Source organism: Pseudomonas putida (assembly GCF_028682175.1).
Lineage (GTDB): Bacteria > Pseudomonadota > Gammaproteobacteria > Pseudomonadales > Pseudomonadaceae > Aquipseudomonas > Aquipseudomonas putida_AD.
On sequence record NZ_JANHKS010000003.1, the window covers coordinates 56573 to 266213 of the forward strand.

General features: G+C 62.8%; 175 protein-coding genes, 1 tRNA gene and 5 pseudogenes. 112 read left to right on the forward strand and 69 right to left on the reverse strand.

Annotated elements, in window-relative coordinates:
- Positions 1-63: 63 nt before the first annotated feature.
- The 3 genes from msrA to msrB all read right to left on the reverse strand — a co-directional run bounded on the left by msrA (position 64) and on the right by msrB (position 3218).
- Positions 64-792 (reverse strand): peptide-methionine (S)-S-oxide reductase MsrA, encoded by a 729-nt coding sequence (gene msrA, locus NPS29_RS03225; protein WP_274130674.1) that lies wholly within the window; start codon positions 790-792, stop codon positions 64-66.
- 26 nt (positions 793-818) lie between these two features.
- Complete coding sequence (locus NPS29_RS03230) at positions 819-2636, reverse strand: cytochrome c biogenesis protein DipZ (protein ID WP_274130675.1); 1818 nt, start codon at positions 2634-2636, stop codon at positions 819-821.
- Positions 2637-2702: 66 nt separating this feature from the next.
- Positions 2703-3218 (reverse strand): peptide-methionine (R)-S-oxide reductase MsrB, encoded by a 516-nt coding sequence (gene msrB / locus NPS29_RS03235; RefSeq protein WP_274130676.1) that lies wholly within the window; start codon positions 3216-3218, stop codon positions 2703-2705.
- A 186-nt stretch (positions 3219-3404) separates the two neighbouring features.
- Between msrB and NPS29_RS03240 the strand changes: the two genes are divergently transcribed.
- Positions 3405-4121, forward strand: coding sequence for a response regulator transcription factor (locus NPS29_RS03240; RefSeq protein ID WP_274130677.1), 717 nt, complete (start codon positions 3405-3407; stop codon positions 4119-4121).
- Entirely contained in the window at positions 4118-5617 is a 1500-nt protein-coding gene (locus NPS29_RS03245; protein WP_274130679.1) for a sensor histidine kinase, read from the forward strand. The genes NPS29_RS03240 and NPS29_RS03245 overlap by 4 nt, the downstream gene beginning before the upstream one ends.
- A 121-nt stretch (positions 5618-5738) precedes the next feature.
- Here NPS29_RS03245 and NPS29_RS03250 read toward each other — a convergent pair whose 3' ends face one another.
- Positions 5739-6371: a response regulator gene (locus tag NPS29_RS03250; protein ID WP_274130680.1), complete on the reverse strand. Its 633-nt coding sequence runs from the start codon at positions 6369-6371 to the stop codon at positions 5739-5741.
- Between the two features lie 34 nt (positions 6372-6405).
- A complete protein-coding gene (locus NPS29_RS03255; protein ID WP_274130682.1) occupies positions 6406-7764 on the reverse strand; it encodes a cache domain-containing protein in 1359 nt (452 codons plus the stop codon).
- Between the two features lie 310 nt (positions 7765-8074).
- On the opposite strand from NPS29_RS03255, the gene NPS29_RS03260 reads away from it, so the two are divergent.
- From NPS29_RS03260 to NPS29_RS03270, 3 genes are all read left to right on the forward strand, one after another.
- Positions 8075-10135: a carbon starvation CstA family protein gene (locus NPS29_RS03260; protein WP_274130684.1), complete on the forward strand. Its 2061-nt coding sequence runs from the start codon at positions 8075-8077 to the stop codon at positions 10133-10135.
- Positions 10135-10332, forward strand: a complete 198-nt coding sequence (locus NPS29_RS03265; protein ID WP_166598714.1) for a YbdD/YjiX family protein — start codon at positions 10135-10137, stop codon at positions 10330-10332. The genes NPS29_RS03260 and NPS29_RS03265 overlap by 1 nt, the downstream gene beginning before the upstream one ends.
- Positions 10333-10520: 188 nt before the next feature.
- Positions 10521-12788, forward strand: a complete 2268-nt coding sequence (locus NPS29_RS03270) for an FdhF/YdeP family oxidoreductase (protein ID WP_274130687.1) — start codon at positions 10521-10523, stop codon at positions 12786-12788.
- A 110-nt stretch (positions 12789-12898) separates the two neighbouring features.
- On the opposite strand, the gene NPS29_RS03275 is transcribed toward NPS29_RS03270, so the two are convergent.
- The gene (locus NPS29_RS03275; protein WP_274130689.1) at positions 12899-14089 is read right to left on the reverse strand and encodes a type II secretion system F family protein; all 1191 of its coding nucleotides are present in this window, start codon (positions 14087-14089) and stop codon (positions 12899-12901) included.
- 5 nt (positions 14090-14094) lie between these two features.
- Complete coding sequence (gspG, locus tag NPS29_RS03280) at positions 14095-14553, reverse strand: type II secretion system major pseudopilin GspG (protein ID WP_274130690.1); 459 nt, start codon at positions 14551-14553, stop codon at positions 14095-14097.
- A 238-nt stretch (positions 14554-14791) separates the two neighbouring features.
- On the opposite strand from gspG, the gene NPS29_RS03285 reads away from it, so the two are divergent.
- From NPS29_RS03285 to NPS29_RS03380, 20 genes and pseudogenes are all read left to right on the forward strand, one after another.
- Positions 14792-15448 carry a lytic transglycosylase domain-containing protein gene (locus NPS29_RS03285; RefSeq protein WP_274130886.1) on the forward strand — a complete coding sequence of 219 codons (657 nt, stop codon included), beginning with the start codon at positions 14792-14794 and terminating at the stop codon, positions 15446-15448.
- Between the two features lie 340 nt (positions 15449-15788).
- Positions 15789-21629, forward strand: a complete 5841-nt coding sequence (gene mnxG / locus NPS29_RS03290) for a manganese-oxidizing multicopper oxidase MnxG (protein WP_274130691.1) — start codon at positions 15789-15791, stop codon at positions 21627-21629.
- 181 nt (positions 21630-21810) lie between these two features.
- The gene (locus NPS29_RS03295) at positions 21811-23769 is read left to right on the forward strand and encodes a cytochrome D1 domain-containing protein (protein WP_274130887.1); all 1959 of its coding nucleotides are present in this window, start codon (positions 21811-21813) and stop codon (positions 23767-23769) included.
- Positions 23766-24413, forward strand: coding sequence for an SCO family protein (locus NPS29_RS03300; protein WP_274130692.1), 648 nt, complete (start codon positions 23766-23768; stop codon positions 24411-24413). The genes NPS29_RS03295 and NPS29_RS03300 overlap by 4 nt, the downstream gene beginning before the upstream one ends.
- Before the next feature lie 230 nt (positions 24414-24643).
- Positions 24644-25249 (forward strand): SCO family protein, encoded by a 606-nt coding sequence (locus NPS29_RS03305; RefSeq protein WP_274130693.1) that lies wholly within the window; start codon positions 24644-24646, stop codon positions 25247-25249.
- 10 nt (positions 25250-25259) lie between these two features.
- Entirely contained in the window at positions 25260-26819 is a 1560-nt protein-coding gene (locus tag NPS29_RS03310; protein WP_274130694.1) for an ABC transporter substrate-binding protein, read from the forward strand.
- Between the two features lie 14 nt (positions 26820-26833).
- Positions 26834-27805, forward strand: coding sequence for a peptidylprolyl isomerase (locus tag NPS29_RS03315; protein WP_274130695.1), 972 nt, complete (start codon positions 26834-26836; stop codon positions 27803-27805).
- 229 nt (positions 27806-28034) lie between these two features.
- Positions 28035-28577 carry a response regulator gene (locus NPS29_RS03320; RefSeq protein WP_274130888.1) on the forward strand — a complete coding sequence of 181 codons (543 nt, stop codon included), beginning with the start codon at positions 28035-28037 and terminating at the stop codon, positions 28575-28577.
- A gap of 103 nt (positions 28578-28680) precedes the next feature.
- Positions 28681-30396 carry a GspE/PulE family protein gene (locus tag NPS29_RS03325; RefSeq protein WP_274130696.1) on the forward strand — a complete coding sequence of 572 codons (1716 nt, stop codon included), beginning with the start codon at positions 28681-28683 and terminating at the stop codon, positions 30394-30396.
- Positions 30377-31180, forward strand: coding sequence for a hypothetical protein (locus NPS29_RS03330; RefSeq protein ID WP_274130697.1), 804 nt, complete (start codon positions 30377-30379; stop codon positions 31178-31180). The genes NPS29_RS03325 and NPS29_RS03330 overlap by 20 nt, the downstream gene beginning before the upstream one ends.
- A gap of 1 nt (position 31181) precedes the next feature.
- Positions 31182-31730: a pilus assembly protein gene (locus NPS29_RS03335; RefSeq protein ID WP_274130698.1), complete on the forward strand. Its 549-nt coding sequence runs from the start codon at positions 31182-31184 to the stop codon at positions 31728-31730.
- Positions 31717-32265: a GspMb/PilO family protein gene (locus tag NPS29_RS03340; RefSeq protein WP_274130699.1), complete on the forward strand. Its 549-nt coding sequence runs from the start codon at positions 31717-31719 to the stop codon at positions 32263-32265. Before NPS29_RS03335 ends, NPS29_RS03340 begins: the two co-directional genes overlap by 14 nt.
- Positions 32265-32789 (forward strand): hypothetical protein, encoded by a 525-nt coding sequence (locus tag NPS29_RS03345; protein WP_274130700.1) that lies wholly within the window; start codon positions 32265-32267, stop codon positions 32787-32789. Before NPS29_RS03340 ends, NPS29_RS03345 begins: the two co-directional genes overlap by 1 nt.
- 11 nt (positions 32790-32800) lie before the next feature.
- Positions 32801-34630 carry a secretin N-terminal domain-containing protein gene (locus NPS29_RS03350; protein WP_400607759.1) on the forward strand — a complete coding sequence of 610 codons (1830 nt, stop codon included), beginning with the start codon at positions 32801-32803 and terminating at the stop codon, positions 34628-34630.
- A gap of 1 nt (position 34631) precedes the next feature.
- Positions 34632-35135 (forward strand): type II secretion system protein, encoded by a 504-nt coding sequence (locus NPS29_RS03355; protein WP_274130702.1) that lies wholly within the window; start codon positions 34632-34634, stop codon positions 35133-35135.
- Between the two features lie 4 nt (positions 35136-35139).
- Positions 35140-35514, forward strand: coding sequence for a type II secretion system protein (locus NPS29_RS03360; protein WP_274130703.1), 375 nt, complete (start codon positions 35140-35142; stop codon positions 35512-35514).
- Positions 35489-36007 (forward strand): annotated as a pseudogene (locus NPS29_RS03365) (type II secretion system protein); the annotation flags it as partial. The gene NPS29_RS03360 and the pseudogene NPS29_RS03365, both read left to right, overlap by 26 nt.
- 146 nt (positions 36008-36153) lie before the next feature.
- A complete protein-coding gene (gene csgE / locus NPS29_RS03370) occupies positions 36154-36525 on the forward strand; it encodes a curli production assembly/transport protein CsgE (protein ID WP_274130889.1) in 372 nt (123 codons plus the stop codon).
- A complete protein-coding gene (locus NPS29_RS03375) occupies positions 36522-36935 on the forward strand; it encodes a curli assembly protein CsgF (protein ID WP_274130705.1) in 414 nt (137 codons plus the stop codon). The genes csgE and NPS29_RS03375 overlap by 4 nt, the downstream gene beginning before the upstream one ends.
- A 32-nt stretch (positions 36936-36967) precedes the next feature.
- Positions 36968-37849 carry a CsgG/HfaB family protein gene (locus NPS29_RS03380; RefSeq protein ID WP_274130706.1) on the forward strand — a complete coding sequence of 294 codons (882 nt, stop codon included), beginning with the start codon at positions 36968-36970 and terminating at the stop codon, positions 37847-37849.
- A gap of 658 nt (positions 37850-38507) precedes the next feature.
- On the opposite strand, the gene NPS29_RS03385 is transcribed toward NPS29_RS03380, so the two are convergent.
- The 4 genes from NPS29_RS03385 to NPS29_RS03400 all read right to left on the reverse strand — a co-directional run bounded on the left by NPS29_RS03385 (position 38508) and on the right by NPS29_RS03400 (position 44285).
- On the reverse strand, positions 38508-39950 hold the full coding sequence (locus tag NPS29_RS03385; protein WP_274130707.1) for a curlin: 1443 nt from the start codon (positions 39948-39950) through the stop codon (positions 38508-38510).
- A gap of 43 nt (positions 39951-39993) precedes the next feature.
- Positions 39994-40506: a curlin gene (locus NPS29_RS03390; RefSeq protein WP_274130708.1), complete on the reverse strand. Its 513-nt coding sequence runs from the start codon at positions 40504-40506 to the stop codon at positions 39994-39996.
- An 83-nt stretch (positions 40507-40589) separates the two neighbouring features.
- Positions 40590-42851: an Ig-like domain-containing protein gene (locus NPS29_RS03395; protein WP_274130709.1), complete on the reverse strand. Its 2262-nt coding sequence runs from the start codon at positions 42849-42851 to the stop codon at positions 40590-40592.
- 36 nt (positions 42852-42887) lie between these two features.
- Complete coding sequence (locus tag NPS29_RS03400; protein ID WP_274130711.1) at positions 42888-44285, reverse strand: hypothetical protein; 1398 nt, start codon at positions 44283-44285, stop codon at positions 42888-42890.
- Between the two features lie 479 nt (positions 44286-44764).
- Between NPS29_RS03400 and NPS29_RS03405 the strand changes: the two genes are divergently transcribed.
- The 3 genes from NPS29_RS03405 (at position 44765) to NPS29_RS03415 (ending at position 48254) form a co-directional block, all read left to right on the forward strand.
- Complete coding sequence (locus NPS29_RS03405; protein WP_274130890.1) at positions 44765-46234, forward strand: sensor histidine kinase; 1470 nt, start codon at positions 44765-44767, stop codon at positions 46232-46234.
- Complete coding sequence (locus NPS29_RS03410; protein WP_274130713.1) at positions 46209-47675, forward strand: sigma-54-dependent transcriptional regulator; 1467 nt, start codon at positions 46209-46211, stop codon at positions 47673-47675. Before NPS29_RS03405 ends, NPS29_RS03410 begins: the two co-directional genes overlap by 26 nt.
- Positions 47676-47777: 102 nt before the next feature.
- Positions 47778-48254, forward strand: coding sequence for a Dps family protein (locus tag NPS29_RS03415; protein ID WP_274130715.1), 477 nt, complete (start codon positions 47778-47780; stop codon positions 48252-48254).
- Positions 48255-48512: 258 nt separating this feature from the next.
- Here NPS29_RS03415 and NPS29_RS03420 read toward each other — a convergent pair whose 3' ends face one another.
- Positions 48513-49943, reverse strand: coding sequence for a mechanosensitive ion channel family protein (locus tag NPS29_RS03420; protein ID WP_274130717.1), 1431 nt, complete (start codon positions 49941-49943; stop codon positions 48513-48515).
- Between the two features lie 285 nt (positions 49944-50228).
- On the opposite strand from NPS29_RS03420, the gene NPS29_RS03425 reads away from it, so the two are divergent.
- The 3 genes from NPS29_RS03425 to NPS29_RS03435 are packed head-to-tail and all read left to right on the forward strand — an operon-like array spanning position 50229 to position 54446.
- Positions 50229-51764: an ATP-binding protein gene (locus tag NPS29_RS03425; protein ID WP_274130718.1), complete on the forward strand. Its 1536-nt coding sequence runs from the start codon at positions 50229-50231 to the stop codon at positions 51762-51764.
- Positions 51765-51780: 16 nt separating this feature from the next.
- Positions 51781-52395, forward strand: a complete 615-nt coding sequence (locus NPS29_RS03430; RefSeq protein WP_274130719.1) for a response regulator transcription factor — start codon at positions 51781-51783, stop codon at positions 52393-52395.
- On the forward strand, positions 52392-54446 hold the full coding sequence (locus NPS29_RS03435; RefSeq protein WP_274130721.1) for an ATP-binding protein: 2055 nt from the start codon (positions 52392-52394) through the stop codon (positions 54444-54446). Before NPS29_RS03430 ends, NPS29_RS03435 begins: the two co-directional genes overlap by 4 nt.
- Positions 54447-54625: 179 nt before the next feature.
- On the opposite strand, the gene NPS29_RS03440 is transcribed toward NPS29_RS03435, so the two are convergent.
- Positions 54626-55267, reverse strand: a complete 642-nt coding sequence (locus NPS29_RS03440; protein WP_274130723.1) for a phosphohydrolase — start codon at positions 55265-55267, stop codon at positions 54626-54628.
- A gap of 220 nt (positions 55268-55487) precedes the next feature.
- Here NPS29_RS03440 and NPS29_RS03445 point away from each other — a divergent pair, with 220 nt between their 5' ends.
- Complete coding sequence (locus NPS29_RS03445) at positions 55488-56000, forward strand: helix-turn-helix domain-containing protein (RefSeq protein WP_274130725.1); 513 nt, start codon at positions 55488-55490, stop codon at positions 55998-56000.
- A 6-nt stretch (positions 56001-56006) separates the two neighbouring features.
- On the opposite strand, the gene NPS29_RS03450 is transcribed toward NPS29_RS03445, so the two are convergent.
- On the reverse strand, positions 56007-57326 hold the full coding sequence (locus NPS29_RS03450; protein ID WP_425312433.1) for an OprD family porin: 1320 nt from the start codon (positions 57324-57326) through the stop codon (positions 56007-56009).
- Positions 57327-57603: 277 nt separating this feature from the next.
- Between NPS29_RS03450 and NPS29_RS03455 the strand changes: the two genes are divergently transcribed.
- From NPS29_RS03455 to NPS29_RS03470, 4 genes and pseudogenes are all read left to right on the forward strand, one after another.
- Complete coding sequence (locus NPS29_RS03455) at positions 57604-58524, forward strand: LysR family transcriptional regulator (protein ID WP_274130726.1); 921 nt, start codon at positions 57604-57606, stop codon at positions 58522-58524.
- Between the two features lie 1276 nt (positions 58525-59800).
- A pseudogene (locus NPS29_RS28790) lies at positions 59801-60013 on the forward strand (hypothetical protein); the annotation flags it as partial.
- A 505-nt stretch (positions 60014-60518) separates the two neighbouring features.
- Complete coding sequence (locus tag NPS29_RS03465) at positions 60519-60872, forward strand: hypothetical protein (protein WP_274130727.1); 354 nt, start codon at positions 60519-60521, stop codon at positions 60870-60872.
- A gap of 65 nt (positions 60873-60937) precedes the next feature.
- Positions 60938-61486: a hypothetical protein gene (locus NPS29_RS03470; protein WP_274130728.1), complete on the forward strand. Its 549-nt coding sequence runs from the start codon at positions 60938-60940 to the stop codon at positions 61484-61486.
- Positions 61487-61523: 37 nt separating this feature from the next.
- Here NPS29_RS03470 and ptrR read toward each other — a convergent pair whose 3' ends face one another.
- The gene (gene ptrR / locus NPS29_RS03475; RefSeq protein WP_274130729.1) at positions 61524-62414 is read right to left on the reverse strand and encodes a putrescine utilization regulator PtrR; all 891 of its coding nucleotides are present in this window, start codon (positions 62412-62414) and stop codon (positions 61524-61526) included.
- Between the two features lie 152 nt (positions 62415-62566).
- On the opposite strand from ptrR, the gene NPS29_RS03480 reads away from it, so the two are divergent.
- Positions 62567-63958 (forward strand): aldehyde dehydrogenase family protein, encoded by a 1392-nt coding sequence (locus NPS29_RS03480; protein ID WP_274130730.1) that lies wholly within the window; start codon positions 62567-62569, stop codon positions 63956-63958.
- Between the two features lie 83 nt (positions 63959-64041).
- Here NPS29_RS03480 and NPS29_RS03485 read toward each other — a convergent pair whose 3' ends face one another.
- Positions 64042-64212 carry a hypothetical protein gene (locus NPS29_RS03485; protein ID WP_274130731.1) on the reverse strand — a complete coding sequence of 57 codons (171 nt, stop codon included), beginning with the start codon at positions 64210-64212 and terminating at the stop codon, positions 64042-64044.
- A gap of 10 nt (positions 64213-64222) precedes the next feature.
- Between NPS29_RS03485 and NPS29_RS03490 the strand changes: the two genes are divergently transcribed.
- Complete coding sequence (locus NPS29_RS03490; RefSeq protein ID WP_274130732.1) at positions 64223-65497, forward strand: MFS transporter; 1275 nt, start codon at positions 64223-64225, stop codon at positions 65495-65497.
- Positions 65498-65650: 153 nt separating this feature from the next.
- On the opposite strand, the gene NPS29_RS03495 is transcribed toward NPS29_RS03490, so the two are convergent.
- Positions 65651-67741, reverse strand: coding sequence for a sensor domain-containing protein (locus NPS29_RS03495; protein ID WP_274130733.1), 2091 nt, complete (start codon positions 67739-67741; stop codon positions 65651-65653).
- A gap of 390 nt (positions 67742-68131) precedes the next feature.
- Between NPS29_RS03495 and NPS29_RS03500 the strand changes: the two genes are divergently transcribed.
- From NPS29_RS03500 to NPS29_RS03515, 4 genes are read left to right on the forward strand one after another with little or no spacing between them, the layout of a single operon-like run.
- A complete protein-coding gene (locus tag NPS29_RS03500; protein WP_274130734.1) occupies positions 68132-68797 on the forward strand; it encodes an amino acid ABC transporter permease in 666 nt (221 codons plus the stop codon).
- On the forward strand, positions 68778-69437 hold the full coding sequence (locus NPS29_RS03505; RefSeq protein WP_274130735.1) for an amino acid ABC transporter permease: 660 nt from the start codon (positions 68778-68780) through the stop codon (positions 69435-69437). The genes NPS29_RS03500 and NPS29_RS03505 overlap by 20 nt, the downstream gene beginning before the upstream one ends.
- Positions 69434-70195, forward strand: a complete 762-nt coding sequence (locus NPS29_RS03510; RefSeq protein ID WP_274130736.1) for an amino acid ABC transporter ATP-binding protein — start codon at positions 69434-69436, stop codon at positions 70193-70195. The genes NPS29_RS03505 and NPS29_RS03510 overlap by 4 nt, the downstream gene beginning before the upstream one ends.
- Positions 70192-71025, forward strand: coding sequence for a transporter substrate-binding domain-containing protein (locus NPS29_RS03515; protein ID WP_425312434.1), 834 nt, complete (start codon positions 70192-70194; stop codon positions 71023-71025). The genes NPS29_RS03510 and NPS29_RS03515 overlap by 4 nt, the downstream gene beginning before the upstream one ends.
- A 396-nt stretch (positions 71026-71421) precedes the next feature.
- On the opposite strand, the gene NPS29_RS03520 is transcribed toward NPS29_RS03515, so the two are convergent.
- Positions 71422-72600 (reverse strand): cystathionine gamma-synthase, encoded by a 1179-nt coding sequence (locus tag NPS29_RS03520; protein WP_274130737.1) that lies wholly within the window; start codon positions 72598-72600, stop codon positions 71422-71424.
- The gene (locus NPS29_RS03525) at positions 72597-73973 is read right to left on the reverse strand and encodes a cystathionine beta-synthase (RefSeq protein WP_274130738.1); all 1377 of its coding nucleotides are present in this window, start codon (positions 73971-73973) and stop codon (positions 72597-72599) included. Before NPS29_RS03525 ends, NPS29_RS03520 begins: the two co-directional genes overlap by 4 nt.
- Before the next feature lie 311 nt (positions 73974-74284).
- Between NPS29_RS03525 and NPS29_RS03530 the strand changes: the two genes are divergently transcribed.
- Together NPS29_RS03530 and NPS29_RS03535 are read left to right on the forward strand one after the other, a co-directional pair.
- Positions 74285-75241 (forward strand): ABC transporter substrate-binding protein, encoded by a 957-nt coding sequence (locus NPS29_RS03530; protein WP_274130740.1) that lies wholly within the window; start codon positions 74285-74287, stop codon positions 75239-75241.
- A gap of 20 nt (positions 75242-75261) precedes the next feature.
- Positions 75262-76575, forward strand: coding sequence for an LLM class flavin-dependent oxidoreductase (locus NPS29_RS03535; RefSeq protein ID WP_274130741.1), 1314 nt, complete (start codon positions 75262-75264; stop codon positions 76573-76575).
- Between the two features lie 220 nt (positions 76576-76795).
- On the opposite strand, the gene NPS29_RS03540 is transcribed toward NPS29_RS03535, so the two are convergent.
- Entirely contained in the window at positions 76796-77689 is an 894-nt protein-coding gene (locus tag NPS29_RS03540) for a LysR substrate-binding domain-containing protein (RefSeq protein WP_274130742.1), read from the reverse strand.
- Between the two features lie 128 nt (positions 77690-77817).
- Between NPS29_RS03540 and NPS29_RS03545 the strand changes: the two genes are divergently transcribed.
- The 9 genes from NPS29_RS03545 to NPS29_RS03585 all read left to right on the forward strand — a co-directional run bounded on the left by NPS29_RS03545 (position 77818) and on the right by NPS29_RS03585 (position 88939).
- Complete coding sequence (locus NPS29_RS03545; protein ID WP_274130743.1) at positions 77818-78921, forward strand: ABC transporter ATP-binding protein; 1104 nt, start codon at positions 77818-77820, stop codon at positions 78919-78921.
- A gap of 44 nt (positions 78922-78965) precedes the next feature.
- Positions 78966-80078 (forward strand): ABC transporter substrate-binding protein, encoded by a 1113-nt coding sequence (locus tag NPS29_RS03550; RefSeq protein WP_274130744.1) that lies wholly within the window; start codon positions 78966-78968, stop codon positions 80076-80078.
- A 1-nt stretch (position 80079) separates the two neighbouring features.
- Positions 80080-80928, forward strand: a complete 849-nt coding sequence (locus NPS29_RS03555; RefSeq protein WP_274130745.1) for an ABC transporter permease — start codon at positions 80080-80082, stop codon at positions 80926-80928.
- Positions 80925-81776 (forward strand): ABC transporter permease, encoded by an 852-nt coding sequence (locus NPS29_RS03560; RefSeq protein WP_274130746.1) that lies wholly within the window; start codon positions 80925-80927, stop codon positions 81774-81776. The genes NPS29_RS03555 and NPS29_RS03560 overlap by 4 nt, the downstream gene beginning before the upstream one ends.
- A gap of 70 nt (positions 81777-81846) precedes the next feature.
- The gene (locus NPS29_RS03565; RefSeq protein ID WP_274130747.1) at positions 81847-82998 is read left to right on the forward strand and encodes a M24 family metallopeptidase; all 1152 of its coding nucleotides are present in this window, start codon (positions 81847-81849) and stop codon (positions 82996-82998) included.
- 10 nt (positions 82999-83008) lie between these two features.
- Entirely contained in the window at positions 83009-84112 is a 1104-nt protein-coding gene (locus NPS29_RS03570) for a hypothetical protein (protein WP_274130748.1), read from the forward strand.
- 271 nt (positions 84113-84383) lie between these two features.
- A complete protein-coding gene (locus NPS29_RS03575) occupies positions 84384-85964 on the forward strand; it encodes an alpha/beta hydrolase (RefSeq protein WP_274130749.1) in 1581 nt (526 codons plus the stop codon).
- Between the two features lie 7 nt (positions 85965-85971).
- A complete protein-coding gene (locus NPS29_RS03580) occupies positions 85972-87084 on the forward strand; it encodes a caspase family protein (protein WP_274130750.1) in 1113 nt (370 codons plus the stop codon).
- The gene (locus tag NPS29_RS03585; RefSeq protein WP_274130751.1) at positions 87068-88939 is read left to right on the forward strand and encodes a hypothetical protein; all 1872 of its coding nucleotides are present in this window, start codon (positions 87068-87070) and stop codon (positions 88937-88939) included. Before NPS29_RS03580 ends, NPS29_RS03585 begins: the two co-directional genes overlap by 17 nt.
- 75 nt (positions 88940-89014) lie before the next feature.
- Here NPS29_RS03585 and NPS29_RS03590 read toward each other — a convergent pair.
- The 4 genes from NPS29_RS03590 to NPS29_RS03605 all read right to left on the reverse strand — a co-directional run bounded on the left by NPS29_RS03590 (position 89015) and on the right by NPS29_RS03605 (position 91156).
- Positions 89015-89090, reverse strand: a tRNA-Asn gene (locus tag NPS29_RS03590).
- Between the two features lie 72 nt (positions 89091-89162).
- Positions 89163-89969, reverse strand: coding sequence for a hypothetical protein (locus tag NPS29_RS03595; RefSeq protein WP_274130752.1), 807 nt, complete (start codon positions 89967-89969; stop codon positions 89163-89165).
- A 2-nt stretch (positions 89970-89971) separates the two neighbouring features.
- On the reverse strand, positions 89972-90169 hold the full coding sequence (locus NPS29_RS03600; RefSeq protein ID WP_274130753.1) for a hypothetical protein: 198 nt from the start codon (positions 90167-90169) through the stop codon (positions 89972-89974).
- Positions 90170-90379: 210 nt separating this feature from the next.
- The gene (locus tag NPS29_RS03605) at positions 90380-91156 is read right to left on the reverse strand and encodes an AraC family transcriptional regulator (RefSeq protein ID WP_274130754.1); all 777 of its coding nucleotides are present in this window, start codon (positions 91154-91156) and stop codon (positions 90380-90382) included.
- Between the two features lie 307 nt (positions 91157-91463).
- Here NPS29_RS03605 and NPS29_RS03610 point away from each other — a divergent pair, with 307 nt between their 5' ends.
- The 20 genes from NPS29_RS03610 (at position 91464) to NPS29_RS03705 (ending at position 111352) form a co-directional block, all read left to right on the forward strand.
- The gene (locus NPS29_RS03610; RefSeq protein ID WP_274130755.1) at positions 91464-93098 is read left to right on the forward strand and encodes an APC family permease; all 1635 of its coding nucleotides are present in this window, start codon (positions 91464-91466) and stop codon (positions 93096-93098) included.
- A gap of 25 nt (positions 93099-93123) precedes the next feature.
- Positions 93124-94137, forward strand: coding sequence for an Ldh family oxidoreductase (locus NPS29_RS03615; protein WP_274130756.1), 1014 nt, complete (start codon positions 93124-93126; stop codon positions 94135-94137).
- Between the two features lie 49 nt (positions 94138-94186).
- Complete coding sequence (locus NPS29_RS03620) at positions 94187-95113, forward strand: 4-hydroxyproline epimerase (protein WP_274130757.1); 927 nt, start codon at positions 94187-94189, stop codon at positions 95111-95113.
- 82 nt (positions 95114-95195) lie between these two features.
- Complete coding sequence (locus NPS29_RS03625; protein WP_274130758.1) at positions 95196-96143, forward strand: dihydrodipicolinate synthase family protein; 948 nt, start codon at positions 95196-95198, stop codon at positions 96141-96143.
- A 106-nt stretch (positions 96144-96249) separates the two neighbouring features.
- The gene (locus NPS29_RS03630) at positions 96250-97824 is read left to right on the forward strand and encodes an aldehyde dehydrogenase (NADP(+)) (RefSeq protein ID WP_274130759.1); all 1575 of its coding nucleotides are present in this window, start codon (positions 96250-96252) and stop codon (positions 97822-97824) included.
- 12 nt (positions 97825-97836) lie between these two features.
- Entirely contained in the window at positions 97837-99117 is a 1281-nt protein-coding gene (locus tag NPS29_RS03635) for an NAD(P)/FAD-dependent oxidoreductase (protein WP_274130893.1), read from the forward strand.
- Positions 99118-99648: 531 nt separating this feature from the next.
- Positions 99649-100476 carry a phosphonate ABC transporter ATP-binding protein gene (gene phnC, locus NPS29_RS03640; protein ID WP_274130760.1) on the forward strand — a complete coding sequence of 276 codons (828 nt, stop codon included), beginning with the start codon at positions 99649-99651 and terminating at the stop codon, positions 100474-100476.
- A gap of 54 nt (positions 100477-100530) precedes the next feature.
- Positions 100531-101535, forward strand: coding sequence for a phosphonate ABC transporter substrate-binding protein (gene phnD / locus NPS29_RS03645; RefSeq protein WP_274130761.1), 1005 nt, complete (start codon positions 100531-100533; stop codon positions 101533-101535).
- A gap of 64 nt (positions 101536-101599) precedes the next feature.
- The gene (gene phnE / locus NPS29_RS03650; protein WP_274130762.1) at positions 101600-102388 is read left to right on the forward strand and encodes a phosphonate ABC transporter, permease protein PhnE; all 789 of its coding nucleotides are present in this window, start codon (positions 101600-101602) and stop codon (positions 102386-102388) included.
- Between the two features lie 39 nt (positions 102389-102427).
- Positions 102428-103147 carry a phosphonate metabolism transcriptional regulator PhnF gene (gene phnF, locus NPS29_RS03655; RefSeq protein WP_274130763.1) on the forward strand — a complete coding sequence of 240 codons (720 nt, stop codon included), beginning with the start codon at positions 102428-102430 and terminating at the stop codon, positions 103145-103147.
- A gap of 14 nt (positions 103148-103161) precedes the next feature.
- Positions 103162-103629 carry a phosphonate C-P lyase system protein PhnG gene (gene phnG, locus NPS29_RS03660; RefSeq protein WP_274130764.1) on the forward strand — a complete coding sequence of 156 codons (468 nt, stop codon included), beginning with the start codon at positions 103162-103164 and terminating at the stop codon, positions 103627-103629.
- A complete protein-coding gene (gene phnH / locus NPS29_RS03665; protein WP_274130765.1) occupies positions 103629-104246 on the forward strand; it encodes a phosphonate C-P lyase system protein PhnH in 618 nt (205 codons plus the stop codon). The genes phnG and phnH overlap by 1 nt, the downstream gene beginning before the upstream one ends.
- Positions 104246-105319 carry a carbon-phosphorus lyase complex subunit PhnI gene (locus tag NPS29_RS03670; protein ID WP_274130766.1) on the forward strand — a complete coding sequence of 358 codons (1074 nt, stop codon included), beginning with the start codon at positions 104246-104248 and terminating at the stop codon, positions 105317-105319. Before phnH ends, NPS29_RS03670 begins: the two co-directional genes overlap by 1 nt.
- A complete protein-coding gene (locus NPS29_RS03675; protein WP_274130767.1) occupies positions 105316-106203 on the forward strand; it encodes an alpha-D-ribose 1-methylphosphonate 5-phosphate C-P-lyase PhnJ in 888 nt (295 codons plus the stop codon). Before NPS29_RS03670 ends, NPS29_RS03675 begins: the two co-directional genes overlap by 4 nt.
- Positions 106200-107015, forward strand: a complete 816-nt coding sequence (gene phnK / locus NPS29_RS03680; protein WP_274130769.1) for a phosphonate C-P lyase system protein PhnK — start codon at positions 106200-106202, stop codon at positions 107013-107015. The genes NPS29_RS03675 and phnK overlap by 4 nt, the downstream gene beginning before the upstream one ends.
- Before the next feature lie 22 nt (positions 107016-107037).
- Positions 107038-107769: a phosphonate C-P lyase system protein PhnL gene (phnL, locus tag NPS29_RS03685; protein WP_274130771.1), complete on the forward strand. Its 732-nt coding sequence runs from the start codon at positions 107038-107040 to the stop codon at positions 107767-107769.
- Positions 107763-108947, forward strand: a complete 1185-nt coding sequence (locus NPS29_RS03690) for an alpha-D-ribose 1-methylphosphonate 5-triphosphate diphosphatase (RefSeq protein ID WP_274130772.1) — start codon at positions 107763-107765, stop codon at positions 108945-108947. Before phnL ends, NPS29_RS03690 begins: the two co-directional genes overlap by 7 nt.
- The gene (gene phnN / locus NPS29_RS03695) at positions 108947-109525 is read left to right on the forward strand and encodes a phosphonate metabolism protein/1,5-bisphosphokinase (PRPP-forming) PhnN (RefSeq protein ID WP_274130773.1); all 579 of its coding nucleotides are present in this window, start codon (positions 108947-108949) and stop codon (positions 109523-109525) included. The genes NPS29_RS03690 and phnN overlap by 1 nt, the downstream gene beginning before the upstream one ends.
- On the forward strand, positions 109516-110265 hold the full coding sequence (gene phnP / locus NPS29_RS03700) for a phosphonate metabolism protein PhnP (RefSeq protein ID WP_274130774.1): 750 nt from the start codon (positions 109516-109518) through the stop codon (positions 110263-110265). The genes phnN and phnP overlap by 10 nt, the downstream gene beginning before the upstream one ends.
- Before the next feature lie 265 nt (positions 110266-110530).
- The gene (locus tag NPS29_RS03705) at positions 110531-111352 is read left to right on the forward strand and encodes an alpha/beta fold hydrolase (RefSeq protein ID WP_274130776.1); all 822 of its coding nucleotides are present in this window, start codon (positions 110531-110533) and stop codon (positions 111350-111352) included.
- 210 nt (positions 111353-111562) lie between these two features.
- Here NPS29_RS03705 and NPS29_RS03710 read toward each other — a convergent pair whose 3' ends face one another.
- Genes NPS29_RS03710 through NPS29_RS03725 form a run of 4 tightly spaced genes read right to left on the reverse strand, consistent with a single transcriptional unit; the run spans position 111563 to position 116389 of the window.
- The gene (locus NPS29_RS03710; protein WP_274130778.1) at positions 111563-113092 is read right to left on the reverse strand and encodes an efflux transporter outer membrane subunit; all 1530 of its coding nucleotides are present in this window, start codon (positions 113090-113092) and stop codon (positions 111563-111565) included.
- Positions 113093-113099: 7 nt separating this feature from the next.
- Positions 113100-114707: a DHA2 family efflux MFS transporter permease subunit gene (locus NPS29_RS03715; RefSeq protein ID WP_274130780.1), complete on the reverse strand. Its 1608-nt coding sequence runs from the start codon at positions 114705-114707 to the stop codon at positions 113100-113102.
- Positions 114704-115840, reverse strand: coding sequence for an HlyD family secretion protein (locus tag NPS29_RS03720; RefSeq protein WP_274130782.1), 1137 nt, complete (start codon positions 115838-115840; stop codon positions 114704-114706). The genes NPS29_RS03715 and NPS29_RS03720 overlap by 4 nt, the downstream gene beginning before the upstream one ends.
- 6 nt (positions 115841-115846) lie before the next feature.
- Entirely contained in the window at positions 115847-116389 is a 543-nt protein-coding gene (locus NPS29_RS03725) for a winged helix-turn-helix transcriptional regulator (RefSeq protein ID WP_274130784.1), read from the reverse strand.
- Between the two features lie 206 nt (positions 116390-116595).
- Here NPS29_RS03725 and tam point away from each other — a divergent pair, with 206 nt between their 5' ends.
- From tam to NPS29_RS03765, 8 genes are all read left to right on the forward strand, one after another.
- Positions 116596-117360 (forward strand): trans-aconitate 2-methyltransferase, encoded by a 765-nt coding sequence (gene tam / locus NPS29_RS03730; RefSeq protein ID WP_274130786.1) that lies wholly within the window; start codon positions 116596-116598, stop codon positions 117358-117360.
- Between the two features lie 13 nt (positions 117361-117373).
- Positions 117374-117877, forward strand: coding sequence for a cupin domain-containing protein (locus NPS29_RS03735; protein ID WP_274130787.1), 504 nt, complete (start codon positions 117374-117376; stop codon positions 117875-117877).
- The gene (locus tag NPS29_RS03740) at positions 117874-118776 is read left to right on the forward strand and encodes a LysR family transcriptional regulator (protein WP_274130789.1); all 903 of its coding nucleotides are present in this window, start codon (positions 117874-117876) and stop codon (positions 118774-118776) included. Before NPS29_RS03735 ends, NPS29_RS03740 begins: the two co-directional genes overlap by 4 nt.
- Before the next feature lie 123 nt (positions 118777-118899).
- Positions 118900-119889: a hydroxyacid dehydrogenase gene (locus NPS29_RS03745; RefSeq protein ID WP_274130791.1), complete on the forward strand. Its 990-nt coding sequence runs from the start codon at positions 118900-118902 to the stop codon at positions 119887-119889.
- 13 nt (positions 119890-119902) lie between these two features.
- A complete protein-coding gene (locus tag NPS29_RS03750; protein WP_274130792.1) occupies positions 119903-120601 on the forward strand; it encodes an RraA family protein in 699 nt (232 codons plus the stop codon).
- Between the two features lie 80 nt (positions 120602-120681).
- On the forward strand, positions 120682-121968 hold the full coding sequence (locus NPS29_RS03755; protein ID WP_274130793.1) for a CitMHS family transporter: 1287 nt from the start codon (positions 120682-120684) through the stop codon (positions 121966-121968).
- 9 nt (positions 121969-121977) lie between these two features.
- Positions 121978-122679: a TerC family protein gene (locus NPS29_RS03760; protein ID WP_274130794.1), complete on the forward strand. Its 702-nt coding sequence runs from the start codon at positions 121978-121980 to the stop codon at positions 122677-122679.
- A 526-nt stretch (positions 122680-123205) separates the two neighbouring features.
- Positions 123206-123991: a sulfite exporter TauE/SafE family protein gene (locus NPS29_RS03765; protein ID WP_274130796.1), complete on the forward strand. Its 786-nt coding sequence runs from the start codon at positions 123206-123208 to the stop codon at positions 123989-123991.
- A 72-nt stretch (positions 123992-124063) separates the two neighbouring features.
- Here the strand turns inward: NPS29_RS03765 and NPS29_RS03770 are convergent, their stop codons facing one another.
- On the reverse strand, positions 124064-124393 hold the full coding sequence (locus tag NPS29_RS03770; RefSeq protein ID WP_274130797.1) for a hypothetical protein: 330 nt from the start codon (positions 124391-124393) through the stop codon (positions 124064-124066).
- 228 nt (positions 124394-124621) lie between these two features.
- Between NPS29_RS03770 and NPS29_RS03775 the strand changes: the two genes are divergently transcribed.
- Together NPS29_RS03775 and NPS29_RS03780 are read left to right on the forward strand one after the other, a co-directional pair.
- Positions 124622-124957 carry a hypothetical protein gene (locus NPS29_RS03775; RefSeq protein ID WP_274130798.1) on the forward strand — a complete coding sequence of 112 codons (336 nt, stop codon included), beginning with the start codon at positions 124622-124624 and terminating at the stop codon, positions 124955-124957.
- Positions 124958-125122: 165 nt separating this feature from the next.
- On the forward strand, positions 125123-126508 hold the full coding sequence (locus NPS29_RS03780; protein WP_274130800.1) for a methyl-accepting chemotaxis protein: 1386 nt from the start codon (positions 125123-125125) through the stop codon (positions 126506-126508).
- Positions 126509-126621: 113 nt separating this feature from the next.
- Here NPS29_RS03780 and glgX read toward each other — a convergent pair whose 3' ends face one another.
- From glgX to glgA, 6 genes are all read right to left on the reverse strand, one after another.
- Complete coding sequence (gene glgX / locus NPS29_RS03785; RefSeq protein ID WP_274130801.1) at positions 126622-128808, reverse strand: glycogen debranching protein GlgX; 2187 nt, start codon at positions 128806-128808, stop codon at positions 126622-126624.
- Between the two features lie 175 nt (positions 128809-128983).
- Positions 128984-129367, reverse strand: coding sequence for a DUF2934 domain-containing protein (locus tag NPS29_RS03790; RefSeq protein ID WP_274130803.1), 384 nt, complete (start codon positions 129365-129367; stop codon positions 128984-128986).
- A gap of 17 nt (positions 129368-129384) precedes the next feature.
- Entirely contained in the window at positions 129385-132183 is a 2799-nt protein-coding gene (locus NPS29_RS03795) for a malto-oligosyltrehalose synthase (RefSeq protein ID WP_274130805.1), read from the reverse strand.
- Entirely contained in the window at positions 132180-134249 is a 2070-nt protein-coding gene (gene malQ, locus NPS29_RS03800) for a 4-alpha-glucanotransferase (protein ID WP_274130806.1), read from the reverse strand. Before malQ ends, NPS29_RS03795 begins: the two co-directional genes overlap by 4 nt.
- Positions 134239-136053 (reverse strand): malto-oligosyltrehalose trehalohydrolase, encoded by a 1815-nt coding sequence (treZ, locus tag NPS29_RS03805; RefSeq protein ID WP_274130808.1) that lies wholly within the window; start codon positions 136051-136053, stop codon positions 134239-134241. The genes malQ and treZ overlap by 11 nt, the downstream gene beginning before the upstream one ends.
- A 30-nt stretch (positions 136054-136083) precedes the next feature.
- Positions 136084-137670, reverse strand: coding sequence for a glycogen synthase GlgA (gene glgA, locus NPS29_RS03810; RefSeq protein WP_274130810.1), 1587 nt, complete (start codon positions 137668-137670; stop codon positions 136084-136086).
- A 604-nt stretch (positions 137671-138274) separates the two neighbouring features.
- On the opposite strand from glgA, the gene NPS29_RS03815 reads away from it, so the two are divergent.
- Positions 138275-138766 carry a GNAT family N-acetyltransferase gene (locus tag NPS29_RS03815; protein ID WP_274130812.1) on the forward strand — a complete coding sequence of 164 codons (492 nt, stop codon included), beginning with the start codon at positions 138275-138277 and terminating at the stop codon, positions 138764-138766.
- A gap of 457 nt (positions 138767-139223) precedes the next feature.
- Positions 139224-140771, forward strand: a complete 1548-nt coding sequence (locus NPS29_RS03820) for a TerC family protein (protein ID WP_274130815.1) — start codon at positions 139224-139226, stop codon at positions 140769-140771.
- A 121-nt stretch (positions 140772-140892) separates the two neighbouring features.
- Here the strand turns inward: NPS29_RS03820 and NPS29_RS03825 are convergent, their stop codons facing one another.
- Together NPS29_RS03825 and NPS29_RS03830 are read right to left on the reverse strand one after the other, a co-directional pair.
- Positions 140893-142626, reverse strand: coding sequence for a phosphoethanolamine transferase CptA (locus NPS29_RS03825; protein ID WP_274130817.1), 1734 nt, complete (start codon positions 142624-142626; stop codon positions 140893-140895).
- 283 nt (positions 142627-142909) lie between these two features.
- Positions 142910-143083: a DUF6026 family protein gene (locus NPS29_RS03830; RefSeq protein WP_274130819.1), complete on the reverse strand. Its 174-nt coding sequence runs from the start codon at positions 143081-143083 to the stop codon at positions 142910-142912.
- Positions 143084-143353: 270 nt separating this feature from the next.
- Here NPS29_RS03830 and gnd point away from each other — a divergent pair, with 270 nt between their 5' ends.
- The 4 genes from gnd (at position 143354) to NPS29_RS03850 (ending at position 148672) form a co-directional block, all read left to right on the forward strand.
- A complete protein-coding gene (gene gnd, locus NPS29_RS03835; RefSeq protein WP_274130894.1) occupies positions 143354-144373 on the forward strand; it encodes a phosphogluconate dehydrogenase (NAD(+)-dependent, decarboxylating) in 1020 nt (339 codons plus the stop codon).
- Positions 144373-145896, forward strand: coding sequence for a glucose-6-phosphate dehydrogenase (gene zwf / locus NPS29_RS03840; protein ID WP_274130821.1), 1524 nt, complete (start codon positions 144373-144375; stop codon positions 145894-145896). The genes gnd and zwf overlap by 1 nt, the downstream gene beginning before the upstream one ends.
- On the forward strand, positions 145893-146711 hold the full coding sequence (locus tag NPS29_RS03845; protein ID WP_274130823.1) for an HAD family hydrolase: 819 nt from the start codon (positions 145893-145895) through the stop codon (positions 146709-146711). The genes zwf and NPS29_RS03845 overlap by 4 nt, the downstream gene beginning before the upstream one ends.
- 140 nt (positions 146712-146851) lie before the next feature.
- Positions 146852-148672, forward strand: coding sequence for a glycoside hydrolase family 15 protein (locus NPS29_RS03850; RefSeq protein WP_274130826.1), 1821 nt, complete (start codon positions 146852-146854; stop codon positions 148670-148672).
- 113 nt (positions 148673-148785) lie between these two features.
- Here NPS29_RS03850 and alkB read toward each other — a convergent pair whose 3' ends face one another.
- From alkB to NPS29_RS03865, 3 genes are all read right to left on the reverse strand, one after another.
- Positions 148786-149463: a DNA oxidative demethylase AlkB gene (alkB, locus tag NPS29_RS03855; RefSeq protein ID WP_274130895.1), complete on the reverse strand. Its 678-nt coding sequence runs from the start codon at positions 149461-149463 to the stop codon at positions 148786-148788.
- A 31-nt stretch (positions 149464-149494) separates the two neighbouring features.
- On the reverse strand, positions 149495-149674 hold the full coding sequence (locus NPS29_RS03860; RefSeq protein WP_274130827.1) for a hypothetical protein: 180 nt from the start codon (positions 149672-149674) through the stop codon (positions 149495-149497).
- Positions 149675-149749: 75 nt separating this feature from the next.
- On the reverse strand, positions 149750-150058 hold the full coding sequence (locus NPS29_RS03865; protein WP_274130828.1) for a DUF1883 domain-containing protein: 309 nt from the start codon (positions 150056-150058) through the stop codon (positions 149750-149752).
- A 169-nt stretch (positions 150059-150227) separates the two neighbouring features.
- Here NPS29_RS03865 and NPS29_RS03870 point away from each other — a divergent pair, with 169 nt between their 5' ends.
- Positions 150228-150584, forward strand: coding sequence for a hypothetical protein (locus NPS29_RS03870; protein ID WP_274130829.1), 357 nt, complete (start codon positions 150228-150230; stop codon positions 150582-150584).
- Between the two features lie 6 nt (positions 150585-150590).
- Here the strand turns inward: NPS29_RS03870 and NPS29_RS03875 are convergent, their stop codons facing one another.
- Positions 150591-150872 (reverse strand): hypothetical protein, encoded by a 282-nt coding sequence (locus NPS29_RS03875; protein ID WP_274130830.1) that lies wholly within the window; start codon positions 150870-150872, stop codon positions 150591-150593.
- A gap of 171 nt (positions 150873-151043) precedes the next feature.
- On the reverse strand, positions 151044-151226 hold the full coding sequence (locus tag NPS29_RS03880; protein ID WP_274130831.1) for a hypothetical protein: 183 nt from the start codon (positions 151224-151226) through the stop codon (positions 151044-151046).
- A 362-nt stretch (positions 151227-151588) separates the two neighbouring features.
- On the opposite strand from NPS29_RS03880, the gene galU reads away from it, so the two are divergent.
- The 4 genes and pseudogenes from galU to NPS29_RS28730 form a co-directional block, all read left to right on the forward strand.
- Positions 151589-152458, forward strand: coding sequence for a UTP--glucose-1-phosphate uridylyltransferase GalU (galU, locus tag NPS29_RS03885; protein WP_274130832.1), 870 nt, complete (start codon positions 151589-151591; stop codon positions 152456-152458).
- A 163-nt stretch (positions 152459-152621) separates the two neighbouring features.
- The gene (gene gorA / locus NPS29_RS03890; RefSeq protein ID WP_274130833.1) at positions 152622-153977 is read left to right on the forward strand and encodes a glutathione-disulfide reductase; all 1356 of its coding nucleotides are present in this window, start codon (positions 152622-152624) and stop codon (positions 153975-153977) included.
- Between the two features lie 83 nt (positions 153978-154060).
- A pseudogene (locus NPS29_RS03895) lies at positions 154061-155341 on the forward strand (ATP-binding protein); the annotation flags it as partial.
- Between the two features lie 87 nt (positions 155342-155428).
- A pseudogene (locus NPS29_RS28730) lies at positions 155429-155776 on the forward strand (response regulator); the annotation flags it as partial.
- On the opposite strand, the gene NPS29_RS03900 reads toward NPS29_RS28730, so the two are convergent.
- On the reverse strand, positions 155773-156480 hold the full coding sequence (locus NPS29_RS03900; protein ID WP_274130834.1) for a DNA-binding protein: 708 nt from the start codon (positions 156478-156480) through the stop codon (positions 155773-155775). The pseudogene NPS29_RS28730 and the gene NPS29_RS03900 overlap by 4 nt on opposite strands.
- Before the next feature lie 348 nt (positions 156481-156828).
- Between NPS29_RS03900 and ahpC the strand changes: the two genes are divergently transcribed.
- The gene (gene ahpC / locus NPS29_RS03905) at positions 156829-157392 is read left to right on the forward strand and encodes an alkyl hydroperoxide reductase subunit C (protein WP_274130835.1); all 564 of its coding nucleotides are present in this window, start codon (positions 156829-156831) and stop codon (positions 157390-157392) included.
- 135 nt (positions 157393-157527) lie between these two features.
- Positions 157528-159090 (forward strand): alkyl hydroperoxide reductase subunit F, encoded by a 1563-nt coding sequence (gene ahpF, locus NPS29_RS03910; protein ID WP_274130836.1) that lies wholly within the window; start codon positions 157528-157530, stop codon positions 159088-159090.
- A 194-nt stretch (positions 159091-159284) separates the two neighbouring features.
- On the opposite strand, the gene gloA is transcribed toward ahpF, so the two are convergent.
- Complete coding sequence (gene gloA, locus NPS29_RS03915) at positions 159285-159812, reverse strand: lactoylglutathione lyase (RefSeq protein ID WP_274130837.1); 528 nt, start codon at positions 159810-159812, stop codon at positions 159285-159287.
- A gap of 151 nt (positions 159813-159963) precedes the next feature.
- Between gloA and NPS29_RS03920 the strand changes: the two genes are divergently transcribed.
- Positions 159964-160515, forward strand: a complete 552-nt coding sequence (locus NPS29_RS03920; RefSeq protein ID WP_274130838.1) for a DUF4946 domain-containing protein — start codon at positions 159964-159966, stop codon at positions 160513-160515.
- A 413-nt stretch (positions 160516-160928) separates the two neighbouring features.
- Here the strand turns inward: NPS29_RS03920 and NPS29_RS03925 are convergent, their stop codons facing one another.
- The 10 genes from NPS29_RS03925 to NPS29_RS03970 form a co-directional block, all read right to left on the reverse strand.
- Positions 160929-161291: a histone-like nucleoid-structuring protein, MvaT/MvaU family gene (locus NPS29_RS03925; protein ID WP_274130839.1), complete on the reverse strand. Its 363-nt coding sequence runs from the start codon at positions 161289-161291 to the stop codon at positions 160929-160931.
- A 362-nt stretch (positions 161292-161653) separates the two neighbouring features.
- Positions 161654-162751: a tetratricopeptide repeat protein gene (locus NPS29_RS03930; protein WP_274130840.1), complete on the reverse strand. Its 1098-nt coding sequence runs from the start codon at positions 162749-162751 to the stop codon at positions 161654-161656.
- Positions 162752-163055: 304 nt separating this feature from the next.
- A complete protein-coding gene (locus NPS29_RS03935; protein ID WP_274130841.1) occupies positions 163056-164453 on the reverse strand; it encodes an efflux transporter outer membrane subunit in 1398 nt (465 codons plus the stop codon).
- Positions 164453-167644 carry an efflux RND transporter permease subunit gene (locus NPS29_RS03940; RefSeq protein WP_274130842.1) on the reverse strand — a complete coding sequence of 1064 codons (3192 nt, stop codon included), beginning with the start codon at positions 167642-167644 and terminating at the stop codon, positions 164453-164455. Before NPS29_RS03940 ends, NPS29_RS03935 begins: the two co-directional genes overlap by 1 nt.
- Before the next feature lie 12 nt (positions 167645-167656).
- Positions 167657-168898 (reverse strand): multidrug efflux RND transporter periplasmic adaptor subunit MexE, encoded by a 1242-nt coding sequence (gene mexE / locus NPS29_RS03945; protein ID WP_274130843.1) that lies wholly within the window; start codon positions 168896-168898, stop codon positions 167657-167659.
- A gap of 223 nt (positions 168899-169121) precedes the next feature.
- Positions 169122-169580: a type II toxin-antitoxin system YhaV family toxin gene (locus NPS29_RS03950; protein WP_274130844.1), complete on the reverse strand. Its 459-nt coding sequence runs from the start codon at positions 169578-169580 to the stop codon at positions 169122-169124.
- Positions 169580-169897, reverse strand: a complete 318-nt coding sequence (locus NPS29_RS03955; RefSeq protein WP_274130845.1) for a type II toxin-antitoxin system PrlF family antitoxin — start codon at positions 169895-169897, stop codon at positions 169580-169582. Before NPS29_RS03955 ends, NPS29_RS03950 begins: the two co-directional genes overlap by 1 nt.
- Before the next feature lie 67 nt (positions 169898-169964).
- Positions 169965-170606 carry a 3-oxoacid CoA-transferase subunit B gene (locus NPS29_RS03960; RefSeq protein ID WP_274130846.1) on the reverse strand — a complete coding sequence of 214 codons (642 nt, stop codon included), beginning with the start codon at positions 170604-170606 and terminating at the stop codon, positions 169965-169967.
- Between the two features lie 8 nt (positions 170607-170614).
- Positions 170615-171310, reverse strand: a complete 696-nt coding sequence (locus NPS29_RS03965) for a 3-oxoacid CoA-transferase subunit A (RefSeq protein ID WP_274130847.1) — start codon at positions 171308-171310, stop codon at positions 170615-170617.
- Positions 171311-171557: 247 nt separating this feature from the next.
- Positions 171558-172472, reverse strand: coding sequence for a LysR family transcriptional regulator (locus NPS29_RS03970; RefSeq protein WP_274130848.1), 915 nt, complete (start codon positions 172470-172472; stop codon positions 171558-171560).
- Between the two features lie 472 nt (positions 172473-172944).
- On the opposite strand from NPS29_RS03970, the gene NPS29_RS03975 reads away from it, so the two are divergent.
- The 5 genes from NPS29_RS03975 (at position 172945) to pgm (ending at position 182243) form a co-directional block, all read left to right on the forward strand.
- Positions 172945-173979 carry a zinc-dependent alcohol dehydrogenase family protein gene (locus tag NPS29_RS03975; protein ID WP_274130849.1) on the forward strand — a complete coding sequence of 345 codons (1035 nt, stop codon included), beginning with the start codon at positions 172945-172947 and terminating at the stop codon, positions 173977-173979.
- 672 nt (positions 173980-174651) lie between these two features.
- Complete coding sequence (locus NPS29_RS03980; RefSeq protein WP_274130850.1) at positions 174652-176157, forward strand: hypothetical protein; 1506 nt, start codon at positions 174652-174654, stop codon at positions 176155-176157.
- A 100-nt stretch (positions 176158-176257) separates the two neighbouring features.
- On the forward strand, positions 176258-177652 hold the full coding sequence (locus NPS29_RS03985) for an aminotransferase class I/II-fold pyridoxal phosphate-dependent enzyme (RefSeq protein WP_274130851.1): 1395 nt from the start codon (positions 176258-176260) through the stop codon (positions 177650-177652).
- Positions 177653-178163: 511 nt separating this feature from the next.
- Positions 178164-180458 (forward strand): ATP-dependent DNA helicase, encoded by a 2295-nt coding sequence (locus NPS29_RS03990; RefSeq protein WP_425312435.1) that lies wholly within the window; start codon positions 178164-178166, stop codon positions 180456-180458.
- A gap of 138 nt (positions 180459-180596) precedes the next feature.
- A complete protein-coding gene (gene pgm / locus NPS29_RS03995; protein WP_274130852.1) occupies positions 180597-182243 on the forward strand; it encodes a phosphoglucomutase (alpha-D-glucose-1,6-bisphosphate-dependent) in 1647 nt (548 codons plus the stop codon).
- Positions 182244-182426: 183 nt separating this feature from the next.
- On the opposite strand, the gene NPS29_RS04000 is transcribed toward pgm, so the two are convergent.
- Positions 182427-183122, reverse strand: a complete 696-nt coding sequence (locus tag NPS29_RS04000) for a pirin family protein (RefSeq protein ID WP_274130853.1) — start codon at positions 183120-183122, stop codon at positions 182427-182429.
- A gap of 364 nt (positions 183123-183486) precedes the next feature.
- Here NPS29_RS04000 and NPS29_RS04005 point away from each other — a divergent pair, with 364 nt between their 5' ends.
- The gene (locus NPS29_RS04005) at positions 183487-185901 is read left to right on the forward strand and encodes a UvrD-helicase domain-containing protein (protein ID WP_274130897.1); all 2415 of its coding nucleotides are present in this window, start codon (positions 183487-183489) and stop codon (positions 185899-185901) included.
- A gap of 140 nt (positions 185902-186041) precedes the next feature.
- Here the strand turns inward: NPS29_RS04005 and NPS29_RS04010 are convergent, their stop codons facing one another.
- Positions 186042-186323, reverse strand: a complete 282-nt coding sequence (locus NPS29_RS04010; protein ID WP_274130854.1) for a DUF1652 domain-containing protein — start codon at positions 186321-186323, stop codon at positions 186042-186044.
- A gap of 533 nt (positions 186324-186856) precedes the next feature.
- Between NPS29_RS04010 and NPS29_RS28795 the strand changes: the two are divergent.
- Positions 186857-187609 (forward strand): annotated as a pseudogene (locus NPS29_RS28795) (MCP four helix bundle domain-containing protein); the annotation flags it as partial.
- The gene (locus NPS29_RS28800) at positions 187604-188467 is read left to right on the forward strand and encodes a methyl-accepting chemotaxis protein (RefSeq protein ID WP_400607745.1); all 864 of its coding nucleotides are present in this window, start codon (positions 187604-187606) and stop codon (positions 188465-188467) included. The pseudogene NPS29_RS28795 and the gene NPS29_RS28800, both read left to right, overlap by 6 nt.
- Positions 188468-188662: 195 nt before the next feature.
- Here the strand turns inward: NPS29_RS28800 and NPS29_RS04020 are convergent, their stop codons facing one another.
- From NPS29_RS04020 to NPS29_RS04040, 5 genes are all read right to left on the reverse strand, one after another.
- Complete coding sequence (locus NPS29_RS04020; RefSeq protein ID WP_274130856.1) at positions 188663-189634, reverse strand: 2-hydroxyacid dehydrogenase; 972 nt, start codon at positions 189632-189634, stop codon at positions 188663-188665.
- A 15-nt stretch (positions 189635-189649) separates the two neighbouring features.
- Positions 189650-190966 carry an MFS transporter gene (locus NPS29_RS04025; RefSeq protein WP_274130857.1) on the reverse strand — a complete coding sequence of 439 codons (1317 nt, stop codon included), beginning with the start codon at positions 190964-190966 and terminating at the stop codon, positions 189650-189652.
- Between the two features lie 71 nt (positions 190967-191037).
- Entirely contained in the window at positions 191038-192003 is a 966-nt protein-coding gene (locus tag NPS29_RS04030; RefSeq protein ID WP_274130858.1) for a sugar kinase, read from the reverse strand.
- Complete coding sequence (locus tag NPS29_RS04035) at positions 191996-192793, reverse strand: sugar phosphate isomerase/epimerase family protein (RefSeq protein ID WP_274130859.1); 798 nt, start codon at positions 192791-192793, stop codon at positions 191996-191998. The genes NPS29_RS04030 and NPS29_RS04035 overlap by 8 nt, the downstream gene beginning before the upstream one ends.
- Positions 192794-192900: 107 nt before the next feature.
- Positions 192901-193884, reverse strand: a complete 984-nt coding sequence (locus tag NPS29_RS04040) for a LacI family DNA-binding transcriptional regulator (protein ID WP_425312436.1) — start codon at positions 193882-193884, stop codon at positions 192901-192903.
- 456 nt (positions 193885-194340) lie between these two features.
- Here NPS29_RS04040 and NPS29_RS04045 point away from each other — a divergent pair, with 456 nt between their 5' ends.
- The 5 genes from NPS29_RS04045 to NPS29_RS04065 all read left to right on the forward strand — a co-directional run bounded on the left by NPS29_RS04045 (position 194341) and on the right by NPS29_RS04065 (position 198974).
- Entirely contained in the window at positions 194341-195474 is a 1134-nt protein-coding gene (locus tag NPS29_RS04045; RefSeq protein ID WP_274130863.1) for an MFS transporter, read from the forward strand.
- 285 nt (positions 195475-195759) lie between these two features.
- Positions 195760-196371: a hypothetical protein gene (locus NPS29_RS04050; RefSeq protein ID WP_400607739.1), complete on the forward strand. Its 612-nt coding sequence runs from the start codon at positions 195760-195762 to the stop codon at positions 196369-196371.
- A 219-nt stretch (positions 196372-196590) separates the two neighbouring features.
- Positions 196591-197511: a DNA-3-methyladenine glycosylase family protein gene (locus NPS29_RS04055; RefSeq protein ID WP_274130867.1), complete on the forward strand. Its 921-nt coding sequence runs from the start codon at positions 196591-196593 to the stop codon at positions 197509-197511.
- Between the two features lie 83 nt (positions 197512-197594).
- Positions 197595-198116 carry a methylated-DNA--[protein]-cysteine S-methyltransferase gene (locus NPS29_RS04060; protein WP_274130869.1) on the forward strand — a complete coding sequence of 174 codons (522 nt, stop codon included), beginning with the start codon at positions 197595-197597 and terminating at the stop codon, positions 198114-198116.
- A 54-nt stretch (positions 198117-198170) separates the two neighbouring features.
- Positions 198171-198974, forward strand: coding sequence for an isocitrate lyase/PEP mutase family protein (locus tag NPS29_RS04065; protein WP_274130870.1), 804 nt, complete (start codon positions 198171-198173; stop codon positions 198972-198974).
- Between the two features lie 266 nt (positions 198975-199240).
- Here NPS29_RS04065 and NPS29_RS04070 read toward each other — a convergent pair whose 3' ends face one another.
- On the reverse strand, positions 199241-200278 hold the full coding sequence (locus tag NPS29_RS04070; protein WP_274130871.1) for an LLM class flavin-dependent oxidoreductase: 1038 nt from the start codon (positions 200276-200278) through the stop codon (positions 199241-199243).
- Positions 200279-200373: 95 nt separating this feature from the next.
- Positions 200374-200859: a flavin reductase family protein gene (locus NPS29_RS04075; protein WP_274130872.1), complete on the reverse strand. Its 486-nt coding sequence runs from the start codon at positions 200857-200859 to the stop codon at positions 200374-200376.
- Between the two features lie 371 nt (positions 200860-201230).
- On the opposite strand from NPS29_RS04075, the gene NPS29_RS04080 reads away from it, so the two are divergent.
- Positions 201231-202649 (forward strand): purine-cytosine permease family protein, encoded by a 1419-nt coding sequence (locus tag NPS29_RS04080; RefSeq protein WP_274130874.1) that lies wholly within the window; start codon positions 201231-201233, stop codon positions 202647-202649.
- Between the two features lie 120 nt (positions 202650-202769).
- Here the strand turns inward: NPS29_RS04080 and NPS29_RS04085 are convergent, their stop codons facing one another.
- From NPS29_RS04085 to ribBA, 6 genes are all read right to left on the reverse strand, one after another.
- Complete coding sequence (locus NPS29_RS04085) at positions 202770-203402, reverse strand: START domain-containing protein (protein WP_274130876.1); 633 nt, start codon at positions 203400-203402, stop codon at positions 202770-202772.
- A 185-nt stretch (positions 203403-203587) separates the two neighbouring features.
- On the reverse strand, positions 203588-204748 hold the full coding sequence (locus NPS29_RS04090) for an ABC transporter ATP-binding protein (RefSeq protein WP_274130877.1): 1161 nt from the start codon (positions 204746-204748) through the stop codon (positions 203588-203590).
- Positions 204745-205560, reverse strand: a complete 816-nt coding sequence (locus tag NPS29_RS04095) for an ABC transporter permease (protein WP_274130878.1) — start codon at positions 205558-205560, stop codon at positions 204745-204747. Before NPS29_RS04095 ends, NPS29_RS04090 begins: the two co-directional genes overlap by 4 nt.
- Positions 205561-205566: 6 nt before the next feature.
- Entirely contained in the window at positions 205567-206511 is a 945-nt protein-coding gene (locus NPS29_RS04100; RefSeq protein ID WP_274130898.1) for an ABC transporter permease, read from the reverse strand.
- Positions 206508-207533, reverse strand: coding sequence for an ABC transporter substrate-binding protein (locus NPS29_RS04105; RefSeq protein ID WP_274130879.1), 1026 nt, complete (start codon positions 207531-207533; stop codon positions 206508-206510). Before NPS29_RS04105 ends, NPS29_RS04100 begins: the two co-directional genes overlap by 4 nt.
- A gap of 465 nt (positions 207534-207998) precedes the next feature.
- On the reverse strand, positions 207999-209108 hold the full coding sequence (ribBA, locus tag NPS29_RS04110; protein WP_274130880.1) for a bifunctional 3,4-dihydroxy-2-butanone-4-phosphate synthase/GTP cyclohydrolase II: 1110 nt from the start codon (positions 209106-209108) through the stop codon (positions 207999-208001).
- Positions 209109-209232: 124 nt separating this feature from the next.
- Here ribBA and NPS29_RS04115 point away from each other — a divergent pair, with 124 nt between their 5' ends.
- Complete coding sequence (locus NPS29_RS04115; RefSeq protein ID WP_274130881.1) at positions 209233-209526, forward strand: DUF1330 domain-containing protein; 294 nt, start codon at positions 209233-209235, stop codon at positions 209524-209526.
- The last annotated feature ends 115 nt before the right edge of the window (positions 209527-209641 follow it).

Sequence of the window (209641 nt, forward strand, 5' to 3'; positions counted from 1 at the left end):
GCGAGCAAGCTCACTCCTACAGGTTCGCGTCTGGATTGGGCCCACGGCCCGCACCGAGGGTCATCACTGCCCTGTCTTGAACAACACCGCCTGTTCGCTGTACCGATCGGCAAACAACTGCTTGAGTTGCCCGACCTTGGGCAGGTCGTTGATGACGATGTACGGATAGGTCGGGTGGGTGGTGAGGAAGTTCTGGTGGTAGTCCTCGGCCGGGTAGAAACCGTTGTACTTCTCGATCTTGGTCACGATGGGCGCGTTGAAGGATTTGGCAGCGTCCAGCTGGGCGATGTAGGCCTGGGCCACCGCTTGTTGCTCGGGGCTTTCGGGGAAGATCGCCGAACGGTACTGAGTGCCGCTGTCCGGGCCCTGGCGGTTGAGTTCGGTGGGGTTGTGGGCGACCGAGAAGAAGATCTGCAAGAGTTTGCCGTAGCTCACTTTCGACGGGTCGAAGGTGATCTCCACCGACTCGGCATGCCCGGTGTCGCCATCGCTGACACGTTCATAATGCGCGGTGTCGGCCTTGCCCCCGGCGTACCCGGAAACCACTTTCGTCACGCCCTGAACATGCTGGAATACCCCTTGCACACCCCAGAAACAGCCACCGGCCAACACCGCGGTTTCGCTGCCGGCGGTGCTGACGACTTCGTCTTTCTGCGGCGGCGCGATGCTCACCGCATCTTCACCGGCAAACGAACAGGCGGCGGTCTGCAGCAACACGGCCCCGGCGAACAGACGCAGGCCGGCGCGTTTCCAGTGGGCGAAGGTCGAGGTCACGGGATTGAAGTCTTTCATCTCTGCTACTCCTGAAACGGGCTGGATCAACCGAAGGTGAAGGCGTAGGCCGACACGCCCGGATCGCTGAATTCGATGCTGAAGGTGTGGTCGGCGACATCGCCGGGCTGGCGCACCAACTGATACAGGCGCTGCTCGGTGACGGTGCCGCTGCCATCGGGTGCGACGTCGGTGCCGTGGGCGTCGCCCGGTGCCTTGCCGTCGATCTTTACGGTGAAGCGCACCGGCTTGCCGTCGCTGCCAGGGCCCAGCACCAGATGCAGGTCGCGGGCATGGAAGCGGTAGACGATCTTGCCGTTGGCCGCCGTCAGGCTCGCGCGCTCGGCGCCGATGTTCCACTGGCCGTCCAGGCCCCAGTTGTTCAGCGCAAGGCTATGTGGCGCGCTGTAACTGGCCGCGCGGTCACTCTTTGCGCCGCCCGGGGAGACGAAGTTCTCAGCGCGCTCGAAGCCCAGGTAGGTTTCCGGGGATTTCACCTCGCTCATCTGCGCCGCCTGTTGCACGCCTTTGCCGCTGGCGTCGATCAGGTCACTGGTGATCTGGCCGTTGCCGGCTTCGCGCAGCAGTTCCTGAATCACCCGCTCGGATTCATCGTAGGCGCCTTCACCGAAGTGGTGATAACGGATGCGGCCCTGGGCGTCGGCGAAGTAGTGGGCGGGCCAGTACTGGTTGTCGAAGGCGCGCCAGATCTTGTAGTCGTTGTCGATTGCCACCGGGTAGTTGATGCCCAGGTCGGTCATGGCCTTGGTCACGTTTTTCACATCGCGCTCGAAGGCAAATTCGGGTGCATGCACGCCGATCACCACCAGCCCCTGGTCGCGGTACTTGTCGGCCCAGGCCTTGACGTAAGGCAGGCTGCGCAGGCAGTTGATGCAGGAGTAGGTCCAGAAATCGACCAGCACCACCTTGCCCTTGAGCTGTTCGGCGGTCAGCGGCGCGGAGTTCAGCCATTGCACGGCGCCATTGAGCGAGGGCAACTGGCCTTCGACCGGCAGGCTGGTGCTGGTGTTCTTCGCCGCCATCATGGCGCCCGAGGCTTGCATGCTGGCGCCGGCGTCGTCACGGCCAGGAATGTTCTGGGCCATCATCGCGCCGCCTTGCATCAGGTTGCTGTCTTTGGAATTTCCTGTGAGACGCCCCACAAGCGATTGTTCCAGGCTGCCAGTGGAGGCCGTGGAAATACGGGTGAGAAGGCCGGTGTCCAGCCCCAGGGCAATGGCGGCGACGCCTGCCAGCATGGCCGCGCCCAGGCCGCGACGAATCCACTCACCGGCGCCCAGCGAACGCTTCATCGCGCTGAACACCTTGCCGCCCAGCAGCAGGGCCAGGGCCAACGACGTCGCAGCGCCCGCTGCATAGGCCAGCAACAGCAGGGTAGTGCCGACGCTGGCGCCTTGCAGGGCGGCGCCGGTCAGTACCAGGCCCAGGATCGGCCCGGCGCACGGCGCCCACAACAGGCCCGTGGCCACGCCGATCAGGAAGGACGCCCAGGGGCTCGGCCTGGCATCCACGCCTGCGTTTTCCGACAGGCGACTGCCGGCAGCCACCAACGGACGGGTCAGGCGCTCGGCCAGCCTGGGCAGCAGCAGGGTCAGGCCGAACAGCGCCACGAAGATCAGCGCCAGGCCACGGCCATACTGGTTGAGCTGGACCACCCAGCCTCCGCCGACGGCTGCCAGAGTCGCCACCAGGGCGAAGGTCACGGCCATGCCCACCAGCAACGGCAGGCCACTGCGCACGAAGGGTTGACCGGTGCGGGCGAAGACAAAGGGCAGCACCGGCAGAATGCAGGGGCTGACGATGGTCAGCACGCCGCCGAGGTAGGCAAGGATGATCAGTAGCATGGTTTTGGTCCGTTCAAAATTGAGTCTGATTGACAGAGTGTCGTCGCATGGCCCGACGGGGCGCGGTTATGTCTGTTGGGCAAACGTCATCGCCAACCCGTTCATGCAATAGCGCAAGCCCGTGGGTTTCGGTCCGTCGGTGAACACATGGCCCAGATGCCCGCCGCAGCGACGGCAGTGGACTTCCTTGCGCAGCACGCCGAACGAGGTGTCGGTGCGGATCGCCGTGGCGTTGTCCAGCGGTTGCCAGAAGCTCGGCCAGCCGGTGTGGCTGTCGAACTTGGTGCTCGACGCGAACAGCGGCAACTGGCAACCGGCGCAGGCGAAGGTGCCGTTGCGGTGTTCGTCGTTCAGCGCGCTGCTGTAGGGGCGCTCGGTGGCTTCGCGGCGCAGCACCTGGAACTGCTCGTCAGTGAGCAGGGCGTGCCATTCGGCGTCGCTGAGGCTGACCTCGAAGGTGCCCACCGGGGAGTCGGCCGGGGTGAGGCTTTCACCGTCGGCGAACTTGGGCAGCACGCCCAGGGCGATGGCGGCCACGCCGGCGCTGCTGCTCAGTACCATGAACTGTCGTCTTGAAAGCATGAGGGTCTCCTTGGCACCGGCTGCCTGCCGTGGTCGGGACAGGTGGAGGGTGCGATGGGGCCATCCTGCGCGGGGGCTGTTCCCAAAATCCTCACCGAGAGTTAAACAATTCGTGATAACTGCCCGCCGCCAAAATCGGCACAATGGCCCCATTGCGCATTCAAGCGCCCGCAAGGTTTGCCTTTCATGGATCAGCCCAAACGCATTCTGGTGGTCGAGGACGATAGCCATATCGCCGACCTGATTTGCCTGCATCTGCGGGACGAACACTTCGAGGTGGTGCACAGCGCCGACGGCGAAAAGGGCCTGCGCCTGCTGGAGCAGGGCGGCTGGGATGCGCTGATCCTGGACCTGATGCTGCCCGGCGTCGACGGCCTGGAGATCTGCCGCCGTGCCCGGGCCATGACGCGCTACACGCCGATCATCATCACCAGCGCCCGCTCCAGCGAAATGCACCGCATCCTGGGCCTTGAGCTGGGTGCCGACGATTACCTGGCCAAGCCTTTCTCGATGATGGAACTGGTGGCGCGGGTCAAGGCGCTGCTGCGCAGGGTCGATGCCATGGCCCGCAACCTCAAGATGGAGGCGGGCAGCCTGTCCAGCGCCGGGCTGTTCATCGATCCGCTGACCCGTGAAGCCTCGCTGGAAGGCCGGGCGCTGGACCTGACGCCCCGGGAGTTCGATCTGCTGTATTTCTTCGTCCGCCAGCCAGGCAAGGTGTTTTCCCGGCTGGACCTGCTCAATTCGGTGTGGGGCTACAACCACGAGGGCTACGAGCACACGGTCAACACCCATATCAATCGCCTGCGGGCCAAGATCGAGGCGGACCCGGCCCAGCCGCTGCGCATCCTCACGGTGTGGGGGCGCGGCTACAAGTTCGTCGATCCGGGGGACGCCTCGTGAAAATGACCCTGACCCAGCGCCTGTCCCTGGTGTTCGCGCTGTTGCTGCTGATCTGCTGCGGCACCTCGGTGTGGTTGCAGGTGCGTTCGAACAAGATGCATGAGCTGGAAGTGGTTCAGGGCCTGTCCCGTGACCTGGCCCAGCACATCGCCCGCGATACTCAGTTGATGGACGCCAACGGCCTCAAACCCGACGCCGTGCGTGAACTGTTCAGCCAGTTGATGCTGGTCAACCCCAGCGTCGAGGTGTACCTGCTCGACGGCGACGGGCGCATCGTCGGCGATGCCGCGCCCAAGGACCGGGTGCTGCGTGATCGCGTGGACCTGGCGCCGGTGCGCGAACTGCTGGCGGGCAAGCCGCTGCCGATCCTGGGCGACGACCCGCGCAGCATGGACGCACGCAAGGTGTTCAGCGCAGCGCCCTTGATGGTCATGGGCAAGCCTGCCGGGTTCCTTTACGTGGTGCTGCTGGGCGAGGCCCACGACCGCTTCGCCGAGCGCGGCGCGACCAGTGAGGCGTTGAACACGGCGCTGTGGTCCATCGGCCTGATCGCCTTGCTCTGCCTGTTCGCGGGTCTGGCCGCGTTTGGCTGGATCACCCGGCCACTGCGGCGTCTGACGGATTCGGTCAGCCACTTCGATATCAATGCCGCGCCGGTGCTGCTGCCCGCCGAGGCGTCAGGGCATCCGCGCCATGGCGACGATGAAATTGCTGTGCTCGACGCGACCTTCAGGCAGATGCAGAACCGCCTGAGCGAGCAGTGGCAGACCCTGACCCGGCAGAGCCAGGATCGCCGCGAGCTGGTGGCGAACATCTCCCATGACCTGCGCACGCCGCTGGCCTCCCTGCACGGTTATCTGGAGGTGCTGTCGGTCAAAGACGCCAGCCTGAGCCCCGAGGAGCGCCGGCGTTACCTGGGCATTGCGCTGGATCAGAGCCGCAAGGTCGGCGGGCTGGCGCAGTCGCTGCTGGAACTGGTGCGCCTGGAACACGGCTTCGTGGTGCCGGTGGTCGAGCGTTTCTCGCTGACCGACCTGGTGCAGGACATCTTCCAGAAATTCGAACTGGGCGCCGAGGCCAAGGCGGTCACCTTGACCCCGAACTTCCCGCCGACCGTGCCAGGGGTGCATGCCGACCTGGGGCTGATCGAGCGGGTGCTGACCAATCTGTTCGACAACGCCTTGCGCCACACACCGACGGGCGGCGACATCAGGATTGCCTTGCAGCCCCAGGGCAAATACGTGGAAGTGACGGTCAGCGACAGCGGCCCGGGGATCGCCGCCGAGTTGCGCGAAGGGTTGTTCCTGCGCCCGTTCAACATCGGCGGAGCGCGGCGTGACGGCGGACTGGGCTTGCGCATCGTGCATCAGATCTTGCAATTGCACGGGATCAGGATCGCCCTGATCGACGTACCGGGGCAGGGCGCGACGTTCCGCTTTGCCTTGCCGGTGGATCAGGAGACGGCAGAGCGCGGCTTGCCCGATGCCTCCAGCTGACCCGTAGCAGCGCGGCTTGCCGGCGGGAGCGGTGTATCTGTGAGAGATGTATCCGCTGACACACCGCTCCCGCCGGCAAGCCGTGCTGCTACGGGGGCGATGTTGCGTGGTCAATGGCGCCTCACGGCACCAACAACCCATGCTCCATCGCGTATTTCACCAGCCCCGCCGGCTTGTCGATGTTGAGTTTGCGGCGGATGCTCAAGCGGTGGGTTTCCACGGTCCGGACGCTGATGGCCAGGTCCCGGGCGATGGTCTTGTTGTCCAGCCCCTTGGCCAGGCCCACCAGCACCTGCACCTCGCGTGGGGTCAGTTCGTTTTCCTCGGGCTTTTTCGACACCAGCTTGAGCGTCACCTCGGCGCTGTAGAAGGTCCCGCCGGTGGCGATGGCCTCGATGGCGGCGACGATCTCCCGCGAGGGTGCGTTTTTCAGCACGTAGCCGCTGGCGCCTGCGCGGATGGAGGTGGCGACGTACTCCTGATTGTCGTACATGCTCAGGATCAGAATCTTGATCGCCGGGCAGCGCTGGCGGATCAGTTGCGTCAGTTCCAGGCCGTTCATGTCCTGCAGGCCGATGTCCACCAGCAGGATGTCGGGCTTGACCTCTTCGCACAGGGTCAGCGCCTCGCGGGCGTTTTCCGCTTCGCCCACCACTTCGAACAGCGGGCGTGTCGAGAGCAGGGCGCGCACGCCGTCGCGAACCAGTGAATGGTCGTCGACCAGGGCAATGCGGATGGTCTGGCTGGCGCTCATGATCGGGGCGGTTTTCCTGTCTGATGAAGGGCCGTCATGCGGCAACGTTGACGGGCATGGTCACCGTCAGTTCGCTGTGGCCCGGTGCCGAATAAAGGTTGAGCTGGCCGTGGAAATGCTCGACGCGCTCGCGAATATTGCGCAGGCCAATCCCGCCCTGGACTTCCGGCAGATGGGCGACGTCCACCCGAAAGCCGATGCCGTCGTCGCGCACCGTCAGTTGCACCTGCTTCTTGTTGCCTTGCAGGTCGATGTAGACGTTCTGTGCGTGGGCATGGCGCTCGATGTTGGTCAGCGCTTCCTGAAGTATACGGAACAAGGCCACCGGTGCGCCCTCGGCCAGTTTCAACTGGCCCAGGTTGTGGGTGTAGTGGATGGCGAGGCCGGTCTGTTGTTCGAACTCGGTCACCAGTTGCGTGACGGCGGCGGCCAGGCCCAGGGTGTCGAGCAGGGAAGGGCGCAGGTCGTGGGAAATGGTGCGGATTTCGCCGATCGCCTCGCCCAGGCGCTCGGTGCCCTGGCGCAGGGTGTCGAGCCCGCGCTGATCGTTGCCTTCCAGTTGCAGGCCGGCCAGTTCGAACTGGAACTTGATCGACACCAGCACCTGGCTGATGCCGTCGTGCAACTCGCGGGACAGCCGGGAGCGTTCTTCCTCCTGCAAGTTCATGATGCGCTGGTTGAGCATCTGCAGCTTGCGGTCGGCCAGGCGGTGTTCGCTGGCGTTGAGCGTGACGCCGCAGACGAACACCAGCAGCACCGCGATCAACGCCACGGCGCCGATGTCGAGCATGGTCGCGTAGATGCCGCGGGCCACTTCCTGGCGCGCCTGCTGGGTGGCGCGTTCGACGTCTTCCAGGTAGATGCCGGTGCCGAGCATCCAGCCCCAGCGCTTGAGCATGACCACGTGGGCCAGCTTGTCGGTGACTTGCCCGGTGGACGGTTTTTCCCAGGCGTAATGCTGGAAACCATCGCCGGACTCGGCGCTCTGCAGCAGTGCGCGTATCACCAGCAGGCCTTGGGGATCGGTCATGTTCCACAGATCCTTGCCCACCAGTGCGGCCTGGCGCGGGTGCATCAGGCTGCGGCCGTTCTGGTCATAGACGAAGAAATAGCCATCGATGCCAAAGCTCAACCGCGACAGTTCATCGAGCACCTGGCGCTTGGTCTGCTCGTCATCGCGCCCGCTGTCGTAGGTCGGCGCCAATGCGCTCATGGCCATCTCTACGTAGTTTTTAAGCTCGGCGCGTTTGCTGGCCAGGATGCTGTCTTCGATCAACTGCGCCTGTTGTTCGCCCAGGCGCTGGTTCTGCACGATGACCAGCGCGCAGATGACCGAAACCGCGAGGATCAGCGGCAGGATGCCCAAAGCGACGATCTTGTGTTTGAGTTGCATGGCGGCAGGTGTCCGGCGGGGCGGGGTGTTGTTGTGGGGAGTATTAGACACGTTTACGGTGGCCGGATGCACCTTTGTTGATTCACCGACCCGTAGCAGCACGGCTTGCCGGCGGGGGCAATCTTGAAAACGCCCCGCCGGCAAGCCGTGCTGCTACGTCATCGATATCTACGTAGTACTACGCAGTCGGCAACGTAGTAATGCGAATTTCTCTTGCTGACAGACGCGTGGATAGTGGCGACGCTCCGTTACCCCGGATCACACAATAACAATTACGCCACAAGCCATGAGCTTGGGCAGGAGACCCACAATGACCCGACTGACCAAACATCTGGGTTGGTTCGCCGTCGCTGCCCTCGGGGCATGCGCCTTGGGTGTCGTCGCGCTGCGCCGCGGTGAGGCCATCAACGCACTCTGGATCGTCGTCGCAGCCGTTGCGATCTATCTGGTTGCGTACCGCTACTACAGCCTGTTCATCGCCAATCACGTCATGCAGCTGGACCCGACCCGGGCCACCCCTGCGGTGATCAACAATGACGGCCTGGACTACGTTCCTACCAACAAACACATCCTGTTCGGCCACCACTTCGCCGCCATCGCCGGCGCCGGTCCCCTGGTCGGTCCCGTGCTCGCCGCGCAAATGGGCTACCTGCCCGGCACCCTCTGGCTGATCGCCGGTGTGGTACTGGCCGGTGCGGTACAGGACTTCATGATCCTGTTCCTGTCGACCCGCCGTAACGGCCGTTCCCTGGGCGACATGGTTCGCGAGGAAATGGGCCGCGTACCGGGCACCATCGCCCTGTTCGGCTGCTTCCTGATCATGATCATCATCCTCGCGGTGCTGGCGCTGATCGTGGTCAAGGCCCTGGCCGAAAGCCCATGGGGCATGTTCACGGTGCTGGCGACTATCCCGATTGCGATGTTCATGGGCGTGTACATGCGCTATGTGCGTCCGGGCCGCATCGGTGAAATCTCCATCATCGGCGTCGTGCTGTTGCTGCTGTCGATCTGGGCCGGTGGCCAGGTTGCCGCGAGCCCTGAGTGGGCCCACGTGTTCACCTTCACAGGCGTGCAGATCACCTGGATGCTGGTGGGTTACGGCTTCGTTGCCGCCATGCTGCCGGTCTGGCTGCTGCTGGCGCCACGTGACTACCTGTCGACCTTCCTGAAAATCGGCACCATCGTCGCCCTGGCGATCGGCATCCTGATTCTGGCGCCCGAGCTGAAAATGCCGGCCCTGACCCAGTTCACCGATGGCACCGGTCCCGTCTGGAAAGGCGCACTCTTCCCGTTCCTGTTCATCACCATCGCCTGCGGCGCGGTGTCGGGTTTCCACTCGCTGATCGCGTCGGGCACCACCCCGAAACTGCTGGATAACGAGAAGAACGCTCGTTACATCGGTTACGGCGGCATGCTGATGGAATCCTTCGTGGCAATCATGGCCATGGTTGCGGCTTCGGTCATCGATCCGGGCGTCTACTTCGCCATGAACAGCCCTGCGGCTGTGGTCGGCGGCGACGTGGTTGCCGTGGCTCAGACCATCAGCAGCTGGGGTTTCACCATCAGCCCTGACACCCTGGTCGCTACCGCCAAGGACATCGGCGAGAACACCATCCTGGCCCGTGCCGGTGGTGCACCGACCCTGGCTGTAGGTATCGCGCAGATCTTGCACCAGGTGCTGCCGGGCCAGAACACCATGGCGTTCTGGTACCACTTCGCGATCCTGTTCGAAGCGCTGTTCATTCTGACTGCGGTTGACGCCGGTACCCGTGCCGGTCGCTTCATGCTGCAAGACCTGCTGGGCAGCTTCGTGCCGGCCCTCAAACGCACCGAATCCTGGACCGCCAACGTGATTGGCACCGGTGGTTGCGTGGCGCTGTGGGGCTACCTGCTGTACCAAGGCGTGATCGATCCGCTGGGCGGCATCAACACGCTGTGGCCGCTGTTCGGTATCTCCAACCAGATGCTGGCGGGTATCGCGCTGATGCTGGCGACCGTTGTGCTGATCAAGATGAAGCGCCAGCAATACGTCTGGGTCACCATTCTGCCGGCCTCCTGGCTGCTGATCTGCACCGTGACCGCAGGCTTCATCAAGCTGTTCGACCCAAGCCCGGCCGTCGGTTTCCTGGCCCTGGCGAAGAAGTACAGCACTGCCGCCGACGCCGGCCAGATCCTGGCCCCGGCCAAGACCGTCGAGCAGATGCAGCACGTGATCTTCAACGCCTACACCAACGCGGCGTTGACCGGCCTGTTCCTGTTCGTGGTCCTGAGCATCCTGTTCTACGCGGTGAAAGTCGGCCGCGCGGCATGGGTCAAGAAAGAGCGCAGTGACAAGGAATCGCCATTCCAGGCCATGCCGGAAGCCAACTGATGTTCAATGACCTGAGTCGCCTCGGCAAATACCTCGGGCAGGCCGCCCGCCTGATGGTGGGCATGCCTGACTACGACAACTACGTCGAGCACATGCAAAAGACTCACCCCGACCAGCCGGTGATGTCCTACGAGGTGTTCTTCCGCGAACGCCAGGACGCCCGGTACGGCGGCAAGGCGGGACCCAAGTGCTGTTGATGGGTTGAGCCGGCCTTGAAAGAAACGCGCCACGATTCGTCGTGGCGCGTTTTTTTATGGCCTCAGAAAATGGCGCGAACAGTCATTGTGCGATTGCCGCCCGGCGACGGTTGTCTTGACAGGGAAGGGCGCACTGCTAGCGTAAAACCTCTGCATCAAGGTGCACCTCGACCCGGTGAGGAACGATCATGGCGACCAAACGCAAAGTCCCCGGAATACGCGACTACGACGGCCCCGCAGGCGGGTGGGGTGCCCTGAAGGCCACGGCCACAGCGGTGCGAGAGCAGATGGATGCGTTCAAGGCGCCGGTCACCCTGCTGCGCACCAACCAGCCGGACGGCTTCGATTGCCCCGGTTGCGCCTGGCCTGACAGCGAACACAAGTCGACCTTTCAGTTCTGTGAGAACGGCGCCAAGGCGGTGACCTGGGAAGCCACTCATAAACGGGTGACGCCGGAGTACTTCGCGGCGCACCCGGTGGCGGATCTGTTGAAGCGTTCGGACTATGAACTTGAGGATCTGGGCAGGCTGACCCACCCTCTGGTGTATGACCGCACTTCAGACACTTTCAAAGCCATTGAATGGGAGGCAGCCTTCGCCCGAATTGGCGAAATACTGCGCTCGTTAAAACCCGATGACGTGGAGTTTTACACCTCCGGACGCGCTTCCAATGAAGCGGCGTATTTGTATCAATTGTTCGTTCGCGCCTACGGGACCAACAACTTTCCCGACTGTTCCAACATGTGCCACGAAGCCACCAGCGTCGGCCTGCCGCGTTCGATCGGCATCGGCAAGGGCACGGTGTCCCTGGAAGACTTCGACAAGTGCGAACTGATCATCTCGATGGGGCACAACCCCGGCACCAACCACCCGCGCATGATGGGCACGTTGCACGAAGCGGCCCGGCGCAAGGTGCCGATCATGGTCTTCAACCCGCTGCGCGAGCGGGCGCTGGAACGCTTTGCCGACCCCCAGGACATGATCGAGATGGCCACCTTCGGCTCGACGCCCATCGCCTCGTCTTACTTCATGGTCAAGGGCGGCGGTGACGCAGCGGCGATCAAGGGCATCATGAAGGCACTGCTGGAGCTGGAGAAAAACGTCGGTCAGGTGCTGGATTATGCCTTCATCGCCGAGCACACCAATGGCTTCGAGGCCATGGCCGCTGACCTTGAAGCGACGGCGTGGGCTGACATCGAAAAGGCCAGCGGGCTGCACCAGGCAGACCTGGAAATGGTCGCCGCCGCCTATGCCAAATCCAACGCGACGATCCTGGCCTACGGCATGGGCATCACCCAGCACAACGAGGGGACGGCCAACGTTCGCCTGATCTGCGACCTGTTGATGCTGCGCGGCAACATCGGCAAACCGGGCGCGGGTATCTGCCCGCTGCGCGGCCACTCCAACGTGCAGGGTAACCGCACGGTGGGCATCACTGAAAAACCGTCTGCCGCCTTTCTCGCCAAACTTGAACAAGTGCTGGGCTTCAAGCCCCCGGCCGGTCATGGCCATGACGCGGTGCAGACGGCTCAGGCGATGATCGATGGCACGGCCAGGGCGCTGATCTGTCTGGGCGGCAATTTCGCGGTGGCGATGCCGGACCCCGCTCAGTGTTTCCCGGCCATGGCCTCGCTGGACCTTGGGGTGCACATCGGCACCAAGCTCAACCGCTCGCACCTGTTGGTATCGAAGGAAACCTTCATTCTTCCGTGTCTGGGCCGCACCGAGCTGGACGTGCAGCAAGGCGTGCCGCAATCGGTGACGGTGGAGGACTCGATGTCGATGATTCACGCGTCGGCGGGCAAGCTCAAACCGGCGTCGGAGTTTCTGCGCTCGGAGCCTGCCATCGTCGCTGGCATCGCCCACGCGACCCTGCCTGGCAGCACGGTGCCCTGGTTTGAGCTGGTAGCCGATTACGACAAGATTCGCGATCTGATCGAGAAGACGATACCGGGCTTCGAGGATTTCAACGCCCGCATTCGGGTACCCGGCGGTTTCCGCATGCCGCTGCCGGCGGTTGATCGCACCTGGAATACGCCCTCGGGCAAGGCCGAGTTCTACGTCTTCGAGGGGTTGCACGAAGATCTGGTGGTGGAGGGCGACGATGTTCTGCGGCTGGTCACGTTGCGCAGTCATGACCAGTACAACACCACGATCTACGGCCTGGATGACCGCTATCGCGGGGTGTTCGGGCGTCGCGATGTGCTGTTCATGAGCCAGGCGGACCTTGACGCCAGAGGGCTTGAGCACGGGGATCTGGTGGACATCGAAACGGTGTCCGACGGTACGCCGTTGCGCTACGAAAGGATCACCGCGATCGAGTTCAAGATCGCCCAGGGCACCATCGGCGCGTATTACCCCGAGGCGAACAGCCTGGTGCCGCTGGATTACCTGGACAAGGACAGCGGCACGCCGTCGTATAAATCCGTTCCCGTGCGGGTGCGGCGGGCTCATTAGTGATTCATTCACCGGCATAACAGCAGGCTTGAGGACGCCCCCGCCGGCAAGCCGTGCTGCTACGGGATAGGGGGCGGATCACAAATCTCGCGAGCACCCACCGCCAAGCCTCAATGAATACTTGACGCCAGTTCGAAGATCGGGATGTACATCAGGATCACGATCATCCCGATCAGCAATCCGATGAAGGTCATCAACAACGGCTCGAACAGGCGCACGAACCATTCGATCCAGCGGCTGATTTCCTCGTCGTAGAAGTCGGCGGTGCGTTCCATCATCTGGCCCAGGTTGCCCGACTGTTCACCGGCGCGCAGCATGCGCAGCGATACCGGCGTCGAGAGGTTGTTCGCCTCCAGCGCCACCGACAGCGCCTGGCCTTCGCGAATGCGTTCGCTGGCCTGGTCGAGCCGCATCTGCGACGCGCTGCCCAAAAGGTTGCGCACCATGCCCATGGCCGTGAGGATAGGAATCCCGCCTTGCAGCAGAATCCCCAGTGAACGATAGAAGCGCGCCAGCTCGTACATGAACACCCGCTGATGCACGGTGGGCACCTTTTCTATCGTGCGGTTGAAGGCCAGGCGAAACCTGCGCTGGCGCACCAGCATCACCGAACCCAGCACGAATGCCGCCATACCGATGGCGAAGTCCATCTGGTGGGCATGCAGGAACATCCCGGTTTCCATCAGGATGCGCGACAGCCACGGCAGGTTCGAGCCCAGCCCCTCGAACACCAGGCTGAAGCGCGGCACCACGTACCCCATCAGGAACAGCACCACCGCGCCGCCGACGATCAACAGCAGCATCGGGTAGACCGATGCGCTGACGATGCGCTGGCGTACTTCGTCCATGCGTTTGCGGTAGGCCACGTAGCGCCCCAGGGCTTCGCCGACTGCGCCGGTCTTCTCGCTCGATTGCACCAGCGCCACATATAGGGTGGGGAACACCGCCGGAAACTGGGTCAGCGCCTGGGAGAAGGATTTGCCTTCATAGAGCAGCCGAACCAGCCCGCCAAGGGTCTTGCGTGCTCCGGGAGCGGTTTCTTTTTCCGCCAGGCTTTCCAGCGCGTCGATCAACGGCAGGCCTGCGTTGAGCAGGGTGGTCAGTTCCTGGCTGAACAGCACCAGATTGAAGGTTTCCGGTTTGCGAATGCCGCGGATCACCCAGCGCGATTCGGCGCGTACATTGAGCACGTGCATCCCCTGAGCTTCCACCAGACCCTGCGCATCGACAGAGCTGTCCGCATCCATCGCCAGAGACAAGACTTCGCCGCGCTTACCCACGGCCTTGATCAGATATTTCATGGTCGTCACTGCCAGTTGGTGACTTCAGCGTCTTCGCCCTCGCCACCGGGCTGCCCGTCCTTGCCCATCGACAGCAGGTCGTATTCGCTGTTTTCGCCGGGGTAGCGGTAGATGTAGTTGCGGCCCCACGGATCCTGGGGCACGGCTTTTTGCAGGTAAGGCCCGGTCCAGCGGGTTTCCTCGGGCGGCGCGGCGACCAGCGCCTGCAAGCCCTGTTCGGAAGAAGGGTAGTGGCCGACTTCCAGCCGATACAGGTCCAGGGCCTTGGACAGCCCTTCGATCTGTGCTCTGGCCACTTTGGTTTGGGAGCGACCCAGCTGACTGAAGTATTTGGGGGCCACGATGCCGGCCAGCAGTCCGAGCACCACCAGCACCACGAGCAATTCGAGGAGGGTGAAGCCGGCCTGGCGATGACCTTTGGACAGTGGACTTTGGTACTGCGCACAACGGGTGAAATTCCCCATGGAAACCTCCGCAGACTGGGTTGTCTGTGAGGGTCATGCAATTGCCGTGCGCGCTGACAGCCCCGGCCTTGAGCTTTTTTCGCGGGCCTGCTGGACCGGGCATTTGCCGGGTGATGGCAGTTCGGCACAGCCTTTGCGTTCAGCCCTGCCGTGGCACCGCGAGTGGGGAATAACCCCCAGTTTTAGCGAACGTGCCCCGGGAGGCACGATGGATCTTGAGCGTAGGTTCAGAGGCGTGATGCTGACGATGTGCACGCCGTTGTTGATAGCGCCGTTGTTGGTAGTGGCACCCGCCCAGGCCGACGTGTACATCTCCAAGAGCCCCAATGGCGGGTTCATTATTTCCAACGTCAAACGCCCCGGCCGTGACGTGCAGCGGGTCTTTCACGAGCCTGTGTATGCCGGCCAGGGCATCCAGGCGCCGATTGCCAATGACGTGGCCGCCGCCGACGGCAGCGATGAAAAGAGCATGACGGCCAGCCAGCGGCCCTATGCCCAGGAGGTTTCCCAGGCGGCGGCCAGCAACGATTTGCCTGAGGCGTTGCTCCACGCGGTGATTCGCATGGAGTCCGGCTACAACCCCTCGGCAGTCTCGGTGAAGGGCGCTGCCGGGCTGATGCAACTGATGCCGGACACGGCGCGGGAGATGGGCGTGACCAACGTCTGGGATCCGGGCTCGAACATCCAGGGCGGCGCCAAATACCTCAAGCAGCTGATGGTGATGTTCGGCAACGACGTGTCCCTGGCCGTGGCGGCCTACAACGCAGGCCCTGCGGCGGTGAGCAAACGCGGCAACGTCATCCCGCCGTTCGCCGAAACCCAGCGCTACGTGCCCAGTGTATTGCGTGATTACCACCGGTTGCTGGGCGATGCCGGCACGGCGCTGGCGAATTGAGCCGGGATGCATACGCAGTCCATGCAGCACCAAATCCTGTGGGAGCGGGCTCGCCCGCGAAGAGGTCGGTACATCCGGTACATGTGTTTTGACAGGCATGCAGCCTTCGCGGGCAAGCCCGCTCCCACAGGACCGGGGTGCGATGAGGGACGACAAACGACGCTGGGGGTTGCCCCCACTTCCGGGGAATGGGTCTGTTGAACGCTGGTCATTCCCCAGAAATTGAACGAAATACGCAGTCAAGTGCTTGATTTCATTGGCTCGCAGTTGTGGCACGGTCGTTGCTCAGAGCTCTCCAAGTGCAGTTTTGTACCCGATCCGTTACGGAGGACCCGTCACGATGAACCGGCTCAACTCATCCCGCTTGCTCAACTTCATCCTGTCTGCCGGCGCGCTGTTTGCCGTCGAGGACACCGTCGAGGCAGCCGTGCGCTGCGAGCGTAATCTGGTGGCCAATGTCGTGGCCCTGGATCAGCCTCTGATGTACAACCGCCTCGGTGCGCAGAATGCCAACGGCATGATCTACGCCCTGCGCGGCGACGTGGTGGACGAGAACAACGTGCTGCTGACCCAGGGTGGCGTCGCGGTGCCGGGCAAGGTGACGTTGCGGCCGGACAAGCGTCCGCGGCCGATGGTATTGCGCGTAGCGGCCGGAGATTGCCTGACCATCACCCTGCAAAACCTGCTGGCCCCCCAGGCCAACCCCAACAGCGATGGCTTCGTCCCCGAAGAGCCGGAAGGCGCCGAGGGTGAGGATGAGAACGAAGCGCCCCATGCGGGCAGCGGGATGCCGGCCGAATTCGTGGTCAACGACCAGGTGTCCGAGCGTTTCGTGGGCTTCTCGGTCAACGGCATGCAGGCGGTCAACAGCATCGCCGACATGTCTTCCAACGTCGGGCGCAACGGCAACTTCCTGGTCGCGCCGGGCGGCACCCGTTCCTACACCCTGTATGCCGAGCGCGAAGGGGCGTTCAACGCCAACAGCCAGGCAGCGACCTTCGGCGGCGAAGGCACCTCCGGCAACATGGCCAACGGGCTTTTTGCCCAGGTCGTGGTGTTGCCCAAGGGCGCGCGGTCCTATCGCAATGTGCTCAATGAAGAAGAGATGCGCCTGGCCAGCGTCGGCCGCGCACCCACCGGCCAGCCCATCGTCGATTACGAGGCGCGCTACCCGCAGCGCCAGCCGTGGATCACCGAAGGCAAGGCAGGCAAGCCGATCATCAACATGATCAACGGCAACGAGATCGTCAACAGCGAAACCGACGCCCTGGTGATGGGCCCGAACACCGACGGCAGCTTCCCGCCCTCGACCTATCCCCTGGAAAGCATCGGCAAGCGCAACCCGGCCTATCCCAACCGGCTGGAGCCGTTCCGCGATTTCGCCGCGGTGTTCAACGACGAATCGGCGGTCACCCAGGCCTTCCCCGGTTACTTCGCCGACCCGGTCTTTGGCCACATGCTGGAGCCGACCCGCGACGCCTTCATGATCAACTACGGCTCGGGCGGTATCGGTGCCGAAGTGATCGCCAACCGGCTGGGCGTGGGGCCGATGCACGACTGCCTGTCCTGCGCCTATGAAGAGTTCTTCCTCAGCTCCCACACCGTGGGCGATATCGGCATGCTGGTGGACGTGCCGGCCAACGTCGGTCTGGAGCAGATCCTGCCGGGCCAGGTGCCGCCCAGGGACGCCACCGGAATCAAGGCCAGCATGGCGCTGTATCCATCGGAGCCCTCCAACGTCAACCACAGCTACATCGGTGACCTGGTCAAGATCCGCAACACCCACAACGGCAAGGAACAGCACATCTTCCACCTGCATGGACACCAGTGGCTGTTCAACCCCAATGACGACAACTCCGACTACATGGACGCCCAGGGCATCGGGCCGGGTGTCGGCTACACCTATGAAATCGCCAACGGCGGTTCGGGCAACCGCAACCGGGTGTCGGGCGATGCCATCTATCACTGCCACTTCTATCCGCACTTCGCCCAGGGCATGTGGACCATGTGGCGGGTGCATGACGTATTCGAGGAAGGGACCCGGCTTGAGGTGTCTCAGGCCAGCAACGACGGGTTCCACACCACTCCGTTTGCCTTGCGCAGCGGTAAACCGGCGGCGGGTGCCCGCGCTTTGCCGGACGGTGAAATCGTTGCGGGCACACCAATTCCGGCCATCGTGCCGCTGCCGGGCAAGGCCATGGCGCCGATGCCTGGCAAGGTTGCCGTGGTGCCCAAGCTGGGCGAGCTGGTGGCAGCCAATGATGACGACGATGACGATGACGACGCCGGGCATGAGGGCGGGCAGAAAGTCATAGGCTCGGTGGTGCTGGTGGACCGCAGCGAAGCCAACCGCAACGCGGACGGTTCGCTGAAGAACCCCGGCTATCCGTTCTGGATCGGTGGCATGGAGAGCACCGTCGGCCAGCGTCCGCCGACGCCGCCTCTGGACATGCTCGATGCGGCCAAGGCCACGGCCTTGCGCAACAGCGGCAATGCCCTGTGGGCCAACCTCGACCCGCTGCAATCCGGTGGCTGGGACGGCGGTCTGCCGCGCCATGCGCTGGACGGCGTCGCGGCGGGCGGCGAAGCCGAGGTGGTAACCACGGCCACCGACCTGTCCAAGATCGTGCATAAGGCCAAGGCCGTCTTCATGCCGGAAGAGGGCACCGACGTCGAACAGGCGGCCATGCGCTTCCACGCCAAGGCCGATCACCCAAGCTTTGCGTTGCTCCCCGGCAAGCAGTTCGTGGCCAAGGCCTTCCGCACCAACGGCGCGTTGCCGGTGGCCGGTGCGCCATTCTATGAGCCGTGCATGGACGACCAGGGCAAGCGCCTGACCAGCATGGCCGGCGCGGGGATGTTCAACAGCGGCGAAACCCTGAACAGCATGTCGTTCACCGGCTCATCCCAGTACACCGCCGACAAGCCACGGGTCTACAAGGCCGCCAACCTGCAGTTCGATGCGGTCTATAACAAGGTCGGCTATCACTTCCCCCAGGCGCGCATCCTGGCGCTGTGGGAAGACGTGTGGCCGGTGGTCAACAAGCAGCGCCCGCCAGAGCCGCTGGTCATGCGCATGAACACCTTTGACTGCGTGATGTATCAGCAGACCAACCTGATTCCCAACGTCTACGAGCTGGACGACTACCAGGTGCGCACGCCGACCGACGTCATCGGCCAGCACATCCACCTGCCAAAATGGGACCTGACCGCTGCCGACGGTTCGGCCAACGGCTGGAACTACGAAGACGGCCTGCTTTCGCCCGCCACGGTGGTGGAGCGCATTCACGCCATTCGCCTGTTCAACCAGTGCTCGGAGGCCGACCCTCGCGACGGCACTCAGGCGTGTCCGAAAGCCAAATCCCACCCGTACTTCGGCCAGTTCGGCCGCGCCGACTGGATGGGCGCGCGCACGGCCATGCAGCGCTGGTTCGCCGACCCGGTCATCAACACCCGTGGCGTGGACCGTGGCCTGGGCACCATCTTTACCCACGACCACCTGGGCCCATCGACCCACCAGCAACTGGGCCTGTACGCCACCGTGCTGGCTGAGCCGGCCGGTTCCACCTGGTTCCACTCCGAAACCGGCGAACAGCTGTACAGCGGCGCACGGCAGGACGGCGGCCCGACTTCGTGGCAGGCGGTCATCAACACCGGTGACCTGGACGGCGACGGCAAGAACGACAGCTACCGTGAGTTCTTCATGGAGTACAGCGACTTCGTGCACGCCTACGAGGCAGGCGTCTACATCGGGGCTGGGCCCAACGGCGTGCCGAACGGCCGTGCCTATCCGGCCAGTGTCAACAGCTTCCGCTACGCCATCAATCCGCCGGGGCGCAAGGCGGCGTCGAACCTGCTCGATTCGGTGCTCGAAGCCGGCAGTGGCGAGCTGGAAGGTTGCCCGCTGCGGCCTTGCCCGCAAGCGATCTCGGTGGATGACCCGGGCATCTTCGTCGTCAACTACCGCCATGAGCCGGTCGGCCTTCGCGTCTACGACCCGAACCGCACCGCGCCCGACGGCAAACCGGGAATGCAGGCCGCAGGGCTTGCGGGCGACCTGGCCTATGCGCTGCAAACCCGTACCGACCGTGCCATCCCGGCGCTGAACCTGGCACCGAGCGCGATCACCTCGGCCACCGGGCCCACCGGCGGCGTGACCCAGTTCCCGCCGCACATCAACCGTGGCGGCGACATGCCGGGCGACCCCTTCACCCCGATGCTGCGTACCTACACCGGCGACAACGTGCGTCTGCGCCTGCATGCCGGCGGCCATGAGGAAGAACACAACGTGACCCTGCACGGCGTGAAGTGGCTGCAATCGGGCACCGGCTTCGGCAACAGCTCCAATTCGGGGTGGAAGTCCTCGCAGATGGTGGGCATCTCCGAGCAGATGGGCTTCAACGCGCCGATCACCACCCTCTCCAGTGCGGCCAGTGACACCGGCGACTACCTGTACTCAATGGACGCGTCGCTTGAAGGCTACTGGAACGGTATCTGGGGGATCATGCGCAACTACGGCTCGCAACGGAACGATCTGTTCGCGCTGCCCAACAACCCCAAACCGGTGATCGCGCGCAACACCGTGGCCTTCGACGGCATCTGTCCGCGCTACACCGCCAATATCAATGGCGTCGGCACCCGGCCGACGGTGCAGCGCAACTTCGAGGTGGTGGTGGCCCTGGCCAACGATATCCTCGGCAACCCGCTGAACCTGACCATTGGCGATGCGGCAGGGCAGGGCCAGCACGTGGGTGCGCCGCTCAATCCGGCGGGCGGCACGCTGGTGTACAACAAGCGTGCGGTGACCATTCCTCAGGCCACCGTGGTGGACGAGGAAACCGGCCTGACCCTGACCTTGGGCGGGCAATCCGGACCGCTGCATGACCCGACCGCAATCCTGTACGTGCGCAAGGCCGACCTTGATCCGGTCACCGGCAAACTCAAGGCCGGGGTGCCGATCGAGCCACTCATGCTGCGCGCCGCCGCTGGCGACTGCATCAACGTGACCCTGGAAAACCGCCTGCCTGCGGCCATGCCTGACCTGCCGAACTACGCCGTGATGGCCGGTACCGTCAAGCGCGACCGCAACGGTGCCCAGGGCTCGACCACCTTCAACAACAACCTGATCCGGCCATCCAGCCACGTGGGCATGCACACCCAGTTGCTGGCCTATGACATCAGCAAATCCGACGGCTGGAACGTGGGCCTGAACCCCGTGCAGACCGTTGCCCCGCGTGCCGGTAGCTCAGGCGCCTGGCCGACTCGCGCCTATCAGTACTACGCGGGCCACCTTGAACGTGAAGGCAAGCCGGTCTCGCAACTGGGCCGGGCGGTGGACAACATCAACACCACGCCCATCGAGTTCGGCGGTTTCAACCTGACCTCGGCGGACATGATCAAGCAGCCGCAGAAAGGCCTGGCCGGTGCCATGACCGTGATGCCGCTGGGCGCGACCTGGACCGAAGACAGCAGGTCGCGGGCCAACGCCACGGTCACCGTGACCGGGCAGACCGCCTATCGGGACTTCATGCTGGTGATGCAGAAGTCGCTGAACATGCGCTGGGCCAACGGACGTCCCGTGGAGAACCTGGCCGCCGAAGGCAATGGCGTGCCGGCCGACCCGCAGGACAACTCCGGCATGGCCATGAACTACCGCTCAGAGCCTTTGTGGTATCGCTTCGGCAAGGCGCCGGACGCACCGTTCGGGCACGCCGACGGCCAGGGCTTTGCCGATGTGCCCAACGCGCACATGGCCTACAGCAACGCCCTGGTGGGTGGCGATCCGCAGACGCCGGTGCTATATGCCAAACCGGGGCAACCGTTCCGTACCCACCTGACCGTGCCGGGTGGTGGCAGCCGCGGAACCACCTTCCAGCTCGACGGGCACGTCTGGCCGATGCACCCGTTCCAGCCCGAGAAATCCGATGCCGGTGGCTACCCCATGGGGCCGTCGGGCGTGGGTTCGGTGCGCTTCGCCTACAACCCGATGTCGATGTACATCGGCGCCCAGGAAAGCCTGCTGCCAGCGGCGCATTTCAGCCTGATGTTCCCCAGTGCCGGGGGCGCCAATGCCGTACCGGGTGACTACCTGTTCCGCGACTACGCCGGCTTCGGCAACGTGTCGGGACTGTGGGGCATCCTGCGTGTGACCAATGATCCAGAACCTGCCGCAGCGCCCTAGGCGCGATGGCTGAACGAAGCGACCGGATGTAGCGGCAGGCCCAAAAACAAGAATCAGGGCCTGCCCGACACAACTCATCGGAACCTGCGCGATGGCGCACCGTTCCTCAAGGGGGTGCAGCGTGAACGGATGGATCAGAGGGGCTTTTGCAGGAGGCGCGCTGGCGGTGACGCTGTCGTTGATGGGGCATTCGGGTGACACCCCCAAGAGTGCCGACGTGACGGCCAGTACCGGTGATACACCGCCCAGCATGCCCGTGGTCGCCAACCAGCGGGAAGTGAGCAGAAACGGGGTCACCGTCAAGTTCGAGGCGCGACCGCTGAACAACGGTCCGCTGACCGAAGGCATGTTCGCCGACGTGCGCTTCAGCGTGACCGATACCGCCACCGGCCAGCCGTTGCCGGGCATCGCCCCCGGCGCCTGGCTGGACCCCAGCGTGGCCAACGATGCGGGCGCCAATCATGACCAGCAATGCAAGTCGCGGGTGGGGCTGTACCTGAAAAGCACCATTGGCGCGCGGCCGCTGCTGGACCTCAACAGCTACTTCCTGATGGTGCTGAACAAGGACGCCAGCGCCACGGTGATCGACCCGACCGTGTCGGTGGGCGGCATCACCAGCACCATGAGCCGCATTGCCCTGAAACAACCGGGCATGGACTGGACCTCGACCAACGACGACAAACGGGTGTTCGTGTCGATGCCAGGCGCCGATGAAGTGGCGATCATCGACGCCGAGAAATTCCAGGTACTGCTCAGCATTCCTGCCGGCACCCATCCGCTGCGCGTGGCCCTGCAGCCGGACGAACGCTATCTGTGGGTCGGCAACAACGCATCGAGCGAAGCGGCCAGCGGCGTGACGGTGATCGACACCCAGACCCTGAAAGTCGTGACCTTCCTGCCGACCGGCCTGGGGCATCACGAGATCGCCTTCAGCAAGGATTCACGCTACGCCTTCGTCAGTAGCCGCGACGCAGGCACCGTCAGTGTGATCGACATCGCCAGCCTGAGCCTTGCGAAAACCCTGAAAACCGGCACGCACCCGCTCGCCGTGGCCTATTCGCCGTTGTCGGATGCGGTCTATGTGGCCGACGGGCAACAAGGCACGGTCACAGTGATCGATGCCAACAGCCTGGAAGTGCGCAAGGTGATCACGGCGCAGCAGGGCCTGGGCCCGATGGACTTCAGTGGCGACGGGCGGTACGGCTTCGTGCTCAACACCTTCAACAACCACGCCGTGGTGATCGACGCGGCCAGCGACACCGTCATCCATAACCTGGAAGTCTCACCCGAGCCGTTCCAACTGACCCTGACCCAGAAATACGCCTACATCCGCGGCCTGGCCTCGCCACGGGTAACCATGATCAACCTCGCAAGCCTGGGCAAGGACCGCCAGCCGATCCTCCAATCCTTCGAAGCCGGCCCGTCGGCGCCCAGGCTTGCCGGGGATCTGCCGCTGGCCACGGGCCTGACCCAGGCGCGGGACAACGACGCGGTGTTCGTGGTCAACCCGGTGGACAACACCACCTATTTCTACGCAGAAGGCATGAACGCGCCGATGTCCGGCTACCTCAACCGGGGTAACGCGGCCCGCGCCGTACGGGTCATCGACCGCAGCCTGCGCGAGGTCGAGCCTGGGGTCTACAGCTCGCGGGTGCGCCTGCCCAGCGCCGGGAATTTCGACGTGGCGTTCATGCTCAACCAGCCGCAGCTGATCCACTGCTTCACCGCCCAAGTGGAAGTCAATCCGGCGCTGGAAAAACGCCTGGCCGTGCCTCGGGTGGCGTTCCTGCTGGAGCGGCGCTTCGAGCCGGTCGGGCAACTGGTGCCGATCCGTATTCGCCTGGTTCATGGCCGTGGCGACCAGCCCATGACCGGTGCCAAGGACGTCTACTTGCGCTACTTCCTGGCCCCAAGCTCACGGCCTCGGGAGGTGCTTGCCACCGAGATCGGCGACGGTATCTACGAGGCCAAGGCTGACCTCTCCGAAACTGGCGCCTATTACCTGCACGTGCGCTCCGAGTCGCTGGGCATCAAGGCCAGCGAGCAGTCCTACGCCAGTCTGCGGGTGATGCCGGTGGATCAGTCGCCGGTGCACCTGAATAACCAAAGCCCATCTGTTTCCGACAGGATGACGCCATGAAAACACTGTTGAGTTTTTCGCTGTTGGCCTTGTTGATCGCCCCATGCTCCTCCCAGGTGTACGCCCATGGCGGCGCCGACCATGCGCAGCAGCACAAGCAGGTCACCCAGGAAAACGCGGTCGTGCGCTTTGCCGATGTGTCGCTGACCAACCAGAACGGTGAGCCGGTGAACCTCAAACGCGATCTGGTCAGCGACAAGATCGTGGTGATGGGCTTTGTCTACACCACGTGCACGACGGTGTGCCCGGTGGTGTCGTCGATCATGGCCAAGGTGCAGAAGCAACTGGGTGCCAAGGTAGGCAATGAAGTGCAGATCGTGTCGATTACCGTCGATCCGCTGCGCGACACCCCGGCGCGCCTGCTCAGTTACGCCAACCGCTTCCAGAACGGCCCGGGCTGGGCCTGGCTGACCGGAACCCCGCAGGCGGTCAACGAAACCCTCAAGGGCCTGGGCACCTGGACTGCGGACCCTGCCAACCATCCGCCGCTGATCATGGTCGGCGATGGCCGCAGCAGCCACTGGACCCGCTATTACGGCTTTGCCGACCCGGCGCTGCTGGTCGAGCGGGTCGAACAACTGCGCGCCGACCGCGTGTCCAAGCCCGTGCGCCACGGGACCTATGTGATGGGGGATCAGCCATGACCCGCTCCCAGCCACACCGCCACCCCCGTAGGAGCGCGCTTGCCCGCGAAGGCGTCGTGTCAGACACCGATGTGTTGAATGTTGCACCGCCATCGCGAGCAAGCTCACTCCTACAGGTTCTTTGTGCCTGTGTCGCAATGCCTCAATCCCACCACCAACCCTGTAGGAGTGAGCTTGCTCGCGATAGCGTCAGGTCCGGCGCCGATGGATTGGGGCGATGGCTCTGGGCGATGGCGCTGTCCGTGGCGATGCCGCTGGCCTGGGCCCACGATGGCCATGTGGAGCCGACGCTGGCCAAGGCTACACCGGTGCAGGTCGCGCCGCCGTCCAGCGGCACCCATGACGCGCTGACCTATTTCACCGACACGCCGCTTCAGGACCAGGACGGCAACACCGTGCGTTTCTACAGCGACGAACTCAAGGACAGGCTGGTCCTGCTCAACGTGGTGTTCACCCACTGCGACGAGGCCTGCCCATTGATCACGCGCAAGCTCAAGGACGTGCGCCAGGCCATGGGCGAGCCGCTGGCGAGCAAGGTGTATTTCATCACCCTGACCAGCGATCCGAAACGTGACACGCCCCAGGTGCTCAAGGCTTTCGCGGCCAAACACGGGGTGGACGGCCCCAACTGGCGATTCCTGACCGGCACCCAGGAGCAGATGGACCTGGTGCTCGGCAGGCTGGGGCACATCATTCCAACCCCCGAGCAGCATTCGACGCAGTTGATCGTGGGCGATGTGGCGACCAAGCGCTGGGCGAAGATCCGCCCGGACGCACCAGTCGATGCCATCGCGCAACGCTTGCAGTTTCTGACCCTGCCCGTGGCCGGGCGTTGAGGAGCAGACCATGAAGACCTCGCTGGCGCTGTTCAGCCTGCTGTGGTGCCTGACCGGAACAGCCCATGCCCTGGAGCTGAGCCCGTCCGAGGCCGCAGGAAAGCGCCTGTACCGCGAGGGTGTGTCGGCGAGCGGGGCAGAAGTGTCGGCGCGGATCGGCCTGTCGGGCACCCCGATCCCGGCAGCCACCGTGCCCTGCGCCGGTTGCCATGGCAGCGACGGGCGCGGGCGACCGGAAGGCGGCGTGCGTCCGCCGGACATCACCTGGCGCAGGCTCAGTGCACCCTATGCGCAGCAGGTCAGGGCAGGGCGCAGCCGACCGCCGTACAGCGAAAGCGGCTTCTCCCACGCGATCATCGAAGGCATCGATCCCGCAGGCCAGGGCCTGGACCCGGCCATGCCGCGCTTCGTCATGTCCAGCCAGGATCAATCCAATCTGCTGGCCTATCTCAAACGCCTGGAAGACGACGCAGACCCCGGCGTGCAGCCCAAGGCCCTGCGCCTGGGCACCTTGCTGCCGTCCGAAGGGGCGCTGGCGCCGCTGGGCGACACCGTGGCGGCGGTGTTGGTCGGCGCGCTCACCGCGATCAACGACGCAGGCGGCATACACGGCCGCCGGCTGGAACTGGAAATCGTCGACCCAGGCCCCGATGCCGCCAGCGCCGAACTCGCCCTCAAGCGCCTGAGCGGCGAAAAAGGCGTGTTCGCCCTGATCTCACCGCTGGCTCCGGCGCTGGACAGCCGCCTGGCCGGGTTGCTGGAACAGGCCCATCTACCGCTGGTGGGCTCGGTGTCCTTGCTGGGACTGCAACAGGACAGTCCGATGATTTTCGAGCCGCTGCCGGGCATGAGCGGGCAGTTGCAGGCGCTGGCCGACTACGCCGCCAGCCATCTGAACCTGACCCGCCAGAAAGTCATGGTGGTCTACGAAGACAGCCCTCTGGAGCGCACCCAGGCCGAAGGGCTCAAGCAGCGCCTTAATGAACAGGGCTGGAGCGACGTCAATCTGCGGGTCTACGTGGCGGGTGGCGGGCTGGCGGGAGACGTGACGAGCGACCCTGCCCAGGGCGTGTTCTTCCTCGGCCGCCCCGATGACCTGCGCGCCATGGCCGAAGCGTTGCAGCAAGCCGGGCAGGCGCCGTACCTGTTCGCGACCTCCGCGCAAGCGCCGGGGGATGTCTGGAACTTGCCCGGGGTGTTTTCCCGTCGGCTGTTCCTGGCGTACCCGTTCGTGCCCAGTGACTGGACCGCCGAAGGCAAGGCCGCGCTCGCTTCGGTGCGCGAGCGCAGTGGCCTCAAGGGCCAGTACGCGGTGTTGCAGGTGGACGCCTGGTGCTCAGTGCTGCTGGTGGCCGAGGCATTGCGACAGATCGGTCGCAATCCCGCCCGCGAGCCGCTGATCAAGGCGCTGGAGGGGTTGCACGATGTGAAGACCGGATTGACTCCACTGTTGGGGTTCGGGCCGGGGCAACGGTTGGGCATGTCGGGTGCCCACGTGGTGACCGTTGATTTGCAGCAGCAGCGATTCGAACTGATAAGCCCCTATGTCAGGGTCAACGCTGCCAATTGAAGTGAGATTTCGCCATGAAGCTCAAGCTGTTGTTAATGATGTTGGCGTTGGTGTTACCCAGTCTGCTGCTGACGGTGGGACGCACCGAGGCCGTGGCAGACCCCACATTTGGGGAAATGGCCGTGGCGCGGGTCAACGGCGTGGAGATCGGACAGATGCAGCTTGAGCATTACTTCGTCGATTACTTGCAGGCCCAGGGGCGCATGGTCGGTTCGATCCGCAACCCGATCGCCTACAACCGCCTGCGCAGTGCGGCGCTGGACGACCTGATCGACAAGGAACTGCTGTGGCAGGAAGCCAGCAAGCGCGGCATTCACGTTGACGACCAGAGCGTTCAGGACAACTACACGGCGCTGCGCAATGAATTCACCTCCGATGAAATCTTCAATCGACGCCTGGAAGACGCAGGCTTCAACAGCGTCACCTTCAAGGAATACCTGCGCCGCGAACTGACCAGCCAGCGCATGCTCGCCGATCTGAGCCAGATGGCCGCGGTGCCCCAGGCCGATGTGCAGGCCTTCTATCGCCAGGCGTCGCCGCGCATCCATGCCCGGCACATCCTGCTGCTGGTCGAACCCAACGCCGATGTCGAAAAGGCCGAGGACGTCCATCGCCAGGCGCTGCAACTGCGGGCGCGGATTCTCAAGGGTGAGGACTTCGCCCAACTGGCCCGGCAGTACTCCCAAGACACCCGGGCAGCCGACGACGGAGATCTGGGCTATTTTTCTCGTGAAAGCATGGTGGCGGAATTTGCAGACGCAGCGTTCGGTCTCAAGACAGGAGCGGTCAGCGAGCCGGTGCGCACCATTTATGGCTGGCATTTGATAAAAGTTGAGAACACAGTCGAAGATAGCGTGATCAGCGATACTCAGGGCCTGGCCATGGCGCGCCATGCCCTGGAGCAGCAACGACAGGGCGAGGCGACCCGGTCGGCGCTGCAACGGCTGCGAGCGGCGAGCAAGATAGAACGGGTGGCAGAGCGATGACCCGGGTTTTCCCCGAAAGTGGGGGCAAATCCGGTAAGCGCTGGTTGATGCCCCCGGTAGTGGGGTTGCGGTTGTGCCTGTGCGCTTTGTTTTTTGTCGATGAAAATCAATGGCATGGGCGATTCCATTTTGCAGAGGAGGGTCTGGCATGAACAGTGCTCTTGTACCACTACAAGGCGGCATTCCCCAGACCGGGCCACAGGACCTGTCCCGAATTCAGGAGTCCACCTTGTTAAACAAAGTGATGGTTGTAGAGGACGAACAGATCCTGGCGCAGAACCTCCAGTCGTATCTGGAGGCCAAGAGCCTGGATGTACGGGTCGCGAACGATGGCGCTGGCGCCATCGACCTTGCAGAAGGTTTCGGGCCGGACGTGGTTGTCCTCGATTTTCGCTTACCCGATATGGAAGGGTTTCAGGTACTCGATGCGGTACGCAAACAGAAGGACTGCTTTTTCATTCTGATCACGGGACATCCGACCAGCGAAGTCTGCGGTCGAGCCACCGATCTGGGTGTCAGCCACATTCTGTTCAAGCCGTTTCCGCTGGCGGAACTCGCCCGAGCTGTCTGTGACTTGTTGGGTACTGAGCGACGGTCGGCGAACAAGGCGCCTCAGGCGGCCGGGTTCATCGAGCGGCGGCACAGCCCGGCAGAGACTTTCCCGTTGCAGTTGTACGACGGTACCTGGGTTCACTCGGATCGTCGTGGCAACAGACAGACCCCGTCGCCTGACAGCGACAAGGCGGTCGTTGACGGGGAGGGCAAACTCTAGCCGGGTCCGGGGGACATAGATCCTCCGGGAACGGCAAACCGGCCAGGGAAGGTCAGGCGCGTCGAATGTGTGGTTCCTTTTTTGGGGTCCGGGAGTGCATTCGATGGAAAGTCTTACGCTCGTAGTCGAGAGACCGCCGCTGGCTTTGCCAGTCGTGTTACCCAGCCGTTTTCCCGGCAGCCTCCTGGCCGCCGCCAGGGAACGCGCCGCCGCTGCAAGCGAACGCCCGATCGAGGCGCTCGAAAGCCTTTCTGAACTTGAGCCTGCCGCCTTCACCCGCGCCCTGGGCGCCACCTTGCACTATCCCGTGCTGGATGCGTCGAGCCTGTTCAAGTGCACCCCGGAATTCGAACAGGTCAGCCTGGCCCAGGCGCTGAAACGCGAATTCGTCATGCTGCGCCACGAGGACGCGCTGATCGGCGTGTTCGCCGACCCCTTCGATGATGGCCGCCTGGCCTGGATCGACGAATGCCTTCAAGGCGCTGCGCTGTACCTGTGCCACGCTGCGGACCTGGCCGCCTACCTGGCCCGCCAGGAAGAGGGCTTCCACGCGGTCGCCGCGCTGGATACCCACGGCGACGAACAGCACGAGTTCGCCGCCCTGGAAACCCTGTCCCTGACCAGCATCAGCGAAGACGCCAGTGCCGTGGTCAAGCTGGTCAACTCCACCCTCTACGACGCGCTGAAGATGCACGCCAGTGACATCCACCTGGGCGTGACCGGCAGCGGGCTGGTCATCAAGTACCGCATCGACGGCGTGCTGAACAACATCAGCAAGGTGCAGGGCGCCGAGTTCGCCGACCAGGTGATCTCGCGGATCAAGGTGATGGCCGAACTGGACATCGGCGAAAAACGGGTGCCCCAGGACGGCCGCTTCAAGATCGGCATCAATGGCCGGCAGATCGACTTCCGGATTTCGATCATGCCCAGCATCTTCGGCGAAGACGCCGTGCTGCGGGTGCTGGACAAACAGGACCTGGCCGACCGCGTCAGCGGCGTGCGTCTGGAAGCGCTGGGTTTTGAAGACGCCACCCTCATCAGCCTGCGCCGCCTGGCCGCCGAACCCTACGGCATGGTGCTGGTGACCGGGCCTACCGGCTCGGGCAAGACCACCACGCTGTACGCGATGATCACCGAGATCAACCACGGCGTGGACAAGATCATCACCATCGAAGACCCGGTGGAGTATCAGTTGCCCGGCGTCTTGCAGATCCCGGTCAACGAGAAGAAGGGCCTGACCTTCGCACGCGGCCTGCGGTCGATCCTGCGCCATGACCCGGACAAGATCATGGTCGGCGAGATCCGTGACCCCGACACCGCGCAGATCGCCGTGCAGTCGGCGCTCACCGGCCACCTGGTGTTCACCACCATCCACGCCAACAACGTGTTCGACGTGATCGGCCGCTTCACCCAGATGGAAGTCGACCCCTACAGCTTCGTGTCGGCACTCAACGCCGTGCTGGCCCAGCGCCTGATCCGCCTGGTGTGCAGCGGTTGCGCGGTGCCGGTCACTCCGGGCGAGGACGAACTGCGCGCCTCGGGACTGACCGCCGAGAACAGCGCCCACTACCACTTCGTTCACGGCGCCGGTTGCGGCCGCTGCCGTGGCACCGGGTATCGCGGCCGTACCGCGATTGCCGAACTGCTCCACCTGGACGACGAGATTCGCCAGATGATCGTCGAGCGCAGCCCCATTTCCCAGATCAAGCATTACGCCTGCAGCCGTGGCCTGCGCCTCTTGCGCGGCTCGGCTCTGGAACTGGTGCGCGATGGCCGGACCACGCTGGAGGAGATCAATCGTGTCACTTTCATTTCGTGATCACTACGTGGCCGTGATCGGCGCCAATGGCGTCGGTCTTTCCCGCTGCGACGCCCTTGGCCGCAAATGGCTGGGCAGCGCCGGGTTCATCGCCGATCGCCAGGGCACCCCGACACTGGCCCTCGACACCCTGCAACGCCTGCTGGGCGAACACGTCAAGGGCCGCGCGCGGCTGACCGTTCTGCTGTCCAGCCACTACAGCCGTTTCGGCTTGATTCCCTGGAGCGAACACATCCACACCCCGGATGAACTCCAGGCCTACGCCAGCGCCGTGTTCGAGGACACCTTCGGCAAATCCGCCGAGCCCTGGGCCCTGAGCCTGTCGCCGGAAAGTGCCGGGATGCCGCGTATCGCGGTGGGCCTGCCACAGGCCTTGCTGACCCAACTGCGGGAGATGGTCAAGGCCCGCAGCCTGCGCCTGGTGTCAGTCCAGCCGTACCTGATGAGCGCCTTCAACCGCTTCCAGAAGAGTTTCGGCAATCGCGATTTCCTGTTCGTGGTCGCAGAGCCCGGCCGCAGCACCTTGCTGCTGGCCAGGGAAGGGCGCTGGTCGGCGGTGCGCTCGCTGCGCATTGCCGACAGCGACGCCGCCCTGGGCTCGATGATCGCCCGGGAGAGCGAGCTGCACGGGCTCAACGGCGACAAGCCGGTGGACCTGTTCGTCCACGCCCCGGCCCGTCATCACGACGCGCCACAGATTCTCGGCGTACATACCCTGGAATTGCCGTCAGGCGAGAGCGACATCCAGGACCCGTTGCACATCATGGCAGCGGCGGTGAACTGACATGCGCGATCTCAATCTGGAATTCCAACCGCAACGCAGCGGCAGCCGGCTTGGCTGGAGCGTGCTGGTACTGGGTCTGGTGCTCGGTGTGACGGTGGCCACCGGCGCCCGCATCGTCGGGCAAGACATTCAGGACGAACAGAACCTGCTCGGCCACGCCCAGCGCAAGCTGCAAGTGCACACCGGCGGCACGGTCAGCAGCCTGACACCGGCCCAGCAGCGTGAGCAGGAACTGCGCCTGTTGGAGATGAAGCAGGTGTCGGCCCAGTTGCGCCGCCCCTGGGACCGTCTGTTCGCCGCGCTGGAAACCCTGCGCGGCAAGGACATCGCCTTGCTCACCCTGACCCCCGATGCGCGCAAGGGCCAGGTGCGGATCACCGCCGAGGCGCGGGATCTGGAGGCCATGCTGACCTTCCACCGGCAACTGCAAGACAGCCCCGAGCTGCGTGACGTGTCGCTGGTCAACCACGAGATTGTCGCCAACTCGCCGCAGAAACCGATCCTGTTCAACCTGCTGGCCACCTGGGAGGTGAGCGATGTCCGTCCCTAGCCTGATTCTGCGCGAACACGTTCAACGGGCAGGCCTGCCTGGCCTGGGAGGCGCGGCGCTGCTGGCGCTGGTGCTGGGTTACGGGATGTTCGGCCTGCTGCCGGACTGGCAGTCCCTGGACACCCTGCGCCAGAACAGTCACAAGGCCAACGAGTTTCTGGAGAAGGTCGCCAATGGCACGGCCACCTTGCCGGTCGTGCCCTCCCAGCAACTGGACGAGTTCCACAAGGCCCTGCCGACCCAACTGGATGCGACCACGGTCATCGACCGCATCTACGCGATGGCCAGCAAGGAAAAGATCAACCTGGCCCGCGGCGAATACGCGCTGGGCATCGACCCCAAGACCCAACTGGCCCGTTACCAGATCCTGCTGCCCGTGCGCGGCAACTACCCGCAACTGCGGCGCTTCCTGCACGCGCTGCTGACCGAACTGCCCGCCGTGGTGGTCGAGGACGTGGATTTCCAACGCAAACGGATCGCTGATACCGAGCTGTCCGGGCGCATCCGCATGACCCTTTACCTGTCGAGGTCGTGATGAACAATCGTCGCGTAACAGGCTGGATCGCGTTTTTCGGCATCTGCGGGCTGATCGCCTGGATGCCCGAGCAATTCTTCGGCGAGTCGACCCAGGACGCTGCCAGCAGCGTGCAACCGGTCGCCGCCAGGCAGCAGGCAGCCATCGCCAGGGCCCGGGCCATCGTTGCCAGCGATGCAGAGAAATCGGAAAAAGTGGTGGTGCCCCAGGTCGACCTGTTCGCCACCCAGAGCTGGTACGTCGCCCCGGTGATCAGCGCCGAACAGCAGGCCGCTCTGGACAACGCCGTTGTAGCCCCATCGGTGCCCACAGCACCACCGCTTCCGTTCCAGTTCATTGGCAAGCTGGAAGACAGCCAGCAGTTGCAGGTGTTTCTGCAAAACGGAGAACGGCTCTATGTGGTCAGGGCCGGTGATGTGATCGACGAAACCTACAAGATCGATCGCATCTCGGCCACTGAAATGAGCCTCGTCTATCTGCCCTTGAAGTTTGCTCAGACCTTGTCTGTAGGGAGTGCGCCATGAGTCCGCTGCGGTTGTCGTCGAACGCGTTGTTGCTGGGCTTCATCATTGTGCTGGGAGTGCTGTTGTCTTCCTGTGCGTCGGACATTAACCGGGCGATTGGCCAGGACCTGATCGAGGAGGGCAAATACGAAGAGGGCATTGCCAAGTTGCAGGAAGCGGTCAATGCCAAACCTCGCGATGCCACCCTGCGCATTCAGCTGACCTCGGCCAAGGCCCGTGCGGTCAAGACCCTGCTGACCAAGGCCGATTCGGAGCGCTCGCAACGGGACTTCAACAGCGCCGCCATCGACTACTCGCGAGTGGTCGCCATCGAGCCCAACAATGGCCGGGCCCGTGACGCGCTGTACCTGCTGGAGCAGATGCGCAACATCAACAACATGCTGGTTCAGGGCCAGACCAGCCTGCGCCGCGGCGACGTGACCGGTGCCGAGAAACAGGCCCGTGCCGTGCTCGCCCTGGACCCGCGCCACGAGGGCGCCCAGCAGTTGCAGAAAGACGTCGACCTGCTGCGCTCGCGCAATGCCGTTCCCTATCCACAGCTCAAGACCCGCCTGGACCGGCCGGTGACCCTGGAGTTTCGCGACGCCAACCTCAAGGTGATCTTCGAGGTGCTGTCCCAGGTGGCGGGCTTGAACTTCATCTTCGACAAGGACATGCGCGCTGACCTCAAGGCCACCATCTTCGTGCGCGAAGTACGCATCGAGGACGCCATCCAGTTGCTGCTGCAACAGAACCAGCTGCACCAGAAGGTGGTGAACGACAACACCTTGCTGATCTACCCGGATTCGCCGCAGAAGCTCAAGGATTACCAGGAGCTGGTGATGCGCACCTTCTACCTGACCAATACCGATGCCAACACCGCGCTGAACATGGTCAAGACCATGCTCAAGACCCGCGATGTGTTCATCGACGAGCGCCTGAACACCCTGACCATGCGCGACACCCCGGACGCCATTCGCATGGCCGAGAAGCTGTTCTTCTCCCAGGACCAGTCCAACCCTGAAGTGGTGCTGGAGGTGGAAGTGATGGAAGTGGCCCGTCAGCGCATCCTCGATCTGGGCCTGCAATGGCCGAGCACCTTCGGCATCATCAACAGCGACGGCACCGCGGTGAACGTGCTGAACCAGCTGCGCGGCATCAACTCCAGCCGGATTTCGATCTCGCCTTCGCCACAGCTGAAAATCAACGCCCAGGACAACGACGTCAACACCCTGGCGAGCCCCACGATTCGCGTCAGCAACCGTGAACAGGCGCGCATCCACATCGGTCAGCGGGTGCCGATCATCAGCGCCACCTCCGTGCCCTCGACCCAGGGCCCGGTCATCACCGAAAGCATCACCTACCTGGACGTCGGTCTGAAGCTGGAGGTGACCCCGATCGTTCACCTCGATAATGAAGTGGCGATCAAGATTGCCCTGGAAGTGAGTAACGCCACACCGCTGGAAGCCACCCGCAACGGAACCATCCCGGTTCAGGTCGACACCCGCAACGCCCAGACCACCCTGCGTCTGCACGACGGCGAAACCCAGATCCTGGCGGGCCTGGTGCGCAACGACACCCAGTCCACCGGCAACAAGATCCCCGGCCTCGGCGACCTGCCGGGTCTGGGCCGGCTGTTCGGCAGCAACAAGGACACCGTGGGCAAATCGGAGCTGGTGCTCTCGATCACCCCGCGCATCGTGCGCAACCTGCCGTACCAGGCGCCGAGCGACATGGAATTCGGCACCGGCACCGAGACCAGCATGCACATCGACTCGGTCAATCCGGACATGCCCGTGACGGTGGAAGTGGGCGGCAAGTCGCAGCCGCTGGCCGTCGTGCCTGCTGTCGAGAAGCCTTGACATGAACGCCCGGCACGCCACGCGCGGCTTCACCCTGATCGAGATGGTCGTGACCCTGGCCATCGTCGGTCTGCTGGCGAGCATCGCCGCGCCTTTGACCGAAACGATCATCCGCCGTGGCAAGGAGCAGGAGCTGCGCACCGCGCTGTATCAGATTCGCGATGCGCTGGACGCCTACAAGCGCGCCGCCGACTCGGGGCGCATCGAGAAGTCGGTGACCAGTAACGGCTACCCAGCCAGCCTCAAGGTGCTGGTGGACGGCGCCCGCGACCTGAAGAGCCCCAAGGGCGCGAAGATCTTCTTCCTGCGGCGCATTCCCAATGACCCGATGGCGGCCAGCAAGAGCCTGGGCAACAGCAAGAACAAGCACGATGCGGCGGACGACTGGGGCCTGCGGTCCTACGACAGCCCGGCGCAGAACCCGCGGGACGGCGAAGACGTGTTCGACGTGTATTCCAAAGCCAAGGGCGTTGGCCTCAACGGCATCGCCTATTCGCAGTGGTGACATCATGCGCAGACAGAACGGCTTCACACTCATCGAATTGCTGGTGGTCATGGCGATCATCGCCACCTTGATGACCATTGCCGTGCCGCGTTATTTCTCAAGCCTTGAGAACTCGCGGGAAACCGCGCTGCGCCAGAGCCTGTCGGTGATGCGCGAGGCGCTGGACCACTACTACGGCGACACCGGCCATTACCCCGAATCCCTGGAAGACATGGTCACCCAGCGCTACCTGCGCAGCCTGCCGGAGGACCCGGTCACCGGCCGCAACGACATGTGGGTCATCGTCGCGCCACCTGAAGGCGTGCAGGGCTCGGTGGCGGATATCAAGAGCGGTTCTACCGGGAGGGCGCGTGATGGCAGTCTTTTCGGTCAATGGTAGCTTCGGCGGCGGCATGCCCCGCGAGCAGGGTTTCACCTACATGAGCGCTTTGCTGCTGATCCTGATGATGGGCACCGCGCTGGCGGCGGTAGGGCAGGTCTGGTCGACCATCGGCAAGCGTGAGCGCGAGCTGCAACTGATCTGGGTCGGCACCCAGTACGCCCAGGCCCTGCGCAGCTACTACAGAAGCGGCACCGGCGTGGCCCAGTACCCCGAGTCTTTGGACGAACTGCTGGAAGACCATCGCTTCCCGTCGATCCAGCGCCACATCCGTCGCCTGTACCCCGATCCCATGACCGGCACCGACAACTGGGGCCTGACCAAATCCATCGACGGGCGCATCACCGGCGTCTACAGCCGCTCGACCCTGACGCCGTTGAAGGTCGCGAACTTTCCGACGCAGTGGCAGGAGTTCGAGAACATGACCAGTTACGCCGACTGGCGCTTCGTGGCCGAGAACGCGTTCCAGGAATCCACCAATAACCGTCCCGGTGCACCGGGCACGCCCGCCACCCTGACCGCGCCGCCGGCCACAGGTCCCGGGGCGACCCTGGGCACCTCGCTGGGCACGCCGATAGGAGGTGCCAGCCAATGAAAAGCCTGAACGCCAACCTCAAGGCCGTGTGCCTGGGCGCCGCCATGCTGCTGGCCGGGCTGCACGCCGGCGCGTGCCTGGCCGACGACGAAGACGAAATGATGGGTTTCATCGTCGACGACTGCATCTCGCTGGTCGGCCACAACTTCTACAACGCCTTTACCGACCGCCTGCGCGCCACCAGCCGTCTGGATTTCAACCTGGTGGTGCGTGAACGGCCCGACCCACGGTGGGGCAGCCTGATCTGGGTCGAGTATGACCAACGCATCGTGTACCGCCGTTTTCTGGCACCCAACGCCACCGAAACCCGCGCGCTGGCAGAAGAAGCCGCCGACCAGGTTCGCGCGGCAGTCGTTCAACGCAAATTGCAAGTTCAATTGCAGGACAACACTGATCTGGGGAAGGACGAATTATGAACAGAACAATAATCGCCGTTTCGACCTGCCTGTGTCTGAGCAGTTTCAGCCTTCTGAGCCAGGCCACGGAGCTGGTCTATACGCCGGTCAACCCGAATTTCGGCGGCAACCCGCTCAATGGCCCGACGCTCCTTAACGAGGCCCAGGCCCAGAACGATTTCAAGGATCCGGACCTGAAACGCTCGACCACCACCGCCACCACGGCGCTGGAGCGGTTCAGTCAGCAGTTGCAGTCCAGCCTGCTGTCCCAGGTGCTCACCAACATCCGCAACGGCAATACCGGCAGTCTCACCACTGACGCGTTCATCATCAACGTCGTCGACGATTCGGGTGCCCTGAGTATCCAGATCACCGACCGTGCCACCGGCGAAGTATCGGAAGTGAACGTCAACGGACTCACCTCCAACTGACGGTTACTGAAGTTCCAGAGGAGCGAAGGACCATGAAAAAATGCATCTCGTTGTTGATGCTGGTGGCTGCACTGCAAGGCTGTGGTGTTCGTGCGCCGATGCCGGCCGAACAACCCAAGGACGTCCCGACCCTGACGCCGCGTGCATCGACGTATTACGACTTGCTCAACATGCCGCGGCCCAAGGGGCGACTGGTGGCGGTGGTCTATGGTTTCCGCGATCAGACCGGGCAGTACAAGCCGACCCCGGCCAGCTCCTTCTCGACCAGCGTGACTCAGGGCGCGGCGAGCATGCTGATGGACGCGATGCAGGCCAGCGGCTGGTTCGTGGTGCTGGAACGTGAAGGGCTGCAGAATCTGCTGACCGAGCGCAAGATCATTCGCGCCGGGCAGAAGAAACCGCCAGCAGTGATGGGCCCCAACGGTGCTCCGGTGACGCCACCGACACCCAATGAGCTGCCACCGTTGCAGTCGGCCAACCTGATGCTCGAAGGCGGCATCGTCGCCTATGACACCAACGTCAGGAGCGGCGGGGAGGGTGCGCGGTATCTGGGGATTGGCGGCTCGCAGGAATATCGCGTGGATCAGGTGACCATCAACCTGCGGGCGGTGGATGTGCGCTCCGGGCAGGTGCTGGCGAACGTGATGACCAGCAAGACGATCTATTCGACGAGTTACAACGCCGGTGTGTTCAAGTTCGTGGAGTTCAAGAAACTGCTTGAACTGGAGGCGGGCTACACCACCAACGAGCCGGCGCAGTTGTGTGTGTTGTCGGCCATCGAGGCTGCCGTGGGGCACCTGGTCGCCCAGGGGATCGAGCGGCACATGTGGCAGGCAGCGGGCGACAACAGCGCGCCGAACGAGACGCTGGACCGGTACCTGAGCCAGAACAAACCGGCGGATGAAGGGCAGTAGGTATCCTGATGTGTCGAAGGGGGCCTTGATGGCCCCTTTTTTTGTCCCATGAATCCTCAGGCCCTGCGCCCCATCCAAAACCGCCCCGCGGGCAAGCCCGGCTGCTACGGGGGCGTGTGCACCCATCACTCGCACCCACCCCACGCCCTGTAGCAGCACGGCTTGCCGGCGGGAGCGGTCTCGGGTGCTGTAGGAGCGCGCTTGCCCGCGACAGGCCATGACAGGCGACAGTGCCGTGTCGGATGTACCGCCGCCGTCGCGGGCAAGCGCGCTCCTACAGTTTGTGGCGACTCGAGCAACCCGTAGCAGTCCGGCTTGCCGGCGTCGGCGTACTCAAGATCGCTGTCGCCGGCAAGCCGGACTGCTACGGATGAATGGGTGTACCCATCACTCGCGCTCACCCCACGCCCCGTAGCAGCACGGCTTGCCGGCGGGAGCGGTCTCAAGATTGCCGCGCCGGTAGTTGGAGCAACTTCTCCCTGTGGGAGCGGGCTTGCCCGCGAATGGTTGTGTGATGCAAGTCAAGGGTCACAGAGCCTGCGCCTTCGCTGGCAAGCCCGCTCCCGCAGGGGAAGGTTATCCTCCACCAGCAACAGGGCGTGGCTGCGGCGACCACAAAAAAGCCGCCTTTCGGCGGCTCTTGGTACTGCACTGCAATCTACTGCTGATGCACGGTCGCCTGGTTCGAGTTACCCACCTGGGTAATGCTCGCTGCCTGGTTGGTCGCGCTCTGGTTCACGTTGGCCTGGTTGAGGTTGCCGGTCTGGCTCACGTAGGCGACGTTGTAGCTGTCAGCCTGCTTGACGACAATCTCGTTGCCATTGCCGTTCTGCGAGGTGAACGACTGGTTGTCGCTGCCCGATTGAGTCAGGTCGGTGCTGTTGCCATTGCCGAAGCTCGAGCCCTGGGCGTAGTTGCCTTCGCCACGCTGATCGGCGATCAGAATGTTGTCGCTGCCGTTCTGTTCGAAATACAGCTCGTTGTAGTTGTCATCCTGGGTGGTCTTGGCATCGTTGCGATTGCCGTCCTGCTTCAGGTTGGTCAGGTTGCCAACGCCTTTCTGGGTCATGTTGATGACGTTGTCGTTGCCATTCTGGTTGAGGAAGGCGGTCTGGCCGATACCGAATTGCCCACCCAGGCGTGCCCCCTCGCGTTCGCTGGCCTGGACCTTGTTGCCGGAGCCGGTGGCGGAGGAGGTGAGGTTGTGACCGGTGCCCGCCTGCGAGCTGAAGTGCAGGTTGTCCTGGCCGTTCTGGTACACGTTGCTGGTGCTGTTGGTGACGTTGTACTGCGTCACGCTGGCGGCGTTGCGGTCACCCCACTGAACCATGTTGATGTTGTTCAGCGTGCCCTGGATCTGATCGAGCACACCTTCGTTGAAGGTGCCGGTCTGGGTCAGGCTGACGTGGCTGTCGGTCTGGGTGTCCTGGAACAGCTGGCCGGTGTTGAAATTGCCGTTCTGCTCGGCAGTGATCGAACCGCCATTGCCATAACGCTGATCGGAGTAGATGTAGTTGTCGTTGCCGTTCTGGTTGAGCTGGATCTGCCCGTTGAAGTGCTCGACCTGTTCGGTGGACGCCTGGTTGCGATCGCCGTTCTGGAAGACTTGCGCATTGTTGCCGGCGCCGCCGGACAGCTGCTCGGACCAGGCCTGGTTGTTGCTGCCGCTCTGCTCGATGTTGATGATGCTGCCCAGCTGGTTCTCCTGGTAGGCGAAGGCAAAGTTGCCGTTGCCCGACTGCCGGGTGGTGGTCTGGTTGCCGGTACCCAGCGACTGGCTGGCCTGTGTGGAGTTGCGCTGGTCGTTCTGGCGCTGGGTGATCTTGCTGTCGGTCTCGTACAGCTGTTCGCCGTAGGCGCCGTTCTGGTTGCCTTCCTGGCGCTGGTCGATCTGCGAGTTGGTTTGCGTCTGATAGGCCGCAGTGTCGTTGCCATCACCGATCTGTACTTGCTGTACAGAGGCGTAGGCTGCGTTGACCTGTTGCACATCGGCAGTGTTGCCGCTTCCTTGCTGGTACTGACTCGAGAGGCTGTTGGCAGCCATCGCATGGCCTGCGACCATGACCAGAACCGCAGCAGCGACAGGGGTGAGTTTGAACATGATGTAGACCTCCTGATGGTAAGTTGCCGAGGTGTCGAGCGCGTCAACGAACTTGACGAACTTCTACGCTCTGGCCATTTCCAGACTGACTGATGCTGCTCTGCAGCCCGCTGCCTGCCTGTTCGATGCTGGCGCTGTTGTTGGCGCCCCGTTGCGAAATTGCTGCCTGATTGTCCGAGCCGGTCTGGGTGATCCGCGCCTGGTTGCCCGAACCCTGCTGGCTGATGTACGCCGTCAGGTCGCTGCCCTGTTGCAGGATGAACGCCTCCTGGGCACTGCCGACCTGCACGATGTTGCCCACCAGCGAAGTACCGTTCTGCGACAGGTTGGCGACGTTGGCGTTGCCCTGTTGCAGGATGCTGGCCTGCTGGCCACCGACGAAGGTGCCGCCCGGAAAGCTGACCGGCGCACCGAGTTCTGAACCGCCGCCCAGCTCGTCACCGCTCAGCTCGTCGGCCTGCACCGACAGCCACGGCGCTACCAGCACCAGCGCCATCAGCGCCTGGTACAGGACGGCCGGACGAGCGAACCGCGAACCCGCACATATCAGTGACATGCTGTTCTCCTGTCCCCGGTCACCGGCTGGCGACCCGGGACGCCTGGCCCGCCTGCGTCTTCACGCAGACGGGCCGTACTTCATCAACGAACGGTGATCGGCAGTGTCCGGACCGTGCCCTTGGACGAGGTGGCGGTCGCAGTCGGGTTGGTGGCCCGTGGTGCGATGGTGTTGACCACCGAACTTCTCCAGCGCCCGGTCACGGGGACCGTCACGCGATCCAGCTCCTGCACGCCAGTCGGGGTGGTGACCGTGATCACGATGGTGTTGCCCGTGGTCACGGAACTGGTGCCCGAGATATCCCAGCTGAACAGGGCGCCACCGCCACGCACCTGGACTGCGGCCGAGGTGATGGTCAGGGTCTCGTTGCCAGCCGGTGGCGCAGTGACCGAGATGTTGACCGTGGCAGGTGTCGACAGGGCTCCGAAGGAGTCAGCGGCCTGGTAGGTGAACGTCGCGGTGAACGGCGCGGTAATGGTGGCCGGCGGCGTGTAGGTCACGGTGGTGCCGTTGGTGGTCACGGTGCCGCGTCCGACAGCAGGCTGGGTCAGGTTGTTGACGGTCAGCGGCACGTTGCCTTCAGGGTCGGTGTCGTTGGCCAGCACGTTGACCACCAGCGGGCTGCCCGCCAGGGTGGCGCCTGTATCGGCACCGGCAACCGGTGGACGGTTAGGCGTCACGGTCACGCTCACGGTCGCCGGGGCCAGGGATTTGAGCCCTTTGCTGTCCACCGCCTTGTAGGTGAAGGTGGCAGTGAGCGGCGCGTTGACCACGGCAGGCGGTGTGTAGACGATCGATGCGCTGCCGTTCAGCGCGACGGTGCCTTGGCCTGTGGCCGGTTGGGTCAGGTCGCTGACGCTCAGCGGTACATCGTTGTCAGGGTCGCTGTCATTGGCGAGCACGTTCAGCGTCACTGGGACACCAAAGCCGGTACTGCCGCTGTCGTTGACGGCCACAGGCGGCTGGTTGGGTCCGGTATTGGGCGCCGTGCCGACCACGACCACCGCTTCGGTGTCCTCGCCACCACGCGCCGACTTGACGGTGATGAAGGCCGGTGGCTGCGTCATGTTGGGCACAGTCAACTGCTGGGTCGTGCCGGACTTGGTCATCGGACCGAAGCCTTGGGCAATCATGTCTGGCACCGAAGTCTCGTCGCTGGACGTGGCTTGCACGGTCAGGGTGTGGTTGCTCCAGGCGTACTGCGCGTTGGTGATTTTCACCACGTCAACCAGCTTGGCCGAAACTGCCGTTGGCTTGGTCGTGCCGATCGGGTTGGTTGCAGTCAGGATCACGAACGGTGGCAGCGTCGAGGCCGAATGCGCCACGAAGAAGTTGCCGTTGTTGTCGCCCAGCATGTTGAATTGGCAAGGTGAAGCCGGTGTGCCGGGGATCAGCGCAAGCGTCTCCCGGTAGCACAGGGCTGAACTGTTCGGGGATGAGGCGAACAGCTCCACGCGAGTGCCGGAACCGTTGCGGCTGTAAGTGCCGCGACGGACTTCGACCGGGGTTTGCACCCGTGGGTCGCGCACCTTGCCGCTGACTGTGAAAAGGTTCTGGATCAGCGTGCCGGCAGGGCCTTCGATTTTCACGAAGTTGGTGCCGAACGGGCTGCCGGTCACTGCTTCTGGCACGTTGGGATCGCCCAGGTAGGTGTTCTGCGCGCCGGTTTCCGGGTCGATTTCGGTGTAGGGGCCGCCGACGCCCTTGACCCACGGACCGAGGTTGCCGGTCAGCGCGCCGCTGAAATCGCCAGGCGCACCGATGCCGATGTCACGGGTGAGGTTGATCGCGCGCCGCCCGGTGGTGGTGACGTTGAAAGTATCTACGCCGTAGGGATGGGTCACGGTGTAGGTCCCGGGCCGTCCGGCCGGGATGTCGATGCGCATGCGAATCCGCGCAAAGCTCTGCTGCGAGCCGTCGGTGGGTGGATCGGTGGCGAAGGCCGCTTCCACGCCTGCGGTGTAGATTTCAAGTCCGTAGCCGGCAATCGGGCTGACGTTGGTTTTGAGCTGCGCCTGCAGCAGGTACCAGAACATCTCGTCCGGGAAGTTATCCGGGTAGACCATGGGGAACGCATCGTCGTACAGACCGGGCACCGCACCGAGCGTACACATGTAGGCCGGTGGAACGGTGGCCGCGACCCTGGAGCTCACTGCGCGGGACTGGCACAGCTCAAGCTCCTGGGAACCCGGTGTTGCGGCGGGCAGGTCGCGATACCACTGCGGAAAACGTCCTGTGGCGACGGTATAAGGCCCAGGGTCTACCGCATCGAGGGCGGCAACTGCCGCGTCGCTCACTGCGATCAGACTCATGGCGCCGAAAATCAGACTTGGCCAACTGTTCATGTTGCCTCCAGATTCGAGTGCAAGGAGTGGTTGCGATCAGGGAACGATCACCACTTCTTCGGTATCGCTGCCGCCATTGGATGAAGTCACCGTGACCTTCGCCGGTGGAATGGGCGAGATGTTGGTGGTCAGGGTGCGGACCGTGCCGGTGCTGCTCAGCGCGCCAATGGCGCCGCCGGAACTGCCGCTTGCGGTCAGGGTGACGTTGCCGGTTTCGTCACTGCTGCTGGCGGCCACGGTGATCTGTCCGTTGCTCAGGCTGTAGGTAGCGGTGCTGATCTTCACCAGGTCCGTCAGGGCGTGGGGCACAGTGGTCGGCGTGCTGGTGGCAATGGCCAGGTGGTTGTCGGCGGTGACCTGCACGTTGGCAGGCGGGCTCGGATTGGCCGTGGACTGGCCGTACCAGGCGCCGGTGGCCGTGCCTTCGGTCATCGGGACAGTGGCCGCCGAGGTGTCTGCGTACTGCGCAGTGCCAGGAGGTGGCGGTGCCAGGGCGAACACGTCTTCCTGGGCCTGGACGCCGGTTGTGCCGGGGCCGCCATTCTTGCGGGTGTAGTCGGCGCGAGGCACCACGACCGGGGTTGGCCGCACGACCGTGGACAGCTTGCCGGTGATGCCGAACACGTCGGTGCGCACGTCCAGGCCGTTGGGGCCCTGCACGCGGACGAAGTTGGTACCGAACGGGCTGCCGGTCACTTGCTCGGTCAGGTTCGGGTCGCCGATGTACTGCGAGGCGATCCCGGTGGTCGGGTCGGTTTCGGTGTACGGGCCGTTGACGCTGCGCAGGAAGGGGCCGACATCGCCACCCAGGGCGCCGGTGAACACGCCGGGCGAGGTGATGCCGATGTCCCGGGTCATGTTGATGGCCTTGATCCCGTTGGCGCCGCCGTTACCGTTGCCGTTGCCATTGGGCACGGGAGGATCGACGGTGAACACTTCCACACCATAGGGGTGGGTAATGGTGTACACGCCGGGCGCCGCGTTCATGCGGATGCGGATCCGCGCGAAGCTGATCTGATCGTTGGGCGCAGGGTCGCCGCCGCCGAACGCCGCCTCCAGCGCCGCGGTGTACTTGAGGTTGAGCGTGGTCGCCCCGGCCGTTGGAATGGCCGCGTCCGCGAGAAACCAGAAGGCCTCGTCGGGGAAGTTGGTGGGGAATACCATCGGCTGGTTGTCATCGAACACACCGGGCGCGACGGCCAGGGTGCACATGTACGATGGAACGCCGGGGGTGGAAGGCACCCTTGAACTCAGTGCCTTGCCAAGGCACAGGTCCAGGGTACGACCGTGGGTGTCCTGGTACCACTGGGCGAAGTTACCGATCTGCGGACTGTAGGGGCCAGGATCAACCGCAAACAAGGCGGCCTGGGCGGAACCGTGAATCGCTGCGATCAATGACAGCAACGTTACGGCGTGGGTCAGTTTGCTGGGCATTTGTCTTCCCTCTCGCAATGAACCGTGCCTCTGGCGTGGGTCGGACGGAGCGTCGGTTCCAGGAGGCTGAAAGCCCTAGCGCAACTTCTGTACCAGAATCTCAAACACACCCCGAAAGCCTTGATTCAAAAGGCCTCTGGCATTTTTATGGGGTAGTCGGGCGGGGCGTTTTACAGGTCGGGCACAAGCAGAGTGGGGCGCTCTCCCCACTGTTGGGGAAAGGCTGGGGAAGGGGGCAGTCCGTGGGGCGCAAAAAGTCGGACGGACGGTTTGCGTTCAACAAAGTTCAACGCTTTTCTGAAAACTGCTTTGCCGATCAGGGACTAAGCGCCGAACGGTCATGTTCAGTGGTGGCTTACTGATATCAATCGCCGCGTAGGTCGATGAAATGCAGCTATCTTAATGACTGTGCTTACGCTATACCGACTTTAAAAAACGTGTCCGGGACGGTTGTCATGGGATCTGTAGGACGCAACGAAATGCTGACCCAGGCCAGCATCAAAGAAATCGAAAAGAAGCCTCGCCCTCCCTTCAATCTGTTGCGTTGGTTCTCCATCGTCAGCCTCCTGGTGATCGCCTCGGTGGCCATCGGGCTGGGCCTGATCTCCACCCGTTTCGTGGTCAGTGAAGCGGTGCAGCGCGACTCCTTGCTGACCTCCCAGTTCGTCCACGCCATCGCTTCGGCCGAGATCCGCCACGCAGAAATTCCCACCAGCCGCACCATGGCTGAACTGCTCGACACCCGCCGCGACCTGCCCGTGGCCGACGTCGATCCAGAGACCCGGCGCAAGTCCCGGGACGAGTTTCTCGACCACATTTCTTCCTTGCCGGATGCCTTGCTGGTCAACGTCTACGCACCGGATCGGGTGATTATCTGGTCCACCAACCCGGCCCTGATCGGCAAGGCGATCCTGGGCAACGACGACCTCGAAGCCGCGTTCCATTCGCGCCAGCGCACGGGCACCGCACACCACGAAACCCAGCGCCGGCAGAACGAACAGAAGTTCCTCAACCCGCCGGATTACCTCTTTATAGAAAACTATATTCCGCTGTTCGACGCCGAAGAAAAGGACGTGCTGGCCATCGTCGAAATCTACAAGGAACCCAAGGACCTGATCGCCAGCATCGAGCGCGGCTACGTGGTGATCTGGGTGTCCACCGGGCTTGGCGGCATGATCATTTACCTGGGGCTGTTCTGGATCGTGCGCAGGGCCTCGCGCCTGCTTGAATTCCAGCAGCGCCAGTTGATCAACAGCGAGAAGTTCGCAGCCCTGGGCGAGATGTCTTCGGCGGTCGCCCACAGCCTGCGCAACCCCCTGGCGACCATCCGTTCCAGCGCTGAACTTGCCCTGGAAGTGGTCGACCCTGCGGCGCAGAAGAACATCAACGACATCATCAACCAGGTTGACCGTATGTCGAAGTGGGTACGCGAATTGCTTCTCTCGTTGCGACCGATCAGTGGCGAGTCCGAGGCGGTGGATGTGGTGGCGTGCATGCAGGATGTGTTGCAGTCCTATGAACAGCAGATACGTCGCGCCAACATTCAGGTCGAGTTCGCGCCGCAGCCGGTTCCGATGGTGATCAGCCAGCGCATTCTGCTGGCGCAGATTCTCAACAGTCTGATGGCCAACGCCCTGGAGGCGATGACCAAGGACGGCAAGCTTGTGATCGACATCCAGGCAGAGCCTGCTCGCGGGCGGGTCTACCTGACCGTCGCCGACAACGGCAAGGGCATGTCCCGGCAGCAGGAGGCGATGGTGTTCAAGCCGTTCTTTACCACCAAACAGGGTGGGCTTGGCGTGGGGCTGGTATTGGTCAAGCGGATCATGGAGCGCTTCGCCGGCAAGGTCTCGTTGACCAGCCGGGAGCAGGAAGGCACTCGCGTGAAGCTGACTTTCAAAATTGCGGCAGGAGGGGGAGTCGATGGAACACAGCATACTCGTGGTTGAAGATGACGAGCTCCTGGCCAGTAACATCCAGACCTATCTGGAGCGTCGGGATTTCGAGGCGCGGGTCTGTCATTCGGCAGAAGACGCGCTCAAGACCCTCCAGACCTGGCGGCCAGACGTGGTGCTCACCGACAACTCGTTGCCGGGCATGAGCGGCCATGAGTTGATCAACGCCTTGAAGGAAAGCGCGCCGGACCTGAAGCTCATCATGATGACCGGCTACGGCAACATCGAAGACGCGGTCACGGCGATGAAGGAGGGCGCCTTCCATTACCTGACCAAGCCTGTGGCGCTGCCGGAATTGAAGCTGTTGCTGGACAAGGCACTGGCCGCCGAGCGCCTTGAACGCACGCTGTCGTTCTATCAGGACCGCGAAGCCAAGCATTCCGGGTTGCAGGCGCTGATTGGCGACTCACCTGCCATGATGACGGTCAAGGGCGTAGTCACTCAGTTGCTTGACGCCGAGCGACGCATGACCAGCAGCGATCTGCCGCCGGTACTGGTCGAAGGCGACACCGGCACCGGCAAGGAACTGATCGCCCGCGCCCTGCATTTCGACGGGCCGCGCAGCAAGGGACCGTTCGTGGAATTCAACTGTGCGTCGATCCCGGCCCACCTGATCGAGGCCGAGTTGTTCGGCCATGAGAAGGGCGCGTTCACCGACGCCAAGGATCGTCGCACAGGGTTGGTGGAAGCCGCCGATGGCGGCACGCTGTTCCTGGATGAAGTGGGTGAAATGGACCTGTTGCTGCAGGCCAAGCTGCTCAAGCTGCTGGAAGACCGCACCGTGCGCCGCATCGGCTCGGTTAAAGAGCGCAAGGTCGACCTGCGGATCATCAGCGCCACCAACTGCAACCTCGAACAGATGGTGCAGCAGGGCAAGTTCCGCCGTGACCTGTTCTTCCGCCTGCGGATCATCTCGATCAAGGTGCCGCGTCTGCAGGCCCGTGGCGATGACGTGATCCGCCTGGCGCGACACTTCCTGCAGATGCACGGCAAGCGGTACGGCAAGAGCGATCTGTATTTCAGCAACGAAGCCGAGCACCTGTTGCGCAGCTACAGCTGGCCGGGCAACGTGCGCGAGTTGCGCAACATGCTCGAGCAGACGGTGCTGCTGACCCAGACCAACTGCATCGCGCCCCATCAACTGGGCCTGTGCATGAGCCTGATGGACGAACCCATGAGCCCGATGCCGTTCGTGCCGCACCTGGTGCCCAACACGCATTCTCACGCACCTGCGCATCCGCAGTCGCATTCGGTCGATGAGGGGCTGGGCAACATGAACCTGCCGGAAGTCGAGAACGAGATGGTGCGCAAGGTGTTGGACAAGACCGACTGGAACGTCACCAAGTCTGCGCGGCTGCTGGGGCTGACCCGTGACATGTTGCGCTATCGGATCGACAAGCTGGGGCTGACCCGGCCGGACCGTACGCAGTCATAGTGATTGTCGATGGTTGCGATTGGTATGAGTGATTTCAGCTATTGAGTCGTGCTCCCTAGAATGGTCACAACGAAACGCGACACAGACCACAGGGAGCAAGACATGGCTATCGAAATCGGTATCAACCAACAGGATCGCGCAGAAATCGTCGAGGGTTTGTCGCGGCTGATCTCTGATACGTACGTGCTGTACCTCAAGACCCACAACTTCCACTGGAACGTCACCGGGCCGATGTTCCGCACGCTGCATTTGCTGTTCGAAGAGCAGTACACGGAGCTGGCGACAGCGGTTGACTCCATCGCCGAGCGTATTCGCGCACTGGGCTTTCCGGCACCGGGGACCTACTCGACTTACGCGCGGTTGTCTTCCATCGAGGAAGAGCCGGGGGTTCCGGCGGCTGCCGACATGATCCGCCAGTTGGTCAAGGGCCAGGAAGCGGTGGTACGTACGGCCCGTGGGCTGTTCCCCTTGCTGGAAAAAGTCAGTGACGAGCCAACGGCGGACTTGCTGACCCAGCGCATGCAGGTACACGAAAAGGCCGCGTGGATGCTGCGCTCGCTGCTCGAGGGGGATGCCTGACAGCGGTTGCCTTCAAGACCGCCGACGCCGGCAAGCCGGACTGCTACGGAGATCTGCGGTGTTCTCGGGGGTGGGTCTGGCCCCGGTCCCGTAGCAGTCCGGCTCGCCGGCGTGGCGGCCTCGAGATCGCTCCCGCGGGCAAGCCCGGCTGCTACGGGGATCTGCGGTGTTCTCGGGGGCTGGCCACGTTCCCGTAGCAGCACGGCTTGCCGGCGGGGGCGGCCTTGAGGTCGCCCGCGACAAGAGAAAGGACCGCGATCAGCGCTTCTGCAACCACCCCAGAAAATTGCTCTTCTTGATCGCCACCGGCTTGCGCAGCAACACGTGCTGGCTGCTCTGCTGACGAATCGCCTGAAGCTTGTTCAGCGCGGTGGTGATTTCGGCTCGTTGCTCCATGGCACTGCGGGTTGCGGCCTTGTCGATGCGGTAGATCACGCACGAGGTGATCGCGTTGAACCGCCCCTCCGACGGTGTATCCGCCAGCACGCTCTGTTCACCCATCACCTCGCCAGGCCCCATGCGCCCGGCTTCGACCATGGTGCTGCCGTCCGGCACACTGGCCGACACCACGCCCGTGGCGATCACATACAACCCGTCAGTCACCTCACCCAACTCAATGATGGTCTGCCCGGCAGCGTATTCGCGGGCGACCATGGTTTGCGCCAACTGATTCTTCTCCTCGGCCGTGCTGGTGCGGAACACCTTCACCTCATCGAGCAGTGCGCGCGGCCGAGACACGGCTTCAGCGGTGGTCTCTGATTGCCAGGCGATACCCGCCGCTTCCAGATGCCGGTAGGCCAGGTCGAACAGCAGGTTGCGCACATCGCTCTTGGTCGACAGATCGCTGATAAACCCCGTCACGGCATATTCGATGGTGGTGGGGCTGGTGTCCTTGACCACGGCGCGAGGGCGGGGCGTCTGCAACAGTGCGCTGCAACCCTGCAACGCCCGCTCCAGCGCATCGAGCACCCGGCGCGGGCGGATGTGCGGCGACATCATGATGTTGATCGACACCCCATGAATGTTGACCGGCCGGCTCAGGTTGACGATCTTCGCCTTGGCCGCCACCGAGTTGGGAATCACCACCATGGTCCCGACCCCGGTCAGCAGGTGCGTGGCACGCCAGTCGATGTCCATGACCTTGCCCTCCATGCCGTCGATGGAGATCGAATCATCGACCTGATACGGCTTGGTGGTGTTCAGGATGATCCCGGAAAACACGTCGCTCAGGGTGCTCTGCAAGGCCAGGCCGACAATGATCGCCATCGCCCCCGATGTCGCCAGCAGGCCCTTGACCGGCAACTGCAAGACGTAACCTGCGGCTGCGACGATGGCGATCAGGAAGATCACCGCACCGATCACCTCCTGCAACAGGCGGCCACTGTGGCCGACACGCCCGGTCAGCAACAGCCCCAGCACCACGGTCAGCGAGCGGGCGGCGTAGACCCACCAGACGATCGCCAGCGCCGTGGCGCCGAATTGCAGCGCGCTGTCGTCAGGCCAGTTGGGCGCCTCCAGCGGGCTGACCCCGGCATTGATGATGACCAGGCTGTAGGCGACGAACAGGCCCAGGCGGGCGCCCACCTGGGCAATCCGGCCGCGCTCGGCGAGCAGGTGCCAGGCCACCACGTCAGCGAGCAACAGAAGCAGACTCCAGGCCAGTGAGTAATGGGGAACGACTGTCGACATTGGGTGATATCCGCTAGAGGTATTCTGGCCGCTGTGGCACGCGGGGATGGTAGGGACAGCGGGGGCGGGCTGTCTATAACCGATGGTGCATGGCCCAGGCTCGCGGCTCCATTACCTGCCGGTAACTACCCCTACAGGTAATATCCATGTTCATGTTTTGCTGGTTAGATAGGCACTGAATGAGAATGGATCAGCTGCGTTGCAACCGGCTCGCGGGCGTCTGCCCGTGGCTGTGTTCAGCGGTTCAGGGGCGTGCTTATCCACTTAAAGGACTGTGTGAACAACATGATCAGTGTCGGTCAGGCTACCGTCTCCCTGGAGTCGCGAGACGTTTTCAAAGACGGCGTTGCCCTGCGCATTGGCACTCGCGCGTTCGATATCCTTGAGCTGCTGGTACGCCATCAGGGGCATCTGGTGACCAAGGAGCAGATCCTGGAGCAGGTCTGGCCGGACACGGTGGTCGAGGAAAACAATCTGCAGGTGCACATCTCGGCCTTGCGCAAGGCGCTGGGCAGTGATCGCGACCTGATCCGCACGGTGCCGGGGCGCGGCTATCTGTTGCTGGCGGGCGAGTGCAGCGGTGGCGACGGGACGCCGCCGTCCCCGGCCAACCCCGTGCAACCGCCTTCTTTCAGCAACATCCGGCTGCCGGCCGCCGTCGAACTGGTGGGGCGCCAGGCGCTGCTCGCTGAGATCGACACCGCGCTGAGCGATTCTGCAGCGTTGGTCACACTGATCGGCCCCGGCGGTGTGGGCAAGACCAGCCTTGCCGTGGCCTTGGGCAGGCAACGGCTGGAGACGGGCTCCATGCCTGTCTGCTTCGTGCCCTTGGCGCAGTTGCAATGCCGCGAATCCGTGGCCCGGGCGCTGGGCACTGCGCTGGTGGTCGAGCGCCTGCAACCCGAACTGCTGCAGCAGGCGCTCATCGAACATCTGGAACGCAACCCTGGGCTGATCATCTTCGATAACTGCGAGCACCTCATCGATCAGGTGGCCGAGCTTGCGCAAACCCTGCTGCTGGCCGTGCCGTCGGTGCGCATCCTGGCCACCAGCCGCGAGCCGTTGCGCATCGCCGGCGAGCGCAGCCTGCGGGTGCCACCGCTGACATCCCCCGGACCTGAAGCCGGCCGCGAGGCGATTCTGGGCAGCGGTTCGGCGCAACTGTTCATGCGTCACTGGCGCTCGCTGGATTGCCAGATCGCCGCCACCCCTGACGCGGAGCTGGACGATTACAGCGTCGAGCTGGTGGGCGAAGTCTGCCGTCGTCTGGACGGTATTCCGCTGGCGCTGGAAATGGCGGCCGCACGGGCGTGCGCCCTGGGCCTGTTCCAGTTGATTCAAAGCCTGGACGACAGCGTCCATTTGCTGTCAGCCAGCCTGCGCACCGCGCCGCCGCGTCAGCAAACCCTGCAATCATCATTGGCCTGGAGCTATCGTCTGCTCAATCAGGAGGAACGCACGGTGCTGCGGCTGCTGGCGGATCTGGACGGGCGTTTCACCCTCGATCAGGCCTGCACGGCGCTCGAGTGCGCAACCCTGGGCCGTGCCTGCATCATGGATTGCATGGTGCGCCTGGCGACCAAATCGATGCTGATGGTCACGGCGCAAGGGCCGTTCCGCTTCTACCGGATGCTCAGCGCAACCCGCGCCTGCCTGCGCACCGGCCATTTGCACGAGCTGGAAGGCCAGACGCTGCGGCCCGACCCATACACCTTTGATCCGCCCGCGACCCTGGCAAGCCTGCAGTCGGTTCGCGCTGTGCCAAGCGGCCCCGACGGGTATCATGCCCGGCATCAGAAAGCATTGGCGGCTGCCCGCTGAACCGACGGAAGCATTTATGAGAGCGACACCCAGGGTGTATGTGGTCGACGACGACGCGGCCATCCGCACTGCGCTGATGCGCCTGCTGAGCTCCGAAGACATCGCCTGCAGCGCCTTCGACAGCGCCGAGGCATTTCTTGCGCAGCCGGTGGAGGACGCACCCACCTGCCTGTTGCTGGACGTCAACCTGGCCCAGGGCACGGGGTTCGACCTGCAGGATGAACTGCTCGCCCGGGGCCTGCATTTTCCGATCATTTTCATGACCGGCTACGGCACCATCGCCATGTCGGTAAAGGCCATCAAGGCCGGTGCCCACGAATTCCTCACCAAGCCCTTCGAGCCCGAACAACTGCTGGACCTGGTGCGCGAGGCGCTGGCCGATGACGCCGCCAATCTGTTCGAGCGATGCCTGACCAGCACCGTACGCGAGCGCTTCAATACCCTCACTCCGCGGGAAAAAGAGGTCATGGCACTGCTGGTCACTGGCCGGATGAACAAGCAGATCGCCGTGGAACTGGGCACCAGCGAAGTCACGGCCAAGGTCCACAAGAAGCACGTCATGACCAAGATGTGCGCGCGCAATGTCATCGAGTTGCTGAAGATGCACGAGCGTCTGGAAGTCCTCGCGTGACCAACCGTTCCCGCGGGGCGGCCCAGCCGCTGACGCTGTTGTCGGGCGTCGAAAGCCCGTTGCTGGTGCTCAGCGATCCTTCCGCTCAGCCCTTGTATGTGCGGGCCGACGAACCGTTCTCCGTGGAGCGCTTTCTGGATATCGCCATCGGTGCAGCAGCGGCGTTGTCCCAGGCTCATGTCAGCGGCCTGCTGCATAGGGATATCAAGCCTGGCAATCTGCTCGAAGGCGCCGATGGAGTGGTGCGCCTGACCGGCTTCGGGTTGAGTGTGCAGGCCCATCCGTCCGGGCACATGCCGGTGTCCGATTCGATCTGCGGCACCCTGGCGTACATGTCGCCGGAGCAGTCGCGCAAGGTCGAGCGGCGTGCCGACCAGCGCAGCGATCTCTACTCGCTGGGCATGACATTCTACGAGTGGCTGACCGGGCGCCTGCCGTTCGAGGCCCGCGATGCCGTGGAGTGGGTGTACTGCCACATCGCACGCCAGCCGACGGCCTTGAACCTTTATCGGGGGGACATCCCGCCAGTGCTCTCGCAACTGGTGTTCAAGCTGATTGCCAAGAACCCCGATGAGCGCTACCAGAGCGCCGCCAGCCTGCTGGCCGACCTGCGCACCTGCCGCTGCCAGTGGCGGCAGTTCCAGGACATTCCCGAACTGACCCTGGGCGAGTCGGCGGGGGATCCGGTTGCGCACCGACCCGCGCTGTGCGCACGGCTGTCCGATGAGGAAGTGGCGGTTGTCTCGCGCAGCTCCATCAGCATTCCCGGCGGGCAGGACACCCTGGATTTGTCTTCGGTGATGAAGGCCGCCCAGGCCCTGAGCGAGGAAACCGATCAGGACCGGCTGATCGAAATGCTCATGAGCACCACCATGATCCACGCCGGGGCGCAGCGAGCGCTGCTGATGCTGGTCAAGAACGATGCGCCGCAGATCTGCGCACTGGGCCAGGGCGATGACACCGGGCTGCAGATCGAGCTCACGCAGATGGTCCCCACCAAGCTGCACTTGCCGCTGTCGATCCTGTATCGGGTGATGCGCACCCATCAGCGTCTGTTGATCGATGATGTGCGGGCGGATGCCTATTTCGGCGCCGATGAGTACCTCAAGGACCAGGAGGTGCGTTCGGCGGTCTGCCTGCCGTTGCTCAAGCAGCGCCGGCAGATCGGCGTGCTGTATCTGGAAAACAACCTGACGCCTGGGGTGTTCACGGCCAGCCGGGCAGGGGTGCTGGAGCTGTTGGCAGGGCAGGCGGCGACTTCGCTGGAAACCGCACGCCTGCATGACCAGTTGCTGCGGGAAAACGCCCGCCGTCAGGACATTGAAACCGCGCTGCGCACTGCCCGGGCAAGGCTTGCCCAGGTGTCCCAGGCGACGATGATGGGCGAACTGGCGGCCTCCATCGCTCACGAGATCAACCAGCCGCTGGCATCCATGGTGTCCAACGCCGCGGCCAGCCTGCGCTGGCTCAATCGCGAGACGCCGCGGATCGGCGAGGCGCTATCGGGCTTGCATGACATTGTCCAGGACGGCAAGCGCGCCGGAGACATCGTCAGGGCCTTGCAGTCACTGGCGCGCCAGGATGCGCAGCACCGTCGCGCGCTGCAGATCAACGACGTGATCCGCCATGTGGTTGCGCTGACCCAGGCGGAAGGCGAGCAGCAACGGGTGCTGATGACCACCGACCTGACCCGCTCGCCGCTGCAGGTGATGGGCTCCAGCGTGCAGTTGCAGCAGGTGGTGTTGAACCTGATCGTCAATGCGCTTGAGGCGATGAGTCCTGGCGATCATGTATTGCGCCGGTTGTCGATTGCCAGCCATGCTGTGGCGGAGGAGTACCTGGTGGTCAGCGTGGAAGACACCGGCCCCGGCGTCGAGGCCGAGCACCTGGGCAAGGTGTTCAACGCATTCTTCACCACCAAGGACAAAGGCATGGGCATGGGCCTTGCGATCTGCCGCACCATCATCCACGCCCACGGCGGGCAGTTGTACGTGATGCCCGCGCGTTTTGGCGGGACGACCTTCGTGTTTACCTTGCCAGCGGCGACGTAGCAGTCCGGCTTGCCGGCGTCGGCGATTTCAAGTCCGCCATCGCGGGCAAGCGCGCTCCTACAGATTGAGGTGTCCGGCCGATCTCGTTCATCCAACCCAATCCCGTAGCAGCCGGGCTTGCCCGCGGGAGCGATCTTGAGGACGCTACGCCGGCAAGTCGGACTGCTACGGGCTCGGAATCACGGCCAGCGCGCATCCAGTAGCTGTTTGCAGAATCCGTCCACTTTCATCTGCCGGTCATGAAACGCCAGCACATCGGCATTCACCGTCCCCGAGGTGCTTTGCGGGCGATGCATCTGGCCCAGCGCCAGGGTGTGTAGCAACTTGACCTTGAAGCCAGGCTCATGGGGCAGGGCACTGAGGATTCGCGCCAGCGTATCGGGGCACAGCGTCTGGCAATGACGGCCCAGCAGATCGGCCTCCACCGCAGTAGCCAGCAGCGCGGTCAGTGCCGGTTTGTGCCGGGCGATTCCGGGCGTAGTGTGCAGGGCGATCGCATCCCAGACCCCGTCGATGTCCTCGCGGGAGCGCCCGAACCCGCGCAGGAATTCCGCCGCCGCATCCGCGCTGTCCACCTCGAAGCGCCGTTGCGAGTGTCGGTAGAGCGCCGTCACGCCAATGCGCAGAAAAAGCGCGCCGACGTACAGCAATTCCGGGCTGTAACGCAATTCTCGTCCCTGACCCAGCAGGCTCGCGAACACAAAGGTACGCAGGGCCGAATCGAACAGCAGCCCGGACTGGGTGTCGCGCATCAGCTCGGTCGCCGCGCGTGCCATCGCGCTGTTGGGGATCGAGACGCCAGCTATGTATCGGGTGGTCACTTGCATCCCTCGCAGCGAACCTGCCTCGGAAAATTGACCATAGCGCTCACCGCCATGATCGTCTTTGTGCTGCACCTGAAAAGTTCTGAAAGCGTCTGCAATGGGCCCTTGAGACGGGTGGCGTTATTAACCATTCAGAACATTTAATGCCTCAGGAAGGACTTTAAGGTGGTGCCCGCCCAGACTCCATGAACCGCCCTGGTAAGCTGGAGAGCCCGAAATGAACGCCATGAACCCTTCACAGTTTCGCTCGCTGCTGGCCTCCATGCGTTCACTGCTGGGCAGTGAGCAGGAGTTGCTGGACCAGGTCGTTCACGAGCTGTCGGTGTATCTGAATCCGGTCGACGAACAGCCCGAACCTGACGCCTCGGCCGACCGCGTGGCGCTGTCGCCCTGGCAGGAACGCCGCGCCAAGGAGTTGATGGCCAGCCAGATGGACAAGGGCCTGTCGATTGCCCAGGTTGCCAATGAGTGCTCCCTGTCGCGTAGCCATTTTTCCCGCGCCTTCAAGAAAAACACCGGCCTGTCCCCCCGTGACTGGTACCTGCAACTGCGCCTGGACAAGGCCAAGGGCCTGCTCGGCGATTCGGCGCTGACCATCTCGCAGATCAGCCTGGATTGCGGCTTTGCCGATCAATCCCATTTCACCCGGGTGTTCACCCGTGAAGTGGGTATCACCCCGTTCAACTGGCGCCGCTCCATGGCCGGGGCGCCAGCTTGCTGCGCGCAGTGATCGGGCTTACTTGAGCAGGTCCAGCGGGTACTCCACCACGATATACAACCGGTCGATATCGTCGCCGCCCTGAGCTGCGTTACCCCGGTGAGCGACGTGGGAAAGGTTCAGCGACAGGTCCTTGGCCGGACCCGACTGCACCACATATTTCACATCGATATCCCGCTCCCAGTGTCGCCCACCCTGGCCCTGGATCGGCTGATACCGCCCCGTGACCTCATCGAACGGTTGATAGACCGCACCCTGTGGCGCGTGGGTGCCGTCGATCTGGCTGCCGCGCACGTAGCGGGTCATGAACTTGAGCCCCGGCACGCCGAATGCACTGGCGTCCAGGTCATAACGCAGCTGCCAGGACTGTTCGTGGGCGCCGTTGAAGTCGGCGTACTTGATCGAGTTGGCGAGGTAGATCGAGTCGCCACCGACGAAATCGAACGGCGTGTCGCCATCTATCTTCTGCCAGCCCAGGGTGAACGCCTGGACGCCCACGCTGTACCGCGCCGAGAGGCTGTAGGCGGTGTTGTCGATTGCGCCAGCGCGGGCGCTGCCCTGATCCAGGGTGCGGTACAGATTGCTGTCCAGCAGCAGGGCACTGTTGTCCGAAAGCACGTTCAGGTAATGCAGGTTGCCGTAGTACTGGCGCCAGGTGTCGGTCAGTTGCGAGGCGTAGACCGATCCGCCGACCGGCCCCTTGGTGGTGGTCTCGATCCCCGCCAGGCTGATGGAGCGACCCCGTGTGCTGGCGCCGTATCCGTCGAAGTCGCCTCTGGACGTCGAGGCATTCTGATTCTTGAACGCGTTGAAGTGTCCGGCCACCAGCTTCAGACCGTCGATGTCTCGGCTGTCGAGCAGCAGGCCCGTCGCATACTCGGGTTGCAGGCGTTTGTCGCCAGTGTCGAAAACTGGCGTCTCGACTTCCATTTCGCCCACTTTCAGGGTGGTCTTCGACAGCCGCAGTTTCAGCGCGGCGCCGGCATCGGAATAGTCGCTCTCGGCACGGCCGTCGCTGTCCAGCGGCAGCAGCCCGGCGCCTGCATGGCCGCGACCGCCGTCGAGTTTCAGGCCGTAGAAACCATGGGCATCGACACCCACACCCAGGGTGCCTTGGGTGAAGCCCGAGTGCAGGTTGGCGATAAAGCCCTGGGCCCATTCCTGGCGATAACTCTGGTCCCGTTGCCCGGTTCGGTAGTCGTTTTGCAGGAAGAAATTACGCGACAGGACGTCAAGCGAGGTGTCGGCCAGAAAGCCATGTTCATCGTCGGTGGCGGCCATAAGGTCAGGGGAGATGGCGACCAGCGCCAGGGTCAGAACGGATAAGCGGCTTGCCATGGATCGGCCTTATTCAGAGAGCGAAAGCAGGGTGCCACTCTGTCAGGCATCGGCGATGCTTGAATTGATGCGCTGTGCTGATTTTAGTCAGTCAGTGCTGTGCAGCGATCCGGGGGCGTTTTCAAAGCGCACATTCGTTCAATTCCTCACGCGGCTAGGCGTGTATACCTGCGCAGGCTGGTTCGCGAAAATCCCGGTTCAACGACGCCGTTGCAAAGGATATGCTCATGCCCGCTCGCCGCTTCGGCATCCTCCACGCTGACCACGGAATGACTCAATGAATCGCAACGACCTGCGCCGCGTCGACATGAACCTGCTGGTGATCTTCGAAGCCCTGATGTTCGAACGCAACCTGACGCGGGTGGCCGAGAAACTGTTCATGGGCCAGCCGGCGATCAGCGCGGCCCTGGCGCGGCTGCGCGACCTGTTCGACGACCCGTTGCTGCTGCGCAACGGCCGGGCCATGGAGCCCACCGCGCGGGCGCTGGACATTCTCAAGGAACTCAAGCCTGCGCTGGATACCATTTCCGGTGCGGTGAGCCGGGCCAAGGAGTTCGATCCCTCCACCAGTTGCGACATCTTCCGCATCGGGCTCTCGGACGACGCCGAGTTCGGTCTGTTTCCGCCGCTGCTGACCCGGCTGCGGGAAGAGGCGCCGGGGATCATCGTGGTGGTGCGTCGGGCCAACTTCCTGTTGATGCCGGCACTGCTGGCCTCGGGAGAGATTTCGGTCGGCATCAGCTACACCACCGAATTGCCGGCCAACGCCAAGCGCAAGAAACTGCGGGATATCGGCGTCAAGGTGCTGCGCGGCGACAAGCGTCCGGGCACGCTGACGCTGGATGATTACTGCGCAAGGCCGCACACCATGGTGTCGTTCTCGGGGGACCTCTCGGGCAACATCGACCTGGACCTGGCCAAGGTCGGGCGGGCGCGCAAGGTCGTGGTGGCGGTGCCGCAGTTCAGTGGCTTGCGGGCGTTGCTGGCGGGCACGGAGCTGATTGCCACGGTCCCGGATTATGCCGCCTGTGCCTTGGTGGAAGGCTGTGCGCTACGCGCTGAAGATCCGCCGTTCGCCATCGAGCCTGCTGAGCTGTCGATGGTCTGGAGCGGCGTCCACGACAACGATCCGGCCGAACGCTGGTTGCGTTCGCGAATCACCGAATTCATGTCCCAGGAAACCCGGCCAATGCCGTGAGCCTCCCGGCATCCGCTGGGGCTTAGATATGTTCGGAAACAGTCGCTGCGTTGACCAGGTCGTACAGGGCAAATGCACGGTTGACCAGGAACACGGTCACGACGGAGAGGACGGCAGCGTTAATCAGGTGGATAGTCATGGCGATGGTCCTTTGAGCTGGAATGGGGGATGAGCAAGTGATGGCGTGATGTTACGCGAGCCCCTGGAAAGCTGAAGACAATCGTCTTTATGGTCGTCATTAACGGTAATGATGGGGGGCTGCAGCGGCTCTGGAACGCACCTCCCGTAGCAGCGCAGCTTGTCGGCGGGAGCGTATGTCGTTGAGAAACCAGTCGCCTGACACACCGCTCCCGCCGGCAAGCCGTGCTGCTACGGTCCGTGTGACATCAACTATTGTTACCGAAACTAAACCAATCGCCCGAACATCAATTAGCGCCAACTTGCACAATCGTGCTTTTCCATGGCGCTCGGCGAACTAATGGCGAACTAGCGGCTCGAAAATCTTGTGGTGAAAACCCTCCACCACCCGGCGGATTGTCCCGCAATCACGGGCACGAACCGCTCTTTGGGACTACGCTGAACCCGTGCATCCAAACAGCGTTATCACCGCGTGCCATTTAGCGTGGTGTGTTAGCGGGTTGGCCGAGTGCGCGACTCAGGGAAGTTATCGTCGTTCGTTGTCAAATAACGGTCTTTCATTGGTTCAGGAAAGCAACCCCGGGCATTTCGCTCGCATCAACCGACATGACATCTGGAGCAATCGGTTATGAAGAGACAATTGATTATGGGCCTGACGGTTTCCGTGCTGGCTCTGGGTGTGTCCGCTGCATGCGCGGCCGACGAAGTGAAGGACAGCAAGACTGTCGCCGAGTACGGTTCGGAGAAAGTCGGACCGAACCGGACGGCATCCGACGGTGCGGACCATGTCGGCGCCAACGCAACGGCCTCCGATGGCGCGGATAATGTTGGTGCCAACCGCATGGCCTCGGACGGCGCGGATAATGTTGGTGCCAACCGCATGGCCTCGGACGGCGCGGATAATGTTGGTGCCAATCGCATGGCTGCTGACGGCGCGGATAAAGTCGGTGCCAATCGCGTTGCTTCTGATGGCGCAGACAAGGTCGGCGCCAATCGTGTAGCGGCTGATGGCGCGGATAAGGTCGGTGCCAATCGTGTGGCTGCCGATGGCGCAGACAAGGTCGGCGCCAATCGTGTAGCGGCTGATGGCGCAGATAAGGTCGGCGCCAATCGTGTAGCGGCTGATGGCGCAGATAAGGTCGGCGCCAATCGTGTAGCGGCCGATGGCGCAGACAAGGTCGGTGCCAATCGCGTTGCAGCCGATGGCGCAGACAAGGTCGGTGCCAACCGCGTGGCAGCCGATGGCGCAGACAAGGTCGGTGCCAATCGCGTTGCAGCCGATGGCGCAGACAAGGTCGGTGCCAACCGCGTGGCAGCCGATGGCGCAGACAAGGTCGGTGCCAATCGCGTAGCAGCTGATGGCGCAGACAGAGTCGGTGCCAATCGCGTAGCGGCCGACGGTGCCGATCACGTAGGTGCCAATTCGGTCGCTGCCAATGGCCAACCCGAGCGCGGCCTGGCCTCCGATGGCTCCGACAAGACAGGCGCCAATCGCACCGCCAACCAACTGGACCACATGAACTTCCGTGAAGTGGCCGGTGAGATGGATTACGACAGACTCACCAAGTAATCACCTCAAGCAAACCAGCGGTCATCCCGGATTCTGTCGGGGTGACCGTTTTTTTTGCACGGTAGAAGGGCTGGCGGATGATTGACGTCAAAGTGATGGCTGTTTACTATCGCCGCCATTGAATGATGTCACTGCGCCACTGCAAGGATGCTTCGTGAATCCCTCCAGCTCAACATCTGCTTCGACCTTGTCCGCCGGTATGAGCGGGCATCCAGCCAAGGCTTTCCGGTTGAAACAGATTCTGCTCATTACGTTTCTGGTACTCATGACAGTGCCAGCAGGAAAGGTGCTTTTTTCCTGGCGCCTGGACCCGAGCACCCAGGAAAAACTCGAACGGGCGGTTCAGGTTCTGAACAAGAACGCGCCCATGATGCTCGATGAAGTCACCCGCCTGGACGGCGCTGACCTCGTCGAAGGGCAGCAGATCGAGATGCGCTTTGCCCTGCCGGACGACGTGGTTCCAACGGACTATCGCGGGCAGTTCGAGCAGGTGATGCGCAAGTCGGTGTTGGGCAATGCCTGCAGCACGGCGTTGTATCTCGATTTGCTCAAAGGCGGCGCCCGGATCGGTTACTCCTACCGGGATTCGACCGGCGAGGTGGTTTCTCACTTCCAGGTCACCCGCGCCGATTGCCTGTAGCGCTCAGGCAACACCGTATCGAAGTGGTCGGCAGGTCGTCTGCCGTGCTTTCAAATGAGGAAGTCATGTACAAAGCGATAGGAAGTCTGACGCTGCTCGGGGCTGTTTTGCTGGCCGGGTGCACAACGCCGCTGGACAAGGCAACCGTATATTACGATCGCGCAGGCTATGCGGCTCAGGTGGCCAGCCAGAATCCTGAAATTGTCAAACCGGTCCTCCAGCATGGTCGCTGCAACGTGGTGGTCGCAACACCGGGCTCGAATGTCGGCGGGATGAGTTTCTGCACCTATGCGCTTACCGACGATGGCTTGTCGGTGTTGGGCTGGGATGCCAAGACCCTGCATTACACCGAGATCGTCCAGCTCAAATGGACGGACCTGAAGGCCGTCAGCCTGGAAAACTTCGGCCTGACCCGGCAGGTGCAGTTCGTCGAGGCGCAGCGCCAGACCGGGCTCAGCGCGATCATCGACGATGGTGGCTATGTCGACCGCGATTCGACCCAGAAGCTGTTCGATTACGCCAAGGGCAAGGGCATCCACATCGTCGAGGCCGATGGCCTGATGAAGGGGCCTCAGGCCCCGACGACCTTCGTCCCCATCATCATTCCACGCTAGGTCCAGGCCTGGGCCTGTCGGCGGGCAGCGATGGCCTTCACACAGCCTCGTCAGCGGACCGGGGCTGTCCCACCGTTTTCTGTACCAGCTCGATGAACGCGTTGAGCGCCGGGGTGCGCACGCCCCGGCGCCAGGTCAGCCAGATATTGAGGTAGCGAAACGCCTCGCTGAGCGGATAGGCGTTGACGTTGCGGCAACCGGGCATGCTTTCGAGCATGCTGCGCGGCACCATCGCCACCCCGGCACCTGCGGTGACGCAAGCGAGCATGCCGTGGTAGGACTCCATCTCGAAGATCTTGCCGGGGGTCGCCATGTCGGCCTTGAACCACTCCTCGAAGTGCCGCCGGTAGGAGCAGTTCTGGCGGAAGGCGTAGACCGTCTTGCTGCTGACGTCCCGGGCGCGGCTCACCGGCTCGTGGGTAGCCGCAGTAATCAGCAGCATTTCTTCCTCGAACAGCTTGATGCCTTCCAGTTCCGGGTGGCGCAGCGGGCCGTCGACGAACGCCGCGCTCAACCTACCCGACAGCACGCCATCGATCATGTCGCCCGAAGGGCCCGTGGACAAATCCAGCTCGACCTTGGGGTAATGCTGGTGGAAGTCGGCGAGCAGGGAAGGGATGCGCACCGCCGCCGTGCTTTCCATCGACCCCAGGGAGAATACGCCCTGGGGCTCAGTGCCGGAAGTGGCCTGGCGGGCTTCTTCCACCAGCTCCAGGATGCGCTTGGTGTAGTCCAGAAAGGTCCATCCGGTGGCCGAGAGGCGCAGACGCAGTTTCTCGCGGATGAACAGATCCACCCCCAGTTCCTGTTCCAGTTGCTTGATGCGCGTGGTCAGGTTGGAGGGTACGCGGTGCAGGCGCTGGGCGGCGGCGGTGATGCTGCCTTCTTCGGCGATGGCCTTGAACAGTTCGAGTTGGGTCAGGTCCATGGGCGTCTCGTGTTCTTTCTCGATTAGAGAATGTATTTTTGATAATTATTCATTATCACAAATTTCAGCGAGAGATTATCGTGGCCCCAAGACTTCAGCAACGGGCGTCTGCCCGGCGGCGAAGGTCAACCGTCATCAGGAGGCTTTTGATTATGTCGAAACACGCATCCCCCACCCACGCCATCTCCTTGAACCCTGCCACCGGCGAGGTGTTTGCCGAGTATCCGTTCGAAAGCGCAGCCGATCTTGAGCAAACCCTCAGCCGCTCCGCCGCCGCCTTCAAGGCCTGGCGCAAGGAGCCTGTGAGCGTGCGCGCCGAGCAACTGCGCAAGGTCGCCAAGGCGCTGCGCCAGAATGCCGAAGCGCTGGCGCAGATGATGACCGCTGAAATGGGCAAGCCGATTGTCCAGGCCCGTGGCGAAGTCGAAAAAACCGCAGCCACCTGCGACTGGTACGCCGAACACGGCCCGGCCATGCTGGCGCCGGAAAAGACTCCGGTGGAAAACGACAAGGCCTACATCGATTACCTGCCGCTGGGTCCGATCCTGACCGTCATGCCGTGGAACTTCCCGATCTGGCAGGTGATGCGCGGCGCGATTCCGATGATCCTGGCGGGCAACACCTACGTGCTCAAGCACGCGCCGAACGTCATGGGCAGTGCTTATCTGCTGCGTGATGCCTGGGCTGAGGCCGGCTTGCCGGAGGGCGTGTTCGAGGTCATCAACGTCACCAATGAAGGCGTTTCCAGTGCCATCGCCGATCCGCGCATCGCAGCGGTCGCGGTCACCGGCAGCGTGCGTGCAGGCTCGGCGATTGCTGCGCAGGCCGGTGCGGCGCTGAAGAAATGCGTGCTGGAACTGGGCGGCTCCGATCCGTTCATCGTACTGGCCGATGCTGACCTCGACGAGGCCGTGAAGGCTGCTGCGGTCGGCCGTTACCAGAACAGCGGGCAGATCTGCGTGGCCGCCAAGCGGATCATCGTCGAAGAAAGCGTGCTCCCGGCCTTCACCGAGAAGTTCGTGGCGGCGGTCAAGGCGCTGAAAATGGGCGATCCGACTGTGGACGAGAATTACATCGGCCCGATGGCCCGTTATGACCTGCGGGACGAGCTGCACGACCAGGTGCAGAAGACCCTCGGCGAAGGCGCCACCCTGCTGTTGGGCGGCGACAAGCTGGCGGGCGAGGGTAACTACTATCCGCCGACCATCCTGGCCAACGTCCGCCCGGGCATGACCTCCTTCAAGGAAGAGCTGTTTGGCCCGGTGGCGTCCCTGATCGTTGCCCGTGATGCCGACCACGCGGTGGAACTGGCCAACGACAGCGAGTTCGGCCTGGCTGGCAGCGTCTGGACTGCCGATGTGGAGCTGGCGCGTGACATCGCTGCGCGTCTGGAGACCGGCGGCGTGTTCATCAATGGCTACACCGCCTCCGATGCCCGCGTGCCGATTGGCGGCGTGAAGAAGAGCGGTTTCGGTCGCGAGCTGTCGCACTTCGGCATCCGCGAGTTCTGCAACGCGCAAACCGTGTGGCTGGATCGCCGCTAATCCTGTCTGATTCAGGCTCGTAGCAGCACGGCTTGCCGGCGGGGCGATCTAAAAATCACCGCCGCCGGCAGGCCTTGGCCACATCAATACCCCTTGCCCACGCCGACTATCGGCTTGCCGACCGATGTGTCGAAATTCTTCCTGCCGGCGTCTTCAACAGCGCCATCTTGCCCGCTAAGATGCGCGCCCTGCGTTGCCCGCTGCACAATTCCAATAAAGCCCCCGCCAGCAACGATACCTTTCTGTTTGTCCACTGAGGTCGTTATGTCTGTGCAATTGCTGTCCATGGCGCTGGCTCCGCTATTGGGTCTGTTTATCATGAGCATCAGCAGCGCGCTGATGTCGTCGCTGACGACATTGCGCCTGGATGCCATGGGTTTCTCCGCGACGATGGTAGGGGTGGTGTCGTCGGCTTATTTCATCGGCCTGACCCTGGGCTCGATCTTCAACGAGCGTCTGATTTCCCGCATTGGCCATATTCGTGCCTACAGCTGCTTCGCCGCGCTGATCGCGGTGACCATTTCGCTGCAAGGCCTGTGCAGCGATCCGTGGATCTGGTCGGCCCTGCGCCTGATCAACGGCTGGGCCATCGTCGGTGTGTACCTGGTGGTGGAAAGCTGGCTGCTGCTGGTGGCTGAACCGAAAATTCGCGGGCGCCTGCTGGCGCTGTACATGATCGCCCTCTACAGCGCGGGCCTGCTGGGGCAATTGAGCCTGGGCACGGTGATGGGGGCGGGGCAGGATGTGCCGTTTACCATTGCGGCCATGCTGGCTTCGCTGTCGCTGGTGCCGATCGTGATGATTCCCAAGGTCACGCCGCTGGTGGAGCGCGCCGAGCCGTTGCATCCGGGCAAATTGCTGCGCATCACGCCGACCGGGGTCATGGGCTGCTTTGGTTCGGGCGTGGCCATTGCGGCGGTTTACACCTTGCTGCCGCTGTACCTGCAGAAGGTGGGGCTGAACGTGACGGAAGTCGGGCACATGATGGCTGCAGTGATTTTCGGCGCCATGGTGCTGCAATATCCGGTCGGGCGCTGGTCGGACCGCAAGGACCGCCAGACCGTGCTCATCATCCTGGGCGCAGCGTGCGCGGTGCTGTCGGTTGCCGCTGTGCTGTTGCCGCCTTCGGGCTGGCCGATGGTGCTGGTGATGTTCCTGCTCGGTGGCGGGGTGTTCGCGGTGTATCCAGTGGCGGTCAGTCATGCTGCCGACAGCGCGCCGGATGGCGCCCTGGTGCGGATGATCCAGGGCCTGCTGCTGATCAACTCGCTGGGTTCGGCGGTAAGCCCGATGGCGATTTCCCCGGTCATGACCTGGGCAGGGCCGTCAGGGCTGTTCTGGGCGTTTGCGGTCATCAACCTGGGGATGGTGGCGTTCTTCGTCTGGCGTCGTCGCGCGCACCCGGTGCCGGTGGCGTCCGCGCCGTTTGCCGCCGCCGCGCAGTATTCCGCGACCGGCGTCGAGTTGCGCATGACCGAGGACCTGGCCCATGCGGTGCAGGCCCATGAGGCCGATGAAGAGATGGCGAAGGCGGGGTAAGGCGGCAGCCCGTATCGATCCTGACGCCGCCCCCGCCGGCAAGCCGTGCTGCTACGGACTGTGGTGCGGCGAATCGTTCTGTAGGAGCGCGCTTGCCCGCGACGGCGATCTCGATACCGCCGCGGCAAGCTGGACTGCTACGGTCAATCGAGACTAGTCGCTCACCGTCTCCAGGCGCTCTGCGGCGGGCATAGGCCGGCCAAAATAATACCCCTGGAAATGCGAGCAGCCCTCGCTGATCAACTGCTGCATCTGTTCGACAGTTTCGACCCCTTCGGCCGTGGTCTTGATCATCAGGCTGTTGCTCATGCCGGTGATCGCCCGCACGATGGCCAGCGCTTCCTTGCTGTTGGCCATTTCCCGCACGAACGACATGTCGATCTTGATCCGGTCGAACGGGAACGAGCGCAGGTAGCCCAGGGACGAGTAGCCAGTGCCGAAGTCATCCAGAGAAATCGCCACGCCCAGGGCCTTGAGCGCCCTCAGGGTGTTGACGTTCTCGTCGCTGTTTTCCAGCAACACCGATTCGGTGATTTCCAGCTCAAGCCGAGCCGGGGCCAGGCCCGAATCCGCCAGCGCCAGGGCAACGGCGTCGACCAGCCCGGGGTTGCTGAACTGCACCGGCGACAGGTTCACCGCCACGGTCTGCTCGGTGCCCCAGTTGGCCGCTTCCTGGCAGGCCAGGTTCAGCGCGCGGTTGCCCACCTCGTGAATGAGCCCGGTTTCTTCGGCCATGGGGATGAAGTCCATCGGCATGATCGCGCCCTTGGTGGGGTGCATCCAGCGCAGCAGCGCCTCGTAGCCTGAAATCTGCCCGCCGTTCTGGCTGACGATGGGCTGGTAGTGAAGTTGCAGGTGGCCAAAATGCAGCGCGGTGCGCAGGTCGGTTTCCATCGAACGACGGTAACGCGCCGCTTCGTCCAGTTGCGCGCGGAACCGCTCGAAGCGGTTGCGGCCGTTGCGCTTGGCTTCGTACAGGGCCATGTCGGCGTAGCCCATCAACTGCTCGGGTGTGTCGTGGTCGTCCGGCGAGAGGGCGATGCCGATGCTCACGCCCACCGAGCAGCTATGGCCTTCGATCAGGAAGGGCGGCCGCACGGCCTGGATCAGCCGTTGCGCCGTGAGTTCGGCAGCCTCGGCGGTGTCCAGTTCGGGCAACACCACCGCGAACTCGTCACCGCCCAGGCGGGCCAGGGTGTCGCGATCGCGCAGCTCGGAGCGCAGCCTGTTGCTCAGGGCGCGCAGCAGTTTGTCGCCAAAGCCGTGGCCCAGGGCATCGTTGATGTTCTTGAAGTCGTCCAGATCCAGGCACAGCGCGGCGGTCAGTTTTTCCGAACCTTGACCCTGGGCGAGGGTGGTCTTGAGGCGGTCATGGAACAGCACCCGGTTTGGCAGGCCGGTCAGGGCGTCGTGGTGCGCCATGTGATGTATTCTGGCGGTCGCGGCCAACTCCACGGTCACGTCCTCGGCCACGTACAGCACGTAATCGGTGGTGTTGCCGGGGTCGCGGTTGAGCACGGTGCGGCTTCTGAGCGTCTTGGGGCCCTTGTTGGTGCTGACCAGGGTTTCAGCGGTCCTGATGTCGCCTGCGCGCAGGTCGTCACCCATTTGCTGGTCCATATAGACCGCCACCTCGTGTGGGAGGCACTCACTGAGCATCTTGCCGACCATGGTGACGCCGCCCACCGACAGCAGCGCCTCGGCCTGCTGGTTGGCCAGCAGCACGCGGTGGGTCTGGGCGTCCTTTACGATGACGCTGGCCGGGATGTTGGAGATCACCGAATCGAGAAAGCGCGACAGCGATGCCATCTCCGCGCTGTATTGCTCGGCCAGCACCTTGGCTTCCAGCACTTGAAGTTCATTCTCGCGCCGTTCGCTGATGTCCCGGGTGATCTTGGCAAAGCCAATCAGGTTGCCCGCCGGATCACGGACCGCATCGATGACGACGTGGGCCCAGAACGATCCGCCATCCTTTTTCATGCGCCAACCCTGGGCTTCGAAGCGGCCGGTCTGGCGTGCGGTTTCCAGGTTCTGCCCCGGCTGGTCGCGGTCGCGCTCTTCCTGGCTGTAGAACACCGAGAAATGCTTGCCGACGATTTCAGCGCTGGTATAGCCCTTGGCCCGTTCTGCGCCCGGGTTCCAGTTGGCGACAATGCCCTCGGGGCTGAGCATGTAAATGGCGTAGTCCACGACACCCTGGATGAGCAGGCGGTACATGGCATCCGGGTCGTCGATCAACTGCATGAGAACCTCAGGGGAAACGGGTTGTGCCGGGCGAGGCCCTTCAATGTGATGGCATTGTGCCTTAAGGCGGGCGCATGGTTATACATTATGCAACGTCTGTACAAGTATTGTGTTCAAAAACGTTTCAGCATCGGGCGTATGCCGCTTTAACGAACACCTCATATCCTGTAGCAGCCGGGCTTGCCTGCGGGGGCGGGCTTGAAGTCGCTGTCGCCAGCAAGCCGACTGCTCCGGTCCGGTGGATGTTGTCATGGCAACACCGGTTCAACACTTTCGTTTGAAAACAGTCAGTTAGCAGGCTTCCCGGATGCGCGATGGCCTGTTTTCGCTTGTGTGGGATATGGCACAAAGCCTGCAATCGTCCAGGTCCGTTACTGTCGATGCCCTGAAATGAATTTCGATGTTGCCTTCGCCCTGTCCACCTTGCCTGCTTTCATCGCTGCGGTGGGCGTCACTTTGCAGGTGGGCCTTATTGCCATCGCCACCTCGCTGTGTGTGGCGCTCGTCAATGCGACGATCCTGATGTTTCGCGTGCCGCTGTTGCAGCCGCTGGTGCGAGTCTACGTGGAGCTGGCTCGCAACACGCCGCTGCTGATCCAGCTGTTTTTCATCTATTTCGCCTTGCCCAGTATCGGCATTCGTATCTCCGGCTTTGCGTCGGCGATCATTGCCATGACCTTTCTCGGTGGCGCCTACCTGACTGAAATCCTGCGCGCCGGGATCGAAGCCGTGCCCCGTTCGCAGATCGAATCAGGGCTGTCCATCGGCCTGTCGCGCTGGCAGTTGCTGCGCCACGTGATCCTGCCCCAGGCCGGGATCCTCAGTTTGCCCGCGCTGTTCGCCAACTTCGTTTTCCTGCTCAAGGAAACCACCGTGGTGTCGGCGGTGGCGGTGCCGGAAATTCTCTACACCACCAAGAATTACATCGCGCTGTATTACAAGACCTACGAAATGCTCGCGGTCATGACCGGGTTGTGTGTGGTGCTGTTCGTGCCGCTGTCGCTGTTGCTGCGGGCCCTGGAAAGGAGGCTTTCCCATGGCCAGTTCGGGTCTTGAATTGCTGTGGGTGTCGGCGCCGCAACTGGCGACCGGCATCGGCCGCACCCTGGGCATCTCGGCGCTGGCCATCGTGTTCAGCAGTGTCGGTGGGCTGATCTACGGCGTGCTGCGCAACCTGGGCATTCGCTGGCTGGACCTGATCCTTTTGGTATATCTGGAGCTGTTCCGGGCCATTCCGGTACTGGTCTGGCTGTACCTGTTTTTCTTCGGCCTGCCGATCTTCTTCGGCTGGAGCATTCAGGGCTTCTGGTGCGCGGTGCTGGTGCTGTCGTTATGGGGTGCCACGGAAGCCGGCGAAGTGGTGCGCGGCGCCCTGCGCTCGTTGCCCCGTGGCCAGCGCGAAGCGGGGCTGGCGATCGGCCTGGACCTGCCGCGCCTGTACGGCAAGGTGCTGCTGCCCCAGGCCCTGCGACGCATGACGGCGCCGATGATCAACGTCTTCACGCGGCTGATAAAGACCAGTTCGCTGGCGGTGCTGATCGGCGTGGTGGACGTGATCAAGATCGGCCAGCAGATCATCGAACGCACCTACGAATCGGTGTTGATCTACGGCTTTCTCTTCGTTTTTTTCTTTCTGGCCTGTTATCCGCTGTCAGCCGCCTCCCGCGTGCTTGAGCGGCGGTGGAATCATTCATGAGTGTATTGATAGAACTGGCGGGGTTCTCCAAGAACTTCGGCAGCAGCCCGGTTTTGCAGGACATCGACCTCAAGGTGCGCGAAGGCGAGGTGGTGGTGATCCTCGGTCCCAGCGGCTGTGGCAAGAGCACCTTGCTGCGCTGCCTGAACGGCCTTGAGCTGGGGCACGCGGGCACCTATCGCTTTGCCGGGCGCGAGTTGCCGGCCAACACTGACTGGCGACTGGTGCGTCAGCAGATCGGCATGGTGTTCCAGAGTTATCACCTGTTCCCGCACATGAGCGTGCTGGACAACATCCTGCTCGGCCCTTTGAGCGTGCAGAAGCGCCCGCTGCAACAGGCCAGAGCCCAGGCTGAAACGCTGCTGGCACGCGTCGGTCTGCTGGACAAGCGCGATGCCTACCCCCGCGAGTTGTCCGGCGGCCAGCAGCAACGTATCGCCATCGTCCGTGCCTTGTGCATGAACCCAAAAGTCATGCTGTTCGACGAGGTTACCGCAGCCCTTGACCCGGAGATGGTCAAGGAAGTGCTGGAGGTGATTCTGGACCTCGCCCGCAGCGGCATGACGCTGTTGATCGTCACCCACGAAATGGCTTTTGCCCGTGCAGTGGCGGACCGGATCCTGTTCATGGACGGCGGCCGGATCGCCGAACAGAGCGCCCCTGAAACATTCTTCAGCTCCCCGCAGACCGCACGCGCGCAGCAGTTTCTGGAGAAGTTTTCCTATGTAGAAAATTTGCCTAAAAGGAATGCATCGTGAAGCTTAAATCTGCCCTCGTTTTCCCTCTGCTTGCCGTCGGCCTGCTGGTCGGCGCCACCGCTGCCCATGCCGAAGGCTATCTGGACAAGATCAAGGCCCGGGACAAGCTGGTCGTTGGCGTATTCAGCGACAAGCCACCGTTCGGGTTCGTGGATGAGAAGGGCGACTATGTCGGGTTCGACACCGACCTGGGGCGCCGTTTCGCCAAGGACCTGCTGGGGGACGAGAAGAAAATCGAATTCGTGGTGGTGGAGCCCGCCAGCCGTATTCCGTTTCTGCAAAGTGACAAGGTCGACCTGATCCTGGCCAACATGACCGTCACGCCCGAGCGTGCGCAGGTGGTCGATTTCACCAACCCGAACCTGCGGGTCGCGGTACAGGCACTGGTGCCGGAGAAGAGTGCGGTCAAGAACCTGGATGATCTGGCGAGCAAGACCATCATCGTCACTACCGGGACCACTGCCGACATCTGGCTGACCAGGAATCATCCTGACTGGAAGCTGCTCAAGTTCGAGAAAAACTCCGAGTCGCTGCAGGCCTTGGCCAATGGCCGTGGCGATGCCTATGCGCAAGATAACCTGGTGCTGTTCAGTTGGGCCAAGCAGAACCCGGGGTATCGCGTGTTGCCGCAGAAACTGGGCGACGAAGCGCCGATTGCGCCGGCGGTGAAGAAGGGCAATGCCGAGTTGCAGCAGTGGGTCAACGGCGAGCTTGCCAGCCTTGGCAAGGAGAAATACCTGCTGAAACTGTACGACCAGTACGTGCGCCAGCAATTGGCAGCCGATACCGATCCTGCGGCAGTGATCGTCGAGGGTGGAGCCTGGAAGTAACCCCCCGATCACCCGTAGCAGCACGGCTTGCTGGCGGGGCGTCCTTGAGATCGACCCGCGGGCAAGCCCGGCTGCTACGGGTTTGCGGGATGTCTTCAATTATTGAATGGTCATGATCTGTGGGAGCGGGCTTGCCCGCGAAAGCGGTGGATCAGGCACCATCGAGGCGTCAGGCCCAACGCCTTCGCGGGCAAGCCCGCTCCCACAGGCTTTCGGTGCAGACCTCACAATTGTGATCAGCACGGTCCCGTAGCAGCACGGCTTGCCGGCGGGGGCGTCCTTGAGATCGCCATCGCCGGCAAGCCCGGCTGCTACAAAGATCTTCGGCGCACCACAATCCGTAGCAGCACGGCTTGCCGGCGGGGACGTCCTTGAGAACGCCGCCGGCCTTGCGTCTCAGATACTCGCCAACGCCTGCGCCAGGTCCGCGCGCAGGTCTTCGACGTCCTCGATGCCCACCGACAACCGCACCAGGGCGTCACCAATGCCCAACCTTGCGCGGTTGGCCGCCGGGATGCTGGCATGGGTCATGATCGCCGGGTGTTCGATCAGGCTTTCGACACCGCCCAGGCTTTCAGCGAGGGCGAAGATCTCGACCTTCTCCAGAAACCGTCGCGCACCCGCGAGGTCGGTATTGAGGTCCAGGGAAATCATCCCGCCGAAACCGCGCATCTGCCGGCACGCCAGCGCATGCTGCGGGTGGGACGGCAAGCCGGGGTAATAGACCCGCGCCACTTGCGGCTGGCGCTCCAGCCATTGGGCCAGCTCCAGTGCATTCGCGCAGTGCCGTTCCATGCGCAGTGCCAGGGTCTTCACCCCGCGCAGGGTCAGGAACGCATCGAAGGGACCTGCGATAGACCCCACCGAGTTCTGCAAAAAGCCCAGCCGCTCGGCCAGATCAGCATTGTCCCCGACCACGGCAATCCCGCCGATCACATCCGAGTGGCCGTTGAGGTACTTGGTGGTCGAGTGCACCACGATGTCGAACCCCAACGCCAGCGGGTGCTGGATCCAGGGGCTGGCGAAGGTGTTGTCCGCCACGCAGATGATCCCGCGATCCCGACAGATGCGCGCAATGGCCGCCAGGTCCGTCAGGCGCAGCAGCGGGTTGCTCGGGGTTTCGACCCAGATCATCCTGGTGTCGTCTTGCAGGCCCGCTTCGAAGGCCGAGAGGTCTGTCATGTCGACGAAGTTGAAGCGGTGCCCGGCGCTGCGTTTGCGCACCTTGTCGAACAGGCGGAAGGTGCCGCCGTACAGGTCATCGCCCGAGAGAATGTGCGAACCGGCATCCAGCAATTCGAGGACCGAGCCGATGGCGGCGAGGCCCGACGCGAAGGCAAAGGCCTGGGTGCCGCCTTCCAGATCCGCCACGCAACGCTCCAGCGCCCAGCGAGTGGGGTTGTGCGAACGGCCGTAGTCCAGGCCCTTGTGCACCCCGGGGCTTTCCTGCAGATAGGTCGAGTTGGCGTAGATCGGCGGCATCAGCGCGCCGGTACTGGGGTCGGGCGCCTGGCCTGCGTGGATCACGCGGGTGGCGAAGGCGTGGGACGGGTGGCTGTCGTCGTGCTGAGTCATGCAAGGGATCTCCGCAAGTGATTGAGCAGGTCAAAACGGGTGATCAAGCCATGAAAGCCGGATGCATCGGCGATGATGGCGACCAATCCGCGGTCGAGTTCCTCCTGAAGCTGCGCCAGGCTCGCGTCCGGCGCTAGGGTTTCCAGCTTTTCGGTCATGACGTCAGCGACCACGGCGCGAAACTGCGAGGCATCCTTGTGTACGTTGAGAAGGATGTCCGATTCGTCGATCACGCCAACCAGTTGCTTGCCATTGACCAGCACCGGCAACTGCGAGACATCAGCCAGGCGCATGCGCTGGAAGGCTGTGAGCAGGGTGTCGTCGGGCCCCACGCTGATGACCCGGCCGTCTTCGAAGCGGCGTGCCACCAGGTCGCGCAGATCACCATAATGGGTGCGTTGCAGCAGGCCCTGGTCGGTCATCCACTGGTCATTGTAGACCTTGGACAAATAGCGGGTGCCGGTGTCGCAGACAAAGCTGACCACGCGCTTGGGCTCGGTCTGCTCGCGGCAATAACGCAACGCGGCCGCCAGCAGAGTGCCGGTAGATGAGCCGCCGAGGATGCCCTCAGTGCGCAGCAGTTTGCGCGCATGTTCGAAGCTGTCTTCGTCGCTGATCGAGTAGGCGTGGCGCACGGTGGAGATGTCGGTAAACGACGGAATGAAGTCCTCGCCGATGCCTTCCACCGCCCAGGAACCGGGCGTGGGCAGGGTGCGAGTGCGGCTGTATTCGGCGACCACCGAGCCCACCGGGTCGGCCAGCACCATCTCAAGATCCGGCTGCACCCGCTTGAAGAACCGGGTCAGACCGGTGAGGGTCCCGGCCGAGCCGACACCCACCACGATAGCGTCCAGATCATGTTGGGTCTGGGCCCAGATTTCCGGTGCGGTGCTGCACTCATGGGCCAGCGGATTGGCAGGGTTGTTGAACTGATCGGCAAAGAACGCGTCGGGGATTTCCTTGGCCAGTCTGGCGGCGACGTCCTGGTAATACTCCGGATGGCCCTTGCCGACATCCGAGCGGGTGATGTGCACCTCGGCGCCCATGGCCTTGAGGTGCAAGACCTTCTCGGTGGACATCTTGTCGGGCACCACCAGCACCACCCGATAGCCCTTGGCGCGCCCCACCAGTGCCAGGCCCAAGCCAGTGTTGCCCGCCGTCGCTTCGACGATGGTGCCGCCAGGGCGCAGGCTGCCGTCGCGTTCGGCGGCGTCGATCATGGCCAGGCCGATGCGGTCCTTGATCGAGCCGCCGGGGTTCTGGGATTCGAGTTTCAGAAAGAGGGTGCAGGGGCCGGTGTCGATCCGGGTGACCTTCACCAGCGGGGTGTTGCCGATCAGTTCGAGTACCGCGGGACGAGAATCTGAAGACATGTCTAATCCTCTCTGCGTGATGCTTATGGGATGGACAGCGGTCTGTTGCCAATGTGCGCATCGATCATGAAAAGAACAGACTGCCCATGGCTTCAAAGGGTAGTTCACTGGGGGGAATCACAAGACATGTGTCTGGCGCATGTTAATGACATTAGGTTATACCCAAATAGAATTTCACAATGCCGAAAGGAGTCTTTAGCTTATAAGCAGGAGCGTAGTTATACGCAAACGCTATAATTAGCTGTCAATGCTGGCGAGACCGTGCGCGCGGATCGTTCTGACCTGCCTTGAGAAGGCATCTGGAGACGAACGTGCGTTATCTGAAGAATCTGGCCGCCGGTGCTGCGGCCGCGTTGCTGAGCCTGTCCGCGCAAGCGCAAACCCTGGTGGTAGGCGATCAGAGCTACAACGCCCAGGCGGTGATGGAAGCGGCGGGGGTGCTCGACGATTTGCCCTATACCCTTGAGTTCAAGCAATTCACCGCAGGATCCCCGGTGGCCGAAGCGCTCAATGTCGGCAGCCTGGACCTGGGCCTGCTGGGCGATGCGCCGCCGCTGTTCTTAGGCGCGCTTGGGGCGCCGATCAAGGTGATTGCCATTACCCGGCAGAACCTGGGCGGCGTTGCCATTCTTGCGCGCAAGGACTCGGACATCCACAGCATCGCCGACCTTCGCGGCAAGCGGGCGGCGATCTGGAAAGGCTCGTGGAGCCAGCAATTGCTGTTCACAGCGCTGGACAACGCCGGTGTGCCGCGCGACTCCCTCGACCTGCGTTACCTCAGCGCCCTGGACGCTTCCCATGCACTGGACGGCGGCTCGGTGGACGTGATCGCCACCTGGGAGCCCTACGTTACCCAACAGGAGCGCCAAGGGGCGCGGATTCTGGCCACCGCTGAAGGGCTGATTCCGGCCCAGAGCTACGTGGTCGCCAACGCCCACATCATCGACACCAAGCGCGCCGCCATCGATGACTTCCTCAAGCGCCTGAAAAAGGCCCGTGAATGGACCCTCAAAGATTCGGCCAATACCGATGCCTACGCCGATGCCTGGGCCAAGCGCACCCGCGCCGACGCCGAGATTGCCCGCGTGTGGTTCGCCCGTGCCCGCACCAACGTCGAGCCACTGAGCCCGCAAGTGATTGCCGATGCGCAGAAGACCGTGGATTTCTTCGCAGGCCTGGGCCTTATCAAGTCGTACCCGGCAGCGAGCCTGTTCGATCAGTCGTTCAGCGCACCCCTGCAAACCGCCACTGCGACCGTCCAGCCATAACGCCTGGGGAGCCTTGAACCATGAGCAAACGACAGATCAAGCTGGGCGCCCTGACCATGGGCTGTGGTGGACCGGGGCGGCACAACCTCTGGCTCGACCCTGAGCTGCCGGCCGATGCCAGCGTCAATATCGACTGGTACATCGACATCGCGCGGCAGGCGGAGGCGGCGCTGTTCGACCTGATGTTCATTGTCGACAGCCAGTTCATCACACCGGGCTCGCCGTCGCATTACCTCAATCGCCTGGAACCGCTTACGCTGCTCTCGGCGCTGGCGGTGAGCACGCGACATCTGGGCCTGGTCGGCACGCTGACCACCTCCTACAACTCGCCGTACAACGTGGCCCGGCGGCTGGCGTCGCTGGACCTGATCAGCAAGGGCCGCGCCGGTTGGAACGTGGTCACCAGCGGCGACGCCGGCACCGCCGGCAACTACAGTCGCGACGAGCACTACGACTACGACACCCGATATGGCCGCGCCGCCGAGCATGTAAAGGTGGTGCAGGGGTTGTGGCAGTCCTATGAAGATGACGCTTTTGTGCGGGATCGCGCCAGCGGGCAGTTTCTCGACACCGACAAGCTGCATGCGCTCAATCACAAGGGCGAGCACTTCAGCGTGGTCGGGCCGCTGAATATCCAGCGCTCGCCTCAGGGCCAGCCGGTGATCTTTCAGGCCGGGGATTCGGAGCAAGGGCGTGAGCTGGGCGCGGCGACGGCGGATGTGGTGTTCACCCATGCGGCCAGCATCGAGCAGGGCCAGGCCTTCTACCGCGACGTCAAGGGCAGGGCGCAGCGACTGGGACGCGATCCTGAGCAACTGCTGGTGCTGCCGGGGGCCGAGATCTATGTCGGGGACACCGATGAGCATGCCCGGGAAATCGAGCGGCACTACCATCAGGCCGACCACAGCTTCGAGTTGGCGCTCAAGGAATTCGGGCGCAATTTCGGCTGGCACGATTTCAGTCAATATGACCTTGATGCACCGTTCCCGCAGGAAAGTCTTGAGGCCGCGCGCAGCAGCTTTTTCACCAATGCCAAGCGTATCGCCGACCAGGCACGGGAGAAGGGGTTTACCTTGCGCCAGGCGGTGGAGTTCGGCCGCCAGTTGCGCCCGGGCGCTTTCGTGGGATCGGCCGAAACCGTGGCCCGCAAGATGACCGAGTGGTTCGAAGCGCGGGCGCTGGACGGGTTCAATATCTACATCGGCCATCCGGGTCAGTTCAAGCGTTTCACCGGGGAAGTCATACCGTTGTTGCAGGAACGCGGGGTGTATCGCACGGCGTATGAAGGCACGACCTTGCGCGAAAGCCTGGGGCTCGAGATCCCGAGGTTCTGAATACCCCGATCGCGGGTTTACATGCCTCCCATCGTAGGAGCGCGCTTGCCCGCGACCTGGCGCGCAGCGACAGCAAATTCGGTGAATGCGGTGCACCTGACAGGACGCGGTGTCTGGTTTTGCTGCCGCTGCCGCTGCCGCTGCCGCTGCCGCTGCCGCGCCAGATCGCGGGCAAGCGCGCTCCTACGCCCTGCGGGCAGAATCAAGAGCGCACCCGGGCTCAACCCACCCGTTCGATCAACTCAAGCTCGCGCATCAGCCAGTCGGCGAAGGCCTTGGCCAGGTCGTTGTCGCCCCGAGGCGGCATGATGATGAAATAGGGGTGAGGGGCGGGAAATTCGATGTCGAACAGGCGAATCAGCGTGCCCTGGGCCAGTTGCTCGCCGGCCAGGATGTGGTCGCTGATGGTGATGCCAACCCCGGCAATCGCCGCGCCGATGGTAAGCGAGGCGTCGGGCAGGAAGATGTTCTGCCGGCCTTGCAGGCTGGGAATTCCCGCCGCCAGAAAATAGCGGCTCCAGTCATAGCCGTCGTCCTCGTGGAGCAATACCTGCCGCGCCAGATCCCGCGGCTTGCGCAGGGGTTCGCTGCCGTTGAGCAGGCGCGGGCTGCACACCGGGAAATACAGGATGTCGCCCAGTGCCGCGATACGCTGGCCTTGCACCTCGCTGTCGCCAAAAGAAATCACCATGTCCACGTTCTGCGTGGCGTGCTCGATGGGCAGCAGGTGCAACGAAACTTCAGGGTAGTCGCGCAGAAAACGCTCCAGCATCCCCGAGATCCGTGCCAGCAACGCCGGGGCGCAGGCGATGCGCAGGCTGCCGGAAGGGGTGACCGTCGGCAGGGCATTCTGGATATCGCGCAACTGCTCGAATGCACCATTGACCAACTGGCTAAGCTTACGCCCCGCTGAGGTCAGGTGAACGCCCTTGCCATTGCGCTCCACCAGCGCGACTTCCAGTTCCTCCTCGAGCTTTTTGATCTGATGGCTGATCGCGCTGTGGGTGACGTGCAGCTCCAGCGCCGCAGCACCGGTACTGCCCTGGCGAACCAGTGCATCAAAAGCGCGCAAGGCAATCAGGGAGGGGAGGCGGCGTGTCGCTTTCAGGGGCATTTTCGAGGTTTTCAGTGAATTGAATTCACATGAAACCTAGAAAACAAATCAGTTGAAGTCAATTTAATTTGCCATGACGATAGCTGCACAGGACGGCGTCTGGCACGCCTACGCAGGAGGAAGATCCCATGTCGATTTCCCCGGAACATTTCGTCGATCTGCAGCAACTGGGCAAGTGCTATGGCGCCACCCGTGCGCTGAGCGACATCACCCTCCATATCAAACGTGGCGAATTTCTCACCCTGCTCGGGCCGTCCGGTTCCGGCAAAAGCACCACGCTGATGATGCTCGCAGGCTTCGAACAACCCAGTGAAGGCCGGATCCTGTGCAATGGCCGGGACATCACCGGCTTGCCCGCCGACCAGCGCAATTTCGGCGTGGTGTTCCAGGGCTACGCGCTGTTTCCGCACATGACCGTGGAGCAGAACATCGGCTATCCGCTGAAGGTCCGCAAGATGGCGCCGGAGCAGATCAAACAGCGGGTCGGCCGCATGATCGAGCGGGTCGGGCTCGATGGCATGGGCACCCGTGGCATCAAGCAACTGTCCGGCGGCCAGCAACAACGCGTGGCGCTGGCCCGGGCGCTGGTGTTCGAGCCACCGCTGTTGCTGCTCGATGAGCCGCTGTCGGCGCTGGACCGCCGCCTGCGTCAGGAGATGCAGGGTGAGCTGGCACGCATGCACAAGGAGTTCGGCACCACCTTCGTTTTCGTCACCCACGATCAGGAAGAAGCGCTGGCGCTCTCGGACCGCATCGCCGTGTTCAACCGGGGGCGGCTGGAGCAACTGGGCACGCCCCAGGAAGTCTACGAGCGTCCCGCCAGCCGCTTTGTGGCCAATTTCCTGGGTGACACCAACCTCTTGGGCGTGAACGACATCAGCCGCCAGGACGGCGCGCTGGTGTGCAATTACCAGGGTCGGTCCCTGCGCATCACTCAAGGCGTGGAGCGGCCGCTGTCGTTCGCCAGCACCGAGCACTGGCTGGCGATTCGTCCCGAGCATCTGGACCTCAAACCTGTGGACCAGACCGGCAACGGCAATGGCGTGGTAGCGCGGATGGAAGCCATTACCTACCTGGGCACCCACGTCAGCGTCGATCTGCGCACCCAGGATGCCCAGCCGATTGCCCTGCGCATCCCCGTCAGCCATCCCTTGTTGAACAGTCTTGAACGGGGGCAGCCGTACTGGTGCTCCTGGTCCCAGCAGCACGGTCACCTGATTTCAAACCAATAACAACATTTCGATCACCTGCCGCCACTTTGCAAAGGGAACCGAGAATGAAAGACAAACAGCACTTTATCGAGGACGTTGCCCAGATCGCCCAGCAGCGAGTGGAGGCGGGCACCCTCAGCCGTCGCAGCTTCAACCAGTTGCTGATGGTGATGGCCGCCGCCGCTGGCATGGGGCCTTTGCGCAAGGCCTTTGCCGACAGCGGCTCGGTGGTGGTGGCGAACTGGGGCGGCGATGCGGTCCCGGCGTTCGAGAAAAGCTTTCAGGCCTTCAACGCCGCCGGCATGAAGCTGCAGGTGGACGGCAGCGGGCCGACCGAGGGCGCGGTGAAAACCCAGGTCAACAGTGGCGCGGTGCGTTGGGACGTGTGCGACGGCGAGATGTACTCGTCCTATCGCCTGGGCAAGGAGGGCGTACTGACGCCCATCGACTACAGCGTGGTCGACAAGTCCCTGATCGGCTATGGCGACGTCCACGAGTTCGGCCTGGCCAATTACAGCTACAGCTATGTGATGGGCTATGACGCAAAGAAATTCGGCAAGAACCCGCCCAAGAGCTGGGCCGACTTCTGGGACGTGAAGAAGTACCCTGGCAAACGCACGCTGTACAAGTGGATGAGCGCCAACCTCGAATGCGCGCTGCTGGCCGACGGCGTGACCCCGGACAAACTCTATCCGCTGGATGTCGACCGCGCCCTGCGCAAGATCGAAGAGCTGATGCCGCACATCGTCACCCACTGGTCCACCGGCGCCGAATGCCAGCAGTTGCTGCGTGACGGCGAGGTGAGCATGGCGCAGATGTGGCACACCCGCGCGCAACTGGTAAAGCAGGACACCGGCGGCGCCATCGACTGGGGCTTCGACAACGCTATCGTCGCGCCATCGGTGTGGATGGTACCCAAGAACAACCCCGCAGGCGCCGCCAATGCCATGAAGTTCATCGCGTTTGCCTTGCGCCCCGAAACCCAGGCCAAGTTGATGGAGGTCTACAACATGGGCCCCGTGGACAGCAAGGTGAACAGCCTGCTGTCGGCCGACCTGCAGAAGATCAACCCCACGGCGCCGGACAACCTGCGCAAACAGGTGCAGATGAACAACCTGTGGTACGCCGACCACTACAGCGACACCCTCAACCGTTACCTGGCCCTGATCGGTGGCTGACATGCGCATCAGTTTCCACGGCACGTTGCGCATCTATGCGCTGCTGATCCTGCCCCTGCCGTTGTTGATCGTGGTCGGCTACCTGCTGCCCACCGCGGGCGTGCTGGGCTGGAGCCTGAGCCTGCCGCAACCGGGCTTGCAGAACTACGCGACGATTCTGGACACGGCCTCGATCCACACGGTGATCTGGCGCACGCTGCGGATCTGCCTGCTGACCACGGCGATCAGCGTGACGATTGCCTACCTGATCGCCTTTCGCTGGCGCTTTGCCTCGGCCCGTGGGCGGATGTTGATCGAGCTGTTCGTGCTGCTGCCGTTCTGGCTGTCGATGCTGATCCGCGCCTTCGCCTGGCTGGTATTGCTGCGCAACGATGGCCTGGTCAACCAGGGCCTGCTGACCTTGGGGCTGGTGGATGAGCCCCTGGCGCTGGTGCGCAACGAACTGGGCGCGCTGATCGGCATGGTGCATTTCATGGTGCCCTACGCCGTCCTGCCGTTACTGTCCTCCATGGGCCAGGTGGACGACAGTCTGCTGCGCGCCTCCTCGAGCCTGGGCGCCGGACGCTGGGAAACCCTGCGCAACGTGTTCTTCCCGCTGACCCTGCCGGGGGTCGCAGCGGCGATGGCCACGGTGTTCGTGTTCAGCCTGGGGTGCTTCGTCACGCCGGCGCTGCTGGGCGGCGGCAAGGCGGCGATGCTGGCCGAGAGTATCTACATCCAGATGTTCCAGCTGTCGAACTGGGGCCTGGGCGCGGCGTTGAGCATCGTGCTGATGGCGATGGTCGCGGTCTGTGCCGTGGTGTTCGTCAAGTTGGTGGGCGTCGGGCGGTTTACCGGGAGACAGGCATGAACATGGGACGCACCTTGAGCAATCCTGCCACCGTCGCACACGAACCGCAGTCGCGCCGGCCGAAGGTGAACATCGCCCGCTGGCTGTCGATGGCTGCTATGTGGCTGGCGGCGCTGTTTCTGCTGCTGCCGATCCTGGTGATCGTGCCGTTGTCGTTCGGCGACCAGCGTTACCTGTCGTTTCCCGACGGTGCCTGGTCGCTGCGCCACTACCTGACCCTGCTGGACGGCGCCTGGCTCAGCTCGATCCTGCAAAGCCTGGGGCTGGCCGTGGTGGTGGGGGTGGTGAGCACGGTTCTGTCGTTTCTGTTCGCCACCGGCATCTGGCTGGAGCCGCGTTATCGCGTGGCGCTGACCCTGATCGTATTGCTGCCGATGATCGTGCCGCAGGTGGTGTCGGCAATGTCGATCTACTACCTGGGTGCTTCGGTCAAGCAGCTGGACTCGCTGGTCGGCGTGGGTTTCGGGCACCTGATGATGGCCTTGCCATATTCACTGATCGCCATGCTGGTGGCCTACAGCCGGCTGGACAGCAGCCTGTACAAGGCCTCCCGTTCACTGGGTGCAGGCTTGGGTTCGACCATCGTTCAGGTCTTGATGCCCAACGTGCGCGGCGGCCTGGCGGGCAGTTTCTTCATGGCGTTCATCATGTCCTGGGAGGAGGTGGTGGTGACCCTGTTCACCAGCGGCCTGAACGTCATCACCTTGCCCAAGAGAATCTGGGACGGTCTGCGCTACAACCTCGACCCGGCGATTGCCGCCGTCTCCACGCTGATGGTCTTCATCACTCTGGTGGTGCTGCTGGTGCGCATGTACCGGCATGACCGCAACGCTTCACCGGGCGGCTGACCCGCCCGGATCGACCTCTGGCTGCATCTACCTGAAAAACGCTCACCTTTTCCCTAAGGAGGGAATCGTCATGATGACTGCTTTTCCGCTGCGCACCTACCGTCAACGTATCGAGGCCGTGAAGCGACGCATGACTGCGCGCGGGCTGGACGCCCTGGTGATCAATTACCCGGACAACATCAACTACCTGACCGGTTTCGACAGCCTGGGTTTTCTCTGGTACCAGGCGCTGATCATCTCGCCGAAACTCGCGAATCCCATCTTCCTCACGCGCACCAGCGAAGAGCCTTGCACCTATGAGCTGTCGTGCCTGGAAGAGGGGATCTTCTACGACATCGCCAAACAGGACCCGCTGCGCATCGTCGCCGATTCGCTCGAAGGGCTCGGCTTGAGCCAGGGCCGTATCGGTCTGGAAATGCAGGCCTCGACCTTCAGCGCGCTGCAATACACCACGCTGCTCAAGCACATGCCCCACGCCCATTTCGAAGACGCCTCGGTGGTGGTCGCCGAAGAGCGCCTGATCAAGACCGCCGAAGAGATCGAGTACCAGCGCAGCGCCGCGCGAATGGCCGACCAGGGCATGCTCGCCGCGTTCGAGGCCCTGCGGCCGGGAATGTCCGAGGTGCAAATCTCCGGGATCGTCGCCAAGGCGCTGGGCGATGCGGGCAGCGAGTACGCAGCGATCAGCCCGATGTGCGCCACCGGCCGGCGCAGCACCATGACCCACGCCATGCCGCACCGGCTGACCATTAGCCCCGGCGATGTGGTGATCCTCGAACACGCCGGGGTGTGCAACCGCTACCACGCCATCCTGATGCGCAGCGCGGTGATCGGCAAACCGACAGCCCGAGTGCGGGAAGTCTCGACGCTGCTAACCGAAGCCTTCAACGCCGCTATCGACATCGCCAAGCCAGGCACGCCGGTGGGTGAGGCCAACCGCGTGTGCAACGCGATCCTGGACCGCATCGACCTGTCGCGCACTCGCGTACACCGCATCGGCTACAGCCTGGGGCTTGCCTATCCGCCGACCTGGCTTGAGGCGATGATGGTCGATGAGGCCGACGATCATGTGTTCCAGCCCAACATGTCGTTCTCCATCGAACCGAACCTGTCGCTCTACAGCGAAGGCTTCGGCCTGAAACTGGGCGACACGGTGTTGTGCGGCAAGGACGGCTCCAGGAGCCTGTCGGACATTCCACCTGAACTGCACGTGATTGACTGAGGACGCCGCCATGACGCCATCGATGGACGTGTTCTGGCATGACGACGTGCTGCGTCACGACACCGGCTACGGAGTGTTCGAAGCGCCACCCAGCGATTTGCTGGAATTTCAGATCCAGCACCCGGAAAGCAGCCCGCGACTGGTCAACATGCGGGCCATCCTGCACAACGGGCCGGTAGCCGGGCATCTGGCCTGGCACAGCGGGCGGCACGCGACCGATGCTGAACTGCTGCGCTTTCATACGCGCGAGTACCTGAGCCGGATTCGCGATGCCGAGCCGAACGGCAAACGCTTCAGCAGCACCACACTGATGAATCCCGGCAGCCTGCAGGGCCTGCTGGCAGCGGCGGGCACCAGCATCGCTGCCGTGGAAAAGACCCTGGCCAGCCGCCGCCCGACCATGGCCCTGGTGCGTCCGCCAGGCCACCACGCGGCACCGGACATGTGCGACGGCTACTGCTTTTTCAATAACGTTGCCGTCGCAGCCCAGGCCGCGCGGGTGGCCGGTATCGAACGGGTGGCGATCATCGATTGGGACGTGCACCACGGCAACGGCACCCAGGCCGGCTTTTACGCCGATTCCTCGGTGCTGACCGTGTCCCTGCACATGGATCACGGCGCCTGGGGTCCCAGCCATCGGCAGACTGGAGCTGTGGACGAGCGCGGCGAAGGCAAGGCGTTGGGCGGCAACCTGAACCTCCCGCTGCCCATGGGCTCGGGCGACCTGACCTATGAGCTGGCGTTCGAACGCTTCGTCAAGCCCACCGTCAGGACCTTCGCACCGCAGTTGCTGATCATCGCCAACGGCCTGGACGCCTCGCAGTTCGATCCCAACGGGCGGCAGTTGCTGACCATGCACGGCTTCAACCACCTGGCGCGGCAGGCCAGAGCGCTGGCGGACGAACTCTGCGAAGGGCGGTTGCTGATCGTTCAGGAGGGCGGCTACAACCCGGCGTACAGCGCGTTCTGCCTGCATGCCACGGTTGAGGGCTTCATAGGCAGTTCATCGACGCTCGCCGATCCGTTGGCGTATATGCCGATGTTCGAGGGCCGCAGCCGTGCCGATGTCGATGCGCTGGGGGTGGCGCTTGAGGAAGTAGGGTGGAGGTTTTGAGGCCAGATGATCCAAGAATCTGGTCGCGTAACTCTAACTTAACGCAATACTCAAAATAGTGAACCTGAACTACCCAATATGTTTCATTGGATTTACATATCGCCATAAGCAATTAAACAACTGGGAGCCATGTCGGCTCCCTGTCGTTATTTGAAAGTTGATAAAGTTTCAACTTCCGTCGCCATTTTTGCCGCAAAACCCGGTGCGTGTTCTATAAGTAAGTTCAGTATTTCGTTTATACACAACGCACCGGTTTGTCGGAGGGATTCGTATGGCCACGCCTTTGCTCGCACCCAATAAAGATAACTATCTGGTCTCTGCCAACGGCCGGCTCGGCAACCCGCCGCAAAGTGCCATTACCGAGGTCTCGCGGATACTCGACCATGCCATGCAGCAAGGGCCGGCCAAGGGTCTGGTGATCCACATGCACGGGGGACTGGTCAGCCGCGACTCCGCCTTGAATGACATAACCGCGAGGCTGACCCCGCGTTATCAGGAAGCCGGCGCCTACCCGTTGTTTTTTGTCTGGGAGTCCGGGTTCAAGGAAGCGCTGCTCAACAACAAGAGCGACATTCTCAACGACCCAGCCTTTCGGGAGTTGGTAAAGAAAGTGTCCGAGTGGGTGGTGGCAAAGATTTCCCCGGTCGGGGGCGTCAACTTCAAGGGGGCGGGAGGCGTCCCTATTACCGATGTCGACCGGTTCCGGCAAGAATATGACCGCTGGTTCGATAACCTGCGCCAGGCGCCGCCCGTAGAAGACAGCGATATTGCCGGCGACGCTCAGGCTACGACGCGGTCGAACGCCGGCATTCCCGATCTGGATGACCTGGCGAGCGATATCGAGCGGCAACTGGACGATGATCCTGAATTCAAGAGGGTGCTCGGGCGAGCCTTCAATGCCGCCAACCCGCCCGGCGTCGTGGTCACCACCAAGGGAGCCGGAACGACGGAGCGCGCCACGGTGCTGCTCATCAGTCCGGATGCACTGGATGAGATGTTCCCTGCCACTGGACCGGCTTCAACCGATGCCCGGGTCAAGACCCGGGGCGTCTTCACCTGGCTCAACGTGGCGCGCTATGCCGCCGGGATCGTGATAGCGGTCCTCAAGCGCTTTCGCAGCCATCGCGATCACGGCGTGTACTGCACCATCGTCGAGGAGGTGCTGCAGTCCGCCTACGGTGACCTGATTGGCGCCACCGTCTGGAACGCCATGAAGAAGGACACCCTGGACAGCTTCGCCGACGGCACCGACACCTGCGGCCGGTTGGTGGTGCAGAAGATCAGGGAGATGGAAAAGGCCGGCAAACAGTTCAAGAAGATCACCCTGGTCGGCCACAGCACCGGGGCGATCTACATCTGCAATTTTCTCGATGCTGCCAGGTCCGCGGGGCTGGAGACGCCGATCCAGGTGGTGTTCCTCGCACCTGCCGTGACGTGCCAGCGATTCGCCCGGGCCATCAATGACCATGAAGGCACTTATCTTCGCGACTTTCGCATGTTCGCCATGCGTGATGCCCGCGAGCAACAGGACGCGATGCTCAAGCCGCTTTACACGCGCAGCCTGCTGTATTTCGTCTCGGGGTTGCTGGAGGGCAATGACGTGGACGGCAAGTGGACCTCGGAGGAGGACATGCCGCTGGTGGGAATGGAGCGCTTCTTCACGCAAGCCGCTTTCAGCAACGATGCGCAGGTGCAGAAGGTCTGGCAGTTCTTCAATGCCAAGGCCAATCGTCTGGTCTGGTCCAGGGCGGCGGACGCGGGGGTCGGTCTGAATAGCGATTCGCAGCACCATGGCGATTTCGACAATGACGAATCCACCCTGATTTCCTTGATGAACATCATCCGGGGGTGAGCGGCCCATGGCTACCGACGATCGCGCAATCCTGGTGGGCATCGCCCGCTATCGCGACAGCGACTTGTTCCCCACCCTCGACGGTCCGTTGAACGACATCGAGCGGGTCCGGGACTGGCTGACCGACCCGCAGGGTGCCGCTGTGCCCGGCGGCAATGTGGTGACCTTGACCACGCCCCAGGAATTGCTGGCGCTACCCGGAACCGGCTGGCCGGAGAGCACCGTCTGGTCGCCCAACGCCTGGTCGTTCTCCCAGGAGTTCAACAGGATCGCTTTTGACGACAAAGGCGAGCCGTTGCGCCGCAAGAGCCGTCTCTACCTGTACTTCTCGGGGCATGGCTTCTCGCTCAGTGAGGACGGCTACCCCAGTGCCGCATTGTTCAGCGCCGACAACTACGGGAGCATCCATTCCAATCTTGCGGGGTCCGTATACGCTGCCGCCATCAAGCGCGCCGGGCTGTTCAGCGAAGTGGTGCTGATCATGGACTGTTGTCGCGACGTGTTCGGCAACTTCACCTACAACCCACCCAGTTTCAATCGTGTGGAAAACAGCGCTGCCGAGAACACCAAGGTCTATGCGCTGTATGCAGCACCCAGGCGAGGCAAATCCCAGGAACGCGAGCTGCCAGGCTCCAACGGCAAGGTGGTCGGCTTGATGACCGATGCCTTCCTGCGGGCGCTGGAAGATGCGCCCAGCGATGTGGCGGGCTGCGTGGCAGGGCAGGTGCTGACTCGGGTGATGACCTATAACTGGGCCAACTGGTACCCGGTCAACCCGCTGCCTCCGGCACCGCGCAGCGTGCCTCCCGATCAGGGTGACATCTACTTCAAGTCCCGGCGCACGCTCAATGCCGTTACCTTCACGAGCACCACGGCGCTGGTGCCAGGCAGCTCGCTGTACCTGCGTTCAGACCTGTGGAACGCCATCGCCACAGTCGGAGCGTCGTCCCTCATCTGGCGCGACACCGCCTACAGCTGGCAGCAGGAAATTGCGCTCAGCCCATCGGCGGACGGCGGGCAGCAATTCACCCTGATCCTTCCGACCGGCGATCACACACTACTCGTCGGCACGGGGACCCACAGTTTTGATCCGGGGGTGAACAATGCCATCGCCCTTTGAGCCGGAAAACCAACCTCTCGAGCCGGACGCCGAAGGGCGAGTCCGCGAACGAGACGATGAAGAGATCGAGGCGCCAGCCCCGGTGGCATGGCAGGTCCCGGGCGGGGAAAACGTCAGGGTGCGATTCACGTCCAGTGCCGATGCATCGGAGCTTTATCTGGTCAACCGAGGCTACGCGCTGATTGCCAAGGGCGTCGGTGTGCTCGATCTGCAACTGGAGCCCGGTCAATACAAGATGCGGCAGCGCATCGGCTACTGCGAGAGTGTCCAGGACGTAGACATATCGGATCATTCGGACTGGATGGACGTGGAGCTGCCAGCCCTGGCATTCCCTTCGCCGATTCCGCTGCCTGGAACCTCACTGGCCGATGCCGGCTTGCCACGACCTTTTTCGCTGGGGACAGGCAACTTCCGCTTCGTGCTCAGGGCACCCATCGACGCAGGCTCGCAGCTCGATACGGCCACCGCCGAGCACATGCGCGAAGAAATGCGCTGCCTGCGAATCGAGCGTTTCGATGGCGCCAAGTCCTGGCCGATGAGCGACGCCCGAACGCTGCCCGAAGCGCCCGGCGTGCTGGTGTTCGATACGACGCTGCCTGCGGGCGGGTACGTGATCGTCCAGCAGCGCGAAGAGCGGCGTCAGCTGTGTCTGCCGGTATTGATGCTGCCGGGCCAGGTGACCGCCGTGTTCAGCCTGGCACTCAAGGATGAAACGGCGCGGGGTGAGGAGCGATTATCCGTGGCGGTCGAACTCGACCATGCGGCCATCGCCATGCTGTCAGCCAATGCGCTGGAGCTGCACTACGAGGCGAGCCTGTTCCGGCTGGAAGCTGCGAGAAAGGGGCTAGGCGCTGGGCGACGGGTCTATGGCTGGAGCGGCCCGGATGATGTCGAAAACATCCTGCTGACCTTGATGGACCTGCAGTTGGGGCTGCGGTCACTGACGGCGCCGGTCAACGAACCCGGCGAGCTGGCCCCCGGACATGCGCAGCCGGCACCAGAGGTCGATCCCGGCGGTTTGAAGGCTCGAGTACAGCAGCTTGGCGCGCAGGTGGGGCAGGGCAATGCCGATGTCAGCGCCCTGGGATACGCGCTGAAACTGACAGATGCCCAGACGCGCGGCCCCACCCTGACCGCGCCGCCGTTGCTCAGGCGCAGTTGGGATCAGTTGCTGGCGACACCCGGTGGCAACGAGTTGCTCTGCGAGTTGATGGACTTCGCGTTCCAGACAGAGCCGAGCAGTACCTGGTTTCTGTGGAGTGAGGTGCCTGGGGTGAGGACTGCGGCGTTGGTGGAACCGCCCAAGCCGAGTGCAGCGACGAACGATGAAATCGGCATCGCCAGCCGCATACCTCAAGTCACGCTCATGTCCGCGTTCAAGGACATCCTGGTATCGGCGCTGCATCTGGGGCGCCGCGTCATCGACTTGAACCTTATGCGCAACCGGCCGGTTGAAGACGCCCAAGAGCATGAAAGTCCAATGAGCATCGACAGCGTCGAGGCCATTCTGGCAGCGTTGATCGCCAACAAGGCGTTCATCACCTGGCTCAATCAGGTGCAACTGGATGTTCAGGCAGATGACAAGGTGTTTGCCGACGAGTCAATGAACCGGTTGTTTCACAACCTGCGCACGCTCTGCGACCCCAACCTCGTCAGCATGCTGGGTGCCCGGGCCGTTGCGAGGCAGGTGTTGACGACCTTGCGTCTTCCCCAGCGTCGCGTGATCGAACTGGTCAAGGAACTGATCAGGTGGATCGTGGGGAAGGTGCCGGATTCCGATCGCCAGGTCATCCTGGCCGCGCTGCAGCAGGCGGCCGGCTCCGTGCAGATCTGGCTGAAGGCAGGGAAGGGGTAGTATCGCGTTCGACCGGAGCTTTCCGTGCACAAACAAAAAAGGCCAGCTATGCGCTGGCCTTTTCAGTATTACGTTTGGCTCCACGACCTGGACTCGAACCAGGGACCCAGTGATTAACAGTCACTTGCTCTACCAACTGAGCTATCGCGGAATGAGCGCTATCTTACTGATTAAAAAAGGGAAGTCAAGCACGCGGATGAAAAAAATCATAAACATCATCGTGTTAGCCGGAAATCGTGCTGCCGGCTGACAACAAACGCTGCCGCAGGCATTTCCTGTTGACCGTCCTGACATGCGCGGCCCGCACAGCGGAGAAGTCCTTCCAGTGCTCGGGCTTCCAGGGCGTGGCAGTCAGCACATTTTCTGCTCGCAAGACTATGCGGATCGTATCGCGGTCAGGGTATGTCGTGGTCAGTTTCAACTCCAGCGTGTCCTTGTCCCGATAGCCGCTGAGCATCGGCACGAAACTGAAGGTACTTTGCGGGGACTCCTTTTCGCTGGCTTCGCCGAGCGAGTCCACAAGCCCGACGTAAACCTTGCGATCGTTCATGGTCAGCATCAGGATCTGGCGCGTTTTCGACACAGAGTCGAAGAGCAGTTCCCCCAGTGGCGTGTCCAGCAGCAAACGAGTCCGGTGATAGGCAGAGGCTGATCCGAAACCTGTGTACCTGCCTCTGAGAAAACCCAGGAATCGTGCAGCGAGAGTCCAGAGGGCCGGGGTGAAAATCGTCAGGACTGCCACTTCCAGCACAAACGCGTGATGAGCCGCAGAGGCAGCGCTGGAATAACCCAGATCGACAAGTATCAGCCCGATCCGGCCTTGCAGGTCACACCATTCGAGAAACCGGTCGAGGGCGGTGGCCGTGCTGCAGGCAATGAGGGCAAACAGCACGCAATACAAGCCAAGTTTGGCGACCAGCAGGTAAAGCAGCTGGCCGTCATAGCGATGTAGGCGGCAGAAGTAGTAAGGGTGGTTCATGCAGACGAGGTAGCCACTCACCAGAATCGGGAGTATGAGAAGCAACCCCATGCTCAGGCTTGCTTGGCGACGATCTGCTCAGCGATTTTCTGAGCGTCTTTGTAGCTGTCGGAGTTGTAGATTTCCTGAAGGTCCTGCTTGAGCATGCCGCGACCTACGATGTGAAGGTTCTTCACGCCACCCCTGGCCTTCATGTACATGTCCTTCTCGTCCAGAATTCCGAGGAATCTCATGACGGCTGCAAGTGACATACGCGTTCTCCTTTTCGATGTTCGGAGCTTCGCATCGGCCCTCTGCACTGTCAAACCGCCGGCTGTCCTGACGAAGGGGAGAACGCTGGCAGTGGTCCGCCCCGCAACCGGCGAACCCCAGGTTTTACGGGGTCTACAGCCCGATCATCGCGGCTGGTGTAGGACAGCATCCAGGCAAGCCGATGTGTTTCGCGATGTTGTATCGCGCGCTCACTCCCGCCCGGTCGCCTGGCGGTACTGCCTTGGCGTAAACCCGGTCAGCGCCTTGAACTGCCGGCTGAAGGCGCTATGGTCGGTGTAGCCGCACTGGATGGCGACATCGGTGATGGGCAGGTCGGTCAGCAGCAGGCGGTGGGCGTTTTCCAGGCGCACCTTCTGGATCATCTGGCGTGGCGTCAGGTGGAACACGCGCTTGCAGTAACGTTCCAGTTGCGCCACGGAGATTCCGGCGATGCGGGTCAGCTCCGAGAGGCTGATGGGCCGGTAGAAGTGGGTGCGGATGAAGTCGTCCACGGCGGCCAGGCGCTGGTAGGCCGGGTGCATGTCGCTGGCCGTTTGCAGGTCTACCGAGATGCCCATCAGGCCTATGATTTCCCCGGCGCGGTTATATAAGGGGCGTTTGTGGGTCATGCACCAGCCCGGTTCCCGGCTGCCGTACAAGTGCAGTTCAAGTTGGTCTTCGAGTATCTCGCCCCGTTCAAGTACGCGCTGATCCTGTTCGGTATAGCCGGGGCCGAACTGTGCCGGGAATACATCGGCGCTGGTCTTGCCCAACAAGGGTTTCAACTGTTTGAGCCCGCAGCGTTCCACCAGGGTGCGGTTGGCCAGTACATAACGCGCCTGATCGTCCTTGATGAAGATCGCGGCGTTGGGGATCACGTCCAGCATCGGCAATAGCAAGGCGACCCCGGCAAGCAGTTGCTCGATGTTTTCCGGGCGGTGCAGTTCGTTGCCGTGCAGCAAGATGTCCAGGGCGTTGTGCGCCATTTTGCGACTCCGTGATGCCGTCCATGAGCGGTCGGGAGGTCAGCTTGCATCATGCTTTGCAGACTGTCGAGTGGCGTGCCAGAGCGTTCTGGCGGCGCGCGGGGATTTTTCGAATTGTGCCGATTTCGTCATGGCACGCAGGCGAAAGCATCAAGCGCGGGGGTGGGGTTTGGGTTCACTCTATGCCCATCGAATGCAGCCGAAAATTCAATAAGACAGCGGCGGTTACTCCACGCATTGACGATCCGCAACAGCGAATCAAGCCTCATGAAACTGCCGATTCAATAACACACAAAAAGGCAAAACGATGTCAGGTAACGGTAAGTTCAAAAAACAACTTTCACTGATAGACCTCACGTTTATCGGACTGGGCGCCATTTTTGGCTCGGGTTGGTTGTTTGCAGCCAGTCATGTCTCTGCGATTGCAGGGCCTGCAGGTATTTTTTCCTGGGTGCTGGGCGGTTTTGCCGTGCTGTTGCTGGGTATCGTTTATTGCGAACTGGGCGCGGCATTGCCCCGTGCAGGTGGCGTGATTCGCTACCCGGTCTACTCCCACGGCCCGTTGCTGGGCTACCTGATGGGGTTCATCACCCTGATCGCCTTTACAAGCCTGGTGGCGATTGAAGTGGTGGCCTCGCGTCAATACGCGGCGGCCTGGTTTCCCGAACTGACCAAGGCAGGTTCAAGCGACCCGACCGCCATCGGCTGGCTGGTGCAGTTCGGCCTGCTGTGCCTGTTTTTCTGGCTGAACTATCGCAGCGTGAAAACCTTCGCCAAGGCCAACAACCTCATCAGCGTGTTCAAGTTCATCGTGCCGCTGCTGGTGATCGGTGTGCTGTTCGCGTTCTTCAAGCCGCAGAATCTGACCAGCCAGGGCTTTGCGCCGTTCGGCATGTCGGGCATTGAGATGGCGGTCTCGGCGGGCGGGATCATCTTTGCCTACCTGGGGCTGACGCCGATCATTTCGGTGGCCAGCGAGGTGAAGAACCCGCAGCGCACCATTCCTTTTGCGCTGATCCTGTCGGTGCTGCTGTCCACCGCGATCTATGTGCTGTTGCAACTGGCCTTCGTCGGCAGCGTGCCAACCGAGATGCTCGCCAACGGCTGGGCCGCGGTCAGCAAGGAACTGGCGCTGCCTTATCGCGATATCGCCCTGGCCTTGGGTGTGGGTTGGCTGGCGTACCTGGTGGTGGCCGATGCGATGATCTCCCCGAGCGGTTGCGGCAACATCTACATGAACGCTACCCCGCGTGTCATCTATGGCTGGGCGCAGACCGGTACCTTCTTCAAGATTTTCACCCGCATCGACGAAGAGTCCGGCATCCCGCGCCCGGCGCTGTGGCTGACCTTCGGGCTGTCGGTGTTCTGGACCCTGCCATTCCCGTCGTGGGAAGCGCTGATCAACGTGGTGTCCGCTGCGCTGATTCTCAGCTACGCCGTGGCGCCGGTGTCGGTCGCTGCATTGCGTCGCAACGCTCCCGACATGCCGCGGCCGTTCCGGGTCAAGTGCATGGGCGTCATGGGGCCGCTGTCGTTCATCATCGCCGCGCTGATCGTCTACTGGTCGGGCTGGAGCACGGTCTCCTGGCTGCTGGGCCTGCAAATCGTGATGTTCGTGATCTACCTGCTGTGCGGCCGGTTCGTCCCGACCCAGCACCTGAGCCTGGGCCAGCAAGTCCGCTCATCGTTGTGGCTGATCGGCTTCTACGCAGTGACCATCGTGCTTTCCAAGCTGGGCAGTTTTGGCGGCATCGGTGCCATCAGCCATCCGTTCGACACCCTGGTGGTGGCGGCCTGTGCGCTGGGCATCTATTACTGGGGAGCGGCGACCGGCGTGCCGGCGCACTTGGTCAACCTGGACGATGACGACGAAAGCGAAGCGGTTGCCGAACCCCGTGCCGGGCTGCGGCCTGTGGGCGGGCGCGCGCAGCATGCGTCCTGAAACCCGGACTAGTGGAGAGCAGAGCATGAGCGATACCGTCCATCTGAGTCTCGCACAGGTCCACGACCTGGCGATGCGCGCACTGATCCATAACGGCATGGGCGAAGACCACGCCCGGGCGATTGCCCAGGTCATCACCCAGGGCCAGCGTGACGAATGCCATTCCCATGGCTTGTACCGGGTGCTGGTGTGCGTGGGCTCGCTGCGTTCGGGCAAGGTATCGCCGGTGGCACAACCCACTGTGAGCCATCCGGCACCGTCGATCATCAACATCGATGCGCACCGCGCCTATTCGCTGCTCGCCTTGGAGACCGGCGTGCCGCTGCTGGTCGAGCAGGCCCGTGCCTTGGGTGTGGCCGCGCTGGTGATTCGCAACTGTTTTCACTTCTCGGCGCTGTGGCCGGAAGTCGAAGCCATCGCCGCCCACGGGCTGGTAGGCATGGCGATGACCCCGAGCCACGCCTGGGTTGCGCCCCACGGCGGCAGCAAGGGTGTGTTCGGCACTAACCCTCTGGCCTTTGCCTGGCCGCGTCCGGGGCAGGAGCCGTTCGTGTTCGACTTCGCCACCAGTGCGATTGCCCGTGGCGACATCGAGCTGCATGCCCGGCAAGGCAAGCCGATCCCGCTGGGCTGGGGACTGGATGCCGAGGGCACGCCCACCACCGATGCCCAGGCGGCACTCGGGGGCGCGATGCAGACGTTTGGCGGTCACAAGGGTTCGGCGCTGGCGGCAATGATCGAATTGATGGCCGGGGCGCTGATCGGCGACATGACCAGCGCTCAGTCCCTGACCTTCGACGGCGGTGCGGGCGCCACGCCCTGCCACGGCGAATTGTTGCTGGCCTTCGACCCCAAACGCTTCCTCGGCGACGACCTGGAGCAGGGCCTGCAAAGCGCCGAGCAATTGTTCGGCGCGATTACCCAACAGGGCGCGCGCCTGCCTTCGCAGCGACGTTTTGCGGCGCGCCAGCGCTCGGAGCGCGACGGGGTTTTCGTCGACAGCCAGTTGATACACGACATCGAACAATTGTTGGTCTGACCGACCGCCACACATTCCATTAAGGCTCAGCCTCAGAAAGGAAGGGTTCATGAAAAAAGTACAGGTGATCGATTCCCATACCGGCGGTGAACCGACGCGGCTGGTGATGAAGGGCTTCCCGCAACTGTCCGGGAGCACCATGGCCGAAAAGCGTGACTCGCTGCGCAGCGAACATGATCAGTGGCGCCGCGCGTGCCTGCTCGAACCGCGGGGCAATGACGTACTGGTCGGCGCGCTGTACTGCGAGCCGGTCTCGCCGGACGCCACCTGCGGGGTGATCTTCTTCAACAACACCGGCTACCTGGGCATGTGCGGGCACGGCACCATCGGCCTGGTCAATTCCCTGGCCTATCTGGGGCTTATCGGTCCGGGCGTGCACAAGATCGACACTCCGGTGGGCCAGGTCAGCGCCACGCTGCACGATGACGGCGCCGTGACCATCGGCAACGTGCCGTCCTGGCGCTATCGCCAGCAGGTGGCAGTGGAAGTGCCGGGCCACGGTCGCGTGCTGGGCGACATCGCCTACGGCGGCAACTGGTTCTTCCTGGTCTCGGACCACGGCAAGACCCTGGACATGAGCAACGTCGAGCACCTGACCGAATACACCTGGACCATGCTCAAGGCCCTGGAAGAGCAGGGCATCACCGGCGAAGGCGGTGCGCTGATCGACCACATCGAACTGTTCGCCGACGACGCCCAGGCCGACAGCCGCAACTTCGTGATGTGTCCCGGCAAGGCCTATGACCGCTCGCCATGCGGCACCGGTACCAGCGCCAAACTCGCGTGCCTGGCCGCCGACGGCAAGCTAGAAGCCGGCAAGACCTGGGTACAGGCCAGCATCACCGGCAGCCAGTTTCAGGGCCGCTTCGAATGGGAAGGCGAGCGCATCCGGCCTTTCATTCGCGGCCAGGCCTTCATGACCGCCGACAGCACGCTGCTGATCGACGAGCAGGACGCTTTCGCGTGGGGCATCTGAGCCCTGCGCCCGATGCCGCCTGGGCGGCGCAACACACCCTATCGATCTGAACGCACTATTTAAACGAACAAGGAGCAACCCCATGAGCGACAACATCTTCACCGGCTGCATGCCCGCCCTGATGACCCCGTGCACCGCCGACCGCAAGCCGGACTTCGATGCGCTGGTCAAGAAAGGCCGCGAACTGATCGATATCGGTATGAGCGCCGTGGTGTATTGCGGTTCCATGGGTGACTGGCCGCTGCTGACCGAAGCCGAGCGCCAGGAAGGCGTGGCGCGCCTGGTGGCCGCTGGCATTCCAACCGTGGTCGGCACCGGTGCCGTGAACACCCGTGAGGCGGTGTCCCATGCAGCCCATGCCGCCAAGGTCGGCGCCGCCGGCCTGATGGTCATTCCGCGCGTGCTGTCCCGTGGTGCTTCGCTGACCGCGCAGAAGTCGCACTTCTCGGACATCCTCAAGGCAGCGCCGAACCTTCCAGCGGTGATCTACAACAGCCCTTACTACGGTTTCGCCACCCGCGCCGACCTGTTCTTCGAACTGCGCCGCGAGCACAAGAACCTGATCGGCTTCAAAGAGTTCGGCGGTGCTGCCGACATGCGTTACGCGGCGGAAAACATCACCTCCCAGGATGACGAAGTGATCCTGATGGTCGGCGTCGACACCCAAGTGGTGCATGGTTTCGTCAACTGCGGCGCCACCGGTGCGATCACCGGTATCGGCAACGCGCTGCCACGCGAAGTGCTGACCCTGGTTGCCCTGAGCAAGAAAGCCGCGGCGGGTGACGCCAAGGCCCGCCGTCAGGCTCGTGAGCTGGAAGCCGCCCTGGGTGTGCTGTCGTCCTTCGACGAAGGCTGCGATCTGGTGCTGTTCTACAAGCACCTGATGGTGCTCAACGGCGACAAGGAATACACCTTGCACTTCAACGAATCGGACAAGCTCAGCGAAGCCCAGCGCGGTTACGCCGAAGCGCAGTACACCTTGTTCCGCAACTGGTACGCCAACTGGTCGGCCGAGCAGAACCTGGCCTGATAGCCGCTGTGCAGGCGGCGCCCCGGCGGGCGTCGCCTTTTGTTCTGGTTCCCGTGGTGCGTCCATCGAGCGCCACTGCATCTTCTCTTTTTTTCAAGGACATCCCATGACCCTCACAGGCAACATGGTGGTCGGCCAGCACGCCGTTTCCGGCACCGGCGAAGCGATCCGCGCCATCGATCCAGCCACCGGCCAGGACCTCGAACCCGCTTATCCGGGCGGCACTGCCGAACACGTGGCGCAAGCCTGTGCACTGGCATGGGCAGCGTTTGATACTTTCCGCGAGACGTCCCTTGCATCCCGCGCCGAGTTTCTGGAAACCATCGCCAGCGAGATCGAGGCCCTGGGCGACGAACTGGTGGATCGCGCGACGCTGGAAACCGGCCTGCCACGCGCCCGTATCCAGGGTGAACGCGGCCGCACCTGCCACCAGTTGCGTACTTTCGCCCGGACTGTGCGGGCCGGTGAGTGGCTGGACGTGCGGGTCGACACTGCCATGCCGGAGCGTCAGCCGCTGCCACGCGCCGATTTGCGTCAGCGTCAGGTGCCGCTGGGGCCGGTGGCCGTGTTCGGTGCCAGCAACTTCCCGTTGGCGTTTTCCGTGGCCGGTGGCGACACCGCGTCTGCGCTGGCTGCCGGTTGCCCGGTGGTGGTCAAGGCCCACAGCGCTCATCCCGGCACCAGCGAGCTGGTAGGGCGGGCGGTGGCGAAGGCGGTCAAACACTGCAACCTGCCCGAGGGCGTGTTCTCCCTGTTATACGGCTCGGGGCGCGAAGTGGGTACCGCGCTGGTCACCGATCCACGCATCAAGGCGGTGGGCTTCACTGGCTCGCGCAGTGGTGGCATCGCCTTGTGCCAGGCGGCGCAGAATCGTCCCGAGCCCATTCCGGTGTACGCGGAAATGAGTTCGATCAATCCGGTGTTCCTGTTTCCGGCGGCCTTGCAGGCACGCGCCGAGGCGCTGGCGCAAGGCTTCGTGGCTTCCTTGAACCAGGGGGCAGGGCAGTTCTGCACCAATCCGGGTCTGGTGATTGCGCGCCAGGGGCCGGACCTTGAGCGGTTCATCGCCGCAGCGGCGGGCCAGGTGCAGAACAGCCCGCCGCAGACCATGCTCACCCCTGGCATCTTCAGTGCCTACGAGGCCGGTGTCGCGGCGTTGGCTGAACAGGTCAGCCAGCCGGCCACCGCCGGGCTTGCGGCGCAGGGTCCGAACCAGTGCCAGACCCATCTGTTCGTCACCCACGCTCGGGACTTTCTCGCCAACCACGCCTTGCAGGCGGAGATTTTCGGTGCAGCTTCGTTGGTGGTGCAGTGCGAGAGCGACGAGCAGGTGCGTGAAGTGGCCGAGCATCTGGAAGGCCAGTTGACCGCCACGCTGCACCTGGATGATGAGGATGTGCAGGCGGCCCGCGCCTTGTTGCCGACCCTGGAGCGCAAGGCCGGGCGCCTGCTGGCCAACGGCTGGCCGACCGGTGTCGAAGTGTGCGATGCCATGGTTCATGGCGGGCCGTTCCCGGCCACCTCCGATGCGCGCTCGACGTCTGTCGGTACGGCGGCGATCCTGCGGTTCCTGCGTCCGGTGTGCTACCAGGATTTCCCCGACAGCCTGCTGCCCGATGCCTTGCAGTTCGCCAACCCGCTGCAGTTGCGGCGTTTGCTCGACGGCCAGAGAGAGGGCTGAGAAGTCATGCCGATGCCCAATACCCGCGACACCGCTCAGCCCGATCACATCGCCGATATCGCCGTGGTGGGAGCGGGCATCGTCGGCGTCGCCTGTGCGCTGCTGCTGGCCCGCCAGGGCAAGCACGTGATGGTTCTGGACCATCAGGAACCCGGTCGCGGTGCGTCCTACGGCAACGCCGGACACCTGGCGACCGAGCAGGTCTTTCCCATCGCAGACGCCTCGGTTCTCAAGCGTCTGCCGGCGATGCTGCTGGACCCCATGGGGCCGTTGCGCCTGGACTGGAAATACATGCCGCGCGCCGTGCCCTGGTTCACCCGGCTGTTGCTCAACCTTCGGCCCGAGCCGTTCCGCCGTACCGTGGCGGGCATCCGCGCGTTGAACGAAGGCAGCCTGGCGGCCTGGCACAGGTTGCTGGGAGCCATTGGCCGGGAGCAATTGATGAAGGAGGACGGCTCGCTGCTGGTGTTCGAACGCAACGAATCCCGTCAGGCTCTGGATCAGCTTCAGGCACGCATGGCAGAGCAGGGCGTGCCGGTGGAATTCTGGAGTGGCAGCGCCATTCAGCAGGCCGCGCCGCAACTGAGCGAGAGCATTCAGGGCGGGCTGTTCTTTCCCGCCACCGGACATTTCATCGACCCTTATCTGTTGGTCACCGAGCTGGTGCAAGCGGCCAGGGAAAGCGGCGTGCAGTTTCTCAAACGCAAGGTTTCAGGGGGGCGGGTACAGGCCAGCGGCGTGTCGCTGGACACCGATCAGGGCAAGGTCAATGCCCGTCAGGTGTTGATCGCCTGTGGCGCTCATTCGGCCGAGTTGACCCAGGTGCTGACGGGCAAGAAAGTGCCGCTGGACACCGAGCGTGGTTACCACCTGATGCTGCCCCACGAGCACAATCGCCTGCCGTTCGCCGTCACCTCCCTTGAACGAAAGTTCATCATGACGCCCATGGCCGAAGGCTTGCGACTGGCCGGTACCGTGGAATTCGCAGGGCTTGAAAGCCCACCGAACATGCAACGGGCCTGGCAGTTGCAGCGCCTGAGCCAGGGGCTGTTCAAGCAGGATCTGGACGCCAGCGATGCCACGCCGTGGATGGGCTTTCGCCCCTCGTTGCCCGATTCGCTGCCGGTGATCGACAGCGCCTGCGACGGCAAGGTGCTGCTCGCGTTCGGCCACCAACACCTGGGCCTGACCCAGGCAGCGATCACCGCCGAGATGGTGCTCGAGTGGGTGCCCGGTTGCAGCGTGCAGCCGGGGTTGCCGGCACCGGAGGCGTATCGGCTGGGGCGCTTCTGACATCGCTCGATGTGCTGCTACGGGGTGCGTGGTGTTTGCGCCAGGCTTGCCCCCGTAGGAGCGCGCTTGCCCGCGACGGCGGCTTGTCAATCGGCGCAGCGGTCAATAAATGACTGCAATCGCGGGCAAGCGCGCTCCTACAAGATTGAGGTCAACCGTCACCGTAGCAGCACCGGATCCAACCAGCCGTTTTGATCTTGCCGTTGCTTTGATCAAATCGCGCCTGTTTCACCTGTCACAAAAAAATATTCATTTCTTCTCATGTCCCTCTGGCGCCCACGCGCAGGCAAGGCCGCTTGCACTTGTCTATACCGCACGTCCTCTAGATCAACGCCTGTGGCAAAGATGTCGACAACATCGGCGAAATGGCGACTATCAAAACGCCATCTCAATATGACAGTCCAGTCATTTCCTGTTCATCGAAACGCCACGGAGCACCACTAATGTCAGTCGCACCCAACGGCCCGGGACGGTCGTGCGGTTGAACATTCACCTGGCAGGAAGCCAGCACCCCAAGACAAGAGAAGCCCCATGAACGCAGCTATCCATGTCGACCGCTTGAACAAGACATTCGCTCGCAAGACCGCTCTGGTTGACCTTGCATTGTCTATACAACCCGGGGAAATGGTGGCGCTGATCGGCGCTTCCGGGTCGGGCAAATCCACCCTGTTGCGACACCTGGCCGGGCTGGCCTGTTGCGATCGCAGCAACGGCGGCAGCGTGCGCGTACTGGGCCGCGAAGTGCAGGCTTCAGGCCGACTCAACGGCAAGGTACGCCGCCTGCGTGCCGATATCGGCTACATCTTCCAGCAGTTCAATCTGGTCAACCGCCTGAGCGTGCTGGACAACGTCCTGCTCGGTTGCCTGGGCCGCATGCCGCGCTGGCGTGGCAGCCTGGGCCTGTTCAATGCCGAGGAGAAGGACCGCGCCCTGTCCAACCTGGCGCGAGTGGGGCTGGCGGACTTCGCCCATCAACGCGCCTCCACGCTCTCCGGCGGCCAGCAGCAACGCGTAGCCATCGCCCGTGCGCTGACCCAGCAGGCTGAGGTGATTCTGGCCGATGAACCCATTGCCTCGCTGGACCCCGAGTCTGCGCGCAAGGTCATGGAAATCCTCGCCGACATCAACCGCCAGGACGGCAAGACCGTGGTCGTGACCCTGCATCAAGTGGATTACGCCGTGCGTTATTGCCCCCGCGCCGTGGCCCTCAAGGGCGGGCGCATTCATTTCGACGGCAACGGCGCCGACCTCAGCGGCCAGTTCCTCAACGATCTCTACGGCGCCGATGCCGACACCACCCTGATGTTCGCCGATCAGGGCCGCAGCAAGGGCCGCCCGCCAAAGCTGGCACTGGCCTGACGGCTTCAGGTTTTCCCAGACATTACACCCCAACCCCCGTTCCAGGAGCTCTCCATGTTGAACCGTTTCGGTCGCGTGTTCGCGTCTGCCGCTGTGCTCGCCGGTTGCCTGATGGGCACCGCGCAGGCCGCTGACAGCGCCATCAACTTCGGCATCATGTCCACCGAGTCCTCGCAAAACCTGAAAAGCGTGTGGCAGCCGTTCCTCGACGACATGTCGAAAAAGACCGGCCTCAAAGTCAACGCCACCTTCGCTTCCGACTATGCCGGGCTGATCCAGGGCATGCGCTTCAACAAGGTCGACGTGGCCTGGCTGGGCAACAAGGCGGCCATGGAAGCGGTGGACCGCTCGGGCGGCGAAATCTTCGCCCAGACCGCCGCCGCCAACGGTGCGCCGGGTTACTGGAGCCTGATCATTGCGCGCAAGGACAGCCCGATCAACAACATCGACGACATGTTCAAGCACGCCAAGGAACTGACCTTCGGTAACGGTGACCCGAACTCCACCTCGGGCTATCTGGTACCGGGCTATTACGTATTCGCCAAGAACAATGTCGATGCCGCTACCGCCTTCAAGCGCACGCTCAACTCCAGCCACGAAGTCAACGCCCTGAGCGTCGCCAAGGGCCAACTGGACGTCGCCACCTTCAACACCGAGAGCATGGATCGCCTGGAAGTCACCCAGCCGGAAAGCGCTGCCAAGCTCAAGGTGATCTGGAAGTCCCCGATCATCCCGGCTGACCCGATGGTCTGGCGCAAGGGCATGGACGATGCGACCAAGAACAAGATCCGCGACTTCTTCGCCAACTACGGTGACACCGACGAAGAAAAGGCCGTGCTCAAGAACATGCAGATGGGCAAGTTCCTCAAGTCTTCGGACGACCAGTTGCTGACCATCCGCCAGCTTGAGCTGTTCAAGCAGAAGTCCGAAACCACCGCCAGCAGCACCCTGAGCGCTGACGAGAAGGCGGCCAAGCTCAAGGAAATCGACGCAGGCCTGAACAAGCTGCAGGACCGTATCTCCGAGCTGGACAAACAGAAGACCGCCAACGCGGGCTGACCGGTCGGCGCGGCGGCCAGCCCGTCGCGCCTGCCTCAAACGCAATCGATACCGGAACCCTGTCATGAGCACTCACGCTGTATACGCTGACGCCGTTGGCAAGCGCACCTGGCCGCAGTACCTGGGCTGGGGGATTTTCCTCGCGGTGATGGCCTGGGCCTGGCGCGGCGCGGAGATGAACCCGCTGGCGCTGTACCGCGACTCCGGCAACATGGCGACTTTCGCCGCCGACTTCTTTCCGCCTGATTTCCACGAATGGCGCGCCTACCTCCAGGAGATGATCGTCACCGTGCACATCGCCCTGTGGGGCACGCTGCTGGCGATCATCTGTTCGGTGCCGCTGGGCGTTCTGTGCGCTGAAAACATCACCCCCTGGTGGGTCCACCAGCCGCTGCGCCGGGTCATGGATGCCTTCCGCTCCATCAACGAAATGGTCTTCGCCATGCTGTTCGTGGTGGCCGTGGGCCTGGGTCCGTTCGCCGGTGTCCTGGCGTTGTGGATCAGCACCACCGGCGTGCTCGCCAAGCTGTTCGCCGAAGCCGTCGAGGCCATCGATCCGGGCCCCGTGGAAGGTGTGCGTGCCACCGGCGCCAGTGCGTTGCAGGAAGTGATCTTCGGGGTCATTCCGCAAGTCATGCCGCTGTGGATTTCCTACGCCCTGTACCGCTTCGAATCCAACGTGCGCTCGGCAACGGTGGTGGGGATGGTCGGCGCGGGCGGCATCGGCGTGATCCTCTGGGAAAACATCCGCGCCTTTCAGTTCACCCAGACCTGCTCGGTGCTGCTGGTGATCATCGTGGTGGTGAGCATCATCGACATCTTCTCCCAGCGCCTGCGCAAGCAGTTCATCTAACGATTTCGACAGGAGAGGGTGCGAGCCCTTTTTTTAGCCATGCAGTTGTCTAGACAAGATGAGTCCCTCCATCGGGAACCCATGTACCGCGAATTGGCCGACACCCTGCGCCGCGAACTGACCGGCTACAGCGCTGGCGAGTTCCTGCCCGCCGAAACCCAACTGGCGACGCGCTTCGACGTCAACCGCCACACGGTGCGCCGCGCCATCGACGAACTGGTGCGCGAAGGCTGCCTGTTGCGCCGCCAGGGCAAGGGCACCCAGGTGCTGGGCCGCCCGCTGGTGTACCCGGTGGCTGCCGAGAGTGCCTACAGCCAGTCGTTGTCGGCGCTGGGCCACGGTGTCGAGGCGGTGTTGTTGCAGCGCCGCCAGTGCGTGGCCACCCGCGAAGAGGCCGAGCACCTGGGCCTCGAAGAACACGCGCCGCTGATCGAATTGCAGACCCTGCGCCGCCTCGACGGCCAGCCGGTGAGCCTGATCCGCCATCGCTACTGCGCCAGTCGCACTGCGCTGGTGGCCGATTACAAGAGCGGTTCGGTGCGCCAGTTTCTCGCCTCCCGCGATTTGCCGCTGACCCGCACCTTCAGCCTGATCGGCGCACGCCTGCCCAGCCGTGAAGAGGCCAGCGTGCTGCTGATGCCACGTCACCTGCCGGCGCTGACCGTGCTCACCCTTTCCCGCGATGCGGACGGACGTCCGGTGGAGATTGCCCATTCCACCAGCCGCTCCGACCGCTTCCAGTATCAGATCGTCACCTGATGGAGATGCCTTCGATGACTGCCACAACCGCTTCCACACCCGACGCCGCGCAAAGCGTTCGCCAGCACTGGTTCGGCGTGCTCTCGCGCACCCACCGGGCAGATCTTGCGCCCCATGAAAACGCCCTGCGCGACGTCGAGTACAGGATGATCCGCGCCCCGGAAATCGGCATGACCCTGGTCCGTGGCCGCATGGGCGGCAGCGGCGCACCGTTCAACGTCGGTGAAATGACCGTGACCCGCTGCGTGGTGCGCCTGGCTGACGGGCGCACCGGCTACAGCTACCTGGCCGGGCGCGACAAGGCCCACGCCGAACTCGCAGCGCTGGCCGACGCGCACTTGCAAGGCCCGCAACAGAGCCACTGGATACGTGAACTCATCGAACCGCTGGCCCAGGCACAAGCCGTGCGCCGCGCCCGACAACAAGCCGAAACCGCAGCGACCAAAGTGGACTTCTTCACCCTGGTCCGAGGAGAGAACTGATGGACGCAGTTACCGCAAGTGCAACCCTGTTGCAGCCTGCTTTCGCCGACCCGGTGCTGGATTCGCAGCGCAGCTTCCGCGCCGCTCTCAAGGCGCTGGCAGGCCCCGGCGTAGCCCAGAGCCTGCTGTCGGCGCAGACCCCGCCGCATCTGGAAGGCCTGGCATCGGCCAGCCACGCCCTGTGCCTGGCGTTGCTCGACATCGACACACCGTTGTGGCTGGCGCCCCGGTTCGACACCCAGGCCATCCGCGCCAACCTGACCTTCCATTGCGGCTGCCCGATTGTCAGCGACCGGCAGAACGCCCGTTTTGCCTTGCTCGACGACAGTCAGTTGCACGACCTGAGTGGCTTCGACCTGGGCAACGACCGCTACCCCGATCAGTCCTGCACGCTGCTGGTTCAACTGCCGAGCCTCCAGGGTGGGCGCCAGCTTGCGTGGAAGGGGCCGGGGATCGAAAGCAAGAACCACGTCAGCCTGCCGCTGCAAGAGGCGTTCTGGGAAGAGCGTGAATCGCGCAACGACTTTCCCCGTGGCATCGATGTGTTCTTTCTGGCCGGTAGCGAACTGATGGGGCTGCCGCGCAGCACACAGGTTCTGTTCAAGGGAGGTGTCTGATGTACGTTGCCGTCAAGGGTGGCGAACAGGCCATCGACAACGCTCACAAGCTGCTGGCGAAAAGGCGCCGGGGTGATACTTCGATAGCCGAGCTTGGCGTCGCGCAGATCCAGGAGCAACTGCCCCTGGCCGTGGCCCGGGTCATGACCGAAGGCTCGCTGTACGACGAACAACTCGCGGCGCTGGCGATCAAGCAAGCGGCGGGTGATCTGGTGGAAGCGATTTTCCTGCTGCGCGCGTATCGCACCACGCTGCCGCGCTTCAATGCCAGCCTGCCCATCGACACCTCGACCATGCAGCTCGACCGTCGCTTGTCGGCGACCTTCAAGGATGTACCGGGCGGCCAGTTGCTGGGCCCGACCTTCGACTACACCCACCGGCTGCTGGACTTCAGCTTGCTGGCCGAAGGCGAATTCCCCGGCCCGCAGACTCGTGCCGAAGCGACGGTTCAGGCCTGCCCGAGGGTGTCTGGCCTGCTGGGCAAGGAGGGCCTGATAAAAGAGGAGATCGACACCGGTGCGCCGGTGGCCGACATCACCCGCGAGCCGCTGGAGTACCCGGCCAGCCGCGCCGAACGCTTGCAGGCACTGGCCCGAGGCGATGAGGGTTTCCTGTTGGCGCTGGGGTATTCGACCCAACGCGGCTATGGCCGCAACCACCCGTTCGCAGGCGAAATCCGCGTCGGTGAAGTCGAGGTCTGGATCGAGCCCGAAGAGCTGGGTTTCCCGATCAGCATCGGCGCCATCGAAGTCACCGAATGCGAGATGGTCAACCAGTTTGTCGGCTCTGCCACAGAGTTGCCGCAATTCACCCGCGGCTACGGCCTGGCCTTCGGACACGCCGAGCGCAAGGCCATGGGCATGGCCCTGGTGGACCGTTCGCTGCGGGCCGGCGAATACGCCGAAGAAATCATCTCGCCGGCCCAGCAGGAAGAGTTCGTGCTGGCCCACTGCGACAACGTCGAGGCCTCGGGCTTCGTGTCGCACCTGAAACTGCCGCACTACGTCGACTTCCAGGCCGAACTGGAACTGATCCGCAAACTGCGCAAGCCTTCCAAGGAGCCGGCTCAATGAATGCCGCCACAGAACCTCGCCAGCAGCCTCGTGCGCCGCGCGACGAGGCGTACAACTTCGCTTACCTGGACGAACAGACCAAACGCATGATCCGTCGTGGCCTGCTCAAGGCCGTGGCGATTCCCGGATACCAGGTGCCATTCGGCGGCCGCGAAATGCCGTTGCCCTATGGCTGGGGCACCGGCGGCATGCAGCTGACCGCTGCGATCCTCGGCGCCGAGGACGTGCTCAAGGTCATCGACCAGGGCGCCGACGACACCACCAACGCGGTGTCGATCCGCCGCTTCTTCGGCCGCACCGCCGGGGTCGCGACCACCGAGCGTACGCCTGAGGCGACCATCATCCAGACCCGCCACCGGATCCCGGAAACGCCGCTGCACGAAGGTCAGATCATGGTCTATCAGGTGCCGATCCCTGAGCCGCTGCGCTTCATCGAACCCTCGGAAACCGAAACCCGCACCATGCACGCGCTCAATGATTACGGCGTCATGCACGTCAAGCTGTACGAGGATATCGCCACCTTCGGCCACATCGCCACGGCCTATGCGTACCCGGTAACCGTTGACGAGCGCTACGTGATGGACCCCTCGCCAATCCCCAAATTCGACAACCCGAAACTGGATATGAGCCCGGCCCTGATGCTGTTCGGCGCCGGTCGCGAAAAGCGCCTGTACGCCGTGCCGCCCTACACCCGGGTCACCAGCCTGGACTTCGAGGACCACCCCTTCGAAGTGCAGAAGTGGGAGCACAGTTGCGCGATCTGCGGCAGTCGCAAGTCGTTCCTCGATGAGCTGATCCTGGACGATCAGGGCACCCAGAGCTTTGTCTGTTCGGACACCGACTACTGCGCGCAACGGGTCAACGAGGGGAGGGCTGCGCAATGAATGCCGTGCACAGGATTGAGGATCAGGTGGTTGCCGACCGCACCCAGCCATTGCTCAAGGTCAGTGGCCTGAGCAAGTTGTACGGTCCGGAAAAGGGCTGCCAGGACGTGAGTTTCGAGCTGTATCCCGGCGAAGTGCTGGGCATCGTCGGCGAGTCCGGTTCCGGTAAATCGACCCTGTTGTCGCTGCTCAGTGGCCGTTGCCCGCCGGACAGCGGCGTCATCGACTATCGCGGCAAGGATGGCCACTGGCTCGACCTGTACAGCGCCAGCGAAGCCGAGCGCCGCACCCTGTTGCGCACCGAGTGGGGCTTCGTCGAGCAGAACCCCCGCGACGGCCTGCGCATGGCGGTGTCGGCCGGGGCCAACATCGGCGAACGGCTGATGGCCCAGGGTTTGCGCAATTACCAGCAACTGCGGGCAGCGGGCCTCGACTGGCTGAGCCAGGTGGAGATCGACCCGGCGCGCATCGACGACCTGCCGCGCACTTTCTCCGGCGGCATGCAGCAGCGTTTGCAGATCGCCCGCAACCTGGTGTCCGGCCCGCGCCTGGTGTTCATGGACGAGCCCACCGGTGGCCTGGATGTTTCGGTGCAGGCGCGCCTGCTGGACCTGATGCGTGGCCTGGTGCGCGAGCTGGATCTGGCGGTGGTGATCGTCACCCACGATCTGGCCGTGGCGAGGCTGCTGGCCGACCGGCTGATGGTGATGCGCCGCTCGCGGGTGGTGGAAAGCGGGCTGACCGATCAGATCCTTGACGATCCGCAGCATCCCTATTCGCAGTTGCTGGTGTCTTCGGTGCTGCAACCTTGATCGGACTTTTGGAGTGGCTTTGATGAACACGCTGATCGAGGTCCAGGACCTCTCGAAAACCTTCACCCTGCACCAGCAGAACGGAGTGGTGCTCAATGTGCTGCGCGGCCTTAATTTCTCGGTGCGCGGCGGCGAATGCCTGGTGCCGCACGGCCATTCCGGCGCAGGCAAAAGCACCTTGCTGCGCACCCTCTACGGCAACTACCTGCCGGCGGGCGGGAGCATTCGGCTGCAGCATCAGGGGCAATGGCTGGAAATGGTCGGCGCGGTCCCTCGCGATGTCCTGGCCGTGCGGCAACAGACCCTGGGCTACGTCAGCCAGTTTCTGCGGGTGATTCCCCGGGTCGCGACTCTGGATGTGGTGATGGAACCGGCGCTGGCCCGTGGATGGAGCCGGGATGAAGCCAAAGCCCGCGCCGAGGAATTGCTCAGCCGCCTGAACATTCCCAAGCGGCTGTGGCAACTGGCGCCGGGTACCTTTTCCGGCGGCGAACAGCAGCGCGTCAACATCGCCCGCGGCTTCATGGTGCCGTGGCCGGTGATGCTGCTCGACGAACCGACCGCGTCGCTGGACGACGTCAATCGCCAGGTGGTGCTGGAACTGATCAACGAAGCCAAGGCTGGCGGTGCCGCGCTGATCGGCATCTTCCATGACCGCCTGGCACGGGAGGCGGTGTCCGACCGCCTGCTGGACATGACCCCGCAAGAATCGCCCGACAAGCACCTGACCGCCAAGGAGTTGCTGCAATGCTGAACGAACAGATTCTGACCAACGCCAGGGTCGTCACTGCCGATCAGGTGTTCACCGGCACCGTGGTGCTGCGCGATGGCCTGATCCAGGACGTGCAGACCGGAGTCAGCTACCTGCCACAGGCACAGAACCTGGACGGCGACTATCTGCTGCCGGGCCTGGTCGAGCTGCACACCGACAACCTGGAAAAACACCTCAGCCCGCGCCCCGGGGTGGACTGGCCCTCTGCGTCGGCGGTGATGAGCCACGACGCGCAGATCATCGCGGCCGGTATCACCACGGTGTTCGACGCGCTGTCCATCGGCGACGTCAACCCCAAGGGCAAGCGCATGCAGCAATTGCCCGGCATGGTCGATGCCATTGCCCGCGCCAACGCCGCCGACATGACCCGCGCCGAGCACCGCCTGCACTTGCGCTGTGAAGTCTGCCACCCCGACACCCTGAGCGTGTTCCGCGACCTGGTGGAACAGCCGCTGGTGCAGCTTGTGTCAGTGATGGACCATTCGCCGGGCCAGCGTCAGTTCGCCCTGGAATCCAAGTACCGCGAGTACTACATGGGCAAGTACCATCTGAGCACCGAGCAGATGGACGAATTCATCGTCGAGCAGGTCGCCAACTCGAAGATCTACAGTGACCGTTATCGCAAGGCCATCGTCGACATCTGTCTGGCGCGCGGCCTGTCGGTGGCCAGTCACGACGACGCGACCGTGGCCCACGTCGAGGAATCGGCGGGCTACGGCATGACCATCGCCGAGTTCCCGACCACCCTGGAAGCGGCACAGGCCTGCCGGCGTCTGGACATGAGCGTGCTGATGGGCGCACCGAACATCGTTCGTGGCGGCTCGCACTCGGGCAACATCGCGGCGGCGACCCTGGCGCAAGAAGGGCTACTGGATATCCTCTCCAGCGATTATTATCCGGCCAGCCTCCTGCAAGCGGCGTTCACCCTGGGCGACCAACTGGAGCAAAAGCGCGGGCAACTGGGCGATAATGGTCAGGTGACTGGCGCTGGCCTGGCAAAGGCGGTGACCACGGTCAGCCTGGCGCCGGCACGTTCGGCGGGGCTGAACGATCGCGGCGAGATCCGCGTCGGCCTGCGCGCCGATCTGATCCACGCCCGCGCCGTGGGCACATTGCCGGTGATCCAGCAGGTCTGGCGACAAGCGAAGAGGGTTTTTTGATGACAGGCAGGTTGATCTATCTCATCGGACCATCCGGTTCGGGCAAGGACAGCCTGCTGGACGCCGCGCGCGAACCGATGGCCGCACGGGGCTGTCGGATCGTGCGCCGGGTCATCACCCGATCTGCCGAAGCCCGCGGCGAGGCGGCGCAGGCCGTGAGTGTCGATGAATTCCGGCAGATGCAGGCGCAGGGCGCCTTTGCCCTGAGCTGGTTCGCCAACGGCCTGCACTACGGCATTCCGGCAGAGATCGACCAGTGGCTGGCCGACGGGCATGACGTGCTGGTCAACGGTTCTCGCGGGCATCTCGAACAGGCTCGGGCGCGCTATCCGGACCTTCTGGTGGTGCTGTTGAGCGTCGATCAGGCGGTGTTGCGTCGGCGTCTGCTGGCGCGCAATCGTGAAACCTCCGGGGAGATCGAGGCGCGTCTGGCGCGCAACGCGCAGTTTGCCGATGAACTGCTGGCGGCGGCCCCGGCCGGAGGCTCTCCAATCCTGTTGCTCGACAACTCGGGCGCCCTTGAGCAGACCGTCGCCAGGCTGTTGCAGCACATCGACCGGGAGCACGCATGCGCCTGAACCTGCTCGGTACGGGGGATGCGCGGCAGGTGCCGGTCTACGGTTGCCAGTGTCAGGCGTGCTCGGCGGCCCACGCCGATGCTCGCCTGCGCCGCCTGCCGTGTTCGGCGCTGGTCGAGATGGGCGATCAGCGCTGGTTGATCGACAGCGGCCTGCCGGACCTGTGCGAGCGTTTCCCGCCGCGCAGTTTCAGCGGCATTCTGCAGACCCACTACCACGCCGATCACGCCCAGGGCCTGCTGCACCTGCGCTGGGGGCAGGGGCTGGTGATTCCGGTGCACGGCCCGGCGGACCCCGAGGGCCTGTCGGACCTCTACAAGCACCCCGGCATCCTGGATTTCGGCCAGCCGTTCGCGGCGTTCGAAACCCGCCTGTTCGGTGGCTTGCAGGTCACCGCGCTGCCGCTGGTGCACTCCAAACCGACGCTTGGTTATTTGCTGGAGGGCGAGGGCAGGCGCATCGCCTATCTGACCGACACCGTCGGGCTGCCGGATACGACCGAGGCGTTGCTGCGCGAGCAGGCGCTGGACGTGCTGGTGCTGGACTGCTCCATGCCGCCGCAACCCCAGACGCCGCGCAACCACAATGACCTGACCCTGGCGTTGCAGATCATCGATGCGCTTGAACCTGCAAAGGCGGTGCTGACCCATGTGGGCCACACCCTGGATGCGTGGCTGATCGAGCATGCCGATGAGCTGCCGGGGCATGTGATCGTGGCACGGGACGGCATGACGCTCTGAAACCCGTAGGAGCGCGCTTGCCCGCGATAGCGTCGTGTCAATCGCCACATGCGGTGCAGATCCGCCGCCGTCGCGGGCAAGCGCGCTCCTACGAAATGCGTCATGTCTGTGACGAATGATTCGCCCGACACACCGCCCCGCCGGCAAGCCGTGCTGCTACGGGGATGTGGAGGGCTTTTTTGAAACCAGCACATATCGACAATGCACATCCGCGATCCGCAGCTACGCTGAATCTTCCCTGCACATCGCTCGAGGATTGCGTCACATGTCTATTCTGACCCTCAAAGACGGCACCGAATTCTTCTACAAGGACTGGGGCAGCGGTCAGCCCATCGTGTTTTCCCACGGCTGGCCGCTCGATGGCGATGCGTGGGATGCGCAGATGCTGTTTCTTGGCCAGAAAGGCTACCGGGTGATCGCCCATGACCGCCGCGGCCATGGCCGTTCAGGCCAGACCTGGGACGGCAACGACATGGACACCTACGCTGACGACTTGGCGCAGCTGTTCGAAGCGCTGGACCTCAAGGACGCGATCATGATCGGCCACTCTACCGGTGGTGGCGAAGTGGCGCGTTACATCGGTCGCCACGGCACCTCCCGGGTGGCCAAGGCAGTGCTGATTGGCGCCGTTCCTCCGTTGATGCTGAAAACCGCCGCCAACCCTGAAGGCTTGCCGCTGGAAGTATTCGACGGCATCCGAGCAGGTTTCAGCGCGGACCGCTCGCAGTTCTTCAAGGACCTGGCCGTGCCGTTCTTCGGCTTCAACCGCGACGGCGCTAAAACCTCGCAAGGCGCCATCGATTCGTTCTGGTCCATCGGCATGCTGGGCAGCATCAAGGGCGAGTACGACTGCATCAAGGCGTTCTCGGAAACCGACTTCACTGAAGATTTGAAAAAGATCGACGTGCCGACCCTGATCCTGCATGGCGACGACGATCAGATCGTGCCGTTGGTGGCCTCTGGCGAGAAGAGTCACAAGCTGGTGAAAGGCTCGACCTTGCACCTGGTCAAGGGCGGATCCCACGGCATGTGCACGGTGCAGGCCGACGAGATCAACGAGATCTTGTTGGGATTCATCAAGGGCTGATGCGAACGCTCGACCCGTAGCAGCCCGGCTTGCCGGCGGGGGCGTCCTTGGAATCGCTGACGCCGGCAAGCCGGACTGCTACGGATGTTCGCCGCCGATCGTTGTAGGAGTGAGCTTGCTCGCGATGGCGATTTCCCAGTCACCGTCAAGCGGTCAGGACTGGCGCATCGCGAGCAAGCTCACTCCTACAGGTACAATGGATGCCAGGACTCAGCGTTTCGCCAAATCGGCTTTTGCGGTCTGCGGCCAACCGCCGCCGAGGGCGCGGAAGGTCGAGACGGCCGCCCGGGCATCATTGGCATGCAATTGCGCCAGTTGATCTCGCGACACCAGCAACTGCCGATCCTCATCCAGCACTTCCACCAGGCTCACCGCACCGCCTTTGTAGGCATCCTGCGCCGCATCCCGTGCAACCTGGTGAGCAGCGACTTCCTGGTCCACTTCGCTACGCTGCTGTTCAAGCTGCACCAGCGTGACAATCGCGTTCTCGACGTCCTCGGTGGCTTTCAACATTACCTGTCGGTACTCGGCCAGGGCTTCGGCGTTGGCGCCCTTGGCCTGGGCGACCTCGGCATCGACCCGGCCAAAATCGAACAAACGCCAGTGCAGGCCCAGAATCGCCTGGGGCTGGAACGCGGCTGAACTGAACAACTGCCCGCTGTGGGCGGTATCGAATCCCAAAAGGCCAGACAGCGAAACCTTCGGGTAGTACTCGGAGATCGCCGCGCCGATCCGCGCGTTGGAAGCCGCCAGTTTGCGTTCGGCAGCGATCACATCGGGGCGCCGGCGCAGCAGGTCGGCGGGGCCTTCGGAATCACTGATGGTCGGCACGCTGTACCGCTGCGAACTGCTCACCAACTCTTTGGCCCAGGTGCCTGGTTGTGCGCCCATCAGCACGTCCAGTCGGTTCAGTTGGGTCGCCAATTCGGTGCGCAGCGGCGGAATCGTCGCCCGGGCCTGCAACACCAGCGCCTGAGCCTGGGCCTGTTCGCGGTTGGTCGCCAGGCCGCTGCCCATGCGGTCGTTTATCAGGTTAAGCAGGTTGTTCTGGGTCTTGACCTGGTCTTCGGCCACGGCCAGACGCTGCTGAGCACCGCGAATCCGGAAGTAGGCATCGGCAGCTTCCGAGGCCACGGAAATCCGCACGCCGACGTGACTGGCTTCGGCGGCCTGGGCTTCATCGACCGCTGCTTCCTCTCCGCGTTTCAGGCCGCCGGCAAGGTCGGCTTCCCAACTGGCGCCGACGCCGATGGTTTCCAGCGTCTGGTTGCGGTCGTAGCCGGGGAAGGCGCTGCCGATCTGACCCTGGGAGCTTTCAGTGGACTGACGCTGGCGCACGGCCTTGGCATCCAGCGCGCCTTGCGGCAGGCGAATCGCGCCGGCCTGTTGCGCCACGGCGCGGGCCTGCTCGACTCGGGCGAAGGACTTGGCCAGGTCCAGATTCTGCTCCAGCACGCGCTGGATGATCCGGGTCAGCTCGGGGTCGTTGAATCCGGTCCACCAGGTGTCCAGCTCGGGGGCCGGGGTTTCGCCGACGCGCTGCTGTAACAGGGGCTGGTTCTGGTACGAGGCCGTCAGGGTGTTTTCCGGCTGCTGGTAGTGAGGCCCGACGGTACAGCCGGCCAGGGCGATAACCAGTGCGCTGAGGGCGAAAAGGCCGGTGCGTTTGAAACGAGACGCCAGGGTGTTCATGGGGCTGCCCTCGAAACGTGAAGCGTGAAATGGGGAGTGAGTGTTCATGGCGATCTCAATGGGCGTCTGCAGACGGTGCAGCCGGTGGCGCGACCTTGCGCATCAGCGGGACCATGGCCACGGCGACGATGAAACAGACCATGATCGCCAGGAACGCATCGGAGTAGGTCTGGGTCTGGGCTTCGCGGTAGGTCAGCAGCCACAACTGATGCAGCGCCGAGCTGCCAGCGTCGGCGGCGTTCTGGCCCATGGCCGCGAAGTTGCCGGTGGCGGTTGCCAGCCAATTGTTCATGGCCTCGTTGCTGTAGTTCAGGTGCTCGGCCAGGTGGGTGAAGTGCAGGTTGGTGCGGTCGTTGAGAATCGTGGCACAGGCCGCGATGCCGATGGCTCCGCCCAGGTTGCGCATCAGGTTGAACAGCCCCGACGCCTGTTTCAGGCGCGAGGGGTGCAGCCCGCCGAGGGTCAGGGTCACGGTGGGCGGCACTGCCATCTGCTGGGCAAACCCGCGAATTGCCTGGGGCAGCAGCAGTTCATGGCCGCCCCAGTCGTGGGTGATCGGCGAGAAGTCCCACATCGACAGGGCGAACAGCGACAGGCCGAACATCATGGTCCAGCGCAAATCGACGCGGTTGGCCAGAAAACCGTAGACCGGGATCGCCAGCAACTGGAACACCCCGGTGGAGAAAATCGCCTCGCCAATGTCCAGCGCGCTGTAGCCGCGCACCCGGCCCAGAAACAGTGGGGTGAGGTAAATCGTGGCGAACAGGCCGATGCCGGTGACGAAGGAGAAGAAACAGCCCAGGGCGAAGTTGCGGTCCTTGAGGGCGCGCAAGTCTACCACCGGGTTCTGTACGCTCAGGGTCCGGCCAATGAACGCCAGGCCCGCAAGGCCGGAAATCCAGGCGGTGGTGAGGATGGTCTGGTCGCTGAACCAGTTCCAGCGCGGGCCTTCTTCGAGGGTGTATTCCAGGCAGCCCAGGAACAGCGCCAGAAATACCATGCTGATGTAGTCGGCGCCCTTGAGCAGCTTGAGGTCCATGGAGTCGATGTTGACCAGCATGGGTACGGCGAAGGCGACGAAAATCCCCGGCACCAGATTGATGTAGAACAGCCAGTGCCAGGACGAAACGTCGGTGATCCAGCCACCGATCACCGGGCCCAGAGTCGGGGCCAGCGAGGCGATGGCGCCGATGGTGGACGCGGCGATGACCCGCTGCTTGCCGCCAAAGAACATGAACGCCGAGGTGAACACCATCGGGATCATCGAGCCGCCCAGAAAGCCTTGCAGGGCACGAAAGGCGATCATGCTCTGGATGTTCCAGGCCAGGCCGCAGAGCAGGCTGGCGATGGTGAAACCCACCGCCGAGGCGCAGAACAGCCAGCGGGTGGAGAACACCCGGGCCAGCCAGCCGGACAGCGGAATCACCACGATTTCGGCGATCAGGTAGCTGGTCTGCACCCAGGCGGTTTCGTCGGAGCCAGCGCTCAGGCCACCGCCGATGTCACGCAGCGAAGCGGAAACGATCTGGATGTCCAGCAACGCGATGAACATCCCCAGGCACATGCTGGCGAACGCCAGGACCTTGGCCGACGTCGCCATGCTGGCGGCGTCCACCGGCCCCTTCGGTTTGCGCGCGGGTGCGGCGACGGTGGCGGCGCTCATGGCGCGGTCTTCCCGTCAGTGGCGCTGGCGACCTGGGTGCCGGTGGCATCGGCCTTGGTGTTGACTTCGGCGATCACCGAAAGGCCGGGGCGCAGCTTGCCGAGGTTGCCGTCTTCGCCGTCCAGGTAGACCCGCACCGGCACCCGCTGGACGATCTTGGTGAAGTTGCCGGTGGCATTTTCCGGTGGCAATACGCTGAACTGCGAACCGGTGGCCGGTGCCAGGCTGTCCAGATGGCCGTGGAATACCTGTCCCGGTAGCACGTCGGCTTCGATTGTCACCGCCTGGCCTGGGTGCATGTGGGCGAGCTGGTCTTCCTTGAAGTTGGCGTCCACCCACAGGCCCTTGGCCGGCACCACGGAGATCAATTGAGTACCTGCGGCAGCAAAGGCCCCGACCCGCGCACGGCGGTTGCCGATCACGCCGTCCACCGGCGCCCGCAGTTCGGTGTATCCCACGTTGAGCCGGGCCAGGTCACGTTCGGCGCGGGCCTGTTCGAGGGCGGCGCGGGCTTGCAGTTTCTGGGTCGAGATCACATCCAGCTGGCGTTGCGAGGCGAGCATCGACGCCTGGGCCTTGGCGCCGTTTGCCTGGGCAGTCTTGTAGGTGGCGTCGGCGCGCTGGAAGCTTTCCACCGACACTGCCGAGCGGGCCGACAGCGTCTGGTAGCGCACCTGATCGTCACGGGAACGCACGGTTTCGGCGTTGGCGGCGTCGATCCCGGCCTTGGCCTGGCTGACGACGGCATGTTGCAGCTGTTCGGTCGCGTCGAGGTTGGCCAGCAGGGCTTCCTGCGCCGCTACCGCGCCTTCGGCCTTGTTCAGGCTTGCGCGGTAATCGCGGTCATCGATCTTCACCAGCAGGTCACCGGCGTGGACGAACTGGTTGTCCTGCACCTTGAGTTCGGTGATGTAGCCGGCAACCTTCGGCCCGATGACGGTCACGTCGCCCCCGACGTAGGCATCGTCGGTGGACTCCATGAAGCGCCCGACCGTCCACCAGTGGCTGCCGAACCAGACGCCGCCGATCACGGCGGCGGCACCCAGGGACAGCAGGATCAGGCGTTTGCCCCGAGCGGGTTTTGGCGATGGGACGGCGGTGGCCGGCTCGGTGATGGTGTGTGGCTGGTTCATGGAGGATTACCTGTCGAGCGAAAGGGGTTGGGTGGGTTTGAGGGTCTGGCGGTAGGCCTCGCGACGGGCGCGACCGGTTTCGATGCGCCAGGCAGACAGGCTGCTGGCGGGGCCCAGATAACGCAGGTTGTGGTCAAGCAGGCTGATGCGTTTGCCGGTGTTGGCGTCGGCCAGCACCATGTCCACAGGCTCGCCGTTGCGGTCATCGAACAGCTCGACCTTGGTGCCGTTGGGCGCGAAGTGCTTGTTGCCCCACTTCATCAGCGTCAGCACCACCGGACGGAAATCACGGCCGCGCTCGGTGAGCAGGTAGTCGTAGCGGGGCGGTTTGTCACTGTAGGCGCGGCGCTCGACCAGCCCGGACTCGATCAGCGCAGTGAGGCGCCGGGTCAGGGTGCTGGAGGCGATGCCCAGGCTTTTCTCGAATTCATCGAAGCGGCTCAGCCCGTAGGACAGATCGCGCAGGATCAGGATGTTCCACCAGTCACCCACATGCTCAAGGCTCAGGGCGATGGGACAGGGCATGTCGGCGAAGCTTTTCTTTTTCATGGCCATGATCTCCAGCGCATGAGGCTGCTGCGAAATGATGGGTGTAATCTAATGTGATGACTTTCATCATGCAAGTCACTATTTGAAATGAAGTGACGGGCGGTGCGAACGAGAAGCGAGGACGATGCTGCGGCTCTTCATTTGTACTTGGGCCGCTCACGCCTTACCCTCACCGGCAATCCTCCTCGATAAAAAGGACAAGCCCGATGAGTTGGTCTGCCAGGCAGTATTCGATGTTCGAACAGCAGCGCACCCGCCCGGTGCGCGATCTGGTCGCTGCGATCCCCACGCAAAGCGTCAAGCACGCAATCGATCTGGGCTGCGGCCCGGGCAACTCCACCGAGGTGTTGGCCGCACGTTTCCCCGACGCGCGAATCACCGGCCTCGACAGCTCGGACGACATGCTCGCCGACGCCCGCCAGCGCCTGCCGGATCTCTCCTTCGAGCTGGCCGACATCGGCACCTGGAACCCGGAGCAGACCTATGACGTGATCCTGGCCAACGCCTCGCTGCAATGGCTGCCTGATCACGCCGAGCTGTATCCGCGCCTGGCCGCACGCCTGAACCAAGGCGGCACGCTGGCCGTGCAGACCCCTGACAACCTTGAGGAGCCGGCTCATCGCCTGGCTCGGGAAGTGGCCGCTAACGGCCCCTGGGCGAGCAAGACCGGTTCGGTGAAACACCCGGATCGTCACCCGGCTGCCTACTATTACGAGTTGCTCGTGCCCCATTGCGCCGAAGTGGATGTGTGGCGCACCACCTATCACCACCCCTTGGCGGGCGGGCATCAGGCGGTGGTCGAGTGGTTCAAGGGCTCGGCGTTGCGGCCTTATCTGCAGCGTCTGGACGAAGGCGAGCAGGCAGCGTTCCTTGCGGCCTACCTGAAGGCGATCAGCCAGGCGTACCCTGCGCTGCCGGACGGTACGGTGCTGCTGCCATTCCCGCGTCTGTTCATCGTCGCCACACGCTGAATCCGGAGCCGCCATGACCGACACCAACACTTCACTGGCCGCGCTGCTGATCCGCAATTACAACGAGGTGCCGCTTGAAGCCGAGCGCCGCGACCCGTTGTACGAAACCCTGGCTGCACGGCTGGGCACCGGCACTGCCGCGCAGAAACTCGGCGCCTCGATCGACATCGTCGCCCCCGGCAAACGCTCGTGTCCCTATCACTTTCACTACGCCCAGGAGGAGATGTTCATCGTCATCGAGGGCCACGGCAGCTTGCGTGTCGCCGGGCAGATGCTGCCGATCAAGGCCGGCGATGTGATGTTCATTCCGCCGGGCCCCGAGTACCCGCACCAGATCATCAACACCTCCGACGCGCCGCTCAAATACCTGTCCATCAGCACCCGGGAAGCGCCGGAAGTGTGCGAGTACCCGGATTCGGGCAAATACCTGGCCGCCGCGTCGGTCAATGATGAGCGGGTGTTCCGGGTGGTGCAGCGCAAGGAAGGCACGCTGGATTACTGGGATGGCGAGCCGTGAGTATCAATCTGCAGATTCGTGACCTGGCGTATTTCGCCAGGGTCGCGGAGCTTGGGCATCTGGGGCGCGCCTCCGAAGCGCTGCATATCTCGCAGTCGGCGCTGTCCAAGTGCGTCGACCGGCTGGAGGCAGCATATGGCGCAGAGCTGTTCGAGCGGGAGGGGCGCGGCATTCGCCTGACCGACGCCGGGCAGCTGTTGCGCGAGCGTGCGGTGGAGATCGAGCGCATGCTCGATGAAACCCAGCGCCAGACGATGTCCCTCGGCAAAGGCCTGGCGGGCACCATTCGAGTGGGCGCCGCTGCGACCATGGCCGACTCGACCATGCCGCGGGCCTGTCGCGTGTTGCAGGAACAGGCGCCGGCCGTGGTCATGGAACTGCAGATCGGCATGAACGATGTGCTTCATGACGCGCTGCGCAAAGGTCAACTGGACATCGTCATCGGCCCCCTGGGTACGCGTGACGATGACCTGCTTGAGTTGCCCATCGGCTTCGATGAAGTGGTGGTCGCGGCCAGTACCCGGCATCCGCTCGCCAGTGGGCCGATGTCCATCGAGCAGCTGTGCGACTACCGCTGGGTGTTGTCGGCGCGTTCGGTGGCCACCCGGCAATGGCTGGACGCAGTGTTCGCTGCCCATGGCCTGCCTGCGCCACAGGTGGCGATTGCCACGAGTTCGATTGCCGCCGTGCCCAACCTGATCGTCGAAACCGGCCTGTTGACTTTTATCTCCCGGCAAAGCCTGAAGGCCGGCAGGTTGGATAACGGGTTGGTGGAATTGCCCAATCCCGCCACCACCATGTCCCGCCGCTTTGGCGTGGTGCATCGCGCCGGGGCCTTTCTTTCCCCTGCCACGCGGCGCTTCATCGAGATCCTGCGGGAAGAAAACAGCGACGGCTGAATCTTTCCTCCCAGGAATCAATGCTTGAATTTTCACCAATAGATAGCAACGGTTGTGACAGTGATACTCACGGCATGCCCGACGCACGGGCGAAAAAAACAATAAGCCGGAGATATCACGCTTATGCCACATACCATTCTGGTCACCGCGCCCAAACTGGCGCAGGCCGGCCTCGACCTGCTCAATGCCCAAGGCTGTCGCGTGTTGTTCGTGCCTGCCGGGCAGGGCGCCGCCGACATTGAACAGCTGATGCTCAGCGAACCGGTGGACGCGGTCATTTCCCGCACCCTGGACCTCACGGAGCGCGCCATCGCCGGTTGCCCGACCCTCAAGGTGATTTCCAAGCATGGCGTGGGCGTCAGCAACATTGCCGTCGATGCGGCCACCGCCCGGGGCATTCCGGTGTACGTGACGCCGGGGGCCAACGCACAGTCGGTGACTGAAATGACCCTGGCGCTGATGTTCGCCGCCGCACGGCGGGTCAACTGGATGGACCGCGAGTTGCGCGACGGTCGCTGGTCCCGGGCGCAGGACGGCCTGCAACTGAGTGGCCGCACGCTGGGCCTGGTGGGGTTCGGCCAGGTGGCTCGCCGGGTCGCGCGCGCCTGTCAGGCAATCGGAATGTCGGTGGTGGTGTACGACCCGCTGCTGCCTGACAGCGCCGATCTCGACGGAGCCGAGCGAGTGAGCTCGTTGCAGGAGCTGCTGCCGCTGAGCCACGTACTCAGCCTGCATGTGCCGCTGACCTCTCAGACCCGCGGCTTCATCGGCGCGCCGCAGTTGGCGCTGCTGCCCAGGGACGCGTTGCTCATCAACACCGCCCGTGGCGAGGTGATAGACGAACCCGCGCTGATCGCAGCCCTGAGTGAACGCCACTTGTACGCTGCCGGCCTGGACACCATGGCCGTCGAACCGCTGCCTGCCGACAGTCCCTTGCTGACCCTGGATAACGTGGTGCTCACCCCCCATGTCGGCGGTTCGACCCCGGCGGCACTGGCCGCAATGGCCCAGGGAGCGGCGCAGAACGTCCTCGGTTACCTCAACGGCACGCCTGTCGCACCCTCGGCCTGCATCAATCCCGCCGTGTTGAATGCCAACACCGTCAATCACTGATCCGGAGCGCCTCATGACTTCCACTTCTCAACAACAATGGCCGGCCGGTTATCGCATCAACCCTCGGGTCGAAAGCCTGAGCGCCGAGCTGATCGAGGCCTTTCGCGCCATCCCGGTGGCCGTCGCCGGTGACTGCATGGGCCGTTGCATCGGCGCCCGTGGGCTGAAGGTCTATCACGGCGACCTGTCACTGAAGCTCTGCGGCCCGGCGTTCACGCTGCGGGTTCGTCCCGGCGACAACCTGATGGTGCACAAGGCGCTGATGATGGTGCAGCCAGGCGACGTGCTGGTGATCGACGGTGGCGGCGACGTCAGCCAGGCGGTCATTGGTGGACTGGTGCGCACCACGGCGCTGCGGGTCAAGCTGGGCGGTATCGTCATCGACGGCGCCGTGCGGGATCTGGAAGAGCTGGCCGAGGGCGTGATTCCGGTATTCGCCGCCGGTCACACCCACCGCGGCCCGAGCAAGGACGGCCCGGGTGAGATCAACGTGCCGATTGCCTGCGCCGGCCTGTGCGTGCTGCCGGGCGACCTTGTGCTGGGTGACGCCGACGGGGTGATTTCGATCCCGGCCCAGGATGCCGCCGCACTGCTGCCCAAGACCCTTGCGCACCTGGATCGCGAAGCGGCCATCCGCGAGACCAATCGCCTGGGCACTGCCAACCCCGAGCGTTTCGATTCCCTGTTGCGGGAGAAAGGCTTGCCGGTCTGATTCGACCCGACGCTGCGGGCGCCTGATCTTGCCGGTCGGGCGTCATCGACCTGTACAACTATAAGAAACAGGAAACGACCATGCTGATGATCCTCAGCTCCCTGATGTTGCTGTCTTTCATTTATTTCTTGATGAGCAAGCGCCTGTCGGCGTTGACTGCTCTGATCCTGATTCCCACGGTATTCGCGGTCATTGGCGGCTTTCACGCTGAGCTTGGCAAGTACGTGATCGATGGCCTGAAGATGGTCGCGCCCAACGGCGTGCTGATGATCTTCGCCATGCTGTACTTCCTGACCATGACCGAGGCCGGGATGTTCGATCCGCTGGTGGCGCGGATCGTCGGCGCGGTGAAGGGCGATCCGGTGAAGATTTTCATCGGCACCGTGTTGCTGGCGTTCGTGGTCGCGCTGGATGGCGACGGGGCGACTATCTATATGATCGTGCTGTCGGCGTTCCTGCCCATCTACAAGCGCCTGGGTTTGTCGCTGCCCATGGTCTGCTGCCTGTTGTTGCAGGTTTCGGGGCTGGGCAACATGGTGCCCTGGGGCGGCCCGACGGCGCGCGCCGCCACCGCGATGCATGTGGATGTGGGCGAGATGTTCGTGCCGATGCTGCCTGCGATGCTGGCGTGCGTGGCCTGGACCTTCGTGCTGGCCTGGCTGTTTGGCCGCCGCGAGCGTGCGCGGCTGGGCGGCGCCATCGACGTCAATGGCGACTTCTCGGAGCTGGGGGATCATCGCGGGGGCGGCTGGCGCTTCTACTTCAACTGGGCGTTGACTGGCCTGTTGATCCTCGGTTTGTGTCTTGAGCTGTTTCCGCTCAGCTACCTGTTCATGATCGCCGCGTGCCTGGCGCTGGTGGTGAATTTCCCGGGCCTCAAGGAGCAGCAGGAACAACTGGCCCTGCATGCGCCGCCGATTCTGGCCGTGTCGAGCCTGATCTTTGCGGCGGGTGTGTTCACGGGCGTGCTCAGCGGAACCGGCATGGCCAATGCCCTGGCGACGGGCTTGCTCAGGGTCATTCCTGACAGTTTCGGACCGTTCATGGCATTGATTACCGCTCTGTTGAGCATCCCGGTCACCTGGTTAGTCTCCAATGATGTGTTTTATTTCGGTATCCTTCCGATCCTTGCCGAAACTGCCCAGCATCATGGGATCACCGCCATTGAAATGGCCCGTGCTTCGTTGGTCGGGCAGCCGGTACACATTCTCAGCCCGTTGGTGGCGTCGACCTACCTGGTGGTGAGCATGCTCAAGCTCGACTATGCCGAGAATCAGCGCTTCACCCTCAAGTGGTCGGTCATCAACAGCCTGATCCTGCTGTTGGTATCCCTTGCCACCGGCATTTTTCCATTGTTCGTTCGATAAGGTTTGTACATGTCCTGGTTCACCGACCCCGCCATCTGGACCGCACTGGCCCAGATCATCGCCATCGACCTGCTGTTGGGCGGCGACAACGCCGTGGTCATCGCCATGGCCTGCCGCAAGCTGCCGCGCAATCTGCAGGGCAAGGCCATTTATGGCGGCATGCTCGGGGCCATCGTGTTGCGGGTGGTGATGCTGTTCTTCGCCATGCAGTTGCTTGCGTTGCCGTACCTGAAGCTGGTGGGCGCGGTGCTGCTGTTGTGGGTCGGGATCAAGCTGGTGGCCCATCAGGACGATGGCGATGAGGAAATCGACGGCGGCACGCGGTTGTGGACGGCGATCAAGACCATCATCGTCGCTGACGTGGTGATGTCCCTGGACAACGTGCTGGCCGTGGCGGCGGCGGGGGACGGCAATATCTATCTGGTGGCGGCGGGGGTGCTGATCAGCATTCCGGTGATCGTGCTGGGCAGCCGTCTGGTGCTGGCGGCGATGGAGCGTTTTCCGATTGTCGTGCAACTGGGTGGAGCGCTGATCGGCTGGATCGCCGGTGGCATGGTCCCGGGTGATCGTGCGCTGGATGCCTGGCTCGTCGATGCCGGCTGGGTGCACTACCTGGCAAGTGCCATCGGTGCCGCGCTGGTGCTGGCAGTCGGAGCCTGGATGCGCCACCGCAGCGCGGCCCAGGCCGAACCACAGAAGATCAATCCGTAAACCCACGCAGTCCCGTAGCAGTCCGGCTTACCGGCGACGGCGATCTTGAAGCCGCCCCCGCCGGCAAGCCGTGCTGCTACGGGGTTTGTGTGAATCTCAATCCCAGTCCCACCCCGATCCGTAGCAGCCGGGCTTGCCCGCGGGTCGACCTTGAGGCCGCCACGCCGGCAAGCCGTGCTGCTACGGGGTTTTGTGTGAAGCCCAACTCTAAGTCCACCCCAATCTCGTAGCAGTCCGGCTTGCCGGCGACGGCGATCTTGACGCCGCCCCCGCCGGCAAGCCGTGCTGCTACGGGGTTTGTGTGAATCTCAATCCCAGTCCCACCCCGATCCGTAGCAGCCGGGCTTGCCCGCGGGTCGGTCTTGAGGCCGCCACGCCGGCAAGCCGGACTGCTACAGGATTGAGTGTGTGATATGCGCACTAATGGTTATAACGATAGATCGTTTCGGTCTACGTTTTTCATAAGAAAACTGGCTATCCTGCGCGCCAGCTTTTTCTCGCATGTGCGCATCGGTCAGGCAGAACAATGGATTTTGGCAATATTGGTTTCGTCGTCGCAGGCCTGGTGGTCGGCTTCATCGTAGGCATGACTGGCGTCGGTGGTGGATCGCTCATGACGCCGATCCTGTTGTGGTTCGGCATCAACCCGGCAACGGCCGTGGGCACTGACCTGCTGTACGCCGCCATCACCAAGAGCGGCGGGGTGCTGGTTCACAAGAAGAACGACAACATCGACTGGCGCATCACCGGCTGGCTGACACTGGGCAGCGTGCCCGCCGCCGGACTGACCTTGCTGTTTCTGCACAGCCTGTATGCCGCCCCCGAGTCGATGAACAGCGTCATCAAACAGGCGCTGGGCTTTGTGCTGTTGCTGACTGCCCTCGCGATCTTCTTCAAGAAGCGCCTGCTGGCATTCGCCCATCGCCATGCCGGTGACCGCTATCGCTTGAGCGACCGCAGTCTGAACATCCTGACCGTGCTCACCGGGGTGCTGCTGGGTGTGATGGTGGCGCTGACGTCCATCGGCGCGGGGGCACTGGGCACCGTGGCGTTGTTCCTGCTGTATCCATTCCTGGACACCCGTCGTCTGGTGGGCACCGAGATCGCCCATGCCGTGCCACTGACGCTGGTGGCAGGCCTCGGCCACGCCAGCATGGGCAACATGGACTGGTCAATGCTGGGCTTCCTGCTGATGGGCTCGCTGCCGGGGATCTACATGGGCAGCCACCTGACCGGGCGCATCCCCGATGGCGTGCTGCGGCCTTGCCTGGCCGTGATGCTGGTCGCCATCGGTTACAAGCTGGCGTTCTGACCCGGTTTCAAGCACACAGCAAAACGCCGCTGATCCCCCGTCGTGGAGGGGATCAGCGGCGTTTTTCATTGCTTAGCAGAGCTTGTCGATGACCCGTACGCCCGACGCCTCGCGTACCTGGCCCCACTCACTGCTCAGGGTGTCGAGCACCCGGCCCAGGAACTGTTTGTCGGCGGCGGCCTTCTTGCCGACATAGCCCTGGCCCTTGCGGTACATCTTCAGCCGCGCACGCATGTGCGGATGCTGGTCGTCGAACTCCTGCTCCTCGGTGCAGGCACCCAGGCCTTCCATGTGCACGTTGCCTTCCTTGCAGACCCAGAGAATGTGGCTATCGAGGGAGTCCTTCTGTGCAGCGAACAGTCGAGCCAATTGGTCAATGGTAGGTTGATTGTTCAAGTTCATGATTGGATACCCCTTTTTGCCCACTGATTAATCTATCTGGTTAGTTCACACGTTATGGCGAATCGTCCATCGGTTCGCAGTCCTTCTGTTGCTGACATTAAAGGTCCGTCGATACACAGAGCCGGTGCCGGGCGGCGCGGATGTAGTGTCGATGAGAGGCTGCTACGAGCGGGGGCGAAACGAGGAGAGTGAGAAACAGCGGACGTCCAGAGACACTGGCGACGATGCGTGGTCGACCACAAGTGTCATGAGGATGTTTCGCCAGCGCTCGGCCCAGTCGAGTCGATCCTGCCGGTTCAGCTTCATCAATCTGCCTTGTGGGCAGCACACATCCAGAGGTTGTTCGACGGCTATGTCGAACGGGCCCGGAATACTTTTGCCAGCTCTCCCGATCGGGGAGACGGCTTCACTATGCCGGTGGGAAAAACCTTCGTCAACCATTTTGTAGTGATTTTTTTCATGAACTACATATTTTGTAGTTTTGATACCGAAAGTCCTTTCGTGACTACAAAGTCAGTGAACACGGGCCTTTGCGGGAGGCAGGCGCTCTGCCATGGGCTTTGACCTGGCTCAGGGAGCGGGTTGGCCGTGCTGCACCAAAAGGGTCAGGGGGATTGGCGGCGATGTCGAAAATCGTGCGCTGGGAAGGGTTTTGAGCGCCTGAATGGAGGGGTTTGGTGATGGCACTCTGCTTGCAGTCTTTGGGGAACATTGCGAAGGAGTTGCCAGATGTTTTCACTGCGCGCCAATAAATACCGGGTCCAAGACGATGACCTGCTCAACCTGCTGTTCGACCGCCTGGACCTGACCGTGCAATTGTCCGGGCCGTCGCCGCTCAACAGGCGCTTGAACGGCTTTACCCAGACCTTGCACCAGCGCCTGGGTGAGAGCCTGGCCGCCAGCGTGGACATTGCTGCCCATGCGCCCGAGCTTGCGCGGATCGCCCGTGCCACTGAACAGAGTGGGCAGACCCTGGCCCAGGCGTCGGAGCTGATTGCCAGCGCCAGCGAGCAGGTCAGCACGTCACTGGACAGCGAACTGGTGCCCGGCGCGGCAGAGGTTGCCAAGCTTTCCAGTGAAGTCGCATCGACTCTGCGCCAGTGCCAGCAGACCGGCGAGCAGGTGCTCGACCAGGTCAATGCCATCGGTGCCAGCGAAGAGACCCTCGATAAGGTGATCGGGCAGTTGTTCGGGCAACTGGAGGAGGTGAGCCAAGTGCTGGGCGTGATTGCCAGCATTTCGCAGCAGACCAACCTGCTGGCCCTCAACGCGGCTATCGAAGCGGCGCGCGCAGGGGAGCACGGGCGCGGCTTTGCGGTGGTCGCCGATGAGGTTCGGCGCCTGGCCGGGCACACCACTGAGTCCACTGGGCGGGTCAGCCAGATCATCGAGCGCTTTCGCGCCGACATGGATCAATTGGGCGCGGCCGGCAAAGTGATGCACGCGGCGGTGGCCGATGGCCGGGCGGGCATGACCCGCATGGGGGAGGACCTGTTGGGGACGCAGGCGGCCATGGATCAGCTCGATCAGCGAGTCGGGCATATCGCATCCGGCACCGAACATATCGGGATCGCCGTGCATGCGATCAACCGTGACGTGCAGAACATCGCCGGGGTCGCCGCGCAGTTGCTGGGCAACGCCGGGCAGGTATTGACTCACAGTGATGCGGTGCGTGTCAGCGGGGATCGCTTGCTGGACGGGCTGGGCGGTTTCGGCCTGCAGATGCACAAGGCCATTCAGGGCAGTGTCGAACGGCTGGCCAGCGAGGCGGCGTTGCATGGGGATCTACAGGGCGCCGAACGCTTCATGCGCGACACGCTGCAACGGGATCAGCGCTTCGAGCTGTTCTACATGGTTGACCGCAACGGGGTGCAGATCAGCGAAAACATCGGGTTGGAGGGCAATGGCAAGGGGCTTAGTTGCAGGGGTCGCAACTGGTCCCAGCGGCCATGGTTTCGCGCCGTGGCCGAACAGTCCGCCAGCCACATCACGCCGGTGTATCGATCATCGGCTACGGATGATTTCTGCATCACCGTCTCGGTACCGATCTTTGCCGGCAATGGGCAGTTGAGCCGGGTGCTGGCGGCGGATGTGCGGTTGTCGGCGTTGATGTGAGAATCACCCGAGCGACGGAATACCCAAACGACGACATACATGGGATTTGCCTGTGGGAGCGGGCAAGCCCGCTCCCACAGAAATCGATGTGCAAAAAAGTATCGGACTCTGGCTTAGCCCTGATCTTCCTTCTGCAACTCGAACAACAGCAACGAGCGCGGTGACACGGTGTACTCGGAGTTGAAGGCAAAGTGGTCCTTGCCGCGGATGTCGGGCTGGTCGGTGTCGATCAGGCTGACCCAGTCGGTGCCTTCGGGCACTTGCGGCAGGGTGAAGTTGACGCCTTCGTGGTGGGAGTTGACGATCAGCAACAGGGTCGCCTCCGAGCCGCGACGACGAATCCCGGTCTCCTGGGCGCGGCCGTCCATGAGCATGCCCAGGCAGCGTCCGTTGGCGTCATGCCACTGCTCGATGGTCATCTCCTCGCCGCTCGGGGACAGCCACGTCACGTCCTTGACCCCCAGCTCCTCGTTGTAGTCGCCGACCAGGAAGCGTCCGCGACGCAGGATCGGATAGGTCTTGCGCAGCTTGATCAGGCGCTGCACGAAGCGATGCAGCGCGGTGCCGTCTTCGTCCCATTCCCAGTTGACCCAGCCAATTTCACTGTCCTGGCAATAGGCGTTGTTGTTGCCGTGCTGGGTGCGGGCGAACTCGTCACCGGCCACGATCATCGGCGTGCCCTGGGAGAACAGCAAGGTGGCGAAGAAGTTGCGCATCTGGCGCAGGCGCAGCGCGTTGATCTCGGGGTCTTCGGTCGGCCCCTCGACGCCATGGTTCCAGGAGCGGTTGTCGTTGCTGCCGTCCTGGTTGTTCTCGTCGTTGTCTTCGTTGTGCTTGTCGTTGTAGGACACCAGATCGTGCAGCGTGAAGCCGTCGTGCGCGGTGACGAAATTGACCGACGCATAGGACCTGCGTCCACGCTGGTTGAACATGTTGCCCGAAGCGGTCAGGCGGCTGGCGAGGTCGGCCAGTTGCCCTTCATCGCCTTTCCAGAAGGCGCGCACGGTGTCGCGAAACTTGTCGTTCCACTCTGCCCAGCCCGGTGCGAAATGCCCCACCTGATAACCGCCGGGGCCGCAGTCCCAGGGCTCGGCAATCAGTTTGACCTGGCGCAGGACCGGGTCCTGGCGGCAGGCGACAAGGAAACTGTGACGCTCGTCGAAGCCATCGTGGTAGCGGCCGAGGATGGTCGCCAGGTCGAAGCGGAAACCGTCGACATGCATCTCGGTGGCCCAATAGCGCAGCGAGTCGGTGACCATCTGCAGCACGCAGGGATGGCTCAGGTCCAGGGTGTTGCCGGTGCCTGAATCGTTGATGTAGAAGCGTTTGTCGTCCGGCATCAGGCGGTAGTAGGAGGCGTTATCGATGCCGCGCATGGACAGGGTCGGGCCACGCTCGTTGCCTTCGGCGGTGTGGTTGTAGACCACGTCCAGAATCACCTCAAGCCCCGCATGGTGCATGTGCGCGACCATTTCCTTGAATTCGGCGATCTTGCCATGGGCGAGGAAACGCGGGTCCGGGGCGAAGAAGGCGATGGTGTTGTAGCCCCAGTAGTTGGTCATGCCTTTCTGCAGCAGGTGCTGGTCGTTGACGAAGGCGTGGATCGGCAACAGCTCGATCGAGGTCACGCCCAGGCCCTTGATGTGCTGGATCACGTCATCGACCATCAGGCCCGAGAACGTACCCTTGAGCTCATCCGGCACAGACGGGTGACGCATGGTGAAACCGCGGGTGTGGGTCTCGTAGAAAATGGTTTTTTCCCACGGCACGTTGACCCGTTGATCGCGACCCCAGGTGTAGGCCGGGTCGATGACCTTGCACTTGGGCACGAACGGCGCGCTGTCGCGCTCATCGAAGCTCAAGTCGTCATCGGGGTGGCCAATGGTGTAGCCGAACAGCGCTTCGGACCATTTCAACTGGCCGACCAGTTGCTTGGCATAGGGGTCGATCAGCAGCTTGTTGTGGTTGAAGCGATGGCCGTTCTTCGGATCGTACGGGCCGTAGACGCGATACCCGTAGACCAGCCCCGGATGGGCGTCCGGCAGGTAGCCGTGGAAGATCTCGTCGGTGTATTCCGGGAGTTCGATACGCTCCAGTTCCGTCTCGCCGGTGGAGTCGAACAGGCACAGTTCTACCTTGGTGGCGTTGGCCGAGAAGATCGCGAAGTTGACCCCCAGGCCGTCCCAGTTGGCGCCGAGGGGGAAGGGCAGGCCTTCACGGATGCGGGTTGCGTTGGCCTGCGGGCTGTCAGCCTTTGGGGTGTCATTCTGGGGGGCGGTGTTTTTCTCTTGCTTGCTCATGGTGATTCCTGAAATTCGAATGATTTCCTGAAGGCGAACAAAACCTTTGTCGCAGGAGGGCTGCGCCAATGATCAAAAACAGGCAGGTGAATACCGCAGGGGGTTGTGATCGTTTTCAGGCGATCCCTGCGGCAGGGGTTTTGTCAGACGATGCTCGTTCGTCTGTTGCGCAGGCTCACGGCGCCGGAGGCTTGGCCGCCGGGGCCTTTTTCGCGGCCGGCTTGGCGGCAGGTTTTGCCGCAGGTTTGGCTGGCGCTGGCTTGTCTGCCCCGCTGGCGGCTACCTTGGGTTTGGCTGGCGCCTTGGCAGCAGGTTTGTCAGCAGCCTTGGCCGCAGGTTTCGCTGCAGGCTTTGCGGCAGGTTTCGCCGCTGCAGCCTTGGGCTCGGCCTTGGGTTTTGCAGCGCCCTTGGCAGCAGGTGCCTTCTTCGGCGCCTTGGCTTCGGCTTCCGCCAGTTTGCGAGCCATCTCCCAATGACGTGCATCCTGACCGTGAGGCTTGCCCTCGGTTTCCCAGATTTGGTGGGCCAGCTCGCTGATACGTTTCTCGTCGGCACTCATCTCGACACTCCCAGGTATTACAAGGTTTGTATTAGCAGATTTACGGAAAATTCCTTGAGCGCTGCGCTGAGCGACATTTCCTTGTTGGTTGTGACTGTAGCCTGCGAGAAAAGTCCCTTCCAATTTGGATCTGAATCAGCGAACGGCAGGATGATTCGTGTATCGCCCCAATTTGCCGCGTTGATGAATGGAGTTTGCGCGGTGCCCAATAGTTCAGCCGGCAAACGTGGAACCACAACGATTGCCCGGATACCCTCCGATTCCCGGGCGAACGCCATGATGTGCGTGGCCTGCTCGCCGACCACTTCAAGCGGTGTGTAGCGGCCCTCGGCAAACAGCGCAGGGTGTTGTTTGCGCAGCATGAGCACCTGCGCGATCAACGCCTGCTTGATGCGTCCGTCCTGCCAGTGCGCCAGGAGTCCGGCCGGTGTTGCAGCCTGGCTCAATGCGCGCTCGCGAGCGGGGTAATCCACTGGGCGACGGTTGTCCGGATCGACCAGGCTGAAATCCCAGAACTCGGTGCCCTGATACAGATCAGGCACGCCGGGCACGGTCATGCGCAGCAAGGTTTGCGCCAGACTGTTCAAGGCGCCGGCGGGCGCGATGCGGTTGGCCGTCGCGCCGATGGACTGACGCAGCGCCAGCGCATCGGGGCTGAGCAATAACTGCTGCAGAAACTCGCGGCAGGCGCTTTCATAAGCCTCGTTCGGTGCGCTCCAGCTGCTTTGCAGCTTGGCTTCGCGCAGGGCCTTTTCCTGCCAGCGGGTCAGGCGTTCGGCATAGGCCTGGAAGGCTTCGTCGCCGGCAAGGTCCAGCGGCCAACTGCCGAGGATCGCCTGGTACAGCATCAGTTCGTCGCCCGGGCTGATCGCCGTATCACCGGCCTTGAGCGGCGCCGACAACGCGAGCCAGCGCTCGACCTGTTCGGCGTACCAGCCGGCGTTCTCGCTGAGCACGGCAAGGCGGGTGCGGGTGTCTTCGCCGCGCTTGTGATCGTGGGTGGCGGTGGTCAGCAGGTTGTCCGGGAAGGTCGCACCACGCTGGATGCACACCTGGTGAAAGTCCTCTACCGGCGCACTGAAATGTTGCGGGTGGAAGCCCACATCGTTGCGCGACAACAGCACGGCCGAGCGGTAGAAAGAGGTGTCTTCCACCGACTTGGCCGCCACCGGTGAGGTCAGTTGCTGGAAACGGTTGCCGGCCTTGCGGCGCATCTCGCGCAAAGGACCGGTGGGGTAGTCGCGCAGGCTTTCGCCGCCGAGCCAGCGTTGCAGGTAGTCGAGCACCGGCCAGTCGCCTTCGCTGAGCATGTCCCGGGCGCCGGCCATGGCCTGGTCGAAGAAGCGCTGGTCCTCGGCCGAGCGGCCGCAAGCGTTGATGTAAGTGCGATAGACCGGGAAGTTGCCCACCAGCGCCAGCAGCGAGCGACGGATCGCACCGAGGGTCAGGTCGCGGCTCATTACATCGCTGCGGGCCACTTGCAGCAGGGCCTGGGCCAGGTTTTCGAAGTCACCGGCCAGGGTGCCGTGGAGCACCAGGTCGCGGGCTTCGAGCACTTCCAGGTTGAAGTCGGCGGTGCGACCGCTGATCCGGCTCCACAGCTCGCCGAGGATTTCCTCGCCCCTGGGGTCGTGTTGCAGCAGCGACACCTGGTTCATGAACTCGTAGCCGGTGGTGCCGTCCACGTTCCAGTCGCTGCGCAGTTGCTCGTCGGGGCCGAGGATTTTCTCGACGAAGATCGGCAGGTGCGCAAGTTCAGTGCCCGCCGGACGCCGCGAGAGCAGGCTGTCGACGCGACGGCGCAACTTGCGGCAATAACCCCGAGGGTCGGCCAGGCCGTCGATGTGATCGATGCGCAGGCCGTCTACAAGGCCTTCGGCGATCAACTGGAAAATCTTCGCGTGGGTGGCTTCGAACACCTGGGAGCGCTCGACCTTGAGGCCGCCCAGCTCGTTGATGTCGAAGAAGCGCCGCCAGTTGATGTCGTCGCCTGCGGTGCGCCAGCTGGCCAGGCGATAGTCCTGTTGCTCAAGCAGGCGGTGCAGGCGTTTGAAGCCATCAGGCTGGCGTGAATCGAACTGCTCAAGCCCGGTCTCGATGGCCTCGATCAGCGCGGGGTTGGCCTTGAGCAAGTCGGCCAGTTCGTCCTTGAGCTGCTGGGCCTGTTCATAGGCCTGCGGATGGTTGTCCAGCCGGGCGAAGGCCTGGGTCAGGGCCTCGAGCTCGGGGCGCCGCGCGGCGTTGAGCAGCGGGGCGTAGGTGCCGGGGTTGATCGGGAAGTGGTGCTGATAATGCTCGACCCGGAAACTGCCATGCTCGGCATCGAAGCGCAGCGGCACTTCGCCGTTCTGCAAGACGGTGCCGTAGTCGGTGCTCAGGAAGGGTTGCAGCAACTGGCCCTTGAGCAGCGGGTCGGGGGAATTCCACTGGATGTCGAAGAACTTCGCGTAGGGGCTGCGCTGGCCCCATTCGAGCAGGTCGAGCCACCACGGATTGTCCGCTCCGCCGACGGCCATGTGGTTGGAAACGATGTCCAGAATCAGCCCCATCCCGTGCTCGCGCAGCGTCGCCACCAGCCGGCGCAGGGCAGGTTCGCCACCCAGCTCCGGGTTGATGATGCGCGGATCGACCACGTCATAGCCGTGCATGGACCCGGCGCGGGCCTTTAGCAGCGGCGAGGCATAGAGATGACTGATGCCCAGGCTTGCGAAGTAGGGCACCTGTTTCGCGGCATCGTCCAGGGTGAAGTCTTTATGAAATTGCAGGCGCTGGGTCGCCCGCAGCGGGCTCAAGACGGGATTGACCGGCGGGTTCATTGGTCACGCTCCGCTGCCTGTTGCCGCGCAGCGGCGAGGATTTCCAGACGCCGTGCGGCGTTGGCGTTGTCCAGCAACCCGGCACTGTCGCCGGGCAGGCGCCTGCGCCAGTTGGGGTGGCTGTCGATGGTGCCGGGCAGGTTGGCCTGCTGTTCGATGCCCATGGCGTCTTCGATGGGCAGCAGCACCAAGGGCGCACGGGTGTGGCCCAGATAGCGCACGCTGCCGTCGATCATGTCGCTGTCGTTGCTGTCGTGCATGCCGTAGTTCAGGCGCAACGCAGCGCGCAGGCCTTCACGTTCGCGTTCGCGGGCTTCGCGCCATTGGCGTTCGGTGTCGTCGTCGATGTGGCCCAGGGTCTTGTTCCAGTCGATGTCCAGCTCGCTGAGCCAGCCGGTAAGGGTGGGCAAATCGTGGGTGCTGGTGGTCGCCAGGGCATCGTCGGACCATTTGATGATCGGCTTGAAATGGGCGTTGTCCTGCTCGAACAACAGCACACGCATGCCCAGGATGGCCCGGGCCGAAAGCTTGTCGTGCAGGCCCTCGGGCACCGTGCCCAGGTCCTCGCCGAGGACCACCGCCTTGTGTCGCCAGGATTCCAGGCACAACAGGCGCAGCATGTCGTCCAGCGGGTAATTGAGGTACGCGCCCTCGCTTGGCGGTGAGCCCAGCGGCACCACCCACAGGCGTTGCAGGCCCATCACGTGGTCGATGCGCAGGCCGCCGGCGTGGGCGAAGTTGGCCCGCAGCATTTCGATGAAGGCGCGAAAGCCATTGCGCTTGAGGCCCGTGGGCGAGAACGCCGAGATCCCCCAGCTTTGCCCCGAGCGGTTGAGAATGTCGGGCGGCGCGCCTACGGTCAGTGCCGAGAGCAGTTCATCCTGGCGGCTCCAGGCCTGGCTCCCGGCCCCGTCGGCACCCACGGCAAGGTCGCCGATCAAGCCGACGCTCATGCCGCTGCCGCGCGCGGCGGTCTGCGCCCGCTCCAAGCCTCGGGCGATCAGCCACTGGGCGAAGGCGTGGAAACCGATCTGCTCGGCGTGGCTGGCGGCAAACTCGTCGATGGCCTGGCTGCGCGGGTTCTTGAACTGTTCGGGCCACTCGTGCCAGTTGCCGCTGATGCCGAGTGTTTCACACTGGTCACGCAGGGCCTCGAAGCGGCAGTGGTTTTCCAGTGCCTCGCCACCGGCGTGACGGAAGCTCTTGAAGTCTTCGTGCAGCGGATTGCCACTGGCGATGAACGAGGCGTACAACGCACGGAAAATCTTCCATTTGGCCGCCGCAGCGGCGGGCCAATCGATCAGGGATTGTTCTTCCAGACGCTTGAGTTCTTCACCCAGGCCCGTTTCGTCGATGGCGGTGCGCAGGGCCCGCTCGCCGAGAATTGCACCGGGGGCCGCGTACAGCGCATTGAGGAACAACCGGCTCGATGGCGAGTAGGGACTGAAGCGCTCGGTGTCGCTGGCGAACATCGCGTGCACAGGGCTGATGGCGATCGCCGCGGCACCGCGCTCCCCGGCTGCCCGGGCAAAGGTTTCCAGCGCCTGGGTGTCGCCGAAGCCGCCGTCGCCACTCCTGCGCAGATAATAGAGTTGCAGGGTCAGACCCCAGGCACGGGGCACGCTGGTATCGGTGGCCATGGCCAGGCTGTAGGCGGTCCTGGGCGCCACGGCGATGGTCAGGTGCTGGCCGTCGATGGCCAGTTGCTGATAACCGACGGTGGCCAGCGCGGGCAGCTCGGCATTAGCGGTGAGGTTGGCCTCCAGGCGCGAGCCGTCTTCGAGTTCGAGCACGAATGGGGTGTTCGGCTTGAACCATGCCGAGAGGTCGAGGTTGCTGCCGTGATCCACCGTCAGCAGCGGTGGCGGGGTGGTCGATTGGCTCTCGTGCCGCAGGCGCTCAAGGCTGGCAGCGATCTGTGAGTCGTCTGTGGCGGGGTGGCCGAGACTTTCGAGTACCTTGCGCAGCACGTCGGGGCTGACCCGCTGCGGTCGTGCGTTGGCGTCTTTCCAGTCGACCGACAATCCCGCCTCGGTCGCCAGCATTTCCAGTTGCTCATTGCTCATCCGTATCCTCCGCAACGTCACTCGATATCAGGCTGACAATGGCCGTGTAGGGATTGAGGCTGCCCCGGCGTGAAAGTTCTGCCGATTGTGGATGGGATTCATGAAGAACATGCTGCACGCCATGGCTGTCGACCTGCACGCTGTGTTCGCTGAGGTTCAGATCAATGCGCAGCACCTGGCCGTCGCCCATCTCCCAGCGTGCACTGACCGCCTTGTCGGCCAGCACCTGGGCACCCAGCGCCCTGGCGCCGGCCAGACGCGGCACGATGTGCGCGTGGCGGACCGCGAGCAGTTCGCGGTACAGCGCCTGCCAGTTGCGATGATCCTGCCCCAGGTCGGTTTCCAGCAGCAGTGCGTCGGCGGCCGGGCGCGAGGAGCGGAAAGTCTGCAAGGCGTTGGGGTCGGGGATGCGTTCACGTCGAGCAGGATCCGCGAAGGCGGCAAAGTCGGCGAACTCTCCGCGCCGCCCTTCGCGCACGGCATCGGCCAGTTCATCGTGGAAGTCGGTGAAGAACAGGAACGGCTCGCTGGCCCCCCATTCATCGCCCATGAACATCAGCGGAATCATCGGCGACAACAACAGCAAGGCCGTGGCCGCGCGCAGTGCAGGGGCCGGGCAGAGTTGAATCAGGCGCTCGCCCAGGGCGCGGTTGCCGATCTGGTCGTGGTTCTGCAGGAACAGCACGAACGCGGTCGGCGGCAGATGGGCGCTGGGTTCACCACGGGCGTGACCATGGCGGGTGGTTTCGCCCTGATAGACGAACCCCTCGCCCAACAGCCGCGCCAGCTTGTGGGTAGGCTGCTCGGCGAAGTCGGTGTAGTAGGCGTCGGTTTCGCCGGTCAGCAGAACGTGCAGGGTGTTGTGGCCGTCGTCGTTCCATTGCGCGTCGTAACCCTTGGTGATGTGGCTGGCCTGGTTGAATTCGTTTTCCAGGGTCAGCCACACATGCCGGGAGGGCGGAACTGCCTGACGAATCCGCTGGGCCATTTCCTGCAGGAAGGTCGGATCTTCGATGGCGTGCACGGCATCGAAACGCAGGCCGTCGAAGCGGTAGTCGAGCAACCACATCAGGCTGTTGTCGATGAAAAAGTCGCGCACCTCGCGGCGGCGGAAATCGATGGCATCGCCCCAGGGCGTCTTCTTGTCGCTGCGAAAAAAGTGTTTGGCGTAGGCGTTCAGGTAATTGCCGTCCGGCCCGAAGTGGTTATAGACCACGTCCAGAATCACCATCAGGCCCAGGCCGTGGGCGGTGTCAATCAGATGCTTGAGCTGCTCGGGCGTGCCGTAGGAAGACTGTGGTGCGTAGGGCAGCACGCCGTCATAGCCCCAGTTACGCTCGCCGGGAAACTGCGCGATGGGCATGAGTTCGATGGCCGTGATGCCGGTATCCACCAGCCGTTGCAGGTGCTGCTCGACCCCCGCAAAGCCGCCGAGGGCGCCGACGTGCAGCTCGTAGATGACCGCCTCGTGCCAGGGGCGTCCGCTCCAGGCACTGTGCTGCCATTCGAAGGCGTTGTGATCGACGACCCGGCTGTAGCCATGCACCTCGCTGACCTGAGCCCGGGAAGCCGGGTCAGGTACCTTGAGGTTTTCATCGATGGTGTAGCGATAGCCTGTGCCTGCCGGGCATCGGGTATCAAGGACGAACCAGCCGTTTTCCTGCGGCAGGAGGGCCAGTGATGGCCCGTCCTCTAACTCCACGCTGACGTAGTAGGCATCCGGTGCCCAGAGGGCGAACCGGGTGTGTTCGGGATCCAGCAAGACGGCGCCGTGGCGCCAGCTCTCATCCGTGCGCGATGGCATCCGTTACCCCTTATCTGTGTTCGGTATGACTCAGTAATGCAGTGCAGCCCCCACGTTCTTCTTCAACAGCTCCTGATAAAGATCGGCATAGGGTTCAACGGCCTTGTGCCAGTCGAATGGTGCAGCCATGGCGCGGCAACGCATGGCGTTGAGCAAAGGCGGGTTCTCGAACACCTTGAAGGCGCGGGTCAGGGCTTCGGTGTAGCTTTCAACGGTAGATTCGTTGAACAGGAAGCCGGTGCAGCCGTCTTCGATGGTGTCCGCCAGACCGCCGGTGCAGCGGGCCACTGGCAATGAGCCGAAACGCTGGGCGTACATCTGGCTCAGGCCGCAAGGCTCGTAGCGCGATGGCATCAGCAGGAAATCGCTGCCGGCGAACATGCGCCGGGCGTCGGTTTCGTTGAAGCCGACACGCACGCTGATCTGACCGGGGAAGCGGGCGGCGAGGGCGCGCATGGCGTCTTCTTCGTCGGGTTCGCCACGGCCAATGATCGCGATCTGGCCGCCATTCTTGACGATGAACTCGGACACCCCGATGGTCAGGTCCAGACCCTTCTGGTACACGAGGCGCGAAACCACGGCGAATAGCGGGCCGGTGGAAGGCTCAAGCTCGAACAACTCACGGACGTGATCGGCGTTGATCTCCTTGCGGGTCCACTCGTTGGGCGCGAAGTTGCAGATCAAGTGATCATCGGTGGCCGCATCCCAGCTTTCATCGATGCCGTTGGGAATCCCGCTCAGTTGGCCGCGATTGGCCTTGCTCTGCAGGAAGCCTTCCAGGCCGCAGCCGAAATCCGGGGTGGTGATTTCCTTGGCATAGGTGGCGCTGACGGTGGTGATGTGGCTCGCATAGGCCATGCCGGCCTTGATGAACGACAGGCGACCGTAGAACTCCATGCCATCGGGACCCAGTGCCTGATCGGGAATCCCCAGCTCGCGGCTCGATGCGGTGCTGACGAAGCCCTGATAGGCCAGGTTGTGGATGGTGAAAATGCTCGGCGTACTCTGGCCGCGCCACTTCATGTAGGCAGGGGCCAGGCCCGCTGGCCAGTCGTGGGCGTGAACCAGCTCGGGGCACCACTGGGTTTTCACGGCGCCGGCGGCGAAGTCCGCAGCCGCCAGGCCCAGGCGGGCGAAACGGATGTGGTTGTCGGACCAGTCGCGGCCATGGTTGTCGCCGTAGGGCGTGCCTTCGCGTTCGTACAGTTCGGGGCAGATCAATACATAAATGACCAGGCCGTCTTTCATGTCCATCCGGCCGATCTTGCAGGGAGGCAGGGCCGCATGGCCGCCCAGCTCGCTGATGATATGAATCGGGTTTCCGCTATTGATGACCTGTGGGTAGCCGGGAATCAGCACGCGTACATCGTGCAGGTGGCGCATGGCGCGCGGCAGTGCAGCAGACACATCACCCAGACCGCCGGTTTTCACCAGATCGGCCATTTCCGAAGTGACGAACAGAACCTTTTTTCTGTTCACCATGGATATGCCTGGTTGTACAGGGGGCAGTTGCAGCAGAGGTGCGCTCGTCGTTGCGAAGACCGGCAGATGGGTCAGCTCGCTGGCCGGCTGATTAAAACTCTCTCCCTTCTGGGTTTTGACAGCGGCACTAATCATCGTTTTCTCCCATTCGATACGCAGTGTTGGTACAGCACTTGAGTTGTAATTGGCCATGTCCTATGGCCAGGCACACAAGACCTACGCAAGATCGATACCCATTTACCGACTGCATAGTGAAGGACAGGGTGAAAGCGGCCTCTGCTCGGGCTTCAACCAATAGCATAGGCGCTCTATTGTGCTGACCCGGGGGTTTTGCAGAAGTTTCGACTTTTTTTCAAGGATATGTCTGGGACGGGGCACGGCAGCTTTTTGTAGGAAAAATTTCATCTTGCTACACCATCTCCATGGCCGGGCCGTGCGCCGCCTTGGCGCAGGGTAAACGGGAAAAACGGGTGGACGACCGTTGATCGGATTGTTCGACAATCAAACCAATGGGGCCGACGGAGCATAGCGTTTAAAGATTGTTTTGCGACCACCCGGTCACGAAAATTCGACGAGATGCCATTTCTCGGTGCGTCATGGATCGATTCTTGTGCGTTCGGAGAAAAATCCTACTTTTGTACCGGTCCTTTTGCGTGCGTCCCACGGTAGAATCCCGGTCACGCGGCAACCGGCTCTCTGGCCCGTTGCCAGTCACCTTTTCCAGTTGTAGAGGAAGTCAATGCAAGCCCCTGAGGTGCTGGTCCTGCAAGCCAGCTATAGCAACCCGGTCCACGCCGAAGCCATCGGCTTTCTGCTCAATCAATATGCCGAAGACCCAATGGGCGGGGGCCACTCCCTGTCCATGGACACTCGCGAGCAACTGGCGATCGAGCTGGCCAAACGTCCCCATGCGTTCAGCGTGCTGGCCTTCATCGCGGGCGAGCCGGTGGGGCTGGTCAACTGTTTCGAGGGGTTCTCCACCTTCGCTTGCCGCCCGCTGGTCAACGTTCATGACGTGGTGGTGATCGCGTCTGCCCGTGGGCAGGGCATCAGCCAGAAGATGCTGGCCAAGGTCGAGGAAATCGCCCGTCAGCGCGGTTGCTGCAAGATCACCCTGGAAGTGCTCGAAGGCAACACGGCGGCCCGCGGCGCTTATGAGAAGCTGGGTTTCAGCGACTACCAGCTCGACCCGCAGATGGGCCGCGCGTTGTTCTGGCAGAAGGCGTTGTAAGCCACCAATCTGTTCGTAGCGGGACTGGACACCAATCCCCTGTGGGAGCTGGCTTGCCAGCGAAAGCGGCCGCCTTCGCGGGCAAGCCCGCTCCCACAGAAGCAGATCGAAGCACGACGCAGTCCCGTAGCAGCCGGGCTTGCCCGCGGGAGCGGTCCTGAACATTCCACTGTTGCCTGGGCAACACCTTTCAAAATATTTGTAACAGTTAAGTCCTGTAGGAATATTCCTTGCGCGAGGTAGGATCGCCTCCCGTATTCATTTCAGGACACCCATGTCTCTCTCACTGGAACCTCCCAGTTGCCGATTGTGCCCACTGACCGCAGATCGCTTTTTTCTTTCTCCTGGCGCTGATTCGCGCCTGATCACGATTATTCTTCCCCAGAACGACCTGCCTGCTGGCACGTCGGGCTTCGTCGTGCCTGTCCTCTCGCCACTGATAAGGATGCATTGATCCATGGAATGGCTTGCTGATCCCACGGCCTGGCTGGGCCTGTTGACGTTGATCGTGCTGGAACTGGTGCTGGGTATCGACAACCTGGTGTTCATCGCCATCCTCGCCGACAAGCTGCCGCCCGAGCAGCGCGACAAGGCGCGGGTGTTGGGCCTGTCCCTGGCGCTGATCATGCGCCTGGGCCTGTTGGCCAGTATTTCGTGGATGGTGACGCTGACCGAGCCGTTGTTCGAGGTCTTCGGCAAAAGCTTCTCCGGACGCGACCTGATCATGCTGTTCGGTGGTGTGTTCCTGCTGTTCAAGGCCACGATGGAACTGCACGAACGCCTGGAGGGGCATGTCGCCCAGCAATCGGGCAGCGCCACCTACGCACTGTTCTGGCCCATCGTGGCGCAGATCGTGGTGCTGGACGCCGTGTTCTCGCTGGATGCCGTGATCACTGCCGTGGGGATGGTCGATGAACTGTCGATCATGATGATCGCCGTGATCTTCTCCATCGGCATCATGATCGTCGCCAGCAAGCCGCTGACCGCCTTCGTCAACGCCCACCCGACGGTCATCATGCTGTGCCTGGGCTTCCTGATGATGATCGGCTTCAGCCTGACCGCCGATGGCCTGGGTTTCCACATCCCTAAAGGCTATCTGTACGCGGCAATCGGCTTCTCGATCCTGATCGAGGTGTTCAACCAGATCGCCCGTTCCCGACGCAAACGGAGCCTCAAGGGCCATCTGCCGCGCCGTGAGCGCATGGCCCATGCGGTGTTGCGCCTGATGGGCGGCAGAAAGCCGGGTGTCGAAGAAGTGGGCGAGGACATCGCCGACATGCTCGACGGCGATGCCGAAGAAGTGGTGTTCGACCGCCGCGAGCGGGTGATGATCAGCGGCGTGCTGCAACTGGCCCAGCGCCCGGTGCGCACGGTGATGACGGTGCGCAACGACGTGGACATGATCGATCTGGACGACGATCAGGAAAGCATTCGTCAGCGCCTGATGAACTCGTCCTATTCGCGCCTGCCGCTGGTGCGTGGCGGCCGGATCGACGAGCCGCTGGGCTTCGTGCACAAGAAGGAAATGCTCACGGCGATGCTGGCGGGCGTGGAGCCCAACCTGGAGCACATGGTGCGACCCACGCCCAACCTGCTGGACAGTTTCTCGGTGCTCAATGCCCTGGAGCAGATGCGCAGCCAGTCGACCCACATCGCGTTCGTGGTCAACGAGTTCGGTGACTTCACCGGCATCCTGACCATGACCGACATCCTGGAGTCCATCGCCGGTGAGTTGCCCGACGCGAGCGAAATCGACGGGCCGGACCTGATCGAGGAGGGCGAGGGTGTGCTGGTCAACGCGGCCATGAACCTCAGTCACCTGCGCGAACGCATCGGTTTCAAGGCCCGCGCCACCGACGAGTATCAGACCCTGGCGGGGCTGATCATGAGCCTGCTGGATCGATTGCCGGTGATCGGCGACGAACTGGTATGGGAAGGGTGGAATGTGAAGGTGGTGCAAGTGCAGGAGCGGCGGGTGACGCGGGTGTTGTTGCGCAAGCTATAAGCGCAGTGACCACCTGTAGGAGCGCGCTTGCCCGCGACGGCGGTGTGTCAGCCCATTGATACTGTGCTGACACCCCCTCGTCGCGGGCAAGCGCGCTCCTTCGGTCCGTGGCGGCGGCGAGTTACTTGGTCACCACTTCCGGAGATTTCGCCGCCTTTTCCATCACCGCGAAATCACTCAGGCCTTTCTGCGCATACGGGTCGCCAATCAGCCGTGGGCGTGCCTTGAAGTCCAGGCTGACCAGGCTCTTGGTGGTGTCCAGTTCGTCAAAGCTGAGCCCCGCCAGTTGCGCCCAGGTGTGAATCAGGTTCGAACTGGTGTAAGCCCGGTTGTGGATGCTGTCGAAGTTCCAGTCGTGGGTCTCGCGCCATTTCGGCGAGGCGTAGGCAATGAACGGCACCGTGTACATCGGGATTGTCGGCTTGGCCTCGTTGCGCCCCAGCGTGTCGTGGCCCGCAGAGTCATAGACATCTTCGCCGTGGTCGGAAAGGTACAGCAGGAAGCCGTTCGGATCGGCCTTGCCGTAGGTCTTGATCAGGCTCGACACCACGAAGTCGTTGTACAGCACGGCGTTGTCGTAGCTGTTGTACAGCTCGAGCTTGCTGTCATCGATGGCAGCGGGAACGCCGTCGCGGCCGGTGAATTTCTCGTAGTCCTGCGGGTAGCGGTACTGGTAGCTCATGTGCGTACCCAGCAGGTGCACCACGATGAGCTTGCGCGGCGCCGCGTCATTCAATGCCTTGGCAAACGGTTCCAGCACGTCGCCGTCGTACTGGCGGGCGTTCTGGTTGCGGTTGTTGTTCAGGTACACCTGCTCGTCGGCCTGCTCGGAGAAGGTCGTGAGCATGGTGTTGCGCTTGGTCATCGTCTGCTGGTTGGTGATCCAGAAGGTCTTGTAGCCCGCCTGTTTCATCACGCTGACGATGGATGGCGTCTTCAGGTACAGGTCCGGGTTTTCTTCATCGGCGAAGGTCAGGACCTGCTGCAGCGCCTCGATGGTGTAGGGGCGCGGGGTGATGACGTTGTCGAACACCTGCAACTGGTCTTTCATGGCGTCCAGGTTGGGTGTGGTCTGGCGTGGGTAGCCATATAGATGCATGCGGCCACGGTTGGTGGACTCACCGATCACCAGCACCAGCGTGGTGGGCAGGCCGGCTTGCTGATCCTTGAGGTTCTTCAGCGGGGCGATGCTGCTACTGGTGGCCAGCATGTCCTGCATGCTGTCCAGCTGCTGGGTGTAGCGATGGTAGGCCACCAGCATCTGCCATGGCACGGCAGGCTCGATGCGCGACTCGAAGGCTTCCAGGCCGGCTGCGGTGGTGTCGAAGCGCGACATCTGCTTGGCCAGCGGGTAGCCGATGATCGCAACCAGTAACGCCACGGCGGTCACCCAGGCGCGGCCACGGGGCATGTACACCGGGCGCAGGCGAGTCCAGAGGAAAATCGCGAAGGCGGTGTGGGCGATGAAGGCCAGCACGATCCACCAGGCGAAGTACTGGGTCATGTACTCGCCAGCTTCAGAGATGTTCGACTCGAACATGATGAAGATGACGCTCTGGGAAAACTCCTGCTGATAAATGAAGAAGTAACCCAGGCTGGCCATGGAGCAGGCCCAGAGCACCACGCCGATGACGGCGGCCATCACGCGGGTCTTGTTGGGGAACAGCAGCATCGGCGCGAGCCAGATGCCACTCATAACGAACGCCTGGCGAAATCCTGCGAAGCCGGTGATGCCGGTCAACTGGATCAGCAGTTGGGTGATTCCGGAGAAGTACCAGAAGAAGACGAACAGCCAGGCGAGACCCGCCCAGTCGAATTTTTTCGGAGTCGGGGTGCTCCGTTGCGTTGTTGCCATCAGGCGCTCCAGCTATGGATCTTTCGCGCGGCCGAACAGCACGGACGCGTCACAGAGGGGCGTGAGTATGGTGATGGGCAGGTGAAAAATATGTGAGACGGGTGTCGGGACGGTGTCGTTTGACACACAAATGTGCTTTCAGGGCGGTTGAACGATACATCGCGCAACGGGTCCGACGCTTGGCAGGTCGAGTTTCAAGAGGGTGAAGGCAGCGGGGGATCAACCAGGGGGCAAGCCAGCAGATCGGGCTTGCCATGTACGGGGAAGGCGGGCGGAGCGGGGATCAGGCTTGCAGGGCGGTGCCCGACGAAGCGATCTGGGTGTGCTGCAGCAGTTGGGTCAACTGAGCCACTTTCTTTTGCAACTGATCACGTTCTTCTTTCAATTCACGCAGTTCGTCGCGACGAATGGTAACGTACAGGGTTTGTGGAACGCTTGCAGGTAGTACTGTGCCCATTGCTCACCTCGCAAATGGCGGATTCAACATCGTAAGGTTCAAGCAATGACAGCATCGCTACCCGACTTGCCTATGCTTCCTACCTTTGTCGGCGCGGATTCTGATTTCTTTTGACGCAAAAGGGAACTTTTTTATTTTGAATTGTCGCTAAGGTGCGCCCCTCGCGACAAACGGCAGTTTAGAGCGGATCTTGCGCACCAAGATGAAACTATTTTCACCCTGAAACCTTCGTTTTGCGCCCCGGACTAACCCAACAGGCGGTACTGGGCTATAAAATGGGGCACCCGTTTTTTGATTAAGGAGCACCTCTACATGCAACTCGGGATTGTCGGACTAGGCCGCATGGGCGGCAACATCGCACGTCGACTGATGCTCAATGGCCACACCACTGTGGTCTATGATCGCGATGAGCAGTCTCGCACCGTGCTCGCCAACGAGGGTTCGACGCCAGCCAATGACCTCGCGTCACTGGTGGCTGCACTGGAAAAACCGCGCGCGGTGTGGGTCATGCTGCCCGCTGGCGCGCCGACCGAAGACACCATCAACGTCCTGGCCGACCTGCTGGAGCCGGACGACGTCATCATCGACGGCGGCAACACTTTCTATAAGGACGACGTTCGTCGCTCCCACGCCCTCCAGGAAAAAGGCCTGCACTACGTCGACGTCGGGACCTCCGGCGGCGTCTGGGGCCTGGAGCGCGGCTACTGCATGATGATCGGCGGCGAAACCGAAGTCGTGAACCGCCTCGATCCGCTGTTCAAGACCCTGGCACCGGGCATCGGCAACATCCCGCGCACCAAGGATCGCGCCAAGGACGCCGACCCGCGCGCCGAGCAGGGCTACATCCACGCAGGCCCGCCGGGCGCTGGCCATTTCGTCAAGATGATCCACAACGGCATCGAGTACGGAATGATGCAGGCCTTCGCCGAGGGCTTCGACATCCTCAAGACCAAGAACTCTGACAACCTGCCTGCCGACCAGCGTTTCGACCTGAACCTTGGCGACATCGCCGAAGTCTGGCGCCGTGGCAGTGTGGTGTCTTCCTGGCTGCTGGACCTGACCGCCGACGCACTGGCGACCGATCCGCAGCTCAATGCCTATTCAGGCTCGGTCGCCGACAGCGGCGAAGGACGCTGGACCATCGAGGCTGCCATGGAGCAGGCCGTTCCGGTTCCAGTGCTGTCCACCTCGCTGTTCGCCCGTTTCCGCTCCCGTCAACAAAGCACGTACGGCGACAAGATGCTGTCGGCCATGCGTTTCGGATTTGGTGGTCATAAGGAACCAAAATAATGGGATTATCGCGAAGCAAGCAGAAAGCCCCGGTTGCTCCGGCAACCACGCTGTTCCTGTTCGGCGCTCATGGTGACCTGGTCAAGCGGCTGTTGATGCCGGCGCTCTACAACCTGTTCCGTGACGGACTGGTCGATGAGAACCTGCACATCGTAGGCGTTGACCACAACACCGTCACTGACGCCGACTTCGCCAAGAAACTCGAGGATTTCATTCGTCAGGAGGCGGCCAGCAAGGTCGCCCAGGGCGGTGAAGAGCCTCTGGATCCCGCGTTGTGGGGCAGTCTGGCCAAACGCATCAGCTACATCACCGGGGATTTTCTCGACGACGGCACCTATCAGGCCATCGATGCGAAGATCAAGAGCACCGGCACGCAAAATGCCGTGTTCTACCTCGCCACCGCGCCGCGCTTCTTCAGTGAAGTGACCAAGCGACTCGGCTCGTCAGGGCTGATGGTGGAGGGCGACGACTATTTCCGTCGCGTGGTGATCGAGAAGCCGTTCGGCCATGACCTGCCCAGCGCTGTGGCGCTGAACACCTGCTTGCTCAAAGCGATGAGCGAGAAGCAGATCTACCGGATCGATCATTACCTGGGCAAGGAGACGGTGCAGAACATTCTGGTCAGCCGTTTCTCCAATGGCCTGTTCGAGTCGTTCTGGAACAATCACTACATCGATCACGTGCAGATCACCGCCGCCGAAACCGTGGGCGTCGAAACCCGCGGCAGTTTCTATGAAACCACCGGCGCGCTGCGGGACATGGTGCCCAACCACCTGTTCCAGCTGCTGGCCATGGTTGCCATGGAACCGCCGGCGGCGTTTGGCGCCGATGCGGTCCGTGGCGAGAAGGCCAAGGTGATCGGGGCCATCCGGCCCTGGTCGGAGATGGAGGCGTTGGCCAACTCGGTGCGCGGTCAGTACACCGAGAGCACCCTGGGCGACAAGAACGTGGCCGGTTATCGTGAAGAGGACCGGGTTGCCCCGGACAGCAACACGGAAACCTACGCCGCGCTCAAGGTCTTCATCGACAACTGGCGCTGGGTCGGCGTGCCGTTCTACTTGCGCACCGGCAAGCGCATGAGCGTGCGTGATACCGAGATCGCGATCTGCTTCAAGCCTGCGCCTTACGCGCAGTTTCGCGACACCGACGTGGATCGCGTGGAGCCCAACTTCCTGAAGATCCAGATCCAGCCGGACGAAGGCATGTGGTTCGACCTGCAGGCCAAGAAGCCAGGGCCGACCCTGGACATGCAGACCATCGAGCTGGGTTTTGCCTACAAGGATTTCTTCGAGATGCAGCCATCGACCGGGTATGAAACCCTGATCTATGACTGCCTGACCGGGGACCAGACCCTGTTCCAGCGTGCCGACAACATTGAAAACGGCTGGCGCGCCGTGCAGCCGTTCATCGATGCCTGGGCCAAGGATCCTCACGTCGAGTTCTACAAGGCGGGTGAAGATGGCCCTGCGGCGGCCGATGAGCTGCTAGCCCGTGACGGTCGCAGTTGGCAACGTCTGGGATGAGTGAATCTGCGCAACCTCTCATCCAGTTCATGCTCTCCGACATCGATGGCACCTTGTTGCGCCCCGATCACAGCCTGAGCCAGGCCAACATCGAGGCGGTGCGCAAGCTCAAGGAGGCCGGGATTCATTTCTCGGTCGCCAGCAGCCGGCCACCGCGGGCCATGCGCGAGCAGATCCGCGCGCTGGGCATCGATGTGCCTACGGTCGGGTTCAACGGGGCCAATATCGTCAACCCTGACGGCAGCCTGCTCAAGGCCCATCGCATCGACCCCCACGCTGCGCGCATCAGCCTTGAGCTGTTCGCTGGCGAACGGGTTTCGGTGTGGGTGTTCGCCGACGATCAATGGCTGCTGCTCGACCCGCAAGGGGATTACGTCGAGCACGAACGCAACACCCTGGGCTATGACTTCGTGCAGGTCGAGCATTTCGACGAGGTGATCGATCGCATCGACAAGATCGTCGCGGCCAGCAAGGACTTCGAGTTGCTCAAACAGCTCGAAGCCCGGCTCAACCCGCTGATCGCCCAGACGGCTCTGGCGGCGCGCTCGCAATCCTACTACCTGGATGTCACGGCGCTGGACGCCAACAAGGGGACGGCGCTGGCGACAGTGGCGCAGGCCCTGGGCGTGGACATGGCGCATACAGCGGCCATAGGTGATGCCGGCAACGACGTGGCGATGTTCCGGCGTGCAGGGCTGTCGATCGCGATGGGCCAGGCAGAAACCGGGGTCAAGACCCACGCCAACTACGTAACGGGCAGCAACCTGGAAGACGGGCTGGCGACGGCCATCGAGCGTTACATCCTGCCACGCTGATTCAAACGCTTGCCCGTAGCAGCACGGCTTGCCGGCGGGAGCGGTGTGTCAGAAAACCCTCTGTGCCTGACACACCGCTCCCGCCGGCAAGCCGTGCTGCTACGGGTTCTTCACCCAGACACCAGAAGGACACGCACCTAATGGCTGTACCGATTGAAGACTACGCGCTGCTCGGCAACTGCCGCACCGCAGCGCTGGTGACCCGCGACGGGTCGCTGGACTGGTTGTGTTTTCCGCGTTTCGACGCGCCTGCCTGCTTTGCTGCCCTGTTGGGCGACAGCGACAACGGTCGCTGGAAAATTGCCCCGCAACAGACCGCCAACTGCCAGATCACCCGCCGTTATCGCGACGGCACGCTGATTCTGGAAACCCTGTTCACCACCGATACCGGCCGCGCGATGCTCATCGACTTCATGCCCATGGCAGTCGATAACAGCGTGGTGCGTCTGGTGGTGGGGCTGGAAGGCGAGGTCGAGTTCGGCATGGATCTGGCGATCCGCTTCGATTACGGCAGCAACGTGCCGTGGGTCGAAAAGCGCGAGCCCCATGTCATGACGGCGGTAGGCGGCCCGGAAATGCTGGTGTTGCGCACACCGGCCGAAGTGCATCCGATGGATCATCACACTGAAAGCCTGTTCAGCGTGAAGGCCGGCCAGCGCCTGGGTTTCGGACTGACCTGGCAGGCGTCCCACGAGCCGGTGCGCAAGGGCTTCGATTGCGAGCAGGCGCTGGAACAGACCGAAAGCTTCTGGCGCGAGTTCTCCGACCGTTGTCCCGACGTCGGCCCCTGGTCCGAGCAGGTCAAGCGCTCGCTGATCACCCTCAAGGCCATGACCTATGCGCCCACGGGAGGCATCGTCGCCGCCGTGACCACCTCGCTGCCTGAGCAACTGGGCGGCGAGCGCAACTGGGACTACCGCTTCTGCTGGCTGCGTGACGCAACCATGACGCTGCTGGCCTTCATGAACCTGGGTTATTTCGATGAAGCCACGGCGTGGCGCAACTGGCTGTTGCGCTCGGTGGCCGGCAACCCTGAACAGGTGCAGATCATGTACGGCCTGGGCGGTGAGCGGCGGCTACCGGAATATGAACTGCCCTGGCTCAGCGGCTATGAGGATTCGCGCCCGGTGCGGATCGGCAACGCAGCGGCCACCCAGATGCAACTGGACGTGTATGGCGAAGTGGCGGATGCCATGACCCAGGCGCTCAAGAGCGGGCTGCCGCGCTTGCCGCGCAGTATCGAGATCCAGAAGGTCATCATGCCGTTTCTGGAGAGCGTGTGGCGCAACCCTGATGCCGGGATCTGGGAAATCCGTTCCGAGCCACGGCATTTTACACATTCCAAGGTGATGGCCTGGGTGTCGTTCGACCGCAATGCCGGTGTGCTGGCGCAGAGTGACAACCCGGAAGACCGCGAGCGTGGGCTGCATTACCGCAGGATCGCCGACGAGATCCACGCCGACGTCTGCGCCAGGGGCTACGACGCCCAACTGGGCAGCTTCGTGCAGACCTACGGCGGCAAGGAAATGGATGCCAGCCTGCTGCAGATCGCCTTGACCGGGTTTCTGCCGGTCGAGGATCCGCGCGTGGCCGGCACCATCGCGCAGGTCGAGAAAGCGCTGATGCAGGATGGGCTGCTGTTGCGCTATGACAGCGAGCGCAGCACCGATGGCGTGTCGGGCAGCGAAGGCACCTTTCTGGTCTGTTCGTTCTGGCTGGCGGATGTGTATGTGTTGCAGGGGCGCGAGGAGGAGGCGGCCGCGCTGTTCGACCGCTTGTGCGGCCTGTGCAACGACGTCGGTTTGCTGGCCGAGCAGTATGATCCCAGGGCCAGGCGCATGCTCGGCAATTTCCCGCAAGCGTTCAGCCACATCGGCATCATCAACACCGCCCTGAACCTGCACCGCGTGATCTGCCCGGTCAAGGCCCGGGCCGCCCATGAGGATGCGGTGACGCAGTGATGCATTCACGCCGCATACCCGTAGCAGCCGGGCTTGCCCGCGGGGGCGGCCTTGAAATCGCTCCCGCCGGCAAGCCGTGCTGCTACAGAAGCATCGCTCCTACAGCATCAGTGTCAACGTGCCTTGCGAAAGGTGAAGTTGATCCGCTGCTCGCCCAACTGCGGATGCTCCGCCTGTTTGATCGGCATCACGCCGTGGTAGCGCAGGCGGTCTTCGCCGCCCCAGACCACCACATCGCCATGAAACAGCGGCACCCGTTGCGTGGCGTCGCTGCGGGCATGGCCGCCGAACAGGAAAATGGCCGGAATGCCCAGGGATACCGACACCACGGGCCACTGATAATCGCGCTCGTCCTTGTCCTGATGCAGCGACAGCCTTGCGCCTGGAATGTAGCGGTTGATCAGGCAGGCATCAGGCTGGAAGCCCGCAAACCCCGCAGCCTCGGCTGCTGCGCGTGCCAGCTCCATGAACACTTCAGGCATTGCCGGCCAGGGCTGGCCGGTCTGCGGATCGATGGGGCTATACAGGTAGCCGTTGCGGTCGGTGGTCCAGCCGAACTGGCCGCAACTGCTCAGCGCAACCGACATGGTGTAACCACCCGGGGTGACCATGTTGCGAAAGGGCGCCTGTGTCAGCGTCGCTTCCAGGGCAGGCAGCAAGCGGTCTAGCAGGGGCAGGGCAAAGCCACGAAACACAAAGGATTGCGCCCCGATCTGCTCGGTGGACGGCGGCTGCGGGCTGTCGTCTGCGAACAGGTCGAATGTGGCGGGCGTAGTGCCTTTGCGTTGCATCATCGCGGCGTGCCTGGCTGTCTGTTGGCGCTTACAGCGCTTTGCTGACCTTGACGTCACTGATGACGTCGTCGCTGTCGCCGTGCATCTTCTGCAGGGCTGCCAGGGCTTCTTCGGCGGACGGCGATTGCAGCAGGGCGAACTCGAAGCGGCGCTCGCCGTTGAGTTTGTAGCTGATGGCGTATTTGACGACGGGGGCTTGGTTGCTCACGTTGGGTTCCTTGGCAGGTGTCAGGTGCGCGCGCTGCAACGAAGCTTTCACGCGCACCGGTGTCTAATGGAAGAATCAGCTCAGGCGCGACGAGGTGCGGCGAACGATCTTGATCGAGTGGGTGAACGTGGTCTTGCGCCCGCCGCCGTGGCTGTCCATCTTGCGCCCGGCGGTGTCGATGGTGATGTTCCAGAAGCCGCTGCTGGGCACCGTGATCTTGGCCGGGAAGCGGTCAAATGCGCCGCCGTGGTAGGTGTGGCGCCCGCCGTTCTTGAAGCTGCGGAAATTCGCGTCGCTCATCAGACGGATGTTGCAGAGCTGGGAGCACTCGATGACGACCATGTCGTCTTCATTGAGGTGCTCGCGCTGGTGTACGAATTTCATGGGTGTCTCCAGGGACAGGGCATGCTTGAAAACCCGAAACGATATCACGGCAACCCGAGCCTTTGCTCGCCACATGGCCTATGGAGGCGATTGCGGCAATGAAAAAGTGCAAAACCCGGGGATTTAATCGAAGTCCGGCTTGTCGTAGGACATTTATTGGAGGGATTGTATGAAACTGGCTGTTGTTATTTTGGCCCTGGCGATGACCGGTTGTGCCTCTGTGGCGGACATCGAACACACGCCACCGACCATGAACGTGATGTCTGGCAAATCCCCCCAGGAATACGCCGACTGCTTCGTGGCCCGGATCACCGACAGCCGCAATCCGCCGCAGATCGAGCCGCACCGTGAGGGCATGCGGGTCATCGTCCCGCAGAAATTCACCCACGGGACGCCGACCGCGATTGTCGATATCGAGAAGCGCTCGGGCGGCAGCTCCATCAAGTTGTTCGAGAGTGGTGGCAACAACCCGCTACGCCCCAAGGACATCCAGCACGCGGTCAACGCCTGTATTTCCGGTGAGTGACCGCGCCTACTTGCAGGTCACCAGCACGCTGCGGGTCTTGTAGTTGCCGACGTCCACGCCCAGGGTCTTGTCGGCATCCTTGGGCTGCGGGGTGCCATTGGTGCTGACGATGTTGTAGCCAGTGCCTGCGCAGGACGCCTCGGCTTTCTCGTAGCAGGCGGCCCAGGACATGGCTTCGCCCGAGCAGTCGATACTCAGGGCCTGCTTGCCATCCTTCAGGTAAGTGTTTTGCGCGGTGGCGCAGCCGGTCAGGCCCAAGACAACAACGACGGACAGGATCTTGATCATTTTCGGATGCTTCACGATGAGGGCCAGATGAACGCCAGGGTGTACGCGGGGATCGCGCCTGGCGTTGGGTAAGACTGGAAGACTGTGCCATCGTTCCGGCATCACGGGAACATTTTTACCCGTGCGCCGTGGCTCAGACCCCGCACAGGCGGGGCCGAACCGGTCTTTCGATCAGGACTTCTTGCCCGGGCGGCTGCGCGGGGCCAGGTCTTCGAACACCGAGGCGACTTCGACTGCGCTGCTTTCGCTCGGGAAGGGGCCGGCGACCTGCTCGCCGTCATGGCCGATCAGCCACCACCCGCCATCCTGCATTTTCTTGATCTGATACCCGTTTACAACTTTGACTTCCGCCATCGATCCGTCTCGATAAATGATTCAGGCGGCCATGATACGGCGCAAGCGCATAATTTTCCTACGCAATCCAATAAATCCGGCTACGCTTGCTCCAGTCATCGCTCGGTCGTTTCGTGGAAATGGATACCCTCGTACGGATGATGTGAAGAACAGTCGGCAATCACCGATCAGAAAAAACGTTTGCGAACCGTCCCCGGACAGCTTGCAGATGCGCGGTGGTCGCAATAACCGGAATCGTGCGGAACTATCTGCGCATCCGTTCCTCTACCAAGTCAGCTAACGGCCAGCCTCGGGGGCATTGTAAGGTTATCGCCTCCTGATTAGACTGCGCCGCAACACCCCCAGCACCATCAAGGACTTATATGATCAAGAAATGCTTGTTCCCTGCAGCCGGTTACGGCACTCGCTTCTTGCCAGCGACCAAAGCCATGCCCAAAGAGATGCTGGCCGTTGTCAACAAGCCACTGATCCAGTACGGCGTGGAAGAAGCACTGGCTGCGGGCCTCAATGAAATCTCCATCGTCACCGGTCGCGGCAAACGCGCCCTGGAAGACCATTTCGACATCAGCTATGAGCTGGAGCACCAGATCAAGGGCACCGACAAGGAAAAATACCTGGTCGGCATCCGCCAGCTGATCGACGAGTGCAGCTTCTCCTACACTCGCCAGACCGAAATGAAAGGCCTGGGCCACGCGATTCTCAGCGGCCGCCCACTGATCGGTAACGAGGCATTCGCCGTGGTGTTGGCGGATGACCTGTGCGTGAACCTGGAAGGTGACGGCGTACTGGCCCAGATGGTCAAGCTGCACAAGCAGTACAAGTGCTCGATCGTCGCGATCCAGGAAGTGGACCCGAACGAAACCAACAAGTACGGCGTGATCGCTGGTGAAGAAATCAAGGACGGCCTGTACCGCGTCACCGACATGGTCGAGAAGCCAAAACCTGAAGATGCACCGTCGAACCTGGCGATCATCGGCCGTTACATCCTGACCCCGGACATCTTCGAAAAAATCGAACAGACCGAGCCAGGCAAGGGCGGTGAAATCCAGATCACCGACGCACTGATGAAGCAGGCTGCCGAAGGCAACGTGCTGGCGTACAAGTTCAAGGGTCGTCGTTTCGACTGCGGTGGTGCCGAGGGCTACGTCGAAGCCACCAACTTCTGCTTCGAGCATTTCTACAAGACGGGCAAGTCGCTGGATCCGGTCGTTGTACCGACCAAAGCCAAGTAACTGTACTGCTCTGCAAAGCCACCTTCGGGTGGCTTTGTCGTTTCTGGGTCCTGGCCCTTGCCCGGCGCGCTGGAGCGGTTATGCTTAGGCTCTTTCGCTGGCCTGGCCAGCGCCGCGATTCGCCATGAATCCGCGAAAATCCATGCCTGCCAAGGATACAGAAATGAGCTACGACTTCGACCTCTTCGTCATCGGTGCCGGTTCCGGCGGCGTGCGTGCGGCCCGTTTTTCTGCCGGGTTCGGCGCGCGCGTGGCCGTCGCCGAGAGCCGCTACCTGGGCGGTACCTGCGTCAACGTCGGCTGCGTGCCCAAGAAGCTGCTGGTGTACGGGGCGCATTTTTCCGAAGATTTCGAGCAGGCCAAGAGCTTTGGCTGGACGGCAGGCGAGGCCGATTTCGACTGGCCGACCCTGATTGGCAACAAGAACCGTGAGATCAGCCGCCTGAACGGCATCTACCGCAACCTGCTGGGCAACAGCGGCGTCACCCTGATGGAAGGCCACGCCAGGCTGCGCGGCCCCCATGAAGTGGAAATCAACGGCCAGGTGCACACCGCCGAGCACATCATGATCGCCACCGGCGGCTGGCCGCAGGTGCCTGAGATTCCGGGTCGCGAACACGCCATCACTTCCAACGAGGTGTTTTTCCTCGAGCAGATCCCCAAGCGCGTCGTGGTGGTGGGGGGTGGTTACATCGCCGTCGAGTTCGCCTCGATCTTCAATGGCCTGGGTGCCCAGGTGTCGCTGATGTACCGCGGCGAACTGTTCCTGCGCGGCTTCGACGGCAGCGTGCGCACGCACCTGCACCAGGAGCTGACCAGGCACGGCATGGACATCCGCTTCAAGACCGAAATCGCCAGCATCGAAAAACTCGCCGATGGCACGCTGCAGCTGACGCTCAACGACGGCAGTTCGGTAAACACCGATTGCGTGTTCTACGCCACGGGCCGCCGCCCGATGCTGGACGACCTGGGCATGGAGACGGTCAATGTCGAGCTCGATGACAAGGGCTTCGTCAAGGTCGACGACAACTACCAGACCAGCGAGCCATCGATCATCGCCGTGGGCGACGTGATCGGTCGCGTGCAACTGACCCCGGTGGCGCTGGCCGAAGGCATGGCGGTGGCCCGTCGCCTGTTCAAGCCTGAGCAGTATCGTCCGGTGGACTACCGCCACATTCCGACGGCGGTGTTCAGCCTGCCGAACATCGGCACCGTGGGGCTCACCGAGGAAGAGGCGAAGAAGGATGGCTTCGACGTGCAGGTATTCGAAAGCACCTTCCGCCCGATGAAGCTGACCCTGACCGACAACCAGGAGCGCACCCTGATGAAGCTGGTGGTCGACAAGAAGACCGATCGCGTCCTGGGTTGCCACATGGTGGGACCCGACGCCGGCGAAATCGTCCAGAGCCTGGCCATTGCGCTCAAGGCGGGCGCGACCAAGCAAATCTTCGACGACACCATCGGTGTGCATCCGACAGCGGCCGAAGAGTTCGTCACCATGCGCACAGCGACCCGCTGACCGCTTGATGTCATGGATGTAAAGGATCCGGTCTCATGGATGAGGACCGGACGGGTATAGTTTGAACGGGATGGACCCAGTTTTTGACCAGAAAGAGTTTTTCGGCATCCATGCCTCTGAATCCCGCAGGACCTGACGAGCCGGGCGCAGAACAGGCGCAGGCGCTGCATGAAAGCGAGCGCCAGTTCCGCACCCTGGCCGACAACATGAGCCAGCTGGCCTGGATCGCGGACCCGGCTGGACGCATCTATTGGTACAACGCCCGCTGGTACAGCTACACCGGCACCTCCCACGAGGCCATGATGGCCCTGGGCTGGCGCTCGCTGCATCACCCGGACCACCTGGAGCGCGTCGATTCCAGAATGCGTCGCTGCTTCGCCACGGGCTCCATCTGGGAAGACACCTTCCCGCTGCGGGGCAAGGATGGCCTGTACCGCTGGTTCCTGTGCCGCGCGCTGCCGATCCGCGAAGCGTCGGGCAACATTACCTACTGGCTGGGCACGAGCACGGACATCACCGCCCAGGTCAAGGCCGAGGATGCCCTGCGCGAACTCAACGAGAGCCTGGAGCGGCGGGTGGCGGAGCGCACCCGCGAGCTGGCCGAGATCAACGAGCGCCTGCAGATCGAGATCAGCGAGCGCGCCCAGGCCGAGGAAGCGCTGCGTCACGCACAGAAGATGGATGCCATCGGCCAGTTGACCGGCGGCATCGCCCACGACTTCAACAACATGCTGACGGGTGTGCTCGGTGCGCTGGACCTGATCCAGCGGCGGGTGGCAGCGGGGCGTGTCGGCGGGATCGGCCGCTATATCGATGCCGCCATGAACTCGGCCAATCGTGCGGCATCGCTGACTCACCGGCTGCTGGCCTTCGCCCGTCGTCAATCACTGAACACCCAGCCGGTGGACATCAACCGCATGGTGATGTCCATGGAAGAGCTGCTGCGGCGCACCACCGGTGAAAGCATCGAGCTGGAAATCGACCTCAGCAGCGCGTTGCGCCTGACCCGCACTGACGAGCACCAGCTGGAAAACGCGCTGCTCAACCTGGTGATCAACGCCCGGGATGCGATGCCCAACGGCGGCCGTCTGCTGATCCAGACCGAGGCGGTGCATGTGGCGGTGATGCATGATGCCCTGGCGCCCGGTGACTACGTTCGCCTCGGCGTGCAGGACACGGGGGCCGGCATGTCGGCGCAAGTCATCGCCCGGGCCTTCGATCCATTTTTCACCACCAAGCCCATCGGCCAGGGCACCGGCCTGGGGTTGTCGATGGTCTATGGCTTCATCAACCAGACCGGTGGCCAGGTGCTGATCGACAGCACCGAGGGGCAGGGCACGCGCATCGATCTGTACCTGCCGTGCCACTTCGAATCCAATGGCGGTACCCCGGCAGACGACGAAGACATCGCCCCGCCACGTGCGAGCCAGGGTGAGCGAGTGTTGGTGGTCGAGGATGAGCCGGACGTGCGCATGCTGGTGGTCGATGTGTTGCGCGAGCTGGGCTACTCGGTCGAGGTCGCGGCGGACGGAGCGGCGGCCCTGCCGTTTCTGGAGGGTGGCGGACGTATCGACTTGCTGGTGACCGATGTCGGCTTGCCCGGGCTCAACGGCCGTCAGGTGGCGGAGATTGCCCGGCAGCACCGACCGGGCTTGCGCGTGCTGTTCATGACCGGTTACGCGGGGAACGCGCTGGTCCGTGGCGAAGTGCTGGAGGACGGCATGGACATGCTGACCAAGCCGTTCACCATAGACGCCCTGGCGCAGCGGGTGCGCGGATTGATCGAAAGCGCTGACTAGTCCGGTTGCGCGCCGGTCTTGCCGCCCTTGAGGTTCTCCAGCGCCAGTTCGGTCTTGATCAGGATCAGCTCCAGCACACGGTTCTGCTGGTCGCGCTCGGTCAATTGTTGCTTGAGCTTTTCCATCTCGACCTTGGCGTTGCGCACCCGCTCCTTGAGCAGGACGCTTTGGCCGTGGGCGTCGAGGTGCCGCTCCTTGAGGGTCTGGATTTGCCCGTCCTTGTCAGCCAGGCGGCTGGCGGTGTCCTGTACGGCCTGACTCAGGCGGGCGTTTTCCTTCTGCTCATTCTGCAGCGCCTCGCGCACCTGCAGCAGGGTGGCGGTCTGGCTGCCCAGGGTGGTGGTCTGCGCGGCATGCCGCTCGCGTAACTCGGCCAACTGGCGGCGTGTGTCCTGGAGCTCGCCTTGCATTGCCTGGCGCTCGGCGTCGAGGCTGGCCCTGGCGTCGTCAATCTGCTCGCGGGACTTTTCCTTCAGGCGCAAGGCCAGTCGGGCGACCAGGGCGGTCAGTTCCTCGTCGATCTGCGACGCCGCTGCATCATGGCCTTCAGCATCGATTTCCCGCATGAGGCGATGGATGGTGGTCTTTGACCCTGTATTGCCCATCTCGATGCGTACTGCATCGATACTGGGGTTTTCGCCCCGGGCGATGATCGCATTGCGCGCGGCTTGCACTTCGGCCCTGTTGATACCGCTTCTTGCCATGATGCTTTCCGTTCAGTTCGTACCAGATACGTATCGCATATTACGTACCACCTAATGGCGCGTATTGTGCGTCATTGTCAGCAGGTTGTCTGCACCGGGTTGAACAGTGTGGGATGAACTGGGTAGGCTGGGCCGGCGTCTGATGATCCGTCGCTGGGCAGGGACGGGTTCGCCAAGCTGTAACCTGATTCTGCTACTGACTGAATTCTTCTATTAATAGAGTCTTCTTATAGCGAAAACCAATTAGCCGCATCAGGTTTGCCAATGAGCCCCTGCCGCCGATTGTGCGTAAGATCCTTCCCATCGAATTCATGACCTGATTCATTCAACCCTAAGGAGATCCACCCGATGCCTATCATTAACAGCCAAGTAAAGCCGTTCAAAGCTACCGCTTTCAAAAACGGTTCTTTCGTTGACGTTTCGGATGCTGACCTCAAAGGCAAATGGTCTGTGGTGTTCTTCTACCCAGCCGACTTCACCTTCGTCTGCCCGACCGAGCTGGAAGACCTGGCTGACAACTACGAAGCCTTCAAAAAGCTGGGCGTAGAAATCTACTCCGTTTCGACCGACACCCACTTTGCCCACGCTGCCTGGCACAACACTTCGCCAGCCATCGGCAAAATCCAGTACACCATGATCGGCGACCCGACCCTGACCATCTCCCGCAACTTCGACGTGCTGATCGAAGAAGCTGGCCTGGCTGACCGCGGTACTTTCGTGATCAACCCTGAAGGTCAGATCAAGATCGTCGAGCTGAACGACGGTGGTGTTGGTCGTGACGCCTCCGAGCTGCTGCGCAAGATCAAGGCCGCTCAGTACGTCGCTGCACACCCAGGTGAAGTCTGCCCGGCCAAATGGCAGGAAGGCGAGGCCACTCTGGCTCCGTCCCTGGACCTGGTCGGCAAGATCTAAGTCCTCGTGACCGGATCGGGGGCGATGAGCCCATAAGCAAGTAAACCGCATCGCCCCCAAAAAAACGCCCGGGCGGTCATCGCCTGGGCGTTTTTATTTCAAGACCTGAACAAAGCAGATTAAGGAAAGCCGATCATGTTGGACGCCAACCTCAAAGCCCAGTTGAAATCGTACCTGGAGCGGATCACTCGCCCGATCGATATCGTCGCGTCCCTCGATGACGGCGCGAAATCACAGGAAATGCTGGCCCTGCTCAACGACATCGTTGCAAGTTCCAGCCAGATCACCCTGAACACCAATGGCACTGACGCACGCACCCCATCCTTCGCCCTGAACAGCCCGGGCCAGGACATCAAGCTGCGTTTTGCCGGCCTGCCCATGGGCCACGAATTCACCTCGCTGGTACTGGCGCTGCTGCAAGTGGGCGGCTACCCGTCCAAGGCCACCGAGGACACCATCGAGCAGGCACGTTCCCTGAGCGGTGAGTTCAAGTTTGAAACCTACTTCTCGCTGACCTGCCAGAACTGCCCGGACGTGGTACAGGCGCTGAACCTCTTGGCCGTGCTCAACCCCAACGTGCAGCACGTCGCCATCGAAGGCGGCCTGTTCCAGCAGGAGGTCACGGACCGCCAGATCATGTCGGTGCCGAGCATCTACCTCAACGGCGAACTGTTCGCCCAGGGTCGCATGAACCTGGAAGAGATTCTGGCGAAGATCGACACCAGCGCCGGTGATCGCCAGGCCGAGAAGCTCAACGCCAAGGAAGCCTTCGACGTGCTCGTCGTCGGTGGTGGCCCTGCAGGTTCGGCAGCGGCGATCTACGCCGCGCGTAAAGGCATCCGCACCGGTGTCGCGGCTGAGCGCTTCGGCGGTCAGGTGCTGGACACCATGGCGATCGAGAACTTCATTTCGGTTCAACACACCGAAGGCCCGAAACTGGCCGTTGCCCTTGAAGAACACGTCAAGGAATACGAAGTCGACATCATGAACCTGCAACGCGGGGACCAGCTGATTCCTGGCAAGGACGGCGAGCTGCACCAGGTCAAGTTCGCCAGCGGCGGCGTGCTCAAGGGCAAGACCGTGATCCTGGCCACGGGCGCCCGCTGGCGCGAGATGAACGTGCCCGGCGAGCAGCAATACCGCAACAAGGGCGTGGCCTACTGCCCGCACTGCGACGGCCCGCTGTTCAAGGGCAAGCGCGTGGCGGTGATCGGCGGCGGCAACTCGGGTGTGGAAGCGGCCATCGACCTGGCCGGTATCGTCTCCCACGTGACCCTGCTGGAATTCGACAGCAGCCTGCGTGCCGATGCGGTGCTCCAGCGCAAGCTGCACAGCCTGCCAAACGTGACGGTGCTGACCAGCGCCCTGACCACCGAAGTGACCGGCGACGGCCAGAAGGTCAACGGTCTGCGCTACAAGAACCGCACCACCGATGAAGTGCTGGACATCGAGCTGGAAGGCATCTTCGTGCAGATCGGTCTGTTGCCCAACACCGAATGGCTCAAGGGCACCATCGAGCTGTCGCCCCGTGGCGAGATCGTGGTCGACAACCGCGGCGAAACCTCGATCCCGGGCATCTTCGCAGCCGGTGACGTGACCACCGTGCCGTACAAGCAGATCGTGATCGCAGTGGGCGAGGGCGCCAAGGCTTCCCTCAGCGCATTCGACCACCTGATCCGCACCAGCGCTCCGGCGTGATGGCTGGCTGAAACGGCGGCACAAAAAAACCTCATGAGTGATCATGAGGTTTTTTGCTTTCAGACCGGCTGATTCTCCTGTGGGAGCGGGCTTGCCCGCGAATGCGTCAGGTCAGTCACGTTCTCGTTTAATGGCACTCCGCCTTCGCGGGCAAGCCCGCTCCCACAGTCAGCGTCCGGCGCCGAGTTTCTGTTTTACTCGGAAACCGGCGTCGGCTGAATGATCTCGACCCAGTAGCCATCCGGATCCTTGACGAACGCCAGGCTCTTCATGCGCCCTTCGGTCAGGCGTTTCTGGAAGTCCACGCCCAGTTCTTCGAAGCGCGCGCAGGCGACGTGCACGTCCGGCACCGAGATGCAGATGTGGCCGAAACCGCGAGGGTCGGTGTTGCCGTTGTGGTAGGCGAATGCCGGGTCTTTTTCGGTGCCGTGGTTGTGGGTCAGCTCCAGGATGCCCGGGATGCCTTTCATCCAGACGGTGCGGGCGGCGTCGTCAGCCGGGATCTGCGCCTTGTCGACCAGTGCCAGGAAGTACAGGCTGAATTCGGCTTCGGGGAAGTCACGCTTCTCCACCAGGCTGAAACCCAGCACGCGGGTGTAGAAATCCAGCGATGCGGTGATGTCTTTCACGCGCAGCATGGTGTGGTTGAACACGAATTGGGCGGTGGCGGTGTCCGGTTGGGCGGTAACGCCAGGGAAGGTGTTCAGTTCGTGCAGACTCATGGGTGACTCCGGATAGATCCTGTAAATGTTGCCCAATGATACGGGACCCGGCGCCCGAGCCAAACCCGAAATGTGCACAAACCTTATGCCTGCGCTTGTGAACCCCGAGCGACAGGCCCACACTTTGTGGCTCTACGCTCAGGTATCGCTCATGTTTTCAACGTTACGCGCAGTTTCCCTGGCCGGCATGTGTCTGGCATTTGGCGCAGGCCATGCCCTGGCGGCAGACGCCATGATTGTCTGGCCCAGCGACTGGGAGGTCGAGGCACTGCCCACGCAGGAAGCCGGCCCCGATCGGCCCTCGGTGCAGGTGCGCCAGCGTGCGGTCAAGAGCGATGGCAACGGCGATCCGGCGATGGTCGTGGAGCTGACCCAGACCCGCTTGCAGGCCGGTCATGAAGTGAACGTCGAAGGCGTGCTGCTGGAGATGCGTAAGGCGGTCCAGGTCAACTTCGTGCACGGCGGTTTCCAGAGCGTCTGCACCCGGATGAAAGAAAGCACCCTGAGCCAGGTGCCGGCGATGGAAACCACCTGCACCATCACCCAGAACGGCGCCCATGTGATGACCCAGACCCTGGTGGCGGCCGCCAACAAGGAAACGGCCTGGTCGTTGTCCTATGCAGGCTCGGCCGATGGCTACGCGGCCAACAAGGAAGAGGTGCAGCGTATAAGGGATAGCCTGAAACTCAATGCCGCGCCATGATCTTAATTGATCGCGATCAAATCGCAGGCATAAAGAAGCCCGCCGAAGCGGGCATGGGGCGCTAATCCTTTAGCAGCCTTCATCCTGTAGAAGTGCTTGTGAAAAAAACGTGAAGAAAACTCCCCTTCGGCCGCTTTGCTAGATATTTCTCGACCACTTGTCATTTGGCGTCAATAGTTTGTGGGTGACGTTCTTTTGTCGCGGTATCAGCCATGGCGATAACACCAACTCATTACTGCTTTCGAGGAAGGAGGAGGCGGCGATAACTATACGAAAGGAGGCGGCAAACCGTTACTGCGCGGGGCACAGGAACTAGCAGATGGGGATGTGGCCAGGTCTTGTATTATTAGCGCTTATAAGAAAGCCCCGGCAAGCGGGGCTTTTTTATAACAGCATGGCGCAACGGGATGGGATCAGCCGCGCAGCCAGGAGTCGACGGTTTCGGCGCCGTACTGTTCCTTCCAGGATTTCAGGCCGCGATGATTGCCGCCCTTGGTCTCGATCAGCTCGCCGGTGTGCGGGTTCTGATAAACCTTGACCACGCGAGCGCGGCGGCGTTTCGGGCCGGCTGGCGCGGCGGTAGCGGCCGAAGGGTTGGGATCGAGGATGGCAATGACATCACGCAGGCTCTTGTCGTAGCTGGTCATCAGGGCCTGGAGCTTCTGTTCGAATTCGATCTCCTTTTTCAGTCCGGCATCGTTCTTCAGGCTTTCCAGCTGGGCCAGCTGTTCCTGAAGGGCTCGTTCTGCTGCGCGAAACTCGGCAAGTCTGGACAAAAAATAGTACTCCGGCGATTAGTGGCTGTTGTCAGCCCAACCCAAGCAACATGGACGCATGTAAGGGTCCTGTGCTCATTTTTAAGGCTACCCCGTGGCGTGATCGTCATACATCGGAATAACGTCAGGCGGTCAGCTCAACATCAGCGAAGGGGTAGTTGTGATGCGCGACAGGTAAATAATGCACTTTTTTTTCGAGTTGTAAAATAGCCGGGGCGCAATTGTTAAATGAAACATCCATGTAAAATTATCGGGTCTGACAGAAAATGCCGGAGCAGGAGAACAGCCGTTGTAAGTAATTTCTCAAACTTGGCAATTTATGGAAAAGATCAAAGCCAGCGGTTGGCGCGGCCCTGGCGTATTTACAGGCCCTGTTGCAGGGCGGGGTCGTCGGGGTTGAGCTGCTCCAGTTCCGCCAGCAGAACCTGCACCTTCTGCAACTGGCCGTTTTCTTTCCAGTAGTCGATGAGTAGCGTTCGAGCGCGGCGGTTGGCGGGCTGGCGCTGGAGGATTTCCTCGAGTTGGCGCTGGGCCGGTTCTAGTTGCGCAAGGTCATGCAGGGCCACGGCCAGGTCGTAGCGGTACTGGGTATTGTCGGCGTCCAGTTCCACTGCCTTGGCCAGTGCCAGCAGCGCGTATTCGTTCTGTTGATGGCGCAGCAGCCAGGTGCCCAGTTCATGTTGCAGCAGCGAGGATTGCGGGTGTTTTTCGAGCAACGCCGCCAGTTGCTGGCGTGACTGCTCCATCTGCCCCTGACGGTCGAGCAGTTGCACCTGGGCGACTCCGGCCTCGATGTTGTTCGGTTCCAGTTTCAGCGCCAGGTCCAGGGCCTCCAGTGCCTTGCGCGGAGCGTTCTGGGTGACCAGTATCTTCGCCAGCTGGATCTGGCTCTGACCGCTGGGTGGCTGGGACGCCAGGGTGTTCTGGTACTGATCGGCGGCCTCCTGGAAGGCGCTGAAGTACAGGCCCAGGTCATCCGGCGTGAGCCCGGTCAATGCCCGCACTGCGCTGAATCGAACGTTCTGGTCGGGGGCGTCCAGCAGCGGACCGATCAGCATGCTGCGCTGGGCGTTGGACACCATGTTGGTCACTGCATCGATGGCTGCCTGCTGCACCAGCGGCACGGGGCGCTTGAGGTCGCCGTCGAGGATCTTCAGCGCCTGGGCGCTGGGGTAGTTGCCCAGTTCAGCCAGCAGCCCTGCGCGGCGGATGTCCGAAAGGTCGGTGCGGCTCAATTGCTGGTACAGCACCCGCGCCGCGCCCGGCTTGCCGTTGTGGGCCTGCTCCAGCGCCTCGGCATAGCTGTGGTTGACCACCACGGGGGCTGGCGGGGCGTACCAGCCACGCACCAGCCAACCGGCGCCCAGAAGCAGCAACAGCACGGACACGACCACGACAGCCCGTCCGCGACGGCGAGCCTTCAACGGTGAAGGGGAGTGTGGCTGGGGCGCGTTAGGCATACCGATTTCCGTGTCTGCATGAGGGGCAAGCTTCGGGGACCGATGGCCGGGTGTCAAACGGCAATCGTGTGGCGGGTGTCTGGGCGTCCGTCCCGGGTCCGGATTTTGTGGGAGCGGGCTTGCCCGCGAAAGCGGTGGGGCAAATGTCGTCGGCGCGCCAGGTCGGACGTCTTCGCGGGCGAGCCCGTTCCCACAGGATTGAAGGTGGTCCGGCCAGGCGTGCTGCCCACAAAAAAGCCCCGGACCTTGTGAGCCCGGGGCTTGGGCGGTGCAACCGGTAAGTGGCACCGCAGCATTGCAAGGATCAGGCGTTCGGTTGCCAGCCGCCACCCAGCGCTTTGTAGATGGCGACGATGCCACGGTACAACTCGATCTCGGCCTGTGCCTGGCTGTCTTCGGCCGCCAGGCGCTCACGCTCGGCGTCCAGCAGCACCAGGAAGTCGGCGGTGCCTTCGCGGTACTGGATGTTGGCCAGGTCCGCTGCCTTGCGGCTGGATTCGCTCTGACGCACCAGCGACACCAGACGCTGCTGACGCTTGTCGTAGTCGCTGAAGGCGTTGTCGGTTTCTTCCAGGGCCAGCAGCACGTGCTGCTCGTAGTTGGCCAGTGCGCCTTCGGCATCGGCGTTGGCGCCACGGATCCGCGCCTTCACGCTGCCCAGGTCAAACGCTGCCCAGGTGATGCTCGGGCCAAGGCCCCAGGCTTGCGCCGCGCTCGAACCGATTTGCGATCCACGGCTGGCGGTGAAGCCCAGAAAGCCACTGAGGCTGACCCGCGGGAACAGGTCGGCGGTCTGCACACCGATGCGCGCGGTTTGCGCCGCCAGTTGACGTTCGGCACTGCGCACGTCAGGACGGTTTTCCAGCAGTTTGGTCGGATCGCCAATCGGCAACGCCTTGGAAATCGCTGGCAGCTTGGCCGGCGCCAACATCGCGGTCATTGCATCCGGGCGCTCGCCCAGCAGGGTAGCGATGCGGTTGCGCTCGCGGGTCTGCTCGGCCTGCAGTTGCGGAATGCTGGCTTCGACCGCCGCCAGACGTGCATCGGCGCGCACCACGTCGATCTCGTTGCCCACGCCCTCGTCACGCAGTTGCACGGTGACGCCACGGGATTCCTGCTGGTTCTTCAGGTTGGCCCGGGCGATGTCCTCGCGCAGTTGCGCACCGCGCAGTTGGCCGTACGCATCAACCAGCTCGGCGATCATGGTCACCTGCAGCTGGTACAGGTTGGCCTCGGCCACTTGCTGGTCGGCCTCGCTGGCTTCCAGTTCGCGCTGGATGCGGCCGAACAGGTCGATTTCCCAGGCCATGTCCAGGCCCAGGTCATAGCGTTCCTGATTGACCCGGTGCTCGGTTTCACCCGGCACCTGGGCGCGGCCGATCTGGCTGCTGGCGCGGCTGGTCACCACCGGCATGGCATCGTTGCTGATGTCGTCACGGATGGCGCGCGCAGCCTTGAGGCGGGCAAACGCCACCCGCAGTTCACGGTTGCCCTGCAGCGATTGCGCGACCAGCTTGTTCAGCGTCGGATCGTCGAACTGCTGCCACCAGATGGTTTCGATGTGGCTACGGTCATAGTTGCCCTGTGTCGCGGCCGGAATGTTGGCCGCGGCGGTGTCCGGCTTCTTGTAGTCCGGGCCGACGGCACAGGCCGCCAGCGCCAGGACCAACAGGCTCGGCAGGAAGAGTTTTGCAGCCTTCATCAATGAGCCTCCGGGGCGATTTTCTGAACGCTTTGAGCCTTGGCCGCCTTGCGGGCTTCCTTGCGTTCGACGTAGTTACGGATCAGGACATAGAACACCGGCGTCAACAGCAGACCGAAGAAGGTCACGCCCAGCATCCCGGAGAACACCGCCACGCCCATGGCATGACGCATCTCGGCACCGGCACCGCTGGACAGCACCAGAGGCACTACACCCATGATGAACGCGAAGGAGGTCATCAGGATCGGACGCAGACGCAGGCGGCAGGCTTCCAGAACGGCTTCCAGCGGAGTCTTGCCTTTCTCCTGTTCGTCCTTGGCGAACTCGACGATAAGGATCGCGTTCTTACAGGCCAGGCCCACCAGTACGATCAGGCCGATCTGGGTGAAGATGTTGTTGTCGCTGCCGGCGATGATCACACCGGCGATGGCCGACAGCAGGGTCATCGGTACGATCAGGATCACCGCCAGCGGCAGGCTCCAGCTTTCATACAGGGCGGCCAGTACCAGGAACGCCAGCAGTACGCAGAGCGGGAAGACCAGCAGCGCGGTGTTGCCCGACAGGATCTGTTGGTAGGTCAGGTCGGTCCACTCGTAGGTCATGCCGTTGGGCAGTTCCTGCTTGAGCAGCTTGTTCATCGCAGCTTCGGCCTGGCCCGAGCTGAAGCCTGGACCTGCAGCACCGTTGATTTCAGCGGTGATGAAGCCGTTGTAGTGCATCACGCGGTCAGGGCCTGAGGTGTTGGTGACCTTGAGCAGCGTCGCCAGTGGAATCATCTCGCCCAGGTTGTTGCGCACTTTCAGCTGACCGATCTGCTCGGCGTCCTGACGGAACTGCTGTTCAGCCTGGACGTTGACCTGATAGGTACGGCCGAAACGGTTGAAGTCGTTGGCATACAGCGAACCCAGGTACACCTGCAGGGTGTCGAAGATGTCGCTGATGGCCACGCCGTGGGTCTTGGCTTTCTCGCGGTCGATGGCGGCGTCCACTTGCGGCACGTTCACGGTGTAGCTGGTGAACAGGGCGGCGAGTTCCGGCACGCTGCGGCTCTTGGCGATGACGTTCATCGTCTCTTTATACAGCTCGTCGTAACCCAGGTTGCCACGGTCCTCGATCTGCAGGCGGAAACCGCCGATGGTGCCCAGGCCTTGTACCGGTGGTGGCGGGAAGATCGCCATGTAGGCTTCCTGGATCGACGCGTACTTGCCATTGAGCTGGCCGGCGATGGCGCCTGCCGACTCACTGGCCAGCTTGCGCTCCTCGAACGGCTTCAAGGTCACGAACACGATCCCGGAGTTGGGGCTGTTGGTGAAACCGTTGATCGACAGGCCAGGGAAGGCTACGGCACTTTCCACGCCCGGTTGCTTCAGGGCGATGTCCGACATGCGCTTGATGACGTCTTCGGTACGGTCCAGGCTGGCGGCGTCAGGCAGTTGAGCGAAGGCCACCAGGTATTGCTTGTCCTGCTGCGGCACGAAACCGGTTGGCGTGGTCGAGAAGCCCAGCCAGGTCATGACGATCAGACCGGCATACACCACCAGTGCCACGCCACTGACGCGGATGACCCGGCCAACGGTGCCGACGTACTTGTTACTGGCCTTGACGAAGAACCGGTTGAACGGACGGAACAGCCAGCCACCCAGCAGCTTGTCGAGGAAACGCGAGAAGGCGTCTTTCGGTGCATCGTGGGCGCGCAGCAGCACGGCAGCCAGGGCCGGCGACAGGGTCAGGGAGTTGAACGCCGAGATCACCGTCGAGATGGCAATGGTCAGGGCGAACTGTTTATAGAACTGCCCCGTCAGGCCTGAGATGAACGCCGCGGGTACGAACACCGCACAGAGTACCAGCGCGGTCGCGATGATCGGGCCGGTTACTTCGCGCATGGCGATCTGCGTGGCTTCCATCGGTTGGTGGCCGAGCTCGATGTTACGCTCGACGTTCTCCACCACCACGATGGCGTCGTCCACCACGATACCGATGGCCAGTACCAGGCCGAACAGCGACAGCGCGTTGAGCGAGAAACCGAACAGGTGCATGACCGCGAAGGTACCGATCAGCGACACCGGCACGGCGGCCAGCGGGATGATCGAGGCGCGCCAGGTCTGCAGGAACAGGATCACCACCAGCACCACCAGGATCAGTGCTTCGAACAGGGTGTGAACCACTGCCTCGATGGAGCCGCGCACGAAGATGGTCGGGTCGTAGACGATGCTGTAGTCCATGCCTTCAGGGAAGCTCTTCTTGAGCAGTTCCATTTCGCTGCGCACTTCGTTGGAAATGTCGATAGCGTTGGAGCCCGGGCGCTGGAAGATCGGGATCGCCACGGCCGGCTGGTTGTTCAGCAGGGAACGCAGGGCGTACTGGCTGGAACCCAGTTCCACACGGGCAATGTCCTTCACGCGGGTGATCTCGCCGTTTTCGCCGGCGCGCACGATGATGTTCTCGAACTCTTCCTCAGAGACCAGACGGCCCTGGGTGTTGATCGACATCTGGAAGCTGGTGGCGCTCGGGGAGGGAGGTGCACCCAGTTGACCGGCCGCAACCTGACGGTTCTGCTCGCGAATGGCAGTGACCACGTCGGTCGCGGTGATGTTGCGCGAAGCGGTCTTGTTCGGGTCCAGCCAGACACGCAGCGAGTAGTCGCCCATACCGAACAGCTGCACGTCGCCGACACCGTTCAGACGAGCCAGCTCATCCTTGATGTTCAGCACCGCGTAGTTGGACAGGTACAGCATGTCGTAACGCTGATCCGGCGAGGTCAGGTGGACCACCATGGTCAGGTCCGGGGACGCCTTGTCCACGGTGATACCGATGCGCGTCACCTCTTCAGGCAGCTTCGGTTCGGTCCGCGTCACGCGGTTCTGCACCTGCACCTGCGCGGTGTCCAGGTTGGTACCCAGCGCGAAGGTGATGGTCAGGGTCAGCTTGCCGTCGGCGGTGGCCTGGGAGGACATGTAGAGCATGTTCTCGACACCGGTGATCGCCTGTTCCAGTGGCGCGGCCACGGTTTCGCCGATCACTTTCGGGTTGGCGCCGGGGAAGTTGGCGCGCACGACCACGGTCGGCGGCACGACTTCCGGGTATTCGCTGATCGGTAGCTGGAACAGCGAAATGGCACCGGCGATCAGGATCAGCAGCGAGAGCACCGCTGCGAAGATCGGCCGTGTAATGAAGAACTTGGAAAAATTCATCGAGTCTGTCCCTTAACCGCGTGGCGTAGCGGCAGCGGCAACTTTGGCATCCAGTTTCGACTGGGCCTTGGGTTGGTTGCTGGCTTCAAGTGCTTGGCGCTGTTGTTGCAGCGCAGCGAGGGTTTCCGGGCTGGCCATCTGAGTGTCCTGCGGATCGACCGGCGAGCCCGGGCGCACACGCTGCAGGCCGCTGACGACGATACGATCGTCCTTCTGCAGACCGCTGCGCACGATACGCAGGCCTTCGAGTTTCGGCCCCAGGTCAACGTTGCGATAGGTCGCCTTGTTGTCCTTGTCGACCACCAGCACGAATTTCTTGCCAAGGTCGGTGCCCACGGCTTCGTCCTTGATCAGCATCGCCGAGTAGGTGGCGCTGCCGACCAGCTTCAGGCGTGCGTATAGGCCCGGGGTGTATTCGCCCTTGCTGTTGTCGAACACGGCGCGGCCACGGATGGTGCCGGTGCGCGGGTTGACCTGGTTGTCGACGAAGTTCATCTGGCCCTGGTGCGGGTTCTCAGCCTCGTTGGACAGGCCCATGTACACCGGCGTGGTCGCGCCGCGCTTGCCGTCGCGGGCCAACTGGTTGTACTTGAGGAACACGCGCTCGTCGGCGTCGAAGTAGGCGTAGACCTTGTCGGTGGAGACCACGCTGGTGAGGATCGACTGATCGGCGGTGACGATGTTGCCGGCGGTGATTTCCGCACGGCTGACGCGACCGGTGATCGGTGCGGCAACGCGGGTGAAGCTCAGGTTCAGTTTCGCCAGGTCAAGCTGGGCCTGAATGGCGGCTACCGCTGCCTTGGATTCCTGGGCGGTGGTGGTCCGCGAGTCAGCCAGCTCCGCCGAGATGGCATTGTTGGTGCGCAGGCGTTCGCCACGTTGTGCTTCGTTGTTGCTGCGTACCGAAGCCGCCTTGGCCTGTTGCAGTTGGGCTTCCAGACGATGCACTTCGGCTTCGAACGGACGCGGATCAATCTGGAACAACAGATCGCCTTTCTTGACCAGCTCGCCATCGGTGAAGGCCACCGAGTCGATCTGACCGGAGACGCGAGGACGCACCTGCACGGTTTCCGGGGCCTCAAGACGCGCGGTTACTTCATCCCATTCGTTGACCGGCTGCTCGAGCACCTTGGCCACGTTGACTTTCGCCGCTGCGGGGGCAACCGTCGCCTCTGGGGTCCGGCCGCAAGCGCTGATCACCACCAGAGCCAGCGCGGCAAGGGGATAGCGCAAAGGAGTAAGTGACTGAACCATGGGAAAATCCGCCGATGTTATTGAGATGGGCGGATTCTGTTCCCGGGGGTTTTATTGCACGAATCGAATACGACGAAGGTAAATATCAGTGGGAATGATATTTACCTGTGCAGAGGCTCTATTTCGGGGTTTTGACTGGATGGGGTGATCGGGAGAAAGCGGTTGTCACAGGCGTGTATAAAAACGGTCATGTGAGCCGGGTAGATCACCTTCGAAATCAGCGTTATTGAGCTTCAGCCCAATCGCCACAGGTCGAGGCTATCAGTGTGTCCCAATCATCGGGCGGATTGCCCCGTCCCAGCATCTTTTCGAAGACTGCATACGGATCGGACCTGCTGCCTGCCGACCTCAGTGTCTGCTCGTCATTGACCCATGCGTAGACGATGACTCTGGCGGTTGAGTCATAGCGGAAGAACAGCCGGAAGCGTCTGCCGATTTTCGCCCTGCGCCAGTGGCGATAGGCTGTTCCCAGCGTGTTGCCTTGGCGGTAATCATCCCGGGCGGGGTCGCCTGGAACGACATCCAGAATCAGCTGACTCAAGGCTCGCAAGAGTTTGACGTTTGCGTTGCTCTGGAATCCATCCGGATCACTCTGTTCGGCTCGCGCTGCGGCGGACTGAAGTTTGCGAAGCTGGGCGGTGAGACCTTCATGGAACAGCAGTGTCCATCCATGGCGCTGCATCAGAGCTCGACCTCACCCTCGATATCCTGGTCCAGATCCACGTCATGGCCTGCGTTCGCGAGCATTGTGTGCGCCAGATCCCTGGGCAACGCTTCAACATTTCGGCCTGCGCGAATGTCGGCTTCCAGCAGGCTGAGGAACGCGCCAATGGCCGGGTCTTCGTGAGGGGCATCGGCACGGGTGACGACCACCTCTCCGTCACGCACGTCGAAGGCGATCTTGCCACCCGTATCCAGTCCCAGTAGCTGCCGAACGGATTTGGGCAGGGTGATTTGACCCTTGGAGGTAAGCGTGGCGATTTCGTGGATGGCAGACATGATGGCGTCTCGTGGTGAGCTTTGAGCAAGGTAAGGAAAAATCCTTACCTTGTCAATCTGGGAGCACTCACTTGATCAATGGCACGCCACTGAGCCTCTGCAGCTCGTCGAAGTCGATGTCAGAGCAGATTTCCACTACTTTCAGGCCATCGCTTGTCACTTCCAGCACGGCCAGGTCGGTGTAGATGCGGCTGACGCAGCCGATGCCGGTCAAGGGGTAGGTGCACTCGGGCACGATCTTGCTTTCGCCGGACTTGGTCAGGTGGTCCATCATTACGAACACCTGGCGGGCGCCGGTGGCCAGGTCCATTGCGCCGCCCACGGCCGGGATCGAGCCTTCAGCGCCGGTGTGCCAGTTGGCGAGGTCGCCCTTGACCGACACCTGGAAGGCGCCCAGTACGGCGATGTCCAGGTGGCCGCCGCGCATCATCGAAAACGAGTCGGCGTGGTGGAAGAAAGCACCACCGGTGAGCAGGGTGACGTGCTGCTTGCCGGCGTTGATCAGGTCATCGTCTTCCTCGCCGGCGGCCGGGCTTGGCCCCATGCCCAGCAGACCGTTTTCGCTGTGCAGGAACACTTCCTTGTCGCCCAGGTAGTTGGCCACCAGAGTCGGTGCGCCGATGCCCAGGTTGACGTACGCGCCTTCCTGGATGTCTGCGGCTACGCGCTGGGCCATTTCGGTACGGGAGAGCTTTTTGGTAATGGTCATGGCAGGCCTCAGACAGCGTTGGCGATCGAAGAAGCGCCGGCGCCGGAAACGGCGACCACGCGCTGGACGAAGATACCCGGAGTGATGATGTGCTCCGGATCCAGTTCGCCAAGTTCGACGATCTGGTCGACCTGGGCAATGGCGGTCCTGGCGGCCATGGCCATGATCGGGCCGAAGTTGCGGGCGGCCTTGCGATAGATCAGGTTGCCCCAGCGATCACCCTTGTACGCCTTGATCAGCGCGAAGTCGGCATGCAGCGGCATCTCCAGGACGTACTGGCGGCCGTTGATCTCGCGGGTTTCCTTGCCTTCGGCCAGGAGGGTGCCGTAGCCGGTCGGCGAGAAGAATGCACCGATGCCCGAACCCGCTGCGCGGATGCGCTCGGCCAGGTTGCCTTGCGGCACCACTTCCAGCTCGATCTTGCCGGCGCGATACAGTTCGTCGAAGACGTAGGAATCGGACTGGCGCGGGAACGAGCAGACCACCTTGCGCACGCTGCCCGCCTTGAGCAGAGCGGCCAGGCCGATCTCGCCGTTGCCGGCGTTGTTGCTAATGATGGTCAGGTCGCGGGTACCGGTATCGATCAGCGCATCGATGAGCTCGGACGGCATGCCGGCAGTGCCGAAGCCTCCGACCATGATGGTTGAACCGTCGGTAATTCCCTGCACCGCGCTGGCGATGGACTCGAACGTTTTATTGATCAAAGCGAGCTCCTGGTCATTCCTGGAGTGTGGATTGTCGGTCTGGCCGTCGTCCTTTGAAGGAGGGGCCAGTCGCGCTTGGCGTTGTTTGTTGCGTTGCGCTAAGCGTGCCGCAAGATCGGGCAACAGTAGAGAGGGTTTGGCGGAATTGGTGCGATTATCGAACGGTTGTGCGATTTTCGAGCATTACGCGGTTTGCCCGCTGTAACGCTCGATGAAGGGCACGCCCAGGCGGGCATGCCCACAGGTATCAAAGGCTGTCGGGGTCGCCGAAGAACATCTGAATCCGTGACCTCAACCAGCGCTCGCCGGGGTCGTTGTCCTGGGAGCCGCGCCAGGCCATGTGCAGTTCGAAGGTGCGGGCTTCCAGTGGCAGTTCCTCTGCGCGTACGCCGCCGGCGGCGGTCAGCACGTCGGCTGTGTAGTCGGGCACGGTAGCAACGATGTCGGTGCCGGAAATCAGGGTCGCCAGGCCGTTGAACTGCGGTACGGCGAGTACGACGTGGCGCTTGCGGCCGATCTTTTCCAGGTACTCGTCGATGAAGCCGCCCAGATCGCCTGCGAACGACACCAGCGCGTGGGGCCGGGCGCAGAAGTCGTCCAGAGTGATGGCGCCGGGCATGGAATCGGCGCGCAGCAACTTGGGTCGGCTGCGGCGTAGCACCTTGCGTTTGGCGTTGGCCGGCAGGTCGTCGGTGTAGCTGACGCCGATGGAAATTTCGCCAGACGACAGCAGCGAGGGCATCAGGATGTAGTTGGTGCGGCGTACCACCAGGACGATGCCGGGGGCTTCGGAGCGCAGGCGCTTGAGCAGCGACGGCAGCAGCGCGAATTCGGCGTCGTCCGACAGCCCGATGCGGAACACCGCAGTGCTGGTGGCCGGGTCGAAGTCGGCGGCGCGGCTCACGGCGGTGGAAATGGAATCCAGCGCAGGGGAGAGCAGGCCGAAGATTTCCACGGCGCGGGCCGTCGGTTCCATGCTGCGCCCGGTGCGCACGAACAACGGGTCGTCGAACAGCCCGCGCAGGCGTGACAGCGCAGCACTGATGGCGGGCTGGCCGAGAAACAGTTTTTCCGCCGCACGCGTGACGCTGCGTTCATGCATGAGGGTTTCGAACACGATGAGCAGGTTGAGGTCGACGCGACGCAGGTCGTTGCGATTCATGACGGGGTCTCGGGAACGTGGGTCGATACGTTGGCCGCCCGCAAGGCAGGGCCGGTTTTGGCTCAGGAACGAATAGTACGGGTATTGGCCGATTCTGCGCACGGTTAAATTCATCCGCAAGCATACCAACGTGTTAACCATCACGGCCGTCGATAATTTGCGCTGAACCTTGGCCCCGCGATTTTGACCAATGGGTATGAGCACCCGATTGGCCTTTGCGCCGCAGCGCCCGTGCAGTTTACGCGCCGTCTGGCGGTACGTTCATCCGGAAAATGGGCGTCGGGTTGCATTGTCGATACGAGAAAAGAACAATGACCGCCTTGAATACGTGAGCATTCGATGGTTATCTAATGACCGCCTTTCAACAACAGAATCGATGACAGGCATGTCGACTATTAATAGCCACTGATAGTGTTACCGGCAGCGCCCGGATAGAGTTCATGGCATCAAGGTTCATAAGGCGAGGTTCGAAATGTCCCGCACGATCCGTTTTCATCAGTTTGGCCCGGCCGAGGTGCTCAAGGTAGAAGAGCAGCAAGCCGCGTTGCCAGCACCCGGAGAGGTGCAGATACGCGTCCAGGCGATTGGTGTCACCTGGTATGACGTGCTGTGGCGACAAAATCTGGCATCGTCCCAGGCAAAGCTGCCCGCTGGCCTGGGGTCTGAAATGGCCGGCGTGATTACCGCCGTCGGCGATGGCGTGGATGACCTGAAGGTCGGCGACAAGGTCGCAAGCTTTCCGTCAGCCAACCCTAACGAGCATCCGGTGTATGGCGAGTTCATCGTCCTGCCACGCACCTCCGTGACCAAATACCCGGACATCCTCACGCCCAATCAGGCGGCGGTGCACTACACCCCGATGCTGGTGGCGTATTTTGCCTACGTGGAGCTGGCCCGCGTGAAAGAAGGGCAAGTGGCCCTGATCACTGACGCCGGTCACTGCGCCGGTCCCGCGTTCCTGCAACTGGGCAAGGCGCTGGGCCTGAAGGTCATCGCGGCCATCAAGACCGATGATGAAGAAGGCACTTCACGCCGCTACCTGACGTCCCTGGGCGCCGACAAGGTAGTGGTGACCGAGGAGCAGGATTTGCTGCTCGCGATCAACAAGTACACTGACAAGGCTGGCGTCAACGTCATCCTCGATGGTCTGGGCGGTCCGCAGATGTCGATTCTCGGCGATGCCCTCGCGCCTCGCGGCAGCCTGATCCTGTACGGTCTGCAAGGCGGCAACCAGGTGCAATTCCCGGCCTGCGCTGCGTTCCAGAAGAACATCCAGTTCTTCGTTCACTGCGTTGGCAACTTCACCGGCAAGCCGGAACTGGGTATCCCCCAGGACAAGGAAGCGGTCGAGCGCGCGCTGCTCAAGATCAACGAGCTGACCCGCGACAAACTGCTGCTGCCACAGGTGACCAAGGTCTTCCCGTTCGAGCAGGTCGTGGAAGCCCATCGTGTAATGGACGGCTGCCCGGTAGGTGGGCGTGTCGTGGTGGAAGTCGAGTCCGCCTGAGCGCAATCTACCGCGCGAGGCTGACTGTTCGACGCCCAGGCCCAGGCGTCGGCGTTGTGGATCCGGTCACCGGTTCAGGGTGTCCGTCCCGTCATTTACCGGCCATGCAAGACCCGACAAAGCCTTCCCGATTCGTTCAGGAAGGCTTTTTTGTTTATGGGGTCGAACCTGTTGAACGGATGTGTACTTTGCCCGGTGTGCGAAGTTAGAGCGCTGTGTGTTGTTCAGGGTGTTCGATCATTAAACAAAGTTGTTTAAAAGCGTGCATGTTTCAGTGGAAAGCTGACAGGCATTCCGTCGGCATTCTGTAGCTTGTAATTGTGAATCAGATACCGATAATGACGGGGTGAACCAAAACTCAAGGAACGAGTCATGCCTGACTGTCTGTCGTGGCCGATGGTTATACGGTGCCGGATGCACGCCACTATCGGTCTTCCATATTTGTCTGTGTCCAACCCCGTGTGCGGTGCGCTGCAAGGCGCGCCTGCAGTGGCTTGCGGGCCTTTCCCGTCACTGGCGTTTCAGTGCTGTTCAACTCAGGACAGCAGTTGATCGCGAATATCATCACGCGCTGTTTGAGCGTGGTACGCAGAAGGTGATCAACTCTTCAATGACGCGTGTTGTCGCAAGAGTTTGATGTTGTCGCAGGGCTGCACTACGGATGATCGGATAATGGGTTCCATACATGAACAGGCAATGACATATGTCTATCAGCAAGTTCTTCAGCGCTTGTTGAGTTATTTGAACCGCGCGGAACGCACCGCGCTGCAACTATTGATTCAACGCCTGATAGTGGCCGCCGGTGGCATGGAGCGGGTCGGGCAGTACAGGATTCTGGTGGCCTTCAGTGGCGGCAAGGACAGCGCCTACACCGTGGCCCTGTTGCGCGCCGCCCAGTTGAGCATCGCCTGCCGGGCGCCCACCACCTTCAACCTGCGCATTGCCAACATGCGCCATGCGGGGATGACGTCGGCAGTGATGGACAACATCAACCGCTGTTACTCGGCGCTGTTCCTGCACGACGACCCCCGGGTCGAGTTGCTGGTGGTGGATCACCGCTACGTGCAGGCCTTCGAGCCCGACTTGCCATTCTCCACGGCCGGGCGCGAGCAGAACCGCTCCGACATGCTGCTGGGCGGGCACCTGACCGCAGGGGATGCCCGCACCACCTTCTGCAACAGCTGCTATCTGGGCATGACCGAGTTCCTCGGCCGTGCGGCCTGTTGGGGCGAGGGTGTGGACGCGGTGCTCAGCGGGGATTCGCTCAAGGAGCAGAAGCAGTACGCCACCTGGATCATGCGTCTGGCGCGGCAGAACGGCCAGAAGGTCGAGCACTGGCACAAGCTCGGCTTCAGCACGGCCCTGAGCACCATCGACAGCGTCGGCCAGGCCTATTACCACGAGCTGTATGGCGAAGAGGCCGAGCCGCCCGGGTTTACCCCGCGGTTGCCGGTGTATCCGGGCCGGCCCGTGACTCCGGCGTTCCTGACGGTGGCCGACCTGATCGGTTTCAGGGTCGAGGATCACTGGCCATTGCTGACGGATTTCCTGGGGTTCCGTTTCGACGATCTGGCCTTCAGTTTCAGTGAGTCGGATTGCGCGAACCCGCTGCTGATGGCTCACATGCGCGGGCTCAAGGCGCAATTCGTCCAGGGGCGTGAATACGCCGACGGCATCAAGGAATACCTGGAACTTGCGGCGGGCATGATGCGGCGCAAAGGCATGCCGCGACGCCTGATCGAACAGGCCATGGCGGCCTACGACAGCCCCGAGAAATTGCTGGAACGGCGCGAGCTGGCGGCCGGGTACGGGTTCGAGGCGTTCGGCCTGAACGAGGCGCAACTGGTCTGCCTGATGTTCGCGCCCTTCGTCGATTGCGGCGCGCAACTGGAAGCGTTTCTGCGCCGTTGTCATCCCGGCATGCTGGTGGCGCTGGGCGATCTGCACAAGGTGCTGTCCGGCGACGTGGCTTCGGATCAGGTGGTCCAGTGGCTGGTGGATGTCAGCGGCCTGACGCTCAAGGGCCTGCAGAGTCTCTACGCGAAACGGCGCGTGGACTTCTGCGACGACAGCTCGATCATTGCCCGAGTCCGCGCCAGCGACCCCGACAAGGGCCATGTCACGACGATCGACCAGGAAACCGGCGAGACGGTCACGGAACTGATCTCCGGTCGCTGACCATTGTGCCCGTGATGCCGTTGCGCCGGGCTCCGGCGGCCGCACCACGGGCGATTTCTCTCAACGACCCTGCGCCTTGCGCATGGATGGGGTGTGCCTGATGAATAACAACAAGACCGATTTTGCTTACCAGGTGGTGTACCGCTACCTGTCTCGCCTGACCAATGAACTGCCCCAGGGACCGGCAGTCAAGCTGCCTTCGCTGCGCCTGCTGGCCCGGCGCTTGCGGGTGTCCATTTCCACCGTGCAGAACGCCTACTCATTACTTGAAAAGGAAGGCCGTATCTGCTCGGTGCCCAAGTCTGGCTATTACGCCTTGCCCCAGCCCTGTAACGACATTTTGTGCGAGGGCGACGCACCGCTGGAGCGTTACCAGGCCAGCACCCGGCGCGGCGACATGTTCGTCTTCGGCGCTGACGAGCCCACCTTGCTGCAGTCGCTGGACGGCGCGTTGCTCACTCTGGAGCGCGAGCTGGTGCGTCACTATCCCTGCCAGCCTGACCCGCGTTTCCAGCCGTTTGGCGACATCGAACTGCGTACGGCACTGGCCGCGCACTACACCTCGTCCACCGAGAACTGCTGGCACCCGGACAACGTGTTCGTCGGCCCGGACAAGACCGGCGTGCTGAAAACCGTGCTCAAGGCGTTGCAACTGCGTGACTGCGCCGTGCTGGTGGAATCGCCGTGCAGCTGGAGCCTGTTGCGCACCTTGCAATCCTTTGGCATTCGCGTGGTGGAGTGGTGCACCGAGGCCGGCGATGAGACCGATGCCCAGGAACTCCATGGCCTGCTCAAGCGTGGCGAGATCAAGATGGCGATCCTGTCTTCGCGCATGCAGCCGATTCGCGGCAGGGTCAGGGCGCTTGAGCAGCGTCAGCGCCTGGCTGAGGTGTTGAATCGCAGCGGGGTCTGGGTGCTGGAGAACGACACCCACGGCGGACTGTGCTTCGTGGAGCACTCGCAACCCTTGCGCGACCTGATCGACCCCAGGCGCCTGCTGATTCTGGGGGCGTTCGACAAGAGTATCGGTCTGGAAGCGCCGTTCGGTTATCTGCTGAGTCGGCATTCCAGTGCGCTGTGGCACCAGCAGATGCTGCTGCGCTCGTTTCGACTGCCGCCGATTCGGCAGAAGGCTATCGCGCGGCTGTATGGCTCGGGGCAGGTGGACCGGCATCTGCACTGGCTGCGCAAGAGCCTGGAGGAGCGGATGGCGCAGTTGGGCGGCCTGGTCGAGCAGTACCTGGGCGAGGAGGTGCGTTTCGAACAGCCTCAAGGCGGGGCCACGCTGTGGCTGGAGAGCGTGCACCGGGTGGAGATGGCGCGGGTGTTCGAACGGTTGCTGGAGCAGCGTATCGTGATCGCGCCGGGAGAGTTGTTCAGCGTGCGCGGCTTGCACCAGCAGAGCCTGTGCCTGAGCGGCGCGGCGGACTGGAGCCAGAACATCGAGTCGATGCTGGTGATCATCAGAAACGCCCTGGTGCAGGAACGGGTGTAGCCGGATGTTGCGTTGACCTGCCCGTAGCAGTCCGGCTTGCCGGCGTCCGCGTCCTGGAAATCGTCATCGCCGGCAAGCCGGACTGCTACAGGTGTGATGTATGTACGCGATATCGGGACAAACCTTTGAACCCGTAGCAGTCCGGCTTGCCGGCGTCGGCGTCCTCAAGATCGCCCCCGCGGGCAAGCCCGGCTGCTACAGGTGTGATGTATGTACGCGATATCGGGACACACCTCGAACCCGTAGCAGCACGGCTTGCCGGCGTCAGCGTCCTCAAGATCGCCCCCGCGGGCAAGCCCGGCTGCTACAGGTGTGATGTATGTACGCGATATCGGGACAAACCTTGAACCCGTAGCAGCACGGCTTGCCGGCGGGAGCGGCGGTGAGATCACCGAGGTGCCAGATCAGACTCGAACAGATACCCACCACCGATCCATTTCCATTTGCCATCGGCGCCGCAGATCGGTTAACTGTACGTTCGTCCAGTGTCAGCCCAACGGCCCGAATCCGCGTGACTTCCATCGCCACCATCCTTCCCCAACCTGCGGCCGCTGCGGGCTACACGATCGGTGTGCGCGGCATGTGCGAGTTTACCGCCAAGGCCGGGGACCTGGACCTGCGTTTCACACCATCGCCCACGGCGCTTGAGGGCATCGCCGGGCATCGCACCGTGGCCAGCAGGCGCTCAGCGGATTACCAGACCGAAGTGGCGCTCTCCGGCACCTTCCACGAACTGAGCGTGCGGGGCAGGGCAGACGGCTACGACCCCAGCCTCAACCAGCTCGAAGAAGTGAAGACCTACCGCGGCGAGCTCGACGCCATGCCGGATAACCACCGGCAACTGCACTGGGCCCAGGCCAAGGTCTACGGCTGGTTGCTCTGCCAGCAGCTGCAACTGCCCGAGATCAACCTCGCGCTGGTTTACTTCAACGTCGTCAGCGAACAGGAAACCCTGATTCGCGAGCGCCATACGGCTGAACAACTGCATGCCTTCTTCAACCAACAGTGCGGCATTTTCCTGGACTGGGCGCGCCAGGAAATCGCCTACGTCCAGAACCGCAATACCCAACTCACCGGCCTGAAATTTCCCCACGCCGACTTTCGCAGTGGCCAGCGCGTGCTGGCCGAGTCGGTGTACAAGGCGGTCAGCACCGGCCGCTGCCTGATGGCCCAGGCGCCCACCGGTATTGGCAAGACCATCGGCACCGTATTCCCGATGCTCAAGGCGATGCCGGGGCAGAAGCTGGACAAGCTGTTCTTCCTCACCGCCAAGACCCCTGGCCGCAAACTGGCGCTGGATGCCCTGGGCGTGCTGGGCGAAAGTGCCCCGCAGCTCAAACTGCGGGTGTTGGAGCTGGTGGCCCGGGACAAAGCCTGCGAATACCCCACCAATGCATGCAACGGCGATTCATGCCCGCTGGCCAAAGGCTTCTACGACCGCCTGCCCGCAGCGCGCCAGGAAGCGGCGCAGCAGGGCTGGCTCGACCAGGCCGGTATGCGGGAAGTCGCGCTGCGCCATGAGATTTGCCCCTATTACCTGAGCCAGGAAATGGCCCGCTGGTGCGACGTGGTGATCGCCGACTACAACTATTACTTCGACCTGAACGCCTTGCTGTTCGGGTTGTGCCAGTTCAACCAGTGGCAGGTGGCGGTACTAGTGGACGAGGCGCACAACATGGTCGAGCGCGCCCGGCAGATGTACAGCGCAAGCCTTGACCAGTACAACCTCGACCTGCTGCGCAAGACTGCGCCTGAGCCTTTGAAGAAGTCGCTGAACCGGCTCAACCGCGACTGGAATGCCTTGCATAAGGAGCAGATTGCGCCGTATCAGGCCTATCCGGGAACGCCGGCTAAATTCATCGCCAGCCTCAGCCTGTGTGTTGCGGCCTTCGGCGACTATTTCAACGACCACCCCCAGGCCGCCAACGGTGAGCTGCAAGGCTTCTACTTCGAGGCGATCCAGTTCGGGCGCATCGCCGAGCTGTTCGATGAGCACTTCCTGTTCGACATCAGCAAGCGTGAACTGGGCAGCAAGCGTGCCTTGTCCCGGCTGACGTTGCGCAACGTGGTGCCGGCCGGTTTCGTGCGGCCACGGCTGACGGCGGCGCGCAGCACGGTGCTGTTTTCCGCAACACTCAACCCCCGGCATTTCTACCGGGACCTGCTGGGTTTGCCCGACACCACGGCCTGGGTCGACGTCGATTCGCCGTTTCAGCGCTCGCAACTCCAGGTGCAGATCGCCAGCCACGTATCCACCCGTTTCAACCATAGGCAGGCGTCACTGGCGCCCATCGTCGAACTGCTGGCCGGGCAGTTTCAGGCGCGGCCGGGCAACTATCTGGCGTTTTTCAGCAGCTTCGATTACCTGCAACAGGTGGCGCAACTGCTGGCCGACAGCCACCCGCAGATCCCGATGTGGCAGCAATCGCGGGGGATGGCCGAGGCTGATCGCCAGGCGTTTCTGGAGCGCTTCACCCCCGAAAGCCAGGGTATCGGCTTCGCGGTACTGGGCGGGGCATTCGGCGAGGGCATCGATCTGCCCGGCGCGCGGCTGATCGGTGCATTCATCGCGACCTTGGGCCTGGCGCAGGTCAATCCGGTCAATGAGCAACTGAAACAGCGCATGGGCCTGTTGTTCGGCGCCGGATACGACTACACCTATCTCTACCCTGGCATGCAGAAGGTGGTGCAGGCCGCCGGCAGGGTGATCCGCGGCACGGAGGATCGGGGCGTGGTGGTGCTGATCGATGATCGCTTCGCCGAACACAGGATTCAGCAATTGTTGCCGGCATGGTGGCAAATCTGAATCACAGCTGCTATTTGTCTCAACGGTTTACGGATCAATACCCGAGCACGACGGTCCAAGTGCCAGTAAACTGCCGCGCCGCAGGCCTTTTCCTGTTTCGCCGACGCTAATTTCTTTTTTCATCCACGGAGGTTTCGCATGAGTATCAGTCCATTCGCAGGCAAACTGGCGCCTGCAGAATTGCTGGTCGATCTTCCTCGTCTGGTCACGGCGTACTACACCGGGCAACCTGACGCCTCGGTCGCCACCCAGAAGGTTTCCTTTGGCACCTCCGGCCATCGCGGCAGCTCGTTCGACCTGAGCTTCAACGAGTGGCACGTCCTGGCCATCAGCCAGGCGATCTGCCTGTACCGTCAGGCCAATGGCATCGACGGCCCGCTGTTCCTGGGCGCCGATACCCACGCGCTGTCCACTCCGGCTGCGGCGTCGGCGCTGGAAGTGCTGGCGGCCAACGGCGTCAACGTGATGATTTCCGAAGGCGACGAATACACCCCGACGCCGGCGGTGTCCCACGCCATCATCTGCTACAACAAGGGTCGCACATCGGGCCTGGCCGACGGCATCGTCATCACGCCGTCCCACAATCCGCCGGAAAGCGGCGGCTTCAAGTACAACCCGCCCAATGGCGGCCCGGCCGATTCGCACATCACCAAGTGGATCGAGACCAAGGCCAACGAACTGCTCGCCGAGAAGATCGTCGGCGTGACCCGCATGAGCCATGAAAAAGCCCTGCGCGCCGACACCACCCATCGCCATGACTACCTCAACACCTACGTCGCCGACCTCAAGAACGTCATCGACATGGACGCCATCCGTGGCGCCAGCCTGCGTCTGGGCGTGGACCCTTTGGGCGGCGCGGGCGTGCGCTACTGGTCGGCCATCGGTGAGCACTACGGCCTGAACCTGGACGTGGTGAACCAGCACGTCGATCCGACCTTCCGCTTCATGAGCGTGGACTGGGACGGCAAGATCCGCATGGACCCATCGTCCAACTTCGCCATGCAGGGCCTGATCGGCCTCAAGGACCGCTTCCAGGTAGCCTTCGCCTGCGACCCGGACCACGACCGCCACGGCATCGTGACCCCGACCGGTGGCTTGCTGGCACCAAACAACTACCTGGCGGTGTCCATCGACTACCTGTTCCAGAACCGCCCACAGTGGCGCGCCGATGCGGCCGTGGGCAAGACCGTGGTCAGCAGCGGCATGATCGACCGCGTCACCCAGCGTCTGGGCCGTCGCCTGTATGAAGTGCCGGTGGGTTTCAAGTTCTTCGCCGAGGGCCTGTTCGAAGGCTCGCTGGGCTTTGGTGGCGAGGAGAGCGCCGGTGCGTCATTCCTGCGTCGCGATGGCACAGTCTGGACCACCGACAAGGACGGCCTGATCCCGGCCCTGCTGGCCGCCGAAATCCGTGCGCGCAAAGGGCGTGACCCGAGCGAGATGTACAAGGCGCTGACCGACGAGCTGGGCGAACCGGTTTCGACCCGCGTCGAGGCCAAGGCCAACTTCGAGCAGAAGGCATTGCTGAGCAAGCTGTCGCCGGAGCAAGTGACGTCCACGGAGCTGGCTGGCGAGAAGATCACCGGTATCCTGAGCAAGGCGCCGGGCAACGACCAGGCCATTGGCGGGTTGAAGGTCATGACCGAAAACGGCTGGTTCGCGGCGCGTCCTTCGGGCACGGAAGACATCTACAAGATCTACGCCGAAAGCTTCAAGGGCGAAGAGCACCTCAAGCGCCTGGTGGCTGAAGCGCAGGTGTTGGTGGATGCGGCGATTGCCCCGAAGTAAGGATTTGGCAGATCCGTAGCAGCACGGCTTGCCGGCGGGAGCGGTATGTCTGACACCCTGATGTCGACTGACACGCCGCCCCCGCCGGCAAGCCGTGCTGCTACGGGCGATCTTGCCAGACAACTGCCGCGCAAAAAAAAAGCCCCGACGCTCTCACGTCGGGGCTTTTTCATTTCAGCTCGATCACGCCACATCCACCAGCACGATCTCGCTGTCCTCGATGGCCGTCACGCGCAGCACGCGCTCGTCTTCGACTGCCACACCGTCGCGGGCCCTGGCTTGCAGGCCGTTGACTTCGATGGCGCCAGTGGCCGGCACCAGGTAGGCGCGGCGACCTTCGTCCAGCACGTACTCGGCCGACTCACCGGCTTTCAGGTTGGCGGCGACCAGTCGGGCATTGGCACGAATGCGCAGCTCGATGTCATCGTCAGCCTTGCCGCTGGCCAGGGTCACGAAACCTTCGCGGTTGGCTTTTGGAAACGGCTTGGCACCCCAGGAAGGTGGCGCACCGACTTCGTCCGGCATGATCCAGATCTGGAAGATCTTGGTATCGGTCGCTTCCAGGTTGTACTCGCTGTGGGCCACGCCGGTGCCAGCGCTCATCACTTGCACGTCTCCGGCTTCGGTACGGCCTTCGTTGCCCAGGCTGTCCTTGTGGGTAATCGCGCCTTCACGAACGTAGGTGATGATTTCCATGTCGCGGTGCGGATGGCGTGGGAAGCCGGTGCCGGCCTGGATCACGTCGTCGTTCCATACCCGCAACTGGCCCCAGCTCATGCGGCTTGGGTCGTAATAATTGGCGAACGAGAAATGGTGATGCGCGTTCAGCCAGCCATGATCGGCACCGCCGAGGGATTTGAAAGGTCGAAGTTGCAGCATGATCAGTTCCTCCGTAGCAGGGCCGGACCGTTTATCGCGGCGCCGCTGGTTAGTCGATGGAGTAATCATCCAACAATCTATTATCGATAAAAAGCGTAAGTTTTGCGTTATTATGATCGAAATCCTAGATGCTTTTGCTGGGCATATTCTGCCGTTTTACCTGCACTTGATCGGCTAAGCCCATGAGCACAAAGCATTTCGCTGGAGCTTGGCGGCGAATGGGGCGACCATAGGCACCTTTACATCAACACTGATATCCGGAGCCTGCGTGCCGCACGATTTTTCCGCCAAGCCATCTCCCGATCTTCCACCTGATCTCACGCCTCCCGAGCGCCTGCCGTTCTTCAAACGCCTGCTGGCGCGCATGATCGGTAGCAGCCTTTTGCGCCTGCAGGCACAGCACGTGCCGTCCTGGCATCAGGGCCACGCCGATGGCTACCTCAACGGCCACGCCGAAGGCATGGACGAGGGCTATGCCGAGGGCCGCATGGATGGCATCGAAGAGGGGCGTCGAGTGCTGGTGATTCGTGACACGCGTCCCCAGGAGCATCGTGGCCCCAGGGTCGATGAGCACCTGTTCGATGACTGGCGCCTGCCGTTGACCAACGAACTGAAGAAGCGCATCAAGGCCGACGTCGCCGAAAAACTCCCGCCCCACGCGCAGCCGACCACTGCGCAATGGAAAATGATTTTCAGCGACACGCCGTCCACCTACGTGATCGCAGGCGCGGGGGCGGGCAAGTCCACCTCGCTGGTACTGCGGGTGCTGCTGCTCAACCACTATCTGGGTTTCGAGCTGGACTCCATGACCGTGGTGACATTCACCCGCGAGTCACGCAAGGACTTCATCAACAAACTGATCGAGATCATGGGCCTCTGGGGCCGCGACCTGACTCAGCGCCAGGCCCGCGAAGTGGTGCGCACCTTCCACTCGCGCATTCTGCCGCTGGTGCGCAGCCTGCCGGGCTTCGAGCAGTTGCAGGCGTTCGAGAACCTCAGCAGCCAGGGCGCCGACCTGTTCGGTAACCCGCTGTTGAACGATGGCGCCGACAGCAACCCGTTCGACCTGCGCATCAACGACGCCCAGCGTCAGCACATGAACCTGTGTTATCGCGACCTGTACGCCAGCAATCAGCGTTTCCGCGAAGTGATGGCGCCGCTGTATCGGCATTCCTTGCAGCTCAAGGAACTGGACCGCGACCACCCCGACGTGCAGAAACGCATCACCGTCATGGGCCTGTCGTCCAAGCGCGACGAAGAGCTGTGCGACGTGATCGAGGACCTGTGGATTCGCAAGGGCGCCTGGCCGATCCAGGGCGTGGAGCCGATGCGCCAGACCGTCGAGGTCAGCGGCCTGACGTTCCATGTCCACGGTTACGCCGCCGAGCTGGACGCCTGGATCGTCCTGGGTTTCGACCCCGGCGAAGACCAGCACCTGCGCCGCCCGGACGCCAAGCTGCCGGTGTGGGCCGAGTGGGTCATCAAGCGCACGCTGTTCCAGGCGTTCTGCCGCAAACCGGTGATCTGGCTGGAAAACTACGAGGCTTCCCGGGGCATGATGCAGTCGTTGTCAGGCGCCGCCGTGGCGGGGCCGGGCTTCGACTACAAGGTCAAGGGCGAGCTGAGCGCCGCGCCGCTGCTGGACTGCTTCGTCGCGGCCGCAGGCTTCATCGAGAACCTGGGCCTGGACGTGCCGGACGCCGTGGCGCAGATGAGCTTTTCCGATCAGGACCCGGACCGCTTCTTCTTCGAAGCCTTGAGCCTGTTCTGGAAAGCCTTCGAAGACCACTTGCTGGCCCAGACGCCGCCGGTCATGACCTATAACCGTATGTTCTCGCTGTTTGGCGAGAACTCGCCGGAGAATCTCAAGCTGGTCAGCGACGAGGGATTGCGCCCGCTGTCGCACTTGATGATCGACGAATTCCAGGACGTTTCGCCGCAGATCGTCTCGTGGATTCGCGCGAGCCTGCGGGAAGTGCGCAGTCGCGGCGCCTCGCTGCATGTCGGGCGTGGTGCCCAGCGCTCGTCGCTGCTGTGCGTGGGCGATGACTGGCAGTCGATCTACGGCTGGCGCGGCAGTTCGCCGAAGTTCTTCATGGAATTTCCCAAGGAGTTCTCGTCGCCGTCGACCACCAAGGTCATGCTCAGCGACAACTTCCGCAGCCACCAGCACATCATCGACGCCGCCGAGCACATCGTGCGCGCGGCGCCTGCGATCAGCGGCAAGAAGGCCCGGGCCAGTGGGCCGGTGCAGGAGTTGCTGCCGGTCACGGTGCTTGACCGCGACGACGATCGCCTGGTGGCCAGCCTGATCGAGCATTACAACGCCGGAGATTCGGTGCTGCTGCTGTACCGCAAGGGCAGCGAGCGCAGCAAATTGCCCGAGGCGCTGACCGCGCTGGTCGATGACGACTACGCGCTGCCGCCCCACGAACGGCGGCTCAAGCAACTGACCTATCACAGCTCCAAGGGCCTGCAGGCCGATGCGGTGTTCCTGCTCGGCGATTGCCAGCACCTGACTCAATCGCCGTACAAGAATCAGGTTTATCAGTTGGCGGGGCTGGGCAAGGAGGGTGATCTGGAAGCGTTCGATAACGCGCAGAAAGATGAAGTCCTGCGCCTGGCCTACGTCGCGATCACCCGCGCCGTGCGCCATTGCTACTGGTTCATCGACGCGGCGGGCAATGATGAGGCGGCTGTGCCGAGGGCGTCAGCAAGGATCGCTTCCGACAAGGCGTTTTTCGAAGATCGGCGTGGCGGGATGACTGCCGAAACATAATTTCCACGGCCATCGATACCTTCTGTAGGAGTGAGCTTGCTCGCGATGGCGTCGGACCAGCCAACTCTGTGCTGACTGTGATGCCAAATCGCGAGCAAGCTCACTCCTACAGGGACGTGGCAGTGGGTCGAGATCGGGCTTCAAGCCCGCTGCAAATACTCGATTCGGCTGGGGACGAACGTCTCCAGTTCCAGCTCGATGGCCTCGATAATGCGTTCCACGTCCATCGCGTTCATCACCGTCGCGCACGGGATGCCGGCAATGGCGATCACCGTTTCACCGCTGGCACGGTCGAACAGGCGCGCGACCATGCTGCTGGGTGCATCCATGTTGGCTTCAAAGCCCACAGGATGAAAATGCCAGCGCATCAGCTGGCAGGCGTTGGGGAACGTGACTTTATTCATGGGACCCACCTCGTTCAATCGAGCAATTGTGTAGCTCCGCAGGGCAGGAAAACGGTTGTGTCAGGCCAGGTTCGAGCAACGGCGCAATGCTTGAGCCAGAGCTCCGCACTACCTGTTATGTCTTTCACGTTGGTCGATAAGTGGACGCGCCAGATAAAGGTAGCACCGAGTTCTGACAGTAGTGAGAAAAAATCCTACAGACCATAAAAATTACAGATTTTTGACGTGGGTCATATTCCTTTATATCCGTGCGCGCACGATTCTGATGCGCAATCGTTATTTAAAACTAAGGCACTGGGCCACTACTTCTGCGACAAGCCAGCCCGTTAAATGCCCATCTTCTGTTTTACGCTGTAACGCTCGCTTAACACGCAAACGTTTTGCGTTGAAGTATTGGATCCACTAAAGCGCGTGTTTAAAAAAAGTATTAAAGCGCACTGAATTTATCGACAAAGCCGGCCGATATCAGAGAAGGCATTGGTGGGTGCGTTAGTCGCATTTATCCGATGAGCCGGATCTTTCACGAGAGTACTTCCATGTCGATACGAAACATGAACATCGCGCCACGCGCATTCCTGGGGTTTGCGTTCATCGCCGTACTGGTGATCGGACTCGGCTTTTTCTCCGTCAACCGCATGGCGCTGATTCGCCAGGCGACCACCGACATGGAAACCAACCAGCTGCCCAGTGTCGGCTACCTGGGCGGGATGCTGGAAAACAGCCTGCGCCTGCGCATCACCTCGTTCCGCACGCTGGTCAACCGCGATCCTGCGGCGCTGCGTGAAACCGACGCGCGCATTGCCGAGCTGATCGGCAAGTTGCAGGAAGCCAAGAAGAATTACGCGGCACTTCCTGCCGAAGGCGAGGAACTGGTGGTTTATCATCAGTTCGAAGCGACCCTGGCGACCTTTCTCGATGTACAGGCTCAAGTGCTGGAGTTATCACGCCAGGACAAGGCTGAAGAAATGCGCAACTTGATCAATACGCGGATGAAAGATGCCACCGACTTGATGGGGGTGCAGATCAACCAGCTCATCACTATCAACAAGGCCGGTGCCCGGGAAGCGGCGGTTATTTCAAAAGAGCAATATGACAATGCCAATATCGGCATCATCGTGGTGTCGGTTATTGCGGTCTTCTTGACGGTGATCCTGGCCTGGCTGCTGACCAAAAGTATCGTCAACCCGCTGAATAGAGCGGTTCGTGTAGCCGAAGAAATTGCCGGGGGCGATCTCACCAAGCCAATCGAGATCGATGGCAAGGATGAAGCCACCCAGTTGTTGCGCTCGTTGTCGACCATGCAGCAGAACCTGCGCAAGACCATCGAGCTGATTGCAGGGTCGGCCACGCAACTGGCATCGGCGGCGGAAGAGCTCAGCGCCGTGACCGAGGAATCGTCCCGCGGCCTGCAACAACAGAACAACGAAATCGAACAGGCGGCCACGGCGGTCAACGAGATGACTGCAGCGGTGGAGGAGGTGGCGCGCAACGCGGTGTCCACTTCCGAAGCGTCGCAGGAGTCCAACCAGACGGCGCGTCAGGGCCGCGACCGGGTGGTCGAGACGGTGCGCTCGATTCAGGACATGACCCAGCAGATCCAGGCCACCACCGGATTGGTGGAAGGTCTCGCCGAGCAGGGCCGTGACATCGGCAAGGTGCTGGACGTGATTCGTTCGATTGCCGAGCAGACCAACCTGCTGGCCCTCAACGCCGCCATCGAGGCGGCGCGGGCGGGCGAGGCCGGACGCGGGTTTGCCGTGGTGGCCGATGAGGTGCGGGCGCTGGCGCACCGCACAGCCCAGTCGACCACGGAAATCGAGCAGATGGTGGCGGGGATCCAGACGCGCACAGGGGATGCCGTGGAATCGATGTCGCGCAACACCGACAGCACTCGCAGCACGTTGAGCCTGGCGAGTTCAGCCGGCGATGCGCTGGAACTCATTACCGAAGCCATCTCGCGCATCAACGAGCGCAACCTGGTGATCGCCAGCGCCTCGGAAGAGCAGGCCCAGGTTTCTCGCGAAGTGGATCGTAACCTGATCAACATCCGTGACCTGGCCGCGCAATCAGCGGCAGGGGCCAACCAGACCAGCGCCGCCAGCCACGAGTTGTCGCGTCTGGCGGTGGACCTGAAAGCGATGGTGACGCGGTTCAAGATCTGAGCAGGACACAAACCCTGCAAACACCCTGGCCCTCGTAGCAGCACGGCAAGCCGCGAGGCCGGGGTGAAACAACAATTGCCCGAACACCCTGGTCCGTAGGAGCGCGCTTGCCCGCGAATGCGATATGTCTGCGACCTTGTGGGTGGCAGGCACGACGCCATCGCGGGCAAGCGCGCTCCTACAGGTCGTTGAACTTCAGATTTCGAGGTTTACCAGATTCGGCGGTCGCTGGCCGGCCAGCGCGGCCAGCAGATTGTCCACCGCGCAACCGGCCATCGCCTCGCGGGTCTCGAAGGTGGCCGAGCCCATGTGCGGGGTGGCGACCACGTTGACCAGCGTCAGTAATGGCGAGTCCTGGGCAAGTGGTTCCTGCTCGAAAACATCCAGCCCGGCTGCGCGGATCTGCCGGTTGCGCAGCGCCTCGATCAGCGCCTGTTCATCCACCACCTTGCCCCGGGCAATGTTGATGAAGATCGCTTCCGGACGCATCAGCGCGAACTGAGCCGCGCCGATCAAGCCTTCCGTGTCTGCCGTCAGGGGCAGGGTCAGGCAAACGAAATCCGCTTCCTTGAGCAAGTCTTCCAGGCTGCGGTACTGCGCGCCGAATCGTGCTTCCACCGCCGGCTTGCGCGAGTGGCTGTGATAGAGCACCGGCATGCCGAACCCCAGGTTGCCCCGTTGCGCCAGCGCTTCGCCAATCCGGCCCATGCCGATGATGCCCAGCTTCTTGCCGTGCACATCGCTGCCGAAGTGCCGGGGTCCGATGTTCTGTTTCCACTGGCCGTCGCGCACCATGTTCGCCAGTTCGACGACGCGCCTGGCGGTGGCCATGATCAGCGCAAAGCCTGTGTCTGCTGTGGTTTCGGTCAGTACGTCCGGGGTGTTGGTGAGCTGGACGCCGCGCCGGGTCAGGTCCTGGATGTCGTAGTTGTCCACGCCTACGGAAACGCTGGAGATGACTTTCAGCCTGGGTGCAAGGTCCAGCAGCGGCCCGTCTATTTTCAGGCTCGCGCCGAGCAATCCGTCCGCCTGGGGCAGGGCATCGCGCAGGCGGGCCAGGCCGCCGGGGCTTTTGACATCTTCAATCAGTGTGACCTGCGCGTGATCCTCCAGGCGCTGCATCAGCGGCGCCGAGAGGGACTTGTAGAGAACGACGTGTGGTTTCATGCAAAGGTTTCCAGATCAGGGGTGCGCAGGGCTGCGACGAGCACTGGGCTCATCGCGCAGGGGCTTTGCGGCGGCGTCCGGCTTGAGCATCAGCGTCAGTACAACCGAGACCAGCAACGCGCCGCTCATGAACAGGTACGAGGCACTCAGGGTGCCAGTGGCGCCGTTGAGGTAGCCCACCAGATAGGAGCCGGCGAACGAGCCCAGCGCGCCGAGGCTGTTGACCAGCGCCATGGCGCCACCGGCGACGTTGGCCGGCAGGATTTCCGGGACGATGGCGAAGAACGGCCCGTAAGGCGCGTACATGCAGGCGCCAGCGATCACCAGCAGCGAGTAGGACCACCAGAAATGCTCGGTGCCCAGGGCATATGAGCCGTAGAACGCGAACGCGGCCAACAGCAGCGGCGGCCAGACGAACAGTTTGCGCTTTTGCAGTTTGTCCGAGGCCCAGGACACCAGGACCATACCGATCACTGCGGCAAGGTACGGCAGCGCCGACAGCCAGCCGGCCTCCACCATGTCCATCTGCATGCCTTTCTTGATGATGGTCGGCAGCCACAGGACGAAGCCGTAGACGCCGATGCTCCAGCAGAAATACTGCGCGGCCAGCAGCAACACTCTCGGCGAGCGGAAGGCTTCGGCGTAGTTCTTCACCGGCTTGATGCCCACTTGCTCGGCGTCCAGGCGCGCTTGCAGTTCGGTCTTCTCGTCAGCGGTCAGCCATTTGGCCTGGGCCGGACGCTCGTCCACCAGACGCCACCAGATGAAGGCCCAGATCACGGCAGGCAGACCTTCGACGATGAACATCCAGCGCCAACTGAAATGCGCCACCAGATAGCCGGACACCACCGACATCCAGAGCATGGTCACCGGGTTGCCGAGGATCAGCACGGTATTGGCCCGCGAGCGTTCGGCCTTGGTGAACCAGTAGCACAGGTACACCAGCATGGCCGGCATGACGGCTGCCTCGACCACGCCGAGCATGAAGCGGATGGCGATCAGCATGTAGGCGTTGGATACGATGCCGGTCAGGGTGGCGAGGCTGCCCCACAGGATCAGGCTGACGAAGATCAGCTTCTTCACGCTCTTTTTCTGTGCGTAGATCGCGCCGGGCACCTGGAAGAAGAAGTAGCCCAGGAAAAATAGCGCACCCAGCAACGACGACATGCCGGGGGTGATTTGCAGGTCTTCGGCCATCCCGGAGGCGGCGGCGAAGCCGTAGTTGGCGCGGTCAAGGTAGGCCAGGCTGTAGGTGATGAAAACGATAGGCATGATGAGCAGCCAGCGACGTTTGAGGCCGGCGTGCTTCACGGTGTCGAGTAGCTTTTCCATGTTGGGCTCCCTGAGCATGTTGTTTTTGTCGCAGCAGGTGATTGAACAGAGTCGTTGCAAGGCATGTGAATTCAGGCGGGTTGTCGTCGCAGATCTTTACGGGTTTCGGCCGTTTGCAGGGCCAGGCGGGTCGGCAGGCCTTCCATGTCGCCGCGGCTCTGGACCGCCTGGCTGCCGATCCAGTTGCCACGGGCAGTGGCCTGGGCGAAGTCGAGGTTTTCCAGCAGGGCGCTGATGACGCCCACGGCAAAGCCGTCGCCTGCGCCTACGGTGTCTACGACCTTGGCCACCGGCACGCCGGGCACGAAGGCTTCGTTCAACTGGGTGCGGTAGTACGCGCCCTTGGCGCCGAGCTTGATGACCACCGCTTCCACGCCCATGTCCAGATAGAACCGGGCGATCTCGGACGGGGTGTCGAAGCCTGTGAGCAGCTCGCCTTCGGCCAGGCCCGGCATCACCCAATGGGCCAGGCCCGCCAGGCGGTTGACTTCGCGGATCATGGTCGCCTGATCCGGCCACAGCGAGGGGCGCAGGTTGGGATCGAACGACACGCTGCGCCCGGCATCGCGCATTTGCGTCATCAAGACGTGGGACAGCTCGCGGCAGGTGGGCGAGAGCGCCGCCGGAATCCCGGTGGCGTGCAAGTGACGGGCCTTGAGCAGGTCAGGGACGATGTCATTCACCGACAAGTGGCTGGCCGCCGAGCCACGGCGGAAGTACTCGACCACAGGGTCGGCGCCTTCAAGCTCAAGGGATTTGAACTGGAAGCCGGTCGGATGCGCAGGGTCCACTGTCACATGGCGGCAGTCGACGCCTTCCTGTTCCAGGCTCTGGGTGACGAAACGGCCCATCGAATCGTTACCGACCCGGCTCAGCCAGGCGACGTTGAAACCCAGCCGGGACAGGCCGATGGCGACGTTGCTGTCGGCGCCGGCAATGCGCTTCTCATAGTGGCGGACCGCAGCCAGATCGCCGGGCTGTTCGGCCACCAGCATGGTCATGGTTTCGCCGAAGGAAAGGATGTCGATCTCAGACATGGCTCAGCGCCTCCGGGGCATGTTCAAGCCTGGCCTGGCCGAGGCGGGCGAGGGTGTCGGCCTGGGCGCGGGTGACGTCCAGCAGGTTTTCGCCCTGCAAGGGGTATTCGACAGCACGGGGCACACCGACCGGCATGTGTTGAAGCAACTGCTCCCACTGCTGCAGATCGGCCTCGCGGGGCGGCACGGCGATCAGCTTGCCGCTGGCATTGCGCGACACGGCCTTGCAATGCAGGTATTCGACATGGCGCCCCAGGTGCTGCGCGGCCTCGCTTGCGGACTGCTCCTGCCACATCCAGTTGCCGATATCGAAAGTCATGCCGATGGGCATTTGCAGGGCGTCGATCCGCGCGAAGAACTGCCTGAAGGGTTCGATGCGGCCGCCTTGGGGCGTCTGGTCGTTCTCCACCAGCAAATGCACATCGTAACGGGCCAGGCGCTCGGCCAGCGCCGCGACGTCACTGTCTTCGGTGAAATGCCCAAGGGAAACCTTGAGCCAGGCGGCGCCACAGGCAGTGGCCCGTTGCAGGGTGGTTTCCAGTTCAGGATCGTGCTGGTGTTGCCCCGCAAGCCACAGCTCCAGCGGCGCCGAGTACAGGCACTCAAGGCCCTGGTCGCGGATGGCCTGGGCCAGCGTTGGCAGGTCTTCGCCCACCAGGAGTTCTTCGCGCACCTCGATGCGCGTGACGCCTGCGGCCGCCAGGACGGGAATGAAACTGGCCTGGCCGATCTGGCGAACGTAGTCGGCACCGTAGGCGCCCAGGCTGATGGCAACGGGGAATCGGTTCATTGTTATTGTCCTCTGAAACCGGTTTCATTTTTGTTCGAGCTAGGGTGCCCGATGGAAGTTCTTCACATCAGCAGGTTTGCGGACCTGCGGTCGCTAAAGGGATAGGTTCAGGGTCGCTGTCGTGTCGAGCCGCGCACGATCAGTTGCGCTGGAAAGTCATACAGACGCACCGGCTCCTGATCGCCACGCAGGCGGTCGAGCAAGCATTGGAAGGCGGTGACGCCGATGTCGTGGGTGGGTTGGGCCAGCGAGGTGATGCCGCTGCCCACCAGCGGGTACCAGTCCAGTTCATCGAGGGCGATCAGGCCAATGTCGTCGAACAGGCGGCAGCCCAGTTCGTGCAGCTGGCGGGTGGTGCTCAGGGTAGCCACGCCGTTGGCGGTAAACAGCGCCTTGTGGCCGTGGCTGCGCTGGGCGAGGAATTCGCGCAGTTGCTCGCGCAGCTGCTCGCCGGTCTCGCGGACCTGGCCGCGCAAATTCGGACGCTGAGCGATGCCAGCCTTGAACGCTTCGACGCGCTCGATGCGGGAACTGGTGCCGTCCTGAGGTTCGGTGACCATGAGGATGTCGCCGAAGCCCTGTTCCTGCAGGTGATCGAGGGCCTGGTTGACTGCCGCGACGTTGTTCAGGCCGACCAGATCGCTCTGCAACTGATCGACCTTGCGGTCCACCAGCACCATCGGCAGTTCTTCGTGCAGCTCGCGCAGTTCGTCCAGGTGATGGCCGAGGGTGTTCACGATCAGGCCTTCGATGTTGTACGAACGCAGCGCGGCAAGGTGCAGGCGCTCCTGTTCGTCATCGCGGTCGGTGTTGCACACCACCAGGCTGTAGCCGTGCTTGCGGCAGGCGGTTTCGACGCCGTGCATCACGGCAATGGAGTAGGGGTTGCGGATGTCGGCCACCAGCATCCCGATCAGCCGCGTGCGCCCACGCTTGAGGCCACGGGCCATCTGGTTGGGGCGATAGCCGAGGGTGTCGATGGCCTGCTCGATGCGTTGGGCGATGGCCTGGGACAGCAACTGGCGGTCTTCGCCGATGAAGCGCGAGACGCTGGCCTTGGAGACGCCGGCCAGGTCAGCCACGTCATTCATGGTGACGCGCGAGCGCGTCGATGTCGGAATACTGTTCACGGCCTGACCCTTATTGGATTTATCAGCAGGCTTTCTTTCGCAGAGCGTGCGTTGCTCTGAAACCGGTTTCAGGAAACACCAAAGCGCGAGAATCGTCAACACAAGATCGGATGAAAGGTGGGCATCCCCATCACAAATCCCATGACCACATTGGCCCCCGTAGCAGCACGGCTTGCCGGCGGGAGCGATCTTGAGGACGCCCCCGCCGGCAAGCCGTGCTGCTACGGGGTTCTGTGGTGAACCCAAATGCTGCGAGCACCCCTGCCTTGCAGGAGCGCGCTTGCCCGGGATTGCGACCTCGAAAACGCCCCCGCCGGCAAGCCATGCTGCTACGGGTTTTGTGGTGAACACCTGTTGCCATGGCCCGGCCATATCTGCATGCTGCAATTTCATTTGTGTTACAGGACCTTTCTGCGCATGCCTGCCGCCCGAGATGCCGATTCAGCCTCCCGCCGTTCGGCGACCGTCCTAAGCCTGTGCCTGCCCAGTGACGTCCTGTTGTACCTGCTGTTGCCGATGAACACCGATGCATTCGGTATCACCCTGGCCGAAGCGGGGATACTGCTGGCAGCCAACCGCCTGGTGCGGATTTTCGGCTACAGCTACGTGGTGCGGTTCTACGCAAGATTCGGCGACCGCCCGACCGTGATGCTGGCGGCCACGGTGTCGGCCCTGTGCGCGTTCGGCAATTCGTTCATCACCGGTTTCTGGTGGTTGCTGATCCTGCGCCTGGGCTGGGGCCTGACCTTTGGCGCGCTGAACCTCTCAACCCAGGCGCTGGCCACATCCGAGGCCGGTGGTGCGGCGCGCAGGTCCGGCACATCGCGGGCGATCATCGCCATAGGCCCGATGCTGGCCTTGCCCATCGGCGCCTTGATAAGCCTGCATTACGGCCCGCGAGTGATTTTCCTGATTCTGGCGTTCTTCTCCCTGGCGGCGATACTGGTTGCCAAAGGCCTGCCCAATATTCCCCATGCAATGCCCACCGCAGGAGGGCGCCGCTTCAAGGCGCCGGACAGCGTGGCGATCTGGTCCTTCATCGAAGGCGTGGCGCTGGACGGGCTGTTCATCTTCGGCCTGTCTTTGCAGGCGCAATCGGTATTGGGCGGCAACGCGGTGTTCATTGCCGGGGTGCTGCTGGCGCTGCGCTATGCCTCGGAAATGCTGCTCAGTCCCCTCGGCGGACGTGCGGCGGCCAGTTACGGCGCGGTGCGGATGCTGGTGGTGTTCTCCGCGCTGACCACGCTTGCGCTGACGGCCTTCGGCTTTCACTGGCTGATCCTCGGCGCAGGTGGGGTGCTGATCCTGCGGGCGTTGCAGTTGCCCCTGGTGACCACCCTCGTAGCCGAGCGCAATCCGGGTGCGGCTCGGGTGCAGGCGCTGGCAGGCAATGCGGTGTGGCGCGACATCGGTGCCGGAGTCGGGCCGCTGCTGGCCGGGATCCTGCTGCCTGTGGCATCGCCGGTGTGGGTGTACGGCCTGGCGGGCCTTGCGGTGGTGGTCAGCGCCCTGGTGTGCAGCCGCTACAAGCCTCGGCAATTGCCTGCATGAGGCGCGCGATACACATTCTCTTACATACCGTTGGGCCAAAAATCCGATAAATCAGGGGCTTGCATGCAACCTCTGAGGCTATTTGCCATCTGATGGTCATTCTTCATACGGACATAAAGCTTGGCTAGGCTGCATCTCGCTAGCTGATCGCCAGTTCACAGGGACGTTGCACAGGACACACATGCCCCTCACGCATCATCAGAACTCCAGGCCGACATGACCTTTTTCAAATCCTCCGTTCTCTCCCTGGCACGCCAGCGTTTTGCCTATTTCTTCCTGCCGATCATGCTGGTTTGCTCGGCAGTGTTCTGGTTCGTGGCAGGCAAGGGCGTGCACGCCGAACCCAAGAACGGCACCCAGACCCTGGTCTTCCTGCGCCACGCAGAAAAGCCGGCCATGGGCCTGGGGCAGCTCAACTGCCAGGGTTTGAACCGCGCTATCGACCTCTCCACGGTGCTGCCGAACACCTTCGGCAAGGCTGACTTCATCTTCGCCGCCAACCCCAGTCGCCACGTGGAAGAAGGTGAGGGCGATCACTCCTACAGCTACCTGCGACCCTTGATGACCGTCGGCCCGAGCGCCATCAAATTGGGCCTGCCAGTGAACATCGACTTCGCCGCCAACGACACCAGCGACCTGGCCGACGAATTCATGCGCGACAAATACCACGACGCCACCATCTACACCGCCTGGTCCCACGGCTACCTGCCCGAGCTGATCAACAAGGTCGCCGAGGAAGCCTCCGGCAAACGCCTGAAGCTGGTCGACGACTGGACCGGCGATGACTTCGACTCCGTGCTGGTGCTCACCCTGAAGTGGAACAACGGCAAGGCCACGTTGCAGTACGAGAACTACAAGCAGAATCTCAACGACGGCGCGGTTGGGTGTCCGACCTGATCCTTGACATTGCGAAGGTTCTGCATCGCGACGCCGGCAAGCCGGACTGCTACGGGGTGTCTGTGGTTGTATGCCTGACCTCGAACCTGTAGGAGCGCGCTTGCCCGCGACGGCGTCCTTGAGACCGCCCCCGCCGGCAAGCCGTGCTGCTACGGGTTTTGTGTAAACCTGCAAAGTGCGTTAGCGTTCGGTCGGTCCCTATCTTGCCCGGCCTTATCGATGTCAGCACTCATCGCACCCCACGCCACGCGCCTCTTACCCTTCATTACCCCCTTCGACTGGCCACGCATGCTCGCCTTCTTCGCCGGGCGTGCAACCGCCGGGGTCGAGGCCATTGTTGGCGGCGAGTACCGGCGCAATATCGACTACAAAGGGCATTTCGGCTGGTTGTCGGTGACGCTGGCGCCCGAGGGCAATCACCTGGTCGCGACCTTGCACGGTGAGGTCAGCGCTTACATTGATGAGCTGATTGCGCCGATTTCCCATATGTTCGACCTGTATGCCCAGCCGGGGCAGATCGATGCCGATCTGTCGGCAGACCCCTGGCTGGCGTCGTTGGTCAAGCTGCGGCCTGGGTTGCGGGTGCCGGGGGCGTTTTCCGGTTTCGAGCTGGTGGTGCGCACCATTGTCGGCCAGCAGGTCAGCGTCAAGGGCGCGACCACCATTGTCGGGCGGCTGGTACAGCGGGCAGGGACCCAGGTGGCGGACGATCCGCTCGATCCGCTGGCCTGGCGTTTCCCCACACCGCAGGCGCTGGCGCAGGTCAACCTGGACAAGATCGGTATGCCCGGCAAGCGCGTGCAAACCCTGCAACGCCTGGCGGCAGCGGTGGCCAGTGGCGAGCTGTGCCTGGACGCCGCCCATGGCGACACCAGCGAGCTGCGCCAGCAATTGCTGGCCATGCCCGGCATCGGCCCATGGACCGTGGAATACATCGCCATGCGCGCCTGGCGCGACCCCGATGCCTGGCCTGCGTCGGATCTGGTGCTGATGAACCTCATGACCGGCCAGGACCCGACCCTCACCAGGCTTGCGCTGCACAAGGCCCGGGCCGAAGCCTGGCGGCCGTGGCGTGCGTACGCGGCGTTGCATATCTGGAATTCGGCGGCGGACGTGGCGGGCAAGGCCAAGGGCGGCTGACACGAATTAGACCGCAAGAACTGGATGGTACTGCGCGCCGGCGCGGTTAACATGGGCTCATCGTCAAGCGCAGGAGCCTTGCCATGAACTTCACCTACCGCTTCATCGACTCTCCGGTCGGCCAGTTGAAACTGGTGGCCAAGGGGCCGCGTCTGGCGGCCATTCTCTGGGAGCACGAACGGCCCAATCGGGTGTTGCTCGGCCCCATGGCCGAGGCAGAGAGCAGCGAAATCCTGGACCGTGCCCAACAGCAACTGGCCGAATATTTTGCCGGCACCCGCGATCGTTTCGAGCTGGATCTGGAATTTCACGGCACCGAGTTCCAGAAAAAGGTCTGGCATGCACTGCTGACCATCCCGTTCGGCCAGACCCGCAGCTACCTCGACATCGCCACCCAGATCGGCAATCCGGCGGCCGTGCGTGCGGTGGGCGCGGCCAACGGCAAGAATCCGATTTCCATCGTCGCGCCCTGTCATCGGGTGATCGGCAGTTCCGGTTCGCTCACAGGATTCGCCGGAGGGCTTGAGGCCAAGGCCTTGCTTCTGACGTTGGAAGGCTGTCTGCCCCGTGCACTCCGACAAGCAGTTCAGGCATCGCTGTTCTAGACTGCCTGCTCGCACAACTTTCGCATAATCACAGCGCTATCAATGGAGATGAACATGCCTGCTTCTGCCAAAACCTTTCGTGACCTGCACCACCAAACCACGGTTCTGCGTCTGCCCAACGTCTGGGATGCCGGCAGCGCGCGGCTGGTGGAAAGCCTGGGGGCCAAGGCGGTGGCGACCACCAGCGCCGGTGTCGCCTGGAGCCAGGGCTATGCCGATGGCCGGGTGTTTCCCGTGGACGTTGCCGTCAACGTGGCGCAGAGCATCGCTCGGGTGATCAAGGTGCCGCTGTCGGTGGACATCGAAAACGGCTACTCCGACGAGCCGCTGACCGTCGCCCAGAACATCAAGCGGGTGCTGGATGTGGGCGCGGTGGGCATCAATCTCGAGGACGGCCCGGACGCGCCTGAGTTGCTGGCGCGCAAGATCGAGGCGATCAAGGACATGGCGGCGCGCAGCGGCCTGGACGTGTTCATCAACGCGCGCACGGATGTGTATCTGGCGAGTCTTGTGAGTGAAGAATTGCGAGTCGAGGAGACGCTCAAGCGCGGGCGCTTGTACCGCGAGGCCGGGGCCGATGGGTTGTTTGTGGCGGCAGTGACCGATCTGGAGCAGATCAAGGCCATCGTTGCGGGAGTGGACATGCCGATCAACGTGCTGGCCCGGCCTGGACTGCCGTCGGCCGATGAGTTGGCGAAATTGGGCGTGCATCGGCTGAGTGCCGGTTCGAGCATGGTGCTCAATCTCTGGGGACAGGCTGAAGAGCTGGCGCGGGGGTTTCTGGAAGAGGGCGCGTCCGATGCCGTGACCCACAGCAGCATGGGTTACAACCAGGTGCAGGCGCTGTTCGGGCATTGATGTCTTTGTAGGAGCGGGCTTGCCCGCGATAGCGATCTGTCTGCAACATCGCCGTCGCCTGACACGACGCCGTCGCGGGCAAGCGCGCTCCTACAAGGTTCAGGGCGTTCCCGTGGTGGCGGCCGTGAGGACGTCCCCGCCGGCAAGCCGCGCTGCTACGGGTTTGGTGTGAACACAGAACTCGCGAACACCTCGCCCTCGTAGCAGCCGGGCTTGCCCGCGGGGGCGATCTTGAGAACGCCGACGCCCGCAAGCCGTGCGCCGTTTCAACGAAACGCCGGCACCACGTGCTTGATGAACAACTCCAGGGATTTCTTCTTCTCGGCGTGGGGCAGGCTGTTGTCGCACCAGAAGCTGAACTCGTCGACGCCCAGTTCCTGGTAGTACTTGATGCGCGGGATGATTTCTTCGGGCGTGCCGATCATCGCGGTCTTGTGCAGGCTGTCCAGGGAGAATTCCGGACGTTCGGCGAACTTCTCTTCCGGGCTCGGCGCAAGGAAGCCATTGACCGGCGTGGTCTTGTTGCCAAACCAGGCATCAAAGGTGCGGTAAAACTTCGCGATGGCCCGTGCGCCGACTTTCCAGCCTTCCGGGTCGTTCTCGGCATGCACGTGGGTGTGGCGCAGCACCATCAGCTGCGGGCGCGGCACGCCAGGGTTGTTCGCCAGTGCGGCTTCGAACTTGTTCTTCAGATCGACGACTTCTTCATCGCCCTTCATCAACGGCGTGACCATCACGTTGCAGCCATTGGCCACCGCGAAGTTGTGAGAGTCCGGGTCGCGGGCAGCGATCCACATCGGCGGGGTCTTGACCGGCTTCGGCACGCTGGTGGAAGTCGGGAATTTCCAGATTTCACCGTCGTGGGCGTGGTCGCCTTGCCACAGCGCCTTGACCACCGGCACCATTTCGCGCAACGCCTTGCCGCCTTCGGATGCCGGCATGCCGCCGGCCATGCGGTCGAATTCGACCTGGTAAGCGCCCCGGGCCAGGCCCACTTCCATACGACCGTTACTGATCACATCCAGCAGCGCGCATTCACCGGCTACCCGGAGCGGGTGCCAGAACGGCGCGATGATGGTGCCCGCGCCCAGGTGAATGGTGCTGGTCTTGCCGGCCAGGTACGCCAGCAGCGGCATCGGGCTTGGGGAAATGGTGTATTCCATGGCGTGGTGTTCGCCGATCCACACGGTGCTGAAGCCGCCTTGTTCGGCCATCAGCGTCAGTTCGGTCAGGTCTTCGAACAGCTGGCGGTGGCTGACAGACTCATCCCAGCGTTCCATGTGAACGAACAACGAAAATTTCATGACGCTTACCTCGGATTGTTCTTACCGCGCTGCGGTGTTTTTCGGTATACCGTAATAGAGAGCAGCTACAAGCTTCAAGCTGCAAGTCACGAGCTTCAAGCCAGGGCGGGCAGGGCGCCCATCTTGCCCCGGCAGTAGATCATGGGGCTGGCGGGCTGCTCGGGGACGATCAGGTTCTTCACCGCGCCGACCATGATGGCGTGGTCGCCACCCTCGTACTCGCGCCACAGTTCGCATTCGATGATGGCGGTGGCATTGGCCAGCAGCGGGTTGCCCAGTTCGCTCAGGGTCCACTCGATGCCGGCGGCCTTGTCCTTGCCTTTGCGTGCAAAAGCGTAGGCTTCGCTCTGCTGGGAGCCGGACAGCAAGTGAATGGCGAAGCGCTTGTTCTTGATCAGGGTCGGGTAGGAGTCGGAGCTGTAGTTGGGGCAGAACAGCACCAGCGGCGGATCCATCGACAGCGAGCTGAATGCACTGGCAGTCAGCCCGACCACTTCACCGTCGTCATTGAGGGTGGTGATCACAGTCACGCCAGAGGGAAAAGAGCCCATAACGTTCTTGTAGACGGTTGCGTCGATCATGTTGCTACCTCTGCGGTTCGGTGCCGAAGGCGATAAGTTTTATGTGTCTGATGGTATACCGTAATACCTTTTCTGCAAGTGTTTTTTCTCTCGTCGATCCCGCCCCGGATTTGTTCGATTTCCTCGCAGCCCTTGTAAACCGGCGCTCCAGCCTATGCTGAACCGATTTTTCCTTGTATATCTGAGCCTTGCCGTTGGTAAAAAATACCGTTCAGGCGGTTGTAAAATATTGGCATACCATAATATGGTTGCCTCGCTCGTGAGTGCAGGGATGTGTTTGCGGCGTTGAAAGGCGCGCACCAAGGCCGCAAGGCTCTGCCAGTCGCTTCATGGTTTTAGCTAGCCACAAAGACAAGAATTCAGGCGAAACGATGACTACATCCGAGAATCATGGCGGCAACGCCACGCATTTGATTGAAAACCACACCGTCGACTACGTTCCCCTGGCCGAGCGCCATGGCAAAGCGCGGGATCTGTTCACTCTCTGGTTCAGCACCAACATTGCTCCGCTGCCCATCGTGACCGGCGCGATGGTGGTCCAGGTGTTTCACCTCAACCTGTTGTGGGGGGTGATCGCCATTGCGCTGGGCCACATGATCGGCGGGGTGTTCATTGCCCTGGCGTCGGCCCAGGGCCCGCGCATGGGCATTCCGCAGATGGTCCAGAGTCGTGGCCAGTTTGGCCGTTACGGTGCGCTGTTGATCGTGTTTTTTGCCGCGTTGATCTACGTCGGCTTCTTCATTTCCAACATCGTGCTGGCAGGCCAGTCGATCCACGGCATGCTGCCTTCCGTGCCTCTGCCTGCGGGCGTCGTGATCGGCGCGTTGAGCGCAACGGCCATCGGCGTGATCGGCTATCGCTTCATTCACACCCTCAACCGCATCGGCACCTGGGTGATGGGCGCCGCGCTGCTGGCCGGTTTTGTGATGATCTTCAGCCAGGACCTGCCGCTGGATTTCTTCAGCCGCGGTGGCTACAACCTGTCGGGTTTCCTGGCGACCCTGTGCCTGGGGATCATCTGGCAGATCAGCTTCTCGCCCTATGTCTCGGATTACTCGCGCTACCTGCCGTGCGATATCGGCATTGCACGGCCTTTCTGGGCAACGTTTTTCGGCGCAACCCTGGGCACCACATTGTCGTTCTGTTTCGGCGCGGTCGCCGTGCTGGCAACGCCGGAAGGCACTGAAGCCATGGCGGCGGTCAAGCAGTCCACCGGCGTGCTGGGCCCGGTCCTGATGCTGTTGTTCCTGCTCAACATCATCAGCCATAACGCCTTGAACCTGTACGGTGCGGTGCTTTCCATCGTGACCTCGATCCAGACTTTCGCCGCGAGCTGGACGCCCAGTATCAAGGTGCGGGTGATTTTGGCGTCGGTAATTCTGGCGGGTTGCTGCATCACGGCAGTGGGCGCGTCCGGGGACTTCATCAAGGAGTTCATCGGCCTGATCCTGACGCTGCTGATCGTGCTGGTGCCGTGGGCGTCGATCAACCTGATCGACTTCTACCTGATCAAGCGCGGCAACTACGACATCGCCTCGATCTTCAGCCCGGACGGCGGGATCTACGGCCGCTTCAACCCCCACGCGATCATTGCGTACTTCATTGGCATCATCGTGCAGTTGCCGTTTGCCAACACCGCGCTGTATGTCGGGCCCTGGGCCAATTACCTGGAAGGGGCGGACCTGTCGTGGCTGGCGGGGCTTTTGATCACCTGCCCGCTGTATTACTGCCTGGCGACCCGGGGCCGTTCCGATCAAGCTCGTGCGGCGCGGTTGGGGTATGCGGAGTAAAACGTCCTAACCCGTAGCAGCACGGCTTGCCGGCGGGAGCGGTATGTCTGACACATTGATGTCGACTGACACGCCGCTCCCGCCGGCAAGCCGTGCTGCTACGGGGCATATGGTTCCCCATCAAGGTGTTTCATTTTCGGCCGAATGCCCACCCTGGCGTTCGGCCACCGCGCGTAGCGTCTTGAGCGTCACCATCGGCGCATCGATCACGAACCGGTTGGCCAGCCACGCCGGGATCGCCCCGGCAGGATCGGCCTGCATCTGGTAAGTCACCTCCGTTTCCCTCTCGCCCCTGGGCACCATGATCCACTCGCCGTGCAGTTCGTTGACGCGGATCACACCGTCTACCTCAGGCTCCATGCCCTTGATCGCGCTCAGGTGGCGGATTACCGTGCCGTTGTCCAGCAGCTCGGTCTGCACCTGCAGCACCATGTCCCGCACGCTGGCCGGTGCCGGCAGGTCGGTGGTCAGGTAGACGAAGGTCTTGTCGCCATCCACCTTGAGCAGGCGCATGTCCGCGCAGGCGTAGAGCCATTTGCAGGCGATGGTGAGGTTCTCTTGCAGACGGCTGAGGGTGGGAATGTCGGCCTTGATCCGGGCCACGCCGCGAAAGCTCTGGTAGTCCGAACCGATGGGCTGGCTGAGGTAGACCTTGATGCCGTTTTCGTCCCTGGCCAGTTTCCAGTCTTCGGCCACCGCGCAGGTGAAGTGAGCGGCCAGCAACAGGGCGCACAGGACGGGCAGTGTTTTCATGAGAAGCTCCGGGACTGCACGTTGAGGGCGCGGGTCTTCAGAGCATAGGCGAGATAGAGAGGGGGTGTCCGGACCTGTAGGAGTGAGCTTGCTCGCGATAGCGGTGGGTCAGGCACGGGTGTGGTGTCTGAAACGACGTATCGCGAGCAAGCTCACTCCTACAGGGTTGTAGGTTAAACAGAGACTCAATGCGCCCCGGCGGCCTTGTTCAGGTCGCTCTCGGCCCATTCGGTGTACACGCAGGCATCGGCCGTGGCCCAGCGTACGCGCACCTGGTCGCCGGCCTTGAGCGGCATGCCCGCCGCAGACAACGCCTTGACCGTCATCGAGGTTCCGCCTGCGGTCATCACGGTGCAGGTCTGGCTTTCACCCAGGAACAACACCTCGCCCACCTTGGCGCCGACTTCGTTCCAGCCGGTGGGCAGCGGTTGGGCGGCGGCCTGTTCGACGCTCAGGGCCTGGGCTTTTTCGGGGCGGATCATCAGCAGCACGTCCTGATCTGTGGTCAGTCCCGAAGTCAGGCGAATCGACAGTGGCTGGCCCTCGAACGTGGCCGCGCCATTGCCCTGGGCCTTGAGCTTGAGGAAGTTGGAGTTGCCCAGGAACGAGGCGACGAAGGCATTCGGCGGGTTCTGGTACAGGTCATAGCCGGTGCCCAGGCCGACGATCTTGCCATGGCTGAAAATCGCGATGCGCTGGGACAGGCGCATGGCTTCTTCCTGATCGTGGGTCACGTAGACGATGGTGATGCCCAGGCGGCGATGCAGCTGGCGCAGTTCGTCTTGCAGGTCTTCGCGCAATTTCTTGTCCAGCGCGCCCAGCGGTTCGTCCATCAGCAGGATGCGTGGTTCGTAGACCAGCGCGCGGGCGATGGCCACACGTTGCTGTTGGCCGCCAGACAGTTGGGAAGGGCGGCGATGGGCGAATTGCTCCAGTTGCACCAGCTTGAGCATGGCGTCGACGCGCTTGTCACGCTCGGCCGCCGACAGCTTGCGGATGGCCAGCGGGAAGGCGATGTTGTCGCGCACCGAAAGATGCGGGAAGAGCGAGTAACGCTGGAACACCATGCCAATGTCGCGCTTGTGCGGCGGCACGTTGACCAGGGATTTGCCCTGGACCAGGATCTCGCCGGAGCTTGGCGTTTCGAACCCGGCCAGCATCGACAGCGTGGTGCTCTTGCCCGAGCCGCTGGAGCCGAGGAAGGTCAGGAACTCGCCGTCCTTGATGTCCAGGGAAATGTTGTCCACCGCCGCGAAGTCGCCGTAATGCCTGTTCAGGTTGCGCAGGCTGACGAGGGGCTGTTGCTGATTTTGTGCAGCTGCTGAATCTTTGATCACGGCACTCATGAAGGCATTCTCGCTTCGTTGCGGCGACGCAGGGTCGCGGCGATAAACATGACCAGGATGGACAGGGCGATCAACAGCGTCGAGGCGACGGCGATTACCGGAGTCAGGTCCTGGCGCAGCGTGGTCCACATCTTGACGGGCAGGGTCTGCAGGTTGGGGCTGGCCATCATCACGCTCAGCACCACTTCATCCCAGGACACGAGGAAGGCGAACAGGGCGCCGGCGACCATGCCCGGACGGATGCCCGGAAAGGTCACCTTGAACACCGCCTGAATCCGCGATGCGCCGCAGATCACCGCCGCATCCTCGATGGACTGGTCGAACAGCTTGAGCGAGTTGATGATCGAGATGATGGTGAACGGCAGCGCGACGATCACATGGCTGACTACAAAGGACACCAGCGTGCCGGTGTAGCCCAGTTTCAGGAACAGCGCATAGACCGCCACCGCGATGATCACCAGCGGCACGATCATCGGCAGAGTGAACAGGCCGTAGAGCATGTCGCGGCCCGGAAAGCGTCCGCGCACCAGAGCGAAGGCGGTTGGCAGGCCCAGCAGCACGGCGAAGAGGGTGGTCAGGATCGCCACCTTGAGGCTCGCCAGGGCCGCGGCCATCCAGTCCGGGTTGCCGAAGAACTGCACGTACCACTTCAGTGTCCAGCCCGGTGGCGGAAACACCAGCCACTGGGAGGAGCCGAACGACAGCAGCACGATGAACACGATCGGCAGCAGCAGGAACAGGGCGATCAGCCCGGTGACCGAGTACAGGCCCCAGCGCAGGCGCGGGCTCATGGCATTGGGTGTCAGGAGCATGGCGGGTTACCTCGCGTGGTTCGAGCCGACCGGGGATTCCGGTTGCAGCTTGAGGTAGAAGTAGAACAGCACCAGGGTAATCACGATCAGCAACGCAGCGGCTGCACTGGCAAGCCCCCAGTTGAGGAACGATTGCACCTGCTGGACGATGAACTCGGGCAGCATCATGTCCTGGGCGCCGCCGAGCAGGGCCGGGGTCACGTAGTACCCCAGGGACATGACGAACACCATCAGCCCACCGGAAAACAGCCCCGGGCGGCACAGCGGCAGGAACACCTTGGTGAAGTTGGTCCAGGGGCTGGCGCCACAGATCGAACCGGCCTGCAGCACCATCGGGTCGATGGCAGCCATGGTGGCCTGCAGCGGCAGTACGATGAACGGGATCATGATGTAGCTCATGCCGATTACCACGCCGGTCAGGTTATGCACCATCTCCAGCGGCTGATCGATGATGCCCATGGCCATCAATGCCTTGTTGATCACGCCCGAGGCCTGCAACAGCACCAGCCACGAATAGGTGCGCGCCAGCAGGCTGGTCCACATCGACAGCAGCACGATGTTCAGCATCCAGCGGCCCCAGCCCCGTGGCACCAGGGTGATCGCCCAGGCCAGCGGGAAACCCAGCAACAGGCTGAACAGCGTGACCAGGCCCGCCACCGAGAAGGTGTTGAACAGCACTCGGGCATAGGCCGAGTTGGCGAACAGTTGCTCGTAGTTGCCAAGGCCGGGCGTGGGCTCCAGCACCCCGCGCAGCAAGAGGCCGATCAACGGCGCGAAGAAGAACAGGCCGAGGAAGATCAGGGCCGGCAGCAGGTTGCGGCTGCCTTTCCAGCGTTGCGACAGGGAGGTCGTCTGCTTCATCGTCACAGCCTGGGTGGATGCCGCGCCGGCGGTGCTGGACGCACCACCGGCCGGGTTGGATTGACGGGACGCGATGGCCGTCATTTTCATTTGACCAGCCATTCGTTCCACCGTGACGCGATGGCAGGACCGTTCTTGGCCCAGTACGCGAAGTCGAGAGTGATTTGATCTTCAGGGTAGGCGGTCGGCAGGTCCTTGGCCAAGGTCGAATCCAGACGCTGCACGCTGTCCAGATTGACCGGCGCATACGCGGTCAGGTTGGAGAAATCGGCCTGGCCCCTGGCGCTGGCGGCCTCGGCGATCAGCTTCATGGCCGCGTCCTTGTTCTTCGCGCCTTTTGGCACCACCAGGAAGTCGGCCATGACCAGGTTCTGTTTCCAGCTCACGCCCACCGGTGCGCCGTCCTGCTTGAGGGCGTAGGTGCGGCCGTTCCAGAACTGGCCCAGCGAGGCTTCACCGGAGGCCAGCAATTGCTGGGACTGCGCGCCGCCACCCCACCAGACGATGTCTTTCTTGATGGTGTCGAGTTTCTTGAAGGCGCGGTCCAGGTCCAGCGGGTAGAGCTTGTCTTTCGGTACGCCGTCGGCCAGCAGGGCCAGTTCCAGCACGCCTGGGCTTGGCCATTTGTAGAGCGCGCGTTTGCCGGGGTAGGTCTTGGTGTCGAACAGGGCGGACCAGTCTTCAGGCTTGGCCTTGCCCAGCTTGCTCTCGTTGTAGCCCAGCACGAAGGAGAAGAAGAAGGAGCCCACACCGTGGTCGGACTGGAAGCGCGGATCGATGCGGTCTTTCTTGATGACGCTGAAATCCAGCGGCTCGAGCAAGCCTTCGCTGGCCGCGCGCAGGGCGAAGTCGGCTTCGACATCGACCACGTCCCAGGAAACGTTGCCGCTCTCGACCATGGCCTTGAGTTTGCCGTAGTCGGTCGGACCGTCCTGAACCACGGCGGTCCCGGTGCTCTTGGTGAAGGAGTTGGCCCAGGCCTGCTTTTGCGCATCCTGAGTCGAGCCGCCCCAACTGACGAAGTTGACGCTGTCGGCCGCCATTGCTGCGTGACAAGAGAGCGCCAGTACACCTGCTGTCAGGACCGCTGTTGCACGTTGAATCAACACCATTTTTTCGCCCTCTTTGTTGTGTTTTTTGAGCGGATCGCTTGGTCCTGCACGACATGTCCTGACACTTGGTGATGCTGCGTTGAAAACAGCCTCGGAATGCTCATTTACAACTCGTAAACTCCGCTTCCTCGGCTGTTTTCGCCTTGCCTCACCTTCGCGTCAGAACCTGTCGTACAGAACCCAATGCCCGCCTGTCGGGAGCAATGAGTGCGCAGCCTTGGCAAGCTGCGGACCTTTAAAACGGGGCCTGTCGGGTGGGGTGGAATGAACTGTTTTTGTCAGCCACACCTGACGATAAAATCTTCGGCCTACGGGATGTCATATTATGGTATTCCAAACTTTCTGCAAGCACTTTGCCGTCTCTGATGCCTTGATTTTTTGTGCTTCTGTGACGAACGGAAAGGGAGGTGCCGGGGCAAGTGGCGCACTGCTCATGAGCTGATTCAGTGCGCCAGCTCGGTACCATCAGCCTGTAAATGGAATGCTTTCAACCACTTCCAGATCGTAGCCGGTCAAGCCTGCGTATTTGAGTGGCGGTCCGAGGTGACGCAGCTTGCCGACGCCGATGTCCTGGAGGATCTGCGCGCCGGTGCCGACCTCCGAGTAGATGCGTGACTGCGAGCGAGTGTACTGGCGCGGTGGCTGGGTCAACTGCGGGATACGCTCCAGCAGCGCCTGGGACGATTCGTGGTTGGCCAGCACCACGACCACGCCGCGACCTTCCTGCGCGACCCGCTGCAGCGCAGCCCACAGCGTCCAGTTGGCCGGGCCGTTGTACTCGGCACCCACCAGGTCGCGCAGCGGATCGACCACGTGCACCCGCACCAGCGTCGGCTCCTCACGGCGTATATCGCCCATGACCATCGCCATGTGCACGCCGCCTTCGATGCGGTCCTCGAAGCTGATGAGGCGGAAGGTCCCGTGCACCGTCGGCAGTTCGCGCTCGCCGATGCGCACGATGGTGTGCTCGGTGCTGAGGCGGTAGTGGATCAGGTCGGCGATGGTGCCGATGCGGATGCCGTGTTTCGCGGCGAAGCGCTCAAGGTCCGGGCGGCGGGCCATGGTGCCGTCGTCGTTCATCACTTCGACGATCACCGAGGCCGGGGTGAAGCCGGCCAGCCGCGCCAGGTCACAGCCGGCTTCGGTATGGCCTGCGCGGGTCAGGACGCCGCCTTCGCGGGCACGCAGCGGGAAGATGTGGCCCGGTTGCACTACGTCGTCGGCGCAGGCATTAGCCGCGACCGCGGCCTGTACGGTGCGGGCGCGGTCGGCGGCGGAAATCCCGGTGGTCACGCCGGTGGCGGCTTCGATGGACACAGTAAAGGCGGTGGAGAATACGCTGCCGTTGCTCGGCACCATCTGCTCAAGGCCCAGGCGCTGGCAGTGCTCGTCGGTCAGGGTCAGGCAGATCAGCCCGCGGGCTTCGTTGGCCATGAAGCTGATGGCCTGCGGGGTGCAACGGTCGGCGGCGAGCAGCAGGTCGCCTTCGTTTTCCCGGTCTTCATCATCCACCAGCAGGACCATCTTGCCCTGGCGGTAGTCTTCGATGATGTCTTCGATGCGGTCGAACGCCATACTCGGGATCTCTTTTTATGGAATGAGGGATTACACAGGCAAATCGTGGTATACCATAAGACAGAATATTTCACAGATTCACCTTTTTTGAAACCACAGCATTGACCAAAAGAGCGAGAGCGCAATGAAGGCTTACTGGATCGCCCACGTCGACATCAATGACCCGACGCAATACACCGAATACACCCACCGCGGCCCGGCTGCGTTCAAGAAATACGGCGGCAGGTTCCTCGCCCGAGGCGGCCGCGCCGAAGCCCTGGAAGGCCGCAAGACCCCGCAGCGCACGGTGGTGATCGAGTTCGATTCCTACGAGCAGGCACTGGCGTGCTACCACTCGCCCGAGTATCAGGAAGCCATGAGCCACCGCCAGGGCGCGGCCCATGCCGAGATCGTGATTGTCGAGGCGTTCGAAGGTTGAACGCCTGACTTGGCATGGCTTGCCGGCGTTGGCGATTTCAAGATCGCCATCGTCCGAATGCGGCCCAGAGCAAGCGCGCTCCTACGCGAGAGGTGTCGGTCGCGGATCGTGCAGC

Excerpts from the sequence above, each read along its gene's own strand:
- NPS29_RS03255 (WP_274130682.1), bottom strand. The coding sequence starts at position 7,764 with ATGCAACTCAAACACAAGATCGTCGCTTTGGGCATCCTGCCGCTGATC.
- NPS29_RS04095 (WP_274130878.1), bottom strand. The coding sequence starts at position 205,560 with ATGCTCCTGACACCCAATGCCATGAGCCCGCGCCTGCGCTGGGGCCTG.
- NPS29_RS03345 (WP_274130700.1), top strand. The coding sequence starts at position 32,265 with ATGAACAATCGTCGCGTAACAGGCTGGATCGCGTTTTTCGGCATCTGC.
- tam (WP_274130786.1), top strand. The coding sequence starts at position 116,596 with ATGAGTTGGTCTGCCAGGCAGTATTCGATGTTCGAACAGCAGCGCACC.
- NPS29_RS03480 (WP_274130730.1), top strand. The coding sequence starts at position 62,567 with ATGTCGAAACACGCATCCCCCACCCACGCCATCTCCTTGAACCCTGCC.
- zwf (WP_274130821.1), top strand. The coding sequence starts at position 144,373 with ATGGGATTATCGCGAAGCAAGCAGAAAGCCCCGGTTGCTCCGGCAACC.
- NPS29_RS04045 (WP_274130863.1), top strand. The coding sequence starts at position 194,341 with ATGCCTGCCGCCCGAGATGCCGATTCAGCCTCCCGCCGTTCGGCGACC.
- NPS29_RS03315 (WP_274130695.1), top strand. The coding sequence starts at position 26,834 with ATGAAGCTCAAGCTGTTGTTAATGATGTTGGCGTTGGTGTTACCCAGT.
- NPS29_RS03430 (WP_274130719.1), top strand. The coding sequence starts at position 51,781 with ATGAGAGCGACACCCAGGGTGTATGTGGTCGACGACGACGCGGCCATC.
- NPS29_RS03340 (WP_274130699.1), top strand. The coding sequence starts at position 31,717 with ATGTCCGTCCCTAGCCTGATTCTGCGCGAACACGTTCAACGGGCAGGC.
- NPS29_RS03765 (WP_274130796.1), top strand. The coding sequence starts at position 123,206 with ATGGATTTTGGCAATATTGGTTTCGTCGTCGCAGGCCTGGTGGTCGGC.
- NPS29_RS03825 (WP_274130817.1), bottom strand. The coding sequence starts at position 142,626 with ATGGCAACAACGCAACGGAGCACCCCGACTCCGAAAAAATTCGACTGG.
- NPS29_RS03545 (WP_274130743.1), top strand. The coding sequence starts at position 77,818 with ATGTCGATTTCCCCGGAACATTTCGTCGATCTGCAGCAACTGGGCAAG.
- NPS29_RS03505 (WP_274130735.1), top strand. The coding sequence starts at position 68,778 with ATGGCCAGTTCGGGTCTTGAATTGCTGTGGGTGTCGGCGCCGCAACTG.
- NPS29_RS03325 (WP_274130696.1), top strand. The coding sequence starts at position 28,681 with ATGGAAAGTCTTACGCTCGTAGTCGAGAGACCGCCGCTGGCTTTGCCA.
- NPS29_RS03575 (WP_274130749.1), top strand. The coding sequence starts at position 84,384 with ATGGCCACGCCTTTGCTCGCACCCAATAAAGATAACTATCTGGTCTCT.
- gorA (WP_274130833.1), top strand. The coding sequence starts at position 152,622 with ATGAGCTACGACTTCGACCTCTTCGTCATCGGTGCCGGTTCCGGCGGC.
- NPS29_RS28800 (WP_400607745.1), top strand. The coding sequence starts at position 187,604 with ATGCAGCAGAACCTGCGCAAGACCATCGAGCTGATTGCAGGGTCGGCC.
- NPS29_RS03360 (WP_274130703.1), top strand. The coding sequence starts at position 35,140 with ATGCGCAGACAGAACGGCTTCACACTCATCGAATTGCTGGTGGTCATG.
- NPS29_RS03670 (WP_274130766.1), top strand. The coding sequence starts at position 104,246 with ATGTACGTTGCCGTCAAGGGTGGCGAACAGGCCATCGACAACGCTCAC.
- NPS29_RS04080 (WP_274130874.1), top strand. The coding sequence starts at position 201,231 with ATGACTACATCCGAGAATCATGGCGGCAACGCCACGCATTTGATTGAA.
- NPS29_RS03380 (WP_274130706.1), top strand. The coding sequence starts at position 36,968 with ATGAAAAAATGCATCTCGTTGTTGATGCTGGTGGCTGCACTGCAAGGC.
- NPS29_RS03565 (WP_274130747.1), top strand. The coding sequence starts at position 81,847 with ATGATGACTGCTTTTCCGCTGCGCACCTACCGTCAACGTATCGAGGCC.
- NPS29_RS03970 (WP_274130848.1), bottom strand. The coding sequence starts at position 172,472 with ATGAATCGCAACGACCTGCGTCGCGTCGACCTCAACCTGCTCATCGTG.
- NPS29_RS03720 (WP_274130782.1), bottom strand. The coding sequence starts at position 115,840 with ATGAACCAGCCACACACCATCACCGAGCCGGCCACCGCCGTCCCATCG.
- ribBA (WP_274130880.1), bottom strand. The coding sequence starts at position 209,108 with ATGGCGTTCGACCGCATCGAAGACATCATCGAAGACTACCGCCAGGGC.
- NPS29_RS04105 (WP_274130879.1), bottom strand. The coding sequence starts at position 207,533 with ATGGTGTTGATTCAACGTGCAACAGCGGTCCTGACAGCAGGTGTACTG.
- NPS29_RS03300 (WP_274130692.1), top strand. The coding sequence starts at position 23,766 with ATGAAAACACTGTTGAGTTTTTCGCTGTTGGCCTTGTTGATCGCCCCA.
- NPS29_RS03790 (WP_274130803.1), bottom strand. The coding sequence starts at position 129,367 with ATGAGTGCCGACGAGAAACGTATCAGCGAGCTGGCCCACCAAATCTGG.
- NPS29_RS04030 (WP_274130858.1), bottom strand. The coding sequence starts at position 192,003 with ATGTCTGAGATCGACATCCTTTCCTTCGGCGAAACCATGACCATGCTG.
- NPS29_RS03455 (WP_274130726.1), top strand. The coding sequence starts at position 57,604 with ATGAATCGCAACGACCTGCGCCGCGTCGACATGAACCTGCTGGTGATC.
- NPS29_RS03470 (WP_274130728.1), top strand. The coding sequence starts at position 60,938 with ATGTACAAAGCGATAGGAAGTCTGACGCTGCTCGGGGCTGTTTTGCTG.
- phnF (WP_274130763.1), top strand. The coding sequence starts at position 102,428 with ATGCAGTTGTCTAGACAAGATGAGTCCCTCCATCGGGAACCCATGTAC.
- NPS29_RS04115 (WP_274130881.1), top strand. The coding sequence starts at position 209,233 with ATGAAGGCTTACTGGATCGCCCACGTCGACATCAATGACCCGACGCAA.
- NPS29_RS04040 (WP_425312436.1), bottom strand. The coding sequence starts at position 193,884 with ATGAATGACGTGGCTGACCTGGCCGGCGTCTCCAAGGCCAGCGTCTCG.
- NPS29_RS04020 (WP_274130856.1), bottom strand. The coding sequence starts at position 189,634 with ATGAAACCACACGTCGTTCTCTACAAGTCCCTCTCGGCGCCGCTGATG.
- NPS29_RS03265 (WP_166598714.1), top strand. The coding sequence starts at position 10,135 with ATGTTCAATGACCTGAGTCGCCTCGGCAAATACCTCGGGCAGGCCGCC.
- NPS29_RS03710 (WP_274130778.1), bottom strand. The coding sequence starts at position 113,092 with ATGAACACTCACTCCCCATTTCACGCTTCACGTTTCGAGGGCAGCCCC.
- NPS29_RS03975 (WP_274130849.1), top strand. The coding sequence starts at position 172,945 with ATGTCCCGCACGATCCGTTTTCATCAGTTTGGCCCGGCCGAGGTGCTC.
- NPS29_RS03260 (WP_274130684.1), top strand. The coding sequence starts at position 8,075 with ATGACCCGACTGACCAAACATCTGGGTTGGTTCGCCGTCGCTGCCCTC.
- NPS29_RS03875 (WP_274130830.1), bottom strand. The coding sequence starts at position 150,872 with ATGATCAAGATCCTGTCCGTCGTTGTTGTCTTGGGCCTGACCGGCTGC.
- NPS29_RS03865 (WP_274130828.1), bottom strand. The coding sequence starts at position 150,058 with ATGAAATTCGTACACCAGCGCGAGCACCTCAATGAAGACGACATGGTC.
- NPS29_RS03595 (WP_274130752.1), bottom strand. The coding sequence starts at position 89,969 with ATGGGGTTGCTTCTCATACTCCCGATTCTGGTGAGTGGCTACCTCGTC.
- NPS29_RS03295 (WP_274130887.1), top strand. The coding sequence starts at position 21,811 with ATGGGGCATTCGGGTGACACCCCCAAGAGTGCCGACGTGACGGCCAGT.
- NPS29_RS03305 (WP_274130693.1), top strand. The coding sequence starts at position 24,644 with ATGGCGCTGTCCGTGGCGATGCCGCTGGCCTGGGCCCACGATGGCCAT.
- NPS29_RS03270 (WP_274130687.1), top strand. The coding sequence starts at position 10,521 with ATGGCGACCAAACGCAAAGTCCCCGGAATACGCGACTACGACGGCCCC.
- NPS29_RS03815 (WP_274130812.1), top strand. The coding sequence starts at position 138,275 with ATGCAAGCCCCTGAGGTGCTGGTCCTGCAAGCCAGCTATAGCAACCCG.
- NPS29_RS03375 (WP_274130705.1), top strand. The coding sequence starts at position 36,522 with ATGAACAGAACAATAATCGCCGTTTCGACCTGCCTGTGTCTGAGCAGT.
- NPS29_RS03585 (WP_274130751.1), top strand. The coding sequence starts at position 87,068 with ATGCCATCGCCCTTTGAGCCGGAAAACCAACCTCTCGAGCCGGACGCC.
- NPS29_RS03405 (WP_274130890.1), top strand. The coding sequence starts at position 44,765 with ATGCTGACCCAGGCCAGCATCAAAGAAATCGAAAAGAAGCCTCGCCCT.
- phnG (WP_274130764.1), top strand. The coding sequence starts at position 103,162 with ATGACTGCCACAACCGCTTCCACACCCGACGCCGCGCAAAGCGTTCGC.
- NPS29_RS03500 (WP_274130734.1), top strand. The coding sequence starts at position 68,132 with ATGAATTTCGATGTTGCCTTCGCCCTGTCCACCTTGCCTGCTTTCATC.
- NPS29_RS03550 (WP_274130744.1), top strand. The coding sequence starts at position 78,966 with ATGAAAGACAAACAGCACTTTATCGAGGACGTTGCCCAGATCGCCCAG.
- NPS29_RS03635 (WP_274130893.1), top strand. The coding sequence starts at position 97,837 with ATGCCCAATACCCGCGACACCGCTCAGCCCGATCACATCGCCGATATC.
- NPS29_RS04055 (WP_274130867.1), top strand. The coding sequence starts at position 196,591 with ATGTCAGCACTCATCGCACCCCACGCCACGCGCCTCTTACCCTTCATT.
- NPS29_RS04035 (WP_274130859.1), bottom strand. The coding sequence starts at position 192,793 with ATGAACCGATTCCCCGTTGCCATCAGCCTGGGCGCCTACGGTGCCGAC.
- msrB (WP_274130676.1), bottom strand. The coding sequence starts at position 3,218 with ATGCTTTCAAGACGACAGTTCATGGTACTGAGCAGCAGCGCCGGCGTG.
- NPS29_RS03600 (WP_274130753.1), bottom strand. The coding sequence starts at position 90,169 with ATGTCACTTGCAGCCGTCATGAGATTCCTCGGAATTCTGGACGAGAAG.
- ahpF (WP_274130836.1), top strand. The coding sequence starts at position 157,528 with ATGTTGGACGCCAACCTCAAAGCCCAGTTGAAATCGTACCTGGAGCGG.
- NPS29_RS03980 (WP_274130850.1), top strand. The coding sequence starts at position 174,652 with ATGGGTTCCATACATGAACAGGCAATGACATATGTCTATCAGCAAGTT.
- NPS29_RS03390 (WP_274130708.1), bottom strand. The coding sequence starts at position 40,506 with ATGTCACTGATATGTGCGGGTTCGCGGTTCGCTCGTCCGGCCGTCCTG.
- NPS29_RS03845 (WP_274130823.1), top strand. The coding sequence starts at position 145,893 with ATGAGTGAATCTGCGCAACCTCTCATCCAGTTCATGCTCTCCGACATC.
- NPS29_RS04025 (WP_274130857.1), bottom strand. The coding sequence starts at position 190,966 with ATGGAAAAGCTACTCGACACCGTGAAGCACGCCGGCCTCAAACGTCGC.
- NPS29_RS03495 (WP_274130733.1), bottom strand. The coding sequence starts at position 67,741 with ATGCAGTTGATCGACGACCCGGATGCCATGTACCGCCTGCTCATCCAG.
- NPS29_RS03625 (WP_274130758.1), top strand. The coding sequence starts at position 95,196 with ATGAGCGACAACATCTTCACCGGCTGCATGCCCGCCCTGATGACCCCG.
- NPS29_RS03715 (WP_274130780.1), bottom strand. The coding sequence starts at position 114,707 with ATGAGCGCCGCCACCGTCGCCGCACCCGCGCGCAAACCGAAGGGGCCG.
- phnH (WP_274130765.1), top strand. The coding sequence starts at position 103,629 with ATGGACGCAGTTACCGCAAGTGCAACCCTGTTGCAGCCTGCTTTCGCC.
- glgX (WP_274130801.1), bottom strand. The coding sequence starts at position 128,808 with ATGAGCAAGCAAGAGAAAAACACCGCCCCCCAGAATGACACCCCAAAG.
- NPS29_RS03560 (WP_274130746.1), top strand. The coding sequence starts at position 80,925 with ATGAACATGGGACGCACCTTGAGCAATCCTGCCACCGTCGCACACGAA.
- NPS29_RS03750 (WP_274130792.1), top strand. The coding sequence starts at position 119,903 with ATGACTTCCACTTCTCAACAACAATGGCCGGCCGGTTATCGCATCAAC.
- NPS29_RS03880 (WP_274130831.1), bottom strand. The coding sequence starts at position 151,226 with ATGGCGGAAGTCAAAGTTGTAAACGGGTATCAGATCAAGAAAATGCAG.
- NPS29_RS03610 (WP_274130755.1), top strand. The coding sequence starts at position 91,464 with ATGTCAGGTAACGGTAAGTTCAAAAAACAACTTTCACTGATAGACCTC.
- phnN (WP_274130773.1), top strand. The coding sequence starts at position 108,947 with ATGACAGGCAGGTTGATCTATCTCATCGGACCATCCGGTTCGGGCAAG.
- NPS29_RS03780 (WP_274130800.1), top strand. The coding sequence starts at position 125,123 with ATGTTTTCACTGCGCGCCAATAAATACCGGGTCCAAGACGATGACCTG.
- treZ (WP_274130808.1), bottom strand. The coding sequence starts at position 136,053 with ATGCCATCGCGCACGGATGAGAGCTGGCGCCACGGCGCCGTCTTGCTG.
- NPS29_RS03745 (WP_274130791.1), top strand. The coding sequence starts at position 118,900 with ATGCCACATACCATTCTGGTCACCGCGCCCAAACTGGCGCAGGCCGGC.
- NPS29_RS03555 (WP_274130745.1), top strand. The coding sequence starts at position 80,080 with ATGCGCATCAGTTTCCACGGCACGTTGCGCATCTATGCGCTGCTGATC.
- NPS29_RS04005 (WP_274130897.1), top strand. The coding sequence starts at position 183,487 with ATGATCGGTAGCAGCCTTTTGCGCCTGCAGGCACAGCACGTGCCGTCC.
- NPS29_RS03445 (WP_274130725.1), top strand. The coding sequence starts at position 55,488 with ATGAACGCCATGAACCCTTCACAGTTTCGCTCGCTGCTGGCCTCCATG.
- NPS29_RS03725 (WP_274130784.1), bottom strand. The coding sequence starts at position 116,389 with ATGAAAAAGAAAAGCTTCGCCGACATGCCCTGTCCCATCGCCCTGAGC.
- NPS29_RS03795 (WP_274130805.1), bottom strand. The coding sequence starts at position 132,183 with ATGAACCCGCCGGTCAATCCCGTCTTGAGCCCGCTGCGGGCGACCCAG.
- gloA (WP_274130837.1), bottom strand. The coding sequence starts at position 159,812 with ATGAGTCTGCACGAACTGAACACCTTCCCTGGCGTTACCGCCCAACCG.
- galU (WP_274130832.1), top strand. The coding sequence starts at position 151,589 with ATGATCAAGAAATGCTTGTTCCCTGCAGCCGGTTACGGCACTCGCTTC.
- NPS29_RS03525 (WP_274130738.1), bottom strand. The coding sequence starts at position 73,973 with ATGTCTTCAGATTCTCGTCCCGCGGTACTCGAACTGATCGGCAACACC.
- NPS29_RS03930 (WP_274130840.1), bottom strand. The coding sequence starts at position 162,751 with ATGCCTAACGCGCCCCAGCCACACTCCCCTTCACCGTTGAAGGCTCGC.
- NPS29_RS04085 (WP_274130876.1), bottom strand. The coding sequence starts at position 203,402 with ATGAAAACACTGCCCGTCCTGTGCGCCCTGTTGCTGGCCGCTCACTTC.
- phnE (WP_274130762.1), top strand. The coding sequence starts at position 101,600 with ATGAGCACTCACGCTGTATACGCTGACGCCGTTGGCAAGCGCACCTGG.
- NPS29_RS03920 (WP_274130838.1), top strand. The coding sequence starts at position 159,964 with ATGTTTTCAACGTTACGCGCAGTTTCCCTGGCCGGCATGTGTCTGGCA.
- NPS29_RS03395 (WP_274130709.1), bottom strand. The coding sequence starts at position 42,851 with ATGAACAGTTGGCCAAGTCTGATTTTCGGCGCCATGAGTCTGATCGCA.
- NPS29_RS03420 (WP_274130717.1), bottom strand. The coding sequence starts at position 49,943 with ATGTCGACAGTCGTTCCCCATTACTCACTGGCCTGGAGTCTGCTTCTG.
- msrA (WP_274130674.1), bottom strand. The coding sequence starts at position 792 with ATGAAAGACTTCAATCCCGTGACCTCGACCTTCGCCCACTGGAAACGC.
- NPS29_RS03830 (WP_274130819.1), bottom strand. The coding sequence starts at position 143,083 with ATGGGCACAGTACTACCTGCAAGCGTTCCACAAACCCTGTACGTTACC.
- NPS29_RS03955 (WP_274130845.1), bottom strand. The coding sequence starts at position 169,897 with ATGTCTGCCATCCACGAAATCGCCACGCTTACCTCCAAGGGTCAAATC.
- NPS29_RS03275 (WP_274130689.1), bottom strand. The coding sequence starts at position 14,089 with ATGAAATATCTGATCAAGGCCGTGGGTAAGCGCGGCGAAGTCTTGTCT.
- NPS29_RS03540 (WP_274130742.1), bottom strand. The coding sequence starts at position 77,689 with ATGCCCCTGAAAGCGACACGCCGCCTCCCCTCCCTGATTGCCTTGCGC.
- phnP (WP_274130774.1), top strand. The coding sequence starts at position 109,516 with ATGCGCCTGAACCTGCTCGGTACGGGGGATGCGCGGCAGGTGCCGGTC.
- NPS29_RS03900 (WP_274130834.1), bottom strand. The coding sequence starts at position 156,480 with ATGGCAAGAAGCGGTATCAACAGGGCCGAAGTGCAAGCCGCGCGCAAT.
- NPS29_RS04065 (WP_274130870.1), top strand. The coding sequence starts at position 198,171 with ATGCCTGCTTCTGCCAAAACCTTTCGTGACCTGCACCACCAAACCACG.
- NPS29_RS03425 (WP_274130718.1), top strand. The coding sequence starts at position 50,229 with ATGATCAGTGTCGGTCAGGCTACCGTCTCCCTGGAGTCGCGAGACGTT.
- NPS29_RS03230 (WP_274130675.1), bottom strand. The coding sequence starts at position 2,636 with ATGCTACTGATCATCCTTGCCTACCTCGGCGGCGTGCTGACCATCGTC.
- NPS29_RS03285 (WP_274130886.1), top strand. The coding sequence starts at position 14,792 with ATGCTGACGATGTGCACGCCGTTGTTGATAGCGCCGTTGTTGGTAGTG.
- NPS29_RS03615 (WP_274130756.1), top strand. The coding sequence starts at position 93,124 with ATGAGCGATACCGTCCATCTGAGTCTCGCACAGGTCCACGACCTGGCG.
- NPS29_RS03870 (WP_274130829.1), top strand. The coding sequence starts at position 150,228 with ATGAAACTGGCTGTTGTTATTTTGGCCCTGGCGATGACCGGTTGTGCC.
- mnxG (WP_274130691.1), top strand. The coding sequence starts at position 15,789 with ATGAACCGGCTCAACTCATCCCGCTTGCTCAACTTCATCCTGTCTGCC.
- NPS29_RS03490 (WP_274130732.1), top strand. The coding sequence starts at position 64,223 with ATGTCTGTGCAATTGCTGTCCATGGCGCTGGCTCCGCTATTGGGTCTG.
- glgA (WP_274130810.1), bottom strand. The coding sequence starts at position 137,670 with ATGATTAGTGCCGCTGTCAAAACCCAGAAGGGAGAGAGTTTTAATCAG.
- NPS29_RS03450 (WP_425312433.1), bottom strand. The coding sequence starts at position 57,326 with ATGGCAAGCCGCTTATCCGTTCTGACCCTGGCGCTGGTCGCCATCTCC.
- phnD (WP_274130761.1), top strand. The coding sequence starts at position 100,531 with ATGTTGAACCGTTTCGGTCGCGTGTTCGCGTCTGCCGCTGTGCTCGCC.
- NPS29_RS03935 (WP_274130841.1), bottom strand. The coding sequence starts at position 164,453 with ATGAAGGCTGCAAAACTCTTCCTGCCGAGCCTGTTGGTCCTGGCGCTG.
- NPS29_RS03335 (WP_274130698.1), top strand. The coding sequence starts at position 31,182 with ATGCGCGATCTCAATCTGGAATTCCAACCGCAACGCAGCGGCAGCCGG.
- phnK (WP_274130769.1), top strand. The coding sequence starts at position 106,200 with ATGAATGCCGTGCACAGGATTGAGGATCAGGTGGTTGCCGACCGCACC.
- NPS29_RS04000 (WP_274130853.1), bottom strand. The coding sequence starts at position 183,122 with ATGCTGCAACTTCGACCTTTCAAATCCCTCGGCGGTGCCGATCATGGC.
- NPS29_RS03985 (WP_274130851.1), top strand. The coding sequence starts at position 176,258 with ATGAATAACAACAAGACCGATTTTGCTTACCAGGTGGTGTACCGCTAC.
- NPS29_RS04060 (WP_274130869.1), top strand. The coding sequence starts at position 197,595 with ATGAACTTCACCTACCGCTTCATCGACTCTCCGGTCGGCCAGTTGAAA.
- NPS29_RS03950 (WP_274130844.1), bottom strand. The coding sequence starts at position 169,580 with ATGCAGCGCCATGGATGGACACTGCTGTTCCATGAAGGTCTCACCGCC.
- ptrR (WP_274130729.1), bottom strand. The coding sequence starts at position 62,414 with ATGGACCTGACCCAACTCGAACTGTTCAAGGCCATCGCCGAAGAAGGC.
- NPS29_RS03755 (WP_274130793.1), top strand. The coding sequence starts at position 120,682 with ATGCTGATGATCCTCAGCTCCCTGATGTTGCTGTCTTTCATTTATTTC.
- NPS29_RS04070 (WP_274130871.1), bottom strand. The coding sequence starts at position 200,278 with ATGAAATTTTCGTTGTTCGTTCACATGGAACGCTGGGATGAGTCTGTC.
- alkB (WP_274130895.1), bottom strand. The coding sequence starts at position 149,463 with ATGCAACGCAAAGGCACTACGCCCGCCACATTCGACCTGTTCGCAGAC.
- NPS29_RS03705 (WP_274130776.1), top strand. The coding sequence starts at position 110,531 with ATGTCTATTCTGACCCTCAAAGACGGCACCGAATTCTTCTACAAGGAC.
- mexE (WP_274130843.1), bottom strand. The coding sequence starts at position 168,898 with ATGGTTCAGTCACTTACTCCTTTGCGCTATCCCCTTGCCGCGCTGGCT.
- NPS29_RS03250 (WP_274130680.1), bottom strand. The coding sequence starts at position 6,371 with ATGAGCGCCAGCCAGACCATCCGCATTGCCCTGGTCGACGACCATTCA.
- NPS29_RS03940 (WP_274130842.1), bottom strand. The coding sequence starts at position 167,644 with ATGAATTTTTCCAAGTTCTTCATTACACGGCCGATCTTCGCAGCGGTG.
- NPS29_RS03355 (WP_274130702.1), top strand. The coding sequence starts at position 34,632 with ATGAACGCCCGGCACGCCACGCGCGGCTTCACCCTGATCGAGATGGTC.
- NPS29_RS03535 (WP_274130741.1), top strand. The coding sequence starts at position 75,262 with ATGAGCAAACGACAGATCAAGCTGGGCGCCCTGACCATGGGCTGTGGT.
- phnL (WP_274130771.1), top strand. The coding sequence starts at position 107,038 with ATGAACACGCTGATCGAGGTCCAGGACCTCTCGAAAACCTTCACCCTG.
- NPS29_RS03605 (WP_274130754.1), bottom strand. The coding sequence starts at position 91,156 with ATGGCGCACAACGCCCTGGACATCTTGCTGCACGGCAACGAACTGCAC.
- NPS29_RS04100 (WP_274130898.1), bottom strand. The coding sequence starts at position 206,511 with ATGAAAATGACGGCCATCGCGTCCCGTCAATCCAACCCGGCCGGTGGT.
- NPS29_RS03570 (WP_274130748.1), top strand. The coding sequence starts at position 83,009 with ATGACGCCATCGATGGACGTGTTCTGGCATGACGACGTGCTGCGTCAC.
- pgm (WP_274130852.1), top strand. The coding sequence starts at position 180,597 with ATGAGTATCAGTCCATTCGCAGGCAAACTGGCGCCTGCAGAATTGCTG.
- NPS29_RS03400 (WP_274130711.1), bottom strand. The coding sequence starts at position 44,285 with ATGCCCAGCAAACTGACCCACGCCGTAACGTTGCTGTCATTGATCGCA.
- NPS29_RS03410 (WP_274130713.1), top strand. The coding sequence starts at position 46,209 with ATGGAACACAGCATACTCGTGGTTGAAGATGACGAGCTCCTGGCCAGT.
- NPS29_RS03630 (WP_274130759.1), top strand. The coding sequence starts at position 96,250 with ATGACCCTCACAGGCAACATGGTGGTCGGCCAGCACGCCGTTTCCGGC.
- NPS29_RS03580 (WP_274130750.1), top strand. The coding sequence starts at position 85,972 with ATGGCTACCGACGATCGCGCAATCCTGGTGGGCATCGCCCGCTATCGC.
- NPS29_RS04075 (WP_274130872.1), bottom strand. The coding sequence starts at position 200,859 with ATGATCGACGCAACCGTCTACAAGAACGTTATGGGCTCTTTTCCCTCT.
- NPS29_RS03675 (WP_274130767.1), top strand. The coding sequence starts at position 105,316 with ATGAATGCCGCCACAGAACCTCGCCAGCAGCCTCGTGCGCCGCGCGAC.
- NPS29_RS03850 (WP_274130826.1), top strand. The coding sequence starts at position 146,852 with ATGGCTGTACCGATTGAAGACTACGCGCTGCTCGGCAACTGCCGCACC.
- NPS29_RS03415 (WP_274130715.1), top strand. The coding sequence starts at position 47,778 with ATGGCTATCGAAATCGGTATCAACCAACAGGATCGCGCAGAAATCGTC.
- NPS29_RS03520 (WP_274130737.1), bottom strand. The coding sequence starts at position 72,600 with ATGACTCAGCACGACGACAGCCACCCGTCCCACGCCTTCGCCACCCGC.
- phnC (WP_274130760.1), top strand. The coding sequence starts at position 99,649 with ATGAACGCAGCTATCCATGTCGACCGCTTGAACAAGACATTCGCTCGC.
- csgE (WP_274130889.1), top strand. The coding sequence starts at position 36,154 with ATGCTGCTGGCCGGGCTGCACGCCGGCGCGTGCCTGGCCGACGACGAA.
- NPS29_RS03820 (WP_274130815.1), top strand. The coding sequence starts at position 139,224 with ATGGAATGGCTTGCTGATCCCACGGCCTGGCTGGGCCTGTTGACGTTG.
- NPS29_RS03770 (WP_274130797.1), bottom strand. The coding sequence starts at position 124,393 with ATGAACTTGAACAATCAACCTACCATTGACCAATTGGCTCGACTGTTC.
- ahpC (WP_274130835.1), top strand. The coding sequence starts at position 156,829 with ATGCCTATCATTAACAGCCAAGTAAAGCCGTTCAAAGCTACCGCTTTC.
- NPS29_RS04090 (WP_274130877.1), bottom strand. The coding sequence starts at position 204,748 with ATGAGTGCCGTGATCAAAGATTCAGCAGCTGCACAAAATCAGCAACAG.
- NPS29_RS03735 (WP_274130787.1), top strand. The coding sequence starts at position 117,374 with ATGACCGACACCAACACTTCACTGGCCGCGCTGCTGATCCGCAATTAC.
- NPS29_RS03310 (WP_274130694.1), top strand. The coding sequence starts at position 25,260 with ATGAAGACCTCGCTGGCGCTGTTCAGCCTGCTGTGGTGCCTGACCGGA.
- NPS29_RS03510 (WP_274130736.1), top strand. The coding sequence starts at position 69,434 with ATGAGTGTATTGATAGAACTGGCGGGGTTCTCCAAGAACTTCGGCAGC.
- NPS29_RS03760 (WP_274130794.1), top strand. The coding sequence starts at position 121,978 with ATGTCCTGGTTCACCGACCCCGCCATCTGGACCGCACTGGCCCAGATC.
- NPS29_RS03240 (WP_274130677.1), top strand. The coding sequence starts at position 3,405 with ATGGATCAGCCCAAACGCATTCTGGTGGTCGAGGACGATAGCCATATC.
- NPS29_RS03690 (WP_274130772.1), top strand. The coding sequence starts at position 107,763 with ATGCTGAACGAACAGATTCTGACCAACGCCAGGGTCGTCACTGCCGAT.
- malQ (WP_274130806.1), bottom strand. The coding sequence starts at position 134,249 with ATGAGCAATGAGCAACTGGAAATGCTGGCGACCGAGGCGGGATTGTCG.
- NPS29_RS03385 (WP_274130707.1), bottom strand. The coding sequence starts at position 39,950 with ATGTTCAAACTCACCCCTGTCGCTGCTGCGGTTCTGGTCATGGTCGCA.
- NPS29_RS03620 (WP_274130757.1), top strand. The coding sequence starts at position 94,187 with ATGAAAAAAGTACAGGTGATCGATTCCCATACCGGCGGTGAACCGACG.
- NPS29_RS03960 (WP_274130846.1), bottom strand. The coding sequence starts at position 170,606 with ATGACCATTACCAAAAAGCTCTCCCGTACCGAAATGGCCCAGCGCGTA.
- NPS29_RS04050 (WP_400607739.1), top strand. The coding sequence starts at position 195,760 with ATGCTGGTTTGCTCGGCAGTGTTCTGGTTCGTGGCAGGCAAGGGCGTG.
- gspG (WP_274130690.1), bottom strand. The coding sequence starts at position 14,553 with ATGGGGAATTTCACCCGTTGTGCGCAGTACCAAAGTCCACTGTCCAAA.